At 59.5% G+C, this 171445-nt stretch carries 166 protein-coding genes, 3 tRNA genes and 3 pseudogenes (1 of these 172 only partly in view); 92 read left to right on the plus strand and 80 right to left on the minus strand.

Annotated features, from left to right (window positions below; all coding sequences use genetic code 11):
• On the plus strand, nucleotides 1–137 hold the 3' portion of the coding sequence (locus C934_RS0101405) for an acyl-CoA carboxylase subunit beta (RefSeq protein WP_018854927.1). It extends 1396 nt beyond the left edge of the window; only the last 137 of its 1533 coding nucleotides appear in the window; the start codon falls outside the window, past its left edge; it ends in the stop codon at nucleotides 135–137.
• A 126-nt stretch (nucleotides 138–263) separates the two neighbouring features.
• Nucleotides 264–650 carry a DoxX family protein gene (locus tag C934_RS0101410; RefSeq protein ID WP_018854928.1) on the plus strand — a complete coding sequence of 129 codons (387 nt, stop codon included), beginning with the start codon at nucleotides 264–266 and terminating at the stop codon, nucleotides 648–650.
• A 66-nt stretch (nucleotides 651–716) separates the two neighbouring features.
• Here the strand turns inward: C934_RS0101410 and fghA are convergent, their stop codons facing one another.
• The 8 genes from fghA to C934_RS0101450 all read right to left on the minus strand — a co-directional run bounded on the left by fghA (nucleotide 717) and on the right by C934_RS0101450 (nucleotide 9209).
• Entirely contained in the window at nucleotides 717–1550 is an 834-nt protein-coding gene (gene fghA, locus C934_RS0101415; protein ID WP_018854929.1) for an S-formylglutathione hydrolase, read from the minus strand.
• Nucleotides 1547–2014, minus strand: coding sequence for a YaiI/YqxD family protein (locus tag C934_RS0101420; protein WP_018854930.1), 468 nt, complete (start codon nucleotides 2012–2014; stop codon nucleotides 1547–1549). The genes fghA and C934_RS0101420 overlap by 4 nt, the downstream gene beginning before the upstream one ends.
• A 104-nt stretch (nucleotides 2015–2118) precedes the next feature.
• Nucleotides 2119–2697 (minus strand): S-(hydroxymethyl)glutathione synthase, encoded by a 579-nt coding sequence (gene gfa, locus C934_RS0101425; protein WP_018854931.1) that lies wholly within the window; start codon nucleotides 2695–2697, stop codon nucleotides 2119–2121.
• Nucleotides 2698–2801: 104 nt separating this feature from the next.
• Nucleotides 2802–3929, minus strand: a complete 1128-nt coding sequence (locus C934_RS0101430; RefSeq protein ID WP_018854932.1) for an S-(hydroxymethyl)glutathione dehydrogenase/class III alcohol dehydrogenase — start codon at nucleotides 3927–3929, stop codon at nucleotides 2802–2804.
• Between the two features lie 132 nt (nucleotides 3930–4061).
• Complete coding sequence (locus C934_RS0101435; protein ID WP_018854933.1) at nucleotides 4062–5330, minus strand: hypothetical protein; 1269 nt, start codon at nucleotides 5328–5330, stop codon at nucleotides 4062–4064.
• A 98-nt stretch (nucleotides 5331–5428) separates the two neighbouring features.
• The gene (locus C934_RS0101440; protein ID WP_018854934.1) at nucleotides 5429–7438 is read right to left on the minus strand and encodes an acetyl-CoA carboxylase biotin carboxylase subunit; all 2010 of its coding nucleotides are present in this window, start codon (nucleotides 7436–7438) and stop codon (nucleotides 5429–5431) included.
• 85 nt (nucleotides 7439–7523) lie between these two features.
• Nucleotides 7524–8231: a hypothetical protein gene (locus C934_RS0101445; protein WP_018854935.1), complete on the minus strand. Its 708-nt coding sequence runs from the start codon at nucleotides 8229–8231 to the stop codon at nucleotides 7524–7526.
• Nucleotides 8232–8330: 99 nt separating this feature from the next.
• Nucleotides 8331–9209 (minus strand): DMT family transporter, encoded by an 879-nt coding sequence (locus tag C934_RS0101450; RefSeq protein ID WP_018854936.1) that lies wholly within the window; start codon nucleotides 9207–9209, stop codon nucleotides 8331–8333.
• A 306-nt stretch (nucleotides 9210–9515) separates the two neighbouring features.
• Here C934_RS0101450 and C934_RS0101455 point away from each other — a divergent pair, with 306 nt between their 5' ends.
• The 6 genes from C934_RS0101455 to C934_RS0101480 all read left to right on the plus strand — a co-directional run bounded on the left by C934_RS0101455 (nucleotide 9516) and on the right by C934_RS0101480 (nucleotide 15970).
• A complete protein-coding gene (locus C934_RS0101455; RefSeq protein ID WP_026371484.1) occupies nucleotides 9516–11003 on the plus strand; it encodes a mechanosensitive ion channel family protein in 1488 nt (495 codons plus the stop codon).
• Between the two features lie 274 nt (nucleotides 11004–11277).
• Nucleotides 11278–11688 carry a cupin domain-containing protein gene (locus C934_RS0101460; protein ID WP_018854938.1) on the plus strand — a complete coding sequence of 137 codons (411 nt, stop codon included), beginning with the start codon at nucleotides 11278–11280 and terminating at the stop codon, nucleotides 11686–11688.
• 107 nt (nucleotides 11689–11795) lie between these two features.
• Nucleotides 11796–12554 carry an SDR family oxidoreductase gene (locus C934_RS0101465; protein ID WP_018854939.1) on the plus strand — a complete coding sequence of 253 codons (759 nt, stop codon included), beginning with the start codon at nucleotides 11796–11798 and terminating at the stop codon, nucleotides 12552–12554.
• A gap of 73 nt (nucleotides 12555–12627) precedes the next feature.
• Complete coding sequence (locus C934_RS0101470) at nucleotides 12628–13791, plus strand: HlyD family secretion protein (protein ID WP_018854940.1); 1164 nt, start codon at nucleotides 12628–12630, stop codon at nucleotides 13789–13791.
• Between the two features lie 60 nt (nucleotides 13792–13851).
• The gene (locus tag C934_RS0101475) at nucleotides 13852–15456 is read left to right on the plus strand and encodes an MDR family MFS transporter (RefSeq protein WP_018854941.1); all 1605 of its coding nucleotides are present in this window, start codon (nucleotides 13852–13854) and stop codon (nucleotides 15454–15456) included.
• Nucleotides 15457–15532: 76 nt separating this feature from the next.
• Complete coding sequence (locus C934_RS0101480) at nucleotides 15533–15970, plus strand: hypothetical protein (protein ID WP_018854942.1); 438 nt, start codon at nucleotides 15533–15535, stop codon at nucleotides 15968–15970.
• Between the two features lie 33 nt (nucleotides 15971–16003).
• Here C934_RS0101480 and C934_RS0101485 read toward each other — a convergent pair whose 3' ends face one another.
• Entirely contained in the window at nucleotides 16004–16768 is a 765-nt protein-coding gene (locus tag C934_RS0101485) for an SDR family oxidoreductase (RefSeq protein WP_018854943.1), read from the minus strand.
• 327 nt (nucleotides 16769–17095) lie between these two features.
• Between C934_RS0101485 and C934_RS0101490 the strand changes: the two genes are divergently transcribed.
• Complete coding sequence (locus C934_RS0101490; RefSeq protein WP_018854944.1) at nucleotides 17096–17734, plus strand: response regulator transcription factor; 639 nt, start codon at nucleotides 17096–17098, stop codon at nucleotides 17732–17734.
• Nucleotides 17735–17790: 56 nt separating this feature from the next.
• Here the strand turns inward: C934_RS0101490 and C934_RS0101495 are convergent, their stop codons facing one another.
• Nucleotides 17791–18432, minus strand: coding sequence for a response regulator transcription factor (locus C934_RS0101495; protein ID WP_018854945.1), 642 nt, complete (start codon nucleotides 18430–18432; stop codon nucleotides 17791–17793).
• A gap of 182 nt (nucleotides 18433–18614) precedes the next feature.
• Here C934_RS0101495 and C934_RS33415 point away from each other — a divergent pair.
• Nucleotides 18615–18968, plus strand: a pseudogene (locus tag C934_RS33415) (adenylate/guanylate cyclase domain-containing protein); the annotation flags it as partial.
• A 168-nt stretch (nucleotides 18969–19136) separates the two neighbouring features.
• On the opposite strand, the gene C934_RS0101505 reads toward C934_RS33415, so the two are convergent.
• On the minus strand, nucleotides 19137–20714 hold the full coding sequence (locus C934_RS0101505; protein WP_083929807.1) for a carboxylesterase family protein: 1578 nt from the start codon (nucleotides 20712–20714) through the stop codon (nucleotides 19137–19139).
• 153 nt (nucleotides 20715–20867) lie between these two features.
• Nucleotides 20868–21020, minus strand: a complete 153-nt coding sequence (locus C934_RS34505) for a hypothetical protein (protein WP_018854948.1) — start codon at nucleotides 21018–21020, stop codon at nucleotides 20868–20870.
• Nucleotides 21021–21270: 250 nt separating this feature from the next.
• Here C934_RS34505 and C934_RS31530 point away from each other — a divergent pair, with 250 nt between their 5' ends.
• Nucleotides 21271–23589, plus strand: coding sequence for a PAS domain-containing sensor histidine kinase (locus tag C934_RS31530; protein ID WP_018854949.1), 2319 nt, complete (start codon nucleotides 21271–21273; stop codon nucleotides 23587–23589).
• A 23-nt stretch (nucleotides 23590–23612) separates the two neighbouring features.
• Here the strand turns inward: C934_RS31530 and C934_RS0101520 are convergent, their stop codons facing one another.
• Together C934_RS0101520 and C934_RS0101530 are read right to left on the minus strand one after the other, a co-directional pair.
• A complete protein-coding gene (locus tag C934_RS0101520) occupies nucleotides 23613–23978 on the minus strand; it encodes a response regulator transcription factor (RefSeq protein ID WP_018854950.1) in 366 nt (121 codons plus the stop codon).
• 917 nt (nucleotides 23979–24895) lie between these two features.
• A tRNA-Leu gene (locus C934_RS0101530) sits at nucleotides 24896–24980 on the minus strand.
• A gap of 171 nt (nucleotides 24981–25151) precedes the next feature.
• On the opposite strand from C934_RS0101530, the gene lipB reads away from it, so the two are divergent.
• The gene (gene lipB / locus C934_RS0101535) at nucleotides 25152–25871 is read left to right on the plus strand and encodes a lipoyl(octanoyl) transferase LipB (RefSeq protein ID WP_026371487.1); all 720 of its coding nucleotides are present in this window, start codon (nucleotides 25152–25154) and stop codon (nucleotides 25869–25871) included.
• A 45-nt stretch (nucleotides 25872–25916) separates the two neighbouring features.
• Here the strand turns inward: lipB and C934_RS0101540 are convergent, their stop codons facing one another.
• Both C934_RS0101540 and C934_RS0101545 read right to left on the minus strand, forming a co-directional pair.
• Nucleotides 25917–26288 (minus strand): hypothetical protein, encoded by a 372-nt coding sequence (locus C934_RS0101540; protein WP_018854953.1) that lies wholly within the window; start codon nucleotides 26286–26288, stop codon nucleotides 25917–25919.
• Between the two features lie 247 nt (nucleotides 26289–26535).
• Complete coding sequence (locus C934_RS0101545) at nucleotides 26536–27030, minus strand: peptide deformylase (RefSeq protein WP_026371488.1); 495 nt, start codon at nucleotides 27028–27030, stop codon at nucleotides 26536–26538.
• Between the two features lie 167 nt (nucleotides 27031–27197).
• On the opposite strand from C934_RS0101545, the gene mgtE reads away from it, so the two are divergent.
• Both mgtE and C934_RS0101555 read left to right on the plus strand, forming a co-directional pair.
• Nucleotides 27198–28610 (plus strand): magnesium transporter, encoded by a 1413-nt coding sequence (mgtE, locus tag C934_RS0101550; protein WP_018854955.1) that lies wholly within the window; start codon nucleotides 27198–27200, stop codon nucleotides 28608–28610.
• 77 nt (nucleotides 28611–28687) lie between these two features.
• Complete coding sequence (locus C934_RS0101555) at nucleotides 28688–29080, plus strand: MerR family transcriptional regulator (RefSeq protein ID WP_016554043.1); 393 nt, start codon at nucleotides 28688–28690, stop codon at nucleotides 29078–29080.
• Here C934_RS0101555 and C934_RS0101560 read toward each other — a convergent pair whose 3' ends face one another.
• Both C934_RS0101560 and C934_RS0101565 read right to left on the minus strand, forming a co-directional pair.
• A complete protein-coding gene (locus C934_RS0101560; RefSeq protein WP_018854956.1) occupies nucleotides 29081–30067 on the minus strand; it encodes a heparan-alpha-glucosaminide N-acetyltransferase in 987 nt (328 codons plus the stop codon). It abuts the gene before it with no gap.
• Nucleotides 30068–30832 (minus strand): DUF599 domain-containing protein, encoded by a 765-nt coding sequence (locus C934_RS0101565; RefSeq protein ID WP_026371489.1) that lies wholly within the window; start codon nucleotides 30830–30832, stop codon nucleotides 30068–30070.
• A 185-nt stretch (nucleotides 30833–31017) separates the two neighbouring features.
• On the opposite strand from C934_RS0101565, the gene C934_RS0101570 reads away from it, so the two are divergent.
• Both C934_RS0101570 and C934_RS0101575 read left to right on the plus strand, forming a co-directional pair.
• Entirely contained in the window at nucleotides 31018–32424 is a 1407-nt protein-coding gene (locus tag C934_RS0101570; protein WP_018854958.1) for an L-serine ammonia-lyase, read from the plus strand.
• Nucleotides 32425–32483: 59 nt separating this feature from the next.
• Nucleotides 32484–32921, plus strand: coding sequence for a DUF1489 family protein (locus tag C934_RS0101575; RefSeq protein ID WP_016554039.1), 438 nt, complete (start codon nucleotides 32484–32486; stop codon nucleotides 32919–32921).
• 5 nt (nucleotides 32922–32926) lie between these two features.
• Here the strand turns inward: C934_RS0101575 and C934_RS0101580 are convergent, their stop codons facing one another.
• The 6 genes from C934_RS0101580 to C934_RS0101610 form a co-directional block, all read right to left on the minus strand.
• Nucleotides 32927–33205, minus strand: a complete 279-nt coding sequence (locus C934_RS0101580; protein WP_018854959.1) for a hypothetical protein — start codon at nucleotides 33203–33205, stop codon at nucleotides 32927–32929.
• Between the two features lie 110 nt (nucleotides 33206–33315).
• Complete coding sequence (locus C934_RS0101585; protein ID WP_026371490.1) at nucleotides 33316–34785, minus strand: D-alanyl-D-alanine carboxypeptidase; 1470 nt, start codon at nucleotides 34783–34785, stop codon at nucleotides 33316–33318.
• 117 nt (nucleotides 34786–34902) lie between these two features.
• On the minus strand, nucleotides 34903–35652 hold the full coding sequence (locus C934_RS0101595) for a hypothetical protein (RefSeq protein WP_018854962.1): 750 nt from the start codon (nucleotides 35650–35652) through the stop codon (nucleotides 34903–34905).
• A gap of 237 nt (nucleotides 35653–35889) precedes the next feature.
• A complete protein-coding gene (locus C934_RS0101600; protein ID WP_018854963.1) occupies nucleotides 35890–36495 on the minus strand; it encodes a transglutaminase-like cysteine peptidase in 606 nt (201 codons plus the stop codon).
• 645 nt (nucleotides 36496–37140) lie between these two features.
• Nucleotides 37141–37752: a PilZ domain-containing protein gene (locus C934_RS0101605; RefSeq protein WP_018854964.1), complete on the minus strand. Its 612-nt coding sequence runs from the start codon at nucleotides 37750–37752 to the stop codon at nucleotides 37141–37143.
• A 90-nt stretch (nucleotides 37753–37842) separates the two neighbouring features.
• Nucleotides 37843–38481 (minus strand): PAS domain-containing protein, encoded by a 639-nt coding sequence (locus tag C934_RS0101610; protein ID WP_018854965.1) that lies wholly within the window; start codon nucleotides 38479–38481, stop codon nucleotides 37843–37845.
• A 292-nt stretch (nucleotides 38482–38773) separates the two neighbouring features.
• Between C934_RS0101610 and C934_RS0101615 the strand changes: the two genes are divergently transcribed.
• Together C934_RS0101615 and C934_RS0101620 are read left to right on the plus strand one after the other, a co-directional pair.
• On the plus strand, nucleotides 38774–39532 hold the full coding sequence (locus C934_RS0101615; RefSeq protein ID WP_018854966.1) for a rhomboid family intramembrane serine protease: 759 nt from the start codon (nucleotides 38774–38776) through the stop codon (nucleotides 39530–39532).
• A 103-nt stretch (nucleotides 39533–39635) separates the two neighbouring features.
• Complete coding sequence (locus tag C934_RS0101620; RefSeq protein WP_018854967.1) at nucleotides 39636–40070, plus strand: CBS domain-containing protein; 435 nt, start codon at nucleotides 39636–39638, stop codon at nucleotides 40068–40070.
• Nucleotides 40071–40085: 15 nt separating this feature from the next.
• On the opposite strand, the gene C934_RS0101625 is transcribed toward C934_RS0101620, so the two are convergent.
• The 3 genes from C934_RS0101625 to folE all read right to left on the minus strand — a co-directional run bounded on the left by C934_RS0101625 (nucleotide 40086) and on the right by folE (nucleotide 42277).
• On the minus strand, nucleotides 40086–41057 hold the full coding sequence (locus C934_RS0101625) for a patatin-like phospholipase family protein (protein ID WP_018854968.1): 972 nt from the start codon (nucleotides 41055–41057) through the stop codon (nucleotides 40086–40088).
• A gap of 114 nt (nucleotides 41058–41171) precedes the next feature.
• Entirely contained in the window at nucleotides 41172–41630 is a 459-nt protein-coding gene (gene hisI, locus C934_RS0101630; protein ID WP_018854969.1) for a phosphoribosyl-AMP cyclohydrolase, read from the minus strand.
• A 26-nt stretch (nucleotides 41631–41656) separates the two neighbouring features.
• Nucleotides 41657–42277, minus strand: a complete 621-nt coding sequence (folE, locus tag C934_RS0101635; protein WP_018854970.1) for a GTP cyclohydrolase I FolE — start codon at nucleotides 42275–42277, stop codon at nucleotides 41657–41659.
• Nucleotides 42278–42584: 307 nt separating this feature from the next.
• Between folE and C934_RS0101645 the strand changes: the two genes are divergently transcribed.
• From C934_RS0101645 to thrS, 5 genes are all read left to right on the plus strand, one after another.
• On the plus strand, nucleotides 42585–43031 hold the full coding sequence (locus C934_RS0101645; protein WP_018854971.1) for an iron-sulfur cluster assembly scaffold protein: 447 nt from the start codon (nucleotides 42585–42587) through the stop codon (nucleotides 43029–43031).
• Nucleotides 43032–43043: 12 nt separating this feature from the next.
• Nucleotides 43044–43442, plus strand: a complete 399-nt coding sequence (gene yidD / locus C934_RS0101650; RefSeq protein WP_018854972.1) for a membrane protein insertion efficiency factor YidD — start codon at nucleotides 43044–43046, stop codon at nucleotides 43440–43442.
• Between the two features lie 3 nt (nucleotides 43443–43445).
• Nucleotides 43446–43583 carry a hypothetical protein gene (locus C934_RS34510; RefSeq protein ID WP_018854973.1) on the plus strand — a complete coding sequence of 46 codons (138 nt, stop codon included), beginning with the start codon at nucleotides 43446–43448 and terminating at the stop codon, nucleotides 43581–43583.
• Nucleotides 43580–44104, plus strand: a complete 525-nt coding sequence (locus tag C934_RS0101660) for a DUF1697 domain-containing protein (protein WP_018854974.1) — start codon at nucleotides 43580–43582, stop codon at nucleotides 44102–44104. The genes C934_RS34510 and C934_RS0101660 overlap by 4 nt, the downstream gene beginning before the upstream one ends.
• 122 nt (nucleotides 44105–44226) lie before the next feature.
• Nucleotides 44227–46212 carry a threonine--tRNA ligase gene (gene thrS / locus C934_RS0101665; RefSeq protein ID WP_018854975.1) on the plus strand — a complete coding sequence of 662 codons (1986 nt, stop codon included), beginning with the start codon at nucleotides 44227–44229 and terminating at the stop codon, nucleotides 46210–46212.
• Nucleotides 46213–46299: 87 nt separating this feature from the next.
• On the opposite strand, the gene C934_RS0101670 is transcribed toward thrS, so the two are convergent.
• Nucleotides 46300–47391 carry a hypothetical protein gene (locus C934_RS0101670; protein ID WP_037089063.1) on the minus strand — a complete coding sequence of 364 codons (1092 nt, stop codon included), beginning with the start codon at nucleotides 47389–47391 and terminating at the stop codon, nucleotides 46300–46302.
• A 113-nt stretch (nucleotides 47392–47504) separates the two neighbouring features.
• Here C934_RS0101670 and C934_RS0101675 point away from each other — a divergent pair, with 113 nt between their 5' ends.
• From C934_RS0101675 to C934_RS0101685, 3 genes are all read left to right on the plus strand, one after another.
• Nucleotides 47505–48089 carry a nitroreductase family protein gene (locus C934_RS0101675; RefSeq protein WP_018854977.1) on the plus strand — a complete coding sequence of 195 codons (585 nt, stop codon included), beginning with the start codon at nucleotides 47505–47507 and terminating at the stop codon, nucleotides 48087–48089.
• The gene (locus tag C934_RS0101680) at nucleotides 48089–48691 is read left to right on the plus strand and encodes a flavin reductase family protein (RefSeq protein WP_018854978.1); all 603 of its coding nucleotides are present in this window, start codon (nucleotides 48089–48091) and stop codon (nucleotides 48689–48691) included. Before C934_RS0101675 ends, C934_RS0101680 begins: the two co-directional genes overlap by 1 nt.
• 77 nt (nucleotides 48692–48768) lie before the next feature.
• A complete protein-coding gene (locus C934_RS0101685) occupies nucleotides 48769–49941 on the plus strand; it encodes a DUF2336 domain-containing protein (protein ID WP_198011789.1) in 1173 nt (390 codons plus the stop codon).
• Here the strand turns inward: C934_RS0101685 and C934_RS0101690 are convergent.
• Nucleotides 49938–50345, minus strand: a complete 408-nt coding sequence (locus C934_RS0101690) for a hypothetical protein (protein WP_018854980.1) — start codon at nucleotides 50343–50345, stop codon at nucleotides 49938–49940. The genes C934_RS0101685 and C934_RS0101690 overlap by 4 nt on opposite strands.
• 108 nt (nucleotides 50346–50453) lie before the next feature.
• On the opposite strand from C934_RS0101690, the gene C934_RS0101695 reads away from it, so the two are divergent.
• Nucleotides 50454–50912, plus strand: a complete 459-nt coding sequence (locus tag C934_RS0101695) for a GNAT family N-acetyltransferase (RefSeq protein WP_018854981.1) — start codon at nucleotides 50454–50456, stop codon at nucleotides 50910–50912.
• Here the strand turns inward: C934_RS0101695 and C934_RS0101700 are convergent, their stop codons facing one another.
• On the minus strand, nucleotides 50913–52091 hold the full coding sequence (locus C934_RS0101700) for an AI-2E family transporter (protein ID WP_018854982.1): 1179 nt from the start codon (nucleotides 52089–52091) through the stop codon (nucleotides 50913–50915).
• 205 nt (nucleotides 52092–52296) lie between these two features.
• Here C934_RS0101700 and C934_RS0101705 point away from each other — a divergent pair, with 205 nt between their 5' ends.
• Both C934_RS0101705 and C934_RS0101710 read left to right on the plus strand, forming a co-directional pair.
• A complete protein-coding gene (locus tag C934_RS0101705) occupies nucleotides 52297–52914 on the plus strand; it encodes a GntR family transcriptional regulator (protein ID WP_018854983.1) in 618 nt (205 codons plus the stop codon).
• A gap of 3 nt (nucleotides 52915–52917) precedes the next feature.
• Entirely contained in the window at nucleotides 52918–53418 is a 501-nt protein-coding gene (locus C934_RS0101710; protein WP_018854984.1) for an OsmC family protein, read from the plus strand.
• Here the strand turns inward: C934_RS0101710 and parE are convergent.
• On the minus strand, nucleotides 53379–55451 hold the full coding sequence (parE, locus tag C934_RS0101715; RefSeq protein ID WP_018854985.1) for a DNA topoisomerase IV subunit B: 2073 nt from the start codon (nucleotides 55449–55451) through the stop codon (nucleotides 53379–53381). The two genes, C934_RS0101710 and parE, sit on opposite strands and share 40 nt — an antisense overlap.
• Before the next feature lie 215 nt (nucleotides 55452–55666).
• Between parE and C934_RS0101720 the strand changes: the two genes are divergently transcribed.
• The 4 genes from C934_RS0101720 (at nucleotide 55667) to C934_RS0101735 (ending at nucleotide 59927) form a co-directional block, all read left to right on the plus strand.
• Nucleotides 55667–56551 carry a phospholipase gene (locus tag C934_RS0101720; RefSeq protein ID WP_026371492.1) on the plus strand — a complete coding sequence of 295 codons (885 nt, stop codon included), beginning with the start codon at nucleotides 55667–55669 and terminating at the stop codon, nucleotides 56549–56551.
• A 198-nt stretch (nucleotides 56552–56749) separates the two neighbouring features.
• Nucleotides 56750–57520, plus strand: a complete 771-nt coding sequence (tpiA, locus tag C934_RS0101725; protein ID WP_026371493.1) for a triose-phosphate isomerase — start codon at nucleotides 56750–56752, stop codon at nucleotides 57518–57520.
• 107 nt (nucleotides 57521–57627) lie between these two features.
• On the plus strand, nucleotides 57628–58158 hold the full coding sequence (gene secG, locus C934_RS0101730) for a preprotein translocase subunit SecG (protein WP_018854988.1): 531 nt from the start codon (nucleotides 57628–57630) through the stop codon (nucleotides 58156–58158).
• A gap of 140 nt (nucleotides 58159–58298) precedes the next feature.
• Complete coding sequence (locus C934_RS0101735; protein WP_018854989.1) at nucleotides 58299–59927, plus strand: CTP synthase; 1629 nt, start codon at nucleotides 58299–58301, stop codon at nucleotides 59925–59927.
• Nucleotides 59928–60102: 175 nt separating this feature from the next.
• Here the strand turns inward: C934_RS0101735 and C934_RS0101740 are convergent, their stop codons facing one another.
• On the minus strand, nucleotides 60103–61191 hold the full coding sequence (locus C934_RS0101740) for a citrate synthase/methylcitrate synthase (protein WP_018854990.1): 1089 nt from the start codon (nucleotides 61189–61191) through the stop codon (nucleotides 60103–60105).
• Between the two features lie 87 nt (nucleotides 61192–61278).
• On the opposite strand from C934_RS0101740, the gene C934_RS0101745 reads away from it, so the two are divergent.
• From C934_RS0101745 to C934_RS0101770, 6 genes are all read left to right on the plus strand, one after another.
• Nucleotides 61279–62424 carry a citrate/2-methylcitrate synthase gene (locus C934_RS0101745; RefSeq protein ID WP_018854991.1) on the plus strand — a complete coding sequence of 382 codons (1146 nt, stop codon included), beginning with the start codon at nucleotides 61279–61281 and terminating at the stop codon, nucleotides 62422–62424.
• Between the two features lie 108 nt (nucleotides 62425–62532).
• Nucleotides 62533–63072 (plus strand): FecR family protein, encoded by a 540-nt coding sequence (locus C934_RS0101750; RefSeq protein ID WP_026371494.1) that lies wholly within the window; start codon nucleotides 62533–62535, stop codon nucleotides 63070–63072.
• A 5-nt stretch (nucleotides 63073–63077) separates the two neighbouring features.
• Complete coding sequence (locus C934_RS0101755) at nucleotides 63078–64937, plus strand: CHASE2 domain-containing protein (RefSeq protein ID WP_026371495.1); 1860 nt, start codon at nucleotides 63078–63080, stop codon at nucleotides 64935–64937.
• A gap of 97 nt (nucleotides 64938–65034) precedes the next feature.
• A complete protein-coding gene (locus C934_RS0101760; RefSeq protein WP_018854994.1) occupies nucleotides 65035–66909 on the plus strand; it encodes a DEAD/DEAH box helicase in 1875 nt (624 codons plus the stop codon).
• 54 nt (nucleotides 66910–66963) lie between these two features.
• Nucleotides 66964–67395, plus strand: coding sequence for a GNAT family N-acetyltransferase (locus tag C934_RS0101765; RefSeq protein ID WP_018854995.1), 432 nt, complete (start codon nucleotides 66964–66966; stop codon nucleotides 67393–67395).
• A gap of 14 nt (nucleotides 67396–67409) precedes the next feature.
• A complete protein-coding gene (locus tag C934_RS0101770) occupies nucleotides 67410–68105 on the plus strand; it encodes a class I SAM-dependent methyltransferase (RefSeq protein ID WP_018854996.1) in 696 nt (231 codons plus the stop codon).
• Nucleotides 68106–68118: 13 nt separating this feature from the next.
• Here the strand turns inward: C934_RS0101770 and C934_RS0101775 are convergent, their stop codons facing one another.
• From C934_RS0101775 to C934_RS0101800, 6 genes are read right to left on the minus strand one after another with little or no spacing between them, the layout of a single operon-like run.
• Entirely contained in the window at nucleotides 68119–68535 is a 417-nt protein-coding gene (locus tag C934_RS0101775) for an ACT domain-containing protein (RefSeq protein ID WP_018854997.1), read from the minus strand.
• A gap of 50 nt (nucleotides 68536–68585) precedes the next feature.
• Entirely contained in the window at nucleotides 68586–69809 is a 1224-nt protein-coding gene (locus tag C934_RS0101780; RefSeq protein ID WP_018854998.1) for a molybdopterin molybdotransferase MoeA, read from the minus strand.
• Nucleotides 69806–70303 (minus strand): cyclic pyranopterin monophosphate synthase MoaC, encoded by a 498-nt coding sequence (moaC, locus tag C934_RS0101785; RefSeq protein WP_018854999.1) that lies wholly within the window; start codon nucleotides 70301–70303, stop codon nucleotides 69806–69808. Before moaC ends, C934_RS0101780 begins: the two co-directional genes overlap by 4 nt.
• Before the next feature lies 1 nt (nucleotide 70304).
• Nucleotides 70305–71117, minus strand: a complete 813-nt coding sequence (gene trpC / locus C934_RS0101790) for an indole-3-glycerol phosphate synthase TrpC (protein ID WP_018855000.1) — start codon at nucleotides 71115–71117, stop codon at nucleotides 70305–70307.
• A 9-nt stretch (nucleotides 71118–71126) separates the two neighbouring features.
• On the minus strand, nucleotides 71127–72143 hold the full coding sequence (gene trpD, locus C934_RS0101795; RefSeq protein WP_018855001.1) for an anthranilate phosphoribosyltransferase: 1017 nt from the start codon (nucleotides 72141–72143) through the stop codon (nucleotides 71127–71129).
• A 16-nt stretch (nucleotides 72144–72159) separates the two neighbouring features.
• Nucleotides 72160–74052, minus strand: coding sequence for a peptidylprolyl isomerase (locus tag C934_RS0101800; RefSeq protein WP_018855002.1), 1893 nt, complete (start codon nucleotides 74050–74052; stop codon nucleotides 72160–72162).
• Nucleotides 74053–74269: 217 nt separating this feature from the next.
• Between C934_RS0101800 and C934_RS0101805 the strand changes: the two genes are divergently transcribed.
• The gene (locus tag C934_RS0101805) at nucleotides 74270–74551 is read left to right on the plus strand and encodes a hypothetical protein (protein WP_007793703.1); all 282 of its coding nucleotides are present in this window, start codon (nucleotides 74270–74272) and stop codon (nucleotides 74549–74551) included.
• A gap of 61 nt (nucleotides 74552–74612) precedes the next feature.
• On the opposite strand, the gene C934_RS0101810 is transcribed toward C934_RS0101805, so the two are convergent.
• Nucleotides 74613–74864 (minus strand): GlsB/YeaQ/YmgE family stress response membrane protein, encoded by a 252-nt coding sequence (locus C934_RS0101810; protein ID WP_018855003.1) that lies wholly within the window; start codon nucleotides 74862–74864, stop codon nucleotides 74613–74615.
• A gap of 781 nt (nucleotides 74865–75645) precedes the next feature.
• On the opposite strand from C934_RS0101810, the gene C934_RS0101815 reads away from it, so the two are divergent.
• The gene (locus tag C934_RS0101815) at nucleotides 75646–75852 is read left to right on the plus strand and encodes a hypothetical protein (RefSeq protein WP_018855004.1); all 207 of its coding nucleotides are present in this window, start codon (nucleotides 75646–75648) and stop codon (nucleotides 75850–75852) included.
• A 658-nt stretch (nucleotides 75853–76510) separates the two neighbouring features.
• Here C934_RS0101815 and C934_RS0101820 read toward each other — a convergent pair.
• Nucleotides 76511–76586 (minus strand) — tRNA-Lys (locus tag C934_RS0101820).
• Nucleotides 76587–77029: 443 nt separating this feature from the next.
• On the opposite strand from C934_RS0101820, the gene C934_RS0101825 reads away from it, so the two are divergent.
• The 5 genes from C934_RS0101825 to C934_RS0101850 all read left to right on the plus strand — a co-directional run bounded on the left by C934_RS0101825 (nucleotide 77030) and on the right by C934_RS0101850 (nucleotide 81661).
• The gene (locus tag C934_RS0101825; RefSeq protein WP_018855005.1) at nucleotides 77030–77221 is read left to right on the plus strand and encodes a hypothetical protein; all 192 of its coding nucleotides are present in this window, start codon (nucleotides 77030–77032) and stop codon (nucleotides 77219–77221) included.
• A gap of 355 nt (nucleotides 77222–77576) precedes the next feature.
• Nucleotides 77577–78869, plus strand: a complete 1293-nt coding sequence (locus C934_RS0101835) for an efflux RND transporter periplasmic adaptor subunit (protein WP_026371496.1) — start codon at nucleotides 77577–77579, stop codon at nucleotides 78867–78869.
• A 12-nt stretch (nucleotides 78870–78881) separates the two neighbouring features.
• Entirely contained in the window at nucleotides 78882–79598 is a 717-nt protein-coding gene (locus C934_RS0101840; protein ID WP_018855008.1) for an ABC transporter ATP-binding protein, read from the plus strand.
• Entirely contained in the window at nucleotides 79588–80796 is a 1209-nt protein-coding gene (locus tag C934_RS0101845; protein ID WP_018855009.1) for an ABC transporter permease, read from the plus strand. The genes C934_RS0101840 and C934_RS0101845 overlap by 11 nt, the downstream gene beginning before the upstream one ends.
• A 247-nt stretch (nucleotides 80797–81043) precedes the next feature.
• The gene (locus C934_RS0101850) at nucleotides 81044–81661 is read left to right on the plus strand and encodes a GntR family transcriptional regulator (RefSeq protein ID WP_018855010.1); all 618 of its coding nucleotides are present in this window, start codon (nucleotides 81044–81046) and stop codon (nucleotides 81659–81661) included.
• Between the two features lie 45 nt (nucleotides 81662–81706).
• Here C934_RS0101850 and C934_RS0101855 read toward each other — a convergent pair whose 3' ends face one another.
• Nucleotides 81707–82519 (minus strand): ferredoxin--NADP reductase, encoded by an 813-nt coding sequence (locus C934_RS0101855; protein WP_026371497.1) that lies wholly within the window; start codon nucleotides 82517–82519, stop codon nucleotides 81707–81709.
• Between the two features lie 247 nt (nucleotides 82520–82766).
• Here C934_RS0101855 and pcsA point away from each other — a divergent pair, with 247 nt between their 5' ends.
• The 15 genes from pcsA (at nucleotide 82767) to C934_RS0101930 (ending at nucleotide 99500) form a co-directional block, all read left to right on the plus strand.
• The gene (pcsA, locus tag C934_RS0101860) at nucleotides 82767–83495 is read left to right on the plus strand and encodes a phosphatidylcholine synthase (RefSeq protein ID WP_018855012.1); all 729 of its coding nucleotides are present in this window, start codon (nucleotides 82767–82769) and stop codon (nucleotides 83493–83495) included.
• Nucleotides 83496–83504: 9 nt separating this feature from the next.
• On the plus strand, nucleotides 83505–84485 hold the full coding sequence (locus tag C934_RS0101865) for a quinone oxidoreductase family protein (RefSeq protein WP_018855013.1): 981 nt from the start codon (nucleotides 83505–83507) through the stop codon (nucleotides 84483–84485).
• 42 nt (nucleotides 84486–84527) lie between these two features.
• Entirely contained in the window at nucleotides 84528–86102 is a 1575-nt protein-coding gene (locus C934_RS0101870) for an ABC transporter ATP-binding protein (RefSeq protein WP_026371498.1), read from the plus strand.
• The gene (locus C934_RS0101875; protein ID WP_018855015.1) at nucleotides 86092–87177 is read left to right on the plus strand and encodes an ABC transporter permease; all 1086 of its coding nucleotides are present in this window, start codon (nucleotides 86092–86094) and stop codon (nucleotides 87175–87177) included. The genes C934_RS0101870 and C934_RS0101875 overlap by 11 nt, the downstream gene beginning before the upstream one ends.
• Nucleotides 87174–88094, plus strand: coding sequence for an ABC transporter permease (locus C934_RS0101880; protein ID WP_018855016.1), 921 nt, complete (start codon nucleotides 87174–87176; stop codon nucleotides 88092–88094). The genes C934_RS0101875 and C934_RS0101880 overlap by 4 nt, the downstream gene beginning before the upstream one ends.
• 50 nt (nucleotides 88095–88144) lie before the next feature.
• On the plus strand, nucleotides 88145–89218 hold the full coding sequence (locus tag C934_RS0101885; protein WP_018855017.1) for a BMP family ABC transporter substrate-binding protein: 1074 nt from the start codon (nucleotides 88145–88147) through the stop codon (nucleotides 89216–89218).
• A 148-nt stretch (nucleotides 89219–89366) separates the two neighbouring features.
• A complete protein-coding gene (ytfQ, locus tag C934_RS0101890; protein WP_018855018.1) occupies nucleotides 89367–90329 on the plus strand; it encodes a galactofuranose ABC transporter, galactofuranose-binding protein YtfQ in 963 nt (320 codons plus the stop codon).
• Between the two features lie 123 nt (nucleotides 90330–90452).
• Nucleotides 90453–91976 (plus strand): galactofuranose ABC transporter, ATP-binding protein YtfR, encoded by a 1524-nt coding sequence (gene ytfR, locus C934_RS0101895; RefSeq protein WP_018855019.1) that lies wholly within the window; start codon nucleotides 90453–90455, stop codon nucleotides 91974–91976.
• Nucleotides 91973–92992, plus strand: a complete 1020-nt coding sequence (locus tag C934_RS0101900) for an ABC transporter permease (RefSeq protein ID WP_018855020.1) — start codon at nucleotides 91973–91975, stop codon at nucleotides 92990–92992. Before ytfR ends, C934_RS0101900 begins: the two co-directional genes overlap by 4 nt.
• Complete coding sequence (gene yjfF, locus C934_RS0101905) at nucleotides 92989–93957, plus strand: galactofuranose ABC transporter, permease protein YjfF (protein WP_018855021.1); 969 nt, start codon at nucleotides 92989–92991, stop codon at nucleotides 93955–93957. Before C934_RS0101900 ends, yjfF begins: the two co-directional genes overlap by 4 nt.
• Nucleotides 93958–93972: 15 nt before the next feature.
• Entirely contained in the window at nucleotides 93973–94725 is a 753-nt protein-coding gene (locus C934_RS0101910; protein ID WP_025660978.1) for a FadR/GntR family transcriptional regulator, read from the plus strand.
• An 82-nt stretch (nucleotides 94726–94807) separates the two neighbouring features.
• A complete protein-coding gene (gene glmU, locus C934_RS0101915; RefSeq protein WP_018855023.1) occupies nucleotides 94808–96169 on the plus strand; it encodes a bifunctional UDP-N-acetylglucosamine diphosphorylase/glucosamine-1-phosphate N-acetyltransferase GlmU in 1362 nt (453 codons plus the stop codon).
• Between the two features lie 104 nt (nucleotides 96170–96273).
• Complete coding sequence (glmS, locus tag C934_RS0101920) at nucleotides 96274–98100, plus strand: glutamine--fructose-6-phosphate transaminase (isomerizing) (protein WP_018855024.1); 1827 nt, start codon at nucleotides 96274–96276, stop codon at nucleotides 98098–98100.
• A 120-nt stretch (nucleotides 98101–98220) separates the two neighbouring features.
• Nucleotides 98221–98925 (plus strand): DUF502 domain-containing protein, encoded by a 705-nt coding sequence (locus C934_RS0101925; RefSeq protein ID WP_018855025.1) that lies wholly within the window; start codon nucleotides 98221–98223, stop codon nucleotides 98923–98925.
• Between the two features lie 89 nt (nucleotides 98926–99014).
• Nucleotides 99015–99500, plus strand: coding sequence for a GNAT family N-acetyltransferase (locus C934_RS0101930; RefSeq protein WP_018855026.1), 486 nt, complete (start codon nucleotides 99015–99017; stop codon nucleotides 99498–99500).
• A 33-nt stretch (nucleotides 99501–99533) separates the two neighbouring features.
• Here the strand turns inward: C934_RS0101930 and recG are convergent, their stop codons facing one another.
• Nucleotides 99534–101639 (minus strand): ATP-dependent DNA helicase RecG, encoded by a 2106-nt coding sequence (gene recG, locus C934_RS0101935; RefSeq protein WP_018855027.1) that lies wholly within the window; start codon nucleotides 101637–101639, stop codon nucleotides 99534–99536.
• Between the two features lie 92 nt (nucleotides 101640–101731).
• Here recG and C934_RS0101940 point away from each other — a divergent pair, with 92 nt between their 5' ends.
• On the plus strand, nucleotides 101732–102046 hold the full coding sequence (locus C934_RS0101940; RefSeq protein WP_018855028.1) for an FAD assembly factor SdhE: 315 nt from the start codon (nucleotides 101732–101734) through the stop codon (nucleotides 102044–102046).
• Entirely contained in the window at nucleotides 102046–105552 is a 3507-nt protein-coding gene (mfd, locus tag C934_RS0101945) for a transcription-repair coupling factor (RefSeq protein WP_018855029.1), read from the plus strand. Before C934_RS0101940 ends, mfd begins: the two co-directional genes overlap by 1 nt.
• A 4-nt stretch (nucleotides 105553–105556) precedes the next feature.
• Here mfd and C934_RS0101950 read toward each other — a convergent pair whose 3' ends face one another.
• Together C934_RS0101950 and C934_RS0101955 are read right to left on the minus strand one after the other, a co-directional pair.
• Nucleotides 105557–106228, minus strand: coding sequence for a DsbA family oxidoreductase (locus C934_RS0101950; RefSeq protein ID WP_018855030.1), 672 nt, complete (start codon nucleotides 106226–106228; stop codon nucleotides 105557–105559).
• A gap of 88 nt (nucleotides 106229–106316) precedes the next feature.
• A complete protein-coding gene (locus C934_RS0101955) occupies nucleotides 106317–108122 on the minus strand; it encodes an extracellular solute-binding protein (RefSeq protein ID WP_018855031.1) in 1806 nt (601 codons plus the stop codon).
• Between the two features lie 267 nt (nucleotides 108123–108389).
• Here C934_RS0101955 and C934_RS0101960 point away from each other — a divergent pair, with 267 nt between their 5' ends.
• On the plus strand, nucleotides 108390–109046 hold the full coding sequence (locus C934_RS0101960; protein WP_018855032.1) for an invasion associated locus B family protein: 657 nt from the start codon (nucleotides 108390–108392) through the stop codon (nucleotides 109044–109046).
• 115 nt (nucleotides 109047–109161) lie between these two features.
• On the opposite strand, the gene hspQ is transcribed toward C934_RS0101960, so the two are convergent.
• From hspQ to C934_RS0101975, 3 genes are all read right to left on the minus strand, one after another.
• Entirely contained in the window at nucleotides 109162–109491 is a 330-nt protein-coding gene (gene hspQ, locus C934_RS0101965) for a heat shock protein HspQ (protein ID WP_018855033.1), read from the minus strand.
• Nucleotides 109492–109644: 153 nt separating this feature from the next.
• Nucleotides 109645–111054: a type I glutamate--ammonia ligase gene (gene glnA / locus C934_RS0101970; RefSeq protein WP_018855034.1), complete on the minus strand. Its 1410-nt coding sequence runs from the start codon at nucleotides 111052–111054 to the stop codon at nucleotides 109645–109647.
• A 57-nt stretch (nucleotides 111055–111111) separates the two neighbouring features.
• The gene (locus C934_RS0101975; protein WP_003539626.1) at nucleotides 111112–111450 is read right to left on the minus strand and encodes a P-II family nitrogen regulator; all 339 of its coding nucleotides are present in this window, start codon (nucleotides 111448–111450) and stop codon (nucleotides 111112–111114) included.
• Nucleotides 111451–111792: 342 nt separating this feature from the next.
• On the opposite strand from C934_RS0101975, the gene C934_RS0101985 reads away from it, so the two are divergent.
• Nucleotides 111793–113265, plus strand: coding sequence for a bifunctional ADP-dependent NAD(P)H-hydrate dehydratase/NAD(P)H-hydrate epimerase (locus C934_RS0101985; protein WP_018855035.1), 1473 nt, complete (start codon nucleotides 111793–111795; stop codon nucleotides 113263–113265).
• Nucleotides 113266–113273: 8 nt separating this feature from the next.
• Here C934_RS0101985 and C934_RS0101990 read toward each other — a convergent pair whose 3' ends face one another.
• Genes C934_RS0101990 through uvrA form a run of 3 tightly spaced genes read right to left on the minus strand, consistent with a single transcriptional unit; the run spans nucleotide 113274 to nucleotide 117481 of the window.
• The gene (locus C934_RS0101990) at nucleotides 113274–114080 is read right to left on the minus strand and encodes a DUF72 domain-containing protein (RefSeq protein ID WP_018855036.1); all 807 of its coding nucleotides are present in this window, start codon (nucleotides 114078–114080) and stop codon (nucleotides 113274–113276) included.
• Between the two features lie 15 nt (nucleotides 114081–114095).
• Nucleotides 114096–114560: a GNAT family N-acetyltransferase gene (locus C934_RS0101995; RefSeq protein ID WP_026371499.1), complete on the minus strand. Its 465-nt coding sequence runs from the start codon at nucleotides 114558–114560 to the stop codon at nucleotides 114096–114098.
• Nucleotides 114557–117481 (minus strand): excinuclease ABC subunit UvrA, encoded by a 2925-nt coding sequence (uvrA, locus tag C934_RS0102000; RefSeq protein WP_026371500.1) that lies wholly within the window; start codon nucleotides 117479–117481, stop codon nucleotides 114557–114559. Before uvrA ends, C934_RS0101995 begins: the two co-directional genes overlap by 4 nt.
• Before the next feature lie 249 nt (nucleotides 117482–117730).
• Here uvrA and C934_RS0102005 point away from each other — a divergent pair, with 249 nt between their 5' ends.
• Complete coding sequence (locus C934_RS0102005) at nucleotides 117731–118270, plus strand: single-stranded DNA-binding protein (RefSeq protein ID WP_018855039.1); 540 nt, start codon at nucleotides 117731–117733, stop codon at nucleotides 118268–118270.
• 128 nt (nucleotides 118271–118398) lie between these two features.
• Here C934_RS0102005 and C934_RS0102010 read toward each other — a convergent pair whose 3' ends face one another.
• Nucleotides 118399–119040: a MarC family protein gene (locus C934_RS0102010; RefSeq protein WP_018855040.1), complete on the minus strand. Its 642-nt coding sequence runs from the start codon at nucleotides 119038–119040 to the stop codon at nucleotides 118399–118401.
• A gap of 226 nt (nucleotides 119041–119266) precedes the next feature.
• On the opposite strand from C934_RS0102010, the gene gyrA reads away from it, so the two are divergent.
• Together gyrA and C934_RS33425 are read left to right on the plus strand one after the other, a co-directional pair.
• On the plus strand, nucleotides 119267–122050 hold the full coding sequence (gyrA, locus tag C934_RS0102015; protein WP_026371501.1) for a DNA gyrase subunit A: 2784 nt from the start codon (nucleotides 119267–119269) through the stop codon (nucleotides 122048–122050).
• 95 nt (nucleotides 122051–122145) lie between these two features.
• Nucleotides 122146–122649 (plus strand): annotated as a pseudogene (locus C934_RS33425) (GNAT family N-acetyltransferase).
• Between the two features lie 128 nt (nucleotides 122650–122777).
• Here C934_RS33425 and C934_RS36135 read toward each other — a convergent pair.
• The 3 genes from C934_RS36135 to C934_RS31535 form a co-directional block, all read right to left on the minus strand.
• Nucleotides 122778–122912 carry a hypothetical protein gene (locus tag C934_RS36135; protein ID WP_018855044.1) on the minus strand — a complete coding sequence of 45 codons (135 nt, stop codon included), beginning with the start codon at nucleotides 122910–122912 and terminating at the stop codon, nucleotides 122778–122780.
• Nucleotides 122913–122945: 33 nt separating this feature from the next.
• Nucleotides 122946–123101: a hypothetical protein gene (locus C934_RS35015; protein ID WP_018855045.1), complete on the minus strand. Its 156-nt coding sequence runs from the start codon at nucleotides 123099–123101 to the stop codon at nucleotides 122946–122948.
• Between the two features lie 89 nt (nucleotides 123102–123190).
• A complete protein-coding gene (locus C934_RS31535; RefSeq protein ID WP_018855046.1) occupies nucleotides 123191–123412 on the minus strand; it encodes a hypothetical protein in 222 nt (73 codons plus the stop codon).
• Between the two features lie 179 nt (nucleotides 123413–123591).
• Here C934_RS31535 and coaD point away from each other — a divergent pair, with 179 nt between their 5' ends.
• The 5 genes from coaD (at nucleotide 123592) to tgt (ending at nucleotide 127505) form a co-directional block, all read left to right on the plus strand.
• Nucleotides 123592–124086: a pantetheine-phosphate adenylyltransferase gene (coaD, locus tag C934_RS0102040; RefSeq protein ID WP_018855047.1), complete on the plus strand. Its 495-nt coding sequence runs from the start codon at nucleotides 123592–123594 to the stop codon at nucleotides 124084–124086.
• Nucleotides 124087–124114: 28 nt separating this feature from the next.
• A complete protein-coding gene (locus tag C934_RS0102045; protein WP_018855048.1) occupies nucleotides 124115–124684 on the plus strand; it encodes a peptidylprolyl isomerase in 570 nt (189 codons plus the stop codon).
• 26 nt (nucleotides 124685–124710) lie between these two features.
• Entirely contained in the window at nucleotides 124711–125220 is a 510-nt protein-coding gene (locus C934_RS0102050) for a peptidylprolyl isomerase (RefSeq protein WP_018855049.1), read from the plus strand.
• Between the two features lie 71 nt (nucleotides 125221–125291).
• Nucleotides 125292–126374, plus strand: coding sequence for a tRNA preQ1(34) S-adenosylmethionine ribosyltransferase-isomerase QueA (queA, locus tag C934_RS0102055; protein WP_018855050.1), 1083 nt, complete (start codon nucleotides 125292–125294; stop codon nucleotides 126372–126374).
• Nucleotides 126375–127505, plus strand: coding sequence for a tRNA guanosine(34) transglycosylase Tgt (tgt, locus tag C934_RS0102060; RefSeq protein ID WP_018855051.1), 1131 nt, complete (start codon nucleotides 126375–126377; stop codon nucleotides 127503–127505).
• A gap of 6 nt (nucleotides 127506–127511) precedes the next feature.
• Here the strand turns inward: tgt and C934_RS0102065 are convergent, their stop codons facing one another.
• Nucleotides 127512–127856: a carboxymuconolactone decarboxylase family protein gene (locus C934_RS0102065; protein WP_026371502.1), complete on the minus strand. Its 345-nt coding sequence runs from the start codon at nucleotides 127854–127856 to the stop codon at nucleotides 127512–127514.
• Nucleotides 127857–127934: 78 nt separating this feature from the next.
• Here C934_RS0102065 and C934_RS0102070 point away from each other — a divergent pair, with 78 nt between their 5' ends.
• Both C934_RS0102070 and C934_RS0102075 read left to right on the plus strand, forming a co-directional pair.
• Nucleotides 127935–128240: an ArsR/SmtB family transcription factor gene (locus C934_RS0102070; protein WP_018855053.1), complete on the plus strand. Its 306-nt coding sequence runs from the start codon at nucleotides 127935–127937 to the stop codon at nucleotides 128238–128240.
• A 3-nt stretch (nucleotides 128241–128243) separates the two neighbouring features.
• The gene (locus C934_RS0102075; protein WP_018855054.1) at nucleotides 128244–128783 is read left to right on the plus strand and encodes a rhodanese-like domain-containing protein; all 540 of its coding nucleotides are present in this window, start codon (nucleotides 128244–128246) and stop codon (nucleotides 128781–128783) included.
• A gap of 47 nt (nucleotides 128784–128830) precedes the next feature.
• Here the strand turns inward: C934_RS0102075 and C934_RS0102080 are convergent, their stop codons facing one another.
• From C934_RS0102080 to metG, 5 genes are all read right to left on the minus strand, one after another.
• The gene (locus tag C934_RS0102080; protein WP_018855055.1) at nucleotides 128831–129259 is read right to left on the minus strand and encodes a DUF4864 domain-containing protein; all 429 of its coding nucleotides are present in this window, start codon (nucleotides 129257–129259) and stop codon (nucleotides 128831–128833) included.
• Nucleotides 129260–129416: 157 nt separating this feature from the next.
• Nucleotides 129417–130427 (minus strand): IS30 family transposase, encoded by a 1011-nt coding sequence (locus C934_RS0102085; protein ID WP_018855056.1) that lies wholly within the window; start codon nucleotides 130425–130427, stop codon nucleotides 129417–129419.
• 323 nt (nucleotides 130428–130750) lie between these two features.
• On the minus strand, nucleotides 130751–131581 hold the full coding sequence (locus C934_RS0102090) for an MBL fold metallo-hydrolase (protein WP_018855057.1): 831 nt from the start codon (nucleotides 131579–131581) through the stop codon (nucleotides 130751–130753).
• A gap of 4 nt (nucleotides 131582–131585) precedes the next feature.
• A complete protein-coding gene (locus tag C934_RS0102095; RefSeq protein WP_018855058.1) occupies nucleotides 131586–132368 on the minus strand; it encodes a TatD family hydrolase in 783 nt (260 codons plus the stop codon).
• Between the two features lie 7 nt (nucleotides 132369–132375).
• Nucleotides 132376–133926: a methionine--tRNA ligase gene (metG, locus tag C934_RS0102100; RefSeq protein WP_026371503.1), complete on the minus strand. Its 1551-nt coding sequence runs from the start codon at nucleotides 133924–133926 to the stop codon at nucleotides 132376–132378.
• 236 nt (nucleotides 133927–134162) lie between these two features.
• On the opposite strand from metG, the gene C934_RS0102105 reads away from it, so the two are divergent.
• Nucleotides 134163–134963 (plus strand): sulfite exporter TauE/SafE family protein, encoded by an 801-nt coding sequence (locus tag C934_RS0102105; RefSeq protein WP_018855060.1) that lies wholly within the window; start codon nucleotides 134163–134165, stop codon nucleotides 134961–134963.
• Here C934_RS0102105 and C934_RS0102110 read toward each other — a convergent pair whose 3' ends face one another.
• From C934_RS0102110 to C934_RS0102125, 4 genes are all read right to left on the minus strand, one after another.
• Nucleotides 134964–135986: a DNA polymerase III subunit delta' gene (locus tag C934_RS0102110; RefSeq protein ID WP_018855061.1), complete on the minus strand. Its 1023-nt coding sequence runs from the start codon at nucleotides 135984–135986 to the stop codon at nucleotides 134964–134966.
• On the minus strand, nucleotides 135976–136662 hold the full coding sequence (tmk, locus tag C934_RS0102115; RefSeq protein ID WP_026371504.1) for a dTMP kinase: 687 nt from the start codon (nucleotides 136660–136662) through the stop codon (nucleotides 135976–135978). The genes C934_RS0102110 and tmk overlap by 11 nt, the downstream gene beginning before the upstream one ends.
• A 115-nt stretch (nucleotides 136663–136777) precedes the next feature.
• Nucleotides 136778–137974 (minus strand): D-alanyl-D-alanine carboxypeptidase family protein, encoded by a 1197-nt coding sequence (locus C934_RS0102120; RefSeq protein ID WP_018855063.1) that lies wholly within the window; start codon nucleotides 137972–137974, stop codon nucleotides 136778–136780.
• 70 nt (nucleotides 137975–138044) lie between these two features.
• A complete protein-coding gene (locus C934_RS0102125; RefSeq protein ID WP_026371505.1) occupies nucleotides 138045–139145 on the minus strand; it encodes a septal ring lytic transglycosylase RlpA family protein in 1101 nt (366 codons plus the stop codon).
• Nucleotides 139146–139521: 376 nt separating this feature from the next.
• Between C934_RS0102125 and C934_RS0102130 the strand changes: the two genes are divergently transcribed.
• Together C934_RS0102130 and C934_RS33190 are read left to right on the plus strand one after the other, a co-directional pair.
• Nucleotides 139522–139611: transfer RNA gene (locus C934_RS0102130), tRNA-Ser, on the plus strand.
• Between the two features lie 204 nt (nucleotides 139612–139815).
• Nucleotides 139816–140445 (plus strand): eCIS core domain-containing protein, encoded by a 630-nt coding sequence (locus C934_RS33190; protein WP_018855065.1) that lies wholly within the window; start codon nucleotides 139816–139818, stop codon nucleotides 140443–140445.
• A 181-nt stretch (nucleotides 140446–140626) separates the two neighbouring features.
• Here C934_RS33190 and C934_RS0102145 read toward each other — a convergent pair whose 3' ends face one another.
• Nucleotides 140627–142156, minus strand: coding sequence for a cation:proton antiporter (locus tag C934_RS0102145; protein ID WP_018855067.1), 1530 nt, complete (start codon nucleotides 142154–142156; stop codon nucleotides 140627–140629).
• A gap of 116 nt (nucleotides 142157–142272) precedes the next feature.
• On the opposite strand from C934_RS0102145, the gene C934_RS0102150 reads away from it, so the two are divergent.
• Entirely contained in the window at nucleotides 142273–143490 is a 1218-nt protein-coding gene (locus C934_RS0102150; RefSeq protein ID WP_018855068.1) for a flavin monoamine oxidase family protein, read from the plus strand.
• 38 nt (nucleotides 143491–143528) lie between these two features.
• On the opposite strand, the gene C934_RS0102155 is transcribed toward C934_RS0102150, so the two are convergent.
• The 4 genes and pseudogenes from C934_RS0102155 to C934_RS0102175 all read right to left on the minus strand — a co-directional run bounded on the left by C934_RS0102155 (nucleotide 143529) and on the right by C934_RS0102175 (nucleotide 147267).
• Nucleotides 143529–145028, minus strand: a complete 1500-nt coding sequence (locus tag C934_RS0102155; RefSeq protein WP_018855069.1) for a L,D-transpeptidase family protein — start codon at nucleotides 145026–145028, stop codon at nucleotides 143529–143531.
• 471 nt (nucleotides 145029–145499) lie between these two features.
• Entirely contained in the window at nucleotides 145500–146006 is a 507-nt protein-coding gene (locus C934_RS35475) for a hypothetical protein (RefSeq protein ID WP_018855071.1), read from the minus strand.
• Nucleotides 146007–146263: 257 nt separating this feature from the next.
• Nucleotides 146264–146395 (minus strand): annotated as a pseudogene (locus C934_RS33430) (hydrolase); the annotation flags it as partial.
• Nucleotides 146396–146559: 164 nt separating this feature from the next.
• Complete coding sequence (locus tag C934_RS0102175) at nucleotides 146560–147267, minus strand: type 1 glutamine amidotransferase domain-containing protein (RefSeq protein WP_018855073.1); 708 nt, start codon at nucleotides 147265–147267, stop codon at nucleotides 146560–146562.
• A gap of 388 nt (nucleotides 147268–147655) precedes the next feature.
• On the opposite strand from C934_RS0102175, the gene C934_RS0102185 reads away from it, so the two are divergent.
• The 3 genes from C934_RS0102185 to C934_RS0102195 are packed head-to-tail and all read left to right on the plus strand — an operon-like array spanning nucleotide 147656 to nucleotide 150222.
• A complete protein-coding gene (locus C934_RS0102185; protein ID WP_018855074.1) occupies nucleotides 147656–148954 on the plus strand; it encodes an epoxide hydrolase family protein in 1299 nt (432 codons plus the stop codon).
• Between the two features lie 56 nt (nucleotides 148955–149010).
• Complete coding sequence (locus C934_RS0102190; protein ID WP_018855075.1) at nucleotides 149011–149556, plus strand: hypothetical protein; 546 nt, start codon at nucleotides 149011–149013, stop codon at nucleotides 149554–149556.
• Between the two features lie 18 nt (nucleotides 149557–149574).
• Nucleotides 149575–150222 (plus strand): isochorismatase family cysteine hydrolase, encoded by a 648-nt coding sequence (locus C934_RS0102195; protein WP_113471297.1) that lies wholly within the window; start codon nucleotides 149575–149577, stop codon nucleotides 150220–150222.
• Between the two features lie 91 nt (nucleotides 150223–150313).
• Here the strand turns inward: C934_RS0102195 and C934_RS0102200 are convergent, their stop codons facing one another.
• Nucleotides 150314–153142: an ATP-binding protein gene (locus tag C934_RS0102200; protein WP_018855077.1), complete on the minus strand. Its 2829-nt coding sequence runs from the start codon at nucleotides 153140–153142 to the stop codon at nucleotides 150314–150316.
• 253 nt (nucleotides 153143–153395) lie between these two features.
• On the opposite strand from C934_RS0102200, the gene C934_RS0102205 reads away from it, so the two are divergent.
• Nucleotides 153396–154046: a response regulator transcription factor gene (locus tag C934_RS0102205; RefSeq protein ID WP_018855078.1), complete on the plus strand. Its 651-nt coding sequence runs from the start codon at nucleotides 153396–153398 to the stop codon at nucleotides 154044–154046.
• Nucleotides 154047–154640: 594 nt separating this feature from the next.
• On the opposite strand, the gene C934_RS0102210 is transcribed toward C934_RS0102205, so the two are convergent.
• Together C934_RS0102210 and C934_RS0102215 are read right to left on the minus strand one after the other, a co-directional pair.
• A complete protein-coding gene (locus C934_RS0102210; protein WP_018855079.1) occupies nucleotides 154641–155111 on the minus strand; it encodes a YybH family protein in 471 nt (156 codons plus the stop codon).
• A gap of 121 nt (nucleotides 155112–155232) precedes the next feature.
• Nucleotides 155233–156318 (minus strand): NAD(P)H-dependent flavin oxidoreductase, encoded by a 1086-nt coding sequence (locus tag C934_RS0102215; RefSeq protein ID WP_026371507.1) that lies wholly within the window; start codon nucleotides 156316–156318, stop codon nucleotides 155233–155235.
• A gap of 277 nt (nucleotides 156319–156595) precedes the next feature.
• Here C934_RS0102215 and C934_RS0102220 point away from each other — a divergent pair, with 277 nt between their 5' ends.
• Genes C934_RS0102220 through C934_RS0102230 form a run of 3 tightly spaced genes read left to right on the plus strand, consistent with a single transcriptional unit; the run spans nucleotide 156596 to nucleotide 158813 of the window.
• Nucleotides 156596–157321, plus strand: coding sequence for an SDR family NAD(P)-dependent oxidoreductase (locus tag C934_RS0102220; RefSeq protein ID WP_026371508.1), 726 nt, complete (start codon nucleotides 156596–156598; stop codon nucleotides 157319–157321).
• Nucleotides 157315–157785: a RidA family protein gene (locus tag C934_RS0102225; RefSeq protein WP_018855082.1), complete on the plus strand. Its 471-nt coding sequence runs from the start codon at nucleotides 157315–157317 to the stop codon at nucleotides 157783–157785. The genes C934_RS0102220 and C934_RS0102225 overlap by 7 nt, the downstream gene beginning before the upstream one ends.
• 38 nt (nucleotides 157786–157823) lie before the next feature.
• Nucleotides 157824–158813, plus strand: a complete 990-nt coding sequence (locus C934_RS0102230; protein ID WP_018855083.1) for an enoyl-CoA hydratase/isomerase family protein — start codon at nucleotides 157824–157826, stop codon at nucleotides 158811–158813.
• 77 nt (nucleotides 158814–158890) lie between these two features.
• Here C934_RS0102230 and C934_RS31545 read toward each other — a convergent pair whose 3' ends face one another.
• Nucleotides 158891–159829, minus strand: coding sequence for an AraC family transcriptional regulator (locus tag C934_RS31545; RefSeq protein WP_051085556.1), 939 nt, complete (start codon nucleotides 159827–159829; stop codon nucleotides 158891–158893).
• 100 nt (nucleotides 159830–159929) lie between these two features.
• Here C934_RS31545 and C934_RS0102240 point away from each other — a divergent pair, with 100 nt between their 5' ends.
• Nucleotides 159930–160934: an SDR family NAD(P)-dependent oxidoreductase gene (locus C934_RS0102240; RefSeq protein WP_018855085.1), complete on the plus strand. Its 1005-nt coding sequence runs from the start codon at nucleotides 159930–159932 to the stop codon at nucleotides 160932–160934.
• 157 nt (nucleotides 160935–161091) lie between these two features.
• Nucleotides 161092–161760, plus strand: coding sequence for a VOC family protein (locus C934_RS0102245; RefSeq protein WP_018855086.1), 669 nt, complete (start codon nucleotides 161092–161094; stop codon nucleotides 161758–161760).
• Nucleotides 161761–161796: 36 nt separating this feature from the next.
• Here the strand turns inward: C934_RS0102245 and C934_RS0102250 are convergent, their stop codons facing one another.
• The 3 genes from C934_RS0102250 to C934_RS0102260 form a co-directional block, all read right to left on the minus strand.
• A complete protein-coding gene (locus tag C934_RS0102250) occupies nucleotides 161797–162033 on the minus strand; it encodes a tautomerase family protein (protein WP_018855087.1) in 237 nt (78 codons plus the stop codon).
• 31 nt (nucleotides 162034–162064) lie between these two features.
• Nucleotides 162065–162697 (minus strand): DsbA family protein, encoded by a 633-nt coding sequence (locus C934_RS0102255; RefSeq protein ID WP_026371509.1) that lies wholly within the window; start codon nucleotides 162695–162697, stop codon nucleotides 162065–162067.
• A 69-nt stretch (nucleotides 162698–162766) separates the two neighbouring features.
• Nucleotides 162767–163480, minus strand: coding sequence for an SDR family NAD(P)-dependent oxidoreductase (locus C934_RS0102260; protein ID WP_018855089.1), 714 nt, complete (start codon nucleotides 163478–163480; stop codon nucleotides 162767–162769).
• Nucleotides 163481–163761: 281 nt separating this feature from the next.
• Here C934_RS0102260 and C934_RS0102265 point away from each other — a divergent pair, with 281 nt between their 5' ends.
• Together C934_RS0102265 and C934_RS0102270 are read left to right on the plus strand one after the other, a co-directional pair.
• Nucleotides 163762–164031, plus strand: a complete 270-nt coding sequence (locus tag C934_RS0102265) for a hypothetical protein (RefSeq protein ID WP_018855090.1) — start codon at nucleotides 163762–163764, stop codon at nucleotides 164029–164031.
• Nucleotides 164032–164346: 315 nt separating this feature from the next.
• Nucleotides 164347–165336: a potassium channel beta subunit family protein gene (locus C934_RS0102270; protein WP_018855091.1), complete on the plus strand. Its 990-nt coding sequence runs from the start codon at nucleotides 164347–164349 to the stop codon at nucleotides 165334–165336.
• Nucleotides 165337–165420: 84 nt separating this feature from the next.
• Here C934_RS0102270 and C934_RS0102275 read toward each other — a convergent pair whose 3' ends face one another.
• Nucleotides 165421–165738 (minus strand): DUF982 domain-containing protein, encoded by a 318-nt coding sequence (locus C934_RS0102275; protein ID WP_018855092.1) that lies wholly within the window; start codon nucleotides 165736–165738, stop codon nucleotides 165421–165423.
• 400 nt (nucleotides 165739–166138) lie between these two features.
• Between C934_RS0102275 and C934_RS0102280 the strand changes: the two genes are divergently transcribed.
• The gene (locus C934_RS0102280) at nucleotides 166139–168649 is read left to right on the plus strand and encodes a glycogen/starch/alpha-glucan phosphorylase (RefSeq protein WP_018855093.1); all 2511 of its coding nucleotides are present in this window, start codon (nucleotides 166139–166141) and stop codon (nucleotides 168647–168649) included.
• Nucleotides 168650–168680: 31 nt separating this feature from the next.
• On the opposite strand, the gene C934_RS33195 is transcribed toward C934_RS0102280, so the two are convergent.
• From C934_RS33195 to C934_RS33435, 3 genes are all read right to left on the minus strand, one after another.
• Complete coding sequence (locus C934_RS33195) at nucleotides 168681–168986, minus strand: hypothetical protein (RefSeq protein WP_051085553.1); 306 nt, start codon at nucleotides 168984–168986, stop codon at nucleotides 168681–168683.
• A gap of 26 nt (nucleotides 168987–169012) precedes the next feature.
• Nucleotides 169013–169561: an arginase family protein gene (locus C934_RS36380; RefSeq protein WP_051085554.1), complete on the minus strand. Its 549-nt coding sequence runs from the start codon at nucleotides 169559–169561 to the stop codon at nucleotides 169013–169015.
• Nucleotides 169562–169658: 97 nt separating this feature from the next.
• Nucleotides 169659–170477 (minus strand): MarC family protein, encoded by an 819-nt coding sequence (locus tag C934_RS33435; protein ID WP_018855094.1) that lies wholly within the window; start codon nucleotides 170475–170477, stop codon nucleotides 169659–169661.
• 195 nt (nucleotides 170478–170672) lie between these two features.
• Here C934_RS33435 and C934_RS0102295 point away from each other — a divergent pair, with 195 nt between their 5' ends.
• Nucleotides 170673–170903 carry a hypothetical protein gene (locus tag C934_RS0102295; RefSeq protein ID WP_018855095.1) on the plus strand — a complete coding sequence of 77 codons (231 nt, stop codon included), beginning with the start codon at nucleotides 170673–170675 and terminating at the stop codon, nucleotides 170901–170903.
• The last annotated feature ends 542 nt before the right edge of the window (nucleotides 170904–171445 follow it).

Raw genomic sequence — 171445 nt, forward strand, 5'->3', positions numbered from 1 at the left:
TCGCTGCCGAGCGCGGTTACGTGGACGAGGTCATCATGCCGCATTCCACACGCCGACGGCTGGCGCGGGGCCTAAAGATGCTTCGCAATAAAGACCTGAGCAATCCTTGGAAGAAGCACGACAATATTCCGCTTTAAGGAGAATAAAGTGGGGAAAGCCAAGGAAAATCAACAGGAAGTGATCGCCCGTCAACGATCCGTGTCTTCTTTCCTACTGGCGAAGCAGCTAACCCTCCGCTGTCTTTGTTCAAAAGGAGAGTCTACATGGAACGACTGAGCGCCTACCAGTCCTACGCGCTTGCCGCTCTGCGCATCATCACTGCGCTGCTGTTTATCGAGCATGGAACGATGAAGCTTTTCGCGTTCCCGGCCGCGCAGATGGACGGCCCGCTGCCGCCCTTGCTGCTGGTCGCCGCTCTGCTCGAAGTGGTCGGTGGCCTGCTGGTGCTGATCGGGCTGTTTACGCGGCCGGTCGCCTTCATCCTTTCGGGCCAGATGGCTGTTGCCTACTTCATGGCGCACGGATCGAAAGCGTTCTGGCCGGCTCTGAACGGTGGCGAGGCGGCAATTCTGTTCAGCTTCATCTTCCTGTTCATCTTCTTCGCTGGCCCCGGTGCTCTGTCGGTCGAGGGGCGCAAGGCCTCCGCCTGATGCAATAAAATGCCGTGGCCGGCTTTACCGGCCGCGGCTGCGGCTCGCTACCCGTTTTTTGCCGCCTCAGGCAAGACGCTCCGCGTGCCACTTCAGATGATCGTCCATGAAGGTCGAAATAAAGTAGTAGGAGTGATCGTAGCGCTCGTGCAGGCGCAGCGTAAGCTTGATGTCAGTATCCTTCACAGCCTCTTCGAACAGCCATGGACGCAGCCCGCTCTCCAGGAAGCCATCGGCCTTGCCTTGGTCAATCAGGAACTCGGGAAAACGTGCGCCGTCGCTTACCAAGGCGCAGGCATCATATTTCCGCCAGGTGGCACGGTCGGAGCCCAGATATTTCTCAAACGCTGGGGCCGACCAATCCGCGGTCGAAGGCTCCACGATGGGCGCAAAAGCCGAGCAGCTCTTGAACCGATCTGGGTTCCGGAGCGCGATGGTCATGGCACCGTGACCGCCCATCGAGTGACCGAAGATGCCCTGGCGGCTCATGTCCATGCGGAAGTGTTGGCTAACATAGGCCGGAAGTTCTTCGGTGATGTAGGTGTACGTCTGATAGTTTTCCGACCAAGGCCTTTCCGTCGCATCGAGATAGAAACCGGCGCCTTGGCCCATCTGCCAATTGGTAAGCTCATCCGGGACGTCATTGCCGCGCGGGCTCGTGTCCGGGCAGACGACGATCAGGCCGAGCTCTGCAGCCATGCGCCGATATTCGCCCTTTTCCATAACGTTTGCATGCGTGCAGGTTAGGCCTGAGAGATACCAGACAACCGGGCAGGGCTCCTTGATGGCCTTTGGTGGGACGAAAACTGCAAAAGTCATGTCGCACTTGCAGGCGTCGGATTCGTGCGTGAAAACACCCTGCATGCCGCCAAAGGCAGTCGTCTGTGAAATTATGTTCATTCTTTATCGTCCGTTTTTGGGGTAAGAGCCTTGGCCCGGCGGCACAGGCGATCGAAAGTTTCGAGGAAGCGGGAGCGATCCTTCGGGCCGAAGGCCGCATTGTAACCCTTGCTTTCGCCGGTCTCTCTCAGGTGAGCGCCGAGATCGCGCATAGCGCTCGCCATGCCGATATTGGTATCGTCGAAGACCCGACCCGTCGAACCGCTGACGAGCGCGCCAGTTGCCACGCAACGGACCGCGAGCGGGACATCGGCAGTGACGACCACGTCACCGACACTGGCATGCTCGGCAATCCAGTTGTCGGCGGCATCGAACGAGGCCGAGACGATGATATTGTGCACCATCGGATCGCGGGAAGGACGCAGACCGGAATTCGCCACGAAGGTCACTTCCATGCCGTGGCGCTCGGCGACCTTGAGGATTTCCGGCTTCACCGGGCAGGCGTCTGCATCGACATAAATCATGAATTTCAATCTGCTTTGATGGAAACGCTAGGAGGCCCCGACGGGCGCGTAGCGGCGGTTCGTTCGGGGTCTCATAATCCGACGGCTGCCATTCGTTCAAGACGTCAGGCTTCCTTCAGTGTGCCTGCCTTTTTCGCCACCCAGGTTGCGATGACATCCATCAGCGTTGGGTTCAGGCAATCATAGGGCGTGAGGCCTAGCTCGTTCAGGCGACCGCGGACACCTGCCATCGCCGAAGGCGGCGTGCCGGATTCGATGATCGACGACACGAAGGCCGCGAATGTCGGCTCCGGCCAGCCACTCTCCTGAAAGCGTTCCGGATGAATGAAATCGAGCCCTTTGAAGGCATGTTCGCGCTCCACCGGTCCGTACATATGAACGCCGCAGGCCTTGCAGGCATGGCGCTGGATCAGCGCATCCGGATCGACGACCTGCAGCTTGTCGCCATTTTCCAGCACCGTGACGTTTTCATGCGGGGTCACGGCGACCACTGAAAAAGCCGCTCCCTTCGGCTTCCAGCATTTCGTGCAGCCGCAGGCGTGATTGTGCGCGATAGTACCCTTGATAGCGACCTTCACAGGACGGTCGACGCAGGCGCAGACCAGCGTGCCGCCGTTGAAATTTGCCTGGCCCTTTTTCACACCGCCGTCGAGGGCGGGGTGCAGCGATACTTGACTTGGCATGTTCAGCTCCTCCTCCTTAGCTGCCCACGGCTCCCAAATCAGGATCAATTTGCGAAAAAGCCGCAGGCCATTTTAAAGTCGCACCGCATTCCGTCGTCCTCGCCTCAATACAGTACCACGCTTCGGATGCTTTCGCCGGAATGCATGAGTTCGAAGCCCTTGTTGATGTCTTCGAGCGGCATGGTGTGGGTGATCATCGGATCGATCTCGATCTTGCCCTGCATGTACCAATCGACGATCTTCGGCACATCGGTGCGGCCACGTGCGCCGCCAAAGGCCGTGCCCATCCAGGAGCGACCGGTAACCAGCTGGAACGGCCGGGTAGAGATCTCCTGGCCGGCACCCGCAACACCGATGACCACGGACTTGCCCCAGCCGCGATGCGAGGATTCCAGCGCCTGACGCATGACCTTGGTGTTGCCGGTGCAGTCGAAGGTATAGTCTGCGCCACCGATCTGGTCGGCGCCGCGCTTCGTCATGTTGACGAGGTAAGGCACGATGTCGTCGCCGACCTCCTTCGGGTTGACGAAATGCGTCATGCCGAAGCGCTCGCCCCAGGCCTTCTTGTCGTTGTTGAGATCAACGCCGATGATCATGTCGGCGCCGGCGAGGCGCAGGCCCTGGATGACGTTAAGGCCGATGCCGCCGAGACCGAAGACGATCGCGGTCGCGCCCATCTCCACCTTGGCGGTGTTGATGACGGCGCCGATGCCCGTGGTTACGCCGCAGCCGATATAGCAGATCTTGTCGAAGGGTGCGTCGGGATTGACTTTGGCGACGGCGATCTCCGGCAGCACCGTGTAGTTGGCGAAGGTTGAGCAGCCCATATAGTGGTGGATCTTGTCCTTGCCGATCGAGAAGCGCGAAGTGCCATCCGGCATCAGCCCCTGGCCCTGTGTCGAGCGGATGGCGGTGCACAGATTGGTCTTGCGCGACAGGCAGGACGGGCATTCGCGGCATTCCGGCGTGTAGAGCGGAATGACATGGTCACCCTTCTTCACCGAGGTCACACCTGGACCGACATCGACGACGATGCCGGCGCCCTCATGGCCAAGGATCGCCGGAAACAGACCTTCCGGATCGGCGCCCGAGAGGGTGAAATCATCCGTGTGGCAGATGCCGGTCGCTTTCACCTCGACCAGCACTTCGCCGGCTCGCGGTCCCTCCAACTGAACGGTCATCACTTCAAGCGGTTTTCCAGCCTGTACGGCAACGGCGGCGCGAACGTCCATGTCAGATGCTCCTACTGATTTGATTGGGCGGAGCTTTGCACGCACGACGCGGCCCGCTCAAGGGAAAACTGTCCGTGGGCGTGAGTTTCCGCCTCGAATAGGCTGATTGCGCCAATCCCTATACGGCCTGCGTCAAAAGAGCTTTTCAGTTGCGAAAATAATGGCATAGCCATGCACCGCGATGGCCGCGTAGAGGCCGAAGGCAACCAGCATGCGCTCGCCGTCCTTCATCTCTTCGAGCATCTGGCGCGGCTTCACGGAAGCGCCGCTGACGAGGCTAACAAGCGTGAAAACGAGCAGGCCCGCGGTTAGCACGTTCGCCGGCAAACCGATCTCGAATCCGATGCCGAGAATGCACAGGGTGACAACAAAACTGGCCGCAATCTGCGACCTTCGCCTGCGGAAAATTTGCCGGAGCACCTGGCCGCCGTCGAAACGGTGCATCGGCAGCAGGTTCAGCAGGTTGAAAGCGCCGAGGATCAACAGGAAGATGAGCAGAGGTCCACGTGACGCCAAGGGCAGCAGACCGGCATCGGCGAGCTGCGTGGCGACCGCGAGGATCGGGACAAGGAAAGCCGACATTCCTGCACCCATAAGGGCGCAGGTCGCCACCTCGAATAGCGACCGGTAGGGCCTCCCGCCGACCGCGATGCCACCCAGCAATGGCACGAAGATCATCCTGACGGACGCGTGACCGAACATGCGGTAGGCCGCCATATGCCCGAGTTCATGGAAGACAATGACAAGGGTCAGGAATGTCGAGAGCATCAGGCCACCTGCATCGAACCCAAGGAAGGGCCAGAGCAGCAGTGTCGACAACACCGCAAGACCGCCTTGGACCAGAGGTCGCTCAAAGTAGCCCTGTGGCAGCGACTCGCCTGTTTTCAACCATCCATCGAGCGCCTTCATTTCCCGGCGCAGGACGAAATAGCGGAACAAGAGGAACGCCAAGCCACGGTAGCGGTCGGTCTGTTCGATTTCCAGCAGCGCACCATCGGGTGTCGGTCGAATCATACGGCGCTCCCGGTAGTGGTCCCAGAATGTGGGATCCAGCGTGCTGTCATCGATGATGTGAGCCTGGAAGCCGTGGGCATTGCTCGCCATCCATGGCAACGGTTCCAATGCAAGTAGCCGTCGGGACGGCGCGCCGTTCTTGTCGAGATGCCGGTAGGTCTGTTCCACCACGCCGCGCCGATCGGCAAGGGCGTGACTGCTGATGACCGAGTGGTGCCAGGATGCGTCCGGACCGGCGGGGTTCATCGCGTTCCAGAGTCTATCGGGGGAGAATCCGTAGGTCCGGCTGAGGCAAATGGTTCTGCGTCCCAGCGGGATTCGCATCAGAAGCCAGAGAAAACCGAGATTTATGACCAGCAAGAGGGTCGCCGATTGCAGCGCCGTCATTTGCTACCTCCACCGGGCATCCCGCCGGTGGGGCCACGATAGGCGGCCAGCCGTTAACAAAACCTAACCAGCGAGGCAGCAAGAGGCGTTAGCGTCCGTCAGGCAAACTCGAGAATGACGGCATCAACGGCAAGGCTCTCTCCGGGCTTGGCGTTGATCTTGCTGACGACCAAATCGCGCTCGGCGCGCAGCACGTTTTCCATTTTCATGGCTTCGACCACGGCAAGCGTTTCGCCCGCTTTGACTTCCTGGCCCTCGACCACGGCAATCGAAACGACGAGACCAGGCATCGGGCAGAGCAGCAGCTTCGACGTATCCGGCGGAAGCTTCACTGGCATCAGCTTATCGAGTGCGGCATGTCGGGGCGTCAATACCTTGGCTTTCAGCGATATTCCCTGCCAGTCCAGCCGGAGGCCATTGAGAACCGGGCGGATCTGCGCAATCACGCTTTGGCCCGCGACCTTGCCGCGCCAAACGGAATCGCCAGGTCTCCAGTCGGTGACGACATTGGAAATCTTGCCGCCAATCTGGATGTCCATGTCGAACGGGATCGTCACGAGCCCATCGACCAGACGTGCATCGACGTAACTGTCACCCAGCCTGACGGTCCAGTCCTCACGGGTCGCGCCGGAGGGGCCGCGCAAGCGATCGGCGAAGCGCTCCCGACGGTTGGCTTCAACGAGAGACGCAGAAAGAGCGACGGCCGCGAGGGTGGCTTGCTGATGTGCGTCCGGTACCATCGGCGCAAATCCATCAGGGTATTCCTCCGCGATGAAACCGGTCGACAGACGCCCTTCGCGCCAGCGGGGGTGCTTCATCAGCGCGGCCAGGAAGGGGACGTTGTGTTCAATTCCGTCGACGACGAAACCGTCGAGTGCCTCGCCCATCGCCTCGATCGCTTCAAGACGTGTCGGGGCCCAGGTGCAGAGCTTCGCGATCATCGGATCGTAGTACATCGAAATCTCGGCACCTTCGAAAACGCCCGTGTCGTTGCGCACGATGGTGTTACCGGACTTGCCTTCGGCGGGTGGCCGATATCGCGTTAGGCGCCCGATCGATGGAAGAAAGTTTCGGTAGGGATCCTCGGCATATAACCGGCTCTCGATCGCCCAGCCGTTCAGCTTTATGTCGCTCTGTGTAAAGGGGAGCTTTTCACCGGCTGCAACGCGGATCATCTGTTCGACCAGGTCGATACCCGTCACCAGTTCGGTAACCGGATGCTCGACCTGCAGGCGCGTGTTCATTTCCAGAAAATAGAAATTACGGTCACGATCGACGATGAATTCCACCGTGCCGGCGCTTTGGTAGTCCACGGCGCGGGCGAGCGCGACCGACTGCTCGCCCATGGCCGCGCGAGTTTCCGCATCAAGGAAGGGCGAGGGAGCCTCTTCGACGACTTTCTGGTTGCGGCGCTGGATGGAGCATTCGCGTTCGCCGAGATAGACGACGTTGCCGTGCCCGTCCGCGAGCACCTGGATCTCGATGTGGCGGGGCTCGACAACATATTTTTCGATGAATACGCGATCGTCGCCGAAGGAACTCTTCGCCTCGGAACGCGCTCGGTCGAAGCCGTCGCGGACTTCCGCTTCGCTCCAGGCAATGCGCATGCCCTTGCCGCCGCCGCCGGCAGAGGCCTTGATCATGACGGGGTAACCGATCTCGGCTGCGATCTTTTCCGCGTGAGACGCATCCTCTATGACGCCGAGATAGCCGGGGACGGTGGAGACCTTGGCGGCGTTGGCGAACTTCTTCGACTCGATCTTGTCGCCCATCGCCATGATGGCTTTCGGCTTAGGACCGATGAAGACAATGCCTTCCTTCTCCAGAGCTTCACAAAACGACGCTCGCTCGGAGAGGAAGCCATAGCCGGGATGAACCGCTTCGGCGCCCGTCTGTTTGCAGGCAGCGATAATCTTGTTCGCCACGAGGTAGCTTTCGGCCGCCGCAGCGGGACCGATATGAACGGCCTCATCAGCCATCTCCACGTGGAGTGCATCCCGATCCGCATCCGAGTAGACGGCCACCGTCGCAATTCCCATGCGGCGCGCAGTCTTGATGACGCGGCAAGCGATCTCGCCGCGGTTCGCGATCAGGATTTTCTTGAACATGGAGACTCCACCCAAAACATGCGTTCCGAAGTTTTACGCATAAAACCCCGGAACGCACAATCAGCCGAAAGAATATCGGCGTGTCTCAGGCCACGGCGGTTTCGTTGCCGAAACTGTCATCGACGATCCTCAGCCATCGGCTGCGGCGTGGGGCTTCGGCATAATCCACGAGTTGGAGCGCCGAGAGAATGTCGGCCCAACGCGGGTGATTTCCCGCCGGCAGCGTTTCCTCCGCGATCCGCATCATAACGCCCCAAGTGAGGGGCGGCGCACTGATAACGCCGGCATCGCTTATGCCGCGGAGAACCCGCATCATGTAATCGATATCCTGTCGCGTGATGCCCTTTCGATCCACTGCGCGCGATAGCCGGTATCCGCCGACGTTTTCCGCCAGCGCAAGACGTAACTGATCGAGTGCAAAGGCGCGCAACTCATCCGGCACGTTTACCGCGATCTCCATCACGTGCAGAACCAGTTCGAGCTCGAGCTCCGAATTGACCACGCCGTCGGTCGCGACCATGCGTATGAGCCAGGCCACATTGATCTCGTCGAGAGACCCCTGAGGGTAGCTATAGTTGACGATGAAGCCAGCGAGTTGCTCCACAAAGAAGGAGTTCCACTCCGGGCATTTTGCGGGGCAGGAATTGTTCAGCGCCAACATGGCGACAACGTTGTCGGCGGTCCGGATGCCTTCCGGGAAGGTATGTTTGCGCAGCAGACCGATGTCTTCGGTGGTCAGCTGATGCTTCCCGGCAATCACACATGCCGGAAAAGCGAGACGGAATTCGCTCATCTTTTGTCTCCAGGACCTCATCATGAGGCCGAAGGGCCCTTCTACTGCGAGCGAATTGATGATCCCTCAAGAAGCAGTGTTAATGGCGCGCTCAAATAGTCACGACGTTTTTAACGATCGCGCCTGCACACGCTCCCGCCAGATGATGAAGAGACCGGACGCGACGATGATCAGGATGCCGATCCACTTCGAAACGTTGGGAAAATCGCCGAATAGCGCGTAGCCGAGTACTGTTGCTGAAATGATCTCGAAATACTGGAATGGTGCGAGCAGCGACAGCGGTGCGAGCCGGAAGGCTCGGACGATGACCATATGGGCATAGCTCGAAATCGTCCCGAGGATCAGCAGCAGAACCAGTCCCAATGCCGAGGAGGGCAGGGAGGGATGGAAATCGCCGACGCCAAGTCCATTGCCCGCGATCAACGCGACAGCCATGAACGCGGTACCGCCGATACCAGCCATCGTCTGCATGGTCAGCGGGGAGTCAGCAATGCCGATCGCCCGGTTCATGAAGAGATAAAGCGAGTACAGGAAGGCGCAGAAAACGGGTAAGAGCGCCTTCAGGCCGAAGATCTCATAGCTCGGCTGAATGACGATCATTGCGCCACCGAACCCGACGACAATCGCCATCCACCGACGCCAGCCAACCTTGTCTCCGAGGAAGATCGCCGACAGCGCCGTGAGCATGAGGGGCTCGACAAAATAGATCGCGAATACGTCCGCGAGCGGCATATATTTCACGGCAACGAAGAAGAGCAGGCTCGCCGCCCCATGGAGGGCACCGCGCAACAGATTCATCCACGGGCGCTTGGCGTGAAGCGCCTTGCGGCCGAATACCGCGAAAAGGAACGGCAGCGTGCACACGAGCTGGAAGAAGAAGCGGTAGAATGTCACCTGGCCGGGCGACATCGCCTCGACGGTCGCCATGTATTTGGCGATCGCATCCATCGTCGGCAGCACGAGCATCGCGCCTGCCATCAGGGCCATTCCCTGGAGGGGATTCTGGTATTCGGGAGGATTGCGCATCAGTGAGATTCTATATTCGGTCCAAGCGGCTATATAGAAAGTCATGGTGCGGGTGAAGGGACGGAAGGCGCTCTGCGACCCAATGAGCACTCAGCAAGACGCAAACGATGCGCCGTGGCATCGCCGTGAGGGTAAACCTTGGTGTAGTAGCCGCGCTCGCATCGTCGGCCTATGTTCGACTGTCGCGCTGAGCCGCCGCGTGACATGTGCGCCTCTAGATCGGCGCATGGGGTCAGAATTTTTCGTTGTGGGATCGTGATGGGTCAGGAAGTTCACCTGCTGCCACTGCTTATCAGTGTGATGGGGCTCGCTGGGATTGTCATTTGGCATATGCAGGGACAGGGACGCCCGACCCAGCGCCTGATCGTTCAGATCGCAGTCTTCCTGTCAATGACCGCCGTGCTTGCCTACGCTCGGATTGTGCCGTTCCGCTTCGACCCCGCGGACCTAAACGGCGCCAACGCGTTGATGGTATCGGCCAAGATTCTCTGGTGGGTCCATTTGTCGTGGGCCGTGATCGGCTTCGTTCGTATCTACATCGTCCTGGACGGGCGGCCACGAGAAGCGAGACTGATCCAGGATCTCATCGTCGCACTCGTCTATCTCGGGGTGCTGTTGTCAATCATGGCGTTTGTTTTCGGCGTGCCGATCGGAACGCTGCTGGCAACGTCTGGCGTCATCGCCATCATTCTCGGTCTTGCCCTACAGAGCACCTTGAGCGACGTATTTTCCGGCATCGCTCTCACGCTAGGCCGCCCCTATGTCATCGGAGACTTCATTTATCTGAGCGATGGCACCGAGGGACGTGTTGTCGCCACCAACTGGCGCTCGACTTACCTTTTGACAGGCGCTCATAACATCGTGGTGCTGCCCAATAGCGTCCTGGCCAAGCTGGGGCTGACGAATGTCAGCCGGCCGGACGAGAACCATCAAATCGACCTGTCGATACGGGTTGCCCCGACACACATGCCCCGAACCATTGTCGAGGTGATGCACACCGTGCTCGACAGCTGCAACCTCATCGTGAAGCAGCCACCCCCAAACGTCGTGCTTGCCGGCATTGACGGCAGCGCCGTGACTGTCGAACTGCAATTTCGCGTCACCAGCCCGGCGCAACGAGGTGCTGCGCGAACCGAAGTCATCGACCTCGTATATCGTCATTGCAAGGCGAACGGCCTGCAGTTGGCGCTCCCCCCGGAAAGCCCACTTGCAGGAGACTACCTTCGAAGCGCGCCGCGTCCCGCGACGCCCCCGGCGCAGAGCCTCATCGACGCTATTTCGATCTTCTCATTGCTGAGCCAGGAAGAGCGCGATGTCCTCGTCGCGTCTGCCAGCCGAAGAACCTTTTCCCCGGGGGCTGAAATCGTCCGGGAAGGGGGGCGTCTTGCCAGCCTCATGATCGTACGTGCGGGCATCATCGCAATGAGGAAGGGTGACGAGGAAGTGGCGCGGTTGGCCCCCGGAGACTTTTTCGGAGAACAGGGATCACTCGCCGGTATGGCAGAGCAACATGGGCTCTATGCGGTAACGCGGGTCACCGTCTATGAGATCGACCAGACTGCTTTTGCGCCGCTGATGCGTGAACGACCGGAACTCGCCGAAGACCTCGCTGCCCATCTTGCTCATCGCGAAGGGCTCGGGGTGAATTCCGGGGTACCGACAATCCACAATGAGCGGCGCAGACTGGATTTGCTCAAAGGAATTCGGTCGATCTTTCGCGCGCACCGGGAACACCTGAACCCTTGAGGCTCGATCAAGGCGACCCCATCCCAACCGAAGCCTAAACTAGTCCAAATTGGTGTGTTTTTGACGCCGCGGTCGGCACCCGCGCTGGCGTGCCCGGTCATGTTCGCTCTGCGGCAAGAGTCAGGCGGCCCATCCGATCGACCCAAACCGGCGCGGTCGGTTCGGCAAACCTTCGTATAGATTTGGCAAACCTTCGTATATCTATTGTGCCCAATGCCCGTCGCATAGGATCGGCTTCGGTCACAATCAATGACGTCAACGAAGGAGAATTGCCATGCTAAGGCTCGCAAGTGGCTTGCTTTGCGCAACGCTGATGGCTGTGCCTGCCGTAGCCGCGGATAAACCCCACAATGCCAAGGTCTCGATCGTATTCGACCACGTGCTTCCGAACGTACCCGGAAAAAGCGTGCGCGGCGTGCTCGTCGAATACGGTCCCGGCGGGTCCAATCCCTCGCACACGCACGCCAAAAGCGCCTTCATTTACGCCACCGTGATCGAAGGCAGCATCAAGAGCCAGGTCAACGATGGCCCGGTCAAGGTATACAAGACCGGTGAAAACTGGATCGAGGTCTCCGGCGATCACCATAAAGTCAGCGCGAATGCGAGCAACACGAAGCCTGCGAAGATTCTTGCCGTATTCGTCGTCGACACGGCCGAGACGGAGCTGACGACCCCCGACAAGTAAGCAGTTGCTGTGGGGCGGGAGGAGGCGACGGCAGTGCCGCCTGCTACTGCCTCAATCTCAAAACCTGAGATGTCCTCGGTGGATATCCAGTCTCAAAGGATAGAACCATGAAAATCGTCATCATCGGAGGCACGGGCCTCGTTGGAACGAAAGTTGCGGAGCGCCTGCGCAAGCAGGGACACGATGTAGTGCAGTCGTCCCCGTCGACCGGGGTCAACACACTCACAGGCGAGGGACTCGACGACGTACTTGCCGGCGCGAACGTCGTACTCGACGTCACCAACTCGCCGTCATTTGAGCCGAGCGCCGTTCTCTCGTTCTTCCAAACGTCAACAACAAACCTGCTCAAAGCAGAGCGCGCGGCAGGCGTCGACCACCACGTCGCGCTTTCCATCGTTGGCATCGAGAGATCGTCCGAGAACGGTTACTTCCGGGCCAAGGTTGCTCAGGAAGACCTCATCAAGAAGGGTGGCATCCCATACACCATCGTCCGCTCCACCCAGTTCCTCGAATTCCTGGGCGGGATTGCCGATAGCGCGACCGTCGATGGGACAGTCCACGTTTCGCACGGCGCGTTCCAGCCAATTGCTGCGGACGAGGTTGCAGGCTTCGTCGCTGAGGCCGCTGCTGGTGCTGCCGAGAACCGAACCATCGAAATCGCAGGGCCTGAGAAGAAGCCCCTGAGTGATTTCGTTAAGGGCTATCTCACCGCTATCGGCGACAAGCGAACGGTCGTCGTCGATCCCCAGGCCAGGTACTTCGGTTCGCTAGTCGATGACCAGTCCTTGGTTCCTCTCGGACCAGCCAAGCTTGGCAAGCTGGACGTCAAAACGTGGTTTGCACAACGTCCCCAGGCAGCTGCCTGACCAGATACGGCCTGGCGGCACCCCGCCGCCGGGCCTGCGTTTTTGAACGCGGGAGATTGCCAGGAGAAGGAAGATGGTCGAATTGCCTCGCCAGGATACCTTCGAGAAAGCCGCCGAGACTGACAGAGGAACCACCGATGGGACTCCTGTCGATACGTTGAAGCCGACAGTGCCCGCGAAGTCGAACAGGAGCCTCTGGAAGAGACGATCTCTCGCCTTGGTCCTGCTCGCAGGCGCGGCGTTTGGTGTTCGATACGGCCATTACTATTGGACAGCCGGGCGCTTCATCGAGTCTACCGACAACGCCTACGTGAAGGCCGACTACACGACCGTCGCCCCCAAAGTGGCCGGCTATATCAAGGACGTGCGGGTCAGCGACAATGACCCAGTCACAGCCGGTCAGGTTCTCGCAACAATCGATGATCGCGATTTCCAGATCGCTCTCAACTCGGCACGCGCAGACTTGCAAGGTGCGGAGGCCGCCATTGCCAACCTGGATGCGCAGATTGAACTTCAGGCATCCGTGATCGAGCAGGCGAGGGCCTCAGTCGATGTCTCGAAAGCATCCTATAACTTTGCAAAATCTGATGCGGCGCGAAATGCGCGGCTGACATCAAATGGGTCCGGTACTCTGTCGCGCGCCGAACAGAGCCAGTCCATATTGGATCAGGCGTCTGCAGCGGTAGAGCGCGATCAGGCCGCGTTTGTTGCCGCACAGAACAAAGTGCGAGTCCTTAGCACACAGCGCGACCAGATCGTAGCCCAGCGAGATCGAGCCGAGGCGGCCGTCCAGCAGGCCAAACTCAACCTTTCCTACACGAGCATTGTTGCAGCAGTCGACGGAACCGTTGGTGCGCGGTCGATCCGTGTTGGCCAGTTCGTCTCGTCCGGCACCCAGCTCATGGCGGTGGTTCCGCTCCATGCCGTGTATGTTGTCGCGAACTTCAAGGAAACCCAACTCACTTACGTTCGCCCCGGCCAAACCGTCGAGATCAGGGTCGACAGCTTTCCGGATCTTGCGGTGAAGGGTCACGTCGACAGCATCTCGCCCGCCAGCGGCCTGGAATTTTCGTTGCTTCCACCCGACAACGCGACTGGAAACTTCACCAAGATCGTGCAGCGCATTCCGGTCAAGATCCTCATTGATGACGAGGGTATCGCCGGCAAGCTCCGGTCCGGAATGTCGGTGGAGCCTGAAGTGGATACCAAGGCCACCCGGATGTCGGAAGGAATATGAGGATCGGTGCTTCCATGGTCGTGATCGGCAGTCAATGGAAGCCCGAAGGAGTGAGGTCTCATGGCTACTCTTCTGATCCCTGCCAACAGCAATCAGCAGTTTGCGAAATCGGTCGAGCCCGCGCTGAGTGCTTTTCGGATGTGGTGCGCGGTGGTCGGCTCAACGCTCGGCGCGTTCATGGCCGTCCTGAACATTCAGATTGTCAACGCATCACTGGCAGACATCCAGGGAGCCATAGGAGCCGGGAAGGACGATGGAGGGTGGATATCGACCTCCTATCTGATCGCCGAGATTGTCGTTATTCCCCTCACGGGCTGGCTGGCGCGCGTCTTTTCTGTCCGCACCTATCTCCTAGTCAACGCCGCCCTGTTTCTGGTCTTCTCGGTTGCCTGTGCCTTTGCCGCTAATCTGCAACAGATGATCGTGCTGCGCGCGATCCAGGGCTTTACCGGCGGCGTCCTCATCCCCATGGCATTCACCATCATCATCACGTTGTTGCCGAAACCCAAGCAACCGATGGGCCTCGCGCTGTTTGCGCTGTCGGCAACCTTTGCTCCCGCCATAGGACCGACGATCGGGGGCTACCTGACGGAGAACTACGGTTGGGAGTTCATCTTCTACGTCAATCTGGTCCCTGGATCGCTCATGATTGCGATGCTCTTCGTATCTCTGGAGCCCGCCCCGATGAATTTGGGTCTGCTTGCCAAGGGCGACTGGCCGGGCATCGTCACGATGGCCGTTGGATTAGCAGCCTTGCAGACGGTGCTCGAGGAAGGGAACAAGGAAGACTGGTTCGGGTCCGACTTCATCGTTCGGCTATCGGTCATTGCCGTGGTGTCGCTTACGCTTTTTCTCATCATCGAGATAAAGTCGGCTCACCCGCTTCTGAACCTGCGGCTTCTCCTGGTCCGCAATTTCGGTTTCGGTGTCGTTGCCAATTTTCTGCTGGGAATGGCACTCTACGGTTCGGCCTTCATTCTGCCGATCTATCTCTCACGGGTTCAAGGATACAATTCGGAGCAGATCGGGGTCGTTCTTGCCTGGACGGGCATACCTCAGCTTCTGCTCATCCCGCTTGTACCGCGGATGATGAAGGTCTTCGACGTCCGTTTGCTGATCGTCGTCGGATTCAGTCTCTTTGCGGCCTCGAACTTCATGAATGTCTATATGACCGCTGATTACGGGAGCGACCAGCTTTTCTGGCCGAATGTCGTGCGTGCGGTCGGACAGGCGCTCGTCTTCACTCCGCTGTCGGCGATTGCAACAGCGGGTATCGAAGAGCAGAACGCCGGTTCGGCGTCTGCGCTGTTCAACATGATGCGCAATCTCGGCGGCGCTGTCGGAATTGCTTCCTTGCAGACTTTCCTGACGAAGAGGGAGCAATTTCACTCCAACATTCTGACCAATGCGGTCAGCGCCTTTGAGGAGGCGACTCGTGATCGTGTCGCACAGTTGACGGCCTATTTCATGAACCACGGCGTCAGCGACCAAGCAATGGCGACACACAAGGCCGTTGTCGCGATCGCGCTCAGAATCAGGAAACAGGCCAACATCATGGCCTTCAGCGATACTTTCTTCCTGTTGGGGGTGGCGCTCATCGTGGCCTTGCTTGCCTCGCTCCTGCTGAAGAAGCCCGTCCAGCTCTCCGAGGGTGGCGCGCACTGACTGCTACAGCCGACTGTGCAAGCTTGGAGCAAGCTGAAGTTGCAACTTATCTTCCACATCACGTCGATATGGAGGAATGAAAAACGTGCGAGTAAATTCTGATAGTTCGATCTACAGCCTCATGATGCCAACGTCGCGTAAAGCACCGTCTGTTTCCGACGAAAAGCTGCAAGTTGTGTCGGCGCCCAAGGCCCCGGCCGTTCGTTCGGACGATCAACTCATCGATGATTTTTACGCGCGCCTGACCAAACAGCAACTCGATTGGGCCGACAGCAACAAGGACAGCACTGTCACTAAGAGCGAGTACATGGATTCACAGGCACGCCTTGCGAAGATCGACAATCGTGTGTTCGATCCTGCAACCGCTGAGCAGCATTGGAACAAGCTCGATCCCAGCGGCAAAGGATGGCTCAACGAAAGCGAGTTGCGCGAAGGTTACGAGAACCTCCTACCGGTCAGTGTCGGACATCTGGATGCGAACTACGCCGAGCGTCTCCGCACGAGGCAGGGGTAGCGTCCATCGAGACCGCGAATTTCCCATGATCTCTCACGCGACATCTTGCACGGACATGCTCGTGAACAGCCACTCGTGGAAGGAAAGCGTCCCTGTTGCGATCATGCGAGAGGGTAGAAGGCCGTCCTTCGAGAGGGCAACGCCGAAATAGCGGGCAGTAGGGTCGAGGACGACCGGACGGGGGTCTTCCGCGGCGGTAAGAAGCTCCTGCGCGATTTCCACCAGTTCAAAAGCTTCGGGGCCGCCGATCTCAACAATTGAGTTCGACGGCTTCGCGGTCGCCAAGTTGGTAATCGCGCCAGCCGCTTCGTCGGCAGCTATCGGTTGGACACGAACAGAAGGCACTCTCAGCGTTTCGTCCACGGCGCTTGCATCGACAATCCCATTGAAGAACTCGAACATCTGCGTCGAGCGTGCAATCGTGAATGGCAACCCGGAGGCTCGTATCAGGTTTTCCTGCACCAGCTTTGCGCGAAAATAATCGTTCTCCACCAGTCGATCGACAGCAACAACCGACAGCGCAAGGTAGTGTGTCACTCCGGAAGCTTTCGCGGCGGACAGAAGGTTGCCGCTTGTTTTCCTGAAGAAGTCGAGTGTATCGGTCTCTCCGAATGATCCGGTATTCGTCACGTCAATGACGACATCTGCTCCGGACAGTGCACGTTCCACGCCTTCACCCGTGTAGGCGTTGACGCCTGTGCTCGTAGAGGCTCTTGTGATGTCGAATCCATCGCGTTCAAGGATGCGAGCGATCTTGGATCCCATCATGCCGCTTGCGCCGATAACCGCGATCTTCATCTCATGCCCCTCGTAGTTTGCTGTCTCATTCGATCCGTCTCGATTTTTGGGGTGCTGTTAGATTCGGTTGTTGGTCGAAGAAGGTCAATGCAAACCAAGGTTTGGGGTGATCGGGCCGGCACTGTCGCCGGTCGTTGCGGCTCCCTAGGTCGCCCCCCCGGGACGTAAACCAAGGTTTACCATCCCAGGATCTCTAACCCGTGATAAGTTGGCGGTGAGCACAATTCCGCGAGCGGCGAACCCATCACGAGAGGGGCGAGCGGGAACCGGCCCTTCAACATCGGGAGTACGATTGGTGAGCGTTCGCCTTTTAGTCGAGGTGAGATCATGGAAAGCCTGACAACGAAGGCGGGTTTATCCGCCGAACCTATCGTTCACGTCATCGACGACGACAAGGAGATCCGGGAGTCTTTGCTCGATCTCTTCATGATCACGAACAGGCGCGCCTCTGCCTACTCCAGCGGTCCCGATTTCCTTAAGACTGTTGACACGACCGCGCCCGGCTGTGTCGTGGTCGACCTTCGAATGCCCGAAGGCAGCGGCTTGGATGTCCAAAGCGAACTCATCACCATGGGAAGCAGGATGCCCGTGATATTTCTGACCGGCCACGCGGACGTTCGGGCGAGCGTCAGAGCCATGAAGGCGGGAGCCACCGATTTCATCATGAAGCCATTCGTCAACCGGGATCTACTCGATGCCGTGGATCTCGCAATTCAACTGGATGGCGAAAGACGAAAGATTGAAGCCGAACAAGCTCATGTCCGGTCACTGGTCGACACGCTGACCCCGCGAGAGCATGAGGTCATGCTGGCCGTTGTCAGTGGGCTTATGAACAAACAGATCGCCTTTGAACTCGGGATCAGCGAGATGACTGTGAAGCTCCATCGGATGAGCGTGATGCGAAAGATGCAGGCTCGCTCTCTTGCCGACCTTGTTCGCAAAGTCGAGAAGCTCCAGATCCGTTGATCCGGCGGGTACGAAGCGACAACGCCGGAACACCCGCCAGCCTCCAGCGCAGAATACTAATGGCTGAGATATTCGAACTGCCGAACCAACTCCGCCAGGGACGCCGCCCGCATCTTTTTCATGGCACGCCCACGATGGAGCTTCACCATGATTTCGCTGATGCCGAGTTCAAAGGCGATCTGCTTGTTCATCGACCCGCCCACGACGAGTCCGATGATCTGGACTTCGCGTGGGGTGAGGGTGGCAGCTCGCTCCAGTATTTCTTTGCGATACGCTCGCTGGGTCTGCCGCTCCCGATCGATCGTGAAGGCGGTTGTGATCGCCTCGACAACCTCATGTCGCTGCAACGGTTTTGGCAGAAAGTCCACAGCGCCCGCCTTCATGGCACTGACGCTCGTTGTCACGTCCCCGTGTGCCGTCATGAAGACCACGGGAAGGTCGTATCCACGCGTCTTCAGTTCCTTCTGGAATTCGATGCCATTCAGATCGGGTAGCCGCACGTCGAGCAGAATGCAGCCGCCTGCATCCTGCGAAGCGTGGCTGAAGAAATCGAGGGCCGCATCGAAGCCCAAGGCGTGAATTCCAAGCGACTCGAGCTGATCTATAAGTGAAATGCGAAATTGCTCGTCGTCTTCCACCACGTGGACGGTCTGCTGAACCAGAGGTTCGCCTGTCTGCATATGAGGAGCATTGGCCATGAACGTCCCCCGGACAGCTCATTTGCTCATGGCATATTAGCGATCGCAATTTTCGCAGGCAAGTAAGCGAACGTTGCATGACGAAGATCCGAACGCTTTCTGCACCGTGGCCTTGCTGGTCGGCTATCCGCTTGGAAACGGGAGGAACCGGAAATAGCAACAGGCCTGAACCTTCTGTTATAGACCTGCATGAGGTCTTCGAGCCAACGATCAGTGCCCATCACGGTCGCCTGGTCAAGCTCATGGGCGACGGTCTGTTGGTGGAATTCCATAGTGTCGTCGATGTCGTTCGCTGCGCCGCAGACGTGCAGCACATTGAGGTTGAACGCAATGCGGACAGGCAACCCGATCGTCAACTTGAATTTCGCATGGCCATCAACCTTGGGGATGTGATTGTCGAAGGCGATGACATTCAGGGGGACGGGGTCAATATTGCCGATCGCCTGCAGGGGCTGGCGGAGCCGGGAGGAATTTGCATTGCCGCCAATGTGCACGAGCAGGCCAAGAACAAGCTCGACTTCGCTTTTCCAAGCATGTTGCGATGGCACTCGAAGCGAAGCCGGACTTTTCTGTCGCTGAACGGGGCAAGAGGCTGGCCTACAAATACGACGCCGATCGGCAACGTTTCCTTGACGGACTGCGCTGCGCCGGCCTCCCAGAATAGCATTTTGAGTAGGCGTTTCGTGCATTTAGGCGCCGCAGCCTCAGTTCTGCTCGTTCCAATATCTTTGCCAGAGGTCGAGCCTGGGCTTCAGCGGATCGGGCCCTACGATCGCGCCGTCGTTGGTGAAGTTGATGAGTTTATCGGTATTGGGGTCGTAGATGGGCCAATATGGCCGTGAGCCACCATTGGGATCGCCCTTTCTTGCAAAATCGACCCAATAGCCACTCGCAAGTGCGGCCATGGCCCAGTCGGCAGGCGTAACCTTGTCTTTCACCAATGCGGCTGGGATGTCGAACATATACGGAGTCTCAAAGCCGTGCGGAGTGCCTTTCCATTTCGGATCATCGCGCAGCGCCTCGGCGACATAGGAGAAGCGATACCACCAGGTCGGCTGACCTGCTCGGATCATCTCGTCAGCGAGATGGCGAGACGGCTCGACAATCGTCTTGTCTGCGAAAAGCTGCTGTCTGAGCTCTTCGAGCGTCTCTCGGTTCCCGGGATCATAAAGCGCGCGAGCCTCTGCCGCAGCCTTCCCGAATATCTGGAACAGGTCGTCTTTCGTCGCGGCCTGGCCGATACCAAGATCACGACTATTCGCTCCGACAATGACGGGCACTGGCGCTTGACGTCCTGCTGCGAAGGCCGCCTCGGGCGTTTCGAGCAAAAACTGTCCATCAAGGATAGGTCCTGAAATGCCGATGACCGGCTTGCTTGTCGACATTCCCGCCAGCGCCTCTGGTGCCGATGCACCCTCGGTCAGCTTTTCAGCAGGTAGCGCCCGGAGCGCTGCGAGAGCGCCGGAATCGGTGCCAGTGATTCCGAGAGAGTCGGCAAAGTCCAACGCGGCTTTCTCCCCTTGCTTCAGCGATGACAGCGGCAAGCTTTGGGCACGCGCCGTGGGAGCGCCCGGCGACTGCAAAATGGCTGCCTGGAAGAGCCCTCGCGACAAAGGCGACACCATGTGAGCCATCACCGAGCCGCCGCCTGCTGACTCTCCGAATATGGTCACCCTCTTCGGATCGCCGCCGAAGGCCTTGATGTTCTGTTGCACCCATTTCAATGCTGCAAGCTGGTCCATGTAACCATAGTTACCGACCGGTTCATCAGGAGATTCCTCTGTGAGCCCAGGATGAGCGAAGAAACCCAACCGTCCTAGGCGGTAGTTCATGCTGACGAACACAACTCTCTGCGCGGCGAGCTGGTCGCCGGGATACTGAAGGGTATTCCCGTGTACAAGAGCGCCGCCGTGTATCCAAACCATAACCGGAAGCGGTGTCCTGGAACGTTTGACTGGTGTCCAGATGTTGAGAGTCAAACAGTCTTCGGACTTTGGCAAATCATCGGCCTGCACGCATGAAGGACCGAAACTCCGCGCTTCCCTGACGCCATTCCATTTCGACACCGGCGTTGGATTGCGCCATCGCAGATTACCAACAGGCGGAGCGGCGTAGGGTATGCCTTTGAAGCTAATGACCGTGCCTATCGTCTCACCTCGCAGCATTCCGCTGTCGATTTGAACGGTATCGTCTGCAGCATCAGTTCTTGGTGCAAAGATCATCTGACACGTTGCGACCGCCAAAACGAGCACGAATTTGCTACTGCGGTCTACGGGCACCATCCCCTCCAATCACCAGATTCTGACAGTCTGCAGGTAAAAATACTCCCCTCTGGCGACATCAAAAAGCGTTCATCCGCTCACGACAAATGCTGTGCGTAACGCACCCATTCGCGTGCGTCGTGTCTGCGTGCATCTGATCGCGGACGCTTCACCTCAAACATGATGCTTGAAATATTGCACCTTGCGCTCGTGCTTCTCAGCCGCTTCGCGTGATTTGAACGTGCCGAGATTTTTGCGCTTGTGGGTCTTTGGATCGACCTTGCGTGAATAGAGCCGATACTCGCCGGATTTCAGCCTACGGATCACCACAGCCTCCTTCGTGGTAGTCCGTAAATTCCAAAAAGACTTGAAGGTTCCCGTTTGCTGCGGTGGCATGAGATGTCCCGCTTGCCGGCGTAACTCACACGTTGGGCGGGTGCGCGCGACCAGCGGCAACAGGAGATTACTCTTTTCTTCAAACACTCGTGATCGGAACGCCACTCGGTTGGACTGAACCCTAAAGCGGGCGTAAAAAGCTGTGCGAGCAACTACAGTGCCGCTCAGGGGAGAGCAAACCATGGCGCCGGGCCTTGCTACAGCTGTTAATTCGCCCATGGGAGCCGCCAAGACCGTCGAGAAACTGTCAGGCAATGGCTGGGCTATGGATGCCAGCGGGAGGTGGACCTATCTGTCCCATGATCTGCAGCTCGCGCTAGCGAAGAGCCCGGAAGACCTGAATGCGTGGTGGAGTGAGGGAGAGGGGGCCTGGAAGCAACTGGTTCACCCCGACGACTACGAACGTGTTGCCGGGGAGTGGCGGCATTGCCTTCGGTCAGGGTATCCGTTCGACAGTGAATTTCGCATCAGACGCAGGACCGGCTTTGGTTGGGTACGAAGCTCCGGTCGATCCATCCTGGACGACTCTGGCGACATCGTCGGCTGGTACGGGACCTCGCTCGATATCGATAGCGACCGAAAAACTGTCGACGCCTTGCATGACCGGGAGCTCGAACTCTCGCTGTTGGTGGATTCCGTACCGAGCCATCTTTGGCGGCTGACGCCCGAGGGAGAACCGAGCTTCTTCAACAAGAGAATGATCGACTATCTCGGCCGGGACGTCAGCGATATCCAGATACCTGGCCTCAGCCGACTGGACGCCATGATCGAGATGGCAATTCATCCGGAAGATGCGGAAGAGTTCGGTGGCGCGCTCAATCAGAGCCTGGTAACGGGCGAGAGCTTCTTCATGAGATATCGCCTGCGTCGCCATGACGGCGTTTACAGGTGGATGTCCAGCCGTGCGGAATCGGTGCGAGACCACGATGGCCGCATCGTCCAATGGTACGGCCTCTGTCACGATGTCAACGATCAGGTCGCCACTGAGGAGGCGCTCAGGCGAAGCGAATGGCACCTGCAACGCTTGATCGATGCCTTGCCGGTCCACATCTGCAGTTGGACAGCCGCGGGAGAGCTTTCCTACGTAAGCAAGCGCTTTCTCGAAGAAGCCGGATTGTCGAAGGCGAGCTTTTCGGAGTTCGCGAAGGCCGCGCTGGACTTGATCCATCCGGACGACGTCGCGCAGGTTCGAGGTCAGGCTCTCCAATGCATTCAGAAGGGCGACGCATTCTCAATGAGATATCGCCGACGACGGAAAGACGGAACTTTTCGTTGGACGGCCGACAGGTTCGAGCCCCTGCGCGGTACTAACGGCACTATTGTTGAATGGTATGGCCTTTCAGTTGATGTCGATGAGGAGATGCGGATTCAACAGTCGCTGCGGGAGAGCGAGCACTCTCTTCATCAGCTGGTGGAGACACTGCCGGCACTCATCTACTGCCTGGCCCCTGATGGCAGGCCGATCTATCGCAGCCAGAAGCTGAGCGAATATCTGGGCTTCAGGATTGAGGAAGATGCAGAAACCGGTAAGAGCCTCCACGCCACCTTGGAAGCGATCATCCATCCCGAGGACCTCCCCGCCGTTAAGAGAAAATACAGCCAGTCGCTGCCGACAGGAAAGCCGTACGCGATGAGGCACCGAATGCGGCGGTTCGACGGAGAATATCGCTGGATGGAGACCCGGGCACTGGCGATGTACAATGCGGAAGGTGAAATCGTTCAATGGAACGGCGTGTGCCTCGACATCGACGATTGGCTTCGTGCGCAGGAGGAACTGCGACTAGCCCAGAGGAACCTTGCCAGGGCCAGCCAGGCGGCGAGCCTGGCTGAGCTCACCGCATCGATCGCGCACGAGATAGGTCAACCGCTCGCGGCGATGATCTCCAGTTCCGACGCGTGCCAGCGGTGGCTGAACGCAGAACCGCCGAATATGGAGCGAGCCCAGAAAGCGCTGGATCGTGTTGTGAGAAGTGCGAATACCGCGACGGACGTCGTGAACCGCATTCGGGCGCTTTTCAAGCATTCCGACGACTCACGTCGTGTCAACGCATTTGGTAACGTGGTTACCGAAGCGCGCGACTTGATGGCAGAAGAGGCACTGAGACGAGGCGTCCGGATAAACTCGCGTATCGACAGCGATCTTCCGCCGCTGTTCTTCGATCACATTCAAATCCAGCAGGTCCTCGTCAATCTTATCCGGAATGCGATGGAAGCAATGGATGCGGCTCCAGATCGCCGCCTCCTGCAGCTGCGCGTGCGCCGTGATGAAGACTGGGTTCACACGGAGATCGCCGACAATGGTCCGGGCATCGACAATCCTGACCGCATTTTCGAGCCGTTTTTTACGACAAAGGGGCAGGGGATGGGCATGGGGCTGGCGATCTGCAGGTCGATTCTCGAATCCCATGGCGGGAGAATCTGGGTCGAGAAAAATGATCCGAATGGCGCAAAATTCGTCTTCTCGCTACCGGTGAAAGCCGAGGCGGCCCGGGCATCATAGCCTTCCCAATGGGTTCCGATCGGTCAGACCGTGACCGCGGCTTCGATGGCTGAGCGGAGTTCGCCACCGGCAAATGGTTTGAAAATACAGAGACCGGTGCGTTTTGCTTCTTTGATAAGCGCATCCTGAGCGTGACCGGTCATGAACACAACAGGTATGGTGATGTTCCGCCGTCGTAGCTCATTGCTGAGGTCGATCCCACTCATGCCAGGCATCGAAATATCGAGGACAAGACACTTCGTATCCGGGATTCGAGGGAACGCGAGGAACTCGGCGGCCGACGCGAATGTCACCACGGAATAGCCAGACACCTCCAGCAGATCGAGCAGCGATTCCCTCACTGCTTCGTCATCATCTATGATCGCAATTAGCGTCGGATGCATATTCATCGTTTTCTCATCAGCGCAAACCTGGTCATTGTTCGCCGGGGCAGTCTTCCTTGCGGCTGCCTATGTCGTTTTGTCGAAGGATGAATGAGAACGTGGCGCCCCCAATCCGGCGTGACGTAGTGCGCCCGCTCAACCGGTCTGCGGCGCGGGGTGATCCGCTCGAGAACTGGTGCTCCCTAAATGGCGGCCCGTCGGGGTTTGGTGCGACCACGAGAGCCGAAGCACCATTCACGGCGCTCGCCCGGCGGCAAACGCGTTGGCTATCTACCCGCAGCAGGTCAACGAGGACGTCAATCGATCCTAAATGCGAGCAGGCTGAATCTCTGATTCTATCCAGGTCCAGCTGAACAGGATCGTTGTTTCGGTCAGAGGTCATTTGTGTTGTGGATGACATAGCTTCTCACGCTCTCGATTAGGTCGTATCATGAGCCTGAGGATACAACTCCCGTAAGGTTATGCGGACAGCGCGAAGGCAAAGAGCCTTTTGGCAACCCTGTTTGAAAGCACGTGCTTTTTCCGGACTTAGATTACGCCGATAGGTAGGCGCTCGCATCCCCAACACAAGTATATCTTGAGGGTCTGGTGCGTTCGGCCGTGACGATCGTATCGCGCCATGAGTGCGCTCTTTTGCGCGATCTTTTGATGATCCCGCGAATCGCCGAGGACATGTCGTCAGCAGGGCGGCTGCTCGCCCGAATCAAGTAGGGGAATGCCAGAACCGGCAGTCGCTGCAAAGATGGGAGCCGAGCTTGCCACAGCAGGGGCAACAGCCGATATCGACTGACTCCGTTGGAAACAGAGCCTCGGGCCTGCCGGGAGCATCGTCGCAAATCTATGCAAAGATTGTGAGGAGTTTTAAACGCTGGGCCGCAAACGCGCCTCAGCAGGTTCAATGTTATCAATCCCATTGGATTGAATGGTGCGGTCGAGAAGACTCGAACTTCCACGGGTTGCCCCACAGCGACCTCAACGCTGCGCGTCTACCAATTCCGCCACGACCGCATCGTGGTAGGTGCCGATTTGTGCCGGCGGGGCAGCATGTAGCAAAAGCATTTCCGGTACACAAGGGCGATATGACAGATTTTTTCAAAAGAAATCACAGCATTTGAATCGTCCTCGAAACGGGACCATATAGGCCTTCGCAGCGCTGCCTCCGCAGCCGCAGCACAAGGAATGGCCATGCTACGCACAGATCTTGAATTCTCCATGATGCCCCGAGAAGGCTCGCGGCCGGTCCGATGGCGGATCGCCGACGGCCTCGTGCCCTATGAGGAGGCTGTGGAAAACATGGAGCGCGAGGTCGCGGCGATCGCAGACGGCGGCGACGAGCTCGTCTGGCTCGTGGAGCACCCGCCTCTCTACACGGCGGGAACGAGCGCAGATGCCAAAGACCTGGTCCAGCCCGACCGGTTCCCTGTCTTCGCAACAGGACGCGGCGGCGAATATACCTATCACGGGCCGGGCCAGCGTGTTGCTTACGTGATGCTGGACCTGAAGCGCAGGCGTCAGGACGTGCGTGCCTTTGTTGCCGCGCTCGAGGAAGTGGTCATTCGCACGCTTGATTCGATGAACGTCCGCGGCGAACGGCGGGAGGACCGCGTCGGTGTCTGGGTTCGCAGGCCTGACAAGGCGGCTCTACCCGACGGCACGATGGCAGAAGACAAGATTGCGGCACTGGGGATCCGGCTGCGGAAATGGGTGACCTTTCATGGACTGTCGCTGAACGTCGAACCCGATCTCGATCACTTCAGCGGAATCGTTCCATGCGGGATTTCCGCCCATGGCGTCACGAGTCTGGTCGACCTCGGCCTACCGGTCATGATGACTGATGTCGACATCCGGCTTCGACAGGCATTCGAATCGGTTTTTGGTGAAACAGTCACCGAGGGGTGACGCAATGAAGAAAGGGCCGGATGACCGGCCCTCGGCAATCGATTGCTATTTGTCGCCGATGTCGCGGCAGGCATCGGTATGTGACGCTCCGCTATCGCCGCCAGCCGTATGCACCCCGGAGTTCGTCCTCATGTAGTCGCAGTCGGGCAGGCGCCGGACGCTTCCCGTTGTCATCCTGTCGACGGGAGCCGACATCCGGGCTGGCGCAAATCCGTCGCTGTCATTCGTGTAGTCGTTGGAATATTCCGGTGCCTTGCGATTGGCGTAGTGAATTGGCTTTTTCGCCGTCATCTGGACGGGCGCAAACCCGTCGCTGTCGTTGCTGTAGTCGTTCGAGTACTGTTGGGCAAAGGCTGCACTTCCTAGGCCGAGGCTAAGGGCAAGAACGGAAGCGGCGGCCGCAAATCTGAAACGCATGGGATAACTCCTCAATTCATCGTTGCATTGACAACGACACCAAACCCTCGGCAGGAGTTAGTTCGCGCTCAAATTGCGGCAAGAATGCGGGCAAAAAATCACGCGAACGGTGCCGTTTTATCAAATGAAATCACAGATCAGCGACCGAAATTGACCGTTTCGTGATGGAACATTCTCTCTCATTCGGAAAGCGCGCGCTACCGTGTTTACACAACCAGATGAAGATTAATTGTGCACTCAGCCGGGGCTACTTTCGTAACTTCTCCCACCGTTTGACCAGCCGCTCGCGCTTGAGCCTGGAAAGGCGCTGTATCCAAAAGATGCCGTCGAGCTGGTCAATTTCGTGCTGGATGCAGACGGCGAGGAAGCCCTCCGCTTCCTCCTCGTGAACGACGCCCGTCAGATCACGGTATCGAACACGAATTGCCTTTGGCCGGACGACCTCATCAGTCATACCGGGCATGGAGACGCTCCCTTCAACATGGCGAATCGTGTCGTCTGACACTGACACAATCTCCGGATTGACGTAGTGGCGCACGCCTTCGTTTCGGCCAAGCTCAATGACGGCCACCCGCAGAAAGACGCCGATGTGCGCAGCAGTGATACCGACGCCTGGCGCCGCCCGCATCGTATCCAGCAAATCGTCCGCGAGGTCGCGCAGCCTCTGGTCAAAGATTTCGACGGGTTCGCAAACGGTTTTCAGGCCAATGTCGGGAAAGCGCAATATGGGTCGGACAGCCACTGGCAAAATTCCTGTTTTGAGATGCGCGGAAACTATCGCTGCGCACGCGCATTGTCATCCACGCGAGGCGTTTGCGGCTGGACGGACTTCAAGCTTTGAGCTAGCACGAAGCTATATAATTCGGCGCTTAGTCATTGAACTTCAAACGGGATGCGAGGGCGGCAACCATGACGAACGACGCAGAAGAGCTCGTCCGCCCGCGTCCAGACAGCGGCGACGCCGACATCTATGATGAAAATGGCAACGTCCGGGGCGATTTCCTGGCGCTGGTCGGCGCCGCGATTGCCGATCGCGACACGATCTTCTTGCGCCAGCACGTCGCCCGCCTGCATGAATCCGAAATAGGCGACCTTCTCGAATCGCTGCAGCCGGACCAGCGGCTCGCGCTTGTTCGCCTTCTCGGCGACGAATTCGACATGACGGCGCTGACCGAGGTCGATGAAACGATTCGCCGCGAGATCGTCGACCAGATGCCGAACGAGCAGATCGCCGCAGCGATTGGTGAACTCGATTCGGACGATGCCGTTTACATTCTCGAGGACCTCGACACTGAGGATCGCGAAGAAATCCTCGCGCAGCTGCCGTTTACCGAACGTGTGAGGCTGCGGCGCGCGCTCGACTATCCGGAAAGCTCGGCCGGCCGTCGTATGCAGACGGAGTTCGTCGCGGTCCCGCCGTTCTGGACGGTCGGGCAAACGATCGACTACATGCGCGACGAGGAAGACCTGCCATACTCGTTCTCGCAGATCTTTGTCATCGACCCGACATTCAAGCTATTGGGCGCCGTCGATCTGGACAAGATCCTGCGGACAAAGCGGCAAACCAAGATCGAATCCATCATGCGGGAGACGAATCATCCGATCCCTGCGGAGATGGACCAGGAAGAGGCCGCCCAGCTTTTCGAACAATACGACCTTCTCTCCGCCGCCGTCGTCGACGAGAACGACAGGCTGGTCGGTGTGCTCACGATCGACGACGTGGTCGACGTCATTCACGAGGAAGCCGACGAAGACATCAAGCGTCTGGGCGGTGTCGGCGACGAAGAGCTGTCGGACAATGTTTTCTCAACCGTCCGCTCTCGCTTTCTCTGGCTCGTGATCAACCTCGGAACGGCCTTGCTGTCTGCAAGCGTCATCGGGTTGTTCGACGAATCGATCGAGAAGATGATTGCGCTTGCGGTGCTGATGCCGATCGTGGCCTCCATGGGCGGCAATGCGGGCACGCAGACGATGACGGTTACCGTCCGCGCGTTGGCGACCGGCGACATTGATATCTACAACGCCGGGCGCATCATCCGCAGGGAGGCGGGGGTCGGCGTCGCCAATGGCGCGCTGTTCTCCGTCATCATGGGGGCCATCGCTGCCACCTGGTTTCACGACTATCAGCTGGGCTTCGTGATCGGCGCCGCGATGATCATCAATCTTTTTGCGGCAGCCCTTGCCGGAATTCTGCTACCGTTGCTCCTGCATAAGGTCGGAGCCGACCCAGCCATTGCGTCGTCAGTTTTTGTCACGACCGTAACCGATTGTACGGGCTTTTTTGCCTTTCTCGGTATCGCTACATGGTGGTTCGGAATTTAGCCGGCTCGAATTTCCGCGCAGAAATTGACTATTACGTAAAAGTCAATATTATTGGCACCCTTAATGGTGGGGAGCCTATGCCGGTCAGCAAGTACTATAGCATAACCGAATTGACGCGCGAGTTTGGAGTGTCGACGCGTACATTGAGGTTCTACGAAGACGAAGGGTTGATCCATCCCGAACGCCGTGGACGCACGCGGTTGTTCCGTCCGGCAGACCGCCGCCTAATCCAGGAAATCCTGCGAGGCCGACGTATCGGCTTCACCATTGCGGAAATCCGCGAGATCATCCAGGTCTACAAGGAGCCGCCTGGCGAGTTGGGCCAGCTGAAGCTCCTGATGAAGCGCGTCGATGAGAAGCGCGAAGACCTGCGCCAGAAGCGCAAGGACATCGACGACACCCTGGCCGAGCTCGACAATATCGAAGAGGCATGCCTCGGTCGTCTGGCCGATATCGGCGTCGGCACCTGACTATTGCGCGTTGGCGCTGCACTCGCTCGCCAACGCCATGATCCGCCCGTCATCCGGCTTGACGGCGCCAGACTGGAATTCCGTGAAGAGCTTTTGTGTCTGCAGCGCATCGAGGGTGCACTGGCAGAAGCTGCGGCATAGCGCTTCACCTTCCTGCATCATGCAGGAGGCATTGCATTGCCTCAGGTAGGTTTCGACCGGGTCCGGCTTAGCGGGCGGAATGATCACGGAAAGTCCGTAGGCAACTGCAATCAGCACCGGCTGATGAATGAGGTAAAAGGCGAGGCTATGACGCCCCGCCCTTGCCGGCAGGCTTGAGCCCGTGCCAAGCTTTGCAAGCCTCTCGGGAAGCCCCGTCCTCATGGCAAGCAGAGCTGTCGTCATGCCAAGCAGGAAGGGCACCGCCCAAGGAAAGATCGGGACATAGTCGTTCGACCGTTGCGGCATCTCTGCCAGGCCGATCCATGCGAGGTAACGCGGATTGAAGATCTGCGAGCGCAACAGGTTGGGCGCGACCCACGTATCCACGACCCATGCCGCGGTAACAGCAGCGGTTGCGGCGATGGTGACAGGCAAGGGCAGACGCAGGAAGGCAAGGCCCAGGAGGCTGAGGACCGCGATGCAATGGAGAATGCCGAAGAATATCCATTCGCCGGGGAAAACAAAGCGCGTCACCACTGAGATCGCAAGCGCCGCGGCAGTGATCATCGCAAACCGCTTCCAGAACGGGCGCCAGCGGATCTCCGGCGTGTTTGCGAGGACCAGGCTGACGCCGACAATGAAAAGGAAGGTCGATGCGATGGCGCGGGCATAGAGCTTCAGCCAGCCGGTTTCTGCCGTGCCTGGGGCGAGGTAGCCCATGAACTCCATATCCCAGGTGAAATGATAGGTCGCCATCGCCAGCAGGGCGACACCGCGCGCTGTGTCCAGCAAGCCAATGCGAGGCGGCTTAACGCTCGCATGTGTTTCCGTCGCTAGAGCGGTCATTCACAATCCCTCGGATGAGTCATTGCCATCGTTCGACGGCTTGGCGCGGGAAATAGGAGAACGGTGGAGATTTGATGGCGGTTGAGCGTCCATGATCGCCAGCCGCGCCTCGGAGAAGAACTGCCGCCTCGTCAGAACGACGATCACGATCGTCGTCGTGAGCATGAAAACATAGGGATTGATGAACCAACCGAGATAACCGATCGAGAGGAAGATGGCGCGCAGCCCCTCGTTGAAATGACCCGCGGCAATGATGTTCATGCGGATGACGCGTTCCGCCGCCCGCTCGGCGGCAATCACATCGTGTTCGCTGTCGCGCATCATCGGGATTGAGCCGAAGAGGATGGTGCAGTAGTTGAAGAGGCGATACGACCAGCCGAATTTGAAAAAGGCGTATCCGAAAAGCGCCGCGAGGCCGCCGACCTTCATTTCAAAGACGGCATGCCCGCTATGAAAGACGAAGGGCAGGTCAGCGAAGACGGCGTCGACTTTCTCCGTTGCCCCCAACAGAGCAAAGCAGCTGCCGATGGCGAAAATCGACGTCGAGGCGAAGAATGCGGTGCCATTCTGCAGGCCGGCCATGATCTGGGTGTCGATCATCTTCAAATCGCGGCGCAGCGAATTGTAGATCCACTCGCGCCGGCGTTCCCGCATGGCGTGGGTGAGGCTGGTTCGGCCGAAGAAACTCGAGCTTTGCAGCAGGCGCGCATAGCCGAACCAGATCACTGCAAAGAACACCAGTGCAATGTAATCCCCTGTCGTCATCATTATATTGAATCAGGCTCCCGTCGCCGCGTCACTCTACAGATGCGGTGGCACGCCGCAATGACTAGCAAGTCGCAGCGCTTCGTTTTACAGATGTCGCACGCGTGAAATGCCATGTCGGTCCATCGCCGGGATCGTGGGAGCCGGTAGCGTAGGTTTGCGCAGCAACTATACAGGACGCAGTCATGTTCCTTTCCGTTTTCGACGTCTTCAAGATCGGTGTCGGGCCCTCCAGTTCGCACACGATGGGTCCGATGACTGCAGCCAATCGATTCCTCGATCTGATCCTGTCAAACGACTGGCCGCGCCCGACCTCTGGCGCCCAGGTCGCGTCCATAAAGGTCAGCCTGCACGGCTCACTGGCGCATACAGGGATCGGGCACGGGACCGGCAGGGCCGTCGTCCTCGGCCTGATGGGCGAGCAGCCCGACAGCGTAGATCCAGACAAGATGGACGGGATCATCAGCCAGGTGGAGCGCTCCGGCCGTATCTCGCCGCCGGGGCATCCGAGTTATGGTTTCCAGCCGAAGACCGATCTGATCTTCGACAAGAAGCAGCCGTTGCCGGGCCACGCCAACGGTATGTCGCTTTCCGCCTTCGACAAGGACGGGCGGATGCTGGTCAAGCGCATCTACTATTCAGTCGGCGGCGGCTTCGTCGTGACCGACACCGAGCTCGAGCAGATGCGTGCAAAGAAGAAGACTCCGTCCGATTCGCTCAAGGTTCCCTATCCTTTCTCCTCGGCCAAGCAGATGCTCGACATGGCCGCGCGCTCCGGCCTCTCGATCGCGCAGATGAAGCGTGCCAATGAGGAAACGCAGCGTAGCCGCGAGGAACTGGACGCCGGTCTTGATCGCATCTGGGAAGCAATGCGCTCGTGTATCGAACGCGGGCTCAAGGTCGATGGCATCATGCCGGGCGGGCTGAATGTTCGCCGCCGCGCCCGCGCGATTCACGACAAGCTGCAGGAGGAATGGCGCAGCAACCGCATCAACCCGCTGCTCGCGAACGACTGGCTGAGCGTCTACGCCATGGCCGTCAACGAGGAAAATGCTGCTGGTGGTCGCGTCGTGACCGCTCCGACGAACGGTGCCGCGGGCGTTATCCCGGCGACGATCCGCTATTATGAGCATTTCCACGACGATTGGGACCAGAACGGCATCCGCGATTATCTTCTGACCGCTGCTGCGGTCGGTGGGATCATCAAGCACAACGCCTCGATTTCCGGCGCAGAGGTCGGCTGTCAGGGTGAGGTGGGCTCCGCAGCCGCCATGGCGGCTGCCGGCCTTGCCGCGGTCATGGGCGGGACGCCAGAGCAGATCGAGAACGCCGCCGAAATCGCGCTGGAACACCATCTTGGGATGAGCTGTGATCCAGTCGCGGGTCTCGTGCAGGTTCCCTGCATCGAACGAAATGCCCTCGGCGCGGTCAAGGCAGTTACGGCTGCCTCACTGGCCATCAAGGGCGATGGCAGACACTTCGTTCCGCTCGACGCCTGCATCGAAACCATGCGGCAGACCGGCAACGACATGAGCGAGAAGTACAAGGAGACTTCTACCGGCGGCCTTGCCGTCAACGTCGTGGAATGCTGACTTTGTGAACATGCGACTTGCCGCTTGACGCTGCCCGATAAAAGGATTTGAACGGCGGCATGGCATTGCATCTCATTAAACTGTGTGTGGGCGCGGATTCGATCGACGATCTGCGTGAGTGGGTCGCCGAGCGGTCTCTCAGGGCGATTGCGGCCGGGCTAGAGCCTCATTCCGTGCATACGACGAGGATGGTCCCGAAACGGGTCGAAGAGTTGCTTGACGGCGGTTCGCTCTACTGGGTGATCAAGGGGCAGGTGCAGGCGCGCCAGAAGCTGCTCGATATCCAGACCTTTACCGATGGCGAGGGAATCTCACGTTGCCATCTGGTGCTGGGGCCCGAGGTGATCGAAACGGCAGTCCAGCCGAAGCGTGCGTTCCAGGGCTGGCGCTACTATCCGCAAGATGATGTGCCGCGCGATCTGAATAGCCTTGGAGAAGGAATTGCGGAAATGCCCGCGGACCTTCGCCGCGAGCTTTCCGAACTCGGCCTGCTCTGACTAGCTTAGCGCAGGCGCAACGTTACCGGTGCCCGACCTTCCGGGCAGGAGACGTGAAGGTGGATACTGGTTTCCGCCTGTGAGCAACGCCAGGCCCGCGCGCCGTGGCACAGTAGCAGATTGATCAGGTCCTTGGTCTTTGCCGATTTCGGCTTCTGCCGCTGCAATCCTACCTCTGCCAGTCGCAAAGCCGCTTCATGTAGCGGGTGCAAACCGGCTCGCGGATTTTTGCCGGTCACCCGACCATGTGGCGGAAATTCCGGAACATTCTCGTTGATCGCCATTCTCATCCCCGTACGCATTACAAACCGAGTCTCAGAACTCCGTCGGATCAAACACACGATCACGACGTCTGTGACATGCCGCCCGGTCTAGTGGGCGGCATGTCAGCTGATCATTGGGCCGTAGCCCAGCACTTCACGCCGGCGCGCTTGAGGGCGTTGCAGGCGTTCACAGCAGAACGCTGGTCATCGAAACCGCTGAAGCGAGCACGGTAGCTTCCGGCATTGGCGACTGCGATAGGCTTTGCGGAACGAAGGGACTTGCCACCCTTGTTCTTGGCGCTGTCGAGCAGGTCCATCGCGCCTTCCTTGCTGGAAGAAACGCCAATCTGAACGGCCCAACCGGCCAGCTGCGGTTCCTTGGTCGATGCGGTCGTCAGTTCGTCGACAGACGTATCGCCCTGTTCCGGCGGGACATAGGCAGGAGCAGGTGTGGGCGTAGCAACAGATGCCTGCTTGATCGCCTGGGTCTTGACCTTCGTCGGTGCTGGCATTTCCTGCTGGAGGAGCGGATTGTCGGACTTCGACTTGGCAACGTCGGCATACGCAACCTGCGCGGAGGCCGCTTGATCGCGGGTATCCGGCGTTGGCGCTGTCCGAGGCAGGCTGATTTCAGGTGCAGCCGAAGCGACGCGTGTTTCGGCGACGGGCGCTACCGGTTGTGGCGCGGTCTGGGCGATCAGATCCGAGGAACCACTGCGGCTGGATGCCTTGGGCAGGTAGGCGGCGATCAGCTTGCGCATCTGATTGTCGCGGGCAGGGGTCGAAGCCCCGCCGAGAACAACGCCAACGATCGACTTTCCATCGACCTGAACGGAGCTAACCAGATTAAAACCAGCCGCCCGGGTATAACCCGTCTTGATGCCATCGACGCCGCGCACGGAGCCGACAAGACGGTTGTGGCTACGGATGATGCGATTTCCGAACTTAAAGCTCTGCGTGGAGAAATAGCCGTAATACTGCGGAAAATGCTGGCGAAGTGCGATACCCAGGCGGGCCTGGTCGCGCGCAGTCGTCATCTGGGCGGTATTCGGCAGGCCGTTGGCATTACGATAGGTCGTACGCGTCATACCAAGCGCATGCGCTTTCGCGGTCATCAGCTGGGCGAAACGATCCTCTGTGCCACCAAGCAACTCGCCGAGAGCAGTGGACGCGTCATTGGCCGACAGCGTCACGAGGCCAAGGATTGCCTGTTCGACGGAGATCGTACCACCTGCGCGAACACCGAGCTTCGTCGGCGCCTGGGCGGAAGCGTGGGCGGAAAAGGGCACCGAGGTGTCCAGGCGGATGCGCCCCTGCTCCAATGCTTCGAAGGTCAGGTAGAGCGTCATCATCTTTGTGAGAGAGGCCGGATACTGCAGGCGATCCGCGTTCTCGCTATAGAGAACGTTGCCGGTTTTCGCGTCAACGACGATACCCGCGTATTTTGAGTTGGCAGCCTCCGCATCGGCATCGATCGAGTCGGCCATAATGATACCGGCCGCCAGAGACAGCGCCGTGATCGCTCTTATAAGAATATTGCGGGATCGCGATGGTGATACGGAGGAGACTGACCTTGGCACTATTCTACTCTTCGCTTGCATTTCGGACACTGGAGAGATCGGCCGCCCTCCCGGCGCGATCGTTCTCTCAGCAAATTATCCGTCCGTGGTTACCAATCCGTTTATGATTAATCGTTTCTTTCGCCACATCGGATCATTCTAGCGACCTGGCGCAGAAGCGTCCACAAGTCGCTCTTCCACAAAATGGCGAATAGCGGCATCAATATGGTCCCAATCAGGCAGATGCGTGCTGGAGAACCGGTAAAGCACAGTTAAGTCGCGACCGAGTTTTATGTCACGCTGGCAATCCCCGCTGGTGGCCATTTGACGCGTCGCCGGCAAGGCGCAACGTACGACATAGTCCTGGCCGCCGGCGCGCGGCGCGGTCAACAGAACCTCATCGGCATAGCCCGCGTCTGCGCGCAGGTGATGCAGCGTCATGCCATTGGCAAAGGCGACGCCGTCGCCCTCGACGAGATGCGAGTAGATCGGTTCTAGTCGTCCCGACATATCCCGGGACATAGTGCTTTGGGTGACCTGAAGGAAGATCAGTCCCGACGACTGGGTAACATCGTCGAAACGCTCGTGGTGTTCCTTGCTGTAGCCCTGCATTTCCGGCCAAGTGAGATAGAGGTCCGCCCTTTCGAACAGGCCGTCCTTCCGCTGGCTAGGGAAGCGCAGCGTGTTTTCGGGAAGGCGGAGAGTATCGCGGCCAATCGTCAGGGTTATCGGCGTTATCGCATCGGTATTGCCAGCGAGGGAAATGCGAGCGCCAAACCAGCGACCACCGAAACTGATGGCCAGTGTCAAAGCCGCAAGGCAGGCGACAGCGATCGTAAAACGGACGACGAAACGCGTCGAAAGGAGTGGCGACTCCTCAATTTCGCGTGCGGTACCGGTATGGTTCATGGCGGCCTTCGGATGTCAGACCGCCGCGAAAGGAACAAGAGTCGCCGGTGCCGTTGGTTGATGCAGCAATTGTCTGGCTGATACGGTTAACGAACACTTAAGCGCCGCCTTGCGGCAAGAAAAAAACGAACCGCTCCCGGGACAGCGGGAGCGGCTCTGTGGCGCCGGTCAGGCACGGGGATGCGGGGGACGACCGGAGCCTTATGGTTACCGCCGGATATTCCCGGCGTTACGCGCTTACTTGACGCTGCCGACCGCCACCGCGCGACCATCCTGCAGCTTGACCCAGCGGCTCGGATCGTTAGCGGACTGACGCTTGAGGTAGGTGTATTCGGTATCGGCCCAAAGCATGACCTTGTTGCGCATGTTATCGAGGATGAAATCGCCGCGGTCCGTGCGGACCGTCAGCACCGCATGGCCTTCGCCATTCGGCTGCAGGACGACGGTGATCAGCAGATCGGAAGGCGAGAAGCCGGCTTCGATCAGCATCTTGCGCTTCAGCAGCGCATAGTCTTCGCAATCGCCGGCGGTGCGCGGATAGGCCCAGCGTTCTTCGACACCGTAGATTTCCTTGTCGGTCAACGGCGTGATCGACGAATTGACCTGGTAGTTCGCTTTGAGGATCGTCTTCCAGCGTTCCTCCGTCAGAAGCAACTCGCCTTGATCGCCGTCTGCATTGGCGCACTCGGTAGGCATTTCCTTGCAGAATTGGTAGGCACCGATCGGCGGGCTCGCATTTCCAAGGACCGTCATGTTGAGGGGGCTCGCTTGTCCCAAACCCGCCATCGCGATCAACATTGCACCGACGGCCAGACTGCCTTTGATGAAACTCGTTATTGTCATTTGTCGTGTCCCCGTTGTGAGGAGAACCTGACACAGACATTTTTATTCGACGCAAAATTACGCAGTTAAATTAACGGCTTAGTTGATTCAAACACGCAGAGAAATCGACTAAAAACAAAATCGAATTCGCCTAAAATTCGAAGGGCTTTCGCGCTAAACTTGATTAAAATTGCTCCTTCCTCGGAAAGAGGTTCGGCGTTTAATCGCAGCATTTTGGGACAAGTTATTAACGCAGCGTCCGGATCCGAGGCTTTGGGAGGACTTCATTTACCATCTGCACTGCCGCCGCGATGGTCCGCGCCTAGATCATAATCGCGGTGCTGGCGGTGAAATTCGCCGATTGGCACGTTTCGGCAGCAAAATTATTATCGAGAAATTTTGCGGAAAAGCAGCTGTCGGATCCACGGCCCACGATCGATGAGAACTACTTTGCGGCTAGGCTCTGAAAAATTGCCATGCGCCCGCAAGCGGCTTCTCAAGGTCCAGCTGCCTTTGAGCAGGCGCCGAGTGACCAATCGGCCGGGCTGGGCGGGTGCGGCCGCCGTTGCGTTGATCGAGAGAATGATGTGCAACAGGCCGAGGGATCAAATTCGCGATAAGCGAACATCGAACAGCAGGCACCCGGTCGGCGCGCCTGCGGCACGATTAGAGAAATTCGCGCAGTGTTTCCCGCGACTGGATCGACAGGAATTCGATCGCAACGCCTTCCACGAAATGGCGTACGACGCGGCCGCGCATATTGCCGAGGCGGAGAGGTGTGCCAATGGGCGGACGCACCTCGACATCGACTGCAGCGCCGGAAAGCGACAGGTCCATGATGCGGCAGCTGTAGCGGGCGCCGTCTTCCAGCGTGATTTCGGTTTTCGTCTCGCGCGGCGTCAGGCGGTCGTGACGGCGGTCTTCCGGAAGGCCAAGCTCATGCTTGTTTGCAAGCCAAGTTAGCTGTGCTGCGAGCTTTTCGCGCTTGCGTTCGGTCGCATGGATCGACATGACAAAGCCACGACCATCGATCGTCTGCACATAGCCTTCGACGCGCCCGAGGTGATCGATATAGGCCACCACACGCTCGTTGGCACGAGGGCGGCCCAGGCAAGTCACGTACATGTCGCCCGGCGACATATCGATGACCAGGCACTCAAATTCCTCGTAGTTCGCCAGCATAAGCCGGCCCTGCATGTTGATTGGGACACGTTGAAAGGCACCTTGTTCGAGGCGAGGCGCAGTTCGTTGCGTCTGAACTTGCTGGAACGCGTGCATCAAAGGGCTTCTTCATGAAATACAACCAACCGATCATTACCCGGAATCCCTTAACAGAAGGTTGTTCAGATTCGTCCACTATGCACGCATTCAGTTGTGCCTAACCGAGCCTGGAACGCCGAATTCAGCAAATAGATTGGACATAACGCGTCGCATTGTGTCAGCGATCGACGGGGTACGCTCGTATAGCGGGTGCTCATCTCCGAACTCGGCATCCTTGAGTTCCCTGTCGGAGCCAAGCCCTTCGTGCAGTGATCGGATGCGATCGAGAGCGAGGAACTGGAGCGGCACGACTTCCAGCCAGCTTGATGCGACCGCGGGGGCGATAGCCCCCAGAAGTTTGTCGCATTGACACTCGTCCGAGCGAAGCGGCAGGAGGACAATTTCGAAGGAGGCACAATGGCCGGCCGCGGTGAAACCCGTGGCGTTGAGCAGCTCCGGCATCGCGTTGCTCATGAGGCCCGTGGCCATCTGTTCGATGTCGTCCTTCCCATGCGCCCAAAGCTCGGAAAACGGGACCCCACGGAGATCGCGACCAAAGAGATCGCAAATACGGGTTCCGGCAAGGCGGAATGCGATGCGGCCCGAATCACCTGTTTCGAGGAGAAACACGCTCGACAGAATCTGCCGCAAATGCGTTGGCTCGACCTGCGATCTCAACGGCGCAACGTCTTTGCCGCGGATCCGAGTCCAATATTCGAATAGGTCGATCGTCGTTTTGAGACGCATTGCTGCACCGGCTGTTTCATTTTGGATCAAAACACGGCCGTCATGGCCATGCGCTATGATGCTGTGCGTATCTCGTGCCAGCTCGGAGCAGTTAAGGTTAAGGAACGGTTTCGATTGAGCCGCGCATCGCGCCGTGACAATGTCTGTCCATCGCTTCCTGTCTTCGGGAAGTTCAGCACAGACTGTCGGGCGCGGATATCCTCGACGCTCGAAGCCGTCTGGTCTTTGCCGGACGGCTTTTTTTTTGACCTTTCGTCCTGTAAGGCTGTGCCGCAATCAATTGAGGACGAAGATGAACGAGCAGTCGGAGCCGCAAACGGCGATAGAGCCCCCGCCGCCGTCACCCATCTTCAACCTTCCGGGCCCGGTGCTCGCGGCACTTGCGCTGCTGGGGCTGATATATGCGGTTCAATCGCTGCTTCTATCCGGCAGCGGCCTCGACTGGCTGTTCTTCAATTTCGGCTTCATTCCGTTGCGCTACATCACGCCGCTGTCAGAGCAGGGCCCGCAACTTTTCTGGACGCCGATTACCTATTCGCTGCTTCACGCCAGTATAGAGCATATCGTTTTCAACGGGCTGTGGCTCATGGCCTTCGGCACACCGGTGGCGCGCCGGATTGGAACGTTTCGCTTCATCGTTTTCTGGGTGCTCTCGGCAACTGCGTCCGCCGCCTTCCATGCGGCCTTAAATTGGGGAGGGGCCACGCTGCTGATCGGCGCGTCGGGCGTGGTGTCCGGCCTGATGGGCGCTGCCTGCCGCTTTGCGTTCCCGCCTGAACAGCGGATGAGCGGGCCGGCGCGTCTTAATCCGCTACTCTCGATGCTGGGAGCGTTTCGCAGCCGCACGGTCGTCGCCTTCATTCTCTTCTGGTTCGTGGGCAATCTCCTGATCGCCGTCGGCGTCCCGTTGATTGGCGACGGATCCCAGGCAATCGCCTGGGACGCCCATATCGGAGGCTTCGTTTTCGGCTTCGTTCTCTTCGGCTTTTTCGACCGGGAGCCACCCGAGCAGCCGCTCATTTCAGAGACATCGGATATATTGCAATCTTGAGCATTGGAGTGCACCATTCCTCCTGATCCGTGATGGGAGGAGAGCCGCCACGGATGCCTGTGATCAGTTGAAGTGTTTCACTTTCGACATAGGAGGTTCAAGAATGTCCAACTCAGTCAAGGCCATACTCGATGCGAAGGGCAGGGATGTCGTAACCGCCGGGCCAAACACGACCGTTGCCGAGGCGGCTGTGATTCTCAGCAAGAAGAAGATCGGCGCTATCGTTATCGTCGGGATGGAAAACAAGATTTCCGGGATTTTCACGGAGCGCGACGTCGTGCACGCGATCGCCAAGGCGGGGGCGGCCTGCCTCGATCAGCCGGTTGGCTCGCTTATGACCGCAAAGGTCTATCGGTGCCATGAAGATTCGACAGTGTATGACCTGATGGGGCTGATGACGAGCCGACGCTTCCGTCACGTTCCTGTCGAAACGAACGGCAAACTTGCCGGTATCATTTCGATTGGTGACGTCGTGAAGACGCGTATTGCTGAAGTCGAACTGGAAGCCGAACAGATCAAGGCCTACATCGCCGGCTGAATGCTTCGCCGGCGCCTAGAGAGAGCCGGCGAATAGTTCCTGCATCCGTTTCAACTCGGGAAGCCTCAGCTTGGCTTCTTCATAGCCGCGCTCGATCGCTTCTCCAGCGCGATGGAATTCCGAGAGGCCGATATCGCCGAGACGCGGCTGAAGCGATATGTCCGGCGGATCGCCCGCCAAGCGCGCACGCGCGATCCTGTCCTGGATGATGTTGAAAGCCTGCACCATCACACCGGTCATGCCGAGCTTGGTATAGGGCACCTCCTCGCGTCGCTGGACTTCGGAGCGCGAGAGGGTTGCATTGTGCCGGACGACAGCCGATCGACCGTAAAGATCGTAGTTCAGATTGACGGCAACCACGAGCGGTTGCTCGTAGGCGCGACATACGGAAACGGGAACCGGATTGACCAGCGCGCCATCGACGAGTGTCCGTTGATTGCTGCGGATGGGTTCGAAAATGCCGGGGAGGGCATAGGAGGCGCGAAGAGCCGTAATTAGCGATCCGTTTGCGATCCAGACTTCGTGCCCGGTGTTTACTTCGGCGGCGACAGCCACGAATGGCCGGTCCAGATCTTCGACGCTGAGCCCCTCAAGATGCTCCTGCATGCGCTTCGTCAACCGCATGCCGCCGAACAGACCACTGCCGCCGATCGTCAGATCAAGCAGGCTCGCTATACGCCGCATCGTCAGCGAACGAGCGAATCCTTCCAGTTCGTCGAGCTTGCCCGCCAGATAGCAGCCGCCGACCAGCGCACCGATCGAGGTTCCGGCAACCATGCCGATCTCGATACCTTCTTCGTCCAGGGCGCGCAGAACCCCTATATGCGCCCAGCCGCGTGCGGCGCCGCCGCCCAGCGCAAGGGCAAGCTTGGTTCTCTTGGGGGCAGGCGGAGGAGATGCGGGAGCGTTCATGTCTGGCGCGGTCGGGGTGCTGGCATTGGACGCGCCCGCCTCGGAGCTTTGGCGGTACAATCCCCAATTCAGCATGGCTCGTATCCCTCCCGGCAAACAATTAAAAACGAACTATATTAGTGTCCCGCGTCCCTTTCCAATTCGTATATAGGCGTAGATTTTGGCCCAATAAGAGGCAACTGCCTGCTTTTATGACTCTTTACCGTAGACTTCGTCCGGATCGAACTGGAGCTCGTCATCGACGATTTCGAGCATCGGCTTGCCGTCTTCGAGGTTCACGGTCCTATAGAAGCAGGATCGGCGACCGGTGTGACAGGTGGCATCATGGCCTGCGACCTCGACCTTCAGCCAGATGGCATCCTGGTCGCAGTCCGTCCGGATTTCCTTGACCATCTGGGTGTTGCCCGAGGTTTCGCCCTTGATCCAGAGCTTGCCCCGCGAGCGGCTGAAGTAATGAGCCTTCCCGGTCTGAATGGTCAGTGCGAGGGCCTGGGCGTTCATATGCGCCACCATCAGCAACTCGCCATCGGCGGAATCGGTGACAATCGCGGTGATCAGGCCGCGATCGTCAAAGCGTGGCGTGAAGTCGCCCGCGTCCTCAAGTTCTGATTTATCATCGGACGGCGCATTGAACGCAAAGGGCATCATCGCGGCTTTCTTAACTGAAGCCGTATTCAGCGGCTCCGGACCATGGACATGAATCGGGCTTGATCAGCCGGCTCAGTTTTGAACGTTCCGGTAAATGTTGTCGTCAATGTGGTCGAGCCCTGCTTTTGCACACCGCGCATCGCCATGCACATGTGTTCGGCCTCAATCATGACGGCTACACCGCGCGGAGTGAGCGTGTCGTCAATGGCCTTAGCGATCTGGGCGGTCATGGTTTCCTGCGTTTGCAGGCGACGACCGTAGATCTCAACGACGCGTGCGATCTTCGAAAGGCCCAGCACCTTGCCATCCGGCATGTAGGCAACATGGGCCTTGCCGATGATTGGAACCATGTGGTGTTCGCAATGAGAGAAGAACGGAATATCCCTCACCAGGACCATGTCGTCGTAGCCGGCAACCTCTTCAAAGGTACGGCCCAGCACATCTTCCGGGTCCATATCATAGCCGGCAAAGAGTTCACGATAGGCTTTGGCCACGCGTGCTGGCGTATCGAGCAGGCCTTCGCGCGTCGGATCGTCACCTGCCCAACGCAACAGCGTGCGGACGGCATCCTCTGCTTCTTTCTGGCTGGGCCGATCCGCATCGAGATCGGCGGGGGTCTGCGGAAAATTCTTGATGATGGCGTCCATATGTAACAGTCTCCTGATCCGCTTTGGCGGACCGTCTTTCGGACTAGCCACTGGCAATTCCACTCAAGGGAATTCATGCACCTTTGGCAGGCTCCGGGGCTTTCAGGGCTTGGTTTGCTGCCCTTCCGGCACGGTTTCCCAATCAAACTTAGCCGAGGCCATTGCATTTTTCTGGCCTTCGAACGACATACATATAGGAAAACGGCATCCTTATGTAAGTCTCCCGGCACGACACGCTGTGTTTTTCTTTTGTGCTACAATGAGTTTTGAGGCGCCGATCCGCATGAATTCTGGAGCGGAATCCACGATGGACGATATCTACAACAGCAAAATCCTGGAATTCGCGGGCAATATTCCGCTGATCGGCAGCTTGCCGGATGCGGACGCCAGCGCCCAGGCGCACTCCAAACTTTGCGGCTCCAAGGTCAAGATCTGGCTGAAGATGGACGGCGATACGGTCACCGCCTTCGCGCACGACGTCAAAGCCTGCGCGCTCGGACAGGCATCGTCTTCGATCATGGCCCGCCATGTGATCGGCGCCAGCGCGACTGAGTTGCGCAAGGCGCGAGAGGACATGCTGGCAATGCTGAAGGCGGACGGCGAGGGGCCGGAAGGCCGCTTCGAGGACATGCGTTATCTCCGCCCCGTGAAGGACTACAAGGCACGACATGCCTCGACGATGCTGACCTTCGACGCCGTCGTCGATGCGGTTAGCCAGGTCGAGGCCAAGCGCGGCGAAACCATCGAGGCCTGAGCGGCATAGCCGATGTGCAAATTCTGTTCGATCAATCGCGATGAGGACGAAGACGAGGGTGGCGCCGCCGCACCGCGTCGATCCACGCGCTCCTACTCCCGAAATTACTCCGGCCCGTTTCGGAAGACGCCCGGCAGGGTGCTGGGGATGGGTTTCATTCGCGCCTACCAGTTGACCCTCTCCGGTTTCATCGGCAATTCCTGCCGCCACATCCCGACCTGCTCGGAATACGGCTATGAGGCAGTCGCCCGTTACGGGCTGTGGAACGGCGGATGGATGACGCTCTTTCGCGTCGCGCGCTGCGGCCCGGGCGGCACCAGCGGGCTCGACCCGGTTCCCGAGCAGCTCGGCGAACGCTTTCACTGGTGGACGCCCTGGCGCTACCTCGCGCTTGGTCGCAAGGCGGGCTGAACGATGACGCAAGGCGCATTTCGGGTGTTTCGCCGTCGCCTCGACGTCCCCAATGCCTCGCTCAAGTATGTGGATGCGGCCGCGTCCAAGCACGAACTCGAAGATTTTGGCGAGGGCGCGGCAGAGTTCTGCAAAGCATGATCTACGTCGCGCTCCTGCACAGCATTGTGCTTGCGCCCGGTCGCCGCGTGGTGATGTCCGACCTTCGCGACATGGCCAAGGACATCGGGTACAAGAATCCGAGGACACTTGTCTCGACGGGGAACATCGTTTTCGAGGCCGATGCCGCCCTGCTCGCAGAGATCGAGGCGAAGCTGGAAGCGGCCTTCAAGGCTCGTTTCGGCAAACCGGTCGATATCATCGTGCGCAAAGGTATCGACTGGTTGACCCTTGCGAAGTCCAATCCTTTTGCAGACGGCGAGGGCAGTCAGGTGATCGTGCGCGTCATGCGCAGGCCGCTTCCACCTACTGCCATGGAGGCGCTTCGCCCTTATGCCGATCCTAAGCAGCGAATGGCACTCACCGCCGGCGACCTTTGGATCGATTTTGCCGGCAAGCCGAGCGAGTGGAAGTTGCTCTCGGCACTGACGACCAAGCGAATGGGCGTCGGAACATTGCGGAACTGGAACACGGTGCGTGGCCTTGCCGAAATGATCGGCTAAGCTGGCTTTTTCTTTACTCAAGCAGCAAATCTCGGTATCAGGCGGCGGCGCATTCGTGCGGACGAAGCGCTTCATTGCAACCACCCGCATTCGTTGGCGGGACTGGACAAGGAGAATTCTAGATGTCCCAATCCGTTTCCCTGACATTTCCCGATGGTTCCGTGCGCAGCTACGATGCTGGCGCAACCGGCAAGGATGTCGCAGAATCCATTTCCAAGTCGCTTGCCAAGAAGGCAGTAGCGATCGCTATCGACGGTCAGGTCCGTGACCTTTCCGATCCGGTGACGGCAGGCGCAATTGAAATCATCACCCGCACCGACGGCCGCGCGCTGGAGTTGATCCGGCATGACGCAGCCCACGTGATGGCGGAAGCCGTGCAGGAGCTCTGGCCCGGCACGCAGGTCACGATCGGCCCTGTTATCGAGAACGGCTTCTACTACGACTTTGCCAAGAACGAGCCCTTCACACCCGACGATCTGCCGAAAATCGAAAAGAAGATGAAGGAGATCATTGCTCGCAACGCGCCGTTCACCAAGGAAGTCTGGGCGCGCGAGAAGGCCAAGGAAGTGTTCGCCGCGAAGGGCGAAAGCTACAAGGTTGAACTCGTCGATGCGATTCCGGCAGGCCAGGATCTGAAGATCTATTATCAGGGCGACTGGTTCGACCTCTGCCGCGGCCCCCATATGGCATCGACCGGCCAGATCGGGACGGCGTTCAAGTTGATGAAGGTGGCCGGCGCCTATTGGCGTGGCGACAGCAACAATCCGATGCTGACCCGCATCTACGGCACGGCATTTGCCGAACAGGCCGAACTCGACAACTACCTGCACGTGCTCGCGGAAGCCGAGAAGCGCGATCACCGCCGCCTCGGCCGCGAAATGGACCTCTTCCATTTCCAGGAAGAGGGTCCGGGCGTTGTCTTCTGGCACGGCAAGGGATGGCGCATGTTCCAGACGCTCGTCGCCTATATGCGCCGTCGTCTCGCCGAAGACTACCAGGAGGTCAATGCGCCGCAGGTGCTCGACAAGTCGCTCTGGGAAACCTCCGGTCACTGGGGCTGGTACCGCGACAACATGTTCAAGGTCACCGTCGCCGGCGACGATACGGATGATGACCGCGTGTTCGCGCTGAAGCCGATGAACTGCCCCGGCCATGTGCAGATCTTCAAGCATGGCTTGAAGTCTTATCGCGAACTGCCGATCCGTCTTGCGGAATTCGGCACAGTTCACCGCTACGAGCCGTCCGGTGCTCTGCATGGGTTGATGCGTGTGCGCGGCTTCACGCAGGACGATGCGCACATCTTCTGCACCGACGAGCAGATGGCAGCCGAGTGCCTGAAGATCAACGATCTGATCCTGTCGGTCTACAAGGACTTCGGCTTCGACGAGATCACCATCAAGCTCTCAACGCGCCCGGAAAAGCGTGTTGGTTCGGATGATCTTTGGGATCGCGCCGAAAGCGTGATGACCGACGTGCTGGACACGATCCAACACCAGTCGAACAACATCAAGACCGGCATTCTGCCGGGCGAGGGCGCGTTCTATGGTCCGAAGTTCGAATATACGCTAAAGGACGCGATCGGCCGTGAATGGCAGTGCGGCACGACGCAGGTCGACTTCAACCTGCCGGAACGCTTCGGTGCCTTCTACATCGACAGCAATTCGGAAAAGACGCAGCCGGTGATGATCCACCGCGCGATCTGCGGTTCGATGGAGCGCTTCCTCGGCATCCTGATCGAGAACTTCGCAGGACATCTGCCGCTGTGGGTATCGCCGCAGCAGGTCGTCGTCGCGACGATCACGTCCGAGGCCGACGGCTATGGCGCCGAAGTCGCGGCAGCGCTGCGGGACGCCGGCCTGACCGTTGAGACCGACTTCCGTAACGAGAAGATCAACTACAAGATCCGCGAGCATTCCGTTACGAAAGTTCCCGTCATCATCGTCTGCGGGAAGAAGGAAGCGGAAGAGCGCACGGTCAACATCCGCCGTCTTGGCAGCCAGGAGCAAACCTCGATGTCGCTTGACGAGGCAATCGCAAGCCTCGGGCTCGAAGCCACGCCGCCGGACGTGCGCCGGAAGGCGGAAGCGAGGAAGGCAAAGGCAGCCTGAGCTGCCTCCAGCACGTGAATACAACACCGCCCGGTTTCTAAAAGAACCGGGCGGTTTTTCTTTGTCTGTGGACCCCTAGGAGGCCGATCAGTCCGCGTCGGCGCCGGTGCCGCCCTGGAGCTGATCGTAGGTAGGTAGCGGTGCCTGCGTATTCGGCGAGCCGTCACTCGCTGGCGGTTGCTGATCCGGCTGAACCTGAACGGTTTTAGCGGCCTCTGTCGGTTCTTCGGGTTGCACGTCCTTCATAAGAACTTCGACGTCTGTGTTCTTGCCGGCTTCGACCTTGAAATCCCGCTGGTAGATCTTGTCCTTGTTTCGAGCGACGGCGGAGTATTCGCCTTCGGCGAGCACCATGGTCGGGAAAGCGCTGACGCTCTCGCCGACACTGTCGCCAGCGGCCGTCAGGATCGACCAGGCCGTATCGGCGATCGCTTCCCCACCGGCGTCGGACACGAGCTTGAACGTGATCTGTGCTGCCTTGTGCTGGATCGTTGCTTCCGTGAGCTTGCCTGCCTCCACCTGGATATCGGCGCGGATCGAGGCATTGGTGTCGCCGTATTCGGAGACGATGTGGTAGGTTCCGGCATTCAAGCGAACCACGGTGTTTGGCGGCACGTCAGCCATGACAAGACCGCGCTCGCCGTCCTCACGCACGTCGGCGGAGTAAATCGAGAAGCTGAGCTGATCCGGGCGAATGCGAACGTCCGTTCCCGAGACCGCGTTCAGCAGTAAGCCACCGGCTTCCAGCACCATCGTCTGCTTGTCGACCTGACCCTCTTCAGGAACCGTCAGCTTGCGCGTGACACCGGCGCGACCGAAAGAAACGTTGACGAAATAGTCTCCCGGCGCGAGCTGAAAATCCGCGGAGCCGCCTTGCGAGGACGCGATCAGCGGAAGCTTTCCGTCGGTGCCCGCTGCCGGGCTGAACACATACCAGGAGAGACCATCCTGAACAGGATCGCCGTTGGCGGTCAGTTTCGCCTCGAGCGCGATCTCGCGCAGCTTCGAGCCCTGCGGGGCGGTGCCCGGCGCGATGAAGGCATTCAGCTTCGGCATTTTCGCAGTCGTATCCAACTGCTTGAAGGTCTGGAAGGCGTCCTGCGCCTGGCTACTTAAAGGCAGTAGGGCGGTCAAAACCAAGGCCAGGCTTATGCGTGCATATGGCGAAATGCCAACCATCTGTCGTGCGAACCAATTGACATCTGAAATCACAGAGGCCACTTCAAGACCAACGCGATGGCAAATTCAAGACCCATCCCAAATGCTGTCATGAAAATGGAAGTCTCTCCCGCATGAAATCCGATATCAAGCTGATCGACTATCTCGGTGTCCGTCGCTCTATTCCCGCTTTCCAGATGTGCGAGCCGGGCCCCGACAAAGCCGAGATCGAAGAGATTTTGCGCCTGGCCTCCCGCGTGCCCGACCACGGCAAGCTCGCGCCATGGCGCTTCATCGTCTATCGCGGCGAAGAGCGTGCCCGGATTGGCCAAGAGCTCCTCAAGCTCGCGCTCGAGGCCAAGCCAGAACTGTCTGAGGAAATGGTCCAGGTGGAGCGTACGCGCTTTACCCGCGCTCCTGTTGTCGTTGCCGTCGTCAGCAAGTCCGGCCCGCACATCAAGATTCCCGAGTGGGAGCAGCTGATGTCTGCTGGTGCTGTCTGCCTCAACATCATCTTCGCCGCCAATGCCCACGGCTGGGTCGCCAACTGGCTGACGGAGTGGTTCGCCTATGACGAGCGCGCCTACGAACTCCTGGGCGTCAAGTCGGGTGAAAAGATCGCTGGTTTCATTCACATGGGCTCAACGACGTTTCCGCCCGTCGAGCGCCCGCGCCCGGAACTGACCGAGACTGTGACCTGGGTTGGCGGAGGGGACTGATGTTCTATACCACCGATACGAACCGGCATGGCCTGTCGCACGATCCCTTCAAGGCCATTGTCTCGCCGCGTCCGATTGGCTGGATCGGCAGCAGGGGAAGCGACGGCTCGATCAACCTTGCACCGTACTCTTTCTTCAATGCGATTTCCGACCGCCCGAAACTCGTGATGTTTTCCTCCGCCGGTCTAAAGCACAGCCAGAGGAATGCGATCGAGACCGGCGAGTTCACCTGTAACTTTGTCAGCCGGAACCTGGTCGAGAAGATGAATATCTCATCTGCGGCCGTCGACTATGGCGTTGACGAGTTTGCTCTTTCCGGCCTCGCCGCCAGGAAGGGTGAGCTTGTCGACGCGCCCTACGTCGCCGAGGCCTTTGCCGTGCTCGAATGCATAGTAACGGAGACCCTTGTGCCGAAGTCACTCACCGGTGAAAATTCCGAGAACATCATGATCCTCGGTCAGGTTGTCGGCATCCACATCGACGAGACGATCATTCGCGATGGGCGACTCGATATGGCGATCGCCAGGCCAGTCGCCCGCATGGGTTACATGGACTACAGCGAAGGCAGCGACGTGTTCGAAATGTTCCGGCCGCAGGTTTGACGTTGGCCGTCAGCGCTTAAGGAACATGGTGAACCAATCATAAACTTTTCCAAGATACCGTGATCTCACTGATTGGAATGCGAGAGAATCGCATTCGGGCATGGGGCACACGGGTGATCGTAGAAGCATTTCTTCGTTGGGCGGAAACCGCCAAGGCCGGAGACAGGGCCCGTGCGGCCAGTGCCCTCGGCAGAGCCTATCTGCAGTCCGAAATGGCAGCAGAAGAACGCGCCGCGGCCGAGATGGCCATGACTTTCCTGCTCGACGACCCATCCCCCAAGGTGAGGCTGGCGCTTGCCGAAGCAATCTCTTGGTCACCGGAGGCGCCGCGAGCGGTTATTCTCTCGCTGGCCGCGGATCAGCCGGAGATCGCCTGCCATGCGGTCACATGCTCACCCTTACTGTCGGACGCAGACCTCGTGGATCTCGCGGCCAGCGGCAGCGACGTCACGCGAATGCTGATTGCCGCGCGCGGCACGATTTCACGGCCGGTTTCAGCCGCGCTCGCCGAGATCGGTGAAGAAGAGGCCGTCCTCTGCCTTCTCGAGAACGGCGGGGCGGCCATCGCGCCTTACTCTCTTAAAAGAATTGCCGAGCGGCTCGGCCATCACTGCGAAATCCGCAATCTGCTGCTGGAGCGCGGGGATCTTGCGGCGGACGCGCGTCAGTTGTTGACGCAGCATGTCAGCGCCGCCCTCGTTGGTCTGCCATTGGCGCTAGCGACGATCGATCCCGGCCGACTGCACAGGATCAGCAGAGAGGCCAATGAAACTGCCATCGTGTCGATTGCTGGCGAGATTACGCCGCGCGAGATTTCAGACCTTGTCGAGCATTTACGGGTTAGTGGCCACCTAACGCCGTCGTGCCTGATCCACGCTCTTTGCTCCGGAAAGGTCGAGTTCTTCGCAGGCGCCATCGTCAACCTGACTGGCTGCGAAGAGCGACGCGTTCGCTCCATTCTCGCAACCGGTCGCATGCACGCGGTGCGCGCCCTCTATGAGACGGCCGGCCTTTCCCGCGAGATCAGCACGATCTTCGTCGAAGCGACGCTGTTGTGGCGGGACGCATCGAAAGATCTGGCAGCGACGATGCTCGGCGACGTCTGCGGCAAGCTGCTTGAGAAGTTCCGCCGGCATGCAACGCATGGGGCCGTGCAGGAACTCCTGGAGATGATCGAAAGGCTGCACATCGCTGAACAGCGGCAGCATGCACGCGCTTATGCTCAATTTACGTCGCTCGCCGCAGCCTAGCGGTGCAGCCGCTTCGCCACCCAGGAATAGCTGCCCGAGACGAAGTGGACGGGTGAAGCCGGCGCTGTTTTCATTTCGCTACCGGACGGCAGGTACGCGCGCACCTCACTCGCCACCCGGTCAGCGAGGGCCGACAATCGACCCTGCGTTTCGGCTGGAACGGGCGGCGTCGGCGCGCTTTCCACGACCGCCTTTGGCGCTTCTGGGGAAGCAGGCTTCGGTGGCTCACAGACAGCAATTACCGTTGGGTAGCTGACATTCGTATAGCGCTTCAGCTGCCTTTCCGAATCGGCGTCGCACATGGCGACGGTCTGCCATTTCTGCTCAACCGTGGTGAGATAGTTGCATTGTGTGACCGAGTCGTTGCAGCCTAGGATCGTCATTGCAACCAGCAACACTTGCATAATATCGCCTTTTGAATATTGAACCTTCGCCTCTTAGATGCTGAAATTCCAACAGAATGAAGGCGCCCCAACATTTTTTACGCGGGCGCCACAAGACAGGAAAAACCCGTGTCCATTACGATTGCATTGGAAACACCGCGCCAAGACGGCGTGCTCCGCTTGCTCGACATGTCCGACGCCTATGCCCAGTCTCTGTATCCGCCAGAAAGCAATCACCTCGTCGATGTATCGACCCTGGAGAAGCCGGCCGTCAGCTTCTTCGTCGCCCGCAACGAGGGTGCGATCGTTGGCTGCTGTGCACTGGTCGAGGCTGGCGACGGAACGGCGGAGATCAAGCGGATGTTCGTCGATCCCGGCGCCCGCGGCTTGAAAGTGGCAAGCAAGCTGATGGACGCACTCGAAACGACGGCCGCTGAAAAGAAGCTCCAAGCCGTCCGTCTTGAAACCGGCATTTACCAGCCAGAAGCGATCGCTCTCTACCGAAAGTACGGCTATGGCGAAATCGAAGCGTTTGGCAGCTACCTGCCAGACCCACTTAGCCTGTTCATGGAAAAGCGGCTGCCCTGATCATTCGGCCGCGCGAGACGCCGGCGGGGCCTGCTCGTCGATCATGACGTTCGGGCCGGTTTCGGCACTCCGGACCTCGTGCATCCATTCGCGCCAGATCGCCACAATGAGGGCCATCAGCACCGGCCCGATGAAGAGGCCGAGAAAGCCCATGGTTTTCACGCCGCCGACAAGGCCGAAGAAGGTCGGCAGGAATGGCAGCTTGATGGGACCGCCAACAAGCTTCGGACGAAGTGTCTTGTCGACAATGAACAGCTCGACCGTTCCCCAAACGAAAAGGCCGATGCCTGCGATATGTGAGCCACTGGCGAGCAGGTAGACAGACACCAGGGTAAAGGACAGCGGGGCACCACCGGGTATCAGGGCCATGATACCGGTCAGGACGCCGAGCGTGACGGGCGAGGGGACACCGGCGATCCAATAAGCGACGCCGAGCACGATGCCTTCGCCGATCGCGATCAGCGTCATGCCCATGACAGTCGAGCTGATGGTTGCCGGAACGACGCGGGAAATTCGCTCCCAGCGGTTCGGAAGAATGCGTTCGCCGAGCATATCGATCTGCTGCGAGAAGGAGGAACCATCGCGGTAGACGAAGAACAGCGCGATCAACATGAAGAGCAGCGTGAGGAGCAGGTGGAAGGCGCCACCGCCAGCTGCCAGAATCGCCCGATAGATGTTGCCGATATGGGCGCCGCTCACAGCCTGGATTAGCTCACCCATGGCACCGGGGCTGCCGATATATCTGGTCCACAGTTCATCGAGATACGGACCGGCAAAAGGCAGGGCGATGATCCACTGCGGGGTTGGCGCACCGGACCTGTTTGCGTGCACGGCCCAGGCCACCCATTCGCGCACCTCACCTGTCGTATAGGTGACGGCGAAAAAGATCGGCAACACGAGAAACGTCACGATCATCAGAATGGCGATGGTGGCGGCGACCGTTGTGTTTCCACCGACACGGCTGAGAAGCCGGCGATACAGCGGCCAGCTTGCAAAGCCGATGACAAGGGCGGCGAGAACCGGGACAGCAAAGCCGTAGAAGAAGTAGACGCCAGCCGCGACAACAAGCACGAGCAGCCAGCGCGCCGCGGAGATGGAGGGAATTAACGGCGTGCGGGCTGGGCCTGAGGGGCCGAGCCATCGCGGCTCTCGCTGGATGTTGTTGTTCGGAAGGCTCACGTCGTTCTTTTCCCCTGTTTTGGCTATGGATATGGGCCATGCGTCCCTCGGGCGCAAGCACAATGACCGATTCATGTCATCGACTGGCGCCCGTGAGACCACCGGCGATCCATACTACGCTCCCTAACGCTATTCTTCGCAATCAATATGACAGAAATCCTGCCACAGCGTTGCCAAAATACACTTGCGCGTTTACTTTGGATCCATGGATACAAACCTGATTGCAACAGCGCTGCGGCGCGAAATAGAAGGCGGGAGCCTGCCGCCAGGGACCGTCCTGAAACAAGAGCTCCTGGCAGAGCGGTTTGGCGTGAGCCGCCAGCCGGTACGCCAGGCGCTAGATCGGTTGCTAGCGTCAGGCCTGCTCGACCGGCGGCCTGACCGAAGCCTGGCCGTCGCCGGTTTGACGGAAGAGCAAGCACGTGAACTCGCCGAGATCCGCGCAGCCTTGGAGAGCATGGCGCTGCGCGCTGCGCTGCCGCTGCTCGGCGACAGCGACCTGCGCAAGGCGCGCCGTCTCAATGAAGATCTGATCGAAGAGGATGATCCGGCCACGCTGGAGGAGCTGGATGTCGCCTTTCATCGAACGCTCTACGGGCGATGTGGCAATCGCCGCCTTCTGTCCATGATCGACGAACTGCGGCGTGAATCGTGTCGTGCCTATCTGAGGCAGCCAAAAGGCTCCAACGAGCGTGTGATCCTCCACGCCGAGCATCGCGCCATCATAGACGCGTGCGCGCATCGCGACGAGGCTGCGGCACTGAAGTCCTTGTCGGAACATTTGCAGATGACAACAGCACGTCTGACGCACGAGGGAGAATGAAAGATGACGACGTTTTCCGCGGAGGTCGCATGGGAGCGGGGCGCAGCAAGTTTTATCGACGGACGCTATAGCCGCGGGCACAGATGGAGCTTTGATGGCGGCGCCACCGTCGCTGCCTCCGCTTCGCCGCACAATGTGCCGTTGCCGTATGCGCTTGCCGAGAATGTTGATCCGGAAGAGGCATACGTTGCAGCACTGTCGAGCTGCCACATGCTCTTCTATCTCTGGCTGGCCTCAAAGAAGCGCATCCTGGTCGATAGCTATGTCGATGCGGCAACAGGCTTTATGGAAACTGTGCAGGGCAGGACAATGGTGAGCCGCGTGGAGCTTCGACCGCAGGTTACCTATGCCGGCGACCGGCCGAACCGAGAGATCGAACAGAAACTCCACCACGAAGCGCACGAGTTGTGCTTTCTTGCCAACTCCGTGAAGACGGAAATTACGGTGCGCCTCGACTGGCCGGTTCAGATATCGAGGTTTTCCGCAAAGGCGGCGCGATCCTGAATGAACCGGAAGCGCGCTTCCGGCTTCGTTCCCATCAGGTCGTCGACCGCCGTGCGCGTACCCTCGAAATCCACCTCGTCGATAATCACGCGCAACAGCGTGCGCTTGCCTGGGTCCATGGTGGTTTCTTTGAGCTGCGCCGGCAGCATTTCGCCGAGGCCTTTGAAACGGCTGATTTCGACTTTCGCCTTGCCCTTGAACTCGGTCTCCATCAGCTCGGCGCGGTGCGCATCGTCGCGGGCGTAAGCGGACTTCGCGCCCTGGGTGATCTTGTAGAGCGGCGGTACGGCCAGGAAGAGGTGACCGCCACGGACCAGCTCCGGCATTTCCTGATAGAAGAACGTGATCAGTAGCGAGGCAATGTGGGCACCGTCGACGTCGGCATCGGTCATGACGATGATGCGTTCGTAGCGAAGGTCTTCCTCACGATACTTCGAGCGCGTACCGCAACCGAGCGCCTGAACGAGATCGGCGAGCTGCTGGTTGGCGCCAAGCTTTTCGCGACCGGCACTGGCGACGTTGAGGATTTTGCCGCGCAGTGGGAGGATCGCCTGGTTGGCACGATTGCGAGCCTGCTTGGCCGAGCCACCTGCCGAGTCACCTTCGACGATGAAGAGTTCGGCACCCTGGGCGGTGTTCTGTGCGCAATCGGCTAGCTTGCCGGGCAGGCGCAACTTGCGCACGGCGGTCTTGCGGTTGACTTCCTTTTCCTTGCGACGGCGCAGGCGTTCTTCCGCACGCTCTATAACCCAGTCGAGCAGCTTGGCTGCCTCGTTCGGATTGTCGGCAAGGTAGTGGTCAAAGGGGTCGCGGAGTGCGTTTTCAACGATCCGCTGGGCTTCGACCGTGGCGAGCTTGTCCTTCGTCTGGCCGACGAATTCCGGCTCGCGGATGAAGACCGAGAGCATGCCGACGGCGGAGATCATCACGTCATCGGTGGTGATCTGGGCAGCGCGCTTGTTCTGCGTCAGTTCGGCGTAATTCTTCAGGCCCTTGGTCAGCGCGATGCGCAGGCCCGCCTCGTGCGTGCCGCCTTCGGGCGTCGGGATCGTGTTGCAGTAGGAGTGGACCTGGGGATCGCCGCCGTACCAGGTGATCGCCCACTCCAGGGAGCCATGACCACTGGTCTTCTCGGTTTTCCCTGCGAATATCTCGCGGGTAACGGTGAATTCCTTGCCCATCGTCGCCTGCAGGTAATCCTTCAGGCCGCCGGGGAAGTGGAAGACCGCCTTGTCAGGTATCTCCGAGCCTTGCGGCAGAACGCCTTCCTCGCAACTCCAGCGGATTTCGACGCCGCCAAAGAGGTAAGCCTTGGAGCGTGCCATACGGAACACACGCCCGGCATCGAACTTCGCGTGCTCGCCAAAGATCTGCGGATCGGGGTGAAAGCGGACTCGCGTGCCACGACGATTGTGGACGTCGCCGAGTTCTTCCAGTTCGCCCTGGGGCAAACCGCGGGAAAAGCGCTGACGATATAGCTTCCGATTGCGCGCAACCTCGACTTCCAGCACGTCGGAAAGCGCATTGACGACGGAAACGCCGACGCCGTGCAGACCACCTGACGTCTCATATGCCTTGCCGTCGAACTTGCCGCCCGCGTGCAGCTTCGTCATGATGACTTCAAGGGTCGACTTCCCGGGAACTTGCGGGTGATTCTCGACGGGGATACCGCGGCCATTGTCGCTGACCGTCAAGTAGCCCTGCAGGTCAAGGTGAACCTCAATGAAGTTGGCGTGGCCGGCGACAGCTTCGTCCATCGAATTGTCGATGACTTCGGCGAAGAGATGGTGAAGAGCCTTTTCGTCGGTGCCGCCGATATACATGCCCGGCCGCATGCGGACGGGTTCAAGACCCTCGAGAACGCGGATCGAGGACGCGCCGTAGTCTTCCGAGGTCGAGTTCACGGGCGCCGGACGCAGGGCGGGGACAGCAGCCTTAGCGGGTGCGGCCTTTTGTGGCTCGGCAGACTTTGGAGCTTCCTCCTGCTTCGGTGTCAGGGGCAGTCCGGAAAAGAGGTCGTTGCTATCGTCCATGGGGCCGTTCAGATCTTTATCCTGTCGGGCAGGGGCCTTACGCCAAGCCTGACCCAAAATCACCGCATTTGATGTCACGTTTGCGAATCAGGCAGATTCTGCCAGAAAGCGCCTCGTTACGCGACGCCGCCCGATCAGGCGGACTTCCTTAGGAAGTGGTTTGCGTTGGCGGGCGTGGAATGGCAAGCGGCCAGAAGGCTCAGGGAACCATGCTCATGCGAATGTCCACAAGTCATTGCACCATTATTACCGCAATTGCGGCCTTTTTCCTGACGACGACGGCAAGCGGCCGAGCGGCCGAGAGCCTGCCGCCCTTTAAGGACGAGCTCTTCTCCACACAAAATGTGCTGCGGACGAGCGATAATGGCGCCCTTGACGTCATCGAATACGACGAGATGCGGGACATCAACGGCCGCGATCAGATACCCCAAAAGCGCGCCCAACAAAAATACGTGTCTCTCGGCGTCAAAAGGCAGCAGTCGGACGAGACCTTGCAGCTTGGTTCGCAAAGACTCGACGTCACCAGGGTGGGACAAAGCTCGGGAGCGGCATTTACGGTCATTTTCATTCACGGTCGTAACGGCGACCGGCGCCTGGGCGTGAACGACTACAGTTTCGGGGGCAACTTCAATCGCCTGAAAAACCTGGTCGCCGGCAATGGCGGTGTCTATTATTCCCCGACGGTCAAGAGCTTCGACAGCGATGGCGTCGCCGCGATCAAAGGGCTGATCCGCTACGCTTCCCAGCAGTCGCCCGGCAAGCCGGTCATTCTGGCGTGTGCGTCGATGGGCAGCCAGGTCTGCTGGGGCTTGAGCCGTGACCCCGCGAGCGTGAAAGCCCTCAAGGGAATGGTGATCCTCAGCGGTGTTACCGATCCGGACTTCAGCAAGAGCCCGTCCTTCAAGGCCAAACTGCCGCTTTGGTTCGCGCATGGCAGCCGGGATCCGGTCTATGCAGCGACAGACCAGCAGGCACTCTTCGAAAAACTGCTGAAGGGGGATTACCCTGCACATTTCACGCTCTATCAGACGGGAAATCACGGAACACCGATCCGGATGATCGACTGGCGCCGCACGCTGAACTGGATATTGGGTTCGTGACGACAGCCTAAGTCGCCTGACCGCCGGGCGAGCGTCATGGCGGCCGCCTGGTCTATGATTTTCAGCAACATGGGCTCCGAATTTTAAGCATTTGCGCGACAAAAGGCCGTTATTTCCGTTAGGGAAGGTGCCCAAACCTTTTCATTGATCCCCGCTTTTGCTAAGGCCCCACGATACGTGGAAGATGGGAAGGCTGGCATGACACCTGACGTGCGTCCGCTTGTGGCGGGAAACTGGAAAATGAACGGCACGCGTGCCTCCCTCGACCAAATCAAGGCAATCGCCGAAGGTGTTCAGGGGCCACTTTCCGATAAGGTGGAGGCGCTGATCTGCCCTCCGGCAACGTTGCTTTATGTCGCCACTGCGCTCTGCACCGACAGCCCGCTGGCGATCGGCGCACAGGACTGCCACCAGAAGCCCTCGGGCGCCCACACCGGCGATATTTCGGCCGAAATGATCGCAGACTGCTTCGGCACTTACGTGATCGTCGGACATTCGGAGCGTCGCACCGACCATGCCGAGACCGACCATCTTGTTCGCGCCAAAGCGGAGGCTGCGTTCGCGGCCGACCTGACGGCAATCGTGTGCATCGGCGAAACGGCGGACGAACGCAAGGCAGGCCAGACCCTCGACATCATCAAGCGTCAGCTTTCCGCCTCGGTGCCGGATAGCGCGACGCCGGAGAATGCCGTCATTGCCTACGAGCCCGTCTGGGCGATCGGCACCGGCGTTACCCCAACCGTGGAAGACGTAGAGAAGGCGCACGCCTTCATGCGTTCCGAGCTCGTCGCCCGCTTCGGGGCGGCTGGCAAGAAGATCCGCATCCTCTATGGCGGCTCGGTCAAGCCAAGCAATGCAAGGGAGTTGATGGGCGTCGCGAATGTCGATGGCGCACTGATCGGCGGTGCAAGCTTGAAAGCGGCCGATTTCCTCGCCATCTACGGCGCATACGGAGCGCTGGTTGCTTAGAGCCGTGTATATTCCGAGCCTAAGGGCTTGGAATAGCGGATCACCTCATGTAAAGAGCGCCAGAATTTTACTTTATGCCCGCCGCGCGCGTGGGCAGGACTGGACCCATGCAGACCGTTTTGATTGTCATCCATCTCATGATCGTGCTGGCGCTTGTCGGCGTCGTGCTCATTCAGCGCTCGGAAGGCGGCGGCCTCGGCATCGGCGGCGGCTCGGGCTTCATGTCTGCCCGTGGCACGGCCAATGCGCTGACGCGCACGACCGCGATCCTGGCGACGCTGTTCTTCATCACGTCGCTCGGCCTCGGCATTCTCAACCGCTATGAAAGCCGTCCGACGGATATTCTGAACCGTATTCCGGCGACGAGCGGTGAGGGCAAGGGTATTCTCGACTCGCTCGGCGGCCAGAACGGCAATGCCGCTCCGGCTGCACCGGCCGCGCAGAACAACAACGGCGTTCCGACCGGCGGTGAGACCGCTCCGGCTCCGGCAGCAACCGCGCCGGCGGCTCCGGCAGCAACTGCTCCGGCCGCACCGGCACCTGCCGAAACGGCTCCGTCTACTCAAACTGCTCCGGCAGCACCGCAGGCGGCTACGCCTTCCGCTCCGGCGCCCGCCACCGTCCCAAGCGGACAGTAAGCGGCACACAGCATCAACCGCCGGCAGGCCCTCGGGTCTGCCGGTTTTCTTTTGTTCAGATTCCGCGCTGGCACCAAAAGTTCTGGAAAAGAATTTTTGGGCTGGTGGAATCGTTTTTGAAAAGGTATCCGGTGACTCCCATGGCGCGATACGTATTTATCACTGGCGGCGTGGTTTCCTCTCTCGGTAAAGGAATTGCGGCCGCGGCTCTCGGAGCGTTGCTGCAGGCCCGTGGTTATCGGGTGCGGCTTCGCAAACTCGACCCCTATCTGAACGTGGACCCGGGCACCATGAGCCCGACCCAGCACGGCGAAGTCTTCGTCACCGATGACGGTGCCGAAACGGATCTCGATCTCGGCCACTACGAGCGCTTTACCGGGCGTTCGGCGACCAAGACCGACAACATCACCACCGGACGCATCTACAAGAACATCATCGACAAGGAACGCCGCGGCGACTATCTCGGCGCGACCGTTCAGGTCATTCCGCACGTCACCAACGAGATCAAGGACTTCGTCACCGAAGGCAACGGCGACTACGACTTCGTCATCTGCGAGATCGGCGGCACGGTCGGCGATATCGAGGCGATGCCGTTCATGGAAGCGATCCGCCAGCTCGGCAACGACCTGCCGCGCGGCACTGCGATCTACGTCCACCTGACGCTGATGCCGTATATTCCGGCTGCCGGCGAACTGAAGACCAAGCCAACCCAGCACTCCGTCAAGGAACTGCAGGCGCTCGGCATTCATCCGGACATCCTGCTGGTGCGCGCCGACCGCGAAATTCCGGAAGCGGAACGCCGCAAGCTGTCGCTCTTCTGCAACGTCCGTCCGTCCGCGGTGATCCAGGCGCTCGACGTCGCCAACATCTACGACGTCCCGATGGCCTACCACAAGGAAGGGCTCGACAACGAAGTGCTGGCAGCCTTCGGCATCGAGCCGGCACCTAAGCCCCGCCTTGACCAATGGGAAGAGGTCTGCAACCGCATCCGCACGCCTGAGGGCGAGGTCACGATTGCCATCGTCGGCAAGTACACCGGCCTCAAGGATGCCTACAAGTCGCTGATCGAAGCGCTGCATCACGGCGGCATTGCCAATCGCGTCAAGGTCAACCTGGAATGGATCGAATCTGAGGTCTTCGAAAAGGAAGACCCGGCGCCGTATCTCGAGAAGGTCCATGGCATCCTCGTTCCCGGCGGGTTCGGCGAGCGCGGCTCGGAAGGCAAGATCCATGCGGCCCGCTTCGCACGCGAACGGAAGGTACCGTATTTCGGGATCTGCTTTGGCATGCAGATGGCCGTCATTGAAGCCGCCCGCAACCTTGCCGGCGTGGAAAGCGCCTCGTCGACCGAGTTCGGCCCGACGAAGGAGCCCGTTGTCGGCCTGATGACCGAATGGGTGAAGGGCAATGAGCTGCAGAAGCGCACGGAAGCGGGCGATCTCGGCGGCACGATGCGCCTCGGCGCCTACAAGGCTGCGTTGAAGAAGGATACGAAGATCTCGGAGATCTACGGTTCGACCGATATTTCCGAGCGCCATCGCCATCGCTACGAAGTCAACATCGACTACAAGGACCGTTTGGAAGACTGCGGTCTCGTCTTTTCGGGAATGTCACCGGACGGTGTACTGCCCGAGACGATCGAGTATGCTGAGCATCCCTGGTTCATCGGCGTTCAGTACCATCCGGAACTGAAGAGCCGTCCTCTCGACCCGCATCCGCTCTTCGCAAGCTTCATCGAAGCCGCAACCGAACAGAGCCGCCTGGTCTGACCTTCAAGAGGCCGCCTCAACGAGGCGGTCGCCTCAACGAGGCGGCCTTTTTAATTGCCGAGAGACACTTAGCAATTTGCGGCCTATCTCAGCGGTTAGAGGCTTCCCCGCACCGAGACCCACTATAAACGATATGCCGGCGGCTGGGACCGCCGGTTCTTCTTATTGTCGATGCTCACGCCGCCTGCGGCACCGGCCCGACATAGATCGACCGAGGACGGATCAATCTGCCTTCCAGCGCCTGCTCGCGCGCATGCGCGATCCACCCCACGGTCCGGCCGATCGCGAATACGCCGGTGAATGATTCGCGCGGAAAGCCCAGTGCATCGAGCAATAAGGCGGTGTAGAACTCGACGTTGACGTCCAGCGGCCGGTCTGGCTTGCGCTCCCTCAGGACAGCAAGCGCCGCACGTTCGACGGCTTCCGAGAGCTCCACGCGCTGGCGATCGACCTGCCCAGCCAAGACGAGCGGTCGCAGCGCCTTCTTCAATGCATCGGCGCGCGGATCACGCACCCGGTAAATGCGGTGACCGAAGCCCATCAGGCGTTCGCCGCGATCCAATGCTCGACCGAGCCACCCGCGCGCATTCTCGCTGACTCCGATCTCATCGAACATATCGAGCACAGGCCCCGGCGCGCCGCCATGCAAAGGTCCTTTAAGCGCACTTATCGCCGCGAGCACTGATGAAGTGAGGCCGGCCCGCGTCGAGGCGATGACGCGCGAAGCGAAGGTCGAGGCGTTCAAGCCATGGTCGGAAATGGTCACAAGATAGGCGTCGAGAGCAGCCTTCTGCTCCGCACTCGGCATCCTGCCTGTGAGCATGCGCAGGATGTCGGCTGCCTGGGGTAGCGAAGCGTCCGGGGCCACGGGTTCGTTGCCGGCCTGCAGACGGAGTATCGCCGGCAGGAAAACTGCGGGCGCTGCCAGCAATCGAAGCGCCGCTTCGAAGTCCTCGCCATCTGGCAGGCGAGCGATGAGAACGCGCATCGCGTCCACTGGCGGCAAGGCCAGCAGGTCCGATTGGAGGGCCGCCACATGGGCAAATATGCGCACCCGCATTTCACCCAACCAATCGCCGAGTTCTGCAGGACCAAAATGCCGTTCCGTCAGGCCGTCGAGCAACAGCGCGGCAACACTTTCATAGGTTGCTGTCGATACGAGATGATCGAGCGACACGCCACGGATGATCAGGCGGCCCGCTTCGCCGTCGACATCGGAGAGGCGCGTTTCCGCTGCGATAACATCTTCCAAACCGTTTTTCATGGTGTTTTCTCCTTTACGTGCAACAGGATCAAGCTTAGATTGATTGACGTCAATCTTGATGCAATTGATCAATGTAAAGAGGACGAAATGTCTTGGCTGACAGCCGAGCAGGCGCTCGAAAAACTCGGAACCAAGCCACAAACGCTGTACGCCAATGTGAGTCGCGGCCGTATCCGGGCCAAAGCAGATGCCAGCGATCCACGGCGAAGTCTTTACAATGCCGCCGACGTCATGCGGCTTGCCGAACGTCACGCTGGCCGGCGAAAGACCGAGACAGTTGCGGCAGACGCTATCCAATGGGGCGATCCCGTGTTGCCATCTGCCATTTCCACCATCCTGGAGGGCCGACTCTACTATCGCGGCCGTGATGCGGCGACTTGGGCGGAACATGCGACGCTCGAGGAGACCGCGGCACTTCTGTGGAAGTCCGGACCGATTGCAGCCGCAACAGGCGAGGCTTCTGAAACGACACCGTCGTTAGAGCGGGCATTTGTTTTGCTCGCACAGCGCGTGACCCACGACTTACCGACTCTCGGAAGGGCGCCCAAGGTACTGCAAGCCGAAGCAAACAGCATTCTTTCGACCGTGGCCAGTGCCCTTGCTCCAGATGCGGCGGCTTCCCCATTGCATCTGCGCCTCGCCACCAGCTGGTCCAGGCCAGAAGCCGCCGATTGCATCAGGCGCGCACTTGCGCTCCTTGCCGATCACGAACTCAACGCGTCGACCTTTGCCTCGCGAGTGGCTGCTTCTTCAGGCGCAACGCTATCGGCCGCGGTCCTGTCGGGCCTATCGACCTTGAGCGGACCGCTCCACGGTGGCGCCTGGCAGGGCGTCGCCTCGTTGATCGCAGAGGTCGAAGCGCTCGATGCCAGTCAAGCAATACGGCAGGCGTTGACACAGGGAAGACCGCTGCCGGCGTTCGGCCATCCTCTGTATCCGGATGGAGACACCAGGGCAAAGGCGCTGATGGCTCAGTTCGCCTTGCCACCGAGCTACGCCGAACTGGCGACCGCGGGACAAGAGATCATCGGGGAAGGCGTCAACATCGATTTCGCGCTGACAGCCATGAGCGCCGCCTTCGATCTTCCCGATAATGCGCCCCTCGTGATTTTCGCGCTCGCGCGAACCGTCGGGTGGCTCGCTCATGCCATGGAGCAGATCGAGAGCGGCCACCTTATTCGCCCGAGGGCGCGCTATACTGGACCGGCAATCGAAAGACCGCTTAAGACATAGACAATGTCGGATAGGCGTTGACGTTTTGACATGCGTGCTGCAGCTATCAGCGTATGATGCCGTCGCACGCCCGGGCTGTCCGGCCATGCATTCAGGTAGGGGACGAATATGCTTGTGAACTCCAGAATGCTCCTGGCGCTGGCCGCGTGGGCAAGCGCTGCCTGTCTATTCAGCTCAGATCCGGCACTTGCGCAAGCGAACGGATGCACGATGGCGCGCGTGGCGGGAACGGCGCGACAGATCATGCGGTGCGCGGATGGCGTGACAATCACCGCCGAGGCTGGGGCTCGCTTCAACGTCGTCGACCGCAATCACGACGGGCGACCGGACACGGTCTCGTTGCGCAACAAGGCCGTGCTCGTCGATGTCGACCGGGCGCGGCACCCGGACGGATTCGAGGTCGTCACACCACAGGCAATTGCCGCCGTCCGCGGCACACGTTGGGCTGTCGATGTCAAGAACAGCACGACCTCTGTCTTAGTCGTACGCGGACGCGTAGCGGTCGGCCGTCCTTCGGCAGGAGCAGCAGCACGCGTCGTGCTGAATGTAGGCGAGGGTGTTGATGTCGCGCCAGGAAGCGCGCCACTCGCCGTCCGCCGATGGCCGCCGGCCCGCAGTGCGGCCCTGCTCGCGCGGCTCGGCCAATAACGCCGATGCAGGGCAGACGGCTCCTGGTCACGATTGCACTGCTGCTCTCCGCGCTCTGGGGCGGCCTCCTCGGCTATATGCATCTTTCGGGAAGCATGAGTTTCCTCGACCGCCTCGAAGCTTCCCTTACTGACGTGCGAAGCACGGTAATCGGCGCAAAGGAGCCTCCGCCGATTACCAGCATTGTTGCGATTGACGACCAGACTGCCGTCGACAACGGCTATCCTCTCAATCGGGCAACACTTGCCCGCGTGGTTGCCGCCGTCGGCGCCTTGAAACCGAAGGTCATCGCACTTGATCTTTTGCTGGTTGATCCCGGACCAGAAGAGGGAGATGCGGCGCTTGCCTTGGCTCTCCATCAGAGCCCCAGCGTGATCGCCGCCGCCGGCGTCTTCCCGAAAGACACACAGGCGGTCGATCGTGACGCCAATGATCCGCTGGCAGCGATACCGGCAGCCAGCCAGATGCTGTTGCCTCTAAGTCGCTTTTCCGACGTTGCTGCCATTGGCGTCGTCAACGTCGCCACCGACGAGTCGGGCACACCGCGTTTCATTCCGCTGATCTCGCGTGGCGGCGCACGAGTCGATGCCTCATTTCCGTTGCGGGTGGCGTCACTTGCACTGGGTATCAATCCGGCATTCTCGCCTGGCGGACTTGCACTCGGCGACCGGCATCTGCCGACCGACGACGGGCAGCGCCTGCCGATCACCTTCTATGGTCCACGCGGCGCCATTCCAACTTTCAGCGCGGCGGATGTGCTGGCCGGCAAACTCCCCGCCAAGGCAATAGAGGACAAGATCGTCGTGATCGGCTCCACGGTGACGGGCGGTGGCGACGTCTTCCCAACCCCATTCGATCCGGTATTGCCGGGCGTCGAGGTGATGGCGACGGCAGCGACGCATCTGATTGCCGGCGACGGCATCATCAGGGACCGCAATGTGCGCCTGCTCGATTCGCTGATCGCGGTGGGTCTGCCGGTGCTATTGATCAGCCTGCTTGCGTGGCGACGCAGCGCCATCGGCTACGCTATCATTGCGTCGGCGGCCCTCGCATGGGCCGCCCTGAACGTTGTCGCCTTCGCGCACGGCTATTGGTTCAGTGCGGCCTTGCCAATCGCAGCGGCGCTGCCACCCGTGCTGCTTTTCGGCGCCGCCGAGATCTGGATGGATCGTCGCCAGGCCGCACACTTTGCGGCGCAAAGCGATCTCCTGCAGCGCATCGAGGCCCCGGGCCTGGGAGAGTGGCTCGCCCGCGATCCCAACTTTCTCGCAAAGCCGGTCCGGCAAGACGCCGCAGTCGTCTTCATCGACCTCTCCGGCTTCACGGGCTTGAGCGAAGCAATCGGCGCGACGAATGTCCGCGAAGTTCTCAGCGACTTTTTTGAACTGGTCGACGAAGAGGCGCGCTCGCACGGCGGCGCGGTCACCAGCTTCATGGGTGATGGAGCGATGATTCTTTTCGGCTTGCCGCAACCGGCCGATGACGATGCCGCGCGAGCCGCCGCGTGCGCCGTTCGCCTGTGCGGGCGAATGCGTCCCTGGCTTGCAATACATCCCGCGCTGAGCGGCCGAAAGACTGGTTTCAAGGTTGGAGCTCATTGCGGTCCGGTCGTTGCCTCGCGCCTAGGAACCGGCAGCCGCCAGCAGATTACCGCAACCGGTGACACCGTGAATGTCGCCAGCCGCCTGATGGAGGTCGCGGCAGAGCGTGGTGTCGAACTGGCGTTGAGCGCCGCACTGATGAAGGCGGCAGGCGCCGATAGCGCGCCGCTTCGCGCCGGCCGGCTCGAGGGCCCTGCAAAAGCACGCATTCGTGGCAGAAGCGAAGGCATCGACGTGTGGCTATGGCAGGGACATCCGCTTTGACATTTGCCGCCTGACCAAGTAGGAACGGCCAACTTCTCCACCGGCAATTGCCGGCCAGGGCGCAACATGCGCGTGAGACTTCCGAAAGATAGACAACATGACAGATTTTAACGGCGTCGTTCCGGCGATCGCCAAGGCGTTGGTGAAGCGCGGTTACACCGAGCTGACGCCGGTTCAAAAGTCCATGCTCGACCCGGCGCTCGCCGCGTCGGACGCCCTCGTTTCGGCCCAGACCGGCTCCGGCAAGACCGTAGCCTTCGGCCTCGCGCTGGCGCCGACGCTGCTCGAGGACGCGGAACGCTTTGGCCCTGCAGCCGAACCGCTGGCTCTTGTGATCGCACCGACCCGCGAACTCGCGCTGCAGGTCAAGCGCGAACTCGAATGGCTTTATGAAGCGACGGGCGCGCTGATTGTCAGCTGCGTCGGCGGCATGGACATCCGCAGCGAGCGCCGTGCGCTGGAGCGTGGCTCCCATATCGTTGTCGGCACTCCCGGTCGCCTCTGCGATCATATCAGGCGCAATGCGCTCGACATTTCCGGCCTCAAGGCTGTTGTACTTGATGAAGCCGATGAAATGCTCGATCTCGGCTTCCGCGAAGATCTGGAGTTCATTCTGGATTCCTCCCCCGATGACCGTCGCACGCTGATGTTCTCGGCGACGGTTCCGGCAGCCATCGCGAAACTCGCGAAGAGCTATCAGAAGAACGCTGTCCGGATCGCAACGGCCACCGAGGAAAAGCAGCACGGCGACATCGAATACCGGGCTCTTGTCGTGTCGCCGAGCGACCGCGAGAACGCGATCATCAATGTCCTGCGCTACTACGAAGCGACCAACGCCATCGTATTCTGTTCGACGCGCGCGGCGGTGAACCATCTGACGGCCCGCTTTCACAATCGCAACTTCAACGTCGTCGCCTTGTCGGGCGAGCTGACGCAGAACGAGCGCAGCCATGCGCTGCAGGCAATGCGGGATGGACGCGCCCGGGTCTGCATCGCAACGGATGTCGCCGCCCGCGGTATCGACCTGCCGGGTCTTGACCTTGTTATTCATGCCGACCTGCCGACCAATCCCGAAACCCTGCTTCATCGCAGCGGCCGCACCGGTCGCGCCGGCCGCAAGGGCGTCAGCGCGCTGATCGTGCCGCTGAACCTCCGCCGCAAGGCAGAGCGTCTTCTCGACAACGCCGGCATCTCGGCCGCCTGGGCTCGTCCACCGTCAGCGGAGGAGGTCACAGCACGTGACGAAGTCCGTCTGCTTGCCGACCCCATCTTTGATGAAGCCTCGAGCGAGGAAGCCCAGGACCTGGTCAAGCGGCTTCTCGATACGCATGGCGCCGAAAAGCTCGCTGCTGCCTTCGTCAACCTCTATCGTTCGAACCAGTCCGCGCCGGAGGATCTCATCGAGGTCTCGGTCCAGGACAGCCGTGGCGGCAAGCGCCGCGAGCATGCCGAGAGTTTACGGGAGCCTTATCAGAAAGGTCCGCGCGACGACTTCGGCGCGAGCGTCTGGTTTTCGATTTCGGTCGGTCGCAAGCAGAATGCAGAGCCGCGATGGTTGATCCCGATGCTTTGTCGGAACGGCAATCTGACCAAGCGCGAGATCGGCGCGATCAAGATGCAGCCCGAGGAAACCTACGTCGAGATTTCCGCGGCCAGCGCCGACAGCTTCCTGCAGTCGATCGGTCCAAACAAGACGATGGAGCGCGGCATCCGCGTGACGCCGCTGAACGGCACGCCTGAATTCAGCAAACCTGCCGCCGCAAAACCCTATGCCGGCAAGAAGGCCTTTGGCGAGCGTCGTGAATTCACGGATGAGCGCCCCAAAGGCAATTTCCGCAAGGAAGCCCGCGGCGAGGGCGGGAGCGACGAGCGACGCGACTCGAAGCCTTGGGGCAAGAAGCCGGGCAAGCCGAAGTTCGAGGGCAAGGGCGGCAGCGGCCCTAAGCCCAAGTTCTCGAAAAAGAAGGCATAATGATCCCACCGGCGGCGCAGCCTTGCGTCGCCGCTTGAACCCGCGGAGAGGACAATGGCAGATACCATCGTTTTAACGGTTCCTGTTTTCAGTACCCTTTGCAATGAGGCGTTCAAGCTCCGGCGCACGGTCTTTGTCGCCGAACAGAATGTACCCGCCGATGAAGAATTCGATGCGCTTGATCTTACTGCGCATCATGTCGTCGCGGTTGCAGGCGGTGAGGTCTGCGGGACGCTCCGGATCATCCATGCGAACGAGCATGTGAAGATAGGCCGCGTCGCCGTCGGCAAGGCATGGCGCGGACATGGTGTCGCAAGCGCGATGTTGACCTATGCGATGAACGAGCACCGATCTGCCCGTGAGAACCGGTTTTATCTGACGGCACAAAGCGATAAAATAGCACTCTACGAACGCTTCGGATTTGCCGCCTTCGGCGACGAATTCCCTGATGGCGGCATACCGCATCTGGCGATGAAGAATTATTGATCCGGCCGAGCGGAATGAGCGGACACCGCCATCCTGAGGCTGAACCAAATCGCGATGCTTTCTTTCCGCGGGATGTCCGCGCCTTTATCGTCGAAAACCTTCACCTGAAACCCGCACCCGGCCTGCAGGAGATAGTTCTCTACACGGCTCATCCCGGCAGTGGGCTGTCGCGCCTCAGAACCAGCGACGCGGAGGATGCGCCGCCGTACTGGGCCTACAACTGGGCTGGTGGAACGCTGCTCGCTCGGCATATTCTGAATTATCCGGACATCGTTAGTGGCCGCCGCGTCCTCGATCTCGGCGCAGGGTCCGGCATCGTCGGGATCGTGGCCCGAAAATGCGGAGCATCCCTCGTGATCGCAGCCGAGATCGACACGAACGCTATCGCGGCGATCGGCCTCAACGCGGCAGCGAACGGCGTCGCGATCGAAGTGACGAGCGCTGACGTGCTTGCCGGCCCACCGCCGGATGTCGATGTCATCCTCGCTGGGGACGTCTTCTACAATCCCCAGCTTGCCGGGAGGGTTTTGCCGTTCCTTGCGGCCAGTCGCAAGGCAGGCGTCGATGTGCTCATCGGAGATCCACGCAGGCAGTCGCTGCCACTCGCAGCCCTAAACCTAGTCGCTGAATACGCTGTCCCCGATTTCGGCGACGGTTCGACCGGGCAGGGGGCGATCGGCGGGGTGTTCACTCTGGCGGACGCCCGCTGATCAAAGACGGCGTTTAGGCCGACGACGTTTCTTGTAGTTTAAGCAAGATCTCGAGCGCCAAATCCGCCATGGCGACTGGAACGAAGACATGATCGTGATGGTAGGCCGCTACCATGTTGCACGGGATTGAGCGGGCTGCCAACGCAGAAGCAACCGCGGCCGTCAGGCCGACACCTTCCAGCGACGAAAAGACTTCAAGAACGATACGCCGCATCGGCGCATCGCAATTAAAGCCGAGTTCCGCAGCTCGGCCTCTCGAGAGGATCAGGGAGGTCCCTTCGTGCTCGCGAAACCATGCAAGAGCATCGGGAACAGCAAGCTGTGCCACATCCTCGTCTGAGGTCACGCAGAATACGAACTCGCCATCCATGAGCGCAGGCGTCATGCGCGAAAGCATGGCCTGTGTGTCTTTGACAGCCTCCTTCGTCATCTCAATCCTGCTTTCTGTTCCCAGGAAACAATCAGGGCAGGCTCGACGACTCAGCCCAGAAGATCAGGCCTCAGCATTATCACCGGGCAGGGACTTCCGGCGGGCAGTTCCGGTGCATGCGGTGGACGAACGATCAAGCAGTCGGACTCGGCGAAGATCTTCATCATGGACGAGTCCTGCTTGGTGAACGGCTTTGTCGCCAGCGCGCCGGATGACGATCGCGACAGCGTGGCTCGGACGTAGTCCTGCCGCTGGTCGTTGGCACGAAGCGTCGCAGCCGCTTCTACGGTCGCCTCGCGTCTGACTGGTGGCAGCGAGGCCAGTTTCCGGATCAACGGTTCAAGGAACAGGATCCCGCAGACTAGGCTCGACACCGGATTACCAGGCAGGCCAATGACATGGGTTTCGCCGAGGCTGCCGACCATCAAGGGTTTGCCCGGGCGCATGGCAATCCGCCAGAAATCGAGCTTCATGCCCGATGCGAGCAGCGTTGCCTGCACCAGATCATGGTCGCCCACCGACGCTCCGCCGAGCGTCACGATGACATCGACCTCGGCCCGCGTTGCGCGCTCGACCGCCGCCGAAATCGCGGCTTTGTCGTCGGGGACGATTCCGAGGTCAAGAACCTCGGCTCCCGCCTTGCGGGCCATGGCAGCGATGCCAAAGGTGCTAGACGCAATGATCTGCGCGGGAGCGGGCGAGCTTCCAGGTGGCAACAATTCGTCGCCGGTCGCAAGCAACGCAACCACCGGCTTGCGCCGGACCTCAAGGGTCGCGTGGTTCATTCCGGCCGCCACGGTCAGGCGAGAGAAGTCCAATACAGTGCCGGCCTTCAGCACCGCTTCGCCTTCGAGAAAGTCCTGGCCGCGAGGCCGGACGTGCTGGCCGGGACGAACTGCAAAGGTCGTGCGGATGCCACCCTCGATTTTTTCCGCATCCTCCTGCAGCAAGACGCTATCCGCACCGGACGGAACCGGGGCGCCGGTGAATATACGGACGGTCTCGCCCTTGCCGACAACGCCCTCAAACCCGTGCCCGGCGGACGAAATCCCTATGAGCTTCAACTGACTGCCGGGCTGAGGGGCGTCGTCACCGCGCAAGGCGTACCCATCCATCGCTGACGCGTCGAAAGGCGGCTGGGTCAACCGGGCTGCAACATCGGTCGCGAGCACACGACCGTCGGCCTCCGGCAAGGGGACTGTTTCAAGGGTCTCGATTGGCTCAGCACGCGACAGCAGGCGATCCTGCGCCTCAGCAACCGGCAGCAAGCTCATTTGCCGTACTCCGGATGACGAAAGTCTCCAGACTTGCCGCCAGATTTTTCGAGTAGCCGGATGCCTCCGATTTCCATGGCCTTATCGGCGGCCTTGGCCATGTCGTAGATCGTCAGGCAGGCGACGGAAACGGCTGTCAGGGCTTCCATTTCGACGCCCGTCTTGCCCGTCAGCTTTGCCGTTGCGGTGACGCGCAAGCCAGGGAGATCGGCATCCTCCGTGATGTCGACCGAGACTTTCGTCAACATCAGGGGGTGGCAGAGCGGGATGAGGTTGCTCGTCTGCTTGGCCGCCATGATGCCGGCAAGGCGCGCCGTGCCGATCACGTCGCCCTTTTTCGCGTTGCCCGCGCGAATGAGATCGAGCGTTGCCGTCGCCATCCGCACGTGCCCCTCGGCGGTCGCGATCCTTGTGGTTTCGGCCTTATCGCCGACATCGACCATATGCGCCTCGCCGGAGGCATCAATGTGGGTGAGACCGGATTGGCCGCTCATATCACTCGGCCGCCTGAGCGGCTTCGGCGAATAGGAGCGCGCGCGTCGCCGCCGTAACATCTTCTTTGCGCATCAGGCTCTCGCCAACCAGGAACGTGTTGATGCCTACCGCCTGTAGGCGCTTGCAATCCGCGTTCGTGAATATGCCGCTTTCGCCAACCAACAGGCGATCCTCTGGAACCATCGGCGCCAGCTTTTCGCTGACTTCGAGGCTGACTTCGAATGTCCGCAGATTGCGATTGTTGATGCCAACGAGCGGGGAGGAGAGCTTCAGCGCACGCTCCATTTCCTCGGCATCGTGAACTTCCACCAGTACATCCATGCCGAGGCCGAAGGCCTCATCCTCGAAACGGTTTGCATCGTCATCGGAAAGCGACGCCATGATCAGGAGAATGCAATCGGCACCCCAGGCGCGGGCTTCTTGCACCTGATAGGTCTCGAACATGAAGTCCTTGCGCAGCGCCGGCAGCGAACAGGCGGCACGTGCCGCCATCAGAAATTCCGGCGCGCCCTGGAAACTTGGCGTGTCCGTCAACACCGAAAGACATGCCGCGCCTCCGAGTTCATAGGCCTTGGCCAGCGACGGCGGGTCGAAGTCGGGTCTGATCAGTCCTTTGGAAGGACTGGCCTTCTTGATCTCGGCGATCAGGCCGTACTGGCCGGCCTCACGTTTTGCAACGAGCGAGCGGTGGAAGCCGCGCGGCGCCGATTGATCCGCCTGCATCGCCTTCAGGTCGGCCAGCGACACTTTCGTCTTTGCGGCGGCGATCTCTTCCCGCTTGTATAGTTCGATTTTCTTCAGGATGTCGGTCATGGCTCTATCCTAGTCGATGTCGTTCGACACGGCGACGAGTTTATCGAGGGCTGCCGCCGTCGCACCGCTATCCAGCGATTGCGCAGCAAGCCGCATGCCATCCTTCAGCATCTCAGCCTTGCCGGAGATCACCAGCGAGGCCGCTGCGTTGGCGAGCGCGATATCGCGGTACGCGTTCTTTGCGCCGCTCAGGACGTCGCGCAGCGCCGCCGCATTCACCACGCCGTCGCCACCCTTGATGGCTTCCAGCCGGCAAGGTTCTACGCCGAAATCCGCGGGCGACAGTTCGAAGGTGCGGATCTTGCCGCCCTCGAGTGCCGCGACGCTCGTCTGTCCCGTCGTGGTGATTTCGTCGAGGCCGTTGCCGTGGACAACCCACACGCTTTCCGAGCCGAGATCGCGCATGACCTCGGCAATCGGAACGACCCACTGCGGCGCGTAAACGCCAAGCAACTGGCGGCGGACACCGGCCGGATTGGAGAGAGGGCCAAGCAGATTGAAGATGGTGCGCGTGCCAAGTTCGACACGCGTGGGTCCAACGTGACGCATCGCAGAGTGATGCTGCTGGGCAAACATGAAGCCCACGCCAGCTTCGCGAATGCAGCGCGAGATCACCTCGGGCGTTACATCCAGCTTGACGCCGAGGGCAGCGAGGCTGTCGGCGGCGCCCGATTTCGAGCTCAGTGCCCGATTGCCATGCTTTGCAACAGGGACACCCGCACCGGCCACGATAAGGGCAGCCAGCGTCGAGATATTGTAGGTCCCGCTTGCGTCACCGCCGGTCCCGACGATGTCGATTGCATCCGCCGGGGCATCGACGGTCAGCATCTTGGAGCGCATCGTCGTCACAGCGCCGACAATCTCGTCGACCGTCTCACCGCGGACGCGCAATGCCATCAGGAAGCCCCCGATCTGCGAAGGGGTTGCCTGACCGGACATCAGTATGTCGAAGGCCTCGCGGGCCTCCTCACGTGTCAGAGGCTCGCGGCTTGCAGCCTTCGCCAAAAGCGGCTTCAGATCGGTCATGCGCTTAATGTTCCCCTTAGCGGACTGCCGCCTGTTCGGCGAGAGGTTGATTGACCGATGCGCCGTACTGCGTCTGCAGCAAGTTGACCATCTGATCGAGAATGTCGTCGCCGGCAGCGTTTGCAGTTGACGTGATCTGTTGGTCCTGGTTGTTGAGAACGTCACCCGTCGGTTCCGTGTTGACTTCAGTGACCTTGAGCAGAATCTGCGTCGTCGGGTCGCCACCAACGGCGCTGGCAATGGTGTCGATCGGGCCGGAGAACGCGGCAATGACACCGGCCCTGCCGAGAACGGCGTCGTCGGTGCCGCGGGTGATACCACTCTTGCTTTCGACCGTAATGCCGAGCGGTGCAGCGATATCGGCCAGCGACGTTCCCTTCTGCGCCTGCTGCTTCAGCTCTTCGGCTTTTTTGGCGAGTTCGAGCTTCTGCTGTTCGGCGGTCCAGTCGGCGATTGCCTTATCCTTCACTTCGCTGAGCGGCCGATCACGCTCCGGCGTGATGTCGCGGACGTCGAACCAAAGATAGCCGTCGGTGCCGATCGAGAGGGAAGGAGCGTCTGCCCCAGCCTCAGTCTTGAAGGCAGCCCCAAGAACCTGCTGCTTGGCCGGAATATCCTTGACCTCGTTGCCGTCCCTATCGATACCGGTCGCATCGACGGCGTCGATCACGATCGCCTTGAGCTTGAGCTGCTCTGCAATCTGTTCCAGCGTCGAGCCCGACCCGCGCAGATCCTCGATCTGATCGTGAACGTTGATGAGTTCCTGCGAGGCGTTGGAAACGGCCAATTGCTTGCGGATCTCTTCCTTGACCTCGTCAAGGGTCTTGACGCTCTCGGGCTTGATGTTGCTGACACGGACGATGACTGGGCCGAAGGTGCCATCGACAACGGGCGTCGTTCCGCCATCCTTCGAGACGGCGAAGGCCGCATCCGCGATCGCCTGATCCGGCACCTTGTCCTTGGAGAACTCGCCCAGGAACACGTCCGCTGCCGTCTTGCCCTGATCGGTCACCAGTTGATCGAACGTCGTGCCGGTCTTCAGCGCGGCCAGCGCGGCATTGGCAAGATCCTTGTTCTGGAAGGTCAACTGCTCGATCGTACGGGCCTCTGGCGTGCGGAAGCTCTCCTTTCGCTTTTCGAAATCCTCGCGGATCTGGTCGTCCGTAACGGAGGCGGCATCGGCGATGTCTTCCGGTTGCAGCTTCAGGAACGCGATCTTGCGGTATTCCGGCGCGCGGAAGCGCGTCTTGGCGCCTTCGAACCACTTGGCGAGGACATCCTCGGCAGGCGCCTTGATCGGCTCGATATTGGCGTTGGTCAGCAGCAGGTAATCGATACCGCGACTTTCCTGGCGGTAAAGCTTGAGCGCATCGACGAGCGTTTTCGGCGCCGTGAAGCCGTTCGATACTGCATCGACGATCTGGCTCCGAACGGCGACCTTGCTGCGCTCCTTGATGTAATCATCTTCGCGGATGCCGGCATTGCGCAGGCGCGACGTAAAGAGGGTACGGTCGAACTGGCCATTCACCGCCTTGAAGGCTGGATCGTCGCCGATCAGCTGCGCAAGCCGATCCTGCGACAGGCCAAGGTTCATGTCTTCCGCCAACTGATCGAGCGATGCGCCGGCGACCAACTGTGCCAGAACCTGCTGCTCCACACCGAAGGCCCGGGCCTGCTCGGGTGTCAGGCGCATGCCGAACTGCTGGCTGAGATTTGCGACCTGCCGCTGGTAGGCCAGGCGAAACTCGTTGACGTCGACGTGCTGGTCTCCGACGCTGACAACCGTCGTGCTCGTGCCGCCCGATATCAGTGAGCGCGACACGCCCCAAATACCAAAAGAGGCGACAAGTAGCAGCATGAGGAGCTTGGCAACCCAGGTGTGAGCAGCTCTTCGCAGAAGATCGAACATCGAAACGCAAACCTCGCATTATATTCGCCCGTTCGCGGGCAAAGCTTTTGACGTTCCTTAGAACAAAGCCAGCAGGAAATGAAGGGTTATCGCACGAAAACATCTGCGCTATATGTGCAGTCATACTGGAGCGCCTGGCGCCGCAAAAGAGACCGGACATCGGAACCTTTCCCAGCACTAATTCGTTGAAGAGCATCCGGAAAAAGAGGAGCAGACCATGGCCGATATGAAAACCGCCTCCGCCCAGTCCGCAACCGCGCGTGTGAAGGCGGAGATCGCGGCAGACGATCTTTCCGCACAGGTCGCCGCATTGCGCGAAGACCTTGCACGCCTGTCCGAAAGCGTTGTGGCGCTTGGACACGGCGCCAAGACCGCCGTCGCCGACGAGGCATCGGTCATGACGGAGCGGCTGCGCGACAAGGTAAGGGAGGAACCTATCTTCGCGCTCGCCGTGACAGCCGGCGTCGCTTACCTTTTTGGATTGATGAGCCGTCGATAGAGCGAACGGCGTTTGACCAGGCAAGGGCCGGGCGTGTTGGCGCCCGGCTTTTGGTTTCTAACTAGCGACGAATGACTCGCCCAACGGCAATGAGCAGGCACGCGCCGACGAAGCCAGCAATCAAATACCCGAGCAAGCCGGCAAGCGCGATGCCCAGCCCAGAGAGGATGGCGTTCGCAACGATCGCGCCCACAATGCCAAGAATGATGTTCATCAACAGGCCCATGTTGCTGTTCATGAACTTTTCCGCCAGCCACCCGGCAATGCCGCCGATAATGATAGCTGCTACCCAACCTACGCCTGCGTCTTCCATATGATTTTTCCTTCCAGAGAAACTACGAAGTCAACGCTCGAGGCGGAAATTGAGGCCTCTGTAACGGCCGGGGCAGTGCATGGCAGAAGAGGTATGCTTTTGGCAGCGTAAGGCAGGTCAAACGCAAAGGCTGCGCAAATGTCCAATGCCGGCAGTCAGACTCAATTCCCCCGAGAGAAAAGATAGGCGATCCGTTTGGTTGCGCAACGCAAATGTGTTCGCCCTAAAACGAGGACAACGGCGGCAAAGTCCGTGCGATCGACCTCACATCCCTTCAAACACACTTTCCGAACAATCTTCGACGGCCCCCCTTAACGCAGCCACAACCACTGGACGTCCTTTTGCAAAACACTCGACGTGGTGTCGAGTACGCCTTGATAGATGCTGAATGGTTCCGCCAGGCAGGCACAAATTCATCAGCTGGCAAGTCGCGAACAAAACACCATATCACGGGGTCATCACGTTTTGACGACAACGTCGGAAATGCATACCAATCGTCGTACTTTCCGGTATATCAGTCGCGTAGGAATAATACCAATATGCGATCAGTTTTGTTCCGGAAGACGAGTCCGGAGCTCTCTCGTCGGATGGCGCCCGCAAAATCCATCACACTTCCGTGATGGTTTCAGATGGCTGATTATACCGTGAATCGCTTTGCCGACCCCCCTTGTGTCATCGAAAAAGCTCATTCTCAACGAAATCGCGCGTTTCCTTAAGCATTTGCTTGCTCAACCTGCAATCTATGTCATGGTAGCTTCCTCACATGAGAGGGGTTCTAGCTATGATTAATCTTCAATCGGTTCGTAATGACACTACTCATGATCAACGCCTGCTCGATTGCCGCGCCGATGTTGAACCCGCGCTCCATCAGATCATCCGCGATGCGCAACTAAAGGGGTGGGCGCCGGCGGAAGTGGCGATGGCAATAGCGGATGCAGCGGATGACTACATTCTGTTGTTGGCCAGCAGGAAGGCGACTTCGCATTGATAGGCGTCACATTGCTAATGGGGCGAGGACGAGGACACCGGATCTGCGGGCAAGGCAGCAGCATTTGCCCGCAGGAAAGATCTCCGCACATCCAGGCATCGCGGCACCGGGGTAGTGAATAGCGTTTCCAGCACGCCAGTAGAGTGATGACATCACGGAGTGGAGTTCAACCCACTACCTACAGGACGAAAATCTGCGACCTGTCGGATAAAATCAGGTGAGTTTCGCTTCATCGTGCCTCACGCCGCATAGCGATGCCCCAGAGGATCTGGAACTCGCCGGCGGTAGCGGATTCGTGAACTGTGCCGTGGCAAAGGGCGCCGTAATTCTCGCCCGGGCTTGCGATGACACGCTAGATTGCGCGCGCGGCGGTGAGCAATGGCCCTCCCGGAGGAGCGCGGACGCACATATTTCTCACATTTCTGGCGGCCGTGGCGCTGATCGGCCTTTCCACAATCACCTCAGCCTGCACCACAAACCCTGATCAGACCTCATCAATCGGGTCGTCATCGGCCTATCTACGCGATCGCTCTGTAAATCCAGCCTGTGCAGATGGGTTCAGACCTAGTAACGGCCGCCCGTGCAGCTATTAGACACGAACGTGGTGCGAGGACGCAAGGCAGTCGCCGTCCCAAACTATACTAAGTCTTTGATTTCATGGTGAGAGCGTCGGGGTTCGAACCCGAGACCTACTGATTAAAAGTCAGTTGCTCTACCGGCTGAGCTACGCTCTCCCTGAAGCCGAGCGGTGCGTCCGGCTGGAAGTGCGCGGAACATATGCAGGTGCCCCATTGCGGTCAACCAAAAAATCACCGTTCCCTGTGCATTAGGCACATTTCTTGCGACTGGGCCTGAAAAGGCGGCCCCCTGGAAACGGCCAAAAAGAAAAGCGCCCGAAGGCGCTTTGTAAAAGTTGGGGGAAACGAGGTCATGAACCGGGCGGAGGAAAGTTCGAATATAGTGTTGACGACCCGGAGAAAGCGGAAAAATCCGGGTATACTTTCGCGCCGCCGAGTCCGCTTGGCTCGGCTCACAATCTCAGCATATAAATGCGCGACGGATCAGAAGGTTCCACCGAAAAAGATTTAATCGAATCAATCCTTTCCGAGGCTGGTCGATACCTTCACAAAGTCACATGACGCTCTAGCTAGCTCCTTGTACAGACAAGGAGACTGCGATGACCAGCGTGACCACACCCACAACGACCACCCGAAAAGTGTTGCGCGGGCGACCTTACAGCCTCGGTGAGTTTGCCAGGAAGTATAGACTAGAGGAAACCGAGGCAAAGCGGCTCTATGAGAAGTTCGGGCCATCGGCCACGGAACTCGATCTGCTCATGGCCGCCAAGCGGCGTCTACCGGTTCATTGATGGTTCTATCAAACGCATAAGGACTGCAGCAAATCGAGTGGATTCGCTTTTGTCGCCGTTGCGGTGTGGCCATCGCTCGGTCAGTCCGGCGAGGGGCTGCAGCTCTCCACGACGGTTCTGCAGTTTCAGCGGCTGCAGATCGAAGAGGTCGAAGGCCAGCTTAAGAGCGACGGCCAATACAAAGCGAATCCTCTCGGTCCCATTTCAGCCTACGGAAACTGAACTTTCATTACCAAGATTTCATTTCATTCGACCGTCATTTCGTGCCAATCCGGGCCGATGCTAATCTGCCGTTCAGCTTCGACATGATCATCTTGCTGGCGGCTGCGTTGGCAGCATGTTGATCGAGGTCGGAATGAACGACGTCAAGACTATGCACGAAACCAAGCCGACCAAGGCGAGCGCCGACCTGGCGACCGTCCTTGCGGCTTCACGCAAACAGTCGAAGGGCCGTTGGCGTGGTCGCCTATTGGTATTGCTTCTGCTGATTCTTGCGGCCGGCGGGGTGGCCTATTTCTATGCGCGGCAAGAAGGCAACCAATACAGCTACGCCACTCAACCTATCAAACGCGGCGACCTGACCGTGCTGGTTACGGCAACCGGATCCGTGCAGCCGACAGAGCAAGTGGATATATCAAGCGAGCTGTCGGGAACGGTTCGCGAGGTGAACGTCGACTATAACAGCGAGGTCAAGGCCGGCGAGGTTCTTGCCGCTCTCGATACGAACAAGCTTGAGGCGGACGTCAAGAGTTCGCGGGCGAAACTCGATTCGGCCAAGGCGAATGTCGTGAAGGCGACCGCCGACCTCGAGTCGGCCCAGAGCTCGTTCCAGCGAGCCCGCAACCTCGTTCAGAGCAACGTTTCTACGCAGCAGAGCCTCGAAGATGCGCGCTACAAGTTCGATTCCGCGGTTGCCGCAAAGGACATCAACGTCGCTGCCGTGCTCTCTGCGGAGGCCGATCTGCGGCTGGCCGAAGTCAACCTCGCCAAGGCGAAGATCGTCTCGCCGATCAACGGCGTGATTCTCACGCGTTCGGTCGATCCCGGCGCAACGGTCGCAGCGTCCTTGTCCGCGCCGGTGCTGTTCGTCATCGCCGGCGATCTGCGGAAGATGGAACTGCAGGTCGATGTCGACGAGGCCAATGTCGGTCAGATTGCCGTCGGCCAGAAGGCGACGTTCACGGTTGATGCCTATCCCAACCGGACCTTTCCGGCCGAGATCAAGCAGATTCGATTTGCATCCGAGACCACGAACAACGTTGTGACCTACAAGGCGATCCTGTCGGTCGACAATGCTGACCTGTTGCTGCGTCCTGGCATGACCGCGACGGCTGATGTCACCGTTGAGGCAGTCGAGAATACCCTGATGATCCCAAATTCGGCCCTTCGCTATGCCCCCCCGGCTGCAGAGTCTCCCCGCGGCCGCGGCATCTTCGGCCTGCTCCGACCACCGCGCATGGGGCCACGGAGCGGCAACCAAGGCGAAGCCCTGACCGGAGCAAAGCGGCGCGTATGGCTGCTGAAAGCAGGCAAGCCGGCACCAGTGATCATCCAGGTGGGGTCTTCCGATGGGCAATTCACTCAGATCGTTTCCGGTGACCTGAAGGAAAGCGATACGGTGATTACCGACGCTACGCAGGCGAAGTAGGCGAGGCTCACGATGCAGAGCCCGGCACTTATCGAATTCAAGCAGGTCTCGAAGATCTATGGTCAGGGAGAGGCGGCCATCCGCGCCCTCGACCGGGTGGATCTGTCGATCCGCGAACACGAATTCGTCGCCATCATGGGACCTTCCGGCTCGGGCAAGTCGACGGCCATGAACATTCTTGGTTGTCTCGATGTGCCCACCGACGGCGACTACATTTTCCAAGGCGTCTCAACACAGGGCTTCGACCGCAGCCAACTGACACTGCTGCGCCGTCATATGCTCGGCTTCGTATTCCAGGGGTTCAACCTGCTGCCGCGCACCTCGGCGTTGGAGAATGTCGAGTTGCCGCTGATCTATCGCGGCATGCATGCAAGCGAGCGCCACCGCAAGGCCAAGGAGGCGCTCGGGCTTGTGGGGCTTTCCGGGCGTGAGCATCACAAGACGCAGGAACTGTCCGGCGGCCAGCAGCAACGTGTCGCGATTGCCCGGGCGATCGTGACCGAGCCCTCGCTGCTTCTTGCGGATGAGCCAACCGGCAATCTGGACACGAAGACCAGCGTAGAGATCATGGACCTGATGACGCGACTGAACCGCGAACAGGGCATCACGATCGTCATGGTCACGCACGAGCCCGATATTGCTGCCTACGCTCAGCGCCTGCTGCGTTTCATAGACGGCAAGCTCGAGACCGAGGTCGAGCATCGCGGGAGGGCGGATCATGTTCTTTGAGACGCTGAAACTTGCGCTGCGTGCGATCAGCCGGAACATGCTTCGTTCCTTCCTCACGGTGCTCGGCGTGGTCATCGGGGTGGCGGCCGTCATCGCGTTGGTGACGATCGGCAACGGTACGACCGCCCAGGTTTCGGCCGAGCTTTCACGGCTCGGCACCAACATGCTGTTTGCGCGCCCGGGTCAGTTCGGTCCTGGTCGCCCAAGCTCGGAAGCACGCCGCTTCACGATCAAGGACGTCGACGCCATTCGCGATCAGGTCAATGGCCTGCGCGCCGCGGCGCCGCTAAATCAGACGACCGCGACCGTCATCTACGGCGGGCAGAGCCACTCGACGACCGTGATGGGGACGAACAACGACTACTTCATCGCGCAGGACTGGGACATGGCGATCGGCCGCACCTTTGACGCGGCGGAAGAACGCGGACGCCCGCGCTGCATCCTCGGAGAAACGGTACGCTCGCAACTCTTCGGCGCCGCCGATCCCACGGGACAGCAGATTCGCGTCGGCAAGGTTTCGTGCAGCATCATCGGCGTCCTTGCCAAGCGCGGCCAGTCCGGCATGGGCAACGATCAGGACGATGTCGTCGTCATGCCCGTCAAGGTCTATCAACGCCGGGTCGGCGGCAAAGCGAACGCCAATGTCCAGATGATCGTGATCTCGGCGCGCGACGGGGTGTCGACATCGAAAGTTCAGACCGAAACCGAAAACCTGCTTCGGGAGCGGCGCAAGATCGTACCGGGACGTGACGATGACTTCAGCGTCAATGACATGACGCAGATTGCTGACGCAATGACCGGTACCACGACACTGTTGACCAGCTTGCTCGGAGCGGTCGCCGCGATCAGCCTGCTTGTCGGCGGGATCGGGATCATGAACATCATGCTGGTGTCAGTGACCGAGCGCACCCGCGAGATCGGCATACGCCTGGCGATCGGCGCACTGGAAAACCAGGTGCTGCTGCAGTTCCTTGTCGAGGCGGTGGCACTCTCCGTGTTTGGTGGGATCGCAGGGATTTTGCTGGGGGTCAGCCTTGGTTATGGAGCAGTGACCGTGCTGAAGGTGCCGTTCGTGGTCAGCCCCACGATGATCGCTGTGGCGTTCGCGTTCTCCGCCGCGATAGGGATGGTCTTCGGTTACTTCCCCGCTCGCAGTGCGGCGCAGCTCAACCCGATCGACGCATTGAGGCACGAGTGAGCGGAGGCGCCTGGTTTCGGCCGGGCCGCTGCTCTGCATGCCTCATAGGGTTAGGCGCGAGGCGCTGGCTAGCGCTCTTGCGTCACCACTCGCTGCAAGGCCATTTGCCATTTCACCGTGATTGAGAAGACGCATCGCCGGAAGATCCAGGCGCTCCCGCGGCTTGCCGTTCGAAAGAACGCTGATATATCATTAACGTTACAGTCGCTTCGCAACACGCATACACTTTCTGGAGCCGAATACGCGGATGCAGAACTCACTCAGCCACCGTGCCTATCTCACCCTGGAACATGCGATCGTGACGCTGACGTTGCAGCCGGGCGCCTTGGTTACCGAGAAGCATCTGATCGACCTTGCCGGTCACGGACGCACGCCGGTGCGCGAAGCGATCCAGAAGCTGGCGTGGCAAGGGCTCATCGTGGTGAAGCCGCGTGTCGGGCTGCAGGTGGCCGAAATCAAGCCGACGGACCATGAGAACGTCATGCAGGTTCGCCGCGAGCTCGAGCCGATCGCTGCCGCCCTGGCAGCCGACTTTGCGACATCAGAGCAGCGCAGGGAACTGGGTGAATGTGCCCAGACGATGGAAATGTCCGCCACGACCGGCGACTTGGCGGCATTCTTCGCCGCGGACAAGACCTTTGACGAAATCCTGGAAGAAGCCTGCCCGAACAGTTTCATAACATCGGCGCTCGGACCGGTTCAGACCCATTCCCGTCGGCTCTGGTCTGCATCCAGCAGTCCCGACAGGATGGATCAATCCATCTCTCTGCACGTCGAGGTCATACGGGCCATTCAGCAGGGCAGATCCCAGGACGCCAACCGGACGATGGGCGCCCTCATCAAGTATCTCAGTGGCCACAATTGAAAACGGCCCCATTTCGGGGCCGTGAACGCTTCTATCTTGGCTGATTTAGCCGACGAATGCCCGCTCGATAACAAACTCCGCCGGCTTGCTGTTTGCGCCCTCGTTGAGGCCAGCCTTTTCCAGCAGTTCCTTGGTATCTTTCAGCATCGCCGAGGACCCGCAGATCATACCGCGATCGATTGATGGATCGAGCGGCGGAACGCCGAGATCGGTGAAAAGCTTGCCCGCCGAGATCAAATCCGTGATGCGGCCGCGATAGGCGAAGTCTTCGCGGGTGACCGTCGCGTAGTGGCGCAGCTTGTCGCCGACTATCTCCTGCAGAAGTTCGTCGTTCTTGATTTCCTCGACGAGATCGAAGCCGTACTTAAGTTCCGCTACGTCGCGGGTCGTGTGCGTGAGGATGACTTCCTCGTACTTCTCGTAGGTTTCTGGATCGCGGATCAGGCTCGCGAAGGGGGCGATACCGGTGCCGGTCGAAAACATATAGAGACGACGGCCGGGCGTCAGCGCGTCAAGCACCAGCGTGCCCGTCGGCTTCTTGCGCATCAGAACCTGGTCGCCTGGCTTGATCGCCTGCAGATGCGAGGTCAGCGGACCATCCGGGACCTTGATCGAGAAAAACTCCAGCTCCTCCGCCCAAGCGGGGCTTGCGATCGAATAGGCGCGGAAAATCGGCTTGCCTTCGACCATCAGCCCGATCATCGCGAATTCGCCGGACCGGAAACGGAAACCCTGCGGGCGCGTCATCGTGAACCGGAACAAGCGGTCCGTATAATGCGTCACGCTAAGCACAGTTTCGGCATAGACTCCGGCCGGAATCGGGGAGGTGAAGTCTTCGGTCTTTGCAGGGGCGTTCATTTCGGTATCGGATCCCGTATTCATCGCACAATGTTATCGATGCCAGCGAGATATTACAAATAGTGTCGGGATTAAAGGTATTCCATTCTTTCTCATGCGACTTGCAAGAAATATGCGTGTCATCGTCAGGATTCCTGCCCCTTGCGTCGCTTCGTCGCTTTTGCGCTGGCGAAGCGAAGCAAAGGATGCATATTAAGCCAAAAACCGCGTCTGCCATGCGCGGACGCCATAGGCTGCTCGGGGAAACATGAAGATTTTCAATTACAAGCGCGTACCTTACGCGGAGATGCGCGCATTTTCCGTCCATATTCTGACGGCATCCGGATCTTTTCTCGCGTTCCTCGGCGTGGTCGCTGCTGCCGAGCACCGGTTCATCGACATGTTCTGGTGGCTCGGCCTTGCGCTTCTAGTTGACGGTATCGACGGACCGATTGCTCGCAAGGTGAGCGTCAAGGAGGTGCTGCCAAATTGGTCGGGCGATACGCTCGACAATATCATTGACTATGTCACCTACGTTCTATTGCCGGCCTTTGCCCTCTACCAGAGTGGCATGATCGGCGAACCATGGTCCTTCGTGGCTGCAGGCATGATCGTCGTATCGAGTGCAATCTACTACGCGGATACCGGAATGAAGACGGACGAGTACTTCTTCTCCGGCTTCCCAGTAGTCTGGAACATGATCGTCTTTACGCTTTTCGTCATCGATGCCAGCGCGATCACAGCACTTGTCGTCGTCATCGTTTCCGTCATCCTGACCTTCCTGCCGATCAATTTTCTCCATCCTGTCCGCGTCCAGCGCCTGCGTCCGCTCAACCTCGGTGTTTTCTTCCTATGGTCGGCGCTCGGAATGTATGCGCTTCTGACGCATTTCGTGATCCCGCAGTGGGCGCTTGTCCTCTTTATCCTTAGCGGTATCTACCTCTACTGCGTCGGCGCCGTGCTGCAGTTCTTCCCGGCGCTTGGACGTAGAGCCTAGGAGAAGACGATGGCAAAGACGCAGGCGGTCTCATTCAGCAGGACCGGTGGACCCGAGGTTCTTGAATATGTCGATATCGACCTGCCGCCGCCCGGCGCAGGCGAAGTGCAGATCAAGCATGCAGCCATCGGCCTTAACTTCATAGACGTCTACTTCCGGACAGGTCTCTACAAGGCGCCGCATATGCCTTTCGTGACGGGTAAGGAGGCGGCTGGCACTGTCATCGCTGTCGGGCCTGATGTAGAGGATTTCAAAATTGGCGATCGGGTCGCCTATGCCGGTGCGGATGGCGCATACAGCGTCGAGCGGAACGTCGAGACCAAGCACCTCGTCAAGGTGCCGGATGGAATTCCCCTGGAAACCGCAGCCTCGATGATGTTGAAGGGAATGACTGCGGAATACCTGCTCAACCGGACATACAAGGTTGGCCCGGATACGACGATCCTGTTTCACGCCGCCGCCGGTGGCGTCGGCCTCATCGCAGGCCAATGGGCCAAGGCGCTCGGGGCAACGGTGATCGGCACCGCGGGGTCAGATAGCAAGGTGCGTTTGGCACTCGAGCATGGCTACGATTACGTTATCAACTATAACACCGAGAATTTTGTAGAGAGCGTGCGCGAGATCACCGGTGGGGCAGGGGTCCACGTCGCCTACGACTCGATTGGCCGCGACACGTTTCCGCAATCGCTCGACTGCCTGCGACGGTTCGGCATGTTCGTCTCGTTCGGCCAATCCTCAGGACCGATCGAGAACTTCACCCTTGCCATGCTCGCGCAGAAGGGATCGCTCTTTGCAACACGGCCCACGCTTTTCGCCTACATCGCAACACGCGAAGAGCTAACCAATTGTGCAAACGCGTTATTTGATGTTGTTTTGAGCAACAAAGTGCGTATCAATATCAACCAAACCTATCCATTGCGTGAAGTCGGACGGGCTCACATGGATCTGGAGTCCAGAAGAACTACCGGAACTACGCTGCTGATCCCATAATGACCCGAATGGGCAGGGTCGGCAGAGAGAAATGAGGGGAACGTGTCGTTATCTGATGTGCCGGGTTCCGGCGCGTTATTGTCTGTCCAGCAACTGACGAAACTCTTCGGCAGCTTTGCTGCCTGCAACCACATCGACCTCGATATCGCCCACGGCGAAATCCATGCTCTCCTTGGTGAAAACGGCGCCGGCAAATCGACGCTCGTCAAGATGCTGTTCGGCGTACTCGAACCGACCGAGGGCCATATCCTGTGGGAGGGCCAGCCCGTTTCGATCGGTTCGCCGGGTGATGCCCGCAAGCTCGGTATCGGCATGGTCTTTCAACACTTCTCGCTCTTCGAGGCGTTGACGGTTGCTGAAAACATCGCGCTTTCCCTTGATGACAGCATTCCGATCGGCAGGATTGCGGAAGAAGCAAGGGCGCTCTCGCGCGCCTATGGATTGCCGCTCGACCCTCATGCCCACGTCGCCGATCTTTCCGTCGGCGAACGCCAGCGCATCGAGATCGTGCGTGCGCTGCTGCAAAACCCCAAACTCATTATCCTCGATGAGCCGACTTCGGTGCTGACGCCGCAGGAGGCCGACAAGCTTTTCGAAACACTCTTCAAGCTGAAGGCGGAGGGCAAATCGGTCCTCTACATCAGTCATCGGCTCGAGGAGGTCCAGCGCATCTGCGACCGGGCGACCGTGTTGCGCAACGGAAGCGTCACCGGCGCCTGTGATCCACGCCAGGAAACGCCTGCCTCGCTTGCCCGCATGATGGTTGGCAGCGACGTCGCAACCGTCACTCATCCCGATCGCGGCAACAAGGGCGACGTGCAGCTTTCCGTCAGCAATCTTTCCGTCTCCGCCCGCACGCCCTTTGCCATGCCCCTCAAGGACGTATCCCTGACGGTTCGGTCGGGTGAGATCCTGGCGATTGCGGGTGTCGCCGGCAACGGCCAGGGCGAACTTTTCGATGCGCTCTCTGGAGAGTATCCCGTGAGCTCGCCGGATGCGATCACCATCCGCAAGAAGGCGGTGGGCACCCAGGGTATCACGGCACGGCGTCTGCTTGGCGCCGGGTTCGTGCCGGAAGAACGCCATGGCCATGCGGCCGTCTCCGCCATGAAGCTTTCCGACAACCTTGTGCTGGCGCGAAGCCAATCCGACCGCAGGGGCTTCCTCGGTGGTTCTTTTCTCAAGGTGATCCGTCGCGGTGCCGTCAAGACCGCGACAAAGCGGATTGCCGACGCGATGGACGTGCGCAAGAGCGGAGAGGACCCTGCGGCAGGATCGCTTTCTGGCGGAAACCTGCAAAAGTTCATCGTTGGGCGTGAACTCGACCGACAACCGGCGGTTCTCGTTGTTAATCAGCCGACGTGGGGCGTCGACGCGGGAGCCGCGAGTCGCATTCGTCAGGCCCTCGTCGATCTGGCGCGCAACGGCTCGGCAGTCGTCGTCATCAGCCAGGATCTTGACGAAATATTTGAAGTCGCAACGGAGATTGCCGTGATTTCTGAGGGGCGACTTTCGCAACCCTTCCCGGCGGGAGAACTGTCTCGAGAGAAGATTGGCCTTCTGATGGGCGGCCTGCACGAAGGCAAGACCGCGTCGGAGACGGCCAATGCGCATTGAGCTCGAGAAGCGGCCGCAAGCGTCGAAGCTCTATGGTTTCGTCTCACCGGTACTGGCATTGGTGCTGACGCTGATTGCCGGCGGGATCATGTTCGCCATTTTGGGCAAGAACCCCGTCGAAGCGCTGGATGCCTTCTTCCTCGAACCCTTGCTGGAAGTCTGGTCGCTGCATGAGCTTGCCGTTAAGGCAGCGCCCCTGATCATGATCGGCGTCGGGTTGGCGGTCTGCTATCGTTCCAATAACTGGAATATCGGCGCCGAGGGTCAATTTACGATCGGCGCGATAACTGGCTCGATCCTGCCGATCGTGTTTACAGAATGGCACTCGCCTCTCGTGCTGCCCTTGATGCTTGTCATGGGTGCGATCGGCGGTGCGTTGTTTGCGGCCATTCCAGCGCTGCTGAAGGCGCATTTCAATACCAACGAAATCCTGACGAGCCTAATGCTTGTCTATATTGCGCAGCTGTTTCTGGATTGGCTGATCCGCGGCGCCTGGCGCAATCCGCAAGGCTTCAACTTTCCCGAAAGCGTGCCGTTTCCACCCGAAGCCACACTGCCGGCGATCTGGGAAGAGTCGGGCCGCGCCCATTGGGCATTCGTGTTCGCGATTGTCGCAGCGCTTCTCGTCTGGTTCATGCTGAAATACACGCTGAGAGGATTCGAGATCGTGGTGCTCGGCCAGTCCGAGCGGGCAGGGCGCTTCGCCGGCTTTTCGTCCAAGAAGATGATCTGGTTCAGCTTTCTGTTCTCGGGGGCACTTGCAGGACTTGCCGGCATCTCCGAAGTATCGGGATCGATCGGACACCTGCAGCCTGCGATTTCTCCAGGCTACGGCTTCACGGCGATCATTGTTGCGTTTCTCGGACGCCTGAACCCACTCGGCATCATCGCATCCGGCCTTGTGCTCGCGCTGACTTACCTCGGCGGCGAGGCGGCGCAGCTTTCGCTCGGCGTATCCGACAAGGTCACCCGCGTCTTCCAGGGCTTGCTGCTCTTCTTCGTGCTCTCCTGCGACACGCTCATCTACTACAAGATCCGTATCGTCTGGTTGCGGGTCCGGGGAGGCGTCGCGTGAGCATCTTCGAAGCTATTCTGCTGACCGTCATCACAGCGTCCACACCTCTCGTTATTGCAGCCTTGGGCGAACTCGTCGCCGAACGATCCGGTGTTCTAAATCTCGGCGTCGAGGGCATGATGATCATGGGGGCCGTCGCGGCCTTCGCCAGCGCTCAGATTTCGGGGTCTCCCTATATCGGGCTGCTGGGCGGCATTGTCGCCGGCGCACTGTTTTCACTGCTGTTCGGTTTCCTTACCCTCACGCTGGTCGCAAACCAGGTGGCGACTGGCCTGGCGTTGACGATCCTCGGCCTTGGGGTGTCGGGAATGCTGGGTGAGGGCTATGTTGGCGTACCGGGCGTTCGCCTCGCGCCGATCGTCATTCCCTACCTCTCCGACATTCCGCTCATCGGATCCGTCCTGTTCAGGCAGGATCTGACATTCTACCTGTCGCTGGCTTTGCTCTTCGGCGTGAGCTGGTTCCTGTTCCGCAGCCGCACCGGCCTGAAGCTGCGCGCGATCGGCGACAGTCACGGTTCAGCGCACGCTCTCGGCATCAGGGTCATCCGCACGCGCTACCTCGCCGTGATGTTCGGTGGTGCCTGCGCGGGGCTCGCCGGAGCGCAGCTTTCCCTCGTTTATACGCCGCAATGGGTGGAGAACATGTCTTCCGGCCGTGGCTGGATCACACTCGCCCTCGTCGTCTTCGCATCCTGGCGTCCATGGCGGGTTTTTGCGGGTGGCTACCTCTTCGGCGCGGTCACGATCTTGCAGCTTCATGCACAGGCTTTTGGCGTTGGAATTCCGGCCCAATTTCTGTCGATGCTCCCTTATGCTGCCACTATTGTGGTCCTTGTCATCATTTCTCATAATCGCCGTACGACGTTGATCAACACGCCTGCGTCGCTGGGAAAACCGTTCGTGCCGGAGCGCTAAACAGAAGAATGAGACGCGCTTCCGGAAATTACAAACTAACAGGGGTTATCATGAAAAAACTCGCATTTGCATTTGCCGCATCAGCTGCCGCGGTCCTGAGCGTCGGTTCGTCCGCGCAGGCCGCTGACAAGACCAAGGTCTGCTTCGTCTACGTTGGGTCACACACGGACGGTGGTTATTCCCAGGCTCACGATCTCGGTCGCCAGCAGATCCAGAAGGAATTCGGCGATAAGATCGACACGCCCTACCTCGAAAACGTACCGGAAGGCCCCGACGCCGAGCGTGCGATCGAGCGTCTGGCGCGTTCGGGCTGCAAGCTGATCTTCACGACGTCCTTCGGCTTCATGGATGCCACCGTGAAGGTCGCCGCCAAGTTCCCGAACGTGAAGTTCGAACACGGCACCGGCTACAAGTCCGGCCCGAACCTCGCGACCTATAACTCGCGCTTCTACGAAGGGCGCTACATCCTCGGCCAGATCGCAGCCAAGACGTCGAAGAACCACGGTGCTGCTTACATCGCCTCATTCCCCATCCCGGAAGTGGTCATGGGCATCAACGCCTTCGAACAGGGTGCCCGCTCCATCGATCCGGACTTCAAGCTGAAGGTCATCTGGGTGAACACCTGGTTCGACCCGGGCAAGGAAGCCGATGCAGCAAAGGCCATGGTCGACCAGGGCGTCGACGTGCTGACGCAGCACACGGATACCACCGCTCCGATGCAGGTTGCCGAGGAACGCGGCATTCATGCGTTCGGCCAAGCCTCCGACATGATCGCAGCCGGCCCGAAGGCTCAGCTGACCGCGATCGTCGACACCTGGGGTAACTACTACTCCAAGCGCGTTCACGCGCTGCTCGACGGCACCTGGAAGTCCGAGCAGAGCTGGGACGGCCTGAAAGACGGCATCCTCAAGATGGCCGACTACACCAACATGCCTGACGACGTGAAGAAGATGGCTCAGGATACCGAAGCCAAGATCAAGTCGGGCGAGCTTCACCCCTTCACCGGCCCGATCAACAAGCAGGACGGCACCCCGTGGCTGAAGGCTGGCGAAAAGGCTGACGACGGCACGCTGCTCGGCATGAACTTCTACGTCGAAGGCGTCGACGACAAGCTGCCGAAGTGATTTCGTCAGGCAATTAGCACGTGCGAAAAGGCGCTCGTTTTGAGCGCCTTTTTTTATTTGCACCGCATACCAGAAAGTGCATTTACAAAAGTAATACTATATGATTTTTTCTCGGTGTGCCGCGTGGAGGCGGCTTTGGGAGGATATAATGAAATTGAAGACTGCACTCTTGAGTGCTACGATTCTGGCTGCCTGCATGTTCGGTTCTGCATCGGCTGCGGAACTGGTCGTCGGCTTTTCGCAGATCGGTTCTGAATCGGGTTGGCGCGCTGCTGAAACCACCGTCACGAAGGAAGAAGCCAAGAAGCGTGGCGTTGACCTGAAATTTGCTGACGCTCAGCAGAAGCAGGAAAACCAGATCAAGGCGATCCGCTCCTTCATCGCCCAGGGCGTCAACGCTATCTTCCTGGCGCCCGTCGTCGAGACCGGCTGGGACGCTGTTCTGAAGGAAGCAAAGGAAGCTGAAATCCCCGTAATACTGCTCGACCGGACGATCAAGGCGCCTGAAGACCTCTACCTGACCGCTGTCACTTCGGATCAGGTTCATGAGGGCAAGGTTGCCGGCGACTGGCTGGTAAAGACCGTCGGCGACAAGGCTTGCAAGATCGTCGAACTCCAGGGAACGACCGGCTCTTCCCCCGCCATCGCTCGTAAGAAGGGCTTCGAAGAAGCCATCGCCGGCAAGGCAAACTTCAAGATCGCTCGCAGCCAGACCGGTGACTTCACCCGCACCAAGGGCAAGGAAGTCATGGAAAGCTTCCTGAAGGCCGAAAACGGCGGCAAGGATATCTGCGCCCTCTACGCTCACAACGACGACATGGCCGTGGGCGGCATCCAGGCGATCAAGGAAGCCGGTCTGAAGCCGGGCAAGGACATTCTGGTCGTCTCGATCGACGCCGTGCCAGATATCTTCAAGGCCATGGCAGCCGGCGAAGCAAATGCGACCGTGGAACTCACGCCGAACATGGCTGGTCCCGCATTCGACGTCCTCGACGCATACCTGAAGGACAAGAAGGCTCCGGCGAAGTGGATCCAGACGGAATCCAAGCTCTACACGCCGGCTGACGACCCGACGAAGGTCTACGAGTCGAAGAAGAACCTCGGCTACTGATTTTTGACGCTCGAACCGCACCGGTCCATCATGGACCGGTGCGGAACTGCCGCCTGCCAATCAGGACCTCATGTCCTTCAATGCCGCGGCACCGCAAGGTCTGTATCAGGAAAAGCCGCACTCATGATTCACGATTTTGAGACCGTTCTAGCCGCTTCCGGTATTTCGAAATTCTTCCCGGGTGCCATTGCGCTCGATAAGGTCGACTTCTCGCTGCGTAAGGGCGAGGTGCATGCGCTTCTCGGCGAAAACGGCGCAGGAAAGTCGACGCTGATCAAATGCATCACCGGTGCCTACCACCGCGACCAAGGCCGGCTCGTTCTCGACGGCGCTGAAATCAATCCGTCCGATACGCTCGCGGCTCAGAAACTGGGCATCGGGACTGTGTATCAGGAGGTCAATCTCCTCTCCAATCTGAGCGTCGCTGAGAACCTCTATCTTGGCCGCCAGCCGAAGCGTTTCGGCATGATCGATGTGCGTGCGATGAACCGACAGGCGCGGTTGCTGCTTGATCAGTATGGGATGGACATCGATGTGACCGCGCAACTCGATCGGTTTTCGGTCGCCGTGCAGCAGGTCGTGGCGATCGCGCGGGCTGTCGATTTATCCGGCAAAGTTCTCATCCTCGACGAGCCAACCGCAAGCCTCGACACGCAAGAAGTCGCGATGCTCTTTCGCATCATGCGTGACTTGAAAGACCGCGGCCTTGGAATTGTCTTCATTACACATTTTCTCGAACAGGTTTACGAGGTCAGTGACCGCATCACGGTCCTTCGAAACGGCAAGCTCGTCGGCACCCGTGAGACATCCGAGCTGTCTCGCCAGAGCCTGATTTCAATGATGCTCGGCCATGAACTGGCAAAGGCCGAGGCCACCGCCCGGGCGCACTCCGTTGCTGCCGGTCCCGTGAAATACAGCTTCGAGGGTTATGGCAAGCGCGGCAAGGTGAAGCCGTTCGATCTCGAGGTCCGTGTCGGCGAGGTGGTGGGCGTTGCCGGCTTGCTCGGGTCGGGACGCACGGAGACCGCCGAATTGCTGTTCGGGATCGAGCATGCCGACAGCGGAACCGCTAAGGTCGACGGTAGGCAGGTTAGTCTGTCGAACCCGCGTGCTGCGATCCGCAACGGCTTCGGCTTTTGTCCGGAGGATCGTAAGACGGACGGGATCATCGGCGACCTGTCCATTCGCGAGAACATTGCGTTGGCGCTGCAGGCGCGTAGAGGCTGGGCCCGACCGATTTCTCGCGCCGATCAGAACGCCTTGGCCGACCGCTACATCATCGCACTCGACATCCGTACGACGGACAGGGAAAAGCCCATCCGTCTGCTGTCAGGCGGCAATCAGCAGAAAGCGATCCTTGCACGCTGGTTGGCCACCAATCCCGACTTTCTCATTCTCGACGAGCCGACCCGCGGCATCGACGTCGGAGCGCATGCCGAGATCATCCGCTTGATCGAAGAACTGTGCGCGAATGGCATGTCGCTGATCGTGATTTCTTCGGAATTGGAAGAGCTTATCGCCTATAGCTCACGTATTTTGGTGCTTCGTGACCGCGAACATGTCGCTGAGCTGACAGGTGACAATGTCAGCACCGCGCGCATCGTCGACGCAATCGCCGCAGCCCAGAAAGAGACGGAGGACGCATGAAGTCGTCACTCAATGCCTTGTTGACCCGGCTTGCGCCGCAAATTATCGCGCTTGCGGTCATTCTCCTATTGAATTTCATTATGTTCCCTCAGTTTTTTAATGTTGTTATTCAGAATGGCCGGCTTTACGGCAGCCTGATCGACATACTGAACCGCGGCGCGCCGGTCGCTTTGTTGGCAATCGGCATGACCCTCGTGATCGCTACGAAGGGGATTGACCTCTCGGTCGGTGCCGTGATCGCGATCTGCGGCGCGGTTGCCGCATCATCCATCGTGTCCGGCCATTCGCTTGCTTCGACGCTGCTGGTAACGATCGGCGTCGGACTGCTTTGCGGTGTATGGAACGGATTCCTGGTCGCGTTGCTCAACATCCAGCCGATCATCGCCACGCTTGTGCTGATGGTCGCTGGACGCGGGATCGCGCAGCTCGTCACCGAGGGTGTAATCATGACCTTCAACGATGAAGGGCTGATCGCACTCGGCAGCGGCGCATTTGCTTTCCTACCCATGCCCGTTATCATCTGGCTGGTCGTGGGGGCCCTGGTGATCCTCCTCGTGAGACGCACAGCGCTTGGCATGCTGATTGAAGCAACCGGTATCAATCGACGTGCAAGCACGTTGTCGGGTGTGCGCACGCCTGTGCTGCTGATGGCCGTTTATATGTTGAGCGGCCTTTGCGCCTCGATTGCCGGGATCATTGTCGCAGCCGATATCAAGGGCGCAGATGCGAACAATGCCGGTCTCTGGCTTGAACTCGACGCGATCCTGGCGGTCGTGGTCGGAGGCAACTCGTTGCTTGGAGGGCGTTTCAGCATTCTGGGTTCTCTGATCGGTGCAATGATCATTCAGGCGGTCAATACTGGCATTCTTCTCTCGGGCTTCCCGCCTGAGTTCAACCTGATCATCAAGGCGGTGATCGTCATCGTGATCCTCGTCATTCAGTCGCCTGCGGTCCAATCGGCCGCCGTGGTCCTGAGCCGGCGATCGAGCCGCGTCACGGAAGGGCAGGTTCAATGAACTCGAAATATCTGCCGCTTCTGGCAACGGTCGTGATCTTCGTTCTCTCTTATGCGATCTGCACGCTGCAGTATCCCAATATTCTGTCGACCCGCGTAATCGGCAATCTTTTGACCGACAACGCCTTTCTCGGGATTGCAGCAGTCGGCATGACCTTTGTCATTATCTCCGGCGGCATCGACCTGTCGATTGGCTCTGTCATTGCGTTTACCGGTGTGTTCCTGGCAGTCGTCCTCCAGAACACGACCATCCATCCGCTCGTCGCGTTCGCATTGGTCCTGATCATCACGACCGTGTTCGGCGCCGTAATGGGTGCTATCATTCACTATCTGGAAATGCCGGCCTTTATCGTGACGCTCGCAGGCATGTTTCTTGCGCGTGGCATGGCTTTCGTTCTGTCGATCGACAGCATTCCGATCAATCACGACTATTACACCACGTTGACGAGCCTCTATTACAAGCTGCCAGGTGGGGGGCGTTTGACGCTGATCGGCGGCATCATGCTTCTGGTCTTTGTCGGCGGCATATTCCTGGCGCACCGCACCCGCTTCGGGACCAATGTCTACGCACTAGGCGGCGGTTCGCAAACAGCGCAACTCATGGGCGTCGCCGTGGGCCGCACCACGATACAGATCTACGCATTATCCGGTTTTCTTGCTGGCCTATCCGGAATCGTTTTTTCGCTCTATACGTCAGCCGGTTATTCTCTGGCAGCAGTCGGCGTTGAGCTGGATGCGATCGCAGCAGTTGTCATTGGGGGGACGCTGTTGACCGGAGGGGCGGGATTCGTAGCGGGTACCTTCATCGGTATCCTGATACAAGGCCTCATTCAGACCTACATCACCTTCGACGGGACGCTGTCGAGCTGGTGGACGAAGATCTTGATCGGCCTATTGCTTTTTGCATTTATTCTAATGCAGAAGGTTATTCTCTTCCTTTCCAGTATGAATAAGAGGTATGCCTGAACGGGGAGGTATTCGTTGCGTAACAGATTGCTTGAGACCGGAAGAACAGCGCGCAAATCGCGAACGAGCCACGCCCAGGTCGTGGATGGCCTTGGCAGGGCGATTGTTGCCGGAACCTATCCTGTCGGAAGCATTCTGCCGGGCGATGCCGAACTCGCGCAACACTTCAAGGTCTCGCGGACCGTCCTTCGGGAAACGATGAAGACGCTTGCCGCAAAAGGCATGATCATCGCCAAGGCCCGTGTCGGAACACGCGTGACGAAGAAAAACTTCTGGAACATGTTCGACAGCGAGATCATAGCTTGGCATTTCGACTGTGGCGTGACGGAAGAATTCCTGTTGCAGCTTTACGACATTCGGATGGCCTTCGAGCCATTTGCCGCGGGTCTCGTAGCGGAGCGGGCGAGCAAGGAGGATATTGAAAATCTGCGCGCGCTAGCGACGGAGATGGCAGCCCCGGGTCATACCAGCGAAAGCCTCGCCTTGGCCGATCTGCATTTCCACCTCGCCATAGCCGATGCCTCTCACAACCCGTTCATGCGAACACTAGGGAGCTTGATCGAAGCTGCGTTGGTTGGGATGTTTCGTATCAGTACGCCCCCCTCGCAGAACGGCTTCTCAGATATTGCGGACACGCATATGCGCATAGTGGAGGCGATCGTTGCCGGCGACATCGATGGCGCTCGAAAAGCGATGGAGGCCGTGATTGTCGACGGCCGGGATCACGTCCGCGAGGCCTATGCGGCGATGAGCAGAGAATCCGCCTGATCCATTTTTGATCTTTGTCCTGCCTTTGTCTTGCTGCTATGAGGCAGCAAAGGCCGCACATAACGGATTCTCGGAGCACATCATGGAACGCACTTGCCTCGCCATCATTCTCGCTGCGGGTGACAGCACGCGAATGAAGTCGTCGAAATCGAAAGTGCTGCATCCAATCGCGAACCGCCCGATGATCGCCCATGTCTTGGATGCCGTGGCAAAAAGCGACATCTCATCGGTCGCGCTGGTCGTTGGGCGTGATGCCGACGAAGTGGCGAAGGCGGCCCAGGTCGAAGGTGTCAAAATCGAGACCTATCTGCAAAAGGAGCGGCTCGGCACTGGTCATGCGGTGTTGGCAGCGCACGATGCTATTGCTCGCGGATATGACGATATCATCGTGACCTACGGCGATGTGCCGTTGCAGACCGAAGGGCCACTCAAGGCAGCACGTCAGGGCCTTGCCGAGGGCAGCGATGTCGTAGTCATCGGTTTCCACACCGACAAGCCGACCGGCTACGGCCGGCTGCTCGTCAAGGACGGCGAACTGATCGCCATCCGTGAGGAACGAGATGCCGCCGATGCCGAGCGTGCCGTGAAATGGTGCAACAGCGGCCTGATGGCGATCAACGGCCGTAAGGCGCTCGAGCTCCTGTCTCGCATCGGCAACGCCAATGCCAAGGGCGAATACTATCTGACCGACTTGGTGGAAATCGCTCACTCCATTGGGGGCCGCGTTACGGCTGTCGATGCTCCTGAAATTGAGATGACTGGCTGCAACAATCGCGCGGAGCTCGCCGTGATTGAGCGGCTCTGGCAAGAACGCCGACGCGACGAGATGATGATATCAGGCGTGACGATGATCGCGCCGGAGACTGTGTTTCTTTCCTACGATACAACCATCGGGCAGGACGCGCTGATCGAGCCGAATGTGGTATTCGGTCCCGGCGCGACGATCGACGGCGGCGCAATCATTCATGCCTTCTCACATATCGAAGGCGCGCATGTCAGTGCCGGCGCAATCGTTGGTCCCTTCGCCCGCTTGCGGCCCGGCGCCGACCTCGCCAACGGCTCGAAGGTCGGCAACTTCTGCGAAGTCAAGAATGGGAAGATCGGTGAGGGCGCCAAGGTCAATCACCTGACCTACATCGGCGACGCGAAGGTCGGAGCTGGCGCGAATATCGGTGCAGGCACGATCACCTGCAACTATGATGGCGTAAACAAACATCAGACGCTGATCGGCGCGAACACCTTCATTGGATCAAACTCCTCGCTTGTGGCGCCCGTCAGCATTGGCGACGGTGCCTACATAGCCGCTGGCAGTGTCATCACTGCGGATGTTCCTGCCGATGCGCTGGCCCTTGGCCGGGCGCACCAGGAGCTGAAGCCGGGCAGGGCTGCCGTGCTCCGCGAACGCGCATTCGCGATTAAGGCTGCAAAGAAGGCCAAACCATAGGCTTCCGCGTAACGCGTGGAAACCGAAAGTGACCGCCGAGGCCATTGAGAAAAAAGACGGAATCGTTACGAGTGGCCTCTGAACAGAAGGCTTTGGGGGTGTTTATGTGCGGTATTGTTGGAATCGTTGGCAGCAGCCCGGTTGCGGGGCGTCTCGTGGATGCGCTGAAGCGGCTCGAGTACCGCGGCTATGACTCTGCGGGCGTTGCGACGATACATAACGGCGAGATGGCTCGTCGTCGCGCCGAGGGTAAACTCTTCAATCTCGAGAAGCGCCTGGACGGTGACCCTCTGCCGGGAACGATCGGCATTGCGCACACGCGCTGGGCTACGCATGGCATTCCCAACGAGACCAACGCTCACCCGCATTTCGTCGAGGGCGTCGCGGTCGTCCATAACGGCATCATCGAGAACTTCTCCGAACTGCGTGAAGAGCTGATCGCCGAAGGGGCCGTCTTCGGGACGCAGACCGACACGGAAGTCGTCGCCCATCTTATTGCGAAGTATCTCCGTGACGGCCTCCAGCCGCGCGCCGCGATGCTAAAGATGCTGAACCGGGTAACAGGCGCATATGCTCTTGCGATCATGCTCCAAAGCGATCCGGGCACGCTCATGGCGGCACGGTCCGGCCCGCCGCTTGCCGTGGGTTATGGCTCCGGCGAAATGTTCCTCGGCTCGGATGCGATTGCGCTTTCCCCCTTCACCAACGAGATCACCTATCTCGTCGATGGCGATTGGGCCGTGCTTACGCGAAACGGCGCGACAATCCTCGACTTCGCAGGTAACGAGGTAAAGCGCGCCCGTCAGATATCACAGACGACCGCCTATGTGGTGGACAAGGGCAATCACCGCCACTTCATGGAAAAGGAAATCTATGAGCAGCCCGAGGTCATCTCGCATGCCCTCAGCCACTACGTAGATTTTTTCAGCAACACGATCAGCGACAGCATCAACGCGATCGATTTCAAGGCTACCACCAGCCTGGCGATCTCCGCGTGCGGAACCGCATATCTCGCGGGGCTTGTAGGCAAATACTGGTTCGAGCGTTACGCCCGTCTGCCCGTCGAGATCGACGTCGCCTCCGAGTTTCGTTATCGCGAGATGCCTCTGTCGCCTTCGCAGGCTGCGCTTTTCATCTCGCAGTCAGGCGAGACGGCGGACACGCTGGCGTCGCTTCGTTACTGCAAGGAGAGCGGGCTGAAGATTGGCGCAGTGGTCAACGTCAAGGAATCGACCATTGCCCGTGAGTCGGATGCAGTCTTCCCTATCATGGCAGGCCCAGAGATCGGCGTTGCCTCGACCAAAGCCTTCACCTGCCAGTTGGCCGTCCTTGCCGCGCTCGCACTCGGCGCAGGCAAGGCGAGGGGAACGATCGGCGCAGAGCAGGAAAGGGAGCTGGTCCGCCATCTCGCCGAAATGCCGCGCATCATGAGCCGCGTGCTGAACCTCATCCAGCCGCAGATGGAGAGCCTGTCGCGCGAACTTTCGAAGTGCCGGGATGTCCTCTATCTCGGTCGCGGCACGAGCTTCCCGCTTGCGATGGAAGGGGCGCTTAAGCTCAAGGAAATCTCCTATATCCATGCTGAAGGTTACGCCGCAGGCGAACTCAAGCACGGACCGATTGCGCTGATCGACGAAAACATGCCTGTTATCGTGATTGCGCCGTTTGACCGCTTCTTCGACAAGACTGTCTCGAACATGCAGGAAGTTGCCGCACGCGGTGGACGCATCATCTTCATTACCGACGAGGCGGGCGCGGCGGCATCGAAGTTGCCGACTATGGCGACGATCGTGCTTCCCGATGTCAACGAGATCATCGCGCCGATGATCTTCTCCCTGCCGATCCAGCTGCTTGCCTATCATACGGCCGTTTTCATGGGCACGGACGTCGATCAGCCGCGCAATCTGGCGAAGTCGGTCACGGTGGAGTGACCGCTTGTTCGCCTCCAGGAGGCTTGTATGGTTTGGTAGTTTCTGGCAGCTTTCTGATAGGAAAGCACGGGGGAGCTGATTTCTGATAGCCGGCCTGCTCAACGGAGTTATCAGTACGCGATGAAGGAAAAACTGCCCCGATTGCCTATAGCCACTCGCCTTAGGAACGACTTCCTGGCGGGGCTGATTATTTGTGCGCCGGTCGCGATTACGCTTTGGCTGACGTGGTCGGTCGTGCGGTGGGCGGATAGCTGGGTCAAACCCTACCTACCGGCGCGCTATGACCCGGATAACTACCTTAACTTTGCGGTGCCAGGGTCCGGCCTGCTGATAGCACTCGTCGCGATCACGCTTATCGGATTCCTCGGCAAGAACCTCATCGGCCAGAGCATCGTTCAGTTCAGCGAATCGCTTGTTCGCCGCGTGCCGCTGGTGCGGAGCATCTATCAGAGCGTGAAGCAGATTTTCGAGACGGTGCTGAAGGACAAGACGAACTCCTTCAAGAAGGTCGGCCTCATCGAATATCCCAGCCCCGGCCTCTGGGCGCTCGTTTTCATTTCGACGGATGCCAAAGGCGAGATCGCGACAAAGTTCAAGGCGATGGGTCAGGACATGGTCTGCGTGTTCCTGCCGCCGACCCCGGTGCCGACGGCCGGATTTCTGATCTTCACGCCGCGCGAAAAGATTGTGCCGCTCGACATGTCACCGGAGGACGCGGCGAAGCTCCTGATCTCCGGTGGTCTCGTCACGCCCGAAGAGCTTGCCGGGCGCATGAAAAAACAGGAGCGGACACGCAAGCCGCTGCCGGCGCCGATCGAAATGTAACTTCCGCTCCTGCTTGGCCCGTACGCGAGATCACGTCTGTTGGTTCCGCCATGTTGCCATGCGATGGCGGTTGAAGGATGACATACGCAATGCTGATCAGACCAGCCACCGCGGAAGACCGTTCCTCCATATGGACCATCATCGAGCCGACGATCCGCGCGGGGGAGACCTACACGCTCGATCGCGACATGAGCCAGACCGATGCCCTCACTTACTGGCTGGGGCCGGACAAAGAGACCTTCGTCGCCGAAGACGAAAGTGGTGAGATCCTCGGTACTTATTACCTCCGCGCCAACCAGGCGGGCGGTGGTGCACATGTCTGCAATTGTGGCTACATGACCGCTGCTGCCGCGGCAGGCAAGGGCGTGGCGCGACAGATGCACGAGCACTCGCTCGTCCGCGCCCGCGAGCGTGGTTTCCGGGCGATGCAGTTCAACTTCGTCGTCAGCGCCAACGAACGCGCCGTTCGTCTCTGGGAAACATTGGGCTTTGAGACGGTCGGCCGCTTGCCCGGCGCCTTCGAGCACCCGACAAAAGGCTACGTTGACGCTCTCGTGATGTTCCGGACGCTGTAAGACGGTTTCGGCGCGCTGTGGGCCGGGCTCGGCTCACCCTGCATGCAGGAAGCGGATCGCCTCGTCGCGGCGGAAAAGGTAGAGCAGGGAGCGTACTGCCTTGCCACGCTCGCTGGTGAGATCGGGGTCGCGCTCGATCAGGTAGGCCGCATCGCGGCGGGCGATTTCCAGCAGGTCGGCATGTGCCTCGAGGCTCGCGATGCGAAAGCCTGGGGTTCCCGACTGGCGCGTGCCGAGCAATTCGCCTTCGCCGCGCAGTTTCAGGTCTTCCTCAGCGATGCGAAATCCGTCTTCCGTTTCACGCATGATCGACAGGCGCGCATGACCAGTTTCGCCCAGTGGCCCCTTGTAGAGCAGGATGCAGGTCGAAGCCTCGTCACCGCGCCCTACGCGTCCGCGAAGCTGGTGAAGCTGCGCCAAGCCGAAGCGCTCGGCATGCTCGATCACCATGATCGTCGCATCGGGAACATCGACGCCGACTTCCACCACTGTTGTTGCGACTAGGAGGCGGATTTCGCTGTTCTTGAACGCCATCATTACGGCATCCTTCTCCGGGCCGCTCATGCGGCCGTGGATCAGGCCGATGGCGCCGCCGAGCGACGAAACGAGCGTTGCATGACGCTCCTCGACCGACATCAGGTCGCTCTCCTCGGACTCCTCTACAAGCGGGCATATCCAATAAGCTTTCTTGCCCTCCGCCAAGGCGCTCTTAAGGCGCCCGACGATCTCGCCGATACGTTCGGTCGGCACTGTGATCGTCTGGATCGGCTTCCGTCCGGCCGGCTTCTCCGTCAGCTTGGAGACGTCCATGTCGCCGAAGGCAGCCAACACCAGTGTGCGCGGTATCGGCGTCGCGGTCATGACGAGCATATGAGGTGTGATGCCCTTTGCAGTCAGCCGCAGGCGCTGGTGGACGCCGAAGCGGTGCTGCTCGTCGACGACAGCCAACATGAGGTTGCGGTAGTTGACGCTGTCCTGGAAGAGGGCGTGGGTGCCGATGACGATCTGCGCCTCTCCGGATGCGATCCTCTCGAGAATATCTTCACGTTCGCGGCCCTTGGTGCGGCCGGTAAGAACCTCGATTCCGAGGCCTGCGGAAGCGGCAAATTTGGAGATCGTCGCATGGTGCTGGCGGGCTAGAATTTCCGTCGGCGCCATGAGGACGGCCTGACCGCCACTTTCAATCACGGCTGCCATCGACATGAGGGCAACCAGGGTCTTACCGGAGCCAACGTCGCCTTGAAGAAGGCGGAGCATGCGGTCCTCGCCGGCCATATCCTTCAGGATGTCGGCGACCGCCGCATTCTGGCTGTTCGTCGGCGAAAACGGCAGAGCCTGCAGGATCTGCCTGCTGATTTGACCGGTGGCGTGTACGGGCTGGCCGGCAACCTTGCGCAATCGTTGGCGAACGAGGCTCAGCGATAGTTGGCCCGCGAGAAACTCGTCATAGGCAAGCCGGCGGCGGGCAGGGGCTTGTGCATCGATATCCGAGGGATCGCGCGGTTCGTGTAGTCCATGGAAAGCGTCTGATATCGAGGGCAGACCCTGCTTTTGCGCAAGAGCGAAGTCGATCCATTCCGGCATTTCCGGCGCGCGCGGCAGCGCCGCTTCGATGATCTTGCGCAATGTCTTCGGCGAAAGACCAGCTGTGAGCGGATAGATCGGCTCGACGAGGGGCAGGTTCTCGGCTTCGCTGGCCTTCACAATGTAGTCGGGATGGACCATCGACGCGCGACCGTTGAACCAGTCGATCTTGCCGCTGACGGTTACCTCCTCGTCCAACGGCAGCTGCTTTTCCAGCCAAGCCGCCTGGCCGCGAAAGAAGACAAGGGTCAGTTCGCCGGTTTCGTCGTGCAGCGTGACGCGATACGGAATGTTGCTCTTGCCGCGCGGCGGCGCCTGGTGACGATCGACCCGCGCCGTGACGGTGACGATTGCACCTTGCGGGGCGCGGGCGATACCCGGTTGGTTTCGACGGTCGATCAGCGAGTGCGGCGCATGAAACAGCAGATCGACGACGCGCGTATCTTCGGGCGTCTCGCGCCCAAGCAGCTTCACCAGCAATTCGGCGATCTTTGGGCCGACGCCGGGCAGGGCGGAAACGGGCGAAAACAGCGGATCGAGAATGGCTGGGCGCATGGCCGCAAAATGCGATGAACAATGCGGCCTTGGCAAGGCTGACAAGCTGCTTTCGAGGGTCTATAGAGGCGCATCAACAGGAAGGTAAAGCCATGACGGGTGTGTCACTCTCGAGCGCCGATCTTGATCCGCGCCGCCGCCGAATCCTCTTTCGCTGCTGGCATCGCGGCATCCGCGAAATGGATCTGGTCTTCGGGCAGTTCGCCGAGAAGGAGATCGCCACCCTGTCCGAGACCGAACTCGACGAGTTCGAAACCATCATGGCCGAAGAGGACAACGATCTCGTGCGCTGGATCATGGGAACATGGCCGGTGCCTGAGCGTTTCCAGACGCCGATGTTTGCGCGCCTTGCCGCTTACAAGCCCGATTTCGAATATCCAGCCGACGCCCTGCCCAGGAATGCCTAATGACCTCAGGTTTTGACGTAAGGAAGCTGTCAGCCGTCGCCGAGCCGCTGACAATCGGCAATGTGCCGACAGGTATGGAAGCATTGTTGCTGGCCGATCTGGCGCGCGCCGGAGAGCCGGTCGCTTACGTGCTTTCCGACGGCCAGCGGATGGTGGACCTTGAGCAGATGCTGGGCTTCGTTGTGCCGGAGATCCCGGTTCTGACCTTGCCGGCCTGGGACTGTCTTCCTTACGACCGCGTTTCCCCGAGCGCCGATACGTCGGCACGCCGTCTCGCGGCGCTGGGCGGCCTGATCGCGCATCACAAGAAGCCACATGCCGCGATCGTGCTGGTGACAGTCAATGCAATGCTGCAGAAAGTCGCCCCACAAGAGATTATCGAAAGCCTTGCCTTCTCAGCTCGCCCCGGAAATACGGTGCGCATGGACGATGTTGCCGGGCGCCTTGAACGCAACGGCTTCGACCGCGTCGCAACGGTTCGCGAGGTCGGCGAATATGCGGTGCGCGGCGGTATTCTCGACGTCTTCGTGCCGGGCTCCGAGGAGCCTGTTCGCCTCGATTTCTTCGGCGACACGCTGGAAAGCATCAGAAGCTTTGACCCGGCAAGTCAGCGCACCACAGGGCAGGTGCGCTCCCTCGACCTCAACCCGATGAGCGAGGTCACACTGACGCCCGATACGATCAGCCGTTTCCGGAAGAATTACCTCTCTTCCTTCGGCGCGGCGACACGCGACGATGCGCTTTATCTCGCCATATCGGAGGGCCGACGCTACCCAGGCATGGAGCATTGGCTGCCGCTTTTCTACGAGAAGCTGGAGACGGTATTCGACTATCTCAAAGACTTCCGGATGGTCACCGATCATACTGTGCGCCAGGCCGCCGAGGAACGGTCCAAGCTCGTCTTCGACTACTATGACGCCCGCGTCAGTTCCGGGCAGCCCAGCAAGGGACAGATGGCGCAAGGGACACCCTACAAGCCCGTGACGCCCAGCCAACTCTACCTGGACGGAAAGACGTTCGCCAGCACGCTCGACGCGTTCAACGCGATGCGAATCTCGCCCTTTAACGAGCATGAGGGAGAGGCGCGGCGTGTGATCAATCTCGACGCGCGGCAAGGCGAGCGCTGGGCACGCTCGAATGCCGAGGGTGGCGGCAATGCCGAGCGGATCAATGTGTTCGACGCTGTCGTGAAGCATATTGCCGACAAGCGCTCGGCTGGCGCGAAGGTCCTGATTTCCGCCTGGTCGGAAGGTTCGCTGGAGCGTCTGCTGCAGGTGCTGAGCGAACACGGGCTCGAGCGCGTGAAGCCGGTCGGCGCGCTGAAGGAGATGGATGGCCTTGCCAAAGGCGAGGCGGCTGCCGGCGTGCTCAGCCTCGAATCCGGATTTGAAGTCGGCAATCTCGTCGTCATCGGCGAACAGGACATTCTCGGCGACCGCATGGTGCGGCGTTCGAAGCGACGCAAGCGCGCCGCCGATTTCATCTCCGAAGTTGCCGGGCTCGACGAAGGTTCGGTCGTCGTCCACGCACAGCACGGTATCGGTCGGTTTGTCGGCCTGAGAACGATCGAAGCGGCGGGCGCACCGCATGCCTGCCTCGAACTGCAATACGCAGACGACGCGAAGCTGTTCCTGCCGGTCGAGAACATCGACCTTCTGTCGCGCTATGGCGGAGAGGGGACGGAAGCGCAACTCGACAAGCTCGGCGGCGGCGCATGGCAGATGCGCAAGGCCAAGCTCAAGAAGCGGCTGCTCGATATGGCGGATGCGCTGATCCGTATCGCAGCTGAGCGACTGACGCGGCATGCGCCCGTGCTAACGACGCCGGAAGGGCTTTACGACGAGTTTGCCGCGCGCTTCCCTTACGACGAGACGGAGGATCAGGATAATGCCATCGAGGCTGTGCGCTCCGACCTTGGAGCCGGTCGGCCGATGGATCGCCTCGTTTGCGGCGACGTCGGTTTCGGCAAGACTGAGGTGGCGCTTCGTGCTGCCTTCGTTGCGGCGATGAACGGCATACAGGTTGCCGTCGTCGTGCCGACCACACTGCTAGCGCGCCAGCACTTCAAGACCTTCGCCGAGCGGTTCCGCGGCCTGCCGGTTCGCATCCAGCAAGCCTCACGCCTCGTCGGGTCGAAGGAATTGGCGTTAACGAAGAAGGAAGTAGCAGAGGGCAAGACGGATATCGTCGTCGGCACCCATGCGCTTCTTGGTGCCGGGATCAAGTTTGCCAATCTCGGGCTGCTGATCATCGACGAAGAGCAGCATTTCGGCGTCAAGCACAAGGAACGCTTGAAGGAGCTGAAAAGCGATGTCCATGTGCTGACGCTCTCGGCGACACCGATCCCGCGCACGCTGCAGCTCGCGATGACTGGGGTGCGCGAGCTGTCGCTGATCACGACGCCGCCGGTCGACCGCATGGCGGTTCGCACCTTCATTTCGCCCTTCGATTCGCTTGTCATCCGCGAAACGCTGATGCGCGAGCACTATCGCGGTGGCCAAAGCTTCTATGTCTGCCCGCGGCTTGCCGATCTGGAGGATGTGCATGCCTTCCTGCGGTCGGATGTACCGGAGCTGAAGGTCGCGGTCGCGCACGGCCAGATGCCCGCCGGCGAGCTTGAGGACATCATGAACGCCTTCTACGAGGGCCGCTATGACGTGCTGTTGTCGACGACGATCGTGGAATCGGGACTCGACGTGCCAACGGCCAATACGCTGATCGTGCACCGCGCCGACATGTTCGGCCTGGCGCAGCTCTACCAGCTGCGTGGTCGCGTCGGACGTTCGAAGGTGCGCGCCTTTGCGCTCTTCACGCTGCCGGTCAACAAGGTGCTGACGGCGACGGCGGAACGGCGCCTCAAGGTGCTGCAGTCGCTCGACACGCTCGGCGCCGGCTTCCAGTTGGCCAGCCACGATCTCGACATCCGCGGCGCAGGAAACCTGCTCGGCGAAGAGCAGTCCGGCCACATTAAGGAGGTCGGCTTCGAGCTCTACCAGCAGATGCTGGAAGAGGCGGTGGCCGAGGTGAAGGGCGTCGACGAAATCCAGGATACCGGCTGGTCGCCGCAGATCTCTGTGGGCACGTCGGTGATGATCCCCGACGGTTACGTGCCGGACCTGCATCTGCGCATGGCACTCTATCGCCGCCTCGGCGAGATCACGGAACTGAAGGAAATCGATGCCTTCGGCGCAGAAATGATCGATCGCTTCGGCCCCATGCCGATCGAGGTCCAGCACCTTCTAAAGATCGTGTATGTGAAATCGCTCTGCCGGGTCGCCAACGTGGAGAAGCTGGATGCAGGTCCCAAGGGGGTGGTCATCCAGTTCCGCAATAAGGAGTTTCCGCATCCAGCGAACCTGGTTGGCTACATCGCCAAGCAGGGGACCATGGCAAAGATTCGGCCGGACCAGAGCGTCTTCCTCACACGCGATCTGCCGACGCCGGAAAAGCGGCTGCAGGGCGCAGCCGTTATCATGACGCAGCTTGCGGAAATGGCGAAGGGGTAAGGGCTCAGTTCATGCCGGCGCGCGCTTCCGCCTTCGCCTTGGCGATGTCGCGAAGCGCGCCTGCCAGAACGTCCGGCGTCTGAGCGCCGCTGACGGCGTATTGCTGATCGAAGATAAAGAACGGCACACCGTTCACGCCCATCTTCTGCGCCGCCTCGATCTCTTCGACCACCAGGACCTTATCGGCATCGGAGGCGAGCAGCGACGCAGTGACCGTGCGGTCAAGGCCTGCCTTCTCGGCAACGTCGAGCAGCACGGCATGATCGCCGACATTGCGGCCTTCCTCGAAGTTCGCCTTGAACAGGCCGTTGACGACCTTGTCCGCCTTGTCGCGGTCCTCAACCATTGCCCAATGGATCAGGCGATGCGCATCCAGCGTATTCGGGCCGATCTTGATCGCGTCAAAATCGAACTTGATGCCGACTTCACGACCAAGCTCAGTCAGCATCTTGTGTCCTTGGGCAACGCGCTCGGCACCGCCAAGCTTCTCCTCCAGCGCCTTCTTCTGGTCGACGCCATCAGGCGGATAATCGGGGTTGAGGCGGTAGGGGCGCCAGTTGATATCCACGCCGACCTCGTCCTGAACTTCAGCGATCGCAAGCTCGAGCCGGGCCTTACCGAGATAGCACCACGGGCAGACGACGTCCGAGACAACGTCGATGGTAATGCGTTCCATGGGCTTTTCCTTCTTTCTCAAATCGAAACCTTCCCGCCATCTAGTCCCTGCGGCGGGCGACTTCAACCAGGCAGAAAAAAGGAACCTGCTATTGGACGCTCTGATCCCACCATGCCGGCAACTGGTAGCCATAGAGCGGCACGGAGTCCGGATGAGCGATGCGCTTGTTGCGCGCAACCCACTGCTGATCAACATGGTAAAGCGGCAGGACATAGTGCCCCGACAGCAACATCCGATCATGAGAACGCACCGCCGCGGTAAAGTCTTCAGCCGACCGGGCCATAAGGATGTGCTGGATCAGCGTATCGATGTCAGGGTCGGAAACTCCGGCGAAATTGTCTGTGCCTTCGCGCTCCTTGGCCGCGGAAGACCAACGTCCGAGCTGTTCGATGCCCGGCGAGAGGGACGACGTATAGGACTTGATGATCACGTCATAGTCGAAGCTGCTCGTGCGGCTCTGATATTGGGAATCGTCCACCGTGCGGATGGTCGCGGCAATGCCGAGCAGTTGCAGTGAACGCTGATAGGAGACTGCGAGCTTCTCCTGGTCGGTGTTCTGCGTCATGATCTCGAAAGCAAGCGGACGTCCGTCGGCGTCGCTCATCTTGCCATTCTTGATCGTATACCCTGCTTCCTTGAGGAGCGCGGCTGCCTGCTTCAGGACATTGCGATCGCGGCCCGATCCGTCGGTGACTGGGAGCTTGTAGGTGCCATCCAGGATCGCTGGTTCGATTCGATCCTTGATCGGGCCGAGAAGCTTCAGCTCGCGTTCGTCCGCCGGCACCCCGAAACTCGACAGATCCGAGTTCTGCCAGAAACTCTCTGTGCGGATATAAGCGTTCGAGAAGAGGTTCTTGTTCGCCCATTCGAAATCGAAGACCAGCGACAGCCCCTCGCGAAGCTTCGCGTTGGCAAAGACCGGCCGCCGGGTGTTGAAGACGAAGCCGAACATGCCGCTCGGCAGCTTGGGTTCGAACGTATCCTTGACGACGTTGCGTGAGGTCACTGCCGGGAAATTGTAAGCACTTGCCCAATGGCCGGGACTTCCGTCCGGATAGATATCGATGTCACCCTTCTTGAAAGACTCGAACAGGGTGGTGTCCTGCAGGAAATACTGCACCGTTATCTGATCGTAGTTGTCGAGCCCAACCTTGGCCGGAATGTCCTTTCCCCAGTAATTGGGATCGCGTTCGAAGGTGATGCTCTCGCCCGGCTTCAAAGACTTGATCTTGTAAGGACCAGATCCCACGGGAGGTGTGAGCGTCGAACGATCGAATGTCTCTGGATCGATGGCATGTTTCGGCAGGATCGGCGTGGAGCCGGCCAAAATCATCGGGAATTCGCGATCAGCCTTGTCGTTGAAGGTGAAACGAACGCTGTGGTCGCCCACCTTCTCCATCTTCTCGACCGCATTCAATCGCGTGCTGAAGGGAACGCGCCCCTTTTCCTTGAGCAAATTGAGAGTGAAAATCACATCATCGGGCGTCACCGGCTGCCCGTCCGACCATTTGGCGGCTGGATTGAGATTGAACTGGATAAACGTCCGGTCTTCGTCCCATTCGACGGACTCTGCCAGCAGGCCGTAGAGGGCGAAGGGTTCATCGCGCGAGCGCAGCATCAGCGTCTCGAAAACGAGATTTCCGTACTCCGGATCCCACATGCCGCGCGCCGTCGTGCGCATGCTTTTCAAGATGAAGGGATTGAGGCTGTCGAAGGTCCCGACGACGCCATAACTGATCTTCCCACCCTTTTTCACATCGGGATTGACGTAAGGAAGGTGCTTGAAATCGGCGGGCAGGGCCGGCACGCCATGCATCGCGATGCCATGCACCGGCTCAGCGAGAGCCGCGCTGCCAACGAGTGTAAAAATGACGGGAAGAACGATCCGAAGCATCGTTGAGGTCCTTTCAGGGAACGGCACGATTCGGCGCAAGACTATCATGCAGCCACCGCAGTTCACCATCCGCGCCGAATTCTTTCGGATGACCCCGAAAAGGTCAAAGAAATACTGGATATCTGGCCCGACGCAATGTAACAGGGGAACCCGAAGTCGGGGGGTCATGCATTTGCCTCATTGTTCTAAGAGGTGGATTGCGAACAACCCTGTTGGTGAGGATGGCACGTTGTCGTCCCTAAGGGATTTCAGGAGACGGAATTCGTTATGATGTTCAAGGCTGAAAACAAAACGCGGGCAGCCCTGTCCGTTCTGGCAGTGATGCTCGGTGCTGCAGCAGCTCCCGTATCGTCCTTCGCGCAGGATGCAGCGGCCTCCGCCGACCCGGCTACTGCTGCCGGCGCCCCGCGTCTCGGCTGGTACAAGACCTGTAGCAAGCAGGAAGACAATGATGTCTGCGTCGTTCAGAACGTTGTTCTCGCAGGCGGCGGCCAGCTCGTCACGGGCGTTGGCCTCATCAGCGTTTCCGGCAAGATCAACAACAAGAGCCTTCAGGTTTCGGTTCCGCCGGCTCGTCTGATCCCGCCAGGTGTCGCGATGCAGATCGACGGCGGCAAGGCCCAGAAGATCGACTACCTGATGTGCATGCCCGACCGTTGTGTCGCCCAGATCCCGCTGACTGACGCCATGGTCGCCAGCCTGAAGAAGGGCACCGATCTGGTTCTCACCTCGATCAACTTCCGCCGCGCGCCGAACCCGATCAAGATCTCGCTCGAAGGCTTCACCGGCGCCTTTGATGGCGAACCGGTTTCCGCTTCCAAGCTTGCTGAGAGCCAGAAGAGCCTGCAGGACAGCATGCAGAAGAAGGCTGACGAAGCCCGCAAGAAGCTTGAAGAGGCCCAGAAGGCTGCCAAGGCTCAGTAATTCTGAGCCATCGGATTCGCAAAGAACCCGGCCTTGCGCCGGGTTTTTTGTTACACGACTCAAGCAAAGAAAAACCCCGCGGGAGGAGCGGGGTTTTGAATGATATTAGCGGACGTTAGTGGGCCAAGTTCATCTTGGGTTTGAACTGCCCCGTCGGTGCCATATCGAAAATCTGATAGATCTGTTCGTTACGGAGCGGTACGCCGCTTTCATCGTTGATCAGGTTCTGCTCGGATACGTAGGCAACGTATTCGTTTTCATCATTCTCGGCCAGCAGATGGTAGAAGGGTTGATCCTTGCTGGGGCGCACTTCGGCGGGAATGGAGTTCCACCATTCTTCCGTATTCGCGAATTCCGGATCGACATCGAAGATCACGCCGCGAAACGGAAATACCTTGTGCCGAACCACTTCACCGATACTGAACTTTGCTACTCTTTCTTTCATGGTACGACTTCCTTTCATCACCTGATTTGGTGATTGGCCCCGCTCAAATCAAGATTTTTGCGGGATCTCGTCACATGAGTGTCACATCCGCTATCAAATAACTGTGACATCCGGTCAGGCGAAAGCCCCGGCGAACCGGGGCTTTCTCTCTTCTTAGGAGGAATAGTACATGTCGTATTCGACCGGATGCGGCGTCATGTCGAAGCGCATGACTTCTGCCATCTTCACCTCGATGAAGCTATCGATCTGGTCGTCGTCGAATACACCGCCGGCGGTTAGGAACTTGCGGTCCTTGTCGAGGCTTTCCAGCGCTTCGCGCAGCGAGCCGCAAACCGTCGGGATTTTCTTCAGTTCCTTCGGCGGCAGGTCATAAAGGTCCTTGTCCATGGCCTTGCCAGGATGGATCTTGTTCTTGATGCCATCGAGACCGGCCATCAGCATGGCGGCAAAAGCGAGGTATGGGTTTGCCATCGGATCGGGGAAGCGGACTTCGACGCGCTTGGCCTTCGGGTTGGTGCCGAACGGAATGCGGCACGATGCCGAACGGTTGCGGGCCGAGTAGGCGAGCAGGACCGGAGCTTCATAGCCCGGAACGAGACGCTTGTAGGAGTTCGTCGACGGGTTGGTGAAGGCGTTCAGCGCCTTTGCGTGCTTGATGATGCCGCCGATGTAGTAGAGGCAGGTTTCGGACAGGCCTGCGTATTCGTCGCCGGCGAAGGTCGGCTTGCCGCCCTTCCAGATCGACTGGTGCACGTGCATGCCCGAGCCGTTGTCGCCGAAGATCGGCTTCGGCATGAAGGTTGCCGTCTTGCCGTAAGCGTTGGCGACCTGGTGCACGACGTACTTGTAGATCTGCATCTTGTCGGCGTTGCGGACGAGCGTGTCGAACTTGATGCCGAGCTCGTGCTGGGCAGCCGCCACTTCGTGGTGGTGCTTTTCGACGACCACGCCCATTTCCGACAGAACCGTCAGCATTTCCGAACGCATGTCCTGGCAGCTGTCGATCGGCGGAACCGGGAAATAGCCGCCCTTGACACGCGGACGGTGGCCGAGGTTGCCGGTTTCATATTCGGTGTCGTCGTTGGACGGCAGTTCCGTGGAATCGAGCTTGAAGCCGGTGTTGTAGGGATCTGCCTTGTAGCGGACGTCGTCGAAGACGAAGAATTCAGCTTCTGGACCAACGAAGACCGTGTCGCCGATGCCGGATGCCTTGAGGTAGGCTTCAGCCTTCTTGGCGGTGCCGCGCGGATCGCGATTGTAGGCTTCGCCGGAGACCGGATCGAGAATATCGCACAGAATGACCATGGTGGACTGCGCGAAGAACGGGTCCATGTGAACCGTTTCGGGGTCTGGCATCAACACCATGTCGGATTCGTTAATGGCCTTCCAGCCGACGATCGAAGAGCCGTCGAACATGACGCCGTCAGCGAACATGTCCTCGTCGACACAGACCACATCCATCGTGAGGTGCTGCAGCTTGCCCTTCGGGTCGGTGAAGCGAAGGTCTACGAACTTGACGTCGTTTTCCTTGATTTGCTTAAGAATTTCGCTTGCGGTCGCCATTAAATAGTTCCTTTATTTGAGATGACGATACTTTGGTTCACCCGAAGGCGATAAAGATTAGATGGCATCGATGCCGGTTTCGCCGGTACGGATGCGGATAACCTCTTCGACGTTGGAGACGAAAATCTTGCCGTCGCCGATGCGGCCGGTCTGGGCGGCTTTGCGGATCGCGTCAATGACGGCCTCCGCGTTTTCGTCCGCGAGGACAACCTCCACCTTCACCTTCGGCAGGAAATCGACGACATACTCCGCGCCCCGGTAGAGTTCCGTATGGCCTTTCTGGCGACCGAAGCCCTTCGCTTCCGTAACTGTAATACCCTGCAGGCCAACTTCCTGAAGGGCTTCCTTCACTTCGTCGAGCTTGAAGGGCTTGATGATCGCTTCGATCTTTTTCATGAGAAAATGACTCTCCGCTTCTCCCGTTAATGGCAGGCTCAGACCTGCTTTCCGTCATGATGCAGTTATCGTGCCAGTTGGGAAGCGGATTTTTCAGAAATTGACGCAGATCAGGCGCAGGAACCCATAATCGGGCAGATTTTCACTGGTTTTGGGCTGAAATTCTTCGACAATCGACATGCAATCGGCAAATCCGGCTCATTTTTCGCAATATTCCCCCGCGCTAATAGTCGATGACAAAACTCGCCATTAGCCTAACCTTTGTGCGTTTGCACATTTTTCGATCTTTTCGCCGATCATTCGACAGGTTGTTATTTAGGCGATTTCTGTTTGAATGCGGCGATGACCGCGGGAATCTCCAATCTACTCCTCACGCCGGAAGAAATGACAGCAGTCGATACGGCAGCCGCCGCGTCCGGCATCGATAGCTATGCCCTTATGCAACGAGCAGGTGCCGCCGTCGCCGCCAGTTTGTTGCGTGATTTTCCCGCGGTTCTTCGCGCCGTCGTTCTTTGTGGTCCGGGCAACAACGGCGGCGACGGCTATGTTGCCGCATGCTTGCTAGCTGATAGCGGCGTTGCCGTCGTCGTATTCCAGATGGGCGAACCGGAGAAGCTCAACGGCGATGCCGCCCGGGCCAGGGACAGTTTTCCGAACGCAGTACAGCCGCTTGAGACGTATCAGCCACGGAATGGCGACGTAATCATCGATGCCTTGTTCGGTGCTGGCCTTGCCCGCGATGTTCCGAAGAGCGTCGCTGACGTGATTGAGCGAGTGAAGCAGGCGCAGGTGCCGGTAATTGCCGTCGACCTGCCATCGGGCGTGGACGGTCGTACGGGAACTGTCCGAGGGGCGGCCTTCACGGCCGTTCGGACCGTTACTTTCATGACGCGGAAACCCGGCCATCTCCTGATGCCCGGGCGCGAACTGTGCGGCGAACTGGAAGTCTTCGACATTGGCATACCCGCCCGTATCGTTCGCGCCGAGAAAAAACTGCAAATCGCCGAGAACCAGCCGGAATGTTGGCGCCAGGTGCTGCCTTCAAGCGGACTGGAAACACATAAATACAAACGCGGTCACCTCGTCGTCTTCTCCGGCGAAACAGGCAAGACCGGCGCCGCCCGAATGTCGGCGATGGCGGGGCTGAAGGCCGGGGCAGGACTCGTGACAATCGCCGCGCCGGGAGATGCAGTCGCAGAGAATGCGGCGCACCTTACGGCGATCATGCTGCATCCGATCGAAGAGGAGGCCGCACTCGGCAACTGGCTGCACGACGAGCGGCTGCAGACGTTCGTTCTCGGCCCAGGCTTCGGAGTCGGCGACAAGGCGCGGCGCTTCGTCGCCGCACTTTCCGACCGCCATCTCGTGCTCGACGCAGACGGGCTTTCGTCGTTTAAGGATGCCCCGGATGAACTATTTTCACAGTTCTCCGGCGAGCCGCGGCTGGTGCTAACGCCACATGAGGGGGAGTTCGGCCGGCTGTTTCCCGATATCGCCGCTGACACAGCCATGGGAAAGGTCGAAAAAGCGCAGGCTGCCGCGGCACGGGCGAATGCCGCCATCGTCTACAAGGGCGCCGATACCGTCATCGCCTCGCCTGACGGCAGAGCCTGCATCAACACCAACGCACCGGTTTGGCTCGCAACCGCCGGCTCCGGCGATGTTCTCGCAGGCGTCATTGGAGCGCTGATGGCCCAGGGCGTTCCTGCGTTCGAGGCGGCCGCGGCCGGCGTCTACATGCATGGAGAGGCCGGCATGCGCGCTGGCAAAGGACTGACCGCGGAAGAGCTGGCGACTGAGGTTCGTCCGCTCTGACGACAAGCCTATCGCAACACCGCTTCCTGTAGCGCCATCGCCCCAAAGGGCGCATTGACCTTGCCTTCATGGATCATGAAGGCAAAGACATCCCGCGGTTCGGTTGCAACCTTGCGATCGCCATCGATGAGAGGCAGATCGCCGGGTACCTTGCCATCCGCCCAGGTTTCGAGGCGCGTAGCCCAGTTTTTCAAGTCGCCCGGCGAGTAGCAGGTCCTGATATCGTCCGAACCTTTCTGAAGGCGCGCATAGACGAAGTCGGCAGTTACATCCGCGATCATCGGGTAATCGAAGTGTTCCGCGCAGACAGGCGCAACGCCGTATTTCGAAAGCAACGCCACGAATTCCGGCACCTTAAACGAGTCATGGCGTACCTCGACGACGTGCTTCAGAGGCAAGCCATCCTGCTTGTTCGGCAGCAGCTTGAGGAAGGCTTCGAAATCATCCGGATCGAACTTCTTCGTCGGGGCGAACTGCCAGAGGATTGGGCCCAGGTGCGGGCCGAGCTCCGTCAGGCCCTGAGTGAGAAAGCGCTCCATCGACTCGCCAGCCTCCGCGAGCACACGACGATTGGTGACAAAACGGCTGGCCTTGAGCGAAAAGATGAAGCCCTCAGGCACATCCGCGGCCCATTTGGCGAAGGTTTCCGGCTTCTGCGAACTGTAATAGGTGCCGTTGATCTCAATGACCTTTAGCTTGCGGCTTGCATAGTTCAGTTCGTCCTTCTGCTTCAGATCCCCAGGGTAGAAGTGGTCCCTCCATGCCTCGAAGGTCCAGCCGCCGATGCCGACGCGAATGTTGCCGGATTTCGTCATTCCTTCCTCCTCTGATTATCTCAGTCCGCCGACTTGCTTTGCCATATCGACAATCACCCATCCTGGCCTATGCCGATTCTCGCGGCGACCCGTTTCCTGAAAGCCAAACGCCCGGTAGAGCGCAATATTCCGTTCCATGCGAGCATTCGTGTAGAGACGAACTTCCGGAAGCCCCCATTCCCGCGCCGTCTCTTCCACCCATCTCAGAATGGCAAGGCCGTACTGGGCGCCCTGAAATTTCGGGGAGACAGCAATGCTGAAGAGCATCACATGGTCTGGGTGCCGTTCAACGACGGCCAGGCCGGCAAGCTCTCCTTGCACCTCCCGCAACCAGACCTCACCGCGACCGATGCGCGGTGTGTAGTCTTCGGTAACGGGAATCGGCGGGCGGCCAAGGAGACGCGTGTATGGAGCATAGGCTTCGGCGGTCAGCGCCTCGACCGCCTGCAGGTCATCGAGCGACGCCGCTCTCAACATCACTCGGCTGCCACTACAGTTTTTCGTGTGGGACGCCGCTCAAGCAGCTCCTTCAGGAATTGCCCGGTATAGGACCGCTTCTCCTTGACGATAGCTTCCGGCGTGCCGACGGCGACGATCTCCCCACCACCATCGCCACCTTCCGGACCGAAATCGAGAATCCAGTCCGCCGTCTTGATGACTTCGAGATTGTGCTCGATGACGACGACCGAATTCCCCTGGTTGACCAGCTCCTGCAGCATCTCCAGGAGCTTGGCGACGTCGTGGAAATGCAGGCCGGTCGTAGGCTCGTCGAGGATGTAGAGGGTGCGGCCCGTCGATCGCTTCGACAGTTCCTTTGCCAGCTTGACGCGCTGCGCCTCGCCACCGGACAGCGTATTCGCCTGCTGTCCGACCTTGATGTAGCCGAGGCCGACATCCTTCAGGGCCTGCAACTTGTCGCGCACAGCCGGGACGGCAGCGAAGAAATCGACGCCTTCCTCGACGGTCATGTCGAGCACGTCGGCAATCGACTTGTGCTTGAACGTAACGTCGAGCGTCTCCCTGTTGTAGCGCTTGCCATGGCAGACGTCGCAGGTGACGTACACATCAGGCAGGAAGTGCATCTCGATCTTAATGACGCCGTCGCCTTGGCAGGCTTCGCAGCGTCCGCCCTTGACGTTGAACGAGAAGCGTCCCGGTTGGTAGCCGCGCGCCTTCGCTTCCGGCAGACCGGCAAACCAGTCACGGATCGGGGTAAACGCGCCCGTGTAGGTCGCTGGGTTGGAACGCGGCGTGCGGCCGATCGGCGACTGGTCGATATCGATGACCTTGTCGATGTGTTCGAAGCCGTCGATGCGATCGTGATCAGCCGGGATTTCGCGGGCGCCCATGACGCGCCGAGCAGCCGATTTATACAGCGTCTCGATCAGGAACGTGGACTTACCGCCCCCTGATACGCCGGTGACCGCCGTAAAGACGCCGAGCGGGATGGAGGCGGTGACATTCTTCAGATTGTTGCCGCGGGCGCCGACGACCTTGATTTCCTTGCCCTTCTTGGGCTTACGGCGCTCGTCGGGAACCGGAACGCCGAGTTCACCGGACAGATATTTGCCGGTCAGCGACTTAGGGTTCGCCATGATCTCCTGTGGCGTGCCATGGGCGATCACCTGGCCACCATGAATGCCGGCGGCGGGACCGATGTCGACGACATCGTCGGCGGTCAAGATCGCGTCCTCGTCATGCTCGACCACGATCACGGTGTTGCCGATATCGCGAAGGTGCTTCAGCGTATCAAGCAGCCGGGCGTTGTCGCGCTGATGCAAACCGATCGATGGCTCGTCGAGGACATACAATACGCCGGTCAAGCCGGAACCGATCTGCGACGCCAACCGGATGCGCTGGCTCTCGCCGCCCGACAAGGTGCCGGAGTTTCGCGACAGGCTGAGATAATCCAGGCCTACGTCATTGAGGAAGCGCAGGCGGTCGCGGATCTCCTTGAGAATGCGAACGGCAATCTCGTTCTGCTTGGCGCTCAGCGACTGCGGCAGGACCTCGAACCAGTCTCGGGCGACGCGGATCGACATGTCGGTCACCTGGCCGATATGCAGCGTATTGATCTTGACGGCAAGCGCCTCCGGCTTCAGGCGGAAACCGCCACAAGACGGGCAGGGGGCTGCCGACATATAGCGCTCGATTTCCTCTCGCGCCCAGGCGGAATCCGTCTCCTTCCAGCGACGCTCGAGATTGGTGATGATGCCCTCGAAATTCTTGTGCGTGGTATAGGACCGCGCGCCATCGGCATAGTGGAACTCGATCTTTTCGTCGGTACCATTCAGGATGACATCCTTCGCGTGGTCCGAAAGATCGTTCCAACGGGCGCCGAGCTTGAAGCCATAGTGCTTACCGAGAGCTTCGAGCGTCTGATTGTAATAGGGAGAGGTCGACTTCGCCCACGGCGCAATGGCGCCATCGCGCAGCGTGCGCTCGGGCTCCGGCACGATCAGGTTGGCGTCGATCTTCTGCTGCGCTCCGAGACCGTCGCAGGTCGGGCAGGCGCCGGCTGGATTGTTGAAGGAAAAAAGCCGCGGCTCGATCTCGGGAATGGTGAAGCCCGATACCGGGCAGGCGAACTTCTCGGAGAAGAGAACGCGTTCATGCGTTTCGTTAAGCGACTTGTTGGCGGAGCCGCCGGCGGCAGTTTCTTCCGGCGGCAGCGGCTTGTCGGCGAATTCCGCAACGGCGAGGCCATCGGCGAGCTTGAGCGAGGTCTCGAAGCTGTCGGCAAGGCGCGACGCCGTATCCGGCCGCACCACAATACGGTCGACCACGACGTCGATATCGTGCTTGTACTTCTTGTCCAGGGCTGGCACGTCGGCGATCTCGTAGAATTGGCCGTCGACCTTGACGCGCTGGAAACCCTTTTTCATCAGGTCTGCCAGTTCCTTCTTGTACTCCCCCTTACGCCCGCGCACGAGCGGGGCGAGAATATAGAGACGCGTGCCTTCTCCGAATTCCAGCACGCGATCGACCATCTGGCTGACCGTCTGGCTCTCGATCGGCAGCCCGGTCGCGGGCGAATAGGGTACGCCGACGCGGGCAAAGAGCAGGCGCATGTAGTCATAGATCTCAGTCACCGTACCGACCGTCGAGCGTGGGTTGCGCGAGGTCGTCTTTTGCTCGATCGAAATCGCTGGCGACAGGCCGTCGATCTGATCGACGTCAGGCTTCTGCATCATTTCAAGGAACTGGCGCGCATAGGCCGAAAGGCTTTCGACATAGCGTCGCTGTCCTTCGGCATAGATCGTGTCAAAGGCAAGAGACGACTTGCCGGATCCCGAAAGGCCGGTCATGACGATGAGTTTGTTTCGCGGCAGATCGAGATCGATGCCCTTCAAATTGTGCTCGCGCGCGCCGCGGATGGAAATCGTCTTCAGTTCGCTCATCGTCTTCTGCTTCTGTGCTGGAACAAGCCCCTTATTTAGTGATGCCGGCTGGCGAGTCGAGGCTGAATGTCCGTCTGCTGCAAGGTTTTCGATTCGGTTGACAGGATCATAGGGATAAACTAGAACAAATAAAGAACAAAATTCCTTGTGGATGAACCGGCGATGGACACCCATCGCCGGCGCTCTATGGTTTAAGGTGCACCGATTGTTTCAAGCGCCGCCGGGCAGGGCGGCAGGTAAGGTGAAAGTATGGCTGGCAGCGTAAACAAGGTAATTCTGATCGGGAACGTGGGCGCTGACCCCGAAATCCGGCGGACCCAGGATGGCCGGCCGATCGCCAACCTTCGCATCGCGACGTCCGAGACCTGGCGTGATCGCACCTCCGGCGAACGCCGCGAAAAGACGGAATGGCATACGGTCGTAGTCTTCAACGAAGGCCTCTGCAAGGTCGTCGAGCAGTATGTGAAGAAGGGCGCCAAGCTCTACATCGAAGGCGCGCTGCAGACGCGTAAGTGGCAAGACCAGAACGGCCAGGACCGCTATTCGACGGAAGTCGTTCTGCAGGGCTTCGGCTCGACGCTGACGATGCTGGACGGTCGCGGCGAGGGTGGCGGCGCAAGCTCCGGCTTCGGCGGTGGTCGCGGCAGTAATGCCGGCGGCAACGATTTCGGTGGCGGCGGTGGCTACGGCGACGATTACGGCGCGCCGTCGCAATCATCTGGCCGCAGCAGCGGTGGCGGCGGCGGTGGAAACTTCTCGCGCGATCTCGACGACGATATCCCGTTCTGATCGCAGAGTATTCGTGGCATAAGTTGGACGGCGCGCCGCAAGGTGCGCCGTCTGCTTTTCAATCTCCGGGATTGGACGTCCCCCGAGCTTGCCGCGATGGAAGCCGTGCAGGTAACCTGCTTTTTGACCTAGCCGGCTGGCGTCGTGATGAGGGTAGATCTCAAACCGTCGACGACGAACTGCGTGGCAAGCGCCGCCAGGATGACACCGAGAAGGCGTGTCAGAATTGCGCGCCCCGTTACGCCGAGGAAGCGATCAAGTCTTTCGGCGATGAGCAGCGAGAGAAACAGCAGCAGCAGGCTCAATGCGATGACAATGATCAATTGCGCCCGCTCGAGCGAAGCCTGCATCGATCCGGCAATTAGGATCGTCGCCGAAATGGCACCGGGACCGGCGATCAGAGGGATCGCCAACGGAAAGACCGAGATATTATGGATATGATCGACGGTGATTGCGGCTGTGCTCGTCTTCTCCTTACGGTCCTGCCGCTTCTCGAATACCATTTCAAAGGCGATCCAGAACAACAGAAGACCACCGGCAATGCGGAAGGCGCCGATCGAGATTCCGAGCACCCCGAGCACGCTGGCCCCGAACAGGGCGAAAGCGGCAAGAATGACAAAGGCGATGATCGAGCCGCGCAGTGCCACCTGTTTTCGCTGGCTGCGGCTCATGCCGGTCGTGAGCCCGAGAAAGAGTGGAGCAAGACCAGGCGGGTCGATCGTTACAAGCAGCGTCGTGAAGGCGTTGATCAGTTGGTCGACGCTTGCCATTGTCTCTCCGTGAGCCCATATAAACACTTGGTTTTTGCGCGATTGTGATGCGGAGAGACCATTTTGGCAAATGGTGTTATTAGGGCGGTGCAAATAACCGTCCCAGAGGCTCCCATTGCCCTCATAAGACCGCAAAAGTCTGTTCAAAACGCGTGCCAAAATTAGCGTAGGAACAGGCTTTCCGCTATAAATCTTCAAGTGATTCTAGAAGAGATCGTGATCTGTTTTGACTGAGCAAACACCCCCCGGCGGCGGGAAGCTCCCGCCAGGCATCGAGCCCATCTCCATCATGGAGGAAATGCAGCGGTCGTATCTCGATTACGCCATGAGCGTTATCGTTAGCCGCGCCCTGCCTGATGTCCGCGACGGCCTGAAGCCCGTGCACCGGCGCATCCTTTACGGCATGTCCGAACTCGGCATCGACTGGAACAAGAAATACGTCAAATGCGCCCGCGTTACCGGGGATGTGATGGGTAAATACCATCCGCACGGCAACGCAGCGATCTACGACGCGCTAGCGCGTATGGCGCAGGACTGGTCGCTCCGCCTTCCGCTGATCGACGGCCAGGGCAACTTCGGCTCCGTCGACGGCGATCCGCCGGCGGCCGAACGCTACACAGAGTGCCGCCTGCAGAAGGCCGCGCATTCGCTGCTCGACGATCTCGACAAGGAAACGGTCGACTTCCGCGATAACTATGACGGCACGCTGTCCGAGCCCGTCGTTGTTCCCGCAAAGTTCCCGAACCTCCTAGTGAACGGGGCAGGCGGCATCGCCGTGGGTATGGCGACGAATATTCCGCCGCACAATCTGTCCGAAGTCATCGACGGCTGCATTGCGCTGATCGACAACCCGGCGATCGAACTGCCTGACATCATGCAGATTATTCCGGGTCCGGACTTCCCGACCGGCGCCAAGATCCTTGGTCGCGCCGGCATTCGCTCGGCCTACGAGACCGGTCGCGGCTCGGTGATCATGCGCGGCGTTGCCACCATCGAGCCGATGCGTGGCGATCGCGAGCAGATCATCATCACCGAGATCCCGTATCAGGTGAACAAGTCGACGATGATCGAGAAGATGGCCGAACTGGTGCGCGACAAGCGTATCGAAGGGATCTCCGACCTACGCGATGAATCCGACCGTCAGGGCTATCGCGTCGTCGTCGAGTTGAAGCGCGATGCGAATGCCGATGTCATCCTGAACCAGCTCTACCGCTACACGCCGCTGCAAACCTCCTTTGGCTGCAACATGGTGGCGCTGAACGGCGGCAAGCCGGAACAGCTGACGCTACTCGATATGCTGCGCGCCTTCGTCTCCTTCCGAGAGGAAGTCGTTAGCCGGAGAACGAAATTTCTTCTCCGCAAGGCCCGCGAGCGCGCTCACGTCTTGGTCGGCCTGGCGATCGCTGTCGCCAATATTGACGAGATCATCCGCACGATCCGGCAGGCGCCGGATCCGCAGACCGCACGCGAGCAGTTGATGACGCGCCGCTGGCCGGCCGCCGATGTCGAAAGCCTGATCCGCCTGATCGACGATCCGCGTCACCGCATCAATGAGGACCTGACATACAACCTCTCGGAAGAGCAGGCGCGCGCCATCCTCGAACTGCGTCTGGCCCGTCTGACCGCACTCGGCCGTGACGAAATCGGTGACGAACTCAACAAGATAGGCGAAGAGATTAAGGATTACCTTGAAATCCTGTCGTCGCGGGTTCGCATCCAGACGATCGTCAAAGAAGAGCTTGCAGCAGTTCGCGACGAATTCGGCACGCCGCGCCGCACCGAGATCATGGACGGCGGCCTTGAAATGGACGATGAGGATCTCATCGCCCGCGAAGACATGGTCGTGACGGTCTCCCATCTCGGCTACATCAAGCGCGTGCCGCTGACGACCTATCGCGCCCAGCGCCGTGGCGGCAAGGGCCGCTCCGGCATGACGACGCGCGACGAGGATTTTGTTAGCCAGCTATTCGTTCTCAACACGCATACGCCGGTTCTGTTCTTCTCCTCGCGCGGTATCGTTTACAAGGAAAAGGTCTATCGCCTGCCGATCGGCACGCCGACTGCGCGCGGCAAGGCGCTCATCAACATGCTGCCACTGGAGCCCGGCGAACGCATCACCACGATCCTGCCGTTGCCGGAGGATGAGGACAGCTGGGATAAGCTCGACGTCATGTTCTCGACGACGCGCGGGACAGTTCGCCGCAACAAGCTTTCCGACTTCGTTCAGGTCAACCGCAACGGCAAGATCGCGATGAAGCTCGAGGAAGAAGGCGACGAAATCCTCTCAGTCGAGACCTGCACCGAGCATGACGATGTGCTTCTGACCACGGCGCTCGGTCAGTGCATTCGCTTCCCCGTCGATGACGTCCGCGTCTTTGCTGGCCGCAACTCCATCGGCGTTCGCGGCATCAACCTCGGTGACGGCGACCGCATCATCTCGATGACGATTGTTGGTCATGTCGATGCCGAACCTTGGGAACGCGCAGCCTACCTGAAGCGGGCCGCGAGCGAACGCCGCCTCGCGACGGGTGACGCCGAGGAAATCTCGCTGGTTGGCGAGGAAGTGACCGAGGAAGGTCAACTGAGCGACGAGCGCTATGAGGAACTGAAGGCGCGCGAGCAGTACGTCCTGACGGTTTCCGAGAAGGGCTTCGGCAAGCGATCCTCCTCCTACGACTTCCGCATTTCCGGCCGTGGCGGCAAGGGCATTCGCGCCACCGATACGTCGAAGACGGGGGAGATCGGCGAACTCGTGGCCGCTTTCCCGGTCAACGAAGGCGACCAGATCATGCTCGTATCCGATGGCGGCCAGCTCATCCGCGTTCCGGTGGGGGGCATCCGTATCGCGAGCCGAGCAACGAAGGGCGTCACCATCTTCTCGACTGCCAAGGATGAAAAGGTCGTATCCGTCGAGCGCATTAGCGAGCCAGAGGAGGAGGCTGAAGACGTTGCCGAGAATGGCGACGACATTGCCTCGGTTCCGGAAGGTGAGCCTGAAACGGAAGCGTGATGTTCTAGGCGTTTGATCTTGAAAACCGGGCGACTGCCCGGTTTTCTTTTTGGGCACCTTGACTGCGGGAACCGGCTGGCGGTGCTGCAGCCGAAATGGAGGGCAGAGTGATCCGGATTCTCGGTATTGACGATGTTGCCATCTTCAAAGCCATTCGGCTGGAAGCGCGCTGCGGACCGAACCCGCAGCCTTTGCCAGCACCGTCGGCGACTGGGAAGCGCTCTCAGACGATGAATGGCGTAGGCGATTGGTCGACGGGCCTGTTCTCGTGGCCCTTAAGCAGGGTGAGCCCGTCGGGATGATGGGGCTGAGCCGCCAGCGTGCCAGTAAGATGGTGCATCGGGCAACGCTCATCATGGTCTATGTGCGTCGAAGTGAACGGGCGGCGGCTATGCCAAGGCTCTGCTAGAAGCGACGTTAAGCTATGCGCGAGAGAACGGAAACCGACTGCTGGAGCTCGTGGTCAGCGTTGAGAATAAGGCTGCCACACGGTTTTATGAACGCGAGGGCTTCCATCAGGCCGGGCGGATTCCTGGCGGATTCATCTTGAGGGCAGGGAGATTGATGACGTCATCATGGTTCGTCGCATCGGGGATTAGGAAGGCTCGCGCGGATGCCGGCAGGAGGGGGCCGCCAGCGCCATCTCTAGGCACGAAATAGCCCGGACAAACCTCGTTCATCCGGCCTATTTCGATTGAAAACATGCAATCCCAGATCTCGACAGCGGCTAGAACCAGCTGTGTTTTCCATCGGTCTTCTTCAGTTCTTCGCTTTCATGGCGAAGGGCAGAGATGGTGGAAGCCACGGACACGATAAACATTATGCTGATAAGGGCGGTGAGCACAGCTAGTATCGTGAACATGAGCAATCCTCCTGGGCTTTGCGTTCACGTCCCTTAGTACTGGCTCATTACCGCCGCACGAGCCGACGCATAAGGGCCATATACCTTGGACGCATCCACTTTGTGATCGTAAAGCGCGACAGTCGCTGCAAGCATACCAGTCATCATTACCATCCAGACAGCATTAATCATGGTAATTTTATTGGGCATATCTTCTTCCTTGTGCGGCGCGTATCGCGTTACGCTGGTTGAGTGAACGCATGCGTGCGAAAATGGTTCCAGGGACATTGACGGGTCGTTTAGCAAGGCCGTTCTGAAGCGACCTTGAATGCGCCGTTCATCTGGCATTCAGAATCCTTAATCGGTTTAAACGCCACATTTCCTGTCTTACGCACGATTGCATAATGTTCCCGTACGCTTGGCCGCACCCAACTTGCATCCTGCATTTCCCGCACGTAGCCGTAGAAAAATTCGGCAAGCAGCGAGACGATGACAGCGAATACAACAAGGATGATCAGCATGGGCGTTTTCCGGGGCTGACCGATGCCGGAATGACATCGGGTGTTGACGGTCTCAACTATAGCGAGCCGGTCTGAAGCCGCCTTGAATGCTGCATTCATCCGCCGTTCAGCGATGGGCAAATGACTTGCGGGCAACCGTCATCCATGACAAAAGGGCGTCGAAACAAATGGCTAGGCCAATGACGACAGCTTTTTATCCGGGGTCGTTCGACCCGATCACCAACGGACATCTGGATGTTCTTGTCCAGGCGCTGAGCGTTGCGTCCAAGGTTATCGTCGCGATCGGCGTTCATCCCGGCAAGGCACCGCTCTTTTCCTTCGATGAGAGGGCGAATCTCATTCGCCAGTCGCTCGCGGAAGCAATGCCTGAAAAGACCGGCGACATCTCAGTCGTTGCATTCGACAATCTCGTCGTCGACGCGGCGCGATCCCATAGCGCGACCCTACTGATCCGCGGCCTCAGGGACGGCACCGATCTCGACTATGAAATGCAGATGGCCGGGATGAACCGCCAGATGGCGCCCGACATTCAAACGATCTTTCTGCCAGCCGGAACGGCCTCGCGGCCCATAACCGCCACATTGGTCCGGCAAATCGCTGCCATGGGAGGCGACGTCAGCGCCTTTGTGCCGGCTGCCGTCTTGAAAGCTCTTCAATCCAAGCGCAAATCCTAGGCGACCTTTTCGCCGCAACGGAGCCATTATGAAACTTTTCTCTTTCGCATTTGCAGCCGTGCTTTCCCTTGCCTCGTTCGCGAGCGCTGCATTCGCGCAGTCCGGCAACACGCTGACGATCCAGCTGAAAGACGGTCCGGTCGTGATCCAGCTTATGCCGGACGTCGCGCCGAAGCACGTCGCGCAGATCGAAGCGCTCGCCAAGAAGGGCGCGTATGACAACGTCGCCTTCCATCGCGTCATCGAAGGCTTCATGGCCCAGACCGGCGACGTGAAGTTTGGCAACATGGAAAAGGGCTTCGATGCGAGCCGTGCCGGTACCGGTGGCTCCGACCTGCCTGACCTGCCGGCCGAATTCTCGAAGACGCCTTTCGTGCGCGGTACTGTCGGTATGGCCCGCTCGCAGGACCCGAACTCGGCGAACTCCCAGTTCTTTATCATGTTTGCTGATGGCTCGTTCCTCAACGGCCAGTACACGGTTGTTGGCAAGGTCGTCTCCGGCATGGAGAATGTCGACAAAATCAAGCGCGGCGAGGGCCAGAACGGCGAAGTCAGCAATCCCGACCGGATGATCAAGGTCACCGTCGGCAGCAAGTAAGTTTCAAGACAAGTAGGAGAAGAAGAATGGCCGAGATCAAGGATCCCGAAAACACCATCATCCTGGAAACCACCAAGGGTAAGGTTGTCATCCAGTTGCTGCCGGAAGTAGCGCCGGAACATGTCGCCCGCATCAAGGAACTCGCTCGCGAGAAGGCCTATGACAACGTTGTCTTCCATCGCGTCATCAACGATTTCATGGCGCAGACCGGCGACGTGAAGTTCGGCAAGAAGGGCGGCGAGAGCTTCAACCCGAGCCGCGCCGGCATGGGCGGTTCCGAGAAGCCCGACCTCAAGGCTGAGTTCTCGGCGGTCAGCCACGTCAGAGGCACGTGCTCGATGGCCCGCTCCCAGAACCCGAACTCTGCCAATTCGCAGTTCTTCATTTGCTTCACCGATGCTCCTTGGCTGAACAAGCAGTACTCCGTCTGGGGTCAGGTCATCGAAGGCATGGACAACGTCGACAAGATCAAGAAGGGCGAGCCGGTCGTCGATCCGGACTCGATCGTCTCGATGCGGGTTGCCGCTGACGTCTGATTGTGATTTTTGCTGAAACCCGCCCTTGCGCGAAAGCGTGGGGCGGGTTTCGCTTTGCCTGGATTTGAGTGATGCGCGTAGACCTCTTTGATTTCGACCTGCCGGATGAACGGATCGCCCTGCGGCCCGCCGAGCCGCGCGATAGCGCGCGCCTGCTCGTCGTCGACCCGGCGGGCGAAGTGCAGCTGTCGGACTATCGGGTTAGCGATTTGCTCAGCTTTCTAAGGGCAGGGGACGCGCTCGTCTTCAACGACACCAAGGTGATCCCGGCGCAGCTCGAGGGCATCCGTTATCGTGAGGGCGCCGGCGGTCAGCAGGTTTCGGCAACGCTGCATATGCGCACCGGCACCAGCCGCTGGAAGGCTTTTGCCAAGCCCGGTAAGCGCATCAAGATCGGTGATCGCATCTCATTTGGCCATGACGGCACCAGCTGCCTGCTCGGCAAGCTCGAATGCACGGTCGAGGAAAAAGGCGACGGCGGCGAAGTCACCCTTGCCTTCGACCTGTCTGGGCCGATGCTCGACGAGGCCATCCATTCCGTCGGACATATTCCGCTGCCACCCTACATCGCCGCCAAACGCGCCGAGGATGAACGCGACCGCGCCGACTACCAGACCATCTATGCGCGCGAGGAAGGCGCCGTCGCCGCTCCCACGGCCGGACTTCACTTCACGCCCGCGCTTTTCGACGCGATCGACAAGGCTGGGGTCGAGCGCCATTTCGTGACGCTACATGTCGGCGCCGGCACCTTCTTGCCAGTCAAAGTGGACGATACCGACGACCACAAGATGCATCTCGAAAGCGGCTATGTCAGCGCCGAAACGGCTGCGAGCCTCAATGCCGTGAAGGCGAGGGGCGGGCGCATCATCTGTGTGGGCACGACTTCGCTACGGCTGATCGAAAGTGCTGCGCAGGACAATGGCGAGATCCGGGCCTGGGCCGGCGCCACGGGTATCTTCATCACGCCAGGCTACCGCTTCAAGGCGGTTGACATGCTGATGACGAACTTCCATTTGCCCCGATCGACCCTGTTCATGCTCGTTTCGGCCTTTGCCGGCTTCGAGACCATGCATGCAGCCTATCAGCACGCGATTTCGACGGGCTACCGCTTCTATTCCTATGGCGATTCCAGCCTTCTTTTCCGGAAAGACTAAATGACCGAGAACTTTCAGTTCACCCTCAAGAAGACTGACGCCGGTGCTCGCCTGGGCGAGGTCTCGATGCCGCGGGGCACGATCCGCACGCCGGCCTTCATGCCCGTCGGCACCGTCGGTACCGTTAAGGCCGTGTATCTCGACCAGGTTCGCGACACGGGCGCCGACATCATCCTCGGCAACACCTACCATCTCATGCTGCGCCCTACAGCGGAACGCGTGGCCCGGCTCGGTGGTCTGCACAAGCTGATCCGCTGGGAGCATCCGATCCTGACCGATTCCGGCGGGTTCCAGGTGATGTCGCTCTCGGGTCTCCGCAAGCTCGATGAGCAGGGCGTAACCTTCAAGTCGCATGTCGACGGCAGCCTGCATCACATGTCGCCGGAGCGCTCGATCGAGATCCAGGGACTGCTCGGTTCCGACATCCAGATGCAGCTTGACGAGTGCGTGGCGCTGCCGGCGGAACCGCGGGAAATCGAGCGCGCCATGGAGCTGTCGCTGCGCTGGGCGGAGCGTTGCAAGGTCGCCTTCGGCAACCAGCCGGGTAAAGCCATGTTCGGCATCGTGCAGGGCGGGGATGTACCCGCGCTGCGCGTCCGGTCGGCCGCGGCACTGACCGATCTCGATCTCAAGGGCTACGCGGTCGGCGGTCTCGCCGTTGGCGAGCCGCAGGAGGTCATGCTGAAGATGCTCGAGGAGACCCTTCCGGTATTGCCAACGGAGAAGCCGCGCTATCTCATGGGCGTCGGTACGCCTGACGATATCCTGAAGTCCGTCGCTCGCGGCATCGACATGTTCGACTGCGTGATGCCGACCCGCTCTGGCCGTCACGGGCTTGCCTTTACACGTCGCGGCAAGGTCAACATCCGCAATGCCCGTCACGCAGAGGATATGCGGCCGCTCGACGAACAATCGAACTGCCCGGCATCGCGCGACTACTCCCGTGCCTACCTGCACCACCTCGTGCGTGCCAATGAGGCCCTCGGCGGCATGCTGCTCTCCTGGCACAATCTCGCCTATTACCAGGAGCTGATGCAGGGCATCCGCAAGTCAATCGCCGAAGGCCGTTTTGCCGATTTCATGGCCGAGACCATGGAGGAATGGGCGAGGGGCGATCTCGATCCAGTCTGAGCCGCCTTAAGCTTCGGCAAACTGGTCATAGGCGCGCAGCGCGTCTGCGGCATACATCAACGCTGGGCCACCGCCCATATAAACACTCATCGCCATGACCTCGGCGACCTCTTCACGAGTGGCGCCGAGTTCTTTCAATGCCTTGGCGTGAAAGCCGATGCAGCCGTCGCAGCGCTGAGTGACGCCGATCGCCAACGCGATCAGTTCCTTCGTCTTCTTGTCGAGGGCGCCATCGGCGCTTGCGCCTTTCGCTAGTGCGTAGAAGCCTTGCATGGCCTCCGGCGCCAGCTTTCTCAGTTCTCCGGTATAGGCGGCGATATCACGGGTGATCTGCTTGTAATCCTTGCTCATCATTCTGTTTCCGTATTTCTTGCTTTTCATTTCGTAAAAATGTGATATCAGTAAAATACGAAATGTAAAGAGGCGCCGATGACGGACTTCACGCTGGAGATGAGCGGCAAGGCGGAAGGGGCTGCGGAGTTCCTGAGTGGACTTGCAAGCCCGCACAGGCTGCTGATCCTCTGTCTTCTTGCCGCCGGCGAGAAGAGCGTTGGTACGCTGGTCGAGGAGACAGGCATCGGCCAGACCTCAATGTCGCAGCATCTGGCGAAATTGAAGAAGGAAGGCCTCGTCGATTTCCGGCGGGACCACCGTACGCTCTATTATTTTATAAACGATCCGGCGGCTCTGGAGATCATGGAAATTCTCTACAACCGCTTCTGCAGGAAGGTTTGAGCAATGACGCAGTCGATGAAGGTGGTGACACCGCGCCAGGCGAAAGAGTGGATAGGTGCGGGCGAGGCGGTCCTTATCGACGTCCGCGAGCCGGAGGAGTTCCGCAGCGAGCATATCGCTTCGGCCCTTTCCCTGCCTCTGTCCGAGGTCGGAAACCTCACCCGAGTCCTTTCCGTCCCGGCCGGACGCAAAGTCGTATTCCAGTGCCTGAAGGGCGGTCGCGGCCAGCAAGCCTGCGAGCGGCTGGTAGCCCAGGAGGGAAGCGAGTATCCGGTCTTCAATCTTGAGGGCGGCATCACTGCTTGGAAAGCGGAAGGCCTGCCGGTGGTCGGCACAGCCGCCCCGCGCCTAACGATCTTCCGTCAGGTCCAGATCGTCGTCGGCTTCCTCGTGCTGCTGTCGGTGCTTGCCGGCTTCTTCATCAGCCCAGCTGGCTTCGTCGTTGCCGGCCTGTTTGGCGCGGCGCTTGCCTTTGCCGGCATATCCGGCTGGTGCGGGATGGCGAAGCTGCTCAACCTGATGCCTTGGAACCAGCCAGCCTGATCTGAATTCCAAACGAAAAATCGCGAGAGGCTTTCCGCGGCATTTCTTTAGATGCCTTTGCTTTCGGTATTTGGCACGATCTGCACACCGTTGATCTTGTAGTTTCCGTCAGGCTGACGCGCCAGCTGGTAGACGGCAGTCCAATCCTTGCCGTCACGGCCTGATATCAGCACCTCGTGATAGATCATCGCGCCATTGTCGATCGAGCGGCTGCGCCCAAAGGCATAATTGCCAGGGTGGTAAACCGGCTCGTAGCTTTTCTTGACCATGGCGAAGAAGACGTTCTTGTCGGGGTAGATCGCCTTGATCCCGGGTGCGGCGAAGGAATAGGCCGTGTCGACGTCGTCGTTCAGGAACGCCTTGATCTGCGCCTCGATCATCGTTCGCGTCGCGTCGATCGGGTCTTCGGCTTGAGCGGTCGCAAACAAAACGAAGGACGCGGCACACAGAATGAAAACTGCGAGAAAGGCGCGCATGGCAACGGCTCCGGCTGTCCTAGGAATTCTAGGGCAGTCTACGCACAAGGAAAGAGCATAGATCAGCAGGCGGGGTGTTGGTAGGCGTCCTTCGTGCGCTATTCCTTACGGGAGATTGTGAGTTCATGCTGAACCGCGACTTTTGTGGCTCATCAAGCTAGCCGGCATGTCTGATCTGCGCGAGCAGTTTCTTTCGGAAGACTTCGGCCGGGGTTCGATAGCCAAGGCATTTGCGGGGTGTTGCGTTAAGCCGGTTGCAGATCTCGATCAGATCGGCATCTGTGACCGATAATGGATCGACCTCTCTCGGAAGCCATTTCCGGACGCGGCCATTGGTATTCTCGACGGTGCCTTTCTGCCACGGCGATTGCGGGTCGCAGAACCAGGTTTGGGTGCCGATGCTCGCCTGAAGATACGGCCAATCCGTAAACTCCGTGCCACGGTCGAAGGTGATCGAGCGACGGGCTAGATGGGGTAGGGCCTTGAGGGCCTGTATGAGGCCGTCCATGACCGGACGTGACTGACGGTCGTTGTTACGCAGGAAGATCGCAAATCGGCTAACGCGCTCGACGAGCGACGTGACGTTGGCCTTTCCAAACTTCTTGCGGAACTGGATAAGATCACATTCCCAGTGCCCAAACTGTTTGCGGTCAGCGACAGTGTCGGGACGACGCAAAATGTTCAGATCCGAGCTAAAGCGTTGACCGTGCTTGCGTCTGGCATGTCTTGGCCTGCGCCTGGCACGACGCTCCGGCAGATGTCGCCACAGCTTGATCGCCTGGCCGTCGGCCGAGTATGCGAATTTGTAGATCGTCTCGTGGCTCACCGAGATCGGATGGTGCTCCAGGCGCATCCGACCGGCAATCTGCTGCGGTGACCAGCCGTGTACGATCCGCTCGATCACCGATTGCCGGACATGCGAGAAGCGCGCGAGCTTGCGCAGCTTTAACCGGCGATCACAGGCCATCTGATGCGCGGTCACGCAGTAGTAGCCGCTGAGATCAGGAACTTCCTTGTCGACGAATATGTTGCGCCAGACTTCGCGAAAGATCGTCGAACGATGCCTTCCGAGCTTCTCTGCAATGGCGTCAATACTGAGCCCAGCCAACCTCCAACGGGCAATCTTACGGCGTTCGTCCAATCCAATCTGAGAGTAGGTGCGCTTCATTGCATCGTCCTTGCAATTGATAACCCATTGGGATCATTAGCAAGTCGCACTTCATTCTAGAATCCACCCGGTTACACACCTAGATCGGATAAGATAGATTATGGAACCATTGCGTATCTAGATCTGCGAAGAGGCTCATAACTATCAGCCGTACGCCAACCAACAACATCGCCAAATCGCTTTTTCTTTCGGCGCTTATCGCTGGATGCTGATGTGCCGATTAAATCACTTCGCGCTTTCAGCGCCAGCGAAACAATAAAAACCGCGACACCTCAACAACAGGCAAACTGCGATCATTACGCCGCGCGACATCATGCAGGTCGTCAGCCGCTTTCCAGTTCGACCAGTTCAATATCGAAGCTCATCTGATCATAAGCCGGAACCACATGATCGGGCGTTTCGGCCATGACCGTGTCATAGTCGAGCGGCGTATGCATATGGGTCAGGATCGCCCGTTTCGGATTCAGGCGCTTAATCCAGTCGAGCGATTGCTCGAGCGACAGATGGCTCGGATGATAGCGATATTGCAAGGCATCGATGATAAGGACGTCGAGCTCTTGAAGTTTTTCGACAGTTTCAGGCGGAAAGTCACTGATATCACTGCAATAAGCGACGTCGCCAACGCGAATGCCAAGCGAGTATATGTCGCCATGCTGCTGCAGGTGCGGTCGGATCGAGATCGTTCCGCCCCCGCCGCTGATCCGAACCGGGACGTCGAGGCTTCCGATGACCTTTGCTTCGACGATCGGCGGATAGTTGCTGCCGGGCGGCGTTTCAAGGCAGTAGCCGAACCCTTGTCGAATGCGGTCCATCGTCTCACGCGTGGCGTGAATCGGAACCCGCTGCTGCGCGCCATAGAAATAGCCACGCAGATCGTCGAGGCCATGGATGTGGTCGGCATGGGCATGAGTATAGAGGACAGCGTCGATGTGAGTGACGCGGGCCGCGATCATCTGCTCGCGAAAATCCGGCCCGGTATCGATGACAACGGTCGTGACGCCGCCGTTGTCATCATATTGCTGGACCATGAACGCCGCGCGGGTGCGGCGATTCTTCGGATTGGTCGGGTCGCAGGCACCCCAATCGCCAGTGATGCGTGGAACGCCGGGCGACGACGAACAGCCGAGAATGGTGAAACGCCGCCTGTAGCCCACGCTGTCAGATCCTCGGCATCTTTGAGAAAATGCGGAATGCGTTTTCGGTGGTGATCCGCGCCATCTCGGCATGGCTGAGGCCGAGCGTCTCGGCCAGAACCTCGGCCGTGTTCACGACATAGGACGGTTCGTTGCGCTTGCCGCGCCAGCGCTTTGGCGCAAGGTAGGGCGCGTCGGTCTCGACAAGAAGCCGATCCTGCGGCACCGTTTTGGCGATATCACGAAGTTCCTCCGACTTCGGGAAGGTCAGGATACCGGAGAAGGACACGTAGCCGCCCAGGTCGACGCCGATCCTTGCGAGTTCAGCGCCAGACGAGAAGCAATGGAGGATAAAGGGAAACGCCCCCTTCCCCATTTCCTCTGTCAGGATCGCAGCCATGTCTCCGTCGGCGCTGCGGCTATGGATTACGAGCGGCAGCTGCGTCTCGCGCGAAGCGTCAATGTGGCGCCGCAGCCCGGTCTGCTGGTCCTCCGGCTTTTGCGTATCGTAGAAATAGTCAAGGCCGGCCTCGCCGATCGCGACAATCTTCTCGTGGGCATTGGCCAGACGCACGAGATCTTCCGTCAGGATATCGAGCTCATCGCCCGCATTATTCGGATGCGTGCCGACGGAACAGAAAACAGACGGATATTTCTCGGTGATGGCCAGCAGCGCGTCCAGCTTGCGCACCCGCGTCGAGATCGTCACCATCTGCTTGACACCCGCGTCGTGGGCGCGCTTGACGATCTCGTCCCGCTGCTCCTCGAAGTCGGCGAAATCCAGATGGCAATGCGTATCGATCAGCATGAGGTCCTCACGCTTCCGGCGCGACGTAGCGCGGGAACACTGGCTTCGGCGCTTCGAGCGCCGTGCCTGCGATGAGGCGGCCGGCTTCGCCGAGCGCCGCGAAGTCGCGCTTGTCGGCAGGAGCCGCAACCAGATCAAGCAGCTTGCCGGCCGATTCAGGCACGAAAGGCTGCAACAGGATGGCAATCTGGCGGACGACCTCGGCCGTGACGTAGAGCACGGTGCCCATGCGCGCCGGATCGGTCTTCTTCAGCGCCCAGGGCTCCTGGCCGGCGAAGTAGCGGTCGGTCTCGGAAACGACAGCGATGATCGACGCGAGCGCGCGATGGATCAGCTGCTTGTTCATGTCGTCACGCGTCGACGCGAGCAGCGCGTCGGCCTGCGCCAGCATGGTCTTGTCCTCGTCCGTCAGCGGACCGCATTCCGGGACCTTGCCGTCGCAGTTCTTGACGATCATCGACAGCGAGCGGCTGGCAAGGTTTCCGATGCCGTTGGCAAGGTCGGAGTTGATGCGCGTGCCGATCGCCTCTTCGCTGTAGCTGCCGTCCTGACCGAAGGAGACTTCGCGGAGGAAGAAATAGCGCACCTGGTCGAGGCCGAAATGGTTCACCAGATTGACGGGATCGACGACGTTGCCGAGCGACTTCGACATCTTCTCGCCCTTGTTGAGCAGGAAGCCGTGCGCGAAGACGCGCTTGGGAAGCGGCAGCTTGGCCGACATCAGGAAGGCCGGCCAGTAGACCGCGTGGAAGCGGATGATGTCCTTGCCGATGATATGAACGTCCGCCGGCCAGTACTTGGCGCGGGGACCGTTGCGATCCTCGATGTACCCGGTCGCCGTAATGTAGTTGGTTAGGGCATCGACCCAGACATACATGACGTGATCAGGGTCGTTCGGCACCTTGATGCCCCAATCGAAGGTCGTGCGTGAAATCGAGAGATCCTTCAGTCCCGACTTGACGAAGGAGATGACCTCGTTGCGCCGCTCGGCAGGCCCGATGAAGTCAGGGTTGGCTTCGTAGTGCGCGAGCAGCTTGTCCTGATATTCGGAAAGCTTGAAGAAGTAGCTGGCCTCTTCCACCCATTCGACAGGCGTGCCTTGCGGTCCGTAGCGCACGCCATCGGCGCGCAGCTCCGTCTCGCTTCCCTGATAGTAGGCTTCGTCGCGAACCGAGTACCAGCCGGCATAAGAATCCTTGTAGATGTCGCCATTGTCAGCCATCAGGTTCCAGATGTTCTGCGACGTCTCGTGGTGACGCTCCTGCGTCGTGCGAATGAAGTCGTCGTTCGAGGCGTTGAGGAGCTGCCCCATCGACTGGAACGCACTGGAATTGCGATCTGCAAGCTCCTGGGCCGACATACCCTCGGCTCGGGCCGTCTGCTGCATCTTCTGGCCGTGCTCGTCGGTACCCGTCAGGAAGAAGACATCCTTGCCGTCGAGGCGCTGGTAGCGCGCCATTGCGTCCGTCGCAATCAGCTCATAGGCATGGCCGATGTGCGGCTTGCCGTTCGGGTATGAAATCGCGGTGGTGATGTAAAACGGTGTCTTCTCTGTCATGGCGGCCATTCGTGTCCGGCTTACTCTATAAAATTTGTCAGCCGCTCTTAGCGCAAGTCATGGCGAAGCGAAACAGCAAGTTTCGAAAGCAGGCGATTTGCCGTTCGCCGGCGTGCTGCACTTGACTCGATTCTGGGCGCATTCTACCCAAAGAAAATTCAAAGGGCGGGCATCAGCGACGTGACATATTCAGCACTCGGCAGCACCATTCACGCGCAGGGCTCGAGGTCTCCTATTTGACCGACCTTTTCAGCTTCAATCCCCTCTATTCCCTCTCCGGGCTTCTTGTCGGCGCCTTGGTCGGCATTACGGGTGTCGGTGGCGGGTCGCTGATGACGCCGTTGCTGGTACTTCTCTTCGGGGTTCATCCAGCGACAGCCGTCGGAACCGATCTGCTCTACGCAGCTGTGACCAAGACAGCCGGAACAGCAGTTCACGGCATGCATGGCAGGGTGAATTGGCGCATTGTAGGCTGCCTGGCTGCCGGAAGCGTCCCGGCCGCCCTGCTGACGCTCTGGCTGATGGCGGGAGTCGATCGTAGGAGCGTCGAGGTCGCCCACACGATTACAATGGCCCTTGGTTGGTTGCTTGTCATGACCGCGTTTATGCTGGTCTTTCGCAAGCAAGTCCTCGCGCTCGCGCTTCGCTCGATTGGAGAGCGCTCTCCGCCCAAGCCGCTCACGATCGCCATCTGGACAATGGTCCTCGGGCTGGTGCTAGGCACCCTCGTGACGCTGACGTCGGTGGGCGCAGGGGCGCTCGGCGTGACGGTACTGCTGGTCCTCTACCCGCGCCTCGATGTTCGAGAAATTGTTGGCTCCGATATCGTTCACGCCGTCCCGCTGACACTGATCGGCGGGATGGGCTACTGGGTGATCGGCGAGATCAACTGGGGAATGCTGTTTGCCCTGCTGGTCGGCTCGATCCCCGGGATTATCGCGGGCAGCCTGATCGCACCTAAGCTCCACGAACGGACAATCCGCATCGTGCTGGCGCTGACGCTTGCCGTCGTCGCATGGAAGCTGCTGGCAACCTGATCAGGGGCCGGGCTGCTTGATATCTCCAAGGATGCTGAGGATCGTCTGCTTGCGATCCAGATTGTAGGCATCCGAAACGGTCAGCCGCTCGCCAATGTCTGAATGCAGGCGGGCCAGCCTCTCCGCGGCAGCCACCTGCCCTGCCATCGCCGCAGCCCGTGCCTTCTGCATCAAGTCCTCGCCGACGTGGCCGGTGAAAAATTCAAAGATTGTGTCACTGTCCTTCCCGGAAAGCGCATCCGCCAGCCGATGCATAGCCCTGCGGGCAAATGCCCCCTGCGCACCCAATACATCGTTGTAAGCAGCGATGATATCGCTGCCGCCGTAGTTCACCAGCTTCAGCGCCTCGCCTACGCTGCCATTTGCCGCCGCAAGCAAGTCGCGGTTGGCCTCGATACCGAGATGGGCGAGCGCCGCACCGAGAGCACTGTCGTCAAGCGGCGCGAGCTTCAGCGGCAGGCAGCGCGAACGAATGGTTGGAAGCAGCTTGCCGGGCGCATGGGAGATAAGCAGGAACAGTGCGCGTTTCGGCGGCTCCTCGAGGATTTTCAGGATCGCATTCGCGGCATTGCGGTTCATGTCATCGGCAGGATCGATGATGACAATGCGCCAATTGCCGGTGCCCGACGTCTGCGAGAAGAAGCGCCCTGCCCGCCTGACCTCATCGACCGTGATTGCGGATTTCATCTTCCCCGTCTTTTCATCGACGGGCCGCGCCAGGTGCAGCAGGTTATGCGAGGCGCCCGAGGCGATCTGGCGGCTGACAGGAGAGGCCGGATCCGGATCCTCCAACCGATCCGGCGCGCCGGCCGGATCCGGATGCGTCAGGACATGATTGGCGAAGCGGAAGGCAAGCGTTGCCTTGCCGACGCCCGGCGGTCCCTCGATCAGGATCGCATGGTGGCCCTTGCCCGACCGATACGACTGCGCGAGGAAGGCCTCGGCGTCATCATGGCCGAATAGCTTCATGTTTTCGGCTGGCCAGATGGCACCGTCAAGCAATCCCGGTCGTTCATCGTTCATGAGTTGCTTCCGCTAACTTGGTCGCTGTCGCATGCGGCAGTTGCCGCCAGACGGTCTCCAGAACCTCGGCGGCAATGACCTCTTCGGACCGCGTTGCATCGATGACGTGGCAACGGTCAGGCTCCCGGGCGGCGATATCGAGAAACGCTTCTCGGCGCTTCTCGTGGGTTTCGAGCTCCTCCTTCTCGAAGCGGTCCGGGGCGACGTCGCCAGCAGCGCCTCGCCTCCGGGCGCGCTCGAGACCCGCCAGCGCCGGCAGATCGAAGACAAGCGTGCAGTCGGGAACGATACCATTGACCGCGACGCGCTGCAGCGCCTCGATGAATTCCGACTCAAGATTCCCGGTCACGCCTTGATAGACCCGCGACGAATCCATGAAGCGATCGCAAAGGACCACCTTGCCGGTCATCAAAGCCGGCCGGATGACTTCCTCGACGTGATCATTGCGTGCCGCTGCGAAGAGGATTGCCTCCATGCGGGTTCCAAAGGCTTCGGCAGCACCCGAAAGGAGCACGTGACGCACAGCCTCGGCGCCCGGAGAACCGCCCGGCTCCCGTGTCAAAAGCACGTCATGACCGCGGGCACGGAGAGACTCAGCAAGGCGGCGGATCTGCGTCGACTTGCCCGCGCCCTCCCCGCCTTCAAACGTTACAAACAACCCAGTACCGGATGGCAATGACTAATTCCTGCATTACGGCGGTCACCCGCACCACTGCCGTACATTTAACGGAAGGCAGCGAAAAGCGAAACCGCTCGACGGTAACTCTCACCCTGAATAGCGAATTCGGCGATCAGGTGGGTTCGGGCTTATCCCACAGCCAGGAGAACAACAGCGTCTCGCCGAGTTCCATCAGCGCGTCGACGGCACGGCTGCTCAAAGAGCCAACCTCCACGGTCTCCTTCGTATAAAGGGGTACCTCACGCAACAGGCGACCGCCCGCGAAGATGCGCAGCGACCCTATTTCATGGCCGGCCTCCATGGGAGCCATCAACGGCCAATGGTAGACGATGCGCGCCGACAGCCGCTCGGGATTGCTGATCGGTACATAGACACTCACGGGCGTCTTTGCGACGAGATCAACGCTTCGCGAGGTTCCACCGTAGACGCTTGCTTCGCCGATCACCTCGGCGTCGGCGAAAATCTGACGGCTTTCGAAGGCGGTCAGCCCCCATTCGAGCACGCGCTTGGCCTCTTCGGTGCGCTCCTTGTCGGAGGCAATGCCGCCCAGGGCCATGAAGAGCCGCCGGCCATCGCGTTCGGCGGAGGCGACGATGGAATAGCCCTCTCCCTCGGCAAAGCCGGTCGCCAGGCCATCAACACCCATGCCGAAACCAAGCAAAGGATTGCGGTTGCGCTGGAAAATCCTGTTCCACTCGAAATCAGGCTGCGCAAAATAGGAATAGAGGTTCGGATAGGACATTTGCAGTTCCGCCGCCAACGTCACCATGTCGAGCGCCGTCGTCCTGCTTTTGCCGTCAGGCAGCCCGGTCGAATTCCCGAAGATGGACCGCTCCATACCGAGCGTTTTAGCACGCCGCGTCATAGCAGCCGCAAAGGCCGGCTCACTGCCGCTCATGCCTTCAGCGAGAACGATGCAGCTGTCGTTGGCGCCCTGAATGGCAATGCCTTTGATCAGATCCTCGACGCGGACGTTCGACTTGAGCGCGGCAAACATCGTTGCCGTGCGCGACGGCGCCCCCCCAGTTCGCCAGGCGTATTCCGAAACCGGATACTGCGTGTCGAGGGTGATCTGGTTCTTCGAAAGGGCGTCGAAGACGAGATCCACCGTCATCAGCTTCGCGAGTGACGCCGGCGAGAAGGTCTGATTCTCGTTCTTGGCAAGAAGCACGGTCCGGGTAGACGCCTCGACCATGTAGGCTTGGGCCGCCTTGGTCACGAATGAAGCGTTGGCATCACCGCTCGCGGCAGCGGCAACCGTTGCGAAAGGCAGAAGGCAAACACAGAGGCCAACGAAACGCTTGAACACCGAAAAACCCCACAGCTCGGTCGAGCTCGACGATGCTAACAACGGACCTGGAGCGACGCAATGGCCGCCGTTACTCGCCGCGCGCGGCGGCTGTCTTTTGACGCTTGACGGATGCCAGGATCGAGTCCTGCGTGAGGCCGTCGTTGCGAACCATCACGGCGTCGAAAGCGAGTTCGACGGTAACAGTCTTGGCGCCCTGTTCCTGATACCCCATTGCGAGAGAGCGCTGCCCTCCATAGGGGCGTTCATATGGGAAAGGGCCAAATTCCGGGAGGACGATCATCTGAGTGGCCGCCGGCTCCGCCAGGGGCGCGACGCCGCCAAAAGACGGTGACGGCATCGGCGTCGGGACAGGCGCAGCATTGTAGCGCGCGCTCGGAGTCGAGCCGGCATAGGACGTCGCCGAGACCGGCACAGGAACATTCTCCGGCTCGGGCGCGAAACCGCCGAAGCTCTGGAGCTGGTCTGCGGTTATGCGCTTGCTGTTGGAGGCGACCATGACACCGGTGGCAATCTGCCCGCCACCCGGGTTGATGCCCGGAATGCGGCTGCCCTTCGGCACATAGGAGGCCATCAGATAAGGCATATCATGCCCATCCATCCGGGCACGCCCCACATACTGGACGCGGACGTTTCCGGTACCGCTGTGCTGCAGGTCAAGCATATCCGCCGTCTTATTGGACAGGTCGATAATGCGCCCTTCGTGATACGGACCACGATCGTTGACACGCACGATAATGGACGCGCCGTTTTCCGTATTCGTCACGCGTGCATAGCTCGGCAGCGGAAACGTTGGATGCGCGGCGGAAAGGTGCATCTGGTCATAGACTTCGCCGTTCGCCGTCAAACGGCCATGAAAGGCCGAGCCGTACCACGACGCAACACCAACCTTGTTGTAGGAGAAATCTTCCTTCGGGTAGTACCACCTCCCCTTCACCACGTAGGGGTCCCCGACCATATAGCGGCCGCCGCCCTTCGGGATGTTGTTGCCGGTGGCAACACGGGGGCTGGCCTTGACGCCGTATTCCTTCTCCGAGAAATACTCCTTGCCGTGAGTGCGCTTTGTGGGCGTAGGCGAGGAACCGCAAGCCGTAACCGTTGCGCAGATCAGCGACAGCCCTACCCATCGCATTCCCGTTGCGAATGACGCCGCCCCGTACTCTCGTTTCATATGTCCCACGCCGCTCAAGACCGTTATGGTTAAGAAATCTGCCCGATCCGGGCAAGACACCCCTAATCCCACCAACCTAACGAGACTTTAATCATGCGGCCTTCATGGCAAATTTGCGAAGCATTTCGCCAAGATAGGGACAATTCTAATTAATATGGTTAATAATTCACTAATTTAAGATTCTGAATAACGCAGTCGGTTCAGCCCGGCTGGGCGTTTCAGCAACGGGGAGCTTCTCCCCTCCGCGGCCCTTCGGGTACCGTACAGAACCAGTTGACGCTGCCGCCGAACGGCTTTAAACGCTGCATAGCCTGAGCTGATGGCGTCAGGCAACCGCAGGTGCGCGGGTTTCGAGCCCGCTTCAAATCAACTGCATGGAAGAGTGTCCGAGTGGTTTAAGGAACCGGTCTTGAAAACCGGCGTGCGGGAGACCGTACCGTGGGTTCGAATCCCACCTCTTCCGCCAAGTTTTTTATTCATGATACTGATATCAGACGATTTTCATCGATAGCTCGTTCTCGCTTGCTATCTTAGATTGCGCCATGCTGGGAATGAGAGGAGAAACCCATACGGGTGACCGAGGCTCGGCGATCCATAGGAGAATTCAACGCAGTAGCCGCGGATGATCCACAGGACTATCATGTCTTACCGATGAGAAGAAATTACTGCGATGAACCGACGCCGCGCGACTATCTGGGTCCTGTCTGTCATCGTTGCCGTTAGTCTGATGCTCGACGGACCATCCGCCGTTGCTCATTATCAGGCTGACCGCAGGGACAATAGCTTCGTCATCATCGCAAATGAAAGTGTGGTCGACGCTCTCAACGAGCTTCAGGCACATGTTCTGAGCGGCCCGATACTCGCGAGCGTAATCACTGCGAGCCGCGATGAGGCCATCCACAAGGCTTTGCCGATACCTGCACACATTCGCCGTCAGTTGACCGGCTATGCCAGCGAAGACTCAATGAATCGCGTCAGATACAAAATCAATAACGACAGCTCCTTCAGCCTTGCCTACTTGCTGGAGCATGGCGGTTTTGCAGATGCAGTTACCCTAATCGATGTCGTTGTGTTCAGAGACCCGCGTGTAGCCGCGAGTCCCTGTGCGTGGGCCCATGAGTTGACGCATGTCGACCAATTCCGGGAATGGGGGGTGGAGGGTTTTGCCGTCCGATATGCGCGGGATTGGCGGACGGTCGAAAGTCAAGCTTATGCCAAAGGTGACGGCTACGACCGTTGGAAGCATCAACAGAAAGAATTCCCCAGCCTTGATGTCGATCACAAATGCAGCCTGAAATGATCGGAGTCGAGCGCCAGGCAAACGCTGCCCAAGGAGCGAGGCGCTTGGGCTAGCCAGACAAACATTCCACTGATGATCCAACCTCGACCCTCCTGAGAACTCTCTGAATTTCGAGGATCTTGTCCTTCATCAGGACCAGGAAATGGAGTTCATCCAGGCGCGAGCCGCTCTTGGTGCGCACCTAACTCTCGGTAATTCGCCGCTCCTCGTCCAAAGCCACGGCAAGCTGCTTCCAGTCGAGATCCTCCTGCAGTTCAAGATACTGGCTAGGACCGACACGATCCGCGTCGCGCAGTTCGTCGAGGCGTTTGCGTTGCGCCAGTACAGCGGCAAGGGCCAGATCACGACGGCGTGCTGGCAAAGACCCAGGGCCACTCTCGCAGATTTCTCGATAGGCTAGTCTGATGGCCTCGACCTCCGGGCCCTTCTCGCCTTCAAGGCGGCCAAGGGCAGCCTGGGCAAGAGACTTGCGTGCCATGTGGATTTCCTGCCTCGACTTGTCCTCCCTCCCGAGCTTCAGGAGGCGGATCATGGGCGCGAGAGTTGCGCCCTGGATGACCAGTGTTGCGAGCACGACCGAGAAGGCCGTCAAAACCACGAGGTCTCGTTCGGGGAAGTCCGCGGGCAACACGAACGCGGTGGCAAGGGTAACCAGTCCGCGCATACCCGACCACCCAACCAGCAGCGTTTCACCATGTTCAAAGGGTGCGAGTTCATGACCGCGCCGATGCCGATAGCCAACAACCGCGTGAAAAAAGAATGCAATCGCCAAGCGCGACGCAATAACGCCTACGACGACGATCGCAGCGAACCCGATCGCCCTCTCCAGCTCGGCCGCCGACATGGCGCCAACAATGCGGCGGGCCTGCAGTCCCATCAGCAGAAAGGCAACCACGTTCAACAAGAAGACCACGGTCGTCCAGACGGCAAACGAGTGGACCCGCATGCGCGGAGGATCGTCGACCTTGGCAAGGGTAGCGAGTGTCATCGCACTTGCCACTGTTGCCAGCACGGCAGAGAGGTGCAGACGCTCGGCAATCAGCCACGTCGCGAATGCATAGACGAACTGAAGAAGCGTGCCGCCAACCGTATTGTCGGTGACGGGACGAAGTCGTGAAACCAGAAACCCGAAGGCAATTCCGAACAAAACTCCGCCCGGCGCCGCAAAAGCCATCCGCGCTACGGTTTCAGTATCGAACCCACCCCTCGCCTGGATGGTCAAAGCCGCGCTGAACAGCAGCAGCGCCGTAGCATCGTTGAACAGGCTTTCGCCTTTGAGAAGTGCGTCGACCCGGCGGTCGACCGGCAGATTGGACAGGACCGCGGTCGCCGCAGCTGCATCCGGCGGTGCGACGATCGCACCGAGAGTCACTGCCACCGCGATGGGCAACCCGACGGTAAGTGCACTGATCGACACCACGACTCCAACCGTGAACAGCACTGCCACAACCGCGTAGACGAACAGCGGCACCAGCATGCGCCGCGCCGCGCCGAGGGGGAAGTCGTAGGCGGAATCGACAAGTACGGGGGCGATGAACAATGCAAGGGCGGTCGGAGGGTCGATGGGTATATCTGGCGCACCCGGCAACACCGCGACGGCAACGCCGGCTGCGGCGAGGATGCCGGGATACGGCAGCTGCATTCGTCTGGTTACCTGCAATAGCAGGATTGCGACAGCAAGCAGTGCAACGAGTGTTTCGAAGAATGTCATGCCCCGAATAGTAGCAGTCTTTAGCGCGCGTTGAAGAGGGATCGATTCCCTTGTAGAACCCGGTAGTAGAACCAGTCAAAGACGAGCGACGAGCGCCTCAAGGCGGAGCGGCGACCATGGATTACGACGTAGCGATTGTCGGTGCCGGCGCTGCTGGAATTGCGGCGGCACGGACCCTGTCCAGCGCCGGCTCCTCGGTCATCCTCCTAGAAGCGAGTGACCGCATCGGCGGTCGCGCCTGGACAATTGAGATCAGCGGAATGCCGCTCGACATGGGTTGTGGTTGGCTTCATTCGGCCGAACGCAATCCACTCGTCGAGATGGCTCGTGCTGCCGGGCTTACCATCGAAAGCGGCCCTACGGCATGGCGACGGCAGTGGCGCGATTTGGGCTTTACGCCGGAAGATCAGAAGGCGGCGGAAGCAGCGTGGGACGCATTCCAAACCCGCATTCGCAGCGATCGCCAACCAAGCGACCGTGCTTCCGATGCGCTGCCGGCAAACGCGGAATGGAATGCCTATTGCGACGCGACAAGCGGATACATGAATGGGACACCGCTCGAGCGGTTGTCGATCAAAGACTTCCTTGCATACGACAATGCCGCATCAGATGCCAATTGGCGGGTTCACGAAGGCTACGGCACTCTGATTTCTTCGAGCATTCCTGATGTTGCATTGCGACCCTCGACACCTGTGCGCCGTATCGCGCTGTCCGATCGTGGCGTCCAGCTGGAGACCGACCGCGGTGCGATCAGCGCCCAGAAGGCTGTGATTACGTCGTCGACCAACGTCCTTGCCAACGGTATGATCGCGTTCGATGCGGCAGTTGACGATCATCTTCACGCATCAAGCCAATTGCCGCTTGGCCTGGCAGACAAGCTATTCCTCGAACTGCACGGGAACCATGGCCTCGAGCCCGAGACCCATCTTCTCGGCGATCCCCGCAACGCCGAAACTGGCAGCTACTATATCCGTCCGCTTGGCCGACCGATTATCGAGGGCTTCTTCGGAGGCGCAGGTGCCCTGGTCATTGAGCGTGCGGGGCTGCTGGATGCGTTCGCTTTCGCGATTGAACAGTTGTCGTCCCTGCTGGGTAGCGGCATACGACGGCATCTGCGGCCACTGGCCGCGACTTCGTGGTGTCGTACCGATTGGATACGCGGTTCCTACAGTCATGCGCTCCCAAATCACTCCGATGCCCGCAACATATTGGCACGCCCAGTCGATGATCGACTGTTCTTTGCGGGCGAGGCCACCCACATCTCGGATTTCTCAACGGCGCATGGTGCCTGGGAAAGTGGTATCAGGGCAGCCAACGAAGTCTTGCGCGGCTGACTTGAAGATGTCGTAGACGCCCTGCGTTGTTTGGGCGCTCAGGATTGATTGCGGCTTGAGGTCGTCATCGATATCGCGGCGAGCGTCTCTGCATCACGACCGTAAATGTCATCGAAATAGTGCACGACGCCGTCTGCAGTTGGCCATGCTGTAAAGTATGAGACATATACCGGAACTTCTTCCGGTGCCGGCATCTCCTTCTTTTCGCCATCGGCTATCTGTTGTGCAACAAATTCAACGGATGTTTTCAGAACCGCAGCCGCCATTGCGCGTGGGTTTTCCAACCGTACGCATCCGTGACTGAACATTCGATCCTGCGCGGCGAACTTTCCGCGCGCCGGAGTATCGTGCATGTATATGTCGTGAGGGTTCGGGAACAGTATCTTTAGCTGTCCGAGTGCATTGTCCGGCCCCGGCGGCTGAACAACGGAGATGTTCTCGAGAGGCTGGGCCCAATCGACCTTCGCGGAGGACATCGGCTTTCCATTTACAGAAACCTTGTAACCTTCCCTGTCGAGATATGCGGGGTCGCGCTTCAGATGCGGTAGCATCTCGTTGCGAATGATCGATTGCGGCACGCCCCAGTCGGGATTGAACTGAACAGTCTTGATCGAAGCATCGAAGAAGTTCGTCTGATGATCCTGTTGCCCGATTACGGCCTTCATCGAAAGTGCCAACTGACCCTGCTCATAGTAATACGCCATGTAAGCCGGTTGATTGATGAAGACATAGCGATCAGGAAACTCCTGAGGCAGCCAACGGATTTCCTCCATCGCAACAATGACCTTATCAATGTTGGCGGCGCTATCGCCTCCCTGACCCGACGATCGCAGCCAATGAAGTTCCGCTGCAAGCTGGGCGAACTTCGGATTGCTCGGCATAAGCCGGTCGACGACCGGCATCAGATCCGGATGGGCAGACAATTGGTCGATGGCCGCCTTCAGATCAACTTGCTTCCGCTTGAAGTCATAGTAGTTGGAGAGCTGGTTGGGATCGATCCGCCCGCGGTAGTTATCCTGCAGAAACATCAAGAACTCGCCGGACAGCGACGCTTCAAATAGGGCCAAAGACTTCGCGTATTCGGGCGAGCCCCGCGGAACCGTCTCAAACGTCGTGGCGACCGCATAGTCACTGGTGCTCAGGCCCCAATCATCCGCCTGCTTCAACAGGTTCAACGCCTGCACTGCCTTGGCGGTGGGACCTTTGCCATCGACCCAGATAAGTTTTGCTTTCGGATTGCCGTAATAGGCCTCAACTGCGTCCGCTATATCGTTGTTCATCACGATCGAGACGCCGCCCATCTCGCGCAGTACCCTTGATTGATTACCTCCCACAGTCTCAAACAGTGTCGAGAACGAACTGGCTCCCTGCCGAGAAATATGGACAGCCCGGCGCACAGGAACCGCGTAGGCATTTTTCGGGCTGGCCTGCTCGGCAAGCGCCGGCTGCGGCTCGGCCCTAACCTTGCCTTCCAACGCGGCAAACAGAACTAGACCGGCGAGCGCACCCGCGAAGAGTGTCAGTGTTCTCAGGGCCATCGGGTGTCCTCGAAACATTAAAGCAAGATCCGTGCGCTGCTACCGTTATGTTCTATGAGCCAGACTACAGCGCCGACATTCGGGCGGAAGATGGGCGGTATGGACCTCGGCATGCTGCCCCTTGTCTTCCTGCTTCTGAGAAGGGCCGACATGCAACAGCGTCAGCACCTGCTTCCTGACACCGAAGACGCCGGGTCGCGCGAGCATTCTGGTAATCCCACCCTATTTCCTCAAGGGCGAGTGTACTGACATCGTGGCACCGCTGGCGCCATGGGAGCGGCGCGCTCGCATTGTTCATGCAGTTCTGGCAGCCGTGGCGGATACGGCGAGAAGATGGCGCGCTCCCCCGATATCAGTGAAATGGTGGTTGCTGACTAACGGAGGTCATGTCCTCTCGCCGCCGCAGTGCCGAAAGGCCAGCCAGCTTTCGGTAAGGTCGCAGCCACGTCCTCGGCGCAGGATCGGGCGCGTTCATAGGGCTCGGCTATCATAAGCCCACTGAAGTAGTGCCTGTCGCTGCCGAGGACGGCAGAACCAGTCGTGGGGCTCGCAGTGGCGCCGTAGCTGCGATGCATGTCGCTTCATAGACTTCCAACGCCCAATCTGGCGTTCATCCTCGCCGGGTAACCTGCGACCTAGGAAATAGCGGCAGTACCATTGAAACCACCCGCGGGGATCGTCCGGATATATCCAGCCTTTGGCTCGCCAGACGCTAAGTGGTTGGCTGGCACCCACGCCGAAAAAATTCAAACTCGGATCATACCAGGATGAAATCTTGGCCGCGGCGAACCATTCTTTGGGGAATTCGTCCGCGCAATCGGTCATGTATTTGCCCCCGAATACACCTAGCCTTAGCATCTCCGCAGGTGTCAGTTCCGGTGCAAAGCCCTGGTGGAAGTCTTGGCCCGTGGGCGCGGTCAGAGGATATCGATAACCCTGCTGCATCCGATCTTTCACTTCAACCCACGAAATGACCATCGGTGATCTCCCTACTCGCATACATCATCGACTGATCTTCATAATGGGACAGGCGAGTGATGCCTGCTACTTTAACTGAAACATTTCGATGTGGGCTTGCTCGTATCGAGGTTGAGGCGCGGCTGAGACCAGCCACAACATTTCGCGGATATCGCCGTTAGATATCGATTTGCGCCACCAGAACTGCCTGCCTGCATTAAAGTTCCCTCGCTCAACGTCGAGGTTCAAAGACGGAGAACTTGCTTCGGACAATCATAAGCCATGGTGGTCAGACTGGTGGAAACGCCGAAACCCTTGGCTCCATGGGCGACGAGATCTGCGTTGTTCCGAAGATTGACGGCATCGATGCTCTTCGTCGCAAAAGCCATCTGCGACTGATAGTCGATCATGATCAGCGTGTAATCCTTCGGCGTGAGGAACTGAAGCCTGGCAGCCGTAGCGGAGCTAATGAATTTGCCGGCTGGCGACGCCGAGGCAAGGCGCAGGGCTGCGAGCGGTCACAACGGCTGGAATTGCGACCGCAGATTTGTCGTTACGCAGTTCGCATGGCCAGTTACGCAGCCGTGGAACTTGTCTGCTCCGTTGCGCCTTTCAGAAGCTTGACGAGGGCCTGCGCACCTGAGGTGGACGAGGCAGGGTTCTGGCCGGTGATAAGCCGACCGTCGGTGATGGCAAAGGGTTGCCAGTTGTCTTTCTTCTCGAAAAGTCCGCCGAGCCGTTTCAGTTCATCCTCAACAAGGAATGGCACGACGTTGGTCAGTTGAACCTCCTCCTCCTCGGTGTTGGTGAACCCTGTGACGCGCTTTCCCTTGACGATCGGCTCCCCCTTGTAGGTCACGCGATGCAAGACGCCAGGCGCGTGGCACACCGCCGCGACAGGCTTTCCGGCGTTATAGAAGGATTCGATCAAGGTGATTGAGTCCGGATCCTCGGCAAGATCCCACATCGGCCCGTGGCCGCCAGGATAGAAGACCGCGTCGAAATCGTCCGACCGCATATCCTTCAGCTTTTTCGTCGTCGCGAACACCTGCTGCGCGTCCGGATCTTTCTTGAAGCGAGCCATCGCGGCGGTCTGGTTTTCGGGCAGATCGCTCTTCGGGTCGACTGGCGGTTGACCGCCCTTCGGCGAGGCGAGCGTCAGATCGATGCCGGCGTCGCGAAAGACGTAATATGGTGCTGCGCCTTCCTCGAGCCAGAAGCCCGTCTTGCGGCCGGTGCTTCCGAGTATGTCATGCGATGTGAAAACCATCAGGATCTTCATCTGTCGGCTCCTTCCTTTGCCGTTACGCAGCGAAACCGGCTGCATTAGGAAAGTATGCCGACGATTGCCAGGAAGCGCACTTGCACGTTGGTATTGGCAACACCTTGGTATTGGGTAACACCGTGCGCTGAAAACCCTCGTTCGCGCAGTACCTGAAGCGAAGCCAGACGACGGTAACCGCGATCCACTAGCCAATGGCCAAACCGGAGCGACGATGTTCTCAGGTTGGCTGCATCGATCGGAACCATAGCGGACAGAGCTGAATACGAACATCCAAACGTGCTCTCGATTCCACTATACGAAGGTGTCGCCGATACCTTAGTTCAATGGCTGCATTTCCTCTTTGGTGACTTGTTACTCGCCAGCAAGCTAACTCCAGGAGGCTCTCATGTCCCATAACCAACCGGCGGTTTCGCGCCGTACACTTCTCGCAGTGGCAGCATCAATCAGTGCATTGGGCGTGCTTCCTGAAGCGTTTGCCGCGAGTGGCGATCCAAACGCGATCAAACCATTTCGATTCTCGGCTAAGGATGCGGAGCTATCCGATCTTGCCCGGCGGGTCGCGGCGACCAGGTGGCCTGACCGGGAAACGGTCGAGGATCACTCGCAGGGCGTCCAGCTCGCTACCATCAGGAAGCTCGCCGACCACTGGGCCAAGCACTACGACTGGCGCAAAATCGAAACGAAACTGAACTCCTACCCGCAGTTCACCACGAAGATCGAAGGGTTGGACTTTCACTTCATCCATGTGAAATCTAAGCACGCAAATGCCCTGCCGATCCTTGTCACCCATGGATGGCCCGGTTCCATCATCGAACAGCTAAAAATCATCGAGCCCCTGACCGATCCGACAGCACACGGCGGCAGCGCCGACGACGCCTTCCACGTCGTCATCCCATCGCTTCCGGGTTACGGCTTCTCCGGCAAACCGACAGAGCCCGGATGGAACCCCCCCCGCATTGCCAAGGCATGGGCTGTACTGATGCAGCGCCTCGGCTACCCAAAATACGTCGCGCAGGGCGGCGACTGGGGCAACGCCGTTACCGAGCTGATGGCTGTGCAAGAGCCTCCGGGATTGCTCGGCATCCATACCAACATGGCAGCAACCGTTCCCGCCGACATATCCAAGGCGCTGTCAGCCGGCACGCCGCCTGCCAACCTCACGCCTGATGAAAAGCGCGCGTGGGACCAGCTCGACGATTTCTACAAGAATGGTCTTGGCTACGCCATCGAGATGAACAACCGCCCGCAGACGCTTTACGGCATCGTCGACTCACCGATCGGTCTTGCCTCATGGATGCTTGACCATGACATCCGCAGCTATGACATGATCGCTCGCGTCTTCGACGGCAAAACGGAAGGCCTGACGAAGGACGATATCCTCGACAATATCACGCTCTACTGGCTGACCAATACGGCGATCTCTTCCGCCCGCCTGTACTGGGATAACGCGCACTTCCCTTCGGGTGGTTTCTTCGATCCGCGCGGCATCAAGATATCAGTGGCGGTCAGTGCCTTCCCGGACGAGATTTACCAGGCTCCCCAGAGCTGGGCCGAGAAGGCATACCCGAAGCTCATCTTCTACAACCGGCCTCCCAAGGGCGGCCATTTCGCAGCCTGGGAGCAGCCGATGCTTCTCACGGCCGATCTGCGCGCCGCCTTCAAGCCGCTCCGCAGATCGATGTGACGGCGTCTGCGGCGTTCCCCGCAAAATTCCCACCCATTGGATGAAGGAGAAAGACAATGTCAGACAAGCAGATCGTCGATTCCAGCTTCACGGCCATCATCAACGCGTCGATCGAGAAGATCGACATCCCGACGTGGTGCTTCACGCTGCCCGAAAAGGAATACCAGGGCTGTTCGCCCGCCCATATCGCTGCCGGCTTCACTACCGCTCCAGACGGTACGCGCATGTCGATCAACGTCGAAACGATCGGCGGCAGCCTGATGGTGCAGCACTACGTCGAAACGCTCGGCGAAAAGGATCATCTGATCCTTGATTCCGACTCTGATGTGTTCACGCCGACGGGCCGGGTAGCCATTCACGTGACCTGGGAACTAAGCGTCAAGGCAATCGACAAAAATCACTGCGAATTTACCAACCGGGTTCAGTCCTTCGCGACCCCGGACATGCTCGCCTCTCTCGACCGGCAGGGCATTCCTTTCGAGATCTTCCGCACGCAGCGCCAGCCGATGTCGATCGCCCATAACAAGGGCGAGACGCCACTGTTCGCAGCCAGCATCGAGCGCCACGCGCTTCGCAGCCAACAGCCGTCGAAAGCAGCCTGAAGCCCAAAGGAGCCGATAATCATGCATCTGTCCTACGAGCGCGGCATCACCGGTCTTCTGGTGGTCGACCCGTACAACGACTTCATCTCTGAAGGCGGCAAGATCTGGCCACGCATCAAGGAAGTCGCAGAAGCCAACAATTGCGTGCCGCACATGGAGCAAATCCTCAGTACGGCACGACAGGTCAAGATTCCCGTCTTCTTTGCCATGCACCACAGGTACCGCGAAGGCGACTACAAGAACTGGAAGTACATTGCGCCTATTCAAAAGCTTGCGTGGAGCCGTAGGAGTTTTGAATACGGGACCTGGGGCGGAGAGTTCAAGGCCGAGTTTGTACCCGCGCCCCGCGAGATTGTCGCCTCGGAGCATTGGTGCTCCAGCGGCTTTGCCAACACCGATCTCGATCTGCAGCTCAAGAGGCAGGGCATTCACAAACTCATTGTCATCGGGCTGATCGCACACACCTGCATCGAGGCGACCGTGCGTTTCGCGGCAGAGCTTGGATACGACGTGACAGTCGTGAAGGACGCCGTCGCCGACTACTCCGACGAGATGATGCACGCGGCGCTGGTGATCAATATGCCGAACTATGCGAGCGCGATCGTAACCACTGAGCAGATTGTCGATGCGCTGAAAACCATGGAGCCCGTGGCCCCTGCCACCTGAGACAACCAGTCATAGCGCCTGCCCACAGACGCCGGCGCTGCTCGTCGGTCGTACGGGACCGAAAACGACGTCCGTCGGTTCTATAGCAGCTTCACACAGCCGATGCCTCGATCAATGCCTTTGCCTCGAGAAGCCTCGGACTGCTGAAGCCCTCAGTGAATCGCCGATAGACAGGAAGCAGAACACTCGGAACGCTTGCCTGGCGGAACGCACCAAGGCTGACGCCCGCGTTCAATTCCCAATACAGTGCTCCCTGCTTCGCCGCTTCCGCCATCGCCTGTTGAAAGAGACCTTCGATCAGGGACGTCTCGCTTGAGCCTTGCGCCTTGAGCACTTCTGCTTTCCGCCTCAGGATTTCGGGCACCATCCAACGGTAGCCTTTCTCTTCCGAGAACAGCAACGCGTTGGCGACCTCGTTCAAAGCCTCGTTGAAACGCCCCATTGACTGTAGCGCAGCTGCGAACTCACAGAGGTAGAAAGGATAGAACAACAGGTAGGCCCCACTACGCAGTTCCACGAGGCCGGTTCGAAGAGCCTCGATACCCTCGGCCGGGCTACCCGTTCGATAGGCGAGACTGCCCTTGATGCACAAGCCGGCGGCATGGAAGGGTCGAAGACCGTGCTTAGATGCCTCCGCTAAAAGCTCCTCGCCCCATTCCTGCGCGCGGTCCAGATCGTTAAGCGTTAACGAAACGAAGGAAGCCGACCATGCGAGCGCGACGCAGAGGACGAAAGGCTGCCGTGTCTCTCGGGCCTCCTGTATGGCGACCTCTGCCGTAAGTGTTGCGGCGTCCAGTCGGCCACCTGCGATCAGGTTCACTGTGTTGTGAGCCAGAGAAGACGTTCGTACGTCCGCTTCCAATCGCAGCAAGTCTGTCCGGCGGTTCACCAGCGGATAGTGTGTGGCCGCCCATTCAAGCCTCTCGCCGGCTTCTTGATGGAGCGCCTGATAGGTCTGGGGAATGCCTACAAGCCATGAGGCCGTTGCGCGTCCGCGCACATCGTGTTCTTCAACCGCCCCCTCATATTCGCGCGCATAGGCTAGAGCGTCGCTCAATTCCGCCGAGCGGGCGGAGAAGAGCCACAGGGCGCAGGTTAGGCGCTGGCGATAGTCGTAATCGTTCAGATCCCTGGCAAGTGCCAGCGCGCCGGTGAGTACTTCCTTTCCGCGCTTGTTCATTCCCTGAGTGTAGATGAGCGCGTATCCCAGAGCACATCGCAAGACCATCTCGGTGCGCGAGCCGTTTTCTTCTCCGATGTTCTCCAGCGCGCGCTCAGCCCAGTCGCCAGCTTCGGAGACCAGCGATATTGCCGTCCAAAAGTCGCTTGACGCGGCAGCAAGCTTCGCGCCGAGCACGCCATCGCCGCTTTCCGAGAACGCCCATCTCAAGGCCGCACGCACGTTGTCGGTCTCCTTTCGGTAGCGACCGATATTGTCGAGCGCCGTCTGAAGGGAGCGCTCCTCCGAAAAAGGTTTAAACAGCTTGAGGAAGTATTTCGTAACTCGAGACATTGTTCGCCGAAACTCGTCCCGAGCTCCCAGCTTTTGCAGCGAGTAGACCCGCACAGTCTCAAGAAGGCGCCAGCGCGGAGCAGCGTCGAAACCTTCGAATGCGATCAAAGATTTTGAGACGAGATTTGATATCACGAGCGCCGTTTCCGCTTCCCCGTCGCCGCTGACCGCTACCGCCGCGTCCAGAGTAAAGCCGCCGGGAAAAGTCGCCAGGCTACAAAGCAATTCCCGTTCCGCGTCCGGCAGAAGTTGATAGCTCCAGTCCAGGGTAGCGCGGAGCGTCTGATGACGAGGCAGTGCCGTCCGGCGCCCGCCAGTGAGCAGCACGAAACGATCGTCGAGCCGGCCGGCGATCTGCTCTATTCCCAGCGTCGCAGCACGTGCCGCTGCAAATTCGATTGCCAGCGGTATGCCGTCGAGATGCCGACAAATCCCGGCAATGGCCAAGAGCTTCTCCGTGTCGTCCGCGAAATCCCGTTGCAGCGCTCGAGCGCGCGCCACGAAGAGTTGGATGGCGCTGTGCTCCAGAGCGCTGGTCGCCTCCTCCCTAGCTGGCACCTCCAAAGGTGGGACGCGATAGGCGAACTCTCCCTCGATCCTCAGCAATTCTCGACTTGTCGCAAGGACCGTCACATTTGGGCACGTGCGGACAAGTGCCTCGATCATCGCTGCCGCAGCATCGATGACGTGTTCGCAGTTGTCGACAACGAGCAGCATCGTTCGCCTACCAATGCAACGCGCGACGACCTCGGCCGAGATTTCGTCACCTTGAAGTTGCAGGTCGAGAGTTTGAGCCAGGGTTGTCGGAACTAGGTTGGGGTCCTGCAGCGAAACCAGCTCGATGAAGAAGGCATCTCCTTCGACGCTGGGCAAAAGACTACGGGCGATTTCGGATGCAAGTACCGTCTTGCCGATCCCGCCAGGGCCTGTCAGCGTCACGACCCGATAAGCGGATGCGAGCGTAAGAAGCTCAGCCACGGCATTCTCACGACCGATAAGATCAGATATCGACGCCGGGATCTTGGAAACGTAACGGGCGTCGGCTGAATGAGTTTTCACCGACGGCGCCGTTCCGTTGAGCGATGGCGCGCCAGATTTCCAGTTGCCAAGAAGTCGGTATCCACGGCCGGAGATCGTCTTGAGCAGATTCCGGTCTTTTCCCAGAGCCTTTCGAATGGCCGATATGTGGACCTGGAGTGTATTCTCCTCTACGACGATCCCCGGCCATACGCGGCGCATCAGATCCCCCTTCGACACGGCGTCTCCACCGGCCACTACGAGGACCTCGAGGATGTCGAATGCGCGGCTTCCGATCGGAACGGGTGCGCCGAGAGCCCTGAGTTCCCGCTTTGCGAGATCCATCTCCCAGCCGCAGAATTCGAAAAGGCCCCGTTCGATCTGTCCCAAAGCGATCCGATCTCTCTTGCCAATGCCAAATAGCCCAGCGGCATCTGTAACCGCCGCGGCGATTCATGACGGCGGAGACGCCGCACCGGATACTTCAGGATATTTCAGATTCTCTCAACCCACTTAAGTCGCTTCACGGGCGGTATTGGCTTAGACAATAGCCATTCTTGTTGGCGAGCTTCGCGCTATCGGCGCATTCTAAGAAAAAATACCACTTCTACGTGACTTCATCTTTGAACCGGAGGAGAATGGCATGTACAATGGCGGTCTGCCCCAGACATTCCCAAGTAACAAGATATCGACGTCGGACGCGCCGTCCGTATCCGTCGTGAGCAACAATGATGAGATCGGCGAGATCCTGCCCGACGAGTTGCGGTCGTGCGGCTGGCGACCTGACATCTTCGGATCAGCAGTTGAATTTCTCTCCGCCCGACGCGTTTCGAGCTTCGGGTGCATCGTTCTCGATGCTGATCTGCCCGATCTGGATGTCCAGACTCTCACCCGGATCATCTGCTTTTATGCGATGCATTGCCCGGTCATTCTGCTAACGAGCCACGACCATCGCGGCATGACCATGACGGCATCTCGGTTCAACTTTACAATCATGTCGAAGCCGGTGAACACGGTTGCTCTCCTTGAAGAGATACAGGCCGCCATTGCATCAACCATCAAGGTCAATGAACTCGACCGGCGTTATCGGTCCCTCTCGGTGCGCGAGCGCCAGGTCATGCAGTTCGTGGTGGCTGGGCTACTCAACAAGCAGGTCGCCTATGAACTGAGCCTCAGCGAAATCACGATCAAGGCCCACCGCGGGCAGGTGATGAGGAAGATGCGTGCACGATCGTTGCCAGAGCTCGTAAACATGGCTGCCAAACTCGAACTTGGCGCTGCACCGCTACACTAAACACGGATCCAGCCGGGGCACCACTCTTTGCCGCCGGCTCCGACGGGACGCCGAGAATTGTCAGCGAAAGTGGTCGGAGGCGTCCTCGCCGATCCATTTTTCTCCGACTGCCTTCGACGGAGATCTTTGGACCTGTGCTACCGCCCGAGAAGTTTGTCTTTAGTCCTTAACCCTTGGATGCTTCCTATCAATCTCTCGGGTGATTGCCGAATTTGCCATCAGGTATATTCGGGCAATACCTAAGTTTACTTACCAGAATGGCCGTCACGGCTTAGGCTATGTTTTATCGCCTCCCTAGTTGGCGATAAGCTTGCGCAGCAAGCGCTCCAGTGTTCCTCCCGCCGCTGGAGCTCGCGGATCCCCCTCCCACGATCCGCCAAGGCCGTCTCCAATCCGCCTGGAGACGGCCTTCCCTGCATTGGAGTGTGGGTCGCCGATGGTTGATTGTATGGAGCCAATCATGCGGGTGATGTAGGGCACATCGGGCTGGCGGAGTTCGCGGGTAATCTCGAAGGTCCCGGCTTTATCGATTTATGGCCATGGCCACACGTCGTGAACGAGACAGCGCCGACAACCGCCGGCTCTGCCCCTTGGTCATTTGCGTTCGCTAAAGATCAACCGTTGGTAATCGGCAAGCATCTTTGGGTCCTCGACCGATCCGTGATGGTGGAGCAGCCGCCAGGCATCGTCCTTTCGGACAAACCACCGCGTCGTCCGGAAAGCAACGTCGATCGTCTCACGCGGCGTCTTGCATTGGCCTCGCTCGCGACCGACGAAGAGATGCCAGTCGGCGCCACTCGGGCTCGTGAAATCGTGAAAGGTGACGCGGACCTCAGCCTGGCCCTCGAAAAGCCTGGAATAGCCTTCGGAGATCGAAGGCCACCCTCGGCGGATGCCGCCGATGGGATTGTCCATGCTTGGAGCCTCCCCGTCGAACCAGACCGACTCCAGCCCGGCCATGTCTCCGCTGTTGAAGGCTCTATAAAACTCTATCAGAGCGTCGAGAGGGCTACCGTCGCCGGCCTTGGCTTCGCTTCCACTGATTTCAACGAAATGCCGTTCCATCGCGAATCCTTTCGTTTCTTCAAAAGCGACCGTTGGGAAATAGAAGCCAGCCCATCAACCTCCCGCGCGCCACTTGACTGCCGCCCCGTATCAGAAGCGCGATCCGACACACTTCCCAGGCTCAGCCTTGCGTCCGTCCTTCGATGACTTTGAGGGCATCCTGATACAGGCGCCGGGTCAGATCGCCGGCGGACAGCCTCGGTGCGAGCTTCGCCGCCTGCCCTGACCAAAGATTCGTGAAGTCGTTCCTGGACGCCTCCTCCGCTTTCGCCTTGATTGCGGCGAGAGCGGCCCCGGCGGTTGGAAACGGTGGAGCGCTTTCGGAGAGCGGACCGAGCTCGCGCATGATGCGATTGACAACGCTTCTGGCGGGCCTGCCGGTGAAGACGTTGGTGATCGCGGTGTTGTCGTCGCGCGCATCACCGAGCGCCTGCGCATGAACGGCAGGAATCTTTGCTTTGGGGCAGAAGAGGTACGCGGTTCCGATCTGAACCGCGGAAGCACCGAGCATCAGGGCGGCCGCCACGCCTCGGCCGTCAGCGATGCCTCCTGCCGCGATGACGGGGACGTTCACCGCGTCAACGACCTGCGGGACCAGCGCCATCGTTCCGACCTGCGTGGACATGTCATGCGTCAGGAAATTTCCGCGATGACCGCCGGCTTCAAAACCCATTGCCACGACAGCGTCGACGCCGTTTTCTTCTAACCAGACGGCCTCGGCGACAGTAGTGGCCGACGAGATGATCTTCGCGCCGGTCGCCTTCACTCGCTGCACCAAGGACTTCTCCGGCAGGCCGAAATGGAAGCTCACGATCTCCGGCTTGAACTCCTCCACCACCTCGCAGAAAGCGGAGTCGAACGGTGCACGTCCGGCTGCCGTCACCGGCGCCGCTGGATCGAGGCCGGATTCGACGTAATATGGCGCGAGCAGCGCCCTCCACCGCATCTGCGCGGCTGGATCGGAGGGCGGCGTGTGATGCGCAAAGAAGTTCACGTTCAAAGGAGCCTTCGTCGAGCTGCGGATGCTCGTCAGAGCCGCCTTTAGCTGATCGATGCTCAACAACGCGCTTGGCAGCGACCCGAGGCCGCCCGCCTGTGCAGCGGCGATGACCATCTCGTTCGTGGTCGAGCCAGCCATGGGCGCTTGAATGATGGGGATTTCAATCCCGAATAAGTCGAGGATTCGGCGGTCGGGCCAGCGCGTCATGTCGGACTCCATTTCGTATCCTGTGTCTGACCGTCATATCTCCGGTGCTCGTTGCGGTCCATTGCACCTTAGTGTCTACGCGCGCCAATCGATCCCAAAGTATCGGGAACACCTTGGTACAATAGCGCCTCGAGGAAATCGGCGCGATGGTTGCGGAGAACGCAGGGCGTAAGCGCCTTCGTTCCCGGCACGGCCGGCATCAGCGCATCAATTTCGAAACAAGCCGACCTGCCCCCACGGCAGGCGAATGGCTCTTTGCATCAAAACGGAGGCATACATGAGTGTGCAGAAGACAGTGGTGGTAACTGGTGCCTCGCAAGGGATCGGAGCCGGCATCGTGCAGACCTTCCTCGACAAGGGCTACAACGTCGTGGGAACCTCGAGACGCATCAGCGAGACGACGCCATTCGACCGCACCGACCGTCTGGAACTCGTCGACGGCGACGTCAGCGATCCCGACACCGCCGAACGGGTCGCGCAGCGGGCAATCGACCGCTTCGGATCCGTCGACGCCCTCGTCAATAACGCCGGAATCTTTTTTACGAAGCCCTTCCTAGAATACACCGTCGACGATTTCCGGAAACTCTCCGCGACCAACGTGGAAGGCTTCATCCTTTTCACCAATCACGCGATCAGGCAGATGCTTCGCCAGAAGTCTGGCGGAAGCATCGTCACCATCACGTCGTCCCTTACGGATCACCCGATCGCGGGCGTGAACGCGTCATTGCCGATGGTCACAAAGGGTGGACTCAACGCGATAACCAAAAGCCTCGCGCTGGAATTTGCGGCAGACAATATTCGCGTCAACGCAGTGTCGCCAGGCGTCGTCGACACGCCGCTTCATGCGTCCAACCCGAAGGACTTTTTGAAATCGCTGTCGCCGATGGGAACGATCACCGCGGTGCAGGAGATCGTCGACGGCGTCGTCTATCTGACGGAGTCCGCAAATATCACCGGGGAGGTGCTGCACGTCGACAACGGCGCACATCTCGGCAAATGGTAGCCCGCGGCCCAGAAGCGCGACTGGAGGAACTGGCCATTGCCTTGCCTCCTCCGCCCACCCCATTCGGCGCCTACGTCGAAGCTGTCCAGTGCGACACCCTGTTATTCCTCAGCGGCATGTTGCCAGTGGTTGGACACGATCCGGTTTATCATGGGCGCGTCGGCGAGGAATTGTCTGTCCTCGAAGGTTATGACGCGGCGCGGACGGCCTGCCTCAGCGGTCTTGCCGCTGCCAAGGCGCAGCTCGGATCGCTGGATCTCATTCGTCGCATCGCCAAGCTCGGCGTCTACATCGCTACGCCGGGAGATTTCCGGGAACATCCGAAGGTCGCCGACGGCGCCTCGGAACTGCTGCTCGATGTCTTCGGAGCGGATCGGGTCCCACCGCGTATCGTCCTCGGCGTCGCCAGCATACCACTCGGCATGCCGGTCGAAGTCGAACTCGTTTTCGAGATCGAGCCCTAGCAAACCTTTCTCTTCCAATCTGAACGATGGAGTAAGTCATGAAGATCAAGCCAACGGATGCGAGGAACGTCGTCATTGTCTCGTCGAAGTTTCTGACGGCCACCGCCCTTCTGATGCTGCCCGCCCTTGCGCTTTCCGGCCAGGCGGGCGTCGCCGAAAAGACGGCCCGTCCGGCGGGCGAGCAAGCTCAGCCTGCAAGCGAGCAGACACAGATCAAGGTCGACAAAAGAACCCCGGCGTACTGGCGGGTGACGTTCGACAACCCACCCTTCAACATCTTCGGGCCGGAGACCATTCCGCAGATGGAGAAGGTCGTCGCCGAGATCGAGTCGGATCCCGATTTGCGCGTCGTTGTCTTCGACAGTGCGGTGCCGGGCTTTTTCCTGACCCACTACAACTTCACGCCCAAGCTTTCCGAATCCACCAGCCTGCCATCAGGGACGACGGGACTTCATCCGCTTCCGGACATGCTGGTTCGCATCAGCAAGGCGCCAGTGGTGTCCATCGCACTGATACGCGGACGCGCAACGGGGGTCGGTAGCGAACTTGCGCTGGCCAGCGACATGCGCTTTGCGAGCCGGGAGAAGGCAATCCTTTCCCAATGGGAGGTCGGCGCAGGCTTCGTACCCGGTGGTGGTCCTATGGCCCGGCTTCCCCGTCTGATGGGCCGGGGCCGAGCGCTTGAGGTTCTGCTCGGCTCCGACGACATCAATGGCGATCTCGCCGAGGAGTACGGTTACGTCAACCGGTCGTTCCCCGACGACAAGCTTGACCCGTTCGTAGACGCCCTCGCCACTCGCATCTCCGGCTTCGACCGGCAGGCGATTGCCGACACCAAACGTCTCGTCGACTATGCAAGCCTGCCGTCCAACCCCGAGATCGGTGCCGGGTGGGACGCGTTCATCACCTCCGTACAACGCCCGGTCGCACAGAAGAACATTGGCAAGCTGATTGACATGGGCCTGCAGACCAATCCGGACATCGAGGCCAGACTTGGCCACTACACAGGGACTTTGGCCGACAAATAGGTAAACAAGTGTCCGTACAGTCCATGGCAAATCGCACGGACACCTCACATGATTCGTGCGAGCACGGGCAAACAAAATCAGGAAGCGTGCGCCGCTTCCTCGACGAGATAAAGTCGGCCTCCACGTCGAGGCGATACGCCCATCACACGCTTGAAAGCGGTGCTGAAGGCCGCCTCGGAACCATATCCGACTGAGGCCGCAACCCTGGCGATAGAACTGCCCTCCTGGCGAAGCGCGCGTTCGGCCTGGAGCATTCGCCATTCAGTCAGATAGTTGAGCGGCGGGCGTCCGGTCACATTACGAAAGTGAACCGCGAAAGCCGTCCGAGACATTCCCGCCGCACGGGCGAGTTCAGGAAGCGTCCAGGAACGGGCAATGTCGCCGTGCATGAGGTTGAGCGCTGGGGCGAGTTTTGGATCGCAGGCGGCGCGAAGCCAGCCGGGACGAACCTGGTCTCCTGATGAAAGGTGCCGACGTAGGATCTGGATGAGCAGCAAATGGGCTAGACTTGAACACGCCATTTCGGCCCCTGGAGCGCCGCCTGCCGCCTCTTCGACGAGTTCGCCGATCAATGCTCCAAGTCGGCTCGCTCCACTTTCGGCCGCCGGAAGATGAACAAAATCCGGCAGGCTTTCGATCATCAGGCGTCCGCCGACATGGTGTGTATCGATATGACCTCCGAGAAGCAGGAAGTCGTCGCCCTGCCCGACTGGAATGATGGACTTCCCGGCGCCCCTGAAGATCTCGGCCGCCGGCTGCGGAGCCAGCGCCAGATCGCTCGCGACCACAAACCCGACGTCACGCGTCAAGATGAAGATGTCGCCGGCCTTGAGCCGGAATCTTGCGACTGTGCCGTCAAGGGCAAGGAAACAGTGCCCGCGACCGACAACGAAGAACTTGATCTTGCGCGGTGGTTCGAAACGGATGGCCCAGTCGCCGCCACCAATAAAGCCGCCGGCATAGATCGTACGAGCGTCAAAGACCTTGAGGGTACATGATAGCGGATCGCGTGTCATTTTGAACTTTGGCGAAAGAAACTGGAACTTCTGAATATTCAAAGTACGGCAATCGGAGAGCATATCCAAGGGCGAACAGTCACCGAAAGGAACTCACCAAATGCCTACGACGCAGACGCCACTCGGATCCGGCTTCCATGCCTCCAGCACGACGCTCGACATCATCGCCGGTATCGACCTCACCGGAAAGTTGGCGATCGTGACAGGCGGCTATGCGGGCCTTGGGCTAGAAGCCGCGCGGACGCTGGCGTCGGCTGGAGCCCGGGTGATCGTCCCGGCGCGAGACGTAGATCGCGCGCGACGTGCTATCGCGGAGATTGGTGGCGGGATCGAAGTCCGGCCGATGGACCTCACCGATCCAGCCTCGATCGACGCCTTTAGCTGTGACATCGTCCGGTCGGGGCTTCCGTTGCACATTCTCGTCAACAGCGCGGGCATCATGGCGCTGCCGGAACTGAGCCGCGACTCCCGAGGCAACGAGCTGCAGTTCTCGACCAACCACCTCGGTCATTTTCAGCTCACGCTCCGCCTGTGGCCTGCATTGGTTCGAGCTAGAGGCGCGCGCGTCGTTTCGGTCTCCTCAATGGGTCACCGCTTTTCCGACATCGTCTGGGACGACTTCAATTTCGAGCGCCGCCCATATGATGGCTGGAGCGCGTACGGACAGTCGAAGACAGCCAACATCCTCTTTGCTGTCGAACTTGATCGCCGAGGGCGCGACTTCGGGATCCGCGCGTTCTCGTTACACCCCGGCGGTATCGTGACTGGTCTGGCGAAGCACATCTCGACCGAACGCCTGAAGGAAATGGGAAATCTCGACGAGAAGGGTGTGCCTGTCATCGATCCTGACAGGGACATGAAATCGATTCCGCAAGGTGCGGCAACCCATGTTTGGTGCGCAGTCAGCCCTCAGCTCGCCGGCCTCGGGGGCGTGTTCTGCGCGAATTCGGACATAGCGCTTCTCGAGGACGGGTCCATCGTCACCTCGCTCGATGGGCGGGACCGGCGAACGTCGAAAGTCGCGCCTTATGCGGTAGATCCTGCTTCTGCTGAGCGCCTCTGGATGATGAGCGAGAGGGAGACCGACACTCAATTGTCGATTTGAACCGTCTTACTCCTCCCGTTCCTCACCCGCTGGATGCCAGAGTCAATGGGGGCGTTGGCGGCGACACCATTGGATAATGGACGGTCCCCCGAGGCGAGCGCATCGTGTGCCTGGTCGCGGGAAGTTCCCCGCGGCAATTTTACCGAGGGATGACAAGATGACCATTCAGGAGCGTAGCACGACCGCGACAAAGACAGTGAAGGATGCCGACATGAAACTGGAGGTCGTCGTGATCCCAGTTTCGGACATCGACCGCGCCAAGGCATTCTATACGGGACTTGGATGGCGTCTCGACGCCGACGTGCCCGGCAAGGACGGCTTCCGCGTCGTTCAAGTCACGCCGCCGGGATCTCCCTGCTCGGTGATCTTCGGATCGAACGTCACATCCGCGGCGCCGGGTTCCGCTCAGGGACTGCATCTTATCGTATCGGACATTGAGATGGCTCACGCGGCACTGGCCTCACATGGTGCTGAAATGAGCGGCGTCTTCCACGACGTCGGCGGCGTCTTCCACCACAAGAACACCGATGGACGGCTGCCCGGCCCACACCCTTCGCGCGCCAGCTATGGATCGTTCGCATCCTTTAGCGACCCGGACGGCAACGGATGGCTCCTCCAGGAGATTACGACGAGGCTACCGGGTCGAAAAGAGGCCAACGGCGCGACGTTCACCTCCGGCAGCGATCTGGCAGCAGCCCTTCGGCGCGCTGCGGCTGCCCACGGCGAGCATGAGAAGCGAAACGGGGGCAAGCATGACGATGACTGGCCCGATTGGTACGCCGCATACATGCTTGCCGAGCAAGCAGGGGCCGATCTTCCGGATTGACACGATCAAACTGCGCGCTTGCCGCCCCCAAGCGGACTAGGTGCCCTTGGCGGCGGCGAGCTTTCGATATTCCGCGGTCGGCAGCCCGCCCCATCCCCAGTTGTCGAGGTCCACTTCTTCGATCACCACGTAAGTGGATTCGAGCGGCTTGTTGAGGACCTCGAGCAGCACCTGGCTCACGCCCGCAATGAGGCGGGCCTTCTCTTCCTCCGTAACCGACTGGCGGCCCGGCGCAGTTCCTTCACGAGTGACCTGCACGTTTACAATAGGCATCGTTTGGTACTTTCCAATTGTCCGTCTGCCTTCAGAAGCCCAGCGCCGACAGGTGCTGCTCGAGCGCGGCGACGTGTGCATACCCCGAGCCAACCCTGGCCAGCTCGGCATCCTTCCTGACGAAAAGTGTCGGGAAGCTCGAAACGCTCATTGCTCGGGCGGTGGCGAAGTCGGTCGCCGCTTCCGCGATCGTGCTGCCTCGCTTCCACGTCTCCAGGAACTCTTCAGCAGTTGTGGGGTGGCCCAAAGTCGTCAGGGCACTGCTTCCGACTTTTGCGAGGACGACGCCATCGGTGGTATCAAGCGCGTCGACGTAGAAGGCATGCTGAAACGCCCTGAAGACCTTGAGAAGGTTGGCTTCCGGACGCAGGATGCGAGCGGCGACGACCGCGCGGCAAATCGGTTCGGTATCGTAGACGAACCCTTGTCTCGCCAGCAGCCCTTCACGATTGAACGGAAGACCGCTTGCCTCTTCGACCCTAGCCCAGTGATGCAGCCTGAATTGCTTTCCGGCATCGTCGAGAACGTCGGTCGCGCCCGCGCGGAGACCGCCAAGTATGATCTGCAGAGAGGCTTCCGGGCGCCGTTCGAGCAGCAGTTCCATTTCCTTTCCGAACCCATAGCACCACGAGCACATCGGGTCTGCGGCCAGTACCAGTTCCATCGTTGTTCCAATCGTTGTCGTCTGGGAGACCTGACGCACTTGCGTCAGGCCGTTCGGTCCGAAGGCGTGTTACCAGCGACCGGCGTTCTGACCGCCGTCCACGTGCAGGATCTCGCCGGTCACAAAGCTGGCGTTCTCGAGGTAGAGAACGGCGTCCACGATGTCGCTGATCGCGCCCATGTGGCCGATCGGGTGCAGGGCCGAAAGGAACTCATGCGTTTCAGGGGCGTGCATGGGGGTCTTGATGATGCCGGGCGATACGGCGTTCACCCGAACCCCGGTCTTGGCATACTCAAGCGCGAGTCCCTTTGTGACGGCATTCAGACCGCCTTTCGTCAGCGAAGCAAGGGCCGCGGGGACGCCAGCGATCGGCTGGTTGACGAGGCTTGTGGTGATCGAGACGATGTGACCGGATCCCTGCTTCAGCATCTCCTTTGCGGCGCGCTGCGTGATATGAAAGAAGCCAGCGACGTTCACGGCGAAGTTCAGATCGTAGTCTTCCTGCGTGAAGTCGACGAACGGCTTGGCTGTGAACACGCCGGCGTTGTTGACGAGAGTGTCGATGCGGCCGAAGCGCTCAATGGCTTCGCGAACGACGCGCTCAGCGGTCTCGACCTTCGAAATGTCGCCGGCGACAGCGTGAACGCCGGCATCGGAACCAGCCTTGATGGAACGCGAGGTAGCTACGACGTTGTAGCCCTTTTCCCGGTATCCACGGACGAGGCCCTCGCCGATGCCTTGGGACGCGCCGGTGATGATGGCTACCTTCTGATGACTGCTCATGATTGCATCCTTTCGATTGCGACGGCCGATCCCTCGGTCCGTCCAACGCCAGCGGCGTCGGTGCAATTGATTTAGATGTCTGCGTGTCTCGGGAGAATTGGCGATAGAAGGATGACACCCATCCGCCAAGCGGCATAATCACCGTATGCTTCCTGCCTCCCGGAGATCCGTCGGAGCTCACTCAGAAGATGGGGAGCGGCGCAGCATGTCGGCTTCGCGGCGGTCGTAGCACCCGGCCTGCGCTTGCGAGGAGAGTCAAGGCCAACGGCGATCTCTGCTATATGCCGGAACTTCTGCGTGTAAAGGCGAACCTGTTGTTGTCGATGTCGGCGTCAGATGAGGTGCACACGTGCCTGTTGCAGGCCCTCGACACAATCCGGAACATGGGTGCCCGCGGCTGGGAATTGCGTGCCGCGACCGACTTGGCTCGTTTCTTAGCGGCTGAGGGTCGCATAAGCGATGCGGGAGCGCTGCTTCAGCCGATCTTGGATAAGTTTGACGAAGCGCTTGATACCGAAGACCTCAAGATTGCGGGCGGCGTTTTGCGATGAACGAAAGTCCGCTGGGTCCACCCGTCACGAACCTAAGAGAGGGCATATTGCGGCCGGACAACATTTTCAGGGATGATCGGCGGTAGTGAAGATCCTGCAGAACTAAAACAGAACGCTGCCGTCCCTTTGCGGTAAACCTTCCCAATCAGTTGGCGAGTCTCGGCTGCCTGGCTAAGGACAGCAAGCAGGAACCCGAAGGCTGAGGAAATGCTCGGCTCCGCGTTCTCGTTTTTGGCCTTGCGCCCAAGCGGGATAGGGCTAGGTTCGCTACGAACAGCTGCTCGGCTGATTGTAAACATTCGTAGGAGGTTCGTTATGGAATATCGTCGTCTCGGCAAATCGGGCCTGAAAGTCAGCGAATTCTCCTTCGGATCATGGGTCACCTTTGGCAAGCAGGTTGATGGCGGCGATGCGGTCAGCCTAATGAAGCTCGCTTATGACAAGGGGGTGAACTTCTTCGACAATGCCGAAGGCTACGAGAGTGGAAAATCCGAACTTGTGATGGGCGAAGCGCTCAAGACGCTCGGCTGGAGCCGCGATAGCTTCATCGTCTCCAGCAAGGTGTTCTGGGGCGGGGAGAAGCCGACGCAACGCGGGCTGTCGCGCAAGCACGTAACCGATGCTGCCCACGCCGCGCTCAAGCGGCTGCAGGTCGAATACCTGGACCTCTATTTCTGCCACCGGCCGGATATCGATACGCCGATCGAGGAGACCGTTCGGGCGATGCACGATCTCGTGGCGCAGGGGAAGATCCTTTACTGGGGAACCTCGGAATGGTCGGCGCAGCAGTTAACCGAGGCTTACGCCGTCGCGCGGGATCTTCGCATCACGCCGCCGACGATGGAGCAACCCCAATACAACATCTTCGAGCGCCAGAAGGTGGAAGCCGATTATCGGCCGCTCTACGACCTTCTCGGTCTCGGAACCACGATCTGGTCGCCGCTTGCATCAGGCGTCCTCACCGGCAAATATAACGACGGCGTGCCGGCTGACAGCCGAATGAACCTTCCCGGATACGAGTGGCTGAAGGAGAAGCTATCGAGCGACGCTGGCCGCGCCCAGATCGCGAAAGTCCGCGAGTTGGCGAAGCTCGCAGACGAGATCGGGATCTCGATCGCGCACCTTGCTCTGCTGTGGTGTCTGGCCAACAAGAATGTCTCAACTGTCATCCTTGGCGCGTCGCGCACGAGTCAATTGGAGGACAATCTTGCGGCCCTTTCGCATAGGGACAAGTTGACTTCCGACGTGCTCGATCGGATCGATGCAATTACCGGAAACAAGCCGGCGGCGGCGCAGCGGTTCTAGCTGCGAGGATCCACAGGCAGCAACGTGTGACGTACTTCTTTTCGTTCGCCTCTAGGACGGCTTAAGATTGAGCCGACATCGGCGCTAGTGAACCTGCCCGGCAGGTGGCGATTTCGTCAGACCATCCGGACGATCGGGAACATAATAGATCCGGTCCATCCAGGAAATTCCGACTTCTTCGGCCGCATCAATGAGGGCCAGCTTTGCATCGTCTGCCGGGAGCAACCCTTCCATAACTGCCGCGCAAACGGCAAGCGCACGCTCAAATGCCGGCCCAAAGGTTACCGGCCACTTGTCAGCTAGTAATGCGGAAGCTTCGCCAGTTCCTTTGATATCGATGGGTTGCGGAAAGTCAGGCAGCCAGATTTCCAGACCAAAGGTCCAATCGCTCCTTGAAAGCATGTGCGTGCTCCTCCCCTGAGTCGCTACGGGCAAAGACTCCTATCGGATCGCGGCGCTTTCATGGTCTCGAACGGCCCATGGCGTGTCGCCCGGACGATTTTACGACACTCTTGAAATTAGACCGCCAATCATGATGTCTACTTTGGATCCCAGCGGCCCGGCCCTAGAGCTTGCCGCCGCAGCCTCACCAGTGTCGTTACGTGCGTCGTTTACGGTAACATACTTCACTGCGCTGTTGGTTTCAGGCACCATCAACCCGGCACCCGCCCCGCTAAAGCGCCTCTTCATGCAACACGCGGGACCGTTAGCTCGACCTTTGAGCGCGTGAAAGACGGCATGGCACTGCGATGGCTCGTAAACCAATCCCGAAGATCGTGACCGGCAGGTTCGGAGGCATGGAATGGCAGACGACCAGGAAACATCAGCCCAAGCTCCTGAATTGGAGGCGACGGACTCCATTCCCCCGCAATATGATTGCGGCCCCCTCAAGCTAAGTGGCAGCAGCAACGCGTTGTACGAACGTCATCTTCTGTTCGACAACGTGCGGGCATCGAGCGAGATAGGAAACCGCGAGCGGTATGAGGCAGTCGCACGGTCCGTTCGGGATATTCTTTCCCAGCGCTGGGAAAAGACAGAAGAGGTCTATGATCGCGAGAACCCCAAGCGGGTCTATTATCTCTCGATGGAGTTCTTGATCGGTCGTTCCCTTAACAACAACGTTGTCAACCTGGGGCTAGGCCCTCTTGCGGATCGCTTCTTTCAAAGACATCAGCTGGACGAATTGGCCTTGCTTTCCGAAGAGCCCGACGCCGGGCTCGGCAATGGTGGTCTTGGACGCTTGGCAGCATGCTTTCTCGAGTCCATGGCGACGATGCAATTGCCTGGAATGGGCTATGGCTTGCGCTACGAGTACGGGATATTCAAACAGTCGATTGTAGATGGCTGGCAACGCGAACAACCGGACAATTGGTTGCGCAGGCCTGATCCCTGGGAAGTTGCCCGACCTCACTTGGCCGTGCCGGTCGAGCTTGGATGTTCGTTCGAAGTGCGCGGGGGAAGCCTGAGAGCGATCGCCGGCGTGCCTTCAAGCTTGCTCGGAATCCCTTACGACAGGCCTGTCGTCGGCTACGGCGGAAAAACGATAAACACGTTGCGGCTATGGGCTTCCGCAACTCCCCACGTATTCGATTTCCAGGAATTCAGCGCAGGTGACTTTGTTGGCGCACTGGCCGAACGGCTGACAGCGGAAACCGTGACACGTGTTCTTTATCCGGACGATTCCACCAGCATGGGACAGGGCCTTCGCTTCGTGCAGGAATATTTCCTTGTAGCGTGCTCATTGGCCGACCTGGTTCGACGCTTCCAAAAAAGCAACAGTAATTGGGACGATCTGCCGACGAAGGTGGCTATCCAGCTCAATGACACCCATCCGAGTCTCGCCGTTGCGGAGCTCATGCACATCCTCCTGGATACGGCAAAACTTGACTGGGAGCGTTCATGGGACCTCACGAAAAGGACCCTTGCCTACACAAACCACACCCTCCTCCCGGAAGCGCTGGAAAAGTGGCCGGTGCGCTGGTTTGAGTTGATGCTTCCACGGCACTTGGAAATCATCCTGGAAATCGATCGCCGCTTGCGGGAAGAGGTGCAAACTCGCTGGCCGGGCGACAATGGCCGCATCGAGCGTATAGCCATTGTCGAGCAAGGCAATCACCTGGTGCGGATGGCTCACCTCGCAATAGCCGGCTCCCACAGCACGAACGGTGTCGCGGAGATACACTCGAAGCTGCTCCGAAACGTCACCGTGAGCGACCTCGCAGAACTCTATCCTGACCGTTTCAACAACAAGACAAACGGCGTCACGCCACGCCGTTGGCTATTGCTGTCAAATCCGGGTCTTGCCGAATGCATCTCCGAAGCTATCGGCGACCGCTGGATAGCGAACGCGACGGACCTCGAACGTCTGAGGTCGCTTGCCGATGACAGCGGGTTCATTTCCGCCGCCCAAACCGCAAAACGCAAGGCCAAAGTCCGTTTTGCCGATTGGCTCAAGGCGCAGGCGGGAGTTCTGGTTGATCCTGACACGATTTTCGATAGCCAGGTGAAGCGCATCCACGAATACAAGCGACAGCTCCTGAATGGGCTGCGAGTCGTCGCCCTCTACCATCGGCTGCGGCAGAATCCTAGTCTCGATATGCCGCCACGCACCTTCTTCTTTGCAGGAAAGGCGGCTCCTGCCTACCACGCTGCCAAACTGATTATAAAGTTCTTGAACAATCTTGCCGCCACGATCGACCGCGATCCGTTGGTGCGGGGTCGCCTTCGGCTACTATTCCTGCCCGACTACTGCGTGTCACTCGCCGAGCAGCTCATTCCTGCCAGCGACGTATCCAACCAGATATCAATGGCGGGATACGAGGCAAGCGGCACGAGCAACATGAAGTTCATGATGAACGGGGCGTTGACCATCGGCACGCGTGACGGCGCAACGATCGAAATGGCCGAGGCCGCGGGCGAAGAAAATTTCTTCCTGTTTGGGCTGACCGCAGACCAAGTTGCAAACAGCCGCTGCTGGTATAGCCCCGGCTGGCACTATGAGAACGAGCCAGAGATACGCGCTGTCCTCGACCTGATCTTCTCAGGCGAATTCTCGCGAAATGAGCCGGCAGTCACCGACGCGCTGCGCAACATACTTCTGGTCGGTGGCGATACTTACATGCATTTGGCCGATTTCACCTCCTACATGGATGCAGATTCCAATCTTCAATCACTCTATCGGAATCCGGAAGCTTGGAGCCGCAAGGCGATCCTGAACATCGCGGCTTCAGGAAGGTTCTCGAGCGATCGCACGATCGCCGAATATGCCCGCGACATCTGGGAGGTAGCTCCATGTCCGTTGCCATCGGCTTAGTCTCATGACTGGATCGATGTATCGGTCCCGGCTAGACCAGCGGGAGTTGGCTCAGAAGTTTTCTGGTTTCGATCGCATCCCAGGAAATGTATTCGGTGATGGCCATCCCCACGATTTCGCAAGCAGCAGACACATCCCGAAGGAGCCGCACCACGTGCTCAGGTTCCAGGCGCCCCCTGGGGACACCGGATAGAAACGTTTTATCAGTACCCGGTTTATCGAGAAGAATTGGCGGGAAACGGCCGGGTAGGATCGCATCGACGTCGAGATGCACTGCCAGCTGCTTGATGTCCTCGTCCGCAATCCACTTCAGGATTGCGTTACTGTCTCCGTACAACTACCGCGAGAATTCGTGTCGGAGGTTCAGGCGATCAATGACCTTCTGCTCATTAGCAGACCACTCGTCCAGCCCCGCATACATGACCTTGGACGGTCGAACAGGGATATCAACCTCGCCGACGAAATCGCGGTCGCCTCGCCCTCGCCAAGGAGCATACCGAGCACCTGCGCGTGCGCGTGACCGGTGTCCTTCAGCGTCTGGATATCTGGATGTGCATCTATCCAGAGCACTCCGACGTCCCCACCGTATCGCTTGTTGAGATACGCGATTGGGGCCAGATCGACGAGACAGTCGCCTCCGATTGTAAGGATGCGATCCGGTGCGTGCTTTTCGATCGCGGACCGCGCTGACCGGGCTTGTTGCAGCAAAGCGCTCTTGGCGACAATTCCATCCTCCAGGGGCAGTTCCGCCTCACCAGGCGACGGAACGTCGATTGTTTCCTCGGGGCCCTGAGATCTCGGCGGAAGCCACGACAGCAAGCGCGAGCTGACGTAATACTCGGCGAGGTTCCCGCCTTGCCACTGGGGCAAATGTAATCTGAGGGTGTGGTCAACTGTGGCATGAGCAAACACTCCTTCGCCATCGCGTGTGCCACTGAAGTAATCAAGCCACCGAGCGCCAAGGCGGACATTCGAGGCGTGCGAAACTTCCCTAGTGAGAATGCGGCGGTTACCAAGCAATCATGCTTAGACTATGCAGAATGATCTGCAGTCCCAGAGCGGCTTGGGTAACCCCGAGCACAACCGCCAAAACCTGCAATGACGTTCCGATCCATCTGAGGATGGATTCAGCAAACATCATGGCCAGCCAGTCAAGCGTCAGGATCAGCAATACGATCGCTGCCACGGTGACGCCTTCCGCTTGCCGGTCACCCGCCAACGTAGCGAAGACGATGACGGCAGCTATACCATAGGGCGTCACAATTGTTGGAAACGCCAACGGTGTCAGAGCAAATTTCAAATCTATCTGGCCCTGCTCCGTTGGCCGTATCATTGGGTCCGCGGTCGGCTGCAAAACGGTTCGCAAAGCCACCATGAACAAGATAATGCCGCCCGTCATCGCCAGCACCGGCAACGAAATCTCCAGATTTTCAAGCATGGTGCGTTCGAGAAATCCGGCGATGGCGAGCGCCGCCGCCGAGAACAGGATTGCTCTGGTGGCTAATTGTCGCCGAACGCTGGGCTCGTAGCTGCCCGCAAGGACCTTGAATGGCACCAGTATCTTAATTGGGCCGAGCATCAAAAAAAGCATCAGGAATATCTTGCGTGAGCCGAATTCCACCTCTGGGAACTCCGGCAGGGGCAAGGATTGCGCAACGGATTGCACCGGAACGCTCACCGCCCAAACCATAGCCAGAACAGACGCCAGGAGATATCGCCGCACGGGTTCCTTTGCTTTTGTGGTATGGGTCGCCTGGTGTTCGTCAGCCATATCAGCGGAACCGGGTTGCGATCCCGCCTCATACCACTTTCCGTTCTCGACCGCCATTTCGCCTTGGGGTCGAAGCGGTCTCTGGCTTCAGTGGCTTCCCCACGCCCGGTCGGCCATTTGAAGTCAAAGTCCGGCCCAGGATTGGACCATGTCCCAATACACGACGGGGGTGGGAACCAACCCGATAGCCGCTTGCATTTCGGCAGCGCTCGTTGTTCAGTTCAGCAGCATGCATGTTTCATGGAGGGAGACATGGGCGCGACGATCGTCGAGCGCCTCGCAGAATGCGCCGCGATGATAGAAGATCTCTCGCAACGCATTTCCCGGATCCAAACGGGCGAGGTGCAGCATCAGGCCAGATTCGCTGGTGGGTCCTGGGAGGACATCACGCCGGAGATACTCGTTCTCTATGAGCGTCTGCTCGAAAACCAAAAGTTCCTTGCTGAGGATCTGCGCGGCCGTTTGAGTAGCGGCGATAGCTGATCTCACCTCCCGTGGCCTCACAAGAAGGCGGGCCACCGTGGTTCGAACATTCGGCGCTGTTCAACTTCCGTTTCCGCCCATCAGCGATGACTTAGATCGCTGTGACACATGACAGTTCATCGTAGCGCCCGTGACTGCTTGATCAACCCGATCTGACTAGCTCGTCCGGCGATCACGAGCGCGCTATTTCGCACGATCGGCATGAATTTGCATTCCAACTGCACGTCGACAGCAATTCTCCACATTGGACAGCCATGACGGGCATAGATCGGCTCCCGTAATTTACCGTAACGTACATGCAGCCGGATCTGATTGCTGCTAGCCTGTCTTCATGGCGTTGCGAGGGGGCCTCCGCATCCGCAAGTATTTTTCGCTCGACCGGCGGCTGCATTTTCTGCGGGTGCAAGCGAGGTTGCCCCAGACGTCCAGTGGAGACGATGATCCGTCTTCCACCAAAGAAAGAAAAGGTGCGATCATGACAAGGTTTCTTGCTTGGTGTGCAACTTGGCTGGCGGCGGTGTCCTGGCTCGTCATTCCGACAG

The sequence above is a fragment of the Rhizobium sp. 42MFCr.1 genome (assembly GCF_000377185.1).
Lineage (GTDB): Bacteria > Pseudomonadota > Alphaproteobacteria > Rhizobiales > Rhizobiaceae > Rhizobium > Rhizobium altiplani.

What these genes read in the sequence shown, in the direction of transcription:
- C934_RS0101825 (WP_018855005.1), top strand. Translation starts at nt 77,030, where the DNA reads ATGACCAGCGTGACCACACCCACAACGACCACCCGAAAAGTGTTGCGC.
- C934_RS0101805 (WP_007793703.1), top strand. Translation starts at nt 74,270, where the DNA reads ATGGCCGATATGAAAACCGCCTCCGCCCAGTCCGCAACCGCGCGTGTG.
- C934_RS0101485 (WP_018854943.1), bottom strand. Translation starts at nt 16,768, where the DNA reads ATGAAGATCGCGGTTATCGGCGCAAGCGGCATGATGGGATCCAAGATC.
- hspQ (WP_018855033.1), bottom strand. Translation starts at nt 109,491, where the DNA reads ATGAAAGAAAGAGTAGCAAAGTTCAGTATCGGTGAAGTGGTTCGGCAC.
- glmS (WP_018855024.1), top strand. Translation starts at nt 96,274, where the DNA reads ATGTGCGGTATTGTTGGAATCGTTGGCAGCAGCCCGGTTGCGGGGCGT.
- C934_RS0102255 (WP_026371509.1), bottom strand. Translation starts at nt 162,697, where the DNA reads ATGGAACTGGTACTGGCCGCAGACCCGATGTGCTCGTGGTGCTATGGG.
- folE (WP_018854970.1), bottom strand. Translation starts at nt 42,277, where the DNA reads ATGGACGCCATCATCAAGAATTTTCCGCAGACCCCCGCCGATCTCGAT.
- yidD (WP_018854972.1), top strand. Translation starts at nt 43,044, where the DNA reads ATGTGCAAATTCTGTTCGATCAATCGCGATGAGGACGAAGACGAGGGT.
- C934_RS0102280 (WP_018855093.1), top strand. Translation starts at nt 166,139, where the DNA reads ATGGCAGACGACCAGGAAACATCAGCCCAAGCTCCTGAATTGGAGGCG.
- C934_RS0101885 (WP_018855017.1), top strand. Translation starts at nt 88,145, where the DNA reads ATGAAAAAACTCGCATTTGCATTTGCCGCATCAGCTGCCGCGGTCCTG.
- C934_RS0101455 (WP_026371484.1), top strand. Translation starts at nt 9,516, where the DNA reads ATGGGTCAGGAAGTTCACCTGCTGCCACTGCTTATCAGTGTGATGGGG.
- C934_RS0101835 (WP_026371496.1), top strand. Translation starts at nt 77,577, where the DNA reads ATGAACGACGTCAAGACTATGCACGAAACCAAGCCGACCAAGGCGAGC.
- C934_RS0102185 (WP_018855074.1), top strand. Translation starts at nt 147,656, where the DNA reads ATGTCCCATAACCAACCGGCGGTTTCGCGCCGTACACTTCTCGCAGTG.
- C934_RS0102110 (WP_018855061.1), bottom strand. Translation starts at nt 135,986, where the DNA reads ATGAACGATGAACGACCGGGATTGCTTGACGGTGCCATCTGGCCAGCC.
- C934_RS0102155 (WP_018855069.1), bottom strand. Translation starts at nt 145,028, where the DNA reads ATGGCCCTGAGAACACTGACACTCTTCGCGGGTGCGCTCGCCGGTCTA.
- C934_RS0101410 (WP_018854928.1), top strand. Translation starts at nt 264, where the DNA reads ATGGAACGACTGAGCGCCTACCAGTCCTACGCGCTTGCCGCTCTGCGC.
- C934_RS0102175 (WP_018855073.1), bottom strand. Translation starts at nt 147,267, where the DNA reads ATGAAGATCCTGATGGTTTTCACATCGCATGACATACTCGGAAGCACC.
- trpD (WP_018855001.1), bottom strand. Translation starts at nt 72,143, where the DNA reads ATGACCGATCTGAAGCCGCTTTTGGCGAAGGCTGCAAGCCGCGAGCCT.
- C934_RS0102230 (WP_018855083.1), top strand. Translation starts at nt 157,824, where the DNA reads ATGAAGATCAAGCCAACGGATGCGAGGAACGTCGTCATTGTCTCGTCG.
- C934_RS0101750 (WP_026371494.1), top strand. Translation starts at nt 62,533, where the DNA reads ATGCTTGTGAACTCCAGAATGCTCCTGGCGCTGGCCGCGTGGGCAAGC.
- C934_RS0101615 (WP_018854966.1), top strand. Translation starts at nt 38,774, where the DNA reads ATGAACGAGCAGTCGGAGCCGCAAACGGCGATAGAGCCCCCGCCGCCG.
- secG (WP_018854988.1), top strand. Translation starts at nt 57,628, where the DNA reads ATGCAGACCGTTTTGATTGTCATCCATCTCATGATCGTGCTGGCGCTT.
- recG (WP_018855027.1), bottom strand. Translation starts at nt 101,639, where the DNA reads ATGCGCCCAGCCATTCTCGATCCGCTGTTTTCGCCCGTTTCCGCCCTG.
- gfa (WP_018854931.1), bottom strand. Translation starts at nt 2,697, where the DNA reads ATGCCAAGTCAAGTATCGCTGCACCCCGCCCTCGACGGCGGTGTGAAA.
- C934_RS0101460 (WP_018854938.1), top strand. Translation starts at nt 11,278, where the DNA reads ATGCTAAGGCTCGCAAGTGGCTTGCTTTGCGCAACGCTGATGGCTGTG.
- C934_RS0101555 (WP_016554043.1), top strand. Translation starts at nt 28,688, where the DNA reads ATGCCGGTCAGCAAGTACTATAGCATAACCGAATTGACGCGCGAGTTT.
- C934_RS0101855 (WP_026371497.1), bottom strand. Translation starts at nt 82,519, where the DNA reads ATGAACGCCCCTGCAAAGACCGAAGACTTCACCTCCCCGATTCCGGCC.
- C934_RS0101430 (WP_018854932.1), bottom strand. Translation starts at nt 3,929, where the DNA reads ATGGACGTTCGCGCCGCCGTTGCCGTACAGGCTGGAAAACCGCTTGAA.
- C934_RS0102225 (WP_018855082.1), top strand. Translation starts at nt 157,315, where the DNA reads ATGGTAGCCCGCGGCCCAGAAGCGCGACTGGAGGAACTGGCCATTGCC.
- C934_RS0101505 (WP_083929807.1), bottom strand. Translation starts at nt 20,714, where the DNA reads ATGGTGCCCGTAGACCGCAGTAGCAAATTCGTGCTCGTTTTGGCGGTC.
- C934_RS0101660 (WP_018854974.1), top strand. Translation starts at nt 43,580, where the DNA reads ATGATCTACGTCGCGCTCCTGCACAGCATTGTGCTTGCGCCCGGTCGC.
- C934_RS0101810 (WP_018855003.1), bottom strand. Translation starts at nt 74,864, where the DNA reads ATGGAAGACGCAGGCGTAGGTTGGGTAGCAGCTATCATTATCGGCGGC.
- C934_RS0101445 (WP_018854935.1), bottom strand. Translation starts at nt 8,231, where the DNA reads ATGAGCGAATTCCGTCTCGCTTTTCCGGCATGTGTGATTGCCGGGAAG.
- C934_RS35475 (WP_018855071.1), bottom strand. Translation starts at nt 146,006, where the DNA reads ATGGTCATTTCGTGGGTTGAAGTGAAAGATCGGATGCAGCAGGGTTAT.
- moaC (WP_018854999.1), bottom strand. Translation starts at nt 70,303, where the DNA reads ATGAGCGGCCAATCCGGTCTCACCCACATTGATGCCTCCGGCGAGGCG.
- C934_RS0101720 (WP_026371492.1), top strand. Translation starts at nt 55,667, where the DNA reads ATGCGAATGTCCACAAGTCATTGCACCATTATTACCGCAATTGCGGCC.
- C934_RS0101865 (WP_018855013.1), top strand. Translation starts at nt 83,505, where the DNA reads ATGGCAAAGACGCAGGCGGTCTCATTCAGCAGGACCGGTGGACCCGAG.
- C934_RS0101565 (WP_026371489.1), bottom strand. Translation starts at nt 30,832, where the DNA reads ATGACGACAGGGGATTACATTGCACTGGTGTTCTTTGCAGTGATCTGG.
- C934_RS0101900 (WP_018855020.1), top strand. Translation starts at nt 91,973, where the DNA reads ATGAAGTCGTCACTCAATGCCTTGTTGACCCGGCTTGCGCCGCAAATT.
- yjfF (WP_018855021.1), top strand. Translation starts at nt 92,989, where the DNA reads ATGAACTCGAAATATCTGCCGCTTCTGGCAACGGTCGTGATCTTCGTT.
- C934_RS33435 (WP_018855094.1), bottom strand. Translation starts at nt 170,477, where the DNA reads ATGGCGGTCGAGAACGGAAAGTGGTATGAGGCGGGATCGCAACCCGGT.
- mfd (WP_018855029.1), top strand. Translation starts at nt 102,046, where the DNA reads ATGACCTCAGGTTTTGACGTAAGGAAGCTGTCAGCCGTCGCCGAGCCG.
- C934_RS0101975 (WP_003539626.1), bottom strand. Translation starts at nt 111,450, where the DNA reads ATGAAAAAGATCGAAGCGATCATCAAGCCCTTCAAGCTCGACGAAGTG.
- C934_RS0102010 (WP_018855040.1), bottom strand. Translation starts at nt 119,040, where the DNA reads ATGGCAAGCGTCGACCAACTGATCAACGCCTTCACGACGCTGCTTGTA.
- C934_RS0101675 (WP_018854977.1), top strand. Translation starts at nt 47,505, where the DNA reads ATGAAATCCGATATCAAGCTGATCGACTATCTCGGTGTCCGTCGCTCT.
- C934_RS0101690 (WP_018854980.1), bottom strand. Translation starts at nt 50,345, where the DNA reads ATGCAAGTGTTGCTGGTTGCAATGACGATCCTAGGCTGCAACGACTCG.
- C934_RS0101475 (WP_018854941.1), top strand. Translation starts at nt 13,852, where the DNA reads ATGGCTACTCTTCTGATCCCTGCCAACAGCAATCAGCAGTTTGCGAAA.
- trpC (WP_018855000.1), bottom strand. Translation starts at nt 71,117, where the DNA reads ATGACCGACATCCTGAAGAAAATCGAACTATACAAGCGGGAAGAGATC.
- C934_RS0101850 (WP_018855010.1), top strand. Translation starts at nt 81,044, where the DNA reads ATGCAGAACTCACTCAGCCACCGTGCCTATCTCACCCTGGAACATGCG.
- C934_RS0101765 (WP_018854995.1), top strand. Translation starts at nt 66,964, where the DNA reads ATGGCAGATACCATCGTTTTAACGGTTCCTGTTTTCAGTACCCTTTGC.
- metG (WP_026371503.1), bottom strand. Translation starts at nt 133,926, where the DNA reads ATGACAGAGAAGACACCGTTTTACATCACCACCGCGATTTCATACCCG.
- queA (WP_018855050.1), top strand. Translation starts at nt 125,292, where the DNA reads ATGCGCGTAGACCTCTTTGATTTCGACCTGCCGGATGAACGGATCGCC.
- C934_RS33190 (WP_018855065.1), top strand. Translation starts at nt 139,816, where the DNA reads ATGAACCGACGCCGCGCGACTATCTGGGTCCTGTCTGTCATCGTTGCC.
- C934_RS31530 (WP_018854949.1), top strand. Translation starts at nt 21,271, where the DNA reads ATGGCGCCGGGCCTTGCTACAGCTGTTAATTCGCCCATGGGAGCCGCC.
- C934_RS0101845 (WP_018855009.1), top strand. Translation starts at nt 79,588, where the DNA reads ATGTTCTTTGAGACGCTGAAACTTGCGCTGCGTGCGATCAGCCGGAAC.
- C934_RS0101875 (WP_018855015.1), top strand. Translation starts at nt 86,092, where the DNA reads ATGCGCATTGAGCTCGAGAAGCGGCCGCAAGCGTCGAAGCTCTATGGT.
- C934_RS0102190 (WP_018855075.1), top strand. Translation starts at nt 149,011, where the DNA reads ATGTCAGACAAGCAGATCGTCGATTCCAGCTTCACGGCCATCATCAAC.
- C934_RS0101670 (WP_037089063.1), bottom strand. Translation starts at nt 47,391, where the DNA reads ATGGTTGGCATTTCGCCATATGCACGCATAAGCCTGGCCTTGGTTTTG.
- C934_RS0102220 (WP_026371508.1), top strand. Translation starts at nt 156,596, where the DNA reads ATGAGTGTGCAGAAGACAGTGGTGGTAACTGGTGCCTCGCAAGGGATC.
- C934_RS0101780 (WP_018854998.1), bottom strand. Translation starts at nt 69,809, where the DNA reads ATGAGCTTGCTGCCGGTTGCTGAGGCGCAGGATCGCCTGCTGTCGCGT.
- C934_RS0102150 (WP_018855068.1), top strand. Translation starts at nt 142,273, where the DNA reads ATGGATTACGACGTAGCGATTGTCGGTGCCGGCGCTGCTGGAATTGCG.
- C934_RS0101420 (WP_018854930.1), bottom strand. Translation starts at nt 2,014, where the DNA reads ATGATTTATGTCGATGCAGACGCCTGCCCGGTGAAGCCGGAAATCCTC.
- C934_RS0102265 (WP_018855090.1), top strand. Translation starts at nt 163,762, where the DNA reads ATGCCGGAACTTCTGCGTGTAAAGGCGAACCTGTTGTTGTCGATGTCG.
- C934_RS31545 (WP_051085556.1), bottom strand. Translation starts at nt 159,829, where the DNA reads ATGACACGCGATCCGCTATCATGTACCCTCAAGGTCTTTGACGCTCGT.
- C934_RS0101435 (WP_018854933.1), bottom strand. Translation starts at nt 5,330, where the DNA reads ATGACGGCGCTGCAATCGGCGACCCTCTTGCTGGTCATAAATCTCGGT.
- C934_RS0102095 (WP_018855058.1), bottom strand. Translation starts at nt 132,368, where the DNA reads ATGCTGATCGATACGCATTGCCATCTGGATTTCGCCGACTTCGAGGAG.
- C934_RS0102295 (WP_018855095.1), top strand. Translation starts at nt 170,673, where the DNA reads ATGGGCGCGACGATCGTCGAGCGCCTCGCAGAATGCGCCGCGATGATA.
- C934_RS0101705 (WP_018854983.1), top strand. Translation starts at nt 52,297, where the DNA reads ATGGATACAAACCTGATTGCAACAGCGCTGCGGCGCGAAATAGAAGGC.
- C934_RS0101625 (WP_018854968.1), bottom strand. Translation starts at nt 41,057, where the DNA reads ATGCTGAATTGGGGATTGTACCGCCAAAGCTCCGAGGCGGGCGCGTCC.
- C934_RS0101960 (WP_018855032.1), top strand. Translation starts at nt 108,390, where the DNA reads ATGATGTTCAAGGCTGAAAACAAAACGCGGGCAGCCCTGTCCGTTCTG.
- C934_RS0101490 (WP_018854944.1), top strand. Translation starts at nt 17,096, where the DNA reads ATGGAAAGCCTGACAACGAAGGCGGGTTTATCCGCCGAACCTATCGTT.
- C934_RS31535 (WP_018855046.1), bottom strand. Translation starts at nt 123,412, where the DNA reads ATGCTGATCATCCTTGTTGTATTCGCTGTCATCGTCTCGCTGCTTGCC.
- C934_RS0102240 (WP_018855085.1), top strand. Translation starts at nt 159,930, where the DNA reads ATGCCTACGACGCAGACGCCACTCGGATCCGGCTTCCATGCCTCCAGC.
- C934_RS0101955 (WP_018855031.1), bottom strand. Translation starts at nt 108,122, where the DNA reads ATGCTTCGGATCGTTCTTCCCGTCATTTTTACACTCGTTGGCAGCGCG.
- C934_RS0101740 (WP_018854990.1), bottom strand. Translation starts at nt 61,191, where the DNA reads ATGAAAAACGGTTTGGAAGATGTTATCGCAGCGGAAACGCGCCTCTCC.
- C934_RS0102260 (WP_018855089.1), bottom strand. Translation starts at nt 163,480, where the DNA reads ATGAGCAGTCATCAGAAGGTAGCCATCATCACCGGCGCGTCCCAAGGC.
- C934_RS0102245 (WP_018855086.1), top strand. Translation starts at nt 161,092, where the DNA reads ATGACCATTCAGGAGCGTAGCACGACCGCGACAAAGACAGTGAAGGAT.
- C934_RS0101450 (WP_018854936.1), bottom strand. Translation starts at nt 9,209, where the DNA reads ATGGCAGGCGCGATGCTCGTGCTGCCGACGATGGATGCGATCGCCAAA.
- C934_RS0102005 (WP_018855039.1), top strand. Translation starts at nt 117,731, where the DNA reads ATGGCTGGCAGCGTAAACAAGGTAATTCTGATCGGGAACGTGGGCGCT.
- C934_RS0102050 (WP_018855049.1), top strand. Translation starts at nt 124,711, where the DNA reads ATGGCCGAGATCAAGGATCCCGAAAACACCATCATCCTGGAAACCACC.
- C934_RS34510 (WP_018854973.1), top strand. Translation starts at nt 43,446, where the DNA reads ATGACGCAAGGCGCATTTCGGGTGTTTCGCCGTCGCCTCGACGTCCCC.
- thrS (WP_018854975.1), top strand. Translation starts at nt 44,227, where the DNA reads ATGTCCCAATCCGTTTCCCTGACATTTCCCGATGGTTCCGTGCGCAGC.
- pcsA (WP_018855012.1), top strand. Translation starts at nt 82,767, where the DNA reads ATGAAGATTTTCAATTACAAGCGCGTACCTTACGCGGAGATGCGCGCA.
- C934_RS0101815 (WP_018855004.1), top strand. Translation starts at nt 75,646, where the DNA reads ATGATTAATCTTCAATCGGTTCGTAATGACACTACTCATGATCAACGC.
- ytfR (WP_018855019.1), top strand. Translation starts at nt 90,453, where the DNA reads ATGATTCACGATTTTGAGACCGTTCTAGCCGCTTCCGGTATTTCGAAA.
- C934_RS0102125 (WP_026371505.1), bottom strand. Translation starts at nt 139,145, where the DNA reads ATGAAACGAGAGTACGGGGCGGCGTCATTCGCAACGGGAATGCGATGG.
- C934_RS0102275 (WP_018855092.1), bottom strand. Translation starts at nt 165,738, where the DNA reads ATGCTTTCAAGGAGCGATTGGACCTTTGGTCTGGAAATCTGGCTGCCT.
- C934_RS0102250 (WP_018855087.1), bottom strand. Translation starts at nt 162,033, where the DNA reads ATGCCTATTGTAAACGTGCAGGTCACTCGTGAAGGAACTGCGCCGGGC.
- C934_RS0101440 (WP_018854934.1), bottom strand. Translation starts at nt 7,438, where the DNA reads ATGTTCAAGAAAATCCTGATCGCGAACCGCGGCGAGATCGCTTGCCGC.
- C934_RS0101985 (WP_018855035.1), top strand. Translation starts at nt 111,793, where the DNA reads ATGACCGCGGGAATCTCCAATCTACTCCTCACGCCGGAAGAAATGACA.
- C934_RS0101685 (WP_198011789.1), top strand. Translation starts at nt 48,769, where the DNA reads ATGCGAGAGAATCGCATTCGGGCATGGGGCACACGGGTGATCGTAGAA.
- C934_RS0101600 (WP_018854963.1), bottom strand. Translation starts at nt 36,495, where the DNA reads ATGACAATAACGAGTTTCATCAAAGGCAGTCTGGCCGTCGGTGCAATG.
- C934_RS0101595 (WP_018854962.1), bottom strand. Translation starts at nt 35,652, where the DNA reads ATGAACCATACCGGTACCGCACGCGAAATTGAGGAGTCGCCACTCCTT.
- C934_RS0101620 (WP_018854967.1), top strand. Translation starts at nt 39,636, where the DNA reads ATGTCCAACTCAGTCAAGGCCATACTCGATGCGAAGGGCAGGGATGTC.
- uvrA (WP_026371500.1), bottom strand. Translation starts at nt 117,481, where the DNA reads ATGAGCGAACTGAAGACGATTTCCATCCGCGGCGCGCGCGAGCACAAT.
- C934_RS0101520 (WP_018854950.1), bottom strand. Translation starts at nt 23,978, where the DNA reads ATGAATATGCATCCGACGCTAATTGCGATCATAGATGATGACGAAGCA.
- C934_RS0102085 (WP_018855056.1), bottom strand. Translation starts at nt 130,427, where the DNA reads ATGAAGCGCACCTACTCTCAGATTGGATTGGACGAACGCCGTAAGATT.
- hisI (WP_018854969.1), bottom strand. Translation starts at nt 41,630, where the DNA reads ATGATGCCCTTTGCGTTCAATGCGCCGTCCGATGATAAATCAGAACTT.
- C934_RS0102145 (WP_018855067.1), bottom strand. Translation starts at nt 142,156, where the DNA reads ATGACATTCTTCGAAACACTCGTTGCACTGCTTGCTGTCGCAATCCTG.
- glmU (WP_018855023.1), top strand. Translation starts at nt 94,808, where the DNA reads ATGGAACGCACTTGCCTCGCCATCATTCTCGCTGCGGGTGACAGCACG.
- C934_RS0101775 (WP_018854997.1), bottom strand. Translation starts at nt 68,535, where the DNA reads ATGACGAAGGAGGCTGTCAAAGACACACAGGCCATGCTTTCGCGCATG.
- ytfQ (WP_018855018.1), top strand. Translation starts at nt 89,367, where the DNA reads ATGAAATTGAAGACTGCACTCTTGAGTGCTACGATTCTGGCTGCCTGC.
- C934_RS35015 (WP_018855045.1), bottom strand. Translation starts at nt 123,101, where the DNA reads ATGCCCAATAAAATTACCATGATTAATGCTGTCTGGATGGTAATGATG.
- C934_RS0101770 (WP_018854996.1), top strand. Translation starts at nt 67,410, where the DNA reads ATGAGCGGACACCGCCATCCTGAGGCTGAACCAAATCGCGATGCTTTC.
- C934_RS0101495 (WP_018854945.1), bottom strand. Translation starts at nt 18,432, where the DNA reads ATGGCCAATGCTCCTCATATGCAGACAGGCGAACCTCTGGTTCAGCAG.
- C934_RS0101990 (WP_018855036.1), bottom strand. Translation starts at nt 114,080, where the DNA reads ATGACGAAATCCGGCAACATTCGCGTCGGCATCGGCGGCTGGACCTTC.
- C934_RS0102080 (WP_018855055.1), bottom strand. Translation starts at nt 129,259, where the DNA reads ATGCGCGCCTTTCTCGCAGTTTTCATTCTGTGTGCCGCGTCCTTCGTT.
- C934_RS0101800 (WP_018855002.1), bottom strand. Translation starts at nt 74,052, where the DNA reads ATGTTCGATCTTCTGCGAAGAGCTGCTCACACCTGGGTTGCCAAGCTC.
- C934_RS0101745 (WP_018854991.1), top strand. Translation starts at nt 61,279, where the DNA reads ATGTCTTGGCTGACAGCCGAGCAGGCGCTCGAAAAACTCGGAACCAAG.
- C934_RS0102270 (WP_018855091.1), top strand. Translation starts at nt 164,347, where the DNA reads ATGGAATATCGTCGTCTCGGCAAATCGGGCCTGAAAGTCAGCGAATTC.
- C934_RS0101950 (WP_018855030.1), bottom strand. Translation starts at nt 106,228, where the DNA reads ATGGAACGCATTACCATCGACGTTGTCTCGGACGTCGTCTGCCCGTGG.
- C934_RS0102205 (WP_018855078.1), top strand. Translation starts at nt 153,396, where the DNA reads ATGTACAATGGCGGTCTGCCCCAGACATTCCCAAGTAACAAGATATCG.
- tpiA (WP_026371493.1), top strand. Translation starts at nt 56,750, where the DNA reads ATGACACCTGACGTGCGTCCGCTTGTGGCGGGAAACTGGAAAATGAAC.
- mgtE (WP_018854955.1), top strand. Translation starts at nt 27,198, where the DNA reads ATGACGAACGACGCAGAAGAGCTCGTCCGCCCGCGTCCAGACAGCGGC.
- C934_RS0101755 (WP_026371495.1), top strand. Translation starts at nt 63,078, where the DNA reads ATGCAGGGCAGACGGCTCCTGGTCACGATTGCACTGCTGCTCTCCGCG.
- C934_RS0101575 (WP_016554039.1), top strand. Translation starts at nt 32,484, where the DNA reads ATGGCATTGCATCTCATTAAACTGTGTGTGGGCGCGGATTCGATCGAC.
- C934_RS0102045 (WP_018855048.1), top strand. Translation starts at nt 124,115, where the DNA reads ATGAAACTTTTCTCTTTCGCATTTGCAGCCGTGCTTTCCCTTGCCTCG.
- C934_RS0101645 (WP_018854971.1), top strand. Translation starts at nt 42,585, where the DNA reads ATGGACGATATCTACAACAGCAAAATCCTGGAATTCGCGGGCAATATT.
- coaD (WP_018855047.1), top strand. Translation starts at nt 123,592, where the DNA reads ATGACGACAGCTTTTTATCCGGGGTCGTTCGACCCGATCACCAACGGA.
- C934_RS0101480 (WP_018854942.1), top strand. Translation starts at nt 15,533, where the DNA reads ATGAAAAACGTGCGAGTAAATTCTGATAGTTCGATCTACAGCCTCATG.
- C934_RS0101470 (WP_018854940.1), top strand. Translation starts at nt 12,628, where the DNA reads ATGGTCGAATTGCCTCGCCAGGATACCTTCGAGAAAGCCGCCGAGACT.
- C934_RS0101735 (WP_018854989.1), top strand. Translation starts at nt 58,299, where the DNA reads ATGGCGCGATACGTATTTATCACTGGCGGCGTGGTTTCCTCTCTCGGT.
- C934_RS0102075 (WP_018855054.1), top strand. Translation starts at nt 128,244, where the DNA reads ATGACGCAGTCGATGAAGGTGGTGACACCGCGCCAGGCGAAAGAGTGG.
- C934_RS0101560 (WP_018854956.1), bottom strand. Translation starts at nt 30,067, where the DNA reads ATGACCGCTCTAGCGACGGAAACACATGCGAGCGTTAAGCCGCCTCGC.
- C934_RS0101540 (WP_018854953.1), bottom strand. Translation starts at nt 26,288, where the DNA reads ATGCGTTTCAGATTTGCGGCCGCCGCTTCCGTTCTTGCCCTTAGCCTC.
- C934_RS0101930 (WP_018855026.1), top strand. Translation starts at nt 99,015, where the DNA reads ATGCTGATCAGACCAGCCACCGCGGAAGACCGTTCCTCCATATGGACC.
- fghA (WP_018854929.1), bottom strand. Translation starts at nt 1,550, where the DNA reads ATGAACATAATTTCACAGACGACTGCCTTTGGCGGCATGCAGGGTGTT.
- C934_RS0101605 (WP_018854964.1), bottom strand. Translation starts at nt 37,752, where the DNA reads ATGCACGCGTTCCAGCAAGTTCAGACGCAACGAACTGCGCCTCGCCTC.
- glnA (WP_018855034.1), bottom strand. Translation starts at nt 111,054, where the DNA reads ATGGCGACCGCAAGCGAAATTCTTAAGCAAATCAAGGAAAACGACGTC.
- C934_RS0101840 (WP_018855008.1), top strand. Translation starts at nt 78,882, where the DNA reads ATGCAGAGCCCGGCACTTATCGAATTCAAGCAGGTCTCGAAGATCTAT.
- C934_RS0101570 (WP_018854958.1), top strand. Translation starts at nt 31,018, where the DNA reads ATGTTCCTTTCCGTTTTCGACGTCTTCAAGATCGGTGTCGGGCCCTCC.
- C934_RS0102065 (WP_026371502.1), bottom strand. Translation starts at nt 127,856, where the DNA reads ATGAGCAAGGATTACAAGCAGATCACCCGTGATATCGCCGCCTATACC.
- C934_RS0101925 (WP_018855025.1), top strand. Translation starts at nt 98,221, where the DNA reads ATGAAGGAAAAACTGCCCCGATTGCCTATAGCCACTCGCCTTAGGAAC.
- C934_RS0101760 (WP_018854994.1), top strand. Translation starts at nt 65,035, where the DNA reads ATGACAGATTTTAACGGCGTCGTTCCGGCGATCGCCAAGGCGTTGGTG.
- C934_RS0102210 (WP_018855079.1), bottom strand. Translation starts at nt 155,111, where the DNA reads ATGGAACGGCATTTCGTTGAAATCAGTGGAAGCGAAGCCAAGGCCGGC.
- C934_RS0101680 (WP_018854978.1), top strand. Translation starts at nt 48,089, where the DNA reads ATGTTCTATACCACCGATACGAACCGGCATGGCCTGTCGCACGATCCC.
- C934_RS0101940 (WP_018855028.1), top strand. Translation starts at nt 101,732, where the DNA reads ATGACGGGTGTGTCACTCTCGAGCGCCGATCTTGATCCGCGCCGCCGC.
- C934_RS0101465 (WP_018854939.1), top strand. Translation starts at nt 11,796, where the DNA reads ATGAAAATCGTCATCATCGGAGGCACGGGCCTCGTTGGAACGAAAGTT.
- parE (WP_018854985.1), bottom strand. Translation starts at nt 55,451, where the DNA reads ATGGACGATAGCAACGACCTCTTTTCCGGACTGCCCCTGACACCGAAG.
- tgt (WP_018855051.1), top strand. Translation starts at nt 126,375, where the DNA reads ATGACCGAGAACTTTCAGTTCACCCTCAAGAAGACTGACGCCGGTGCT.
- C934_RS0101610 (WP_018854965.1), bottom strand. Translation starts at nt 38,481, where the DNA reads ATGCGTCTCAAAACGACGATCGACCTATTCGAATATTGGACTCGGATC.
- C934_RS0102215 (WP_026371507.1), bottom strand. Translation starts at nt 156,318, where the DNA reads ATGACGCGCTGGCCCGACCGCCGAATCCTCGACTTATTCGGGATTGAA.
- C934_RS0101580 (WP_018854959.1), bottom strand. Translation starts at nt 33,205, where the DNA reads ATGGCGATCAACGAGAATGTTCCGGAATTTCCGCCACATGGTCGGGTG.
- C934_RS0102070 (WP_018855053.1), top strand. Translation starts at nt 127,935, where the DNA reads ATGACGGACTTCACGCTGGAGATGAGCGGCAAGGCGGAAGGGGCTGCG.
- C934_RS0101710 (WP_018854984.1), top strand. Translation starts at nt 52,918, where the DNA reads ATGACGACGTTTTCCGCGGAGGTCGCATGGGAGCGGGGCGCAGCAAGT.
- C934_RS36135 (WP_018855044.1), bottom strand. Translation starts at nt 122,912, where the DNA reads ATGTTCACGATACTAGCTGTGCTCACCGCCCTTATCAGCATAATGTTT.
- lipB (WP_026371487.1), top strand. Translation starts at nt 25,152, where the DNA reads ATGGCCATGCTACGCACAGATCTTGAATTCTCCATGATGCCCCGAGAA.
- C934_RS0101585 (WP_026371490.1), bottom strand. Translation starts at nt 34,785, where the DNA reads ATGCAAGCGAAGAGTAGAATAGTGCCAAGGTCAGTCTCCTCCGTATCA.